The organism is Kocuria sp. WRN011 (assembly GCF_002295155.1).
Lineage (GTDB): Bacteria > Actinomycetota > Actinomycetes > Actinomycetales > Micrococcaceae > Kocuria > Kocuria carniphila.
This window is the reverse complement of sequence record NZ_NSGI01000004.1, coordinates 115,343-333,879: the sequence shown is the minus strand read 5'-3', so window position 1 is coordinate 333,879 and position 218,537 is coordinate 115,343. Positions and strand designations below refer to the sequence as shown.

The window sequence follows — 218,537 nt, the reverse complement described above, 5'->3', positions numbered from 1 at the left end:
GCGTGCCCGGCCGGACGGTCGACAGATCAACGCAAAGGCACCCTGCGGGCCAATCGTAAGCAAGGGTCAGACCGCGTCGGCCGGGACTCCCCAATCCTTGCGGAACCGGGTAGAAAGAGACTGACAGTCGTAACTGTCTCCGACGGAGCCCACACTGGCTTGCACACCGGCTTCGCCCAGGTGTTCGGTGTAGCGAATCGAGACGTATTGGCTGCCCCGATCGCTGGGGTGCACCAACTGATCCAGCGCCCGATCCTGTGCCGTGCTCAGGGCGTGTTCCAATGCTTCCAAGAGCAGCGCTTCGGTGCGCACGTGGCCCTGGTCGCCCATCCCACAATCTGCGACGGAGAACACGTCGGTGATGAAAGCGGTGTAGCAAAACCCACTGGTAGTGCGCACATAGGTGATGTCAGCAACCCACAACCGGTTCGGCCCGGTGGCGGTAAAACACCGATTGACCAGATCCCCCGCGTGCATCGGCGGCCTTCGAGACGACGGTGGTTCGTGGGCAGCGACCTCGAACCACACCGACCAACCCGGCCTTACGCATCAAACGTGCGCACTGGTCACCTCCGATCTGCCAGCCTTCCCGGGCCATCGCATGCCAGATCTTCCGGGCTCCGTAGACGCAAGTAATAGTCCTGGTGGATCCGGGCAATGACTTCGATCAGCTGCGTATCACGAATGGCCCGGTCGCTGGCCGGCCGCGTTTTAGCGGCAAGGTAGCCGCGGGAAGTGATGAACCCACACTCTGTGGCACCCAGGGTGCGACAGATTGGTGTGAGCCCGAACTGATCGCGATACAGATCAATGAACGCGATCATCTCGTCGTGGGTCGGGAGGACTCGGCGTCCGAATTAAGCTGAGGCCGACTTCAGAATCTCGTTGGCCGCCACAGTTGGCGAGTTCTCACGTTTGAGTCGGCGGATCTCGGCCTGGGCGTCGCTGGAGACCCCCGGGCATTTACCGGCGTCAATCTCTGCTTGTTCTACCCACCGTCGCAGCGTCTCTACCGCAATGTTCAGCCTTGGGGCGGTCTCTTTGATCACCACGTACCGACTAGGAGCATCATCGTCTTCCAACCGATCAAGGCCCATCCGCACCGCACGGGCACGAAACGGCTCGAAATACTTCTGGGGCATGGGTCCAATCCTCTCAATAACGGACCGGAACAATACCCAGGACGGTTCAGTGGTCATGTTTTGTCATCCAGATGTTGCTTGACTAGGGAAGTTGGTGGGGTATTGGGTTGAGGTATAACGGGGTGACCGCTGGAGGCCCGAAATGAGCGAGTTATTCAGATCGATCAAACGTGCTTGGGGTAATTTTGTGGGCCCTGAGGCGACACGTGTGGATAACTGCATTGCCATTGGCTCCGCTGTCATTGGACTGATCGGAGCCGGGCTGCGGGCTAAGCGACGTGGGGCAAACGGAAAAATTGCAATGATCATGGCCGTAATGGCAGCTGATCTGGTTGGCGGAACATATGTCAACAACACTCGTGCCTGCGTCCGAGGGTACGAGCGCGCGGGCCAGGGAACTATGGAACATCTGACATTTGCTGCCTTGCATGTACATCCGGGTGTGGTGGGTTGGGCGGATCGAAGTTTCCGTGGTGTACGTCCAGGGGTTGTGTGGGCCGCGGCGCACTACAGCTACATGGTTCTATCTACTGCAGCCATCCGATCGTGCCCTTCGCAACGAAGAGTTCTTGGAGTGGCGCTGGCAGCCGGAGGTCTATGTCTCGACGGATCACTTGGGAGGTCGCCCGTAGCACCTTGGTTTGCATGGACCTACTACCCGAAACTCCTGATGGGCCATGCCGCCGGATCTCTGTGGCCCAACGAGAACCTCCAAGTGAGGTTTCGGGTTGACGCCCAGCCCTATTGGCGCGATGCCCCTTTGCATGACCAATTGATCAGATCGTTCTGCAGTCATGCCACTCAACGAATCTGGCATTCGCAGCACGTCAAGGGTGCGGGTTGTAACGTGCGACGTAAGCGCGGCAGCACCCCGGATACGGCGGTGCGGTTGGCCAAGTACTTCGGGACGTTCGCTGAATTATGGATGAACTTGCAAAGCCAGTACGAGCTGAGGCTTGAGCGGCCTGCTCTTCGATAGCGACTCGAGGGTATTGCTCCACTGCAAACGGCCCGATGGCGGGCCTACCGTAGAAGCTCCCGGAACCAGTCAATCGCCCCTCGGACGCCGCCGGGTCGCCTTGATCTCGGAGCGGCGTTGCTTGGCCGCGAGCCGACGGCGCACTGATCCGCGGGTGCGCCGGGTGGCCCGTCGGGCGGGCGGGGGAGGTGCCAGCGCCTCCCGAATGAGGTTTGCTAGTCGTTGCCGGGCGAGGGTCCGATTTCGGAACTGAGCACGCTGCTCGGAGGCCTCGACCATGAGGACGGTGCCGGAGAGCCGGTGCTCGAGGTTCTGAATCGCGCGTTGCCGTTGCGATTCGCTGAAAACGCTTACACGCGCGAGGTCGACGGACAACTGCACTTTGCTATCGGTCGTGTTGACCCCTTGCCCACCGGGGCCGGATGAACGAGCGAATTGCTCTGTGAGGTCCGCAGCGGGGATGGTTAGGCCGCTGGGGATTCCGGGACCGGGGGCAATGGTCAGTGCGTCCATGTCACGAACCCAGGTCTCGGTGATCTCGCCGGATTAGAGCCCATCGGGTTGTGCGCCCTTTCACCGCTCGCATTACATCAGTCATGACATCTACACACATTCAACTGGGGATCACCGGGCACTCGATGACTTCGATTGAGTTGCCATCGTGCAGGCCCACATGAGGATGGTCCTTGAACATTTGGGCGGCGGCATCGTGGGACGGTGCGTCTACGAGGGCGTAGGCAATCTTGGAGTCCTCGAAATCCTCAACGTAGGTCGAGGTGACTCGTTTCTTTCGATAGAGCGGCGAGCCTGGATCAAGGAGAGCCTCCTCGTGCGCCTGTGCCCAGGTGGCCCACGCAGTCATGAACTCGCTCTGCTGCTCATCCGTGAGTTGGTCCTTGTCGGGGTCGGCGCCACCGTGGAGAATCGCGAGGAATTTGCCCATCAACGAAGTATATGTTGTGACGTCTGGGCCACCTTGGTGCGTCTGACTGACGACCGGACAGGCGCACCCGAGCGTGCCGTGGTTGTTGATCAAGCGCATGCGTGATTGCTTAGCACATCATTGCGAAGGCACCGATTATGGAGCTATTTGGGACACCTTGGTCTTTGACCTGCCCACGATTCATGACTACGTCGAGGCGACATTGAGGATGTGACTACGCACCCTTAGAGCATGCGACTTCCCTTGCCTGCGAGCATCTGTTCCGCCAACTCGCGAGCATATGAAGGTTCTGGTTTCCAGCAGACGGCGATCTCCCACGCGAGAGCGGCTGGCAATGCCTCAAGGTCGACGCCGTTCGTGCCAGCGGGTGCCGAAAGTACCGATCTTGCCGACGCGGCATCGGGTCGCTGAGGCCAGCCTTCCGCGCATTGGTGGACCCGTGCGAGTTCCCGGCGGATTGACGTGGCCTCATGATGAGTGGCGTGACGGCCATGCGGGCGGCCTAGTGGCGGCTACGTTGGCACCATGACCTTTATTGGAATCGACCTGGCCGCTGACGTGAAACGCACGGGTCTTGCGGTGCTTCGGGAAGGTGCCGGGAGCGTCGTCGTCGACTTGGTTCGAATAGGCGCGACCGACGAGGACCTGATTGATGCCATCAGGACGGCTGAGCGTGCAGGTGTCGATGTTCCGTTCGGTTGGCCCGAGGATTTCGTAAGCGTCATTGAGGCGCAAGCGAGGGGGACATTTGAGGCCCCGGCTAGTACAGGCTCGGAATGGCGGCGGGACCTGGCGCTGCGAGCTACGGATAAAGCTGTGCATCAGCGAACGGGGCTGACCCCGCTGAGCGTTTCAACGGATCGGATTGCCTATCCCGCGTTGCGGTGGGCGGGGATTGAGGCGAAGCTTCGGGGCTTGGGGACGAATGTATGTAGGGATGGTGCGGGCGTGGTGTGCGAGGTTTACCCCGCGGCTGCGTTGAAGTGTTGGGGCTTGGCTTACCGGGGTTACAAGGGAGTGAAGAATTCGGCACAGCGATCGGAACTGGTGGACTCGGTATCCGAAAAGCTTCCGTGGCTGGACTGGAATGGGCACAGAGGTCTCTGCGCGGCTGATGACAATGCGTTGGACGCGGTCATTGCTGCTCTAGTAGCTCGGGAAGTAGAGAGAGGCCGCAGTGAACCGCCTCCGATTGATCTCGCAGAGAAAGCCAAACGAGAAGGTTGGATTTGGTTGCCGGGGGAAGTGCCAACGGCTCCGCATGTGGTTTGATGACCTGACAGGGGGAAATCCATGAATCGACATCACCTGAAACGCACCATACTCCTTGCAGACGGGGCCGGATGCGCCATTGCCGGCCTGGCCATGCTCGCCGGTAAACGTCATCTCCCAGCTGGGGACCCGTTGGCTCGACAACGCGTTCCGCTGGTTTTCGCCCTTTTCGGTACGAGTGCTGCTCTGGTCTCATCGTCTGTTCACTGTCGCGATAGAGACCTGGAAAGATCGGCATCGGTCAATGCCCTATGGGTGGCCTGGTGCGCTGTGAACTACCGGAAGTGCCGTACGTGCACCACCCGGTCGTTAGTCGGCGTGACCGGGATCTTAGACTTGACCATGGGAGTGATTCAGATGGCAGTTCGACGCGGCTAATCCCGCAGCCGCCGTTTTTCCTCAATTTTCTCGGCCTTGCGTAGAACCTTTAGGTCTCTACGTTCCCCTACGGCATGGCTGACTGTTCGAGCCCGTTCGGCGACCCCTGCTCCTGCTGAACCAACCGCCGACGACGCTTCACCAATCAGTCCTCGTGCAGCCCGCCTCCATGGCGTTTGGGAAATGAGCGAGGTTTTCTGGAGCTCTAGATCCGCATGCTCTTTGAACGTTGTGATCATCTCGCTAATCGTGTTGGCGAGGCGCGCGACCTTCGGGGCATTGATCGGATTGGCGACCTTGGCCGCATTGGTGAGCTGAGATGCACGAATCACGGCTTGGGAAAACGAATCCAGCCCATCCGCTATACGACGCACACGCTCTGTCCTCGCTACCGAGATACCTTCACGGTGGGCATCCAGTTGCAGTTCGTTCTCGTCTTCAATTCTTGCCAGTTCCAAGAGGTACTGACGGTCTTGTAGAGCTATGGTTCGCGCCAGAACCCCCAGCCAAAATTGAGTGTCCTCTTTCGCGCGGCCTAGCTCCTTGGCGACGTTGTCCGTGTTGCCCTGCACCGCAGCGATGCTGTCGCTGAGGGCATACAGCGCCGCTATGGCCTCAGCTTGCATAGTTTGCAGACTGAGCGAAGTAGCCTGGACCTTAGACCATGTCACGGGTGAGACGCGCCCCGTTTTGGTGAGGATGGCGTCTGCCTCCCCAATAGCTAAGGCGACGCCGCCGATTTGCCCTAGCGTTTCGGTCTTCTTCTGTTGGATGAGTTGATCGAGCTTCTGGTCGATGACCTCAAGGTAAGCCGAGATCTCATCGAGGGAGGCCTCTAGCGCGTATTTCGTTGCCATCGCTCCAAGAACCATTGGGGCTGCTGGCGTAAAAAAGCTCGCCTTGGAAAGGTCCTGGAATTTAAGTTGCTTGACGAACTTGCCCTTGTCCCCACGGAGGACCCCCGGGAGTAATTTATCTTTGCCTATCGATGTTCCCCGAAACTTTGAGAGGTGCTCGGCGGACTCAGACGTGAGTTTGAGCCACCGCCCGCTGTCTGCCTGTAATTTCCCGACGGCCATTCCTGCATGACCAGCAATGCGTGCGACATCCTTCTGCGAGATTTTCTTCGAACCGCCTGCGACTTCTTTATCGAAGATGGCAAGTGCCGTGTCAGGCCCGAAAAGCAATATCCCGTCGGTGGCTTCGAAAATTGTGACATCCTCCCCAGATTGGCTCATATTGAGGATCTTAGTCTCCGCCAAGCTCAATTCGTATGCATGAGAGCCTGGGTCCGGGCTGTGCCTGAGCCGTTATGGAACTTGACTGCTGCAGGTGACTGACCATACCAGTGGGCGGGGTACGGTCGATCGCATGAGTGACGTCATACCCACGCAATCCGCCTCGCGGGATATTCCTTGGGAGGCCGGACGATGGACGAATCGGCCAGTGTCGACCAAAGTGTCCAAGGACGGGACGCTCCATGTAACGGCGGCGGAAGGATCCGACGCTTGGCGGCACACGTCGTACGGTTTTGTTCATGACACCGAACATGCTCTGCTGGTGAGCTTTACTCCCAGGACTTCCATGGAGGTCGAGTTCGGCACTCCGTTCGAGGAACAGTTCGACCAGGCAGGTATTTTCGTTCGAGCCTCCGCGGAGCATTGGGTCAAAGCGGGAATCGAATTCACCGATGGCACTCCACATATCGGTGCCGTAGTCACGGATGGTCGTTCCGATTGGTCGGCTACGCCAGTTCAGAGCTGGTCTGGCCAACCGGTGACCATGCGGATCAGTTGGACCGGCGACGCTCTCACCGTCCGCGCTCGCTGTTCGGACGGACCCTGGGAGCTTGTTCGCGTCGCGCCCTTTGATGCACGGGAAGGCGTCACGGCAGGGCCATTCGTGTGCGCGCCGACTCGCAGCGGGCTCGAGGTCCCCTTCCGACGTTGGAGCGTCGGCGAGGCGGACCGTTCGCTGCACTGAACGAAAAAGTCAGGGCTCCGTGGAGAGGCGGCAGCGCGACGTCGGCGTCGTCGTGAACGAAGTGTGGTCCATGGCCAGGCGGAGAGACTGGTGGGTTCGACTTATTGTGGGTGGATGACGCGGATTCTGGTGACCGGCATGTCAGGGGCCGGCAAGTCGACTCTTCTGGAGGAGCTGCGGCGCCGGGGGCACGACACGGTCGATACCGACTATGACGGTTGGACACTTCCAGACGGATCGTGGAACGAAGAGCGGATCTCGCGCCTTTTGGCAGAGCCGCACAATGTGGTGGTGTCTGGAACCGTGGAGAACCAGGTCAATTTCTATAATCGTTTTGATCAAGTAATTCTTTTGAGCGCACCGCTGGACATCCTTCTGGAGCGGGTGCGGACCCGCAGCAACAATCCCTATGGGAAATCAGCGCCTCAACAAGCTGAAATTCGGCACTATGTGGAAACGGTTGAACCACATTTGCGTAGAGGGGCAACGGTTGAACTCGACGGTACTAGGGCAACTCAGGACCTGGCCGATGAGGTAGAACGGTTCATCGCAGTGCAGACATGACGGAGAACCGCGTTCAATCACGTCAGCTGGAGTCCCCATCCTCCTGGTGCAGTGTCCCCAATCATGGTGTCATGGGTGCAGGCACACACCAGTGAAGGCGCATGAAGCCAGGCAGCCAACGGATGCGATCCACTTCATGCGGAGCACCATCCATGTCGCGCACAAGGAGGCCGTAGAAATGGCCAAACACCGGCGCAAGTGGCGTCCCAGTTTGAAGAACGCTCATCGAAAGACGTCACAGCACTCGACGGACCTCGCCAGGCCAAACCGGTCGAACGTGCCAGAGGCGATCTCAACGGCGGTTCGAGAGGTGAGCCGAACCACCGGTCACGAAGCGAGCAAAGTCATTGAGCTACAGCGCACTGGCGACGGCAGTTGGCTGATCGTCGTGGAGGCCATTAGCTCCACTGGCGTCTCGGGGGTAAAGCCTGAGCAGTACGTCATCCGCTTGAGCAGCGAGGGCAGTATTCTCTCGTACGAATTGGTCGGACATGATTCGCCATCGCGCTCCGCCGAAGCCCCTCGGAGCGCTCTCCCCGTGGATCTAGGACTACGCGCTGAGCTGGACACGGACATCGCGATTTCGTTTTGAAGTATCAACGTGGTGAATCTGCGCCTACGAGGATCGATCCGTCCGCTGAGGAACAGAGGAAAGCGGTCTTAGTCGTCTTCCCGACTCCGTCTCTGAATCGAGGTATACCATTCTGTATACCTCAGCAACAGAATGTTTATATGAATACAACCATCAAGGTGAGCCCCGAGCTGCGGGATCGGATCAACCGTGATGCACAAGAGCGGGGCCTGACTGCGGCGGGTCTCATTGAGAAATTGCTGGATGCGCATGAGCGACGACAGCGCATGGAAGCCTTTGGCCGGGCGTTTAGAGCTGCGGATGCCACGTACTGGGATGAATATCGTGTCTGGGACGTGACGCTCGACGATGGTCAATCCGTTGGGTGAGTGAACTCCGGCGAGGAGACGTCGTGTGGATCGAACTCGATCAGGTGCGTGGGCGTGAACAGTCCGGACGCCGCTCGGCCCTTGTGGTGGCAAGTGATCTCTACCTTGAGCAGGCGGACACGCTGATGATCATCGTGCCAGCCACAACAACCGATCGGGGATGGCCAAACCATATCCCTGTGCGGGGCCCAGAACTTGGCCTCTCGCGAGCGACGTTCGCTATGACGGAGCAGCCTCGGACCGTCACTCGAGATCGCGTGGTTGGTCACATTGGCACTGTCGACGCGGAAACAATGCGAGAAGTCGATCAGTGGTTGCGTGACTTTCTTGCGCTTCCCTGAGGACATCGGACACATGAATTAGCCGATCAGTGGATATATCCACTGATCGGCTAATTGACTGCCGTATGCCCTACTTTCGCAGCGACTTCTCTAACGGAATGCTGCCGTCTTGCCACGGCAGAACTGCCCAAGCCAGCAGGTACACCGCGATACCAATGACCGGCAACAAGAAGGACAGCAGAATCAGCAGGCGGACCACCCACACGTTGACGCCGCACTTGGCGGCGATACCTCCGCCGATGCCAGCGACGAGTCGCTGGGGTCCACGTCGGAAGCCGAGATTACGCATGGTTTCAAATAGTGAGTTCATGCCCTCAACACTACGCACTCTCCGTTGCTGGGACAGTGGGGATAGCCCTAGGAACTTCCCGGATGCGCGTAGCCCTTTGCCGGCCGGGCGGTGAACGGCCCTCATTCGAATCGTCCGGCGGCAGGTCTGCATGTCGGAAGCACGCCATATGGTTGAGCTCATGAACCGACCTGACCGGGGACCGGGCCAGAGCAGTCTCGACAGCGTCATGACAACGCTCGAAGCCCGCACGCCTCGCAGGATCAGTCTGCCGACGGCGCGGCGTATCGCGTTGGCTGCTCAGGGGTTTCTGGATTCCCGTCCCGCCCCGGGGAAGACCACGGCTCGACATCTGCAACGAGTCATCAACAGGGTGGGTGTGATCCAGATCGACTCGGTCAACGTGCTGACCCGAAGTCACTACCTGCCGTTCTTTTCGCGCCTGGGCAGTTATGGCAGGACCAAGTTGGATCAGTTCAGGGATCGCGAACCGCGGCGGCTGGTTGAGTACTGGGCGCACGAAGCAAGCATGATCCCGCCTTCCACCTGGCCCTTGCTGGGATTCCGGAGAGAGCGTGCCAAGCATGAAGCGTGGGGAGACATGCGCCGTGTCCAACAAGAGCATCCTGAACTCGTCCAGGCAGTTCTGGCGGAAGTCAGCGCAAGAGCCCCGATAACAGCCAGGGAATGTGACGCGGCTATGACGGTGGACATTCCCCGCCGCGAGGGCGCCTGGGGCTGGAACTGGTCCGCCGTCAAGACCGCCCTCGAGTACCTTTTCTGGTCCGGCGAGATCACGAGTGCAGGACGAAATGCGCAGTTCGAACGCACCTACGTGCTGCCAGAGCGTCTTGGCCTGCCCCGCGAGCCAGTGGATTCGGAGACCGCTCATCGCGAGTTGGTGCGTATCGCTGCCCGCGCCCACGGCATTGGGACGGCCCGGTGCCTGCGCGACTACTTCCGGCTGGGAGCTGCCGAAACCAACCGGGCTCTGGCATCGTTGGTGGCAGACGGAGAGCTGGAGATCGTGACGGTCCCTGGGTGGTCGGATCGCGTGTACCTGGACACCTCTGCGCGGATTCCGCGGAAGGCTCACGTGGAAGCTCTCCTGAGCCCTTTCGACTCGCTGATCTGGCAACGGGAGCGGACCGAAGCATTGTTCGGAATGCGTTACCGCCTGGAGATCTACACCCCGGCCCATCGCCGTATTCACGGATATTACGTGCTGCCTTTCATCTTCGGAGACCGTCTGGTGGCGCGGGTGGATCTGAAAGCAGACCGGGCCTTCGGCCGTCTCCTGGTGAAGCAGTGCACGTGGGAGCCCGATGCCCCGCCCGAGGCGCTGCCCGCCCTGCAGCATCATCTACAGTCGCTGGCGAACTGGCTGGGGTTAGATGACGTGGTCCATCACCAGTCGAGTGCCCAATAGACGGAGGATGGGAACATGCCTGAACTACCCGAGCTTGACGCAGCCGTTGAACAACTCCGGGACCGCGTGGTGGGTCACCGGTTCCGCGAATTTCAGGTGGTTGCCTTCAGTGTCTTGAAAACTGCGGAGCCGCCCCACACCTCTCTGGCAGGGCGGAAACTGACGGGTGTTTCGCGCCGTGGCAAATTCTTGCTGATGGAAGCGGAGGGGCGTCATGCCGTTGTGCACCTCGCCCTGGCGGGCTGGTTCAAGCTAGGGGAGGGCATGGCTTCTGGTAAGCCCCCGGCCAGGTCCGGTCCTCTGGCCGTGCGGTTGGATTTCGAGGGCGACGACGCCGCTCGCCTGGACTTCACGGAGCAAGGTAAACGTAAGAGCATGGCCCTCTGGATCACAGACAACCCCAACTCACTGGAACGGCTCCAGCGGCTGGGCCCCGAAGCCGACGCGGTGACCTTGGATGAGTTTGCCGAGATGCTCAGCGGGACAGCCTCGCGTCTGAAGACGATCCTCACGGATCAGACCGTCATGGCGGGGATCGGCAATGCGTGGTCGGATGAAATCTTGCACCGGGCCAAACTCTCACCCTTCGCCGCAGCCAATAAGGTGAACGCCGAACAGGTCAGGACCCTCCACGCGGCACTGCAAGAGGTATTGACCGAAGCCAAAGCTGCTCTGACCAATGTGCCGCTGGATCGTATCAAGGCAACGAAAAAGTCGTTGTTCGGCGTCCACGATCGCGCGGGGCAGGCCTGCGCAGTGTGTGGTGGGACCGTGGCCGAAGTGTCCTACGTGGATCGCTCGATGCAGTACTGCCCCACATGCCAAACAGATGGCAAGAAACTCAGTGATCGCCGTATGGACCGGCTGCTCAAATAGCGATCTGCAAAACCACACAGGCAGGGGTGCACAAATTCCCCACAGCGAACTCATCGCGCCCGCACACTTACGAACCCGTGAACCGCTTGCGATACGACGTCGGCGTGGTGCCGTAACTGGCCACGAAGCTCTGCCGAAACGTCACGGGATTGCCGAACCCACAGGCCCGGGCAATCCGGGCGACCGACCACGGCGTCGTCTCGAGCAGGGTACGTGCCTCGTCGAGCCGCCGTTCGGTAACCCATTTAGCTGGCGTCGTGCCTGTTGTTTCGCGGAAACGACGCGTGAAATTGCGTTTGCTCATCCGCGCCCGCTCCGCCAGTTCATCAACCGACAGCGACTGGTCGAGGTTGGCCAGCACCCAATCGACGACCTCGCTGATCGGCCCCTGACCCTGCTGAACAGGCAATGGGCGTTCGATGTACTGCGCTTGTCCACCCTCCCGGTGCGGGGCAATGACTAGGTGCCGCGCCACGCGCGCCGCCGCGGCTGTGCCGAGGCGCGTACGCACGATATGGAGACACGCATCCAAGGCAGATGCCGTTCCTGCCGAGGTCAGGACATCGTCGTGATCGATATACAGCGCGTCCGGCTCCACGACCACCTGCGGAAATCGTTCCGAGAACTGAGCGGCCCCCGCCCAGTGCGTCACCGCCGTCCGGCCATCCAACACACCCGACGCCGCCACCGGGAACGCGCCGAGGCACAGCCCGGCGACATTTGCCCCGCGCTCGTGCGACGCGCGAATTAGCTCCGTGACGTCTGGCGACGGCGGGCAAAGGTCTGGTCGCCACGCAGGGAATACCAGCAGATCCGCCGACGCCGCCGCGTCCGGCCCCGCAAGATCGGCAAGTACCAGTCCCTCGGCGGTTCGAACCGGCCGACCATCCTCACTCCACACGGTGACTGTCCAGTCTTCAGCGAGGCCCTGGCGCGATACCTCACCGAAAACCTCCAGCGGCACCGATGCATGAAACATCGTGATGCCCTCGAACACGTGCACCGCAATTTTCATTTTTGGCCCGATTCCATCGACAGTGTGCTCTTGTGCCACTCACGGTATCTCACGTCAGCCGGAATGATGATGAGTAGTGAATCTTCCGATCGCCCACTTTTAGCTAGGAGAATCTTCATGACCGCACCCCGCCGCGCACTGATCCTGGTCGATGTTCAGCAGGAGTACTTCGAGGGCCCGCTGGCCATCAAGTACCCGCCGAGCAGTAATTCTTTGGCCAATATTCTCCGTGCCGTGGATACAGCCGAGCAGGCTGGCATGCCGATTGCGGTCATTCAGCACGTGGCTCCCGAAGGGTTCCCTGTCTTCGCCGAAGGATCAAACGGGCAAGAGCTCCACCCGGACATCGCCGCACGACTCGGAAATACCTGGAAGCACGCGACCAAGTCTTTCGCGAGCATTTTCCCCGAAACCGACCTTGATGAGTGGGTTCGCGAGAACCAGATCGAGGCCATCACGTTGGTTGGATACATGACCAACAACTGCATTCTGGGCACCGCCGTGGACGCAGAGCCGCGCGGGTTGACCGTGGAGGTGTTGTCGGACGCCACGGGAGCCATTGCCTTGTCCAACGCCGCGGGTTCCGCCTCTGCTCAGCAGGTCCACGAGACCCTCATGGCGTTACTGAACTCGAACTTCGCCGTGGTGACCACGACCGATGACTGGCAGAGCGCCGTCGTCGACGGAAGCGGACTCGAGGGCAGCAATCTGGTGGAATCCGCCATGAACGGCTGACCACAGACCGTCCAGAAAAGTTCCCCTCAGCAACATCAGAACTACCAGAACGGAGTCCCCGTGGTTTCCCGAGTACCCCTGTCCGTTGTCGATTTCTCTAGTTTTTACGACAACGAACGTCCCGCCGATGCGTTCCGACGCTCCGTGGCCATGGCGCAGAAAGCTGAGCAACTGGGGTATTCGAGGGTCTGGTATTCCGAGCACCACACACGTCCTCGATCGCCTCTGCGGTACCGTCCTTGGTGATTGCCCATGTGGCAGCCCATACATCGTCAATCCGACTGGGCGCCGGCGGCGTCATGCTGCCCAACCACTCTCCGTACGTGGTCGCGGAACAGTTCGGCACCCTTGAAGAGATGTATCCCGGTCGCATTGACCTGGGACTGGGGCGGGCGCCCGGAACTGATCGCACCACGCTGGCCCGCGCCCTACGCCGCCCGCTCAACGGAGCCGAGAATTTCCCGTCGGACATCGTGGAACTCATGCAGTATCTCAAGGGGGAATCCCCGTTCCCCGGTATCCAAGCTGTCCCCGGAAGAGGCACGAACGTACCGGTCTACATTCTGGGCTCGTCTCTGTGCGGAGCGCAGCTGGCGGCAAAACTTGGGTTACCGTATTCGTTCGCATCGCATTTGTTTCCGCCGATGCTCGAACAAGCTGTTGCCGCGTATCGGGAAACGTTCGAGCCGTCGTCAGTGATGTCCGAACCGTATGTGATCGCGGCCCTCAACGTGACCGCCGCAGACACCGAGGACGAAGCGAAGCGGATCTACGAGGAAATGGTGCGTCAGCACATTTTGGCAATGCATTTCAACGGACGGTCGGCGAGCGACGGCGAGGTCGCCCAGCTGCTGGCCTCACCGGCCGGCCAGCACTACGCATCAATGCTCGATTATTACGGCGTGGGCACCGGCGATCAGGTTGCGGACTATCTGCAGCACTTCACCGAACGAGCACAGGCCGACGAGCTCATGCTCCTGGTCAAGGGCCCGACTACGGAATCTAACAATCGCTCTCTGGAGCTCATTGCTGAGTCATGGGGTTTGGACCCGGACAAGGCCGCGGGAGATCCCACGACCTGGCGGCGGTGACCAGTGCCGTGTTTCTGCGTCAGCCCTCGTGACGGAAGCCGACCTTGATGGTGACCTGCCAGTCTGCGACCTTGCCGTCCTTGATGTGGCCGCGAACCGACTGAACTTCGAACCAGTCCAGGTTGCGTAAGGACTTGGATGCTTCGGCCAGCGCGTTAGTGATCGCGGCGTCACTGCCCTCCGGGGAGGTGCCGACGATTTCGGTGATGTTGTACACGTTGTTGGACACGGTTCCTCCTGAAGCGGGGCTACTGTCGCTGGCCCGCGAATTGTCTTGCGTGTGATGCATGCCACACTATCGGACTGGCTTGGGCGGGCGTAGGAGGGAAGGACAAAGCCTCAGGGGAGGAAAGCGCGGAAAAACTGCCTCACACACGCTTGTTCCTCACACCACACTCGGTTTGCGTGGCGACTCCGCGTGGTCGTTCGTCAATGATCGTGTTCTTACAACGAGCCCGGAGGCCTGCCAGCCCGCCCATCATGGTCTGGAGCTGATCCGCAGTATGCCCGGTCCAGTTCCTCAGCTCCGACAGGATGCGAACGGCCCCCAAGCTTCGGTAGGAACGGGTGGGGTTACCAGGGAATCGTTTGTCGGTGACATGCGGATCATCTTCGATAGCTCCGGTCGGTTCCACAATGTAGATCCGTCCAGGCACAGGCCCGGCGGCCAGTTCGGTACCCTACGCCGCGGCGTCCAGAGTTTGAGTGATGTAGACGTGGCGCAATGTGCGGCTGCCCTCGAAGTCCGAGGCGTATCCAGGCGTCAGCAGCTCTCCCGGAACGAACCGGGCTTTGGTTCCATGCAGGTAGGGCCTTCCTGGTACATAGCAAATGGTGTTGGTTGAGCGGTCATGAGTGCACGCCTATCAGGAAAAAGTTGGTTCGAGGGCGACACATCATGAGGTTCTCAAGCCGCTTGGTTTCCATACCTTTGCCGGGCGGCCTCGCCTGATGTTCCCACCAAGCTACCTATCGCCGCCCACGACATCCCGGAGTTCCGGGCCTGTCGCACGGCCTCTTGAATGTGGCGCTGCGCCGCAGACTGTTCAGCGACGGCGGTGCGCAGTTCCAGAATCGCGTTCGCATTCAGCTCGTCATCCGAGTTTGGTTCGTAGGACTCGAACCGAGCTGCGAGTTCGTCCGCGTGAGCAAGGATCTCATCAGTAGTGCGGGGCATCTGGATCACCTTAAAAACTTTCTGCGTGCTGGCATCGCATGGATGATAACAATGTGGTCTACGCCCTGAACGTAGCCGATCTCCAATAGCGCCCCCGGAGGGCTTGCTCCAATGATCATTGTGAAACCGTCGCCAAGGTCCCAAGCGCGAATCGGATTCCGGTACGCGTGAAGGATGTCATCCTTACTCCTCAAGTGCTTGAGGGCCGATGTGGCGATAAGCGGATCACCTGTTATTCCAAGTTACCTTGCGATATCCGCCGCGTCGAGGCATTGCCATTCAGGCCAGGACCGCTGCAACTAGCTCCAGACGTTTCGGTGAAGTAGGAATTGGAAAGTGCTCGAATGTTCATGTCCAAATAGTTTCGAACCATCAGGGGAAACGGAACAGTCATCGCTGCACTTGTGGACAATGGCACCATGCCCGACCCCATCTTCGACAACGCCCGACTAGCCGCCGTCTACGACGTCATCGAGGGTGACCGCAGCGACCTCGACCCCTACGTGGCCATGGTCGACGAGTTCGGCGCGTCACGCGTCGTGGACATCGGCTGCGGCACTGGCACGTTCGCAACGTTGCTCGCGAGTAGGGGAGTAGACGTGGTCGGCGTAGACCCTGCCGGAGCCTCCCTCGACATTGCCCGTCAGAAACCCCACGCGGACAACGTCACCTGGGTCCACGGCACCGCACCCGACGTATTGCCGCTCCAAGTCGACCTGGCGTTCATGACCGCCAACGTCGCCCAGGTTTTCCTCACCGACGAGGACTGGTTGGGCACCATTATCGCTGCCCATTCCGCTCTCCGCCCGGGCGGCCGACTCATCTTCGAATCGCGCGATCCCGCTCGTCGCGCGTGGGAAAGGTGGATCCGCGACCAAACATATGAGGTTGTCAGCACGCCCCGCGATGGCGAGGTCGAAAACTGGGCGCACGTCATCCACGTCGACGGCGCCCTGGTCACTTTTGAGACGCCCACCATTTTCCGTAACGACGGCGCTCGCATCGGCTCCACGAATACTCTCCGGTTCCGCAGCCGAGACGAACTCACCGCCTCACTGGAAGATGCCGGATTCACCGTGGAGGCCATCCGAGATGCACCTGACCGCCCAGGCCGAGAACTCGTGTTTGTGGCGCGCAAGAACTAAAGAGCGCGGACTCCAGTGAGGCCGCGAGCGGCGTCGTAGTTCAACGACGCTGCGTCAGGGCGCTCCCTCGGTGCGATCGTCCATGAACTGGGCCGCCACAATTGCTGCCGTGGAACTGAGCGCGGTGATGATTCCGGGCCAGTGCGTGACTGACAAGAACAATGTACTCACGGCCACCCCGAGCACGGTGACCAGACCGAGGCGCGGCCACAAAGAAAGCCGCCACTTGGCGCGGGGAGCGGCCCAAATGGACCAGATAATGATGATCCCGACCAGAAGCACCGCGGCCGCGAGCAACCGGCCCGGTCCGCCGACGAGGGTCCAACCCGCCCACGCGGCGCAGCCCCACAGAATGACCTCGCCCAGAAAGGCCACGAGATGCCACGGGGTCATGTGCAGTTCATCGCTCACATAACAACAGTGACTGACTACCGGTGATGCCGAAAGGCCTATGCGAGGAAAGTGCACCCAGAATGCCTCCCGGGTGCACTTTCCTCACTTAACGCTGTGCGCTTCAGAGTCAGTCGGCGACCTTCGCCACCAATCGGCCCTCCGCGGTGCCGTCGATCAGCTGTTGGATGCCGTCCGCGATTTCCTCGAAATCAATCTCGCTGATGACCGGAGTGAGATCGCCGGAGGCCATGTACTTCATAGTCTCCAGGATGTCTTCCTTGCTACCGCCCTGCGAACCGACCAGTTCCTTGCGACCAAGGATGAGCGGGTAGATGTCGATGGTGGCTTCCAGCTTGCCCATGCCCACCTGCACAACGCGTCCGCCGCCCGACCACTTCACGACGTCCAGTGCTTCCTTGGTAGTCACGCCGAAGCCGGCGTAGTCGATGATCACGTCGAGCTCGTCGTCGGCGAACTCCGCGATGGACTTGGCCACCTTGACGGCTCCGCCTTCACGGGCGCGATCCCAGACCTTTTCGTTGATCTCCGCGACGTACACCTTGGCGCCGCGCAAGTGAGCAACTCGGGCGCCGATCTGGCCGAGGCCACCGAAACCGATGATGCCAACCTTCATTCCGGCCTCAACACCGCCGGTGGTCAAAGCGCCCACGGAGGTCATGCCGGCGTCGGTAGCGGCGGCTGCTTCAGCAAAGCTGACTCCTTCGGGCATCGGAATGAGTGCCTCGACCGAAACTTCCGCGCGGTCCTCCCACGCGCCGTTGACCATGTAGCCCATGAACTCGGCCATGGGGGTTACGGCAACCTTGTCGCCGACCTTCCAATCGGTCACGCCCTCGCCGACCTCGCTGATCACGCCGGCGGTCTCATGACCCGGGACGACCGGAAGTTCCTTCATGTTGGCGAGCCACTTCTCGTCCTCCATGATGCCCACGTCAGAGTGGCACAACCCGGCGGCCTTCACGTCAATGACTACCTTGCCCGGTCCTGCGGTGGGCTCGGGAATCTCCACGCGCTCGAACGGTTTGTGGGTACCAACGAAATGCCATGCCCTCATGGTGTGCTCCTACTCGTCATCGGGTGTGAACACTTCCATTCTATGAAAGTTCCGCGTCAATAAAGGGCTGTGAGACCCTTCTCACTACCGGCTGCTGACTCCGATGGCCTTCCTGAACGTGGACTGATCGGTCACAGCGGCAAGCATGTAGGCAGCAAGATCCGCTCGCGAAATCGAGCCTCCCAGCTTGCCGTCCTGGTCAGCCTCCAGAGCCTTGACCTCACCCGTTGCGGGCTTGTCCGACAGCCCGGAAGGACGCACGATCGTCCAGTCCAAACCGGACTTCTCGACCGCAGCCTCCTGCTCATTGTGGTCCGCCAGCGGTTTGGCCAGCACGATCGGCGTGATCAGGTTCAGCGGGGCCGGGAGCTGCGACGCAGAGTCACCCGCACCCAGCGACGACTGCACGATCAACCGCCGCACGCCAGCTTCCTTCATCGCAGCGATCACGGTCCTCGTCACCGTGGCACGCTGGTTCTCGACGCCCTTCGCCCCACCGACGGTAACGACGACGGCGTCCGCGCCAGCAATTGCCTTACCCACGGCTGCAGAGTCGGTCGCGCTGCCGACGACGCTCCGCACGACCCCGGGCACATCTCCACTGCGGGACAAGACGGTGACCTCGTCCCCGGCTTGGAGTGCTGCTGCTCCCACGTGGGCCCCGGTGCCCTTCGAGCCGCCGATGATCGTGATTTTCATGGTGTCCTCTTTCCGCCAGTGGGTTTCATGCGTCTCCCCAATCTCTATCAAGCTGACCTGCAGGTTTTCCGGACGATTCAACGAAAACTTGATGCCCACGACCGTTGTCTCTGGGCCATCTCGGTGGCATCATATACAGCATCAAATGATGTAGGTTTCGGTGATCTTGGAGGATGTCATGCGCACCACGGTGAACATCGATGATGAACTGCTGGCTCAGGCCAGTGAGCTGACCGGGATCACTGAACGGTCGGTGCTCTTGCGTGATGGATTGAAGACGCTTATCCGAGTTGAAAGCGCAAAACGACTTATTGCACTGGGGGGAAGCGATCCGGAGGCTACGGCTGCTCCGCGTCAACGCGGGCAAGCCGCATGATTCTGGTCGATACCTCGATTTGGATCGATCATCTTCATGGGTCAGAGCCAGTGATGCTGGCCCTTCTCGAACAAGACCTAGTCGGCTACCACCCATTCGTTGTTCAGGAGTTGTCACTGGGATCGATCAGGAATCGAGATTCCGTACTTGGGATGATTGAAAACCTTGAACAGTTTCCAATGATGAGTCATTTGGAGACCATGACTTTGGTCCGCAGTGGGCAACTATGGGAGCGAGGATTAAGCGCGATTGATGTACATCTCCTCGGATCCGTGTCATTAGTTGGTGGAGCTAGGCTGTGGACGAGAGATAAACGGCTCCGCAAAGCGTGTGAAGACTTGGGCGTTGGCTCTTTGGAACAAGCCTGAGGGGACGCAACCGCTACCGCGTGGCTGCTTCTCTGCACGATCATCACAGCACGCTGCGACTTCATCCCACCTACAAATAACTGGTGCGAACATGTCACTTTCACCCTCACCACTCCGAACCTGCAAGACTTGAAGCTCTGCTGAACGAAGGGAAGACCATGGAAGACTCACCGAAGACCCAGCCCACCAACCCGCAGAAGGGGACTCCTTGGGGCCTCGTTCTGATCATGATCGGGTTCTTCTTGGCCACCGGACTGGTGATTGGCATTGGCGTCGTTTCGCTGGATCTTGGACTCGGCGGCTGATAGGCCTCACAACCTGAGGCCTTACAGGGCCGGAGCTGTCATTCCGGATTGCTGAGCACGCCAACGGCGGTACGTGAAGATCCCAAGACCACGGCGGGCGGTCACCTTCAACTCTAAGGTGACCGCCCGCCGTCGTCGGCTGTGGTGCGAAGTTAGTTCGCGAAGGTGTCCTGCAGGTTTCCGTTGCCGGTCCACAGGGCGATGGAGTCGCCGCCGTTGTTGAGCACGTTGGCGGTGCCGTTGTTGTAGTAGGCGTCCGCGCGGTTGGTGCCCGGACCGGTGTAGACGCGCAGCTGCGCACCCGGCGCCAGGACGTAGCCGTTGCCCACGGTGAGTTGGGTATTGGCAGCGTCGCGAATGATGTATCCGGAGACGTCGATCGTGCGGTTCGTGGTGTTCTGCAAAATCACGTGCTCGCCGGTTTCCGGCTGCAGGTCGTTGCCGGGCACATCGTTGATCGAGTCAGCGATCTGTACGCCCGTGTTCTGCGGGAACGGCTTCTGACCGCGTTCGTGGCGGGAGAATTGAATGGGGAAGTCCCCGGTCACGCGGTCGACGCCCAGCGCCACCATCTGGTCATAGGCCTCGGTGGAGTTCACGGTGTACACGCCGATGCCCATGCCCGCGGCCTTGACCCGCGCCACGCCGGCGGCGTCCAGGTTCCGGTAGCTCGTGCCGAAGTGATCGGCGTACGTGGCGATCTGCGCCAGGGTTGCGGAGTCGGGCACGGTGCCGATCAGCTGCTGGAGGGGAACGTCCGGCGCGAGCTCCGCGAAGCGCTGGTTGGACGCGGGGTCGAAGCCCAAGACCTCTATTTGATCGTTCTTCAGCAGGCGATTCCAGTCGCGATTGTTCTGCAGCGAGTCCGCGACGACCTTTTCAATGCCGGGGGAGTTGACCGGCGACTTGATCTCGATGAACACGCCGATCTTGTTGTTGGCGATCTTGGCGGCATCGTTGAAGTGGGGAATCTTCTCGCCCACGAACTTGTCCGAGAAGTACGAACCCGCATCAAGCTGCTGCAGCTCGGCCCAGGTGAACGAGGTGATCGGGTCGTTTTCGCGGCCCGGGAACACGTCTTCCACGTTGGTGGTGCGCGCGGGGGTGTCGTCGTGGAAGAGGAACGGTACGCCGTCCGCGGAAAGCTGCACATCGATCTCAAAGTAGTCCGCGTGCGAGGACCGCGCGTCCTTGAAAGCCGACACCGTGTTCTCGGGGGCAGTACCTGCCGCGCCGCGGTGGCCGATCAGCAAAGGTTCGTTCGCCGACGACGCCGCCCGCGTCTCGTTCTTCGCCGCAGCCTCCGCTGTCGGGCGGGTATCGGGCTGTGCGTAAGCCGGTGCGGTGATTGGTGCCAGGACGGCGACGGACAGCGCCGCGGCCGCCGTGGCCTTGGAGATGCGGCCGAAAGTGCGGTTGCTTCTAGTGTTCACTGTGAACCTTTCGTTCAAGAACTTCGGGCAACTCGAGACCAACTTGACGGTGTATTCCCCCAGGTCCCGAGCGTGTCAGCAGGATCAACGGTGCTTGAAGAAACTGACGGCCAAGAAGCCACGGGGTGACCGGCACATGAAGAAGTAAACTGAGTTGAGACCCCAGGGGACGCGCGAAAGCCTGAATGAACTCGCATTGAGGTCGGGGCAGTTGCGCAGGGGTGCATCGAAACAGAGAGGGCAACCCAATGGGTGCCATCACGATCGAACAAATAATCTCCGCAGACGGATTCGCGGCCGAGTCTGACGATGGAATCGGTTTCTTCGGAGCGGCCGACGCTGTCGATGCAACGGAGTCATCAGGACCAGTGAGCGAGCAGGATTCTGAGCAACTGCATTGGCTCGAATCGGTCGACGGCATCATCCTTGGGCGGCGGACCTATGAGATGTTCGCGAGGTTCTGGCCGATGGCAGATCCCGCCGAGAACCCTGTTGCGGGCCCCATCAATTCGCTACCCAAATACGTGGTGTCCAGGTCGCACTCACTATCGGGCTGGTCACCTCTGATGCACATCCTGCCAATCCGTTGGAACTACCCCCGCAGCTCCTCCGCAATACCCCGTCCCGCCTCACGGCCGGAGAACATGCAGCCGCCCAGGAACGTGCCCTCCAACGAGCGGTAGCCGTGCATCCCGCCGCCACCGAAACCCGCGATCTCGCCCGCGGCCCACAGTCCAGGAACGGGCGAATGGTCCAGGCCCTGAACGCGCCCGGACAGGTCCGTCTGCAGGCCGCCCAAAGTCTTGCGCGTGATGATGTTCAACCGCACCGCGATGAGTGGTCCTGCCTTCGGATCGAGAATTTTGTGCGGTGATGCCGTTCGCGCCAGCCTCTCGCCGCGCGACCGTCGAGAGTTATGGATCGCTGAAACCTGCAGATCCTTAGTGAACGGGTTGTCCATCTCGCGGTCTCACGCCACGATCTGTCGCTCCAAGTCCGCCAGCTCGATGAGCGGTTCGTCAGTCAGTGCGTTCATGCCTGCCACCAGCTCGCTCAGGGATGACGCCACCACAAAATCCTCGCCATGCTTCTTGAACGCCTCGACCGGACCAGCCGCGCCGGGCAGCACGCGGCTCAGGGTGAGTTTTAAATCGCGGTCGGTCACGTCCGGATTCTGCTCCGATCCGGACAGCGCGAACTCCTTCTCGATGATCCGCTGCGTCAGCACGAACCACGTGTAGTCGTACCCGCTGTGGCCGATCGCCTTGAGCGTCCCCAGCGTGTCGAAACCCGGGAAGTTCGGCACAGGCAGCCGCTGACCGCGCGCGTCGAACCACAGAGAAGACGGCCCGGGAATGATTCGAATCCCGTGATCAGGCCAAATCGGATCCCAGTTGGTCACACCTTCCGTGTAATGCCACATCCGGTCGCGATTCACGATCCGACCGCCGGCGGCCTCCGCGAAGCCCAGCATGCGGCCGTCCACGTACTCGGGTACGCCCGTGATCATCTTGCGTGGCACTTGCCCTAACCGCTCGGGCCAGTTCGCGCGCACCAAATCCTTATTACCGCCGATCCCACCCGCGGTGACGAGCACAGCAGGGGCCGTGAACTCGAATGCCTCGAGTTCCGAACGGTTGGTTGCGGCCCCGCGCGGAGCGGTGTCGGGAGCCAGTACGACGCCGCTCACGCCGTCGACGGCGCCGCCAGACTTCACGAGCTCGTCCACTCGATGCCGGAACGCGAAGGTGACCAGACCGGCGTCGTGCGCATCTCGCACGGCCCGTTCGAAAGGTGCGACGACGCCCGGTCCCGTTCCCCATGTCAAATGAAAACGTGGCACCGAGTTGCCGTGGCCGTCCGCGAGATACCCGCCCCGCTCGGCCCAACCCACGATCGGAACCCAGCGCAGACCACGACTGTGCAGCCACGAGCGTTTCTCACCAGCAGCGAAGTCCAGGTAGGCCTGGGCCCAGCGGAAGCCCCAGTAATCTTCCCCGGCGGGGTCATCCACGTTGCGATCGAAACCCGCGCTACCGAGCCAATCCTGCATGGCCAGCTCGGGGGAATCCTTGATGCCCATGCGGCGCTGCTCGGGGGTATTCACCATGAAGAGCCCACCCAACGACCAATGTGCTTGGCCACCCAGGTTGGCTTCTGACTCTTGATCGACCAGCAAGACACGCAGTCCCGCACTGGTCAGTTCCGCGGTGGCTACCAGACCGGCGAGACCGGCTCCCACCACAATGACATCGGCGTTCATGCGATTCTCCGTTCTACTTCTTGGATCGGTCCAAGGCCACACGCACCAGGGCGGAGGCCAACCGCGGTAAGTCCTCGGATGACACCAAGCGACTCAAAGAATCCGGGTTGTCCGGCAGCTCGAGCTTGCGCGCGCCATCCAGGGCCTTCTTATCGAAGAACGGAGCCATGATCGGCCACACTCCTTGAACCTCGCGAGCGAAAATTGCTGCGCCCGTCGGGCCGATGCCCGGGAACTCCTGCAACCGTTTCAGCACGTCCTTGGGATTCTCGGATTGCTCTCGCAATTGCCTCAGGTCCCCGCCGTAGGTGTCGAGAAGGAGGGCGGCGCCGTCGCCGAGCATGGTGGAAGTGCGTTCGTCGTAGCGGCGGTAACCACCCCGGCCGAGAGCGTCGACGCGTTGTTGCCAGGTGGCGTCGCGCATTTTCTCGGGCGTGGTGAAGCCACTGTTGATGAGCTCGTGAGCCGTCGCGACGGCAATAGTGGCGCTGATCCTGGTGGACAACAGGTTGGCCAGGACTAGGAGCTGAAACAGGGGAGCGGGGGTGTCCTTGAGATGGATGCCCGCTTCCTGGGCGTAGGTCTGTCCGTGCTCGTCCAGGAGCTTGTTGACGATGTCCCGGTGGCTCATGAGGTCAAACCTACTTCCGTGGCTGGGGCACAAGAATATCCACAGGTAGGCGCGTAGGGTCAGCAGCATGATGAAACGTGTTTCTTTCAGCGGAATGCTGTTGAGGCACGCGCCGCTCATCGTGGTGGAACTGGTGTTGCTGGTGTCATTCATCGGGGACACGGCGGGCGGGAACCCTGAAAGTGCGGTCATGGCCATGGGGCTGCTGCAGGTGTCCCTGAGTCCGTTGGTGATTGAAGCCATCGCGCGGGTTCGCATCCCGCTGTATCTTCAGCTGCTCTACGCCGTGCTGATTTTCACCGGCGGATACATGGGCAGCTACTTGCGGTTCTACGACGTCTGGCAACCGTGGGACACCATCGTCCACTTCTATTCGGGCATCATGATCGCGCTGTGGGCGGATTACATTCTCCGCGCTGTCATGCGCAAGCACCGATTCCAGATGCCGCGGTGGCTTCACGCGACCGTGGTCACGTCATTCAGCGCACTGGTGGCCATGCTGTGGGAAATCGGGGAGTTCGCGGCGGATCAAATGATTGGATCACGGGCGCAGATCGATAATTACGACACCATGATTGACATGATCACGGGCACCTTGTCCGCGCTGATCGTCGCCGTCATGTTGGTGCTGAGGTCTCCAGAACGGTTTACCGAACGGGCAGAATCGAGAAACAGTTCAATTCGTTAGAGACAGCCATGGATCCAATCTCCCAAGCATTTACGCGTATTAAACGAACAGACTTCCTCCCTGTGGAAGCTCACCAGTTCGCGTTCGTGGACGCCCCGTTGAGCATTGGGCACGGGCAAACCAATTCCCAACCGAGCACAGTCAGGGCCATGCTCAAACTGTTGGATGTGCAGCCCGGCCATCGCGTGCTGGATGTGGGAGCCGGGTCCGGATGGAGCTCGGCGCTACTGGGCCACCTGGTCGGGAGCCACGGTGAAGTGATCGGTGTCGAACGCATCCCCGAACTCGTCGACCTGGCCCGGGCCGCGAACGCACGACAAGGCCAGCCGTGGGTACAGGTCAGGCAAGCAATCGAGGGTGCGCTCGGAGCCCCGGAGGAGGCGCCCTTCGATCGAATTCTCGTCTCCGCCATGGCGCATGCCCTCCCCGAGCAGCTCGTGGAACAGCTGGGGGAGAGCGGCGTCATGGTCGTTCCGGTGGCGGACGAAATGCTGCGTGTGCGCCGTCGTCAAAAGGGCGTGAAGGTCACCCGCCACGGGCAGTTCAGGTTTATGCCGCTGCGCGAGGATTGAACCGCCTACCGCGGCAGCAAAGAGGCGACTACTCGATGACACCGCACGCCAGGCGACTGCCCGCATCGCCGGTGGACCGAGTGTCCTCGTCCGCGCCGTCGGCAGCGTAGCGTTCGGGAATGTTGGCGTAATTGTCCGGGTCGGAGTGAATCATGAGCGCGGAACCGTCATCGTCCATCAGGTTGTCCCTGGTGAGCCGATCCGTCTGGAACGTCAGCTTGGCCTCGCCTGACTCCATGACTAGCAGCGCGGGAAGGTCGCCTGCGTGCTCGGGGTGCCGGGCGTCGTCGCCGCCCAAGTGACCACCCGCGGACAGGAACGCACCGGTCTCGGACGGGTCATCGGGCGCGGAACTCTCCGCCTCGCACACGCCGTTCGCGTGCACGTGGAACCCGTAATAGCCGGGTTCCAGTCCTGAGAGTTCGGCCGAAACGACCATGGCCTGGTCATTGTCTTCCGCTGAGGAGAATTCCACGGTGCCCAAGTCAGCGCCGTCGGCATTCTGGACGTCCGCCGTAGCGATGGTTTCGGGTTCCGACGCCGCCGCGCTCGTCTCTTCGGAGCCCGTTTCCTCTCCGCCGCCACCGCCTGCGTTGTCGCCGCACGCGGCGAGCGTGAGAAGTCCCGCCAGACCCAGGAAGGCCATGCCGGTTCGGGCTCGAGAGATCTTCTTTTGGGGGGCGCCAGCCAGGTCAGTCGAATCGGTCGGGGAAGTCAGTTCACGCTCGTTCATGGCATCTCCTCATCGTCGGTCCGCTGGGCCGGCGCGTTCGGGAAGTGATGCCGACCGCTCAACGGTGTGGCAACTCCACGCTACGCATGACGCATGTCACAAGCGAGGGTGACCAGGAGTATTACGACTCCTTGGAGCCGATGTTCACACCCCAGTCGACCCCGAACCGATCGCGTAACCCGCCAAAGGAGTCACCCCATTCCTGCTTCTCAAGCGGCATCTCCACCGTGCCACCCTGAGCGAGTGCGTTGAAGAATTCGGTCATGCGCTGTTCGTCGTCGCCCCAGATGCAGACGTTGATACGACTGCCTCCCGTGACGCCGCCCGGGTTGTCGGAGGCCATGAGACTCGACCCCATGTCGGTGTCGAGCTGACCATGCATGACCCAGTCAGGGGTGTCCTCGACCATGCCGAAGTCTCGAAAACGCGTGATCTTGAGGTCCCCGCCAAAGACGGAGTGGTAGAACATGAGCGCTTCTTCTGCCTGGCCTTCGAAGCCGATGTATGGGGTTGCCTGAATCATGGTGTCTCCTCTTTCTCTAGGCGGAGTAGTTGTCCCCGCTCGTCACGCAGCCAGGATGTCCCGTACGAGTCGACGAAGGCAATACCTGTGACCATCCAGCCGGGGTTGTTGGTCACAGGTCGCAATCTGGAGTGGACTTTTTCTTCCACGCGGGACTGGGTTTCAGGAAACTTCCACGGGAACTTATCGTCTTCTATTGCCGCGTAATCACCAGGGGTCAGCACGGACATCGTGAGGGGTTTCTGAGTTTCAGGCGTGTCCCTCTTAGTTTTGGAGTATGTACTGAGTACCTTGACATCGAAAACTGGCGCATTGGAGCTGTTGTGGATCAGCAGTCCCTTGGGCGATGGCTGGTCGGCGGGAGTGTCATAAGTAACGCACCAGGCCGCAATTTCGCTTGCTTGCTCTTTCTCTCTCCGATCAAGTGCAACTTCATCACGCTTGCGTTCTACGTCAAAAAGGCGTTTAGAAGTCAGACCCGCCCAAACGGCGGCAATTAGTGCAGCCGCTGCCACTAAGACGGAGATCCACTCCGGAACTGTTCCCATCATGTTTGCTCCTCAACTCTGGTCATTCTCGAGGGAAGATTCAGCCATCACTTTACGAGCCCATGGTTGTCCTGACTAGGGAAAACGCAATTATTTCCATGCGTTTGAGATTGAAACTCGCAACTCGTCAGTAATATGTGATTGAGACCTTTCGAATGCCACTCACCTCCAACGCTCGTCGGCAACCGTGAGGCCGAGAAGTCCCCGTAGGCGAAACAATGAAAGAGGGCTAACCCATGAGTGACCAAGTATTGAACAGTGGGTGGACGTTCACATCTCAAATTGACACTCCCCATGACATTCCAGAGCTGCTCGTTCCCGGCGAAACCCCTGTCGTTTCCTTCAAGACCGTACGAGATATTGCGACGTTCACGAACAGGCGACTGATAGTCCGTGATGCTCAAGGTTTCACAGGGAAGAAAGTTGAGACTTACTCGATTCCGTACTCGAGTATCAACATGTGGTCCACGGAAAACGCCGGAACGATCGACCTGAATGCCAAGATTGAACTGTGGACCCGGGCGGGTCGGATCAAGATCAACGTCGGACGCGGTATCGATGTGCGGAAGCTCGACCATCTCATCGCACAGTCTGTTCTGGGTGCATAGGACACTCTGGAGTCGGCCCTGGCCTCGTTATTGAGTCCGGGGTTTACTTCTGTCCGCCATTGGGCCACCGCCGGGCGACCTCACATCCTTAACCAAAACGTGACCCCCTACTCCCCGGTATTTGCTTATGCTAATTTTTTATCAGGGCAACTGAGGGTCGACGTAGGTCGCGGAGGGCTCACTTGCCGCAGCACTACTCGCTAAGCGAGGGCTAATCATGAATACTCCCACCCCCGAATCGCAGAATCTCCCCGCGCCAGGTTCGGTCGAGTACGCCAACCTTGCCCAGACCGGAAGCGCACCGCCGCTTCCATCGGAGCCTGGAATCACTCTCGCTCCTGTGGAGCCGGACACGTCCGAAGAGCCGATGCGCGAACCCATGGGTGGGCCAGCGCCGTCGGCGGACCGGCCGGGAGTGCACCCGCCGGCCGGTTTCCCGTGGTGGCCGCCGCGGCCAGTCCCGTTGCCGGGAGTTGACTCGGGGCTGGGGTTGAAGAAGTTTCGTGATCGCCTCCCACAGCCAACCATCATTCGCGCGTGGCGTCGGCCGGCGGGCAGTCCCATTCGCGTTCGTGCCGAACTCGGGCGAGTGCAGTTCCACGCGGACATCCCGCCCGCCGAGGCGTGGACCTACGAGGGCGGCCTTCCCGGCCCCACGATCGAGGTCCAGCGGGACCGCGCCGTGCGCATCGATTGGGAGAACGGGCTGGAACGGGGCGGCAAGGCGCTGAACTTGCCGTACGACGTCGTACGCGTGCCCGCATTGCCTCCGTTACCTCCCGGGCAGCCCGGGGTCAACGCAAACTTCCGTGCCGCCGCTCTCCCGGGCGGTCGGGCCGCGGATAAGGGCCCCGGCGAGGATTCTTATCCGCGACTGGACCATACCGCCGAACTCACCGCCGCCACCGTGGTCCATCTCCACGGCGCATTGACGGACGGCCACAACGATGGCTGGGCCCACAACGTGAGCCTGCCGGGCGGTGTCACGCGCTGTACCTACCCGAATCGTCAAGAATCAACCACCCTCTGGTATCACGATCACGCCATGGCGGTGACCAGGTTCAACGTATTCGCGGGTCTTTCAGGGTTCTACATCATTCGGGACGAGCAGGAAGCGCGGCTTCGCTTGCCGTCGGGTGAGCGTGAGCTGTTCCTCGGTATCGCGGATCGCAATCTGGAATCCGAGGCGGGCGCGCCGGCGGGGACCATCAAGTTCACGGGGCGTGCCCTGTACAAGCAGGCCGGCTTCACGGGTTCCACCGGGATCAAGGGTGAAATTCCCGTCAGCGCACCGTTCAACATGGTTAACGGCAAAATCTGGCCCACCAAGGACGTGGATGCGTGCTGGTACCGGCTGCGGTTGCTCAACGGCTCCAGTTCGCGGATCCACCGTTTCTCCATCCACGACACCACGGATGAGAAGTTCACTCCGACAAAGGACATCCCCAGTACGGACCCTGCCTTCGGTGCGCGCCGCAAGACCGATGCGCTGGTGGTCATTGGTACGGACGGAGGCCTACTGCCTGCGCCCTTCATTCCCCAGGACGGGATCGTGGACATGGGCCCGGGCGAGCGGGTGGACGTGCTCGTGGACTTCTCCAAGTACCGCGGCCGGACCCTGGAGCTGCGCAATGAGAACGGCACGGCACTCAATGCTCAACCGGGGCAGGCAGACGCAAGCGTCATGCAGTTCCGCGTGGATGATCGCCGCGTGCTCGACCGGTTCCGGCTCCCCGGCGTTCTCAATGGGGAGTACGTGCGCTACCGCCACACGGATGACGGCAAATTGATCATCGGTGACCGAGTGATCGACCATCACGCTCATGCCTGGGTGGCCGTAGTTCCTCCCGGTATCGGGGGCTCCGTGCACCCAGAAATGTGGGAGCTGCGTGAGCTTGCGGAGGGCGAGGACCCCGGCACCGCGGAGGTGATCCGGGTGACCCGCGCGGACGGCAAGGTCCTCACGTTCAAGCCGGCGGCCAAGTTGTTCGACGAATCCCTGACCATCAGGTTCTCCGAAGGTGACTGGGCCGTCTGGAACATCCTGCATCTCGGTGGTCCGGCGCATCCGATGCACATCCACATGACCGAGTTCCAGATGCTCAATCGGTGGCAGTGGCCGCTCGGTCCCGGTGGGTCGGTGCCCGGCTTCAACCTCGCGACGGCTTCAACTTCCAATCCGTTGCCCGTTCCCGGAGCCGGTCGCCCGGTGAGTCCGATGACCGCGGGTATGAAGGATACGTGGGTTATTCAACCGGGGGAGTGGGTCCAGGTGCTCGGTGACTTCACCGGCGCCACGGGCAGTTTCATGTACCACTGCCACATTCTGGATCACGAGGACCACACGATGATGCGGCCCTTCACGGTGCTGCCCAAGAGCATCATGGCCTTCCACGATGTGCACGGTGGTGGTCATCACTAGGGGATGTGGTCAGGGCGGGCGTGGGCGCTTACGATGCCATTAATTGTCAGTAGGCTTCTGAATAATCAGTAGGCTTCCCACCCGGTGTGGTGGGGTCGGATTACCGGCCCCACCACACCGACACTTCAAGAAGAGGTGCTCATGCCCCACACGCAACAACCGCAAACTCAGGAACTCACCGTGGACGTCGTCGTCATCGGTGGGGGAGCCGTGGGCGAGAACGCCGCCCAATACGCGATCGAAGGCACCGATCTCACGGCCGTCATCGTGGAGGGCCACCTTTTGGGTGGCGAGTGTTCTTACTACGCGTGCATGCCCAGCAAGGCCCTGCTGCGCCCCCTCGATGTCGCTGGCACCTCCGCAGACGTTGACGGCGTCTCGCCCGCGCGCCTGGACCACGGTGGGATGCTCGAGCGCCGGGATTCCTTCGTGTCGAATTACGACGATTCTTCCCAGGTCGAGTGGGCGGAATCGGCAGGGATCCAGGTGGTTCGCGGTCACGCTCGCCTTGTCGGCGAACGCACGGTTCGGGTCGACGACGCCGCTGCGCTCACCATCACCGCGCGGCACTCCGTGATCATCGCGACCGGTAGCGAACCCAAGGTGCCGGGCGAGTTCGAGGGTATGGAGGCCTGGACCTCCGCCGACGCCACCGGAGTGGTCGAGGTGCCGGAACGGTTGGCAATCGTGGGCGGCGGGGTAGTTGCCTGCGAGGCCGCCACATGGCTAGCCGGTCTCGGGGCGCAGGTCACGCTGCTGGTCCGAGGCCCAGACCTACTGTCGGACAACGAGCCGTTCGCCGGGCAGAGTGTCCTGGAGGGGATGAAAACTCATGGCGTGGACGTGGTCTTCAACGCGTCCGTGACGTCGTGCCGGAGGGAGAACCCCGAGGCCACCGGGCTGGGGAAGATTCACGGCGGCACCGTACAGCTTCAGACCACCGCGGGTGATTTCGAAGCGGACGAGGTGCTGTTGGCGACCGGGCGCGCACCGCGGTTGGGAGATCTAGGGCTGGACGCCGTGGGACTCACTCCGGACCACGTTCTCGATGACGACCTCCCCAATTCGTTACACGCCGTGGGCGATGCAAGCGGGGATGTTCCGCTGACTCACTGGGGCAAGTACCGGGCACGCGTGGTGGGGGCCAAGATCCGCGCGGCAGCCACGGGCGGCCCCGAACCTTTCGTCGCCGAGTACGCGCCCGTTCCCCAGGTCATTTTCACGGAGCCGCAGGTGGCGCAGGTGGGGCCGACCGAAGCCACCGCGCGTGAACAGGGGATCGAGGTGGTCACCGCCGAGGTGCCCTACAACTCCACTGCGGGTTCCGCGCTTCTGCGCAATGACGTTCCCGGGCGAGCCAAAATCGTGGTGGACGGTTCGACGCGCTGCGTGGTGGGCGCAACGTTCGTGGGGCCGGAGGCCGGCGAGCAGCTGCACGCGGCGACCATCGCCATCACCGGTCAGGTGCCGGTCCACGTGCTGCGCCATGCGGTACCGAGCTATCCCACGGTGTCCGAACTCTGGCTGCGGTTGCTCGAAGAACTTCCCGGCGAGATGCGCCGACCAAGGGATTGACCGGACCCGTGTCGGCACTGCGCGGGCGTGTCCCGACAGCACCGGCTGGGACCGCGCCGTGCCTACCATGGGGTATGACCGTACGCATGCTGACGATTGCGACCGCCGTTCCGGATACTCAGATCCACCAGCCGGATGTCGCGAAGCTCTTCGCCAACCAACCAGCCATGACACGGTTGGGGTCCCGGCTGGTCGGCTCGGCCTTCGCGGGATCCGGCGTGGCCACTCGCCACACGGTCCTTCCGGAGCTCGGAACGGCCGTCTCGCGGGGCCTCGATGGCACCAACGAGACTGACGACGCCGCGCCGTCGCCGTTCGTGGATCCCGTCTCGGGGCACTTGCTCTCCCCGGGAACGCAGACCCGGAACCAGCTCTACACCGAGCATGCTCGAAGGTTGTTCGTTCGGGTTGGGCGCACCGCGCTCGCGCAAGCTGCTCCGGCTGTCGAACCCGAGGACGTCACACATGTGATCACGGTGTCCTGCACGGGGTTCTTCGCACCCGGGCCCGATGTCCGGGTGGTCAAGGATCTGGGACTCCCGGCAAACGTAGCTCGAACGCACCTGGGGTTCATGGGGTGCAATGCCGCATTCCCCGCTCTGCGAGCCGCCTATACCGCGTGCCGCTCCGATCCGCAGGCCGTCGTGCTGGTGGTGTGCGTGGAACTGTGCACCCTTCACCTGCATGTTCGCAACGACCCGGACACCATCATGGGAAACGCCTTGTTCGCAGACGGTGCTGCGGCGACCGTGGTTACGGCTAGAGATTCCGGCGACCCGACAGTCGAACCCGTACTAGAACTGGAGGACTTCGAGACCACACTGGCACCGGTGGGTGAAGAAGACCTGGCCTGGAGCGTGGGCGACGAAGGGTTTGAAATGATCCTGGGAACCTATGTGCCGCGCATCATTGACGATCACGTCACGGATGCGCTGGCCCCGTTGCTGTCCAGGGCTGAGCTGGACGCCGCCGAGATACCACTGTGGGCCGTGCACCCCGGTGGCCGGAGCATCCTGGACAAGGTGCAATCACGTCTGGGGCTCACTCATGAGCAAATGGAACCGTCCCGTGGCGTCTTGTCAGAGGTCGGGAACATGAGCAGCGCCACCATTCTCTTTGTGCTGGACAGGATTCGGACGTCAGGGGCACGTGGGCTTGTGGCGGCGTTGGCCTTCGGTCCAGGGCTGAGCATCGAAAGCGCATTGGTGCGCGCCGTGGAACCCGAAGTTCGGCCACGATGAAGGATCCGCTACTGCGCCGTCGGAGTATCAACGAAGCGGAGTTGATGGACGACCCGAGCTGTGATCCCGTGGCACTGAACAACACCTACGCCTTGTTCGGCGTGATTAATCCGTTGGTCGCCTCGTGGCGGCCCGTCTACCGACGCTGGATCCGTCCGGCCCTTCAAGCCGCAGCCGGGGAGGGCCGCACGCCCACACTTTTGGACGTGGGTAGCGGGGGTGGCGACGTCGCTCGGGTCCTGTCCCGATGGGCCACCCGTGATGGCATCGAGCTGTCGGTGACCGCCATCGACCCGGACCCGAGGGCCTATAGCTGGGCGCTCGCACATGACAACGGTGTCGGGGTGGATTACCGGGCGCTGTCGAGCGCGGACTTGGTCGCCGAAGGCGAACGGTTCGACGTGGTCGTGTCCAACCATGTCCTCCACCACTTATCGCCGGGCGAACTCACGGAATTGCTGACTGACACGTCCGCTCTGACCGGCTCCGTGGCCGTCCACAACGACCTGCGGCGCAGCCGAACGGCCTGGTTGCTGTACTGGGTGGGCACGCTCCCACTGATTCGTGCGCGAACGTTCGCCCGTTTCGACGGCCTGTTGTCGGTCCGCCGTAGCTATCGCCGGAATGAACTGATCGACGCCGTGCCTTCGGGGTGGAGCGTGCGGCAGCAACGGTTCTTCCGACTACTCGCGGTGTTCGCGGCTCACGCGGAACCCGGCCGAACGTCGTCGTCCCAGCCTTCCTGAGGCGCGTCGCAGGTCTCTCGGAAAACGAACTGCGAAGGGCGTTTGCGCTCTCGGCTGGACCAATCGATGGCGGGGCGGTGGGTTCGTTCGGGAAGGTAACCCAGCCGGTACACGGCCATCAGCTCGAGGTCATCCGGCACGCGCAACATGTCCACGATGCGCTGCCACTGGTGTGGAGCCTCCATGGGGAAGGAGACGAACTGGATGCCCATGCCCAATTCCACCGTGGTCAGCCATAGGTTTTCCATGGCCGCGCCCATGCTGAAGACGGAGTAGAACCCGGACAATTGTTCTGGCCGATATTCACCGCGTTCCAGCATCACGCCCAGGAGCAACGGTGAACCGGCCACCAACTTGCGGTTTTCCTGACCCAGGGTTTGCGGCACACGCAGTTTGTTCATCAGGTTCTGCCCGGACGGGGTGAACGCGCGGGACGTGAAAGGGCGGAGCAATGCGGGCAACTTGTCGAAAAGCATGCCGCTGCGCAGGGTGTCCATTTCCTTCTGCGAAAACCGAAAATACTTCTTGTATCGGTTGAAGAAGGTACCGGAGCTCATAACCTCGGTCATGCTTTCACCGCTGATGGTGGCCACCGTCTCAATGGTGTCCCGGTCCTCGATGAGCACGAACCGCCAGGGTTGGCTGTTGAACTGGGAGGGTGCGGCCGCCGCGGCGCGGATCAGGGTCTGTTGGTGCTCGGGGCTGACCGGATCCGGGCGAAAGGGGCCGTTGGTGGTACGCCGATTGAACACGGCATCAAGGAACTCCATGGATCACCTCCCGGCCAGCACGAGACCGGCCGCGTAGCAGGGGGCCGCCATCAGTGCGTCACGGGTGTGTCGCCGGAGCGGTCGCGCTCCGTGATGTTGCAGCAGGAACAGGGGAGCGGCGGCGGGAGCCAATGCGATCGCGGCCGGTGATCGTTGGGCAGCAGACGCGAAGAACGCGATGGCCGTGGTACTCGCCGTCAGGATGTACAAGCCGTGATGGACCCACCGGAACTTGGAGGTGTCGACCCATCGCTGGGCCACCGAAATCCCCAGCGAACAGTTCGCCGCATAGAATCCGGCGGCGATACACACCAGCCCGCGGGACGAAGCCATGGTTCTCCTCTGCACGAAATGATCAGCCTGCTGCTTATGGCCTCTTATGATGCCACGCTCAGCCGCACGGAGCCTCGGGGACTCGCAGGATGACCTCCGCCGTGGGCACCGGTTCCATTCCTGGAACCGGTGCCCACGGCGGAGGTTGGCGCCAGCTTAACGACGGATTGATTCTTCTTCGCGCTCGCGGGGCGATTCCTCGCTGTCCGGATCCACTGCGCTCTCGCGACCGTGGTCCCCGGACATGCTGGACAAGCTATTCGAGGGGGTTGCCTCGTCCCGCCAGCGGAGCAGTGCGCCGACACCTTCCGGCAAGGTCACGTACCCCTCACCGAGGGTGGAAATCTCGGCATCCGTTGCGAGAGCCTGCCGGGTGAGTTCCTCAGCGTTGTCCGGTTCGGCACCGATCGTCAGGAGGAGCTCGGAGACCTGACCGCGTTGCAAGGCTTCCGCGACCTCGGCCGCGCCGGCCACGGATTCCCCGCCCCGGTTCTGATTCTCGGTGAACTGATCCGCCAGTTTCTGCTGACGTTCCTTGATGAACTCTTCGGTCACACGTGCCATTTCTTCCCGGAACGAGGCGCGATCAAGGCTCTGACCGCGGGTGCCTCCCGGAACTTCCTTGAGGATGGCCAGCGCTTCCTTGCCGAGCTCGTCCTTCAGTAGCGACTGCGCGCGGACATCGCCGGTGAGCAACAGCATGTCCAGTTGGCGCTCGCGGACAATGGCATCAACCTTTGCGGCCACCGCCTCCGCATTGCGTTCCCAGGAGTCCTCGACGCGAGCTTCCTGGTTGGAGTAGCGCCAACCGTGTTGCGATCCTCCACCCACGCTGGCCTTGTGCAGTTCGTCGTGACCCCCGTCCACGGAGGAGTCCTCACCCAGACCGTTGTCGTTCTTGGTGATCTTGGGGTTTTCCGGCGCGCGCAGGTGCAGGTCGGCGCCGGAACGGTCAACTTCCACGAGCAATTGGCGAACCGCCTGTGGGATCACCTGCAACAAGGGCACCAGAATTGGCTCATCACCCCAATGGGCGGAATCTTGCCGCGGGGGTGCCGGCAGCACTCGGTCGACCAGAATCTCCGATCCAGTGGCCAGGAGGGCTCGACCGTGCCGACCACCGATGGGAGACGGTTCCAGCAAGGTCTCTTCGCTCTCCTCGAGAATTGCCTCCGGAGCGCCGTCGTCCGCGAGTTTCGACCGGAAGTGTCCCCACCGGGTGGAAAGCCCCGAGGCGGAGCTGGGATCGGTTCGGGTGGAGTCGATGTAGATCGACAGGAACGGACCTTCGGCCTCGAGCACGGGCATGAGCCAAGACAGGTTCACGGTGACCTCCTGATTACTTGTCGGGCGACCGGGCGCCACAGTCATGGCGCCGTGGTGCACATCACTGTTCCATGCAAACGAAGCTGGGACAAGGGACGAGTAGTCACGGTTGGGGGCCAAAAACTTGGAGGTTCCACTGTGCTGCTTGTGGGGGTTATTCCCAGTCCACGTCCCACACGGGATCTGCGTAGCGGTTTCGCAGGAACTCTCCGACCACCGCCGCACCCAGGTCTTCGGGGTCCGGTGCCACCATGCGGCCCCCGGCTCGTGTGGCCATGGCTTGAACGAATCGGACCAAGCCTGGGTCGTCACCCAATCTGAAGAACGTGACTTCTGCGCCCTGCCGCGTGACCTTGTCCAACTCGGAGACAGTGTTCAGAAGCGTCTCGCGATCCGGAGGATACGAGAACCACGCCTCGCCGTGGGTCATGAGGTGGGCGGTGGGCTCACCATCGGTCACCACGAGCAGCACCGGTTGCATGTTGGGGTGCTGACGGAAAAACCGTCCGGCCAACAACAGCCCGTGATGGAGATTGGTGCCTTGTTCGTGCCAGGCGGGCAGCGCCGTTAGCTCGCCGATGTCCATGCGCTGGGCGTAGCGCCCGAACGTGATCAGCTCGAGCCGGTCGCCTCGGAACCGCGTGGAGAGCAAATGATGCAGTGCCAGGGCCGTGCGCTTCATGGGCACCCAGCGGCCGTTGAGCGCCATGGAGAACGAGGTGTCCACGAGCAACACCACCGCCGCTTGCGTCCGGGCCTCGGTTTCGCGCACCTCGATGTCCTGGACATCGATGCGCAACCCCTTCATCGGGTCCTTGCCGGCGGCCGCCGTGCGGCCGATCGCGTTGGTCACCGTGCGAGTGACGTCCCACGGCTCCACGTCTCCGAATTCCCACGCTCGGCTGGAGCCCGTCTGTTCACCGGCCGCTCCGGCCAGGCGAGTGTCCCGGCGACCCTGCCGGCCGGAAATCCGCCCGGCGGCATCGCGCAACAGGGACTGCCCCAGCTTGCGCATCGCGCGCGGGGACAATTTCAGATCCCCGTCCGTGCCACGGCGCAGGTAACCGCTGTCCTGCATCGCCTTCTCCAGTTCGGCGAGCGTGCGGGCCGAGACCGCGGCGTCGTCGCCCAATTGTCGGGTCAGGGCCTCGATATCGAGGTCCGATAGCGTGGAGCCCGAATAGGACTGTGAGAGCTGTTCGGCCAGTGAATCCAGGTCGGCCAAGTCTTGGAGCACACCGGTGCCGTCGCCCAGGCCGAGACCCTGATCGCCGTCGAACTGCTCGGACCCGGTCCAGTCTTCCCCGGGACGCAGTGCCTGCAGGGACGCGTCCAGTCGGTCCAGCTGCGACATCAACTCGGGCGAACCGAAGGCCTGAGCGGACAGCGACATCAGCTCGTCGCGCTGTTCTTGCGTCATGGAGCGCATCATGCGCTGGGCGGCCGCCGAACGCTGGGCGAGTGCGTCGATCAACTCATCCACGTTCTGGGGATTCTCGGGGAACTGATCCCCGTGTTTGGCCATGAACTCGTAGAAGTCTTCCGGGGTGTCTTCACCGCGGGCGTGCTTGTCCAGCAGGTCGTTGAGGTCACCCAGCATCTCGGCCACGGCCTGCCGGTCCTCGTCGGTCGCGTTCTCCAGCGCTTGCTTCATGCCGGCAAACCGCTGGTCGAGCATCTCGCGCCCCAACAGGTCCTTGATCTGCTCGTAGTGCTGCCGGGCGGTATCGGACTGCCAGTCGTAGTCGACGAGTTCCGTGACGGCAGCCGCGGGGGAGGAGGGCAGGCTGTCCAATTGCATTTCGCGGAACTGCCGGTCCATGGGATCCATGCGAGCGTCGCGCAGGAACTGGTTGCGTTCCTCGCGCAAGGCCTTCTCCAGCAGCTCCTTAACCTCCTGGATCGTGCCGTCCAGGCGGTGCTTGCTCAACAGATCACGACGCCGCTGTTGCACTTTGCGTGCCAGATCGTCCAGTCCGCGCTGGTTGCGTCCGCCCCGGCGCAGGAACTCACGCATGGCCTGTTCCGGGGAGTAGCCGGACATGACGTCTTCCGCGACGGCGTCGAGGGCTTCGGCGAGGTCGACGGGCGGTGCCAGGGGATCGGGGCCCCCTGAGTACCGGCCGTACCGGGAGGACCTGTGGCGGTTACGCATGATGGCCTCTATCCGTAGACGGTTTCCCCGTCACCGGTTTCCTTGGAGAGCTGGCGGATCAGGAACAACCCTTCCAGGGCCAGCTCGATGGCGGTGGCGCGGTGACCGGGGGTGCTTCCGCCCACCTGGGATGCGATCTGGTCGTACAGGTCGCTGTCTTCCAGTTCGGGCAGGGCGTCCAGGAACTCCTGGGCGGTGACCTGCTCACCGGTGGTGATGGTGCGCTGGCCGTCGAAGGCCTCCACGAGCGGACCGAAATCCAACCCGCGGAAATGGGCCCGAACGGCGTCGGCGGTGGCGGTGCGCAAGAGATGCTCGAGGATTTCGTCCTCGCGGCCTTCTTCGCCGGATTCGAATTCAATCTTGCCGCCGAGCACGTCCACGGCGCTGTCCACGTCCACGAGGCGGGCCACGGCGTCTTCACCGTGGCGCACCGTGGCACGGTGCCGGGCCGCTGCAGCAATGGTCTCCGCGCCGGCGATCGCGAAGCGGGCCGAGACGCCCGAGGCCTGGTTGACCGCATTGGATTCGCGCAGCGCGCGTGTGAAGCGGGCCAGGATCTCGAGGATCACCTCCGGGACCTCGGCCGTCAGATGGGCCTCTTGGCGGATGACCGCCATCTCGTCCTCGAGTTCCAGGGGATAGTGGGTGCGGATTTCGGCACCGAAACGGTCCTTGAGCGGGGTGATGATGCGACCGCGGTTGGTGTAGTCCTCCGGGTTGGCCGACGCCACGACCAGGACGTCCAGTGGGAGCCGCAGCACGTAACCGCGGATCTGGATGTCGCGCTCCTCCATGACGTTGAGCAGAGCCACTTGGATGCGTTCGGCCAGGTCGGGGAGTTCGTTGAGCGCCACGATGCCCCGGTTGGCGCGGGGGACCAGGCCGAAGTGGATGGTTTCGGGGTCCCCCAACCGGCGACCTTCGGCCACGCGCATGGGGTCCACGTCGCCAATGAGGTCGGCCACGGAGGTGTCCGGAGTGGACAGCTTTTCCACGTATCGATCCGTGCGGTGCCGCCAGGCGATGGGCAGAGCGTCACCTTCGAGTGCTGCCCGGGCAACGGATTCCGCGGTGATGGGGTCATAGGGGTGCTCATTGAGTTCGGACCCCTCGATCGCCGGACTCCATTCATCCAGCAACCCGGACAGGGTCCGCAACAGACGTGTTTTACCCTGGCCTCGTTCACCCAACAACACGATGTCGTGTCCGGCGATCAAGGCGCGTTCGAGCTGGGGGATGACCGTGCGGTCGAAGCCGTGCAGGCCGGGCCACGGATTCTCCCCGGCCGCGAGTGCGGCCAGGAGGTTGTCGCGAATCTCTTCACGCAGGGTTTTCTGGACGTGACCGGCTGATCGCAGGTCACCCACGGTACGAATCTCAGGCTGAACGCTCACGCAAGCCACGCTACGCGCGGGGGGCCAGCGGCGTCGACCCCTCCAAAGGGTGATGACGCCGCGTGACCCGTGGCTCTCGCAAGAACCGTGACGAGGCAGAACCGTGGGCCTACGCTGGACGGTGTGAGCCCCGAAACCACCACGCTGCTTCTGGTCAGACATGGTCAGACACCCACCACAGGGCAACTTCTGCCCGGCCGAACCCCGGGATTGCACCTGTCCGACGCCGGGCGGGAACAGGCGGCTCGCGTCGCCAAGCGGCTGAGCGAATTGCGGCTGACCGCGCTGTACTCGTCTCCGCTCGAGCGCACGCGGGAGACCGCGCAGGCCACCGCGGACGCAACCGGTTTGTCGGTGATCGAGGACCCTGGGCTACTGGAACTAGAGGTCGGTGACTGGACCGGCGAGAAACTGGCAGACCTGGCGCGCTCGCCCGAATGGCAGACCGTGCAGCACGAACCCGCGAGTTTCACGTTCCCGGGTGGCGAGAGTTTCCAGGAGATGCTGGAGCGGATGGTCGACGCGCTGACTCGCATCCGGACCGCTCACCCCGGTGGCACGGTGGTGTGTTTCTCCCATGCGGACCCGATTCGGGCGGTGCTGGCCCACGAGATGGGGACACCGCTGGACAAGTTCCAGCGGCTCAGTGTGGGGCCGTGCTCGGTGTCCGCGATTGCCTATCCGAGCGACCACGACCCCTTGGTGCTCACGGTCAATTCCACACAGGATTCCCTGGCCACGCTCACGGCGCAGTGAGGAACCATGGTGGACGACCAGCGCACGCGTGAACTCCTGGAACTCGGCGAGATTGAGATCCTCGGGCAGCTCGTGGAGAGCAGCAACGAGACCTTTCTGGTCGAACTGACCCACGGGGACTGTCAGTGTTGGGCCATTTACAAACCAGAACTGGGGGAGCGGCCCCTGTACGACTTCGAGCCGGGGCTCTACCGACGGGAGCGCGCAGCGTACCTGATGAGTGAGGCGCTGGGCTGGGGCATCGTGCCGCTGACCATTATTCGGGAGGACGGGCCGTACGGCATCGGGTCCCTGCAGCGGTTCGTGGAGACGGACCTGGAACAGCACTATTTCACCCTCTACGCGGATTGCCCGGAGACGCACGAAGACCTCAAACGCATGGCGGTCTTCGACGTGGTCACCAACAACACCGACCGCAAGGCAGGCCACGTTCTACGAGGCCTGGACGGCCGGATCTGGGGCATTGACCACGGCCTGTGCTTCGCCGAGCCGTACAAGCTGCGAACGGTTATCTGGGACTTTGCGCGGGAACCCATAGCGGAGTCCTTGCAGGAGGACATCGCGCCGCTCGAACATCAGGTCCCGGCCGATGTGGCGGACCTGCTGACTGCCGGGGAAGTCCAGGCCATTCAGGAACGCGTGAGAGTCCTGGGGCTCTTGGGCAGGCTCCCGGCGGATCCCACGGGGATGCGGTTCCCGTGGCCGCTGATCTGAACGGGTGTCTATGACGACGCACAAGGGCTCCCCCCTAGGTAGCGGGTGACGCGCGTGAGTTAACGCGAAGTTCCCCTCGGGAGGTCTGGTTCCACGAGCCGGGGAGGCCTATTCTGGCCAGCACGCGACACAAAACTGCCGTGACGTTCTGAACTCAGGAGCATCTCATGAGCACCACCCTCGCTACCTACATCGCTCTACCCGGCAACGCCGCCGAGGCCTTTGAACACTGGCACGAAGTCTTCGGCGGAGACCTGGATCTCATGCGCTACGGAGACATGCAGCTGGAGGGGATGCCCTTCGAACCGAACCCTCAACACGTAGCCCACGCGGTCCTGACCACTCCGGGTGGCCGGGTTGCCGGTGGGGACGCCATGGAGGACGGTAATGACTATCCACTGCGCGGAACCGCCTACTCGCTGCTCTACTCGGTCGAGACCCCCGACGACGCTCGCGACCTCATCCAGAAGCTCACCAACGGTGGTGGCTCGGTGGGCATGCCTTTCGAAAAGGCGCCATGGGGCGGGTGGTACGGCACGGTCTTCGATCGCTTCGGTGTGATGTGGTCCTTCGATGCACCGGCCGACGAGTGATAGTAAGTACAATGATCGTCCTACGGGTCGGTCGAATTAACCGACCACGCAGCGAGAAAGGAAGCCATCATGTCTCAACCCATTCCCGACCCCAACCCCATCGACAACCCGGACACCGCCAGTGAACCCCTGCGCGAGGACGAGTTCATCGGCACCACCGGTGATGAGGATTCCGCGTGGGAAGAGGACGATGCCCAGTGGGGGGCCGATGAGGACCCGCTCAAGGACGTGGACGAACTGCAGATAGAGAATCGGATCGACACGGCGGATCAAGAGCTGCCCACCGATCCTGACCTGGACTAGCCTGACACCATGTCGCGATTCAGCCCCTTGGAATGGCCGGTCTTCCGGCAATTCCGCACAGCGGACTCCACCGGCCGTAGTTCTGCCGTGGTGTCTCAGCGCACCCGGGACATCACCTCACGCACCGAAACGGCCGACCGGGTGGTGCAGAGCATCTGCCCGTACTGCGCCGTGGGCTGTGGGCAGAAGGTGTACGTCAAGGACGACAAGGTCATCCAGATCGAGGGCGATCCGGATTCCCCGATCTCCCGTGGTCGTTTGTGCCCCAAGGGGTCTGCGAGCGAACAGCTCGTCAACTCTCCTGGTCGACAGACCCGCGTGCTGTACCGCGCACCCCGCGCCACCGATTGGCAAGAGTTGGACGTCGATACCGCGACGGACATGATCGCCGATCGATTCATCAAGGCCCGACGCCGCGGGTGGCAGGACACGGACGACCAAGGCCGTCCGCTGCGTCGCACCATGGGCATCGCCTCACTGGGCGGTGCGACCCTGGACAACGAAGAGAATTATCTGATCAAGAAGCTCTTCACTGCTGCCGGGGCCGTACAGATCGAGAATCAAGCCCGTATTTGACACTCCTCCACGGTTCCCAGTTTGGGAACCTCATTTGGCCGCGGTGGCGCTACTCAGTCACTGCAGGACATGGCGAACGCCGATTGCATCATCATTCAGGGATCCAACATGGCCGAGTGCCATCCCGTGGGATTCCAATGGGTGACGGAGGCCAAGGCGCGCGGCGCCATGGTCATTCACGTCGATCCGCGTTTCACGCGCACCTCGGCGGTGGCGGACAAACACATTCCGATTCGTACGGGTACCGACATCGTGCTGCTCGGCGCACTCATCAACTATGTGCTGAGCAACGACTTGTGGTTCGACGAGTACGTGCGCGCCTACACCAACGCGGCGAACCTGGTGAACGAGGACTTCCAGGACACCGAAGACCTGGACGGACTGTTCTCCGGGTACAGCGTCAAGGACAACGCGTACGACATGGAGTCGTGGTCCTACCAGACCACCGAACAGCACGATCAGGATTCCGACGACGCCGCGGAGCCTGACGAATCGGCCCTGTCCACTCACTCCGCCTACCACGGCTACGGCACCTCCTGGGACGAGCACCACGGGGAACCCCAGGACCGCTCGGACGAGACCGCACCCGAGGAGCACGAAGAGGGTGACGACGAACGCGAGCAGGCCGGCGGCGACAAGTACGGTAGCGGCGGCGCTCCCGTGGGCCCCGGAGTTCCGCTCCGGGACGACACTCTCCAGGACCCGCAGACCGTGTTCCAGATTCTTAAGCGCCACTACGCCCGGTACACGCCGGACATGGTGCAGGACGCGTGCGGTATCTCGATCGAGGACTTCGAGTACATGGCGCGGGCGATTATCGAGAACTCGGGCCGTGAACGCACCACGTGTTTTGCTTATGCGGTGGGGTGGACCCAGCACACTCTGGGGGCACAATTCATCCGCACGGCATCGATCTTGCAGTTACTGCTGGGCAACATGGGTCGTCCCGGCGGCGGCATCATGGCGCTGCGCGGTCACGCAAGTATTCAGGGATCAACGGACATCCCCACCCTGTTCAACCTGCTACCGGGCTACTTGCCCATGCCTTCGGTCCGAACGGAAACGTTCACCGATTACCTGGACACGATTTCCGCTCGCGATCAGAAGGGGTACTGGGCTTACGCGGATGCGTACGCGGTCAGTCTCCTGAAGGCATGGTGGGGAGACGCCGCGCAGGCGGAGAACAACTGGGCCTACGACTACATCCCCCGGCTCAACGGGCCTCACGGCACGTACCAAACCCTCATGAACATGCTGGCCGATCAGGTCGAAGGCTACTTCCTCCTGGGCCAGAACCCCGCGGTGGGATCGGCGCACGGCCGCTTGCAGCGCATGGGCATGTCTCACCTGAAGTGGCTGGTCGTGCGGGATCTGAACATGATCGAGTCCGCCACGTGGTGGAAGGACGGCCCGGAAATCCAGTCGGGTGAGCTGCGCACCGAAGACATCGACACCGAAGTGTTCTTCATGCCCGCGGCCACCCACGTGGAGAAGTCCGGAACGTTCACCCAGACGCAACGCTTGCTGCAATGGCGTCACCAGGCGGTGAACCCGCCGGGGGACAGCCAGAGTGAGTTGGAGTTCTTCTACAAGTTGGGTCAGCGTATCCGGGAACGTCTCGCAGATTCGGATGACCCCCGTGATCGTCCGCTGCTGGACCTCACCTGGGATTACCCCACGGACGAGCACGGCGATCCCGATGCCGAGGCAGTGCTGGCGGAGATCAACGGGCGCCATCTGACCGGCGAGAACGCCGGTAAACCGTTGTCGGCCTACACGGAGATGCGCTCGGACGGTTCAACCTCCGGTGGTTGTTGGATCTACACGGGTGTCTACGCGGACGGCATCAACCACGCCTCCGATCGTGTGCCCGGCAGTGAGCAGGACGAGATTGCTTCCCAGTGGGGTTGGGCTTGGCCCGCCAACCGCCGCATCATTTACAACCGTGCCTCGGCGGACCCGCAGGGTAGGCCGTGGAGCGAGCGGAAGAAACTGATCTGGTGGGACGAGGACCAGGAACGTTGGGTTGGCAAGGACAACCCTGATTTCCCGATCGATCGCGCACCGGGCAGCACTCCGGGTAAGGACAAGCGGGGCGGCGACGCCTTGGCTGGTGACGACCCGTTCGTCATGCAGGCTGACGGTAAGGGTTGGTTGTACGCACCCAAGGGTCTGGTGGACGGGCCGATGCCCGCGCACTACGAGCCACAGGAATCTCCCGTGGCCAACCCGCTTTACGCGCAGCAGCAGAACCCCACGCGCATGACGTTCCCGCGCTGGGACAACCTGTTCGCCCAGAGTGCGGGCAAGCCGGGCACGGAGGTGTACCCCTACGTGTTCACCACCTACCGCTTGACGGAGCAACATACGGCGGGTGGCATGAGCCGTTGGTTGCCGTACCTGTCCGAGCTACAGCCGGAGATGTTCTGTGAGGTCTCACCCGAGCTCGCGGAAGAAAAGGGTCTGGAGCCGTACGGCTGGGCCACCATCATTTCGCCTCGCTCCGCGATCGAGGCCAGGGTGTTGGTGACCGACCGGATGAAGCCATTGACCGTGCGAGGGCACACCGTGCACCAGATCGGCTTGCCCTATCACTGGGGGGTCGGCCAGGACGCCGTGGTGACCGGTGACGCGGCCAACGACTTGCTGGGCATCGCCCTGGACCCCAACGTGCACATTCAGAACGGCAAGGTGGGTTCGTGCGATATCAAGCCCGGGCGCAGACCCCGCGGACCCGAGGTGCTGGAACTGGTCTCGGAATATCAGGAACGCGCGGGGCTCACACCGGCCACGAGTAACACCATGGTCACCGACCCGCAGCGAGAACTCACCGCCGAACAGATAGAGGACGGATCCCCATGACCGGAGAAGCAGCAGCCAATCCGACAGCGGACGCCCACTACGACCATCCGCACCCGCGCAAGGGGTTCTTCACGGACACCTCTATTTGCATCGGCTGCAAAGCGTGTGAGGTCGCCTGCAAGGAGTGGAACCGTAACCCGGTCGACTCGGACTACGAGTTGCTGGGATCCTCCTACGACAACACGGGTGCACTGGGTGCCAACACCTGGCGCCACGTGGCCTTCATCGAGCAGGGCGCGGATCAAATCGAACGCGCTCGTGAGTCCGGTCGCGCCCTCGTGAACCTGGGTATGCCCAAGGTCGGCCCGCCGCAGGGCTCGGTATCACCAACGACGACGCCGCAGGGCACCATTCCGGTGACGCAGGCCGCCCCGGCCGGTTGCGCTTCGGGTGCTTGCGGTTGCGGTGGTTCGGCCACCGACGCTCCCGTGACCGATTCCGCGGACAGTAGCCTGGCGAGTTCTTCGGACGGATCTTCCGTTCACCCGGACACCCCCGATTTCCGTTGGCTCATGTCCTCGGACGTGTGCAAGCACTGCACCAACGCGGGTTGCTTGGACGTGTGCCCCACCGGCGCACTGTTCCGCACCGAGTACGGCACCGTGGTGGTCCAGGACGACATCTGCAACGGCTGTGGCACGTGCGTGGCTGGCTGCCCGTTCGGCGTGATCGAACGACGCAGCGATGGTGTCTTCGAACCCAAGAACCAGCGCGATTCCCCGCCCATGCCGGACACCGTCAAGGTACCGGAACACGGCGTGGCCCAGAAGTGCACGCTCTGCTATGACCGGATGAAGAACGATCAAACCCCGGCGTGCGCCCAGGCTTGCCCCACCACGTCCATTAAGTACGGTGACCGCGATTCCATGGTGGCGACCGCTCGCGAGCGGGTCACGCAAATGCACGAACAGGGGAAGACCGAGGCCCGCCTCTACGGTGCCAACCCCAAGGACGGTGTGGGTGGAACCGGTTCCGTGTTCCTCCTTCTGGACGAACCGGAAACCTATGGCCTGCCACCGGATCCGCGAGTCCCCACGGCCGATCTTCCGTACATGTTCAAGCGTGCCGGTATGGCCGTCGCCGGCATGTTGGCCGTGGGCGCCGTCGCTTTTGCGTCGGGTGGTCGCCGATGAGTGTCTCGGAGTTCGACAACTACCGGCCCCCGGAAGAGCCGCGCCGTAAGCGCAAGGGCAAGGGGCGCCGTCGTGCGCCCGGATCGGCGTTCCGGCGCGGCGGCGACGGCTCGCGCGAAATGCCCATGGTCCCGGAGCCCGAGTTCACGTCGTACTACGGGCGGCCCATCGTTAAGGCACCACCGTGGGAAGCACCGATCGGTGCGTACCTGTTCCTGGGTGGCCTGGCGGGTGGCTCGTCCATCCTGGCTTTCGGTGGTGAGCTCACCGACCGGCCGCTCCTGCGACGCAACATGCGACTCTCCGCCATCACCGCCGCGAGCCTGGGAACGGTGGCGCTGGTGACGGACCTGGGCCGTCCCGAGCGGTTCCTCAACATGATGCGCACTATCAAGCCCACCTCTCCCATGAGCCTGGGTTCGTGGCTGCTCGCCTATTACGCCACGCACGCGGGTGTCGCCGCTGCCGCCGAGGTGGATCGCGTGACGCACTCGAAACTTCCCTTGGGGCCGTTCCGTCCCGTCCTGCGTTTCGTCGATCGCCCCGCCGCCGCGGGTGCCGCGGTGTTGGGCGCACCGTTGGCCGCCTACACCGCAGTGCTGCTCGGTGACACCGCTGTTCCCACATGGAACGCGATGCACAAGGATCTTCCGTTCGTGTTCGTGAGCTCAGCCTCCCTGGCCGCGGGCGGACTCGCGATGCTGACCACGCCGATTTCAGAGACCGCGCCGGCTCGGACCTTCGCGCTCGCGGGCGTGGCCGGTGAGCTCGTGGCCATGCACCTCATGAAGGAGCGCATGGACCCCGTGGCCGTCGAACCTCTTGAGCAGGGTCGGCCCGGTACGTGGCTCATGTGGAGTGAACGCCTCGCGATCGCCGGTGCCGCGGGCACGATCCTCGGCGGACGACGTCGCTGGGTCGCCGCACTCTCGGGCGCCGTCTTGGTTGCATCCTCGGCTCTGACCCGCTTCGGTGTGTTCCAGGCAGGCAAGGACTCCGTGAAGGATCCCAAATACACCGTGGAACCGCAGCGAAACCGCTTGGCGAAGCGCCGCGCCGCGGGCATCACCGACGACTCGATCACCACGGCTGGCTGACGCGTCGAGCTGGGCCAAACTATGGCTGTGGGCTGACATCGTACGGTGTCAGCCCACAGCCATCTGAAGTCCAAGTCGTATCGACCGTGGCCGTAGGGCCGGAGGATCTCAGCGGACGCGGACCAGCTCTTCGTCGCGTTCGGGGAGGGCCACGGTCTCACCGATCACGGGATAACCGGGTAGCTCGCCAATTATGAGGAGCCCGCCCGAGGTTTGGGCATCCGCGAGGAATAACAGGTCATCTTCGGAGATGCCGGAGTCAGCGGTCAGGTGCGGGCGGACCCAGTCCAGATTGCGACGAGTTCCCCCTGAGACGAAGCCGTCCCGCAGTGCTTCTGCCGCACCGGAAACCATAGGCACCGCGCTGCGGTCGATCACCGCCCCCACTCCGGACGCGCGGGCCATTTTGTACAGGTGACCGAGCAGCCCGAAACCGGTGACATCCGTGGCCGCCTTCAGGCCTGCCGCCACAGCCGCCTGCGAAGCATCCCGATTGAGCTGGGTCATGGTGGCGATGGCTTCCTCGAAGACCTCGCCGGTCTGCTTGTGGCGGTTGTTGAGCAGCCCCACGCCCAACGGTTTGGTGAGCGTAATGGGCAGCCCCGCCTCGGCCGCGTCATTGCGGAGCAACTTGGTGGGGTCGGCCGTGCCGGTCACGGCCATGCCGTACTTGGGTTCGGGATCATCAATCGAGTGACCGCCGATCACCGGGCATCCCGCTTCAGAAGCGATATCCAGTCCGCCCTGCAACACCTCGGACATCAGATCCATGGGGAGCAGGTCGCGGGGCCAGCCGACCAGATTAATCGCGACCACCGGGTGACCGCCCATCGCGTAGACGTCGGAGAGCGCGTTGGCAGCGGCGATCCGGCCCCAGTCGTAGGCGCTGTCGACCACGGGGGTGAAGAAGTCGGCCGTGGACAGGACCGCGAGGTCGTCACGGACAAGGACCGCAGCGGCGTCGTCGCCGTCGTCCAGGCCGACCAGAACGTTGGGTGCCGTCTGGCCGGTGAGGCCGCGGACGGCTTCTTCGAGTTCTCCCGGCGGGATCTTGCAGGCGCAACCGCCGCCGTGAGCGTACCCGGTGAGTCGAAGATCGGTGGACGAGGACTGTGATGAGGCCATGTCTTCAGTGTAGGAGCCGGGCCCAGCGGGAGTGGTTCTCGCCCGCGCGCCATTCCGTGACGGGTTCTGACAGATTTTCGGGGCCTACTGAGCAGTACGGCATGATGAAATGGCTGGCTGCCGCTGTAACTGGTCTGCATCCTTTCCGGTGATAAGTTCGACACGGAGGCGTCTGTGTCCTGGTGGGCACCCCGGTCTTCAAAACCGGTGAAACCGAGCATCTCGGTTTGGCGGGTTCGATTCCCGTCCGCTTCCGCCAACTTTCACCGCAGCTTTCGGCCCGGTCCGGGGCGGCGGCCGCTCACCCCAGGCACCCCAATCGCACAAGGAGTCACAGTGACCGGTGCAGACCCCCGTTCACGGATTCCCCGCACGGACCAACTTCTGGCGCTCCCGGCAGTTCAAGCCGCTCGAGCCAGGCTGAGCGATCAGGTGATTCGCACAGTCGTTACGCGGGCGCAGGATCGGGCCCGCCGGTCGGAGATAGCACCGGAAGACGTGCAGGACACGGTGATCACGGACCTTGCCGAACGGCGAGCCACCTCCCTGACTTCAGTGCTGAACGCGACCGGCGTGGTCATCCACACGAACCTCGGTAGGGCACCGCTGTCGCCGGCAGCTCGTGAGGCGTTGTTGGATGCGAGTGGGTATGTGGACGTCGAGCTGGATCTGACCACGGGTCAACGGTCCAAACGAGGGGTGGCTACGCGCGAGGCACTTCTCGCCGCGTGTCCCACCGCGGAGGACGCGTTAGTCGTCAACAATGGTGCCGCTGCCCTCGTGCTGGCCACCACCGCCCTGGCCGCAGACCGCGAGATCATCGTGAGCCGCGGGGAACTCGTGGAGATCGGTGCGGGTTTCCGACTACCGGATCTCATGGAATCCACGGGCGCCCGACTGCGGGAGGTCGGCACCACCAATCGCACTCATCTGGCCGACTACGCGGACGCAGTGAGTCCCCAGACCGCGGCGCTGTTGAAGGTCCATCCCAGTAACTTCAGGGTCAGCGGGTTCACCTCGGATGTCCCGTTGCGAGAGTTGCGCGCGCTCGCGGATGAGCACGACCTTCCCCTGATCATGGACGTGGGCAGCGGGCTGCTCATGCCGGACCCGATCCTTCCGGATGAACCCAGCCTGTCCGAAGCGCTCGAGGCCGGCGCGGATGTCGTCATCGCCAGCGGAGACAAACTGCTCGGCGGCACCCAGGCAGGAATTCTCCTGGGTCGCACGGATACGATCCAGAAGCTCGCCAAGCACCCACTGGCCCGCGCGGTACGTGCCGATAAATTAACGCTCGCAGCCCTCGAAGCCACGTTGGTCTCCGGCGACACTCCGGTGCAGCAGGCACTTCACGCGGACCCCGAGCGATTGCGCGCGCGAGCCGAGGAACTCGGCGACGACCTCGGGATGCCCGTGGTTTCCCACGATGGCCGCGTGGGCGGCGGGGGAGCACCCGGCGTGCCGCTGCCAGGGTGGGCCGTGCGCCTGCCGGAGCGAGCGGCGTCGTTCTTACGGCTGGGCCAGCCCGCCGTGCTGCCGCGCGTCCACGACGGCGCGTGCCTGATCGACCTGCGCTGCATTCCCGAGGACGACGACGCCCGGGTCGCCGCCGCGGCTCACGCCGCGTTGGGGGCGCTGGACTGATGTACGTAGTCGCAACTTCGGGCCACGTGGACCACGGAAAATCCACGCTGGTGCGCGCCCTGACCGGCATGGAACCGGACCGCTGGGCCGAGGAGAAACGACGCGGTCTCACCATCGATCTGGGCTTCGCGTGGGTGGATCTGGCGTCCGGAAAGAACGTGGCGTTCGTGGACGTCCCCGGACATGAACGATTCCTCGGCAATATGTTGGCTGGGCTCGGGCCCGCACCGGTGGTGTGTTTCGTGGTGGCCGCGGACGAGGGCTGGCAGGCCCAATCCAGCGACCATCGGGATGCGTTGGCAGCGCTGGGGATCGAGCGCGGGCTGATCGTGCTGACCAAGACGGACCGGGCACCGGAACGAGTCGAGGCGGTGACCGAGCAGGTCAGGGGTGAACTCGCGGGAACCGGTCTGCGCGATGCCCCCGTGGTGGCCGTATCCGCCCAGAACGGGACGGGTCTGGGCGAGTTCCGCTCGGCGTTGGACAGCCTGCTGGACGGGCTACCTCTGCCGGACCCGGCGGATCGATTGAGGCTGTGGGTCGACCGTGCGTTCTCGGTGTCCGGAGCTGGGACCGTGGTGACGGGCACGCTGACCAGCGGAACGGTTCGCGTGGGGGACCGGCTCTTGTTGCTCGGCCAGGGCAGAGGCCGCTCCGTGACCGTGCGGTCGTTACAGAGCCACAATTCCTCGGTCGAGAGCATCGGCCCCACCAATCGCGTGGCCATCAACCTGCGCGGTATCTCTGCGGAGGACATTCACCGCGGCGACGCGCTCCTGGCGCCGAACGCATGGCCCACCACGGATGAACTGGATGTCCGCCGGATGTCCGGGATCTCGTTCGAGGACGCGCCGGCGGAGATCATGGTCCACGCGGGTTCCTCCTCGGTACCGGCACGCTTGCGACCCTTCGACGACGATCACGCGCGCGTGCAACTATCCCGAGAGTTGGCGCTGATCCCGGGGGACCGGCTGGTCATGCGCTATCCAGAAGCCCGTGTGCTCTTAGGCGGTGCACGGGTCCTGGACGTGGATCCGGCCGGACTCACCCGGCGCGGGGACAGTGCACGGCAGGCCGCATGGCTGGCCGGCCTTCCGGACACGGGCGATGCTGTCGCCGAAACGAAGCGCCGCGGTGCCGTCCGAGTGGCAAGGCTGCACCAGCTGGGACTGGTAGCCACGGACACGGCCGAGCCGCCCGCAGACGCAAACATTCTGCGAGCGGGTCAGTGGTGGATTCACCGACCCGTGTTGATCTCCTGGGCGGGTCAGCTGAGGACTGCCGTAGAACGGTTACACGAGCGTGATCCGCTGAGTCCGGGTCTGACTCGGGGTGCCGCGATCGGTGAACTCTCGCTGCCCGGACCGGAGCTATTGAGCGCGATCATCAAACAGGCACAGCTCGAAGAACGAGACGGCTCCATCACCGTTCCCGGCCGCGCCGCCGGGTTGGGTGCCGCAAAAAAGTCACTCACCACCGTCGAGGCGCAACTGACCAAGAACCCCTTTGCGGCACCCGAGGCCTACGAACTGGACGATCTCGGGCTGGGTCCGCGTGAGCTGGCCGCGGCGGAACGGGCCGGACGGCTGCTGAGGTTGGAGGGCGGCGTCGTCGTGCTACCGAACGCTCCGGCACTGGCCATGCGCGAGCTGGCACGGCTGGAGCAACCCTTTACCACGAGCCAGGCGCGGCAGGCCTGGGGGACCACCCGGCGCGTGGCCATCCCGCTGCTCGAGCATTTGGATGCGCGCGGTTGGACACGGCGATTGGACGGGAGCAAGCGCGAGATCGCCCGTTAGCAGGGCAAAGGGTCTCATCTTTGAGCTGCTGCCCTGAGCGAAAAAGCTCTTATGCCTGTCGGCGGGTGGGATTAACCTGGATAGCAAGGCGGGTGATTATCGGTGGTGTTTCGACGTCGCCCAACCCACCAGAATTCATGGGACCCACAGTGCAGAGGATTGAGGAGCAATCATGACCCAGAACCCTGACGAGAACATTGCCGGCGAACCCCTCGGAGCGCGCGGTGACACCGGCGAGACCATCGGTGCGACAAGTGACGCGCAGAACCCAAACCTGGAAAAGGACCCCGAAGAGTGGGTGAGCGGTAACGACCCGATGACCGAGTCCCAGAAGTCCTACTTGGACACGCTGGCCAAGCGAGCGGGTGAAGAGCTGCCCGCTAATCTCACCAAGGCCGAGGCCTCGGAGCACATCGACCGATTGCGAGGTTCCGGGTCCTGACTCGTCCCGCCGTGTTCGACTTGGGCGGTGGGGCAGCGTGACCAGTAGATTGGTCGGGTGACTGATACGAGCTCAACCACCGTTCATTCCGTCGAAACCGGCGACGGCGATCACCGCGTCGTGTTCCTCCACGGCCTGTTCGGCCGGGGTAAGAACTTCAGCATGATCGCCAAGGGTCTGCAGCCCGAGTTCCGCAGCCTGCTGGTGGATCTGCCGAACCACGGCCAGTCGGACTGGACCGAGGAACTCGATTATCTGCAACTCGCGGATCAGGTGGCGGAGCATCTCGAGAGCAGTTTCGCCGCGGACGGCCCCGTGGACGTGGTCGGTCACTCGATGGGTGGCAAAGTGGCCATGGTGCTTGCCCTGCGTCATCCGGAGTTGGTGCGCAAGCTGGTGATCATTGACATTTCGCCCGTGGGTTCGGGGTCGAGTCGCAGCGAATTCCACCACCTCCTGGACGCGCTCGCGGCCGTGGACATTGAATCCGCCGAGCGCCGCTCCGACGTGGACGCCGCTCTCAAAGACCCCATCCCCGAGGCCGGCGTGCGCGGGTTCCTGCTCCAGAATCTCAAGAACGATGGCGACGGCCTGCGTTGGCAGCCCAACCTCACCCTGCTGCGCTCCGAGCTGGAAACCATCATGGGCTTCCCGGACATCGAGACCGATCTCAACCAGGTCCAGTTCCCCGGCCGGGTGCTCTGGATCGCCGGCGAGAAGTCCAACTACGTCAAGGACGAGGACGAGCCCGTCATGCGCGCGCTCTTCCCCAGCACCATTCGCTTGAAGGTGCGCGGAGCCAGCCACTGGGTGCATTCGGACCGCCCGCAGGAAGTCATCAATGCTCTGCGGACGTTCCTGTTGTCCGAGCGGAAGTAGGGATCGGAAGGCCAGCTTTAGGCACAACATTTCCTCACATGACGCGATGTACGTGGTTCTCGCAGGGGCGTTGGGATGCAAAGTGCTGACCTTTGACGCGCGCCTCGCAAAAGCTTCCGACCGCTGCGTCACACCCGGCTGAGAGTATTAGCGCACGTCACACGCGGCTGTTAATCAGTTGTCTTATGGTTTCTTAGATACGGTGGCGGGACGCTACCTGAGGAGAGTCATGAACACCGATCTGGCCCGCCGCCTATTCGTCACTGCCGCTGAAATCTTCTGTGTCATCGGCACGCTTGTGGGAACAGGGGTGATCGGTACACGGGTTGCGGAGTCCTCCGGTGGTGCGCTCTCCGCTGATGCCACTCTTATTGCCCCGCTCGGCACGGCGTTCTCGATTTGGTCCGTGATTTACCTCGGCCTCTTCGCCTACACCATCTGGCAGTGGCTCCCTCGCGTGGCCACCACCTCACGCGAACGCCGGATCGGGTGGCTCGCCGGCATCACCATGATCCTCAATGCGGTGTGGTTGCTGGTCACCCAGGTCGGTTGGATCTGGGTCAGCGTCCTGGTCATCCTGGCGCTCGCGATCACGTTGGGAATTCTGGTCAAGCGTCTGCGCGAAAATCCCGGGACGACGCCGCTCGGTAAGCTCATCGTGGACGGCACCTTTGGCTTGTACCTCGGTTGGGTCACGGCGGCAACGTGCGCCAATATCGCGGCAGCCGGATCCGCATCAGGCTGGGGTTCTGGAGGCCCATCAGATGAGTGGATCGCCGTGACCGTGATGACCGTTGCGGTGGTACTGTCCGCCGTCTACGTGATCGTCCTGGGCCCCCGGTTCGCGGTGGCCGCCGGTATCGCCTGGGCACTGGCCTGGATCAGCGTGGCTCGTCTCACCGATGAGCCGGCCTCACAGCTCGTCGGTATCGCGGCGGGCATTCTGTCCGCGATTGTTCTGATCATCTGGGCTCTAGGTCGTGGACGGCTCTACCGGTCAGCTCGTCAGTGCCGCAGCCTGGATCGAGAACCCGCTTACTCCTGAGGGTCGGCAGTGCGGGGTCGTTCAGCTCGCGGATCATGAGTAACAGCCTCGGCATCTGCATGAGCCTCCGCCTGGGCACGCGCATACCCTTCGCGCACTTCAGGAGGGCCGTACTGACCGTGCGCCAGTCCCAGCAAAGTCACTAGTTCCTTGGGCCCGCCACCGATGGTGGCCGGAAGGGCAATCATGCCCTCGCCCATCATCCTTTGATTGGCCTTGGCCAATTGGCGTGTAGAGCCCGTCAGCTGAGATTCGTAGCGTTCGTAGCCTTCGGAAGTCAGCTTCATCGCGACCATGGTTGAACGGCTCACGCGCGCCAGCCCCATTCCTTCCACCTCGTCCCAGCGGATCTCGAGCTCGGGATCGGTGCCCGCCGAATGGGGCTTCCCGTAGCGGAAACCCTGTTTATCCAGAGTCAGTTGCCGCTTCTGAACGATCTGGGAGAACAGGGACGGAATACCTAAGATGCCGAAGAACACCACCACCAGGAGCCCGATCCAGAAGGATCCGGACCCGAACATCCCTGCTACCGTCGCGGCCTGTCCATAGGACGCGAACATCATTCCCAGGCCGAAGAGCGTGAAGACCAGGGTGAGCAGAAACAGGAAAATCAATTTCCCGCGGTTCGTTGAAAGCTGCACGGTTCCGGAATTCTTGAGTGTTTCGAATTGCCCTAGGACACGTTGATCGTTCACGTTAACCCTCGCCCTGGTTGTGTGATGGGGGTCATGCAGTCAGCCACTATTCAGGCTATCGACCGGTGCCACCAAAGCTCGGAACCGCGTACATTCGGTGTGGTGACCAATCGCTCGTCTCGTTCTCATTCGCCGACGGCGCCGGGGTCCTCCGCAGCTGGCGTCGCCTTGGTCGTCGCGGCGGCGCTCGTTACCCAGACCGGTGCGGCCATTGCGTATCAGATCTTCGATCGCGTGGGTGCGCAGGGCGCGGTTTTTCTGCGCCTGCTCATTTCGTCGGTGCTGTTGTGGATCGTGTTCCGACCTTCGGTTCGTGCGATCACGGCCAAGAACCTGCCGGTGATCCTCGGCTTCGGGTTGAGTCTCGGCGCCATGAACATGTGTATCTATCAGGCCATTGCCCGCTTGCCGCTTGGTGTTGCGGTGACCATTGAACTGCTCGGGCCACTGGTGTTGTCGGTGGTGTTGTCCCGCAAGCTCAGTGGTCTGCTGTGGGCGGGGCTCGCGCTGGCGGGAGTGCTCCTGCTCAGCGGAGTTGGCCCCAATACCGAGGGACTGGATCCGGTGGGCGTGGCCTTCGCCTTGGCGGCCGCGTGCATGTGGGCGCTGTACATCCTCATGTCCCGCCAAGCCGGGCGGGAATTTCCCGGCACACAAGGTCTCGCGCTCGCCATGGTGGTGGGTGCGCTCCTGGCCGCGCCATTTGGAGTGGCCAGCGGCGGCGTCGAACTCCTGGACCCGTGGGTATTGCTGATCGGCGCGCTGATCGCCGTGATGTCCTCGGCGGTACCCTATGCCCTGGAGCTCGCATCGCTGCGGCTCCTTGCTGCGGAAACGTTCGCGATTCTGGTGAGTCTGGCACCGGCGATTGCGGCGCTCGTGGGGTGGGTCATGCTGGGTCAGGCACTCGATGTTCTGGAAATCGCGGGCATCGCGCTTGTGATTCTGGCCAGTGCCGCTGCCGTGCGATCGGCTCAACTGTCGTAACAGTGGCCGTGCCGGTCCCCGGATGTATTTGAGGGGGATGGCCACCACACGGATAGCCTGATTCCATGGGATTTTCGCGTGCAGAACTTGAGACATTCCGCGATCGCACGGTGCCAGACCTACTACCCGATCCGTTAAGCCTCTTGTTCGTCGGGATCAACCCGAGTTTGTGGACGGCGGCTACGGGCGCTCACTTCGCGCGGCCCGGCAACCGCTTCTATCCGGCTCTGTACCGAGCGGGCATCACCGACACTCTCATCGACGCGAGGGACGGCTACACGGAATCGGACCTGGCAGAACTGACGAGCAAAGGTATCGGCAACAGCAACATCTGCCCGCGGGCCACCGCACGGGCAGACGAGCTGTCCCGAGAAGAACTGCTGGCCGGTGCGGACCGGTTGAATCGGCTCGCGGCCGAGCGAAAACCCAAGGTGGTCGCTGTTCTGGGTATTACCGCCTACCGCTCGGCCTTCAAACTCCCGAAGGCGCAACTGGGAAAGCAGGACTCCCCGTGGCCCGGTGTGCAGTTGTGGGTCGCGCCTAACCCCAGCGGTCTCAATGCCCACGCAAGTGTTGACGATTTAGCGGCGGCCTACCGGGAGATCGCGAAGGCCGCTGGAATTATTGTCAAACACCCTTGACGTCGAATGGTAAAGCTTGCTTGACTGAGTCAAGCGCGCTTTACATAGCCGGAAGGGCCGCACAAGCCCATATCAAGGGAGTCATGATGGCAACAACAACCCGCACCGCTGGCAAGGCACCACTCTCGGCCTACGTGCTGAGTATCGTCATGGCGCTCGTGCTCGCGTCCATCGTGGGGGCCATTGCCTCGGTGTTCTACGACGAGAACAGATTGCTCGGGTTCGTGATCTTTTCCGCATGCACCGCCGGCACGTTCTTCGCCCTGGGCTGGGTGCTTTTCGTCTCCAAGTACACCGTGGAAGAAGATGCACACGCGGAGGACAACATCGAGCACCGCTGGTATGACAAGGCCACCTCGGGTGCATTCCACGACATCATCACCACGGCCGGGATCGCTTTGTTCGCGCTGGCGATCACCCGGCTTGAAGTCAGCGGGATGGTTGTTCTGACCCTGATCCTCGTGTTGGCGGTGGTCAGTTTCGCGGTTCGTTTCTGGGTGGCCAGAAGGCGGGACTCCTAGTGGAGAACATCATTGCCGAGCAACGCGGGGAGCGGTCCTGGTCGCAGGCCCACTTGGCCGCGTTGTTGGGGGTGTCCCGGCAGACCGTGATCTCCATCGAGCGAGGCCGTTTTTATCCGAGCCTCCCACTGGCGTTCCGAATCGCTGAGGTGTTCGGCTGTCGCATCGAGGACTTGTTCACACCTCAGGCCACACCCGTCTCTGATCCCGAAAAGAGCTGACCGGGAGCCTCTCCGGGGCGACTGGGCGAGCGTACGCTTGACGGTACAGGGCGGCGAAGATCGTTCACGATGAACACTCGGTCGCACCGCCAGCATGTCTAGTGCTAGAGGGGTGCCGTCATGAGCACACTCATCATCATCCTGCTCGTTCTACTGGTGGTTGTGGTCTTGCTCGCCATCATGTCGATACGAGTCATCAAGCAGTACGAAAAAGGTGTCATCCTCCGCTTCGGACGACTGAACGGCGTGCGGGGGCCGGGGATTCGGCTCATCGTCCCCGCAGTCGACGTGCTCCACAGAGTGTCCACGCGCATCGTGACCATGCCGATCCAGTCCCAGGGAATCATCACCCGGGACAACGTGAGCGTGGATGTCTCGGCGGTGGCGTATTTCCGGGTCGTTGAACCGGTCAAGTCCGTGATCGCCATTGAGAACATCGGTGCGGCCATCAATCAGATCGCCCAAACAACGCTGCGCAAGGTGGTCGGTCAGCATTCATTGGATGACATCTTGTCCGAAACCGATCAGATCAATTTGGACATCAAGATCATCCTCGATCGCGCAACCGTCGAATGGGGAGTAGAAGTGGCCCTGGTCGAACTCAAGGACATCCAACTACCCGAGAGCATGAAGCGCGCCATGGCCCGGCAGGCAGAGGCGGAACGGGAGAAGAGGTCCAAGATCATCAACGCCGAAGGCGAGGCAAGGGCCGCGGCCGCCTTGGGCGAGGCCTCGGACGTCATGATGGCTCACCCGCTGGCCCTGCAATTGCGCAACTTGCAGACCTTGGTGGAACTTGGCGTCGACAAGAACTCCACGGTGGTGTTCCCCGCACCACTCATGAGCACGATCAACGAGTTGACTGAGTTCCTGGAGCGTGAAGGGCACGCGGCGGAGCAGTATCCGACACAGCCCCCGCTACCCGGGCCCAGTCACGACGGAGCAGGGCCCAAGTTGGTGTTGTCCTAAGCAGAAGTCGTCCATCGCAAAGACAAGCACCGGTCAACCGACTCAGTCGATGACCCGGAACCCGATCTCGGGCAGGCTGCCCACCGAACCGCCCCGGGCGAATTCCGCCCACTGGGTTCGCAACAGCCGCCCGCGTTCGTGCATGTCGTTGAGGCTCAGCCCCAGCGCACTGGGCGCGCCCTCCCACGCGCTTGACGGAAAGAGCAACGGCAGTTCGGCAATGTGGGCCGCATTCAACGGATGCTCCTCGTTGCCGTACGACAACACGTAGCCCGTCACTTTGCCGCCGGCTGCCGCGTGCCGCGACGCAAAGGCCTTGGCCCCGGTTCCGTAGATCCGCTTGGTCAGCGGCTTGACCACCAACTGCTCCAGTGCGGGGTCACGCTTCGGTTTCTCGAGCCGCTTGAGGAGTATCGGGACGGCGGCTGCGAACAGCGCGACCTCGCGGGTCGTGTATCCCACAAGCACGTCCACCTGCGGTGCCACCTCGCGCCAGGCCGCATCCAGATCTTTCTCGGCAGGCAGTGGCGCGTGGCCGTACTGCACGCCGAAGGGCATCTGCCCCTTGAGACCGAAGCGTGATGCAGCCTTCTCCACTGTCGATTGAGCCGCGGTCACCTGTTCCCAATGCGCATCGGGAGCCAGACCACTCACGGTGCGGGACATCACCGCGTTCATTTTGCTGCGGCTCTTCATGAGACCGAACGGTGCGCTCTGCACGATCGCACGGCGGAACAGGCCCCGGGTGCCCTCGGCGATCATGAGATGGGCGGCGGCGTCGCCCCCGGCGGATTGACCGAAAATCGTGACATTGGCCGTGTCGCCGCCGAAGGCCGCAATATTGCAATGCACCCAGCGCAGCGCCTCAATCTGATCGAGCAACCCCAGGTTGGCGGGGCTCGTCTGACCGTCGCCCAGATAACCGAACAGGCCCAGGCGATAGGTCACGTTGACGACCACCACGTTCTGCTCGGCAACCAACGTGCTGGGGTCGTAGAACGGCGCGTCACCGGCCCCGGACACGTACGAACCGCCGTGAATCCAGACCATCACGGGAAGCTCGGCGTCCGGGTCGGCGTCCGCGGGCACGGTGATCGACAACCGCATACAGTCCTCGTCCACGGGGAGCTTGCCGATGCTGCTGCCCACCGCGTCGTCCAGCAGCGGCACGGGTGCCTGAGGGCAGGCCGGGGACCACGACGTCGCCTGGATCGGTTCGGTCGCATCGCCCACCGGGGTGGGTGCCTCCAGCCTGTCCGCGCGCGCATAGCGGATGCCGGTAGCGCGATCCACGGGGCCGTCGTGCCAGCCGGCCACGGTTCCCACGGGGGCGTGCCAGATCGGCTGGTTGTGCATTGCGGCCTCAGTCATCGTCCACCTGTCGTTCGAGCAGTCGGCTCATTCCCACGTTGCGCGGTGAACGGTCCTTGAATCCGTGTCGTTCGTAGAGGCTGCGCCCGGGTGGGTCCGCCATGAGACTGACGAACGCGTCCGGGGGAGCATCCTGTCGAATCCGATCTAACAGCCACGTCAGGATCGTGTCCCCGAGCCCTTGGCGTTGATGCTCCGGAAGCACGGCCATATCGATAATGTGGAAGTACCAGCCGCCGTCCCCGATCACACGACCCATGGCCACCGTCTCCCCGGTGGGTGCGTGAATCACGTGCACGGCCGCCCACGCGCCGTCGATACCGGCGAGGGCTTGCTGATGCGTTTTAGGGCTCATGCCCGTGGCTTCACGCAAATACAGGTACGCCGAAACGCTGGGCGGACCCACTCTCAACAAATAACCGGTCGGCAAACTCACCATGGTCACCATTGTGAACCGCTCACCTGGAGAATTGCACACCCACGAAGCCGCCGCGGTGACCTTGGGCACCCAAGGTCACCGCGGCGGCGTCGTGCCTGATTGGATCAGCGTTCAGGGGTGAGCGTGCGCTGATACACGGCCTTGCCATTGGCATTGACCAGTTTGACGGTGAACTCGCTGCCGTCCTCGGGGATGGCCACGTGACCGAAGTACTGGTGGTCACCGTTGCGCGGTGAGGCCATGGGCGGGCCGGCCTGCTCGAAGTCCACGCGGGGCCCGAAGGTACGGTCCAATGTGTTGGGACCAAAGGCTCCCGCGTTGATGGGCCCGGCCACGAACTCCCAGAACGGCTTGAAGTCCTTGAACGCCGCCCGTTCGGGGGAGTAGTGGTGGGCGGCGCAATAGTGGACGTCGCCGGTCAGGAACACCACGTTCTTGATGTCGTAGTCCTTGATGGCCTTCAGGATCCGCGCCAACTGCAGCTCGCGACCCAGCGGCGCACCGTGATCAGCGTTGGAGATGGACTCCCGGTCCTTACCGTCCGGCACGATCAGTCCCAGGGGCAAGTCGTTGCCGATCACTTTCCACGTGGCCCTGGACCGGCGCAGTCCGCGGATGAGCCAGCGGGTCTGTTCTTCGCCCAGGATGTCGGTCTCGTGCTGCTCCTTGCCCGGCGTGTTCTCGCTCTTGAAGGTGCGCATGTCCAGGGCGAACACGTCCAGGTGGTCACCGCGTTCGACCTTGCGGTAGATGCGGGCCGGCTCGAAACCGGTGCCGCGGGAGAGCGCACGGGAGTCCGCGATGGGCATGTACTCCTGCCATGCTTGACGGCCGCGAGCGGCCAGGGTGTCGACGTCGCGCACTTGCGTATAGCGCTCATCCTCGAGGATCTCGCCCGGCCACCAATTGTTGGTGGTCTCGTGATCGTCCCACTGAGCGATCACGGGAACCTCCGCGTACATGGCCCGCAGATTCTTGTCCATCATGTTGTAACGGTGGCGCCCGCGGAACTCGTTGAGCGTCTCGGCCACCTTGGACACCTCCTCTGTGACCACATTGCGCCACAGGGGTTCGTTCGGAACTTCCAGGGTCTTTTCGATGGGATTATCCGCGTAGACGGTGTCTCCGGAGTGCAAGAAGAAGTCCGGCTTGGTGGCGTGCATGGCCGCGTAGCCCCGCATCCCGCCGATGTCCTCGTTGATGCCGTAGCCCTGGCCCGCGGTGTCTGCGGTCCACACGAAGGACTGTGCTGCGGAAGTCTTCGGCCCGAAACGCTTGCCCGGAGCGGTGGTGAAAGTGCCGATGGCACGCTCGCCCATCCGACCCCGATCGTCCTCGAACGCGTACGTGACCTTGAACCGGGTCCCGGAGGGCAGCTTGCCCGCGAAAATCTTGGCCGTGTGATCTGACGTGGGGTTCGCCCAGCCGGAGGTTAGGCGAAGACCGCGGGCAAAGCGCCCGCGCAACGGAGCGCCGTCGGCGGAAATTGCCTGAAGCGTGGCGTGCAGACGACCCGGACCCGAGGAACGCGCCCACAGCACTGCCGAATTGGAGGAGACGTCACCGGAGGCAACGCCGCTGGGAAGAGTCAGGCGCTTGCTGATCAGCCCCGGTACGGGGCGCTCGCCGCGATGGGCGATCGCGGTGCCGGGGAGGGCAATGAGTGCCGCGCCGGCAAGGCTGCCGGAGACGAGTTGACGACGATTGATGGGCGCATTGTTGGTAGGCATGGGTTCATAGTGCGGGCCCCGAATGACATCCAACTTGCGGGTATCTGAACAATAATCGCGCTGGTCACACGCATATTTCCATGATCACGCTTTAGGGGACATGTGATGTTGACTTTCCCCGGGAACGGGCGTAATCCGAGAACTACACAACTACGTCGTGAAGCGGCCGAACGAGCTGGGCATTCGTGCGAGTGACCTGCGGGTTTTTATCTGATCTGAGATCGCCGGGCCGGGGCCCCGTCGAGACACTTTTCGCCGCTGAGTAGTTGGGCCTGTGGGTCGTCAACGCAGTGGGCTTTCACCGTTTTTCCGTGGGAGACACCTGAGGCTCTGGCTCGTTCTGCATGATCAAGCATGATCGGAACCTGCAATGAGTTCTACAGCTAAAACCAAAGTACTGAGTGTGGCCGCCACCCTCGCGCTCGCGAGTTCAGCGGTGGTCTTGACGGGGGCACCCGCCCAAGCGGCGTCGCAACCCTATTTCACCTACGCCAATGGATGGCGTGTTCAGCAGCATCCGCGTTTGCTGGCGGATGTCAACGGCGATGGTCGGGATGACATCGTCGGTTTCGGCGACCAAGGTACCTACGTGGCTCTCGGCCGCGTGAACAGGACCTTTGCACCGCCTCAGTTGAGATTGCGTGATTTCGGATATGACCAAGGTTGGCGTGAGGGCGAGCACCCTCGTCAGCTGGCCGATGTCAATGACGACGGCAGGGCGGACGTGGTCGGTTTCGGTATTGCCGGAACCACTGTTGCCTATGGCCGAACGGACGGCGGTTTCACCGCGCCCACTCTTGCACTGCGTGATTACGGAACCAGCCAAGGCTGGCTCAAGAGTGAGCACGTGAGGGAATTGGGCGACGTCAACAATGACGGCCGGGCGGACATCGTCGGCTTCGGATATTCCAAAACCTACGTGTCGTACGCGCGAGTCGGCGGTGGCTTCACCGCTCCCACGGTTGCAGTGAACGACCTGACAGCGGCCCAGGGATGGAAGATCGGCGAACACCTTCGGGAGCTGGCGGACGTCAACGGTGACAATCGTGATGACATCGTGGCATTCGGTGCCAAGGGAGTCACGGTTGCCTACGCGCGCTCGACCGGAGGATTCACGGCACCAACCGTGAGGGTCGGCGACTTCGGAACCAACCAAGGGTGGAGCGAGCAACGCACTCCGCGTGTCACGGGTGACCTCAACGGCGACCTGATCGAAGACCTCGTGGGATTCGGAAATGCGGGTACCTACGTGTCCTACGGCCGATTCGGTGGTGGCTTCAGCGCACCCACACTGAAGGTGGCCGACTTCGGCAGTTACGACGGCTGGAAGATCGGACACCATGTTCGCACGTTGGCCGATGCCAACGGTGACGGGACCGCAGACATCGTGGGGTTCGGATATTCGGGTACCTACGTGGCCCTGACCCAGCGTGACGGGTCCGTGGGCGCAGCCAGCTTGTGGCTCCGAGAGTTCGGCAATAACGACGGGTGGACCGTGGACCTGTATCCGCGTGTCTTGACCGACGTGAACGGTGACAATCGAGCCGACGTGGTGGGGTTCGGTTACTCCAGCACGATTGTCGAGATGTTGAAACGTAGCTGAGTGGCAGCTCGTTGACACGTGATTCAGCGGCGGCCGTCCGCGGGAAACCGACGGGGACGGTCGCCGCCCCGTGCGTCAAGAGACCGAGTGTTTGATCATCACAGTGCCGGAGCGGATTTAGGCTGTACCGGGTAAGGAGTCAACACGGAAAGTAGGCGCAGCCGGTGGAGATCGAACCCAGGGCAGTCTTTGATGCGGTGGATCTACTGGGTGTGATCACCAATGGGATTCTCGGTGGCGTGGTGGCCCGGCACCTCAAGTTGGACCTGGTGGGTTTCACGTTCCTGGCCATCATTTCCGGGTTGGGCGGGGGCATGCTGCGCGACACCTTGTTGCAGCAAGGGTTCCCGGTGGCGCTCAGTAATCCCGCTTACCTGACCACGGCTCTGGCGGGCGCGCTCATTGCCTACCTGTTGCCCTTGGATCAACGGTGGACGCAGCGCGGGCTTTTCTTTGTGGATACTCTTTCGGTCGGTTGTTGGGCTGCCACCGGAACCATCAAGGGGCTAGCGGCCGGATTGGGATGGATGCCGTCTATCCTGCTGGGCGTGGTCACTGCCGTGGGTGGCGGCATGATCCGCGATGTTGCGGTGGGCCGATTGCCCGCGATCTTCGGCGGCAACACCCTCTATGCGACCAGCGCCTTGATCGCCAGTATCGAGATGTACTTGCTGGCGCAGTTGGGCCAACACACAGTTGGCATGGCCGGTGCCATCGTTCTCAGCGCTGCGATCAGTTTGGCAGCAAGGAAGTTCGGGTGGAGCTTGCCGGGCCCCGCGAACTTGAGTCCCAAAGCCTTCAAACGGCTGGCCCGGCTACCTCGCCCCAAGCGGCTAGCAAGGAAGAAGCGCGATGGTTCTGACCGCGCAGCGGGGCAAGGTGGCGGGAGTAGCATCGGCCAGGAAGGAAGCAACGAGGAGGGCGCAGCATGACATCCACGCAGGTGGCGGAGCAGGTTCTCAAGGGTCAGTCGAACATCAAGGACTGGCAGGAAGAGCTGTACAAGGACTTCCACTCCCACCCCGAACTGAGTTTCCATGAGGAGCGCACGTCCACCATCGTGGCCGAGAAGCTCAAGGAGTTCGAGTTCGAGGTCCACGAAAAGGTGGGGCTCACCGGCGTCGTCGGCGTGTTGAGCAACGGTGACGGACCCGTGGTGCTGATGCGCGCGGACATGGACGCGCTGCCCGTCAAGGAAGCGACCGGCCTGGACTACGTCAGCACCGAGACGTTCACGGACGAGAACGGGAACACGACCCCCGTGATGCACGCGTGCGGTCACGATGTGCATGTGGCCTCACTCCTGGGCGCCGCACGTTTGCTGTCCGAGTCCCAGGACGCGTGGCAGGGCACGTTCATCGCCCTGTTCCAACCGGCAGAAGAACTCGGCACGGGCGCGCAGTCGATGGTGGACGACGGGCTGAAGGACGTGATTCCGCAGCCCACCGTGGCCCTGAGCCAGCACGTGATGGCCAAGCCTGCCGGAACGCTGAGCACTCACGTTGGCCCCTTCCTCTCCATGGGTGCGAGCATTCGCGTGACCCTGTTCGGACGCGGTAGCCACGGATCCATGCCGCACCTGTCCATCGACCCCGTGGTGTTGGCCTCCATGGTGGTGGTCCGTTTGCAAACCGTGGTCTCACGGGAAATCGAACCCGGGGAGTTCGCGGTACTGACCGTCGGAAAGCTGACGGTCGGCTCCAAGAGCAACATCATCGACGATCACGCGGTGCTGGAACTCAACATCCGCGCCTACAGCACGGCCGTGCGAGATCATCTGATCGAAGCCATCAAACGGATCTCCAAGGCGGAGACAGAGGCGTCCGGTTCACTCGAGGAGCCCGAGTTCGAGGTCATCAACAGCTACCCGCTGACCGACAATGACGCAGACACGACCCACACCGTGGCCGAGGCATTCGTCGAGTACTTCCCGGCTGATGCCATCCGCGAGTACGGCCGCCAGACCGCGAGTGAGGATTTCAGCGACATCCCCAATGCGTTGGGCGTGCCCTACACCTACTGGGCTGTGGGTGGAACCGATCCGGAGGCGCACGCGCGGGCGGAGGCCAACGGCACCATTACGCAAGACATCCCGGGCAATCACTCGCCGATGTCCGCCCCGGTCATCCAGCCAACCCTGACGGAAGCCACCGCGGCCATCGTGGTGGCTTCGACCGCCTGGCTGGGTCGGTAGCCGCTCGCCCGGCAGTCAATTAACCGACGACGGCGCCCGGTCACCTCCGCGCGGGAGGTGACCGGGCGCCGTCGTCGGTCGTGATCGGTTAGGGGGTCTCGGTGGTGGTGGGGGCCGGGTTGGTCCATTGCTTGGGGCCGTTCTTGGCCGCGAGCAATGCGAAGACCACGATGACCGCCAGGATGATGGGGGCGGCGTAGAGGCCAAGGTTGTAGTTGCCGGTGACCGACTGGATGGTGCCCCACAGCGGAGCGCCCAGGGCGTTGCCGATGTAGTAGAAGGACAGGCCCAGGGACAGCAGCTTGCTGTAATCGCGAGCGCCGACCGACTGGCGCAAGACGAGCGGCGGGGCCACCGTGGCGTTGGAGACACCGGCGGACATGCAGACCATGGCCATCAGCGGCAGCGCCATGGCCATGGCACCGAACCCGGAGGCCGCCGTCGACATCTGCGGCAGGTACAGGAAGCCCAGCGCCATGAGGCCCAGGGTGATGGCCATCATCCAGATCACGCCGATCTTGTCGTTGATGATGCCGAGCAGCGGCTTCCACAGGATCAGGGTGAACGTCCACGTGGCCAGCAACAGGCTGAACGCGGAAATGTTTTCGCCGGTGTAGACCTTCAGCAGAATGGCCAGCACCTGCGTCACGGACACGATCATGCCGATCAGCACGAAGGCCAGTGCCAGAAGCCAGAACCAGGGGCTGCGCAGAGCGTCGCGGAACACGAAACCGGGGAGCTTGGTGGGGTCCTGGCTGTGGGCTTCCTCATCCTCGCCGGGCACCGCGCCATAGGAGAGTAGACCCACGTCGGCGGGGGTATTGCGCACCAGGAACACGGTGGCGATCAAGGAGAGCGTCACCAGAACGATGGCCATGGTCATGATGGTGGGGCGCCAGCCCAGCGACTCTGCCATGCGCGGGCTCAGGATGGACCACAGCAGACCGCCCACGCCGGAACCGGAAAGCACGATGCCCAGGACCAGACCGCGCTTGGCCTCGAACCAGGACGTGGTGATGACCGGGGGAATGGGTGCCTGGGACAGCCCGTAACCCATGCCGATGACTGCGCCGGCCACATAGAACATGAACGGGTTGGGCGCGAAGGAGAACAGCAGTACACCCAGGCCCATGATGCACGAGCCCACACCTAGCATCACGCGGGGACCGAACTTGGCAATCAAGGGGCCGGCGGCGAACATCATGGTCACCACAATGGTGATGGTCAGGACCGTGAAGTAAATAAGGAAGGCGGGTTGACCGCCGTTGGCGGGGTTTCCGGTCTCGTCCGTGAACATGTCACCCACGATGAACGGGTGCAGTAGGGACAATCCTGACAGCACCACGGAAGCCGCAATCATGATCATGAAGCCACCGGCCGCGACCATCCAGTGTCGCGGGGTCATCCCCTGGGGTGGTCTGGTGGTTGTTTCCGCGGTGGTTTCCATGCTGTGCTCCCTATTGTTCTTATCAAGACCAACCGGTCACGCGATGAGACCGGCACCGCCGGAACTTAGATACAACGAGTAAAGACCCGCGATGCGAACGGGGACTCACATGGCTTGGGTCTCTCGACAGTATCCAAAAATCACGCCCTGTAGGCCGATTGACCACAGGTTCCCGAACCATTACAGCGGTCCTTGATTCGGAAATAATATCTGGATCAAGTATGTTGTTGTGGTCATGAAGGCTTTCGGATTCTTGAGTTTCGGTCACTACGGCTCCGGTCGCGGGCCCGGCGATCCTGATGCGCGGCAGTCCTTGCGGGACGCCATTGAGATCGCAGAGGGCGCGGACGAGCTGGGCGTCAACGGTGCCTATTTCCGCGTCCATCACTACGCTCGCCAGTCGGCTTCTCCCATGCCGCTGTTGAGCGCGATCGCCGCGCGCACTCGCAACATCGAGGTGGGCACCGGCGTGATCGACATGCGCTACGAGAACCCGTTGTACTTCGCGGAAGAGGCCGCTCAGCTGGACCTCATCGCGGATGGCCGCGTGGCCCTCGGCGTGAGCCGGGGATCCCCCGAACCGGCCCTGCGCGGCTGGGAGTCGTTCGGTTATACCGGCTCCGAGGATCCTCGCGGTGCGGATATCGCACGCGAGCACTTCGAGAAGTTCATGCGCGCCATCAAGGGCGAGCCCATGACCTACGCGGATCCCGTTCAGTACGGTGCCGGTGCCAAGCTGGCCATCGAGCCTCAGTCACCCGGTCTGGCCGAGCGGATCTGGTGGGGTGCAGGTTCGGCCAAGACGGCCGAGTGGGCGGGGGAGCGGGGCGTGAACCTCATGAGTTCCACGCTGCTCACCGAGGCCAACGAGGGTTCCTTTGCGGAGCAGCAGGCCGAACAGTTGCGCCGCTATCGCGAAGCCTTCCGCGCTGCTGGTCATACTCGTACGCCGCGCACCTCCGTCAGCCGCAGCGTGTTCCCGATCGTGGGTCCCGAGGACGAGATCTTCTCTTACATGGGTGCCCGGGAATCGCGTGACCAGGTGGGAGTGATCGACGGGTTTACCTCCGTCTTTGGGCGCACCTATGCGGGTTCGCCGGACACCTTGGTGGAGCAGCTGAAGCAGGATCAGGCCGTGATGGAGTCCGACACCCTGACGCTCACGATTCCCAGCCAGCTGGGCCCCGAGCTGAACCTGCGGATCCTGGAGAACTTCGCTAAGTACGTTGCCCCCGAGCTCGGTTGGCAGCCGAATACTGAAGGCCCCGTGACGGGGTACGAGATTTCCTAAGCCGAGCTGGCGGCGTCGTCCCGTGGTCGGCATCGACGACGTCGCCAAGCTCACCTCCCCGGGGCCGCCCACCGCGCGTGGGCGGCCCCGGATTCACTTAAACTGGTGGGTATGTCCCTGCCGAAAATTGTGCTGTTCTATGTCTTCACCCCGCTGGCCGATCCTGATGCCATCAAGCTGTGGCAACAGAACCTCGCCGAACGCAGCAACGTGAAGGGGCGCATCATCGTCTCCGAGCAGGGGATCAACGCGACCGTGGGCGGGGACATCCATGACGTCAAGCGCTACGTGAAGGGCCTCAAGGAGTACGCGCCGTTCAAGGACGCGGACATCAAATGGTCTGACGGGGTGGGGGACGACTTTCCACGGTTGAGCGTCAAGGTGCGGCCGGAATTGGTGACCTTCCACGCTCCCGATCCGATCACCGTGACTGAGGATGGCGTGCAGGGTGGCGGCACCCATCTGAAGCCGCACCAGTTGCACGAACTCATGGACCAGCACGGTGACGAGGTCGTGTTTTTCGACGGCCGCAACGCCTTGGAAGCCCAGATCGGCAAGTTCAGGGACGCGCTGGTCCCGGAGACGGATACCACCCGTGATTTCATCGACGAGATCGAATCGGGCAAGTACGACTCTTTCAAGGACAAGCCCGTGGTCACCTACTGCACCGGCGGGATCCGCTGCGAAGTGCTCAGCGTGCTCATGAAGAACCGCGGTTTCCAGGACGTCTACCAATTGGACGGCGGGATTGTGCGTTACGGCGAGGCCTACGGGAACAAGGGCCTGTGGGACGGTTCGCTCTACGTGTTCGACAAGCGGATGCACATGGAATTCGAGCCCGGCGCGCAGTCCCTGGGCACGTGCGCCGAATGCGGTGAGCCCACGCCCCGCTATGTCAACTGCGCCGAACAGACGTGCCGTCAGTTGTTCCTGTGCTGCGAGTCCTGCACCGAATCGGGGGCGCGCGATCACTGCCCGGACTGCGTGCCGGTCGCGGCCTAACACGTATCGGTTCTCACGAGGATCCGTGCGTTCGGGAGCTTTGCCCCCGGGCGCCTCTGCCTTCGGAGACTCCCCGCACGGAGCCTCGTACCCTGGAGGGCATGGCTCAGCCCACGACCCTCATGACCTTCGGCCACGGCACCGCGGACCGCGACGAGTTGGCCCGCTTGCTGCAGGGCGCGCACATCGAACGAATCGTGGACGTGCGCCGGTTCCCGGGCAGTCGCCGCAACGACGCCGCCGCGCGCGGGCAGATTGAAGAGCTCGCCCACGAGCTGGGTATCGAATATGTGTGGGATGAACGCCTGGGCGGTCGCCGCTCGCTCTCCAAAGCCGAGGACCAGCAATCACCGGACCAATGGTGGCGCGTCAAGGCCTTCCGCGCCTATGCCGCGTGGACCCGCAGCGAGGAATTCCGAGCCGGGATGGCCGACCTTCTGGGAGGGCTGGACGATAAACGTACGGCCGTGATGTGTTCGGAGTCCGTGTGGTGGCGTTGTCACAGGCGCATCATCTCGGATGTGGCCACCGCGAAGCACAGCGTGCGCGTGGTACATCTGATGCACAACGGAAAATTCACGGTGCACGAACCCAGCGAGGGATTGCGCCTGGACGAGCACGGAAACCCGGTGTGGGATGGAGCCAAAGCATGAGTCAGGACCAAGCGACCGTGGACGAGCCGAAGGTGACGGACGCCTCGATTACCCTGCTTCGCACTGGCGAGGTGAAGTCTCGCAACTGGGGGTCATCGCGCGCGCTCAGGACGGCCGCAGTCAAGACGCCGCACGCTGGCCCGGTTCACTTGACCGCCACGGGTTTCGTGGGGGATGAGCAGGGGAACCTAAAACATCACGGTGGAACCGAGAAGGCCGTGTGTTGCTACCCGGCCGAGCATTACGACGCGTGGCGGGCTGAAGGGCTCGAGCTGCCCGATGGCGCGTTCTTCGAGAACCTCACCATCCGCGGCGCCACCGAGGACAAGGTGTTCCTGGGCGACGTGTACCGGGTGGGCAGTGCGGTCGTTCAAGTCACCCAACCGCGCCAACCCTGCGGCACGATCTCCAAGAAATGGTCCAACCCGGACCTACCCAAGCTCATGATGAGCACCAACCGCTGCGGTTACTACCTGCGCGTGCTCGAAGTAGGCGATGTCCAGGTCGGGGACCGCTTTGAGTTCGTGTCCCGGCTGCCGGACGCGGTGTCCTCGGCGTTCGTAAGCCGCATCATGAACGTGGAGCGCGGAGACCTGGCGGCCATGCGCGAGCTGCTCGAGGCCCCCGAATTTCCGGATCGCTGGCGCAAGCAGCTGCGACGTCGTTTGGGCGAAAGCGTCTGAGTAACCGCGAGCCTCGCGCTTGGTGCTGACCGGACCTCAGACCGGTACTACTTGGCCATCCACTCAGCAGCCCGGTCCTGTTCGGATCAGATCAGCTCCAGCGGTCCGGTCTTGTTCAGATCGGATCAGATCAGCTCCAGCGGTCCCGGCTGATCCGGAGCGGGGAAAGCCACATCGATGGCGCGGAGGTCCTCCGTGCTCAGTTGCAGCTCGAGCGCACGGGCATTGTCCTCCACATGCTCCACCGTGGACGCCTTGGGAATCGCGATTGTGTTGCCGTCCCGGATGGCCCACGCCAGAAGCAGCTGCGCGACGGTCGAATCGTGCTTCTCGGCAATGTCTTGAAGCGAAGAATCGCCGAGCAGCTCACCCTGTCCCACCGGGGAGTACGCCATGGCTACGATCTCCCGCTGCTTCATGGCGGGGAACAGGTCGAGTTCCGGACCCCGGCTCGAGGGATTGTAGAGCACCTGGTTGACCAGCGGGTTCTCCGGGTAGCTCTCCAACTCCGCCAGATCAACGTTGGACACGCCCCAGTCGCCGATCAACCCGCGGTCCACGAGCCGTTCGAAGGCCATGAGCGTTTCCTCCACCGGATATGAGCCCGGCCAGTGCAGCAAATACAGGTCGATGTGGTCGAGTCCCAGGTGTCGTAGGCTGCGCTCGCAGGCCTCCTCGGTTCCCTTGGCCGATGCATTGGACGGCAGCACCTTGTCCACCAGGTACACGTCATCGCGGATCGGCGCGATTGCCTCACCCACGAGTTTTTCGGAGCGCCCGCTGCCGTACATCTCCGCCGTGTCGATCAGCGTGAGGCCCAGCTCCACACCCCGGCGTAGCGTGCTGATTTCGGCCTCGCGGGTAGCGGTAGAGTCGCCAATGTTCCACGCTCCCTGTCCGATCGCGGTCAGTTGAGTGCCGTCGGACAGTTCTACGATGCGATTCACGATTTCTCCTGAGCCAGGGGACGGGGTGGACACCACGCTAGGGTCTCGGGTGAACCTCCGCAATCACTGTTCGGTTCAACACGCGAAGAGGACTCAGTCATGGCAACCCCCGAATCGGACACACCGCTCCTGCCGCACCCCCTCACGGGCCAGTCGTTCCCGTCGCCCGTTCCTCCGGGCGCGGGCTGGCCCGAGGACCCCGCCTCGCCGGACACACCCGTCGGGCACGACGCCGCTGCGGTGCGGGCGCTCGCGGACGGCACGAGCGGCGTCGGCGAACTCAACGCTCTGTGCAGCGTGTGCCGGGCGTGCGAGCGGTTGGTCGAGTGGCGGGAGAGCGTGGCCGAGCACAAGCGTGCTTCGTTCGCGGGTGAGCCGTACTGGGGCCGACCGGTGCCGTCCTATGGGGACCCGAACGCAAGGCTGGTCATCGTGGGCCTGGCGCCCGCGGCCAACGGTGGAAACCGGACCGGGCGCATGTTCACGGGCGACCGTGCGGGCGATTGGCTCTATGCGGCGCTGTATCGGGCCGGTTTTGCGGCTCACGAAACGGTGACCACCGCGGGAGATGGGCAACGTCTGCGTGGCGTTCGCATGATCGCACCCGTCCGCTGCGCTCCACCGGCCAATAAACCGCTACCCGCGGAGAAAGCGGCGTGCAGCGGATGGTTCGACCGCGAATTTACCCTCTTGCCCGATGTTGAGGGGATCATGGCGCTGGGTGGCATTGCATGGCAGACCACGTTGGCCGCTGCCGTGCGGATGGGCTGGGAGGTGCCCAAACCGCGACCCAAGTTCGGCCACGGGGCCGTCGCTGAGCTGCTGCGACCGGACGGTCAGCCCGTTCGGCTCGTCGGTTGCTATCACGTGAGCCAGCAGAACACGTTCACCGGGCGGCTGACCGAGCCCATGCTCGATCAAGCCCTCGCACTCGCGGCGGGGGAGACGTACGGATCAGGGTTGTCCGACAACGCTGCGGAGTCCGATGAGCCGGACCATCCGTAACGCTGGTGGTGGTCGGCCAGGGTCGACCGGGGTGCCCGGTGCTGACGGTAAACTCCGAGGAATGAGTGTGTGCCCCTGCGGCGGAATTCCCGCCGGTGCGTCCTATGAACAGTGCTGCGAACCGGCACTGAGCAATCAGCGCTGGCCCGAGACGGCCGAGGCTTTGATGCGCTCGCGGTACACGGCCTTCGCGCTGGGCAACCAGGACCACCTGTTCCGGACCTGGCACCCGTCGACCCGCCCGTCGGAGGTCTCCGCGGATCCGAGCACGGAGTGGTTGGGCCTGACCATCCACGAGACGGAGGCGGGGCAAGCGAAGGATGAGAGCGGCGTCGTCGAATTCACGGCGCGCTATATCGCGGCGGGACGAGGGGACAGCCAGCACGAGGTGTCCCTGTTCCGCAAGCGTGCCGGCCGGTGGATGTACGTGGCGGCCATGACCGACGAAGAGCCGTGACCTCGAGGGTCCCGACTGCCGGACCGGGGATCAGCGCATTTTGTACAGCTTGATGCCCAGGGCGTGATCCACACCGGCGGACTGACCGGCTTCCGAGGTCATGCCCGTGATCATCTCCTGGGGATCCGGGTGGCTGCCCAGCGCCGAGAGGTACTGCTTGTGGCAGCGCAGTGATTCCACCGCGGCGTTGATATTGGCCTCGGAAAGCTCGATCGCGTAATCGGGCTCCACGCCGCTGACGATCAGACGGGTGACGCCCCAGGGTTCCAGGTTTTCTTCGTCCATGAGCTCACGGAAGACCCACGGATTGTCCGCGTCACGGATGGCGTCCAGCGTAGCTAGCCCGGCCACCCTGTGGTCCGCCTGATTGAGGCCCCACGCGGCCATCACGTCCCAATTGATGGTGACCACGGTATCCGGCTTGATCTTCCGGATCTCCCGGGCAATGCGTTTGCGGATGTCCAATCCGGATTCGAGCATGCCGTCCGGTAGATCCAGGATCGTGAGGTTTTCGACACCCACGGCTGCACAGGCGTCCCGCTGTTCCTGAGCTCTCAAAGGGCCGACATCGCTCGGATCCTGGTCTCGGATACCCGCCTCACCCGCGGTCAGCAACAGATAGGAGACGCTCGCTCCGCGCTCCACCCAGCGGGCCGCTGCGGCGGAACCGCCGTACTCCATGTCATCCGGGTGCGCGACCACGCACAGCACGTTCTGGACCTGGGAATCGTCGAAAATCGGAAGATCAGCCATGCTCTCAGCCTAGGCACGTGGACGCTCCGCGGCCAGGGATTCAGCCCCTGACGTTTACTATTCTGCGGCGTAGGGTGAAGTCATGGACGTTCAGATTGTCAAAGGTGACATCACCAAGGTTCAAGCAGACGCCATCGTCAACGCCGCCAACTCATCGCTACTCGGTGGCGGAGGAGTGGACGGTGCCATCCACCGAGCGGCCGGCAAGCAGCTGTTGGAAGAGTGCAAACGGTTGCGCGAAACCACTCTCAAGGACGGCCTCCCGTCGGGCCAGGCCGTGGCCACGGAGGGCTATAACCTTCCTGCGAAGTGGGTCATCCACACCGTAGGACCCGTATTCGCCAAGAAAACCGACCGGAGCGACATCCTGGCTTCGTGCTACCGGGAGTCATTGCGCGTGGCGGATGAGATCGGCGCGAAGTCTGTGGCTTTCCCCGCCATCTCCGCCGGGATCTACGGGTGGCCGATGGACAACGCCACGGAGATCGCCGTGCGCACGGTGCGGGAAGCGGACACATCCGTGGAGACCGTCATTTTCGTGCCGTTCTCGGACGATGCCGAAGAGATGTTCCATGAGGCACTCGGCCGTTGAGTAGGTTGATTAGGCGCACTGGGGCCAAGCGTGAGGGGAGGATTGTGCAGAAAATCGCCAAGATTTCTGCACAATCCTCCCCTCAGACTGCCTGCCTGCAGTTTCCTCACATCAGGCCGCTCACGTAGGGCCGGGAGCTTAGATCAGTCCCAGTTCCTTCACGGCCGAGCGCTCCGACTCGAGTTCTTCGACGGACGCATCGATGCGCGAGCGAGAGAACGCCGAAACATCTAGGTCTTCCACGATCGACCAGTCACCGTTGGACGTGGTCACCGGGAATGAGCTGACGAGCCCCTCCGGAACGCCATAGGAACCATCCGACACGACCGCCATCGACGTCCAATCACCCTCGGGGGTGCCGCGGAACAGATCGCGGGCGTGGTCCACCGTGGCCCCGGCGGCAGAGGCTGCGGATGAGGTGCCGCGCGCCGCCAGGATTTCCGCACCGCGCTTGGCAACCCGTGGAATGTACTCTTCCTCGACCCACGAGTGATCCACCAGATCCAGTGCGGGCTTGCCGGCCACCGTGGTGTGGCTCAGGTCCGGGTACTGCGTGGCGGAGTGGTTGCCCCAAATGGTCATGCGCTTGATGTCGGTCACGGGCGCCCCGGTCTGCTTGGACAACAGGGACTTAGCTCGGTTGTGGTCCAGCCGGGTGAGCGCACTGAAGCGGTCGGCGGGGATGTCCGGGGCGTTCTGCTGAGCAATCAAGGCGTTGGTGTTGGCGGGGTTTCCCGTGATCACCACCCGGATGTCGTCTGCGGCCACTTTGTTCAACGCAGCCCCCTGAGCGGTGAAGATGGCACCGTTGGCCTCCAGCAGGTCGCCGCGCTCCATTCCCTTGGTGCGCGGACGGGCACCCACGAGCAACGCGAGGTTGGCGCCGTCGAAGACCTTCTCGGGATCGTCACCGGTCTGCACATCGGCCAGCAAGGGGAACGCGCAGTCCATGAGCTCCATGACCACGCCGTCCAGGGCACCCAGTGCCTGGGGAATCTCCAGCAACTGCAATCGAACGGGCTGATCCGGTCCGAACAGGTCACCTTGAGAGATTCGGAACAACAAGCTGTAGCAGATCTGACCTGCGGCTCCGGTGACGGCAACGTTGACGGGTGCTGGACTCATGGATCCTCCTATGCGCGGGGTGACGCCGGTTTCGCGGGTGTTCAGTGACCTATGACACTAGCAGCGGGAAGTTCAGCGCACGGCTAAAGATGGCGACAGATGCTGACATGACGCGTGGCGCACAGCACAATGAAGACATGGCAACTACCGCATTTCAGGGAAACACCGTCCACACCTCCGGCGAACTGCCCGACGTGGGCACCACCGCACCCACCTTTGACCTGGTGGGTTCCGATCTCAGCCCCGTGACTTCCCAGGATTTCTCTGGCAAGCGCGTGGTCCTCAACATCTTCCCGTCGTTGGACACCGGCGTGTGCGCCCAGTCCGTGCGTGAGTTCAACAAGCGCGCGGCAGCACTCGACAACACCGCAGTGGTCTGCGTGTCCAAGGACCTGCCGTTCGCCCACGACCGTTTCTGCAGCGCCGAGGGCATCGAGAACGTCACCACCGGTTCCGCATTCCGCTCCAGCTTCGGCGAGGACTACGGCCTGGTTCAGACCGACGGCCCGCTCGAAGGCCTGCTGGCTCGCGCCGTCGTGGTTCTCAACGAAAACGGTGAGGTGGTCTACACCCAGCTCGTCGACGAAATCACCGACGAGCCCGATTACGACGCCGCTGAGGACGTCTTGTCCTAAGCAGTCACCTTTGTGGGGCGGGGCCTTTCGGCCCCGCCCCTTTTTCGTGCCCGGTTCCTCGACGTGGTGAACCACGGCGAGAATGACGCCGCCGCGCCGCCCCCGAAGAGGCGACGCGGCGGCGTCGTCGATCTGGAAACGCGCTACGCGATCAGGCGCTGAGCGAATCCACGATCTTGTTGAGCGTGGCCGAGGGGCGCATCACGTTGGAGGCCTTCTCGTTGCTGGGCCAGTAGTAACCGCCGATATCGGCCGGCGAACCCTGAACCTCGAGCAGTTCCTTCACGATGGTGTCCTCGTTGGAGCGCAGCTCCGAAGCGACCTTCTCGAAGGCCTTGGCCAACTCGGCGTCCTCGGTCTGCTTGGCCAGTTCCTCGGCCCAGAAGAGCGCGAGGTAGAAGTGCGAGCCGCGGTTGTCGAGCTCGCCGGCCTTGCGGGACGGGGACTTGTTCTCGTTGAGGAACGTGCCCGTGGCGCGGTCCAGCGTGTCCGCCAGAACCTGAGCCTTGGGGTTGTCGTAACGAGTGGCCAGGTGCTCGAAGGAGGCAGCCAGGGCGAGGAACTCACCCAGAGAATCCCAGCGCAAGTGGTTTTCCTCGACGAGCTGCTGCACGTGCTTGGGAGCGGAACCACCGGCACCGGTCTCGAACAGGCCGCCGCCGTTCATCAACGGAACGATGGACAGCATCTTGGCGGAAGTGCCCAGTTCCAGAATGGGGAACAGGTCGGTGAGGTAGTCACGCAGCACGTTGCCGGTCACGGAGATGGTGTCCTCGCCGCGGCGGATGCGCTCGATCGTGAACGTGGTGGCGTCCACGGGGGAGAGGATGCGGATGTCCAGACCGTCGGTGTCCTCGTCGGCCAGGTACTGGTTGACCTTTTCGATGAGGTTGCGGTCGTGGGCGCGGGACTCGTCCAACCAGAACACGGCCGGCATGCCGGACTCGCGCGAACGGCGAACGGCCAACTGGACCCAGTCCTTGATGGGAGCATCCTTGGCCTGGCACGCGCGCCAGATGTCACCGGGCTGAACCTCGTGGGACATCAGGACCTCGCCGGCCTGGTTGACGACCTGCACGGTGCCGGCCTTCTCGATCTCGAAGGTCTTGTCGTGCGAGCCGTACTCCTCGGCCTTCTGCGCCATGAGGCCCACGTTGGGAACGGTGCCCATGGTGGTGGGGTCGTAGGCGCCGTTGGCGCGGCAGTCCTCGATCACGGCCTGGTACACACCGGCGTAGGAGGAGTCCGGCAGCACTGCCAGGGTGTCCTCCTGCTGGCCTTCACGGCCCCACATCTTGCCGGAGGTGCGGATCATGGCGGGCATGGAAGCGTCCACGATCACGTCAGAAGGCACGTGCAGGTTGGTGATGCCCTTGTCCGAGTTCACGTACGCCAGCTCGGGGCCGTTGTTGATGCCCTCTTCGATGGCGGCCTTGATCTTGTCGCCGTCAGCCACGTTGGCCAGACCGGACAGGATGCCGCCCAGGCCGTCGTTGGGGGACAGCCCGGCCTGAGCCAGCTGATCACCGTACTGGGCGAAGACCTCGGGGAAGAACGCCTTGACCACGTGGCCGAAGATGATGGGGTCAGAGACCTTCATCATGGTGGCCTTGAGGTGGGTCGAGAACAGCACGTCCTCTTCCTTGGCGCGGGCCACCTGGGCCTTGAGGAACTCGTCCAGAGCAGCGGCGCTCATGAAGGTGGAGTCGACCACTTCACCCTTGAGCACGGGCACGGATTCCTTGAGCACCTCGGTGCCCTGATCGGTGACCAGCTGAATCTTGAGGGTGTCATCGGCGGGCATGACCACGGACTGCTCGTTGGCGCGGAAGTCGTTCTGACCCATAGTCGCCACGTTGGTCTTGGAATCAGCGGACCATTCGCCCATGGAATGGGGGTGCTTCTTGGCGTAGTTCTTCACGGCCTTGGGAGCACGGCGGTCCGAGTTGCCCTCGCGCAGCACGGGGTTCACTGCGGAGCCCTTGACCTTGTCGTAGCGGGCGCGGGTGTCCTTGTCCTCATCCGTCACGGCCTCTTCCGGGTAATCCGGAATGTCGTAGCCGGCGGCCTGGAGCTCGGCGATGGCTGCCTTGAGCTGCGGGATGGACGCGGAAATGTTGGGAAGCTTCACGATGTTGGCTTCCGGGGTCTTGGCCAGCTCGCCCAGTTCGGTGAGGGCATCGGCCACGCGCTGCTCTTCGGTCAGGCGATCCGGGAACTGAGCGGCAATGCGGCCGGCCAGGGAAATGTCCCGGGTCTCCACCTCAACACCAGCGGTGGACGCGAAGGCCTCGACCACGGGCTTGAAGGAATAGGTGGCGAGCAGGGGCGCCTCATCCGTCTTGGTGTAGATGATCTTGGGCATGGGGCAATGACTCCTTGGTTTGACGGTCACTGGACTGCCCACCAGCCTACCCCGTGGTGGGGGCCACACCCGTTGAGTTTCATTCGTGGACCAGCACCGGATTGGAGCCGAATATCAGGCTTCCGGGTGCTCCAGATCCTCCTGTGCCTCCACGGCCAGAGCCAGTCCGGCACCGGAGTACAGGTTGATCACCGTGTTCACGCCCAGCTTCTCCAACTCGGCGACCTGATCCTCGTACTGTGCCACCGCGGCTACGCGGCCGGAGAAATCGGATTTGTGGAGTTCGTGCAGCGCGGACAGGTTGGCATCGTGGAACGGCATGGCGAGCACCGCGACTTTCACGTGGCCCGTTGCGGAGATCCGGTCCCACACGTCCGCGTCCGTGGCGTCCGCATTTTCGACATCGTAGCCACGCTCCCACAGGTGGTGCGCCCTCACGGGGTCGATCTCGAGCCCGACGACCTTGTGCGAGGTCGTTACCGTGAACTCGTCATAGGTGGCGGTACCCACCCGCCCCATGCCCAGGACCGGGACGTCCGCGCGAGTCAGATCCAGGGGACGGTCCTCGGGGTGCAGCTGATCCTCGGGTGCTTCCGGGACAGAGCGAAGCAGGGCGGTGGTGATCAGGCTGCCGCGACGGTTGAGCACCGTGGACACCACGAAGCTCAGGGCCACCGCACACGCGAGCATGACCAGCCAGTCGTCGTCGAGCTGCCCGGAGGCCACCGCCGTGGCGCCCACGATGAGAGCGAACTCGGAATAATTGGCCAGGGCGAGCGCCCCGCGGACTGCCGTGCGCCGTCGTAGCCCGCACAACGTGAGCACGGCGGCCATGATGGCGGACTGCAAGGGGATCAACAGGCACAGGATGACGGCCATGATGACCATTTCCAGGCTGGGCAACCCGTAGAAGCCGATGCTCACGAAGAACCCCACGAGCAACAGGTCTTTGACCGTGAGAATCGACTTGGCCAGGTCCCGGGCCAGGGGATGGGAGGCCAAGAGCACGCCCACCAGGAGAGCACCGAGATCACCCTTGAGTCCCGTGACGGTGAAGGCCCACCATCCCGGAACGAGCGCCATGACCACGCCGAACAAGGCCAGCAACTCGCCGTGACCCAACCGGGACCACAGCTTTCGTGCGAGCCGGGTCACGGGCCATAACAGTGCAAGCACCAGCAGTGCCCAAGGAAAGGGGAGGTGGCCGCTGGAAATGGTCAGATACAGCACCGCGGCAATGTCCTGGAGCACCAGAATGCCCACGGCCACGCGCCCGTACAGTGAGTTCGATTCACCGCGCTCGTCCAAGATCTTGACCACCAGAACGGTGGAAGAAAAAGACAAGGCGAACGCCACGAGGAGGACCGTGCCGAGGGTTTCGCCAGCCAGCTCCAGGCCGACCAGCATCATGAGCCACAGGACCCCCGCGCTGGCCAGGGCACTGATGACCATGTGAATGCCACCGGCGGCCCACACCTCTTTACCCAAAAGAGTCCGGACGTCGAGTTTCAGCCCGATCCCGAACAAGAGCAGCGTGACACCGAGTTCGGACAGCAGCTCCAGTTCGTCCAGGCGCTCGACGCCCAGCCCGTTGAGCAGAAACCCTGCGGCCAAGAACCCGAGCAGGGGTGGCAGCCGAATCAGATGTGCGAACGCCCCCAGCCCCATGACCACCACCAGATAGACGGCCACGGTGGTCATGGCTCAGTCGACCTTGGTCAAGGGGCGGGCCGGGGGCGTCATGTCCGGTTACCGGCTGAGGGTGTCCTGGATTCGCGCGCGTTCCTTCTCGAGTTTGCGCACGCGGTGGCCCAGCGTGAACATGCGCACCGATCCCACGAGCGCCATGACCAGCGCACCCGCCACGGCGGAGAGCAGCATGGCCACACCGAGCGGCAAGCTGAACTGCCACGCCATGTATTCGAATCGTGTGGACACGTTGTTCTGGATGATGAAGATCAAAAGCAGGATCAGGATGATCACGCCCAGGATCAGCGCGGCCCACACGATGCCGGACACGCCGCGCTTCTTGGCCCCGTCCAGAGTGGGATCGGTTGCGCGCGCGGTGCGATTGTCGTGTTGGTCGCCGCGGGTCGTTTCCACCGACGACGACGCCGCGCGGTCGCGTTCCGCGCTGCGGTCTCCTGCGTTTTGTGGGCTCGAGTCGAAGGGTTCACCGGTCTCCGACGGATCACGCCGAGGCTGTACGGGGTCCTGCGGGTGCTGAGTCATGTCGATTCCTCCCGGTAGCAGTACTTGTTGTGACCAGCGTAGTCACAGGATGAGTCAAGAGAGACAGGAGCCGTGGTCAGAACGGATTTCGTCTCAATCAAGCCCCTCGTGTTTCGAGATTGTGACTAATGAGTAACGAATGAGGCGGATTTGTCGGACACGGACAACTAGTAGGCGTGTTCATGGTGAACGACCGGTAACCTAGATCTCACTTGTGAGGTGAAACACACTTCACGCTCAACTCATCCAATTCGCGGGTGGAAGCACACCGTGGTGCCCCACCGATCGTGACACCACACCAGGAGAGATACCGTCATGGGAAATTACACCTTTAAAGGCAAGGCAGCTGTCTCAGCCGCTGCCATTGCCGCACTGGCACTGTCAGGCTGCGCCAACGTTGGCGGCGGCGGAGAAGAAAACGGCGGGGGTGAAGGAGAAGGTCAAGAAGGCGGCGTGGTCACCGTTGCCGAGACCAACGCATTCACTGCAGTCAACAACGCCACGGCGGCGACCAACCTGGACATCAACGGCAAGATTGCGAACGCTACGCGCGAAGGCTTCATCTATGTGAACCCCGCGCAGGAAATTGTGCCCAATGAGGGCTTTGGCAGCTACGAGAAGACTTCCGACGATCCCTTGACCGTCGAGTACACACTGAACGATCCGGAGTGGTCCGACGGCAACGCCATCGACAAGGCCGACATCATCCTCTGGTGGTCGATCCTGTCCGGCTACCACAACGATGAGGACGCCGAGGCCGAAACGGGTACCAAGTACTTCAATATCGCAGGTTCCACGGACATCATGGGCAAAACCGACAAGCCCGAGTTCTCCGAGGACGGCAAGTCCTTCACCATTACCTACGAGGAACCTCAGTCCGACTGGGAAATCGCCTTTGACAACGATTACCTGCAGCCGGCCCACGTGGTTGCTGAGCAGGCGGGCATGACCGAGGACGAACTCCTCAAGACCCTGGAGGACTCGCCCGAAGGTAATCCTGAGGATCCGCAGGAACGTCCCGAACTCGAAGAGATCGGCAAGACCTGGGCCGAGGCCTTCCAGTTCTCGGACAAGCCGGAGGACGAGAGCCTGTTGGTCTCCAACGGCCCGTACAAGATCAACGACATCGTCGAGAACAACTCCGTGACCCTGGTCAAGAACGATAGCTACACCGGTGACAACGCTGGCAAGCTCGATGAAATCACGGTGCGCACCATTGGTGACGCAACCGCTCAGATCCAGGCGCTGCGCAACGGCGAAGTCGACATCATGGCCCCGGGCAACGTCAACAAGGACACCATCGATCAGGTGAACGAGTTGGACAACGTGGAAGTCATCCAGGGCGGCCAGCTTGCCTACGACCACCTGGACCTGAACTTCGGCGCGGACACCTTTGAGGATCAAGCAGTCCGAGAGGCATTCCTGAAGACCGTTCCGCGTCAGCAGATCGTCGATCAGCTCATCAAGCCGGTCAACGACGAGGCCTCCGTGCTGAACTCCCAGATGTGGGTCACCAGCCAGAAAGAGTACGGGAAGACCACCGAGGAGAACCAGGCAGAAGACCTCTACGGTGACGTCGATATCGACGGCGCCAAGGAACTGCTCGATGGCAAGACCCCGACCGTGCGAATTCTCTACAACAACGAGAACCCGCTGCGCGTGGATACTTTCCAGCTGATCAAGGAATCCGCAGAGCAGGCCGGCTTCAAGGTTGAGGACTTGGGTGACCCCAACTGGTCGGAGAAGCTCGCGGACGGTGACTACGATGCATCGCTGTTCGGCTGGGTCTCCCCGGGTGTGGGCACCGAAATGTTGTCCCAGATCTTCAAGACCGGCGGTGGCGGTAACTACACCAAGTACTCCAACCCCGAGGTGGACAAGCTCACCGACGAGGCTCGTTCCAACCTGGACAAGGACGCTCGAGATGAGCAGATTGTCCAGATCGACAAGCACACCTTCGAGGACGGCTACGGTCTGCCGCTGTTCCAGTCCCCGGGCTTCTTCGGAGTGTCCGACCAGATCGACGGTGTGACCGAATACCAGCCCAACCAGGACGGCGTGTTCTGGAACGTGTGGGAGTGGTCGCGTAAGTAAGGCGCACGAGCTCACTTGAAGGAGCTAACCGTCTAGCGTGCATGGCGTGTTGCGAGTCCGTGGGAAGTTGACGCGGTCTCGCAACACGCTGTCACCCTTACACCCTCACAAGGCAGCGACATGATTTCTTACATTCTTCGACGGCTCGTCACGGCCGTTTTCATTCTGCTGGGTGCCTCATTCATCGTTTACATGATGACGGCGGCATCGGGCGACCCGCTCTGGGATTTGTACGGACACCCCAACGCGGCCCAATTGATTCCTGCGCGAACCGAAGCCTTGAATCTCGATCAGCCACCCATTCTTCGCTACTTCACGTGGCTGGGTGGCGCACTGGGATGCCTCGCACCATTTACGGACACTTGCACTTTGGGCTTGAGCCGTGAGGGTATGGAAGTGACCCAGATGCTGGCCTTCGCCATGGGCCAGACCATCATGCTGGTGACCGCAGGAACCATCCTGGCCATCGTCATCGGTATCACGCTGGGCATCGTTTCAGCCCTTCGCCAGTACTCCGGACTGGACTACGGCATCACGTTCTTCACGTTCTTGTGCTTCTCACTGCCGAGCTTCTGGTTGGCGGTGCTACTCAAAGAAATTGTGGCGATTTCCTTCAACGACTTCTTACAAGACCCGGTCATGTCCCTAGCCAGCATCCTGGCTATCGGCGTGGTGGCCGGGTTGATCTGGTACCTCGTGTCCTTCGGGAAGCTGAAGACTCGCATCCTCATGGGGGTGCTGGGATTCCTGGTGACCTCGGGCATCGTGTACTTCGTGTTGGCGACCAACTGGTTGACGGCGCCGTTCCTGGGCATTCCCTTGATCGGTCTCACCGGTGTTCTCGTGGCCGTGATCACGACCATCCTTATTTCGGGGCTGCGTAATAAGCGCGCTCTCTATGCGGGTCTAGCAACCGTACTGGTGGGGCTCGCCCTTTATTTCCCGGTCCAGAGCTTCTTCCGAGGTGCAGGCCTGCTGACCGTGATCATCCTGTGCCTGGTCATGATCGCCATCGGTGCGGCCATCGGATTCTTTGCCGGTGGTTACGATCGAGGTCAGGGCATGCGCGTGGCCGGTATCACCGGGTTCTTCGTGGCGCTGCTCATCATCCTTGACCGCTTCATGCAGTCCTGGCCGAACTACTTGGACTCCGGCCACATCCGAGGGCGTCCGATCGCCACGGCCAGCGCTGCAACACCAGGTCTGACCGGTGATTTCTGGATCATGGGCATCGACCGGTTCACCCACCTGTTGCTGCCGACCATTGCCCTGACCTTGCTCGCACTGGCGTCTTACTCCCGTTACTCGCGGGCCTCCATGCTCGAGATTATGGGCCAGGACTACATCCGTACGGCCCGCGCGAAGGGCTTGTCCGAGCGCACCGTGGTCATGCGTCATGCCTTCCGTAACGCGCTGATCCCGTTGGCCACCCTTGTGGCCTACGACATCGGCGCTCTCATCGGTGGTGCGATCATCACTGAATCCGTCTTCGCGTTCACTGGTATGGGCCAGTTGTTCGTGCAATCTGTACGCAACGTGGACCCCAACCCCGTGATGGGTGTCTTCTTGGTCACGGGAATCGTGGCAATGGTCTTCAACCTCATTGCTGACCTCGTGTACTCCGTTCTCGACCCGCGTGTGAGGGTGAAAGCATGAGCCAGCCGCAGCAAATTGAAGTTCAAGAGGCCGAGAACCTTGGTCCCATGGGCGAGCCTCGCAACGACGTCCAGGGAAAGAGCCAGGGGCAGCTAGTCCGCCAGCGGTTCTTCGGCAACACAGGTGCGGTCGTTTCGCTGATCGTTCTCCTTTTCATCGTCCTGCTGGCGATCACGTCCATTGGCATTGGACCCGTCCCGGGCTGGTGGAAGTGGGATCCTGACGCGACGGGAACCGTTGTCAATGGCGGCCGTCCCACACTGTCACTTCTGCCGCCGGGCCTGGGCGATCATCCCTTCGGCCAGGACAACCTGGGCCGTGACCTGTTCGCCATGACCATGCAGGGAACGCAATACTCCTTGATCGTGATGGTCGTGGTGGGTGTGATCGCTGGCATTCTGGGCACCGTGGTCGGTGGCCTCTCCGGTTACTTCCGCGGCTGGACCGAAGCTATCCTGATGCGCCTGACCGACGTGATCATCATCATCCCGCTGGTGATTCTGGCGGCGTTGCTGGGGCGAATGGCCATCTCCTTTGTGCGTTCCACCGGGTTACCCACGGTCGCCACGGTTATCGCCCTGGGCCTACTGATTGGTGCGGCATCATGGCCGCCGCTGGCCCGCCTGGTGCGCGGTGAGTTCCTGTCGCTGCGCGAGCGCGAGTTCGTCGACGCCGCCCGGCTCGCCGGCGCGTCCAGCGGCCGGATCATTTTCAAGCACATCCTGCCCAACACCGTGGGTGTGATCACCGTGAACATCACACTGTTGATGTCCTCGGCGATTCTGTTGGAAACTGCGCTGTCCTATTTGGGGCTCGGTATCCAAGCGCCGGACTGGTCACTGGGCCGTCTCATCAGCGAGAACCAGACGGCGTTCGCGACTCGGCCGTGGTTGTTCTGGTGGCCCGGCGTATTCATCGTGACCATCGCGTTGACCATCAACTTCATTGGTGACGGTCTGCGAGACGCATTCGATCCTCGCCAGCGCAAGTTCAACCCCAAGAAGGCACGCGAACAGGGCGAGCATCGCAACGAGCGCGGCGACGTGGATGTCGGCACCAACGCCAACATGCGCGGTGCCGTCAACCGGGCCACCCGATGAGTCAGACTTCGGCGGTCGCGTCGTGGGTGTCAGGCTGTGACGAACAGGGTGATACCCACGGCGGCCAGTGCCAAGGTCGCGGCGAGCGGCGCCGGAACGTAACGGACGCGCACGGGTTCCAGAGCGGCGTCGTCGCGAGTGAAGACGTCCAACTCACCCGTGTCGATCTTGCGCTGCCACAGCGTGCGGATGTCATTAGCTGCGGTACCCGAACGGGTACCGGCCAGGTCGCCGGTGCGCACGGCGCCTTCGGTGCGGGCCAGGGGATGGGCTCGCGTCACGCCCTGGGTGCCGGAGCGCAGTGCGGATCCGGGACCCGCAGCGGGCAGCGCGAAGCACGAGTGGGAACCGCCTTCGGTGACCACCGTGACCGTGAAGCGTGTGCGCACGTCGATGATCTGCGCCCACGGAATATCCACGCTGCGCAGCGGATTGATGATCCGCACGCCGAATCCGTGAATTTCCATGCGGGGGCGCCAGTACAGCGCGTATCCCAGCCCAGCCAGGGCGGCACCGCAGCACACGCTCGCCACGGTGAGCAGCGCGTTCTGGCCCCAACCCGTCACCGCCGCCACCACGCCCAGGATCACCAGAAAACCGGTGAGCCACGGGGCGGACGCGGCGCGATACACACGCGGGGGAGCAGCGGGGGAGTTCTGGTCGTGGGGCATGGCCCCCATGCTAAGCATCCCCACCTCGCAACCCACGCACACCACGTTTCAGACACGATGGAGCACACACGATGAGCACCTCGCACTCCGCCCCCGGCCATCCCGAGGGCACCCCCGACAACAACGGATCGGGTCAGCACGCAGCATCCGGTGGCTCGCCCTGGCGGGACGACGCCGCTCGCCAACCCGGTCGCCACAGCGCACCTCGGGGCGGCAACGAGCGCCCGGGAGTCAGCGAACCCCGAGGCGCCGAATCAGCCCTCGGCAGCAAGGAAGCCATGGGACGTGACGACAACCAGGCTCGGCGTGATCGTCGTTCCCTGCGGAGCGGTTTCGGCAAGCGCAGGGACCGGTTAGCTGCGGGCTCCGGTGCTCAGGACGCCACCACCGAACGCTCGTCCCGCGGCTCGCGGAGCCAACGCCGCGTGGTGCGCGGTGAACCGGTCCTGGTGGTGGACGGGCTCTCCGTGGACTTTGGCGTGGATAAGGAATGGGTCCCGGCCGCAATCGACATGAACTACCAGGTGGCCGCCGGTGAGGTGCTGGCCATCGTGGGCGAATCGGGTTCGGGCAAGTCTGCGAGTTCCATGTCGATCCTGGGACTGCTGCCCTCCAACGCACGGGTCAACGGTTCGGCCAAGCTGGCCGGTGAGGAACTCATCGGACTGCAGGGGGCCGCTCTGCGCCGCGTGCGCGGTGAAGAAATCGCCGTGATCTTCCAGGAACCCATGACGGCCCTCAACCCGGTCTACACCGTGGGCCAGCAGATCGTGGAAACGATCCGGCTCCACCGGGACATGTCGCCAGCCCAGGCCGCCGAACGCGCCAAGGAAATGCTGACCATGGTGGAACTTCCGGATCCGGAAAAGGCGTTCCGTTCCTACCCGCACCAGTTGTCCGGTGGTCAGCGTCAGCGCGCCATGATTGCGCAGTCGCTGTCGTGTGATCCCAAGCTGTTGATCGCCGATGAGCCCACCACCGCTCTGGACGTCACGGTGCAGGCAGAAATCCTGGACCTGATCCGCAACCTCAAGGACAAACTGGATTCTGCCGTCATCCTGATCACCCACGACATGGGCGTGGTGGCCGACCTGGCGGATCGGATTGCGGTGATGAAGAAGGGCCGGATCGTCGAACAGGGGCCCGCCGAGCAGATCTTTTCCAGCCCCGAACACCCCTACACCAAGACCCTGCTGGAGTCGGTCCCTCACCTGGGTGAAGGCAGCGAGACCGGTGAGTCTGTTGACATGGTGGCCGTGCTGGAACGTGAGGTTGAGGCGGAGGAACGCGAGGCGGCGTCGTCGTCGACCGACCGGGACGCTGCGACGGCCAACGACGTCGCGGCAGGAACCGCAGGATCGACCGCGGCGACTGCCTCCGACCGTCCCACGCTGCCCACGGATGCGGCGCGCACCCCGCGGCACATGGAACCCAGTGACGACACCGCTGCGCTGCGTGTGACCGAGCCCGTGCTGCAGCTCAAGGACGTGGCGATCGAGTACCCCAAGCAAGGCCGTAACCCGGCGTTCCGCGCAGTGGAGGACGTGAGTCTGACCGTGGCCGCGGGTGAAGTGCTGGGCCTGGTAGGTGAGTCCGGTTCGGGTAAGACGACCATCGGTCGTGCGGCCGTGGGACTGTTGCCCGTGGTGGAGGGATCGTTGATCGTGGACGGCCGTGAACTCAGCGGCGCCTCGCGCAGGGAACTTAACGGAGTGCGCAAGGACGTGGGCATGGTGTTCCAGGACCCGTCGTCATCGCTGAACCCGCGACTGCCGATCGGCGAATCCATTGGTGAGCCCATGTTCCTGGCGGGAATGGCCAAGGGGCAGGAGCTGCAGAACCGGATCGAGCAGCTGCTGGACCAGGTGCGATTGCCGCGCAACTACCGCAACCGTTACCCGCACGAACTCTCGGGTGGTCAGAAGCAGCGCGTGGGTATTGCCCGTGCACTGTCGCTGAAGCCCAAGCTGCTGGTTGCGGACGAACCGACCTCGGCGTTGGACGTGTCCGTGCAGGCCACGGTGCTGGACCTGTTCGAGGAATTGCAGGCAGAGATGGGTTTCGCGTGCTTGTTCGTGACGCACGACCTCGCGGTGATCGACCGGCTCGCGGACCGGATCGTGGTCATGCAGCATGGCCGGATCGTGGAGCAGGGTCAGCGCGAAGTGGTGTTGCGCAGCCCCGAGCAGGATTACACCAAGCGGCTGCTCGCGGCCGTGCCGGTGCCCGATCCGGATACCCAACGCGCACGCCGCGAGCTGCGTCAGCAGATGAAACTGGGCGCGTCCTAAGGGGTATCACTGGCAGCGGCTCAGGGACGTATTTGGACGAAATCGGTATGTGTCACTCACGGTCATGTGTGCCGGGTGTCACAGCAAACTTACTAGGGTGGAGACATGATTAATCCCGCACGCCTGACCTCAGACCTTTCCCGCTTGCGTCGTGAAACCGACATGTTCCTGGCGACCATTGAGTCCCTGGCCGACCGCGAGATGACCGAACCCACCCTGTGCGAGGGCTGGGATCGTGCGCATGTGATCGCTCACATTGCGTCGAACGGTAACGCGCTGGTCAAGCTCATCGACTGGGCCGTGACCGGCGAACCCGCCGAGCTCTACGCGTCTCCGGAAGCTCGTGAGCAGGAGATCGACGAACTGGCAGCTCTTCCCAAGGAAGAGCTCATCCAAAAAGTTCGTGACAGCGCGGACTACTTCGAAGAGCAGTGCGAACGCCTCAAGGGTGAGATCAAGACCGAGGAACTGGACCTGCACGGCAAGCCCGTTCCTGCCACATCCATCCCAGCCGTTCGCGTGGCGGAGGTCGTTGTGCACCACCACGACCTGGACACCACCTGGACCATCGAGGAAGCGGACCCGGATTCGCTGCTCAACGCCGTGGAGGCCGCTGTTCGCACCATGCGCGCCAAGAACGCACCGGGCATGACCCTGCGCACCGAGGAGCGCGACGAATGGGTCATCGGTGACGGCGGCCAGGAGATCACCTCTGACCGCGAAGGCATGCTGGCCTGGTTGGCTCGCGGCGACGACGAGCACATCGAGTCTCAGGGCGAACTGCCCGAGCTGCCCAAGTGGTAAGCCTTTGAGTCACTGTTGACTCACAGAAAACCGCCGCCGTGCACTGTTGCACGGCGGCGGTTTTTCGTGGGGTGCTACCTCAGTCGCGCACGTCGAACAGCCACGGATCCCAGCGGCGATCGGTGTGCGGATCACCGAAGTTCACGAACGTCTTGCCCTTGGATTCCACGACCTTGTACTCCTGGACCACTTCCAGGCTCAAGCGCTCGCGGTGTTCCACCTCGACGATCACGGCTCGGGCACCGGAGCGGTCGGGCAGGGTCGCGGGGTAGGCCAGCGCGGCCACCAGCAGATTAGAGGCCTTGGCGGAGGTCATGGCGCGCAGTTCTTCCAGAACGTCATCAGGGTGCCGCTCTGCGGTCTCGGCCGGATCCAGGGAGTTCAACTCGAACTCGCCGTCCTTGGCCCCGGTCACCACGAACACGGGGAAGGCGCCGAACTGCAGCACCTGATCCTCCACGACCGTCTGAACGTGAGTCAGCGCAGTGTCCACGGCCTCAACGGCGCTGTCGGAAACCCACTGACGCCATGCGTTGTCGTGGTCCACCTGGGCCTTGGCGGCTTCCGACCGGGACAGGCGAGGCTTCTTGGAGGGGCCACCGGAGTGACGTTTGGGCGGGCGGGCGGAGGACTGAGCCACGAGTGGGGACCCCTTAGTGAGATAGGTGAAAGTCGAGCGTTCTGAGTCAAGCCTAGGCGCTCGCTAGACTGGATCGGAATCACTAGCGAATACCAGGAGCATGCATGTCTGCGATTAATCGCGAGCAGGTGGCCCACCTGGCCGAGCTCGCGCACATCGAGATGACCGAGGAAGAGCTCGCGCGCGTTGCGGGCGAACTCGACCTCATCGTCTCGTCCGTGGCCTCGGTCAGCCAAGCCGCCGGACCTGACGTTCCTGCAACCAGCCACCCGCTGCCGTTGCAGAACGTTTTCCGTGAGGACGTGGTGGGGGAGACCCTCACCCAGGAAGAGGCCCTCTCCAACGCACCGGACAGCCAGGACGGCAAGTTCCGCGTGCCCGCAATTCTGGATGGGGAGTGAGCATGAGCGAACGCATCGTAGAACTGTCCGCCGCCGATCTTGCGGCCAAGCTGGCCTCCGGGGACGTCTCGTCCGTTGACGCGGTCAACGCTCACTTCGAGCAGATCGACGCCACCGAGGGCCAGGCTGTGGACTCGGCCGACCCCCACAAGGGCACCGACGGTCTCAACGCTTTCCTGCACCGCAACCGCGAGGAAGCACTGCAGGTTGCGCAGGACGTCGACCAGGCCCGCGCCAACGGTGAGCAGCTGCACGAGCTGGCCGGCGTGCCGATCGCGGTCAAGGACCTGATCGTCACCAAGGGTCAGCCCACCACCGCGGCATCCCGGATGCTCGAGGGCTGGATGAGCCCGTATGACGGCACCGTGACCAAAAAGCTGCGCGCCGCCAAGATGCCCATTCTGGGCAAGACCAACCTGGACGAGTTCGCCATGGGCTCATCTACGGAGCACTCTGCGTACGGCCCCACGCGTAACCCGTGGGATCTCAACCGCATCCCGGGTGGTTCCGGTGGCGGTTCCGCCGCTGCGGTCTCCGCGTTCCAGGCGCCCCTGGCCCTCGGCACGGACACCGGCGGTTCCATCCGCCAGCCCGCTGCGGTCACCGGCACCGTGGGCGTCAAGCCCACCTACGGTTCGGTTTCCCGTTACGGTGTGATCGCCATGGCATCCTCGCTGGATCAGGTGGGCCCGTGCTCGCGTACCGTGCTGGACTCGGCCCTGTTGCACGAGGTCGTTGCGGGTCACGATCCGCAGGACTCCACCTCCCTGAACGACCCCGTGGGTTCGTTCGCCGCGGCCGCCCGTCAGGGCGCCGAGGACGGTGGGCTCAAGGGCCTGCGCGTGGGCGTGGTCAAGCAGCTCACCGGCGACGGATTCCAGACCGGCGTGCAGCAGCGCTTCAACGAGGCGGTAGAGCTGTTGCAGTCCGCCGGTGCCGAGGTCGTGGAGGTCGAGACCCCCAACTTCGAGTACGCGTTGGGTGCCTACTACCTGATCATGTCCTCCGAGGTCTCATCCAACCTCGCCAAGTACGACGGCGTTCGGTTCGGGCTGCGCGTGGTCCCGGAGGGTAACCCCACGATCGAGCGCGTCATGGGTGCTTCCCGTGCGGCCGGTTTCGGTGACGAGGTCAAGCGCCGCATCATCCTGGGTACCTACGCCTTGTCCGCCGGCTACTACGATGCCTACTACGGTTCGGCCCAGCAGGTGCGCACCCTGGTGCAGCGCGACTTCAACGCGGCATTCGAGAAGGTGGACGTGCTGATTTCGCCCACCGCTCCCACCACCGCCTTCAAGATCGGCGGCGTGGACGAGTCCGCGGACCCCATGCAGATGTATCTCAACGACATCGCCACCATCCCCACCAACCTGGCGGGTATTCCGGCCATCTCGCTTCCGGGCGGATTGGCTCCGGAGGACGGCCTGCCCGTGGGCATCCAGTTCATGGCTCCGGCTCGCGAGGACGCGCGCGTCTACCGCGCCGGCGCGGGCCTGGAGCGGCTGCTCAACGAGAAGTGGGGCGGTCCCGTGTGGTCGTCTCGCGGCGACGTCGCCACTACCGTTCGTGACTTTGCGGCCGGTGCCGCGCTGGGAGGCAAATAATGAGCGAGGACGTCCTGTCCTTCGAAGAGGCCATGGAGCGCTTCGATCCCGTGCTGGGTTTCGAGGTGCACGTGGAGTTGAACACCAACACCAAGATGTTCGACGCCGCCCCCAACACCTTTGGCGATGAGCCCAACACCAACATCACCCCGGTGTCCCTGGGGCTGCCCGGTGTGCTGCCCGTGGTCAACGGCAAGGCCGTGGAATCCGCGATCAAGCTGGGTCTGGCGCTGAACTGCTCCATCGCGGAGAAGTGTCACTTCGCCCGGAAGAACTACTTCTACCCGGATACGCCCAAGAACTTCCAGACCTCGCAGTACGACGAGCCGATCGCCTTTGACGGTCAGCTGGAACTCGAGCTCGAGGACGGCACGCCGTTCACCATCGAGATCGAGCGGGCGCACATGGAGGAGGACGCCGGCAAGCTCACCCACGTGGGTGGCGCGACCGGCCGCATTCAGGGTGCTGCGTACTCGTTGGTGGACTACAACCGTTCCGGCGTGCCGCTCATCGAGATCGTGACCAAGCCCATCGTGGGCGCCGGTTCGCGTGCTCCCGAGCTGGCTCGTGTGTACGTCGCGGCCATTCGCGAGATCGTGAAGAACCTGGGCATCTCCGACGCCCGCATGGAGCGCGGCAACGTGCGTTGCGACGCCAACGTCTCCCTGATGCCCAAGGGCACCACAGAGTTCGGCACGCGCTCGGAGACCAAGAACGTGAACTCGCTGCGCGCCGTCGAACGCGCCGTGCGTTTCGAGATCCAGCGCCACGCCGCCGTGCTGTCTGCGGGCGAGAAGATCGTTCAGGAAACCCGTCACTGGCACGAGGACACCCGGTCCACCACGTCCGGTCGCCCCAAGTCGGACGCCGACGACTACCGCTACTTCCCCGAGCCGGACCTGGTTCCCGTGGTCACCACGGAGGCCTGGATCGAGGAACTGCGGGCTCAGCTGCCCGAGCCGCCGGCCCAGCGCCGTAAGCGTCTCAAGGCCGAGTGGGGTTACTCGGACGAAGAGTTCCGGGACGTCGTCAACGCCGGCGTCATGGACGAGATCGAGCAGACCATCGCGACAGGCGCTTCTCCGGCCGTGGCTCGTAAGTGGTGGATGGGCGAGATCGCCCGTCTGGCCAAGCAGGCCGAGGTCGAGATCGTTGATCTGCCCGTGACCCCGGCCCACGTGGTCGAGGTCAACGCTCTGATCGACGAAGGCAAGATCAACGACAAGCTGGCCAAGAAGGTCATTGGTTTCGTGGTCGAGGGCGAGGGTTCCCCGTCCGAGATCGTCGAAGCCCGGGGTCTTGCGGTCGTCTCTGACGACGGTGCTCTCACGGCTGCCGTCGACGACGCCATGGCCCAAATGCCGGACGTGGTCGAGAAGATCAAGGGCGGCAAGGTTCAGGCCGTTGGTGCGCTCATCGGTCCGGTCATGAAGGCCACCCGCGGCCAGGCAGACGCCGGCCGCGTCCGCCAGATCATCCTGGAGAAGCTGGGCGTGCAGGGCTAGCTTCCGCTGCCGCCGGTGTGGTTACGCCGGGCGAATCTCAAGTGAGGGTCGTGCAGATTCCGAGTCAGGAATCTGCACGACCCTCACTTCACGTCTGAGTCCTAATTCTCCGCGGGGACGTCCTCGCTGACGAGCCACTCGCGCAGGCCGTTGTCGATTGCCGAGGGGGTGTTGACGATCTGCGCGATGCGCTCGCGGTTCTGCGTGTCTTGTGCTTGCGAGCGGCAGATTCCGTTCGGCGAGTCCGACGCCGCCGAGCACCACGCGTACTGACCACCCTGGGTGTTCGAGCTGGGCGCCCAGGACAGGTCACTGACATCCCAGCTGCCGTCCGCCGCCTTGGCGAACTGGAACCGCGCGATCAACCCATCATTGTTGACGGGCATCATGGGTGCGGTCTCGGTGACGGTGTTGCCCACGCCGTACACGATCCACGTGCCGTTGTGGTTCTCAATGGGCTGCACACTGTGCGAGCCGTGCCCGTAGATGGCGTCGAATGCGCCGGAGTCCGCCAGCGCATGGCCGGTCCGGACCTGGAAGTCGTCGGCCGTGTCCGTGTATTCTTCGGCGGAATGGATGGCGGCCACTACGACATCTGCACCTAGCTCGCGGGCCTTTTCGGCCTGACTCACGGCGCGGTCGATGTCCGCCTGGGCAACCTCCGGATCGACGGTGGGGTCTTTGCCGTCCCGGAAGCGGTCAACCTGCCACTCGTGTTCGGCTTCTTTCTTATTGACGCTGTTGGTGCCCGTCACGATGGCCACGGTGCCAGCTTCGGTGTGAATGCGAAGGGGTTCTTCGGAGGCAGCCTGGGAATCGTAGGAGCCGGTGTGCTGCAGACCAGCTTCGTCCAGGGTGGCCAATGTGCGGTTGATCCCTTCAGTGCCATGATCCAGTGTGTGATTACTCGCGGTGGTGCACGCGTCATACCCCACCGACTTCACCGCGGTGAGGATCTCGGGCGGTACCTGGAAGTCCGGATAATCCGCGTACGGCCCGCCTTTCTCCGCCACGGGAGTCTCGGCATGGCAGACTCCGATGTCCGAGTTCTCCAGGTAGGGGCGTTGCCCGGCGAGCAGTGGTTCGAAATCGAAATTCTGACCGTCATGGGCGGCTGGGTCTGTGGCAAAGTTGCTCCACAAACCCTCGTGAAGCAGCAGATCTCCGGTCACGGCCATGGTCATGCAACTGTCCTTGGGGCACTCAGGCCTGGCTGCAGCGGGGGAGAGCACGGGGGAGGCTGCCGCACCCTCAGCGGATTCAGAGGGCGCCGGTGTGGGACCAGAAGGTTCGGGGTTATCTGCACATCCAGCGAGGCTCCCTACCGTGAGCACGGCCGCGGCAGCTACGGTCAGAATCCGGTGGCGGTGAGAGTTCGGCAAGCCCATGGGTTCGATGATTTCACAGTCAAAACATGAGGCGGATCACATTGAGAACGTGTTCGGACTCAATCGGCCAGATTTAAGTCATTAAATCCTGACTTAATTCATGAGATGCTCTTCACACGAAGCAAGCCAAAGGTTAGGCTTTCCTAAGTTTCGGAAGTCACACAGAGAGCGAGGAAGCCATGGTCGAGCAGACGATTGGTGGCCAGTCTCAAGGTTTGAGCACCCATGATCGAGCAGTGTCCCTGGCACATCGGATGCTTGCGGGGGCGGGACGTGCGGCACTGGTCGCCTACGCGCTCGAAGGCCAGCCCACGCTTGACTCTCTGGCTCACGGCATGACCGCCAGCGGGGACCTCATGGTGGCGACCACCGTGTTCTCCGGCTCCGATGATGCGGTCCTTCTCAATCCCGGCACTCGCATGGATGTCCGGATGGACATCACCAAGCTCTCACCCGAACCCCGCGTAAAAATCCTCACGGCCAGCGCACACATGCTCGGTCAGTTGGAATGGTTGGATCCCGAGCGAGCCACTGATGTCCTCGAGTATGAAGAAGTTCCGGAGATGGTCAAGGCTGTGGCTCAGTCTCCCTTCGGCATGCTCGGCATTGTCCGGGTCTCGCGCGTTCTGCTGCACGACGGCGTGGGTGCCACGGCCATTCCGTTCGCGCACCTGGTCGAGCGGCATGACGACGTCGCTCTGGCCGGCTTGGGTGACATCGAGACCGTTGGTCTGGATGTTGCGTCCAACCTGGATTCCGTTGATCTTGCCTCGCTGTGCGATGCAATCAGCAACGGCTGGGTCGAGGCGCGCGTCTTGAGTGAGAAGCCCTCTGTCGGAGGTTGCTCCCACACCAAGAACCTTGAGTTCGTGGTGGATGTCGATGTGACAGGATTGACGGTCATGCGCAACGGCGCCGAGCGCACTCATGTGTTCTTCGTGCCCTTCGACCGCGAGTCCGTGGTGGAGTGTGGTGGTCTCTTGGCCCGAGTGGAGTCCCTGTTCGGGGCTCGGGTGGGCGCCGCCGAATAATCGACCCGGAGTCACCCTCAATCTGGGGAGTAATCGCCCAGGCAAGCTGGCTCGTCAGAACCTAAAAACCGTGCCCGTGCGTTCATGAAGAACGCACGGGCACGGTTGTGTCCGGAAGCGAGTGATTACTCGGCTTCGTAGGACGCGCAGTTAGCGGTGTCGCCGGTCATCTCGATGGAGGACGCGGTGCACAGCAGGTCGGTGTTGTGCTTGCACTCGAGGCGCTGGCACGCGCCAACCTGGCCGTTGGCGGTGGGCAAGCCTCCGCGAGCGTCCAGGGAAATGAAAGTGGTGCAGGATGCGGTGGAGCCGCTGCCGCCCACGGTGATGGCGGGCGCGGAGCAGCCGTTTTCGTTGTATGCGCACGCGGTGGCGGCGCAAGCGGAGACGGCGGTCAAAGTAGCCATGATCTGTTCCTCTCAGGCGGTTCGTATTTATAAAGATACGAGCGAAAATTCCGCCTTACAAGTAAGTTGAACCTTAGGTCAAACCACTCTGACTTAATTAAATTAGCGAAGTCCCATGTTTTCTAATTGCCTACCAAGGGGAGCCTTGCCTTGCTGTGACGGGCATCTCGGGGGTCTGCGGTCCGTGAAGAGTGTTTCGTAATTGGGTAGCCGATAAATCACCCATGCATTAGCTAGTGCGATTCAGGGCATCCGCGTGAAATGCACATTAATCACACATGACACCAATTGAAATTAATAACTACTAACGCGAGTGAGCCCGGTTTCTACCTGCGGTACTCGCTGCCGTCCGGGGCTCGCGTGATGTACCCGGTGTCCACGCAGTGCCGGCGAATCAGGGCCGGATCATCGCTGAACCTCTCAATCCGGTCATTGAGCTCTCGCTCTTCGACGCGCTCGTCAGTTGCCAAACATTGATCCATGATCCAGCGGATCAGCCCGTCTTTGTCGGCGGCCTTGGACGGCCAGCGGGCCACTCGGCCATGTTCGAGGAACCGCTCGTAACCCTTCGGGGTGCCGCTGGCACCCTCGGCGAGAAGTTCACGGAACGCCTCGGTGGGGGACCACGCGCCGTCGGCGTCGTCGATCAAACCCACCCGTTGCAGGTTCTGGAGTGCCCGCGATTGCTTAGCGGTGGATGTCCCGGGAATTTGATCGAGAACGACCCGGGCGTACATGGCACGGGTGTCCGGATTCGCCAGGGCTGCGAAGATTTGACGGGTGTCCATGGAGTCGTAGTCGCACGTTGATCCGATCAACACGCGACGGTCTCCAGTTGTCCAGTCCTCAGGGTCTAGCTGCTGTTTCTCGGATGAAACCAAGCAGCACTGCCGCGAGAGCGGTGGGCTGGTCCTCCGGGATAAGAGTTCCGCTGTCGGAAATCGTCACCAGTCGACCCCGGGGTAGGAGGTCGGAGTGAACCACTCGTCCAATACACGGTCGGGGATTCGAGTGTGAGATACGGCCCCCCATGCGCGTCGGTGATGGCGGAAGAGGGGGGTCCGCAACAACTGCATGAGTAGCCATGCCCCGCCCGGGGCTCGTGTTAGCAAAACTGCGGGCCGGGCCTGCGGCGGCGGGAAGTTGTCAAAGGCTTCACAGGCGACAAATGCCATGCGTGAGATCCGCTCGTCGCGTCCGAGCGCGACGACGAATTGAGGGCCACCCCAGTCGTTCATCACCAATGTGACATCTTGCAGCTCAAGGGCCTCGAGGGAATCGGCAAGGATATTCGCCTGCCCCAATTGCGAAAGATCGGCGTCAAGGTTCATAGCGTTTTTGTGGGCACCCAGTGGGAGAGTCGGCATGATGCAGCGAACACCCCGAGGAGCGGCACCACTTTGCGCCATTGCAGGTGATCCATGGGGAACCCGTGCGTCAGGACCATTACCGGGCCAGGGCCACCGGTGTCCACGTAGTTGATGGTGCCCGCGGGTAACACAACGGAACGGTGCCGTCCGGTTGAGGCTGTCTGGGGCTGCGTGTCCGCACCTTCGTCAGCGGAGTGTTCACTCGGGACGTCGCGAATCAATTCGATGACGGCGGTCACCGTCGGCTCCGGACCGCTGGTGAGGACTGCTCCGGCGCGTCGGAGCGCCGCGATCGCGGGTTCGTTTCCCGCTGTGGTGTGAGCGATGATTCTTTGCGCGCCCGTGCCGATCGCTCGCTCGATAATGAGCGAGAAGACGCCATGGCTCAGGTCGCGGCCACGGGCGGATCTCGCGAGCCAGATGCCACACTCCACTTCTACGGGAGACAGCGACTCCAGTCGGATCGCACCGCTTACACGTCCGTTGACACGCACGGCCTCCGTGAGTTGGTGACCATTCACCAGACCCGGTCGGTTCCTCCGATGGAAATCACGGAGCCAAGTGACACGTGCCTCTCCCCAACCCGGTTCGAGTGGCGGGGTCACATCATTAGGATCGGTGTCCGCAACGGCAACAGCCACCAGCTCTTCCAGGACGGATTCGTCAACTGGTACCAGTTCAAGTTCGGGAAGCATGAGGACCTTCGGGTAGCTCAACCGAGGCCGGTGCTCGACGTGTTCCGGCCAGGATCAGGCCGGAACCAGCCAGCAAGAGGAGGTCTTGGCCCACGCCAGGGCCCGCAACCACGGTCCCGACCACAACCCAGGCTCCGAGGGCCCAGGGGATGAATCGTGGAGGTGGGATACCACGGCGGTTCAACCACAACACGGTAAGGCCGAGGAGCACCATTGGGGGCCCAAAACTGTTGATGGACAGCCAGTAGGCACTCATCGCTGGGCTCATGCTGGCGAGTTCTTCATTCCACAGTTGACCACTGAACCATGTTCCGGCGTGACGCGCGGCACCCTCGGCGGTGAGCGCGCCCACCGTATGAGCGGTACCGTACAGCACAATCAGACGGCCGCCCCAGGTGACCAACCGGTTTCTCGAAGTGTGTGGCGCGCCCATTGGGCGCTTCTTATCGGCGCGTGAAGTAGGGCGGGTTAAGACTGAGCTGGCAGTGATTCCACCTCTGATCTGATGGCCGACCGAAGAACTCTTAGTGGAACTGGTGTGCTGATCTCGGAGCAGCCATGCGCGTTCCCATTTCCGGGTCAGCGCAGGATATATGACGGCGTACCTGAAGGGTTTGATTGCGGCCATGTAGACCCGCCCCAGCAGGCCGTGCGGTTTCACCAGTGCGGCCATCCGCAATTCGTAGTCACCTGAGCCAGCCTGCACCCAACCCAAATGACAGAGGTGGTGGACGGTTCGATTGGCCATTTCGAGAACGCACTCGTTACTCGTCTCGTACACCATGGTGAATGGGGTGTCGGGCCAGGGGGAATCGATAGGGTCCTGGCGCAGGTCAGGGGGAAGCCGGTCGCGCAATGAATCCACGCGCCGCCCGACCCCCTGCTCGGGGTTGTCCCAACCAAAGAGACCCCCCAACTTCCAGCGCACGGCGAACAGCAGCCGAACTACCCGGGGGTCGACATTGCGGTCGCTCTCGTTTTGCAACGCTTCCAACATGGCGGGGAAATCATCCGGCCCAGCTCCCGGTGTCCGGTAGGACCACACGTCTTCTACACGGAAGTCAGGCGCTATTTCATGGATCCGCCAAGGACGAACGGAGTGGCCGGATTTGGAGAGTTTCATCGGTCTCACATCTTTCCCGGTGCGGGGAACGCCTCTTGCGCAACAGAATACCATACCGTATGGTATGGAACCATACTCCAGCTATTCCGAATCAGCCGGATCTGAGCACGAGGATGAAGGGTGCGTCACATGAAATCTCGACAGGACTGGTTGGAAGCCGGACTGGACATTCTGGGCGGTCAGGGTCTTCCGGGGCTGAGGATCGAAGCGTTGTGCTCTGCTGTCGGCGCCACGCGGGGTTCCTTCTACCACCACTTCGTAGACATGCCCGGATACCGAGTGGCCTTGTTGGAGGAGTTCGAACTGAGGTGGACCTCGCGGTTGATTGACCACGCGGAATCTATCGCAAGTCAAGGCCCAGCGAGTCAATTACAAGTGTTGTCGGATGATGTGGTCGACAGTCTCTCTCCCCGCGAGGCGATTATCGAAAGAAATGTGCGTGCCTGGGCGACGCAAGACGCTGATGCCGCCACAATCTTGGCGCGCATCGACGCGCGCAGGTTGGCCTACCTCACTGACCTGTTGCGCGGTCTTGGATACGACCAAACAGAATCCGAACGGGGCGCGCGACACCTAGCCCTGTTGGTGATCGGCGCCAATCTCATGAGTCCACCGAGTAGCCCATCGGAGTTGCGTGAAGTTTTCCAGCCTCTGATCGAGAATTTGTTAGCAGGTGCATCACAATGACCAATTGTCCGAAACGCCTTTCGCCGCTGCGCAGTGCGGGGGTATGGACCATGGTGCTGGGGTCGGTTCATATCGCCACGACAGGGATGTTCTACCCTGCCTCTGTGCGCAGCATCATCAAAGCCGGGGTCGTTTCTTCGGTCGATGCAGACCCTGCACTGGCTGAACGTCGTGGAGTCGGTTTCTGGTACTTCACGTCTGGCCTACTGCTGATCGGCCTGGGAGCTACGGTCAGGGAGCGAGAAAGGGCTCATGGCCGCCCACCGCGTAGCACCGCAGCCATTCTGGGGTTGACCGGTCTCTGGGGCATTACGCTCTCGCCCGCCTCTGGTTTCTGGCTGTTCTTGCCGATTGCCTGGCTTGCACACACGGCCCGACGTCGCGCTTCACAATGATTGATCGCGAACAAAGGACACGTGATGAAAAACCTCATGGCCGATCAAGTGCGCCGGGTACGGGCAACCGAACCGATCGCTACAGATGGCCGCCCCTTCGACTACGCCGATGCCTTTGAAGTTAGTGTTCCCCATCCGGATATGAGCGCTCCACGGGAGTGGCTGCATGAAGGGTTGGCAACGACCTCGGGTGTGGTGACGCGGCTCATTGGTGTTCTTGGGCTTGGTGAATCACCAACTGAGGTTGGCCAGCTGGGACCTTTCCGGATCATCGAATCCAGCGCGGAAGTGATCCACCTCGAAGCGGCCATTCCACTGATGCACATCACTATGGTGGGTCGACGAACTGTGCCTTCGCAGCGGCGGCTAACGACCGTCCTCCACTTCAGGCGACCACTTCTGGGCCGAATTGCCTGGACGATCATCGGTCCGGTGCATCGCCGAGCGGCAAAGTCGCTCATCACCGCCGCGACGACTCTTCGTCCGGATCAGGAGCTTGACTCGGCGGCGGGCTCGACCCAGGTTGACCGTGGGTCTCGCGTTTCCGGTCTGGCTTTCGTGGACGAACATGCCGTGGTGATCAATGCACCTGCGAACAACGTCTGGTTGAACCTGAGTGCCGCGCTTGACCAGACGTTCTCAGGATCAGTCGCAACAACCTATGCCCGGGTTGCAGGTTGTGCAGAACGATCTCCATCTGGACCGAGGCCCCTTGCTATTGATTCGACACTCGTCGGGTTCCGAGTCGCCAGTGCGAGGCCCGGAGCGGAACTTGAGCTCACAGGGAGGCACCGGTTTTCCGTGTATGCCCTGTCGTTCCACATGGAGCAGGCAAATAGCGGACAGACGCGTCTTCGGGCAAGAACCCATGCCAATTTTCCGGGCGGGGGCGGTCGCTTGTATCGCTTGCTCGTGGTGCGGACCGGTTTCTATGCTCGATCCGTGAGGCATTTGCTCAAGGACATCCAGCGTCAAACTGAATCCTCCCGGGGCACCGGCTGAGACGACCGCAACGAAAGGACCGGGATCGGGAAAATGAGAGTCATCATTGCGCTGAATGATTGGCGCTAGTGTGACTCACATGACATTTCGCTTTGACACCCCCGAGCATCTGGTCGCCTCACCTCGACTCTCCGGATTCAGTACCCATCCCTCCGGAGGTGTGATTGCCCTGCGTAAAGAACTCTCCGCTGACGGCAAGAAATACGTGGCCCAGGCGTGGTCCGTAGAACACATTGATGATCGTGCGGTCGGTAGGCAACTGACCCACGATCAGCACGGGGTCTCGGAAGTGTGTCCGGCGCCCGATGGCAATGTGTTCTTCACTTCGGGTCGGCCGTACGGGGATGACGACAAAGAACGCACGCGACTATGGTTGCTGCCGCCGCACGGTGAGGCGCGGATGATTCTGGAACGGCCCGGCGACGTCGAAGACCTCAAGCTGGGTGGCGAACGCTTGTTCTTCGTGAGCGGTACGCTCCCGTCTGCCCGCCATGCGAAAGACATGAAGGCGGAGAACGAGCGGTTGGACAAGCTCCGTGAGGATTCGGGGGTGAGTGCGATCCTGTACGAGAAAGCGCCCACTCGAGACTGGGATCACGACCTGGGACCGGATGAACCGACCTTGTGGTTCGTGAACGCGTCGGAAGCGATCGGCGGCGCTGCGGTCCAGGACAGCATGCGACCTGTTCGGCTTCCGGAAGGCCGTCTGCTTGGCTATGAGCCTTCACCCGATGGAAGCTTTGTGGTGGTCACCGTGAACGCCTGGATCGACGGCGGCTGGGAGCGATCGGAGGTCTGGCGCATCCCGGCAGCGGAGGATGGTTCCGGCGAACCCCAGCTTATCCGCGCCGCTGACTCGAACATCTGGTGGGAAACGGGCCCGGTCAGCCCCGATGGAAGCCGGGTCATTCTGCTCAAGGAACAGCTGTGGAGGAGTACGCAAAACCTCTCGGTGTCACTGTGGGCGTACGACTTCGACTCGGGTGATGCGCAAGAAATCCTGCACGGAGACGAATACTGGGGAGAAGGCCCCCGGTGGATCGATGACAACACCGTGGTGTGCAGTGCGGATTACCGGGGCCGCGGGATTGTGTTGCGCGTGACCTGCGCCCCGGGGCAGGAACCCAGTGTCGAAATATCTGCCGGTGGTGATGGCCAAGGGTGGACGTACGGTTCTGTTCAGGTTGCAGAGGACAGGCTCTGGGCCCTGCGATCGCGGGTGGATCGTCCCGAGGAACTTGTCCGCTGGCCCGTCGACGAATTCTCAGCTGATCCCGCGCCTGTCGAGGGCATCCTTCCCGACGACGTTCCGGCCGGTCGGCTCGAAGAGGTCACCACGCTTGCGGAAGACGGCACGGAGATCCGAGCCTGGCTCGCACTACCGGACACCCCCGCCGCCGAAGAACTCCCCCTGCTGGTATTCGTGCACGGCGGTCCGTGGGCATCCAACAACGCGTGGTTGTGGCGGTGGAACCCCTGGCCGTTCGTGGCCCGCGGCTACGCGGTATTACTTCCGGACCCTGCCATCTCGACCGGCTACGGCCAGCACATGATCGACCGTGGTCAGCAAGAATTGGGCGGTGTGCCGTTCACAGATGTCATGGCGTTGGTGGAGGCCGCGACGCAACGACAGGACATCGACGCCGACCGACAGGCACTACTGGGCGGTTCCTACGGCGGCTACATGGCCAACTGGGTGGCCGGTCACACCGGGGCGCGATTCAAATGCATTGTGACCCACGCGTCGCTGTGGGACCTGAACACCATGGGTTCGACCACCGACAACACCGAGTGGGAGGAAGCCATGGCGCCGTCGCAAGCGGATCAATATTCACCCCATCGGTTCGTGGGTGACATCCAAGTCCCCATGCTGGTGATCCACGGTGACAAGGACTATCGCGTTCCTATTTCCCAGGGTTTGCAGCTGTGGTCGGATCTGCAGCGGCACACCGCGGTGGAAGGGCACAAGTTCTTGTACTTCCCGGACGAGAATCACTGGATCCTCAAGCCCGGGAACGCGCGTACCTGGTACGAGACCGTCCTGGCCTTCGTGGACGAGCACGTTCAGGACAAGCCGTGGCACAGGCCGGAATTGTTGGGCTAAGGGAAAACCATGCGGAGTGGCTCGGGTGATGGGCCCGGGCCACTTTCGTTGAACTGCCTCCGGGAACCCATCAAAAGTGAGTGATAGGTCACGTGTGGACGAGCAGCTCACTCAGGAAGAGTAGAATCGCTGAGATTCCCCTCTACCTCGATTCATGAAGAGAGACTTGCGTATGTCTGAAACCACCGCCCAGCGCGCCGATCTGCGCAACGTGGCAATTGTTGCCCACGTTGACCACGGCAAGACCACCATCGTCGATGCCATGCTCCAGCAGACGCACGCTTTCTCCTCACACGGAGAGGTCGAAGAACGAGTCATGGACTCGGGCGACCTGGAGCGGGAGAAGGGCATCACCATCCTCGCGAAGAACACCACGGTGTTCTACGACGGCCCCTCGGCCGACGGCGAAACCATCACGATCAACGTGATCGACACCCCGGGCCACGCTGACTTCGGTGGCGAGGTGGAGCGCGGCCTGTCCATGGTGGACGGCGTGGTGCTCCTGGTCGATGCTTCCGAGGGTCCCCTGCCCCAGACCCGTTTCGTGCTGCGTAAGGCCCTCGAGGCCAAGTTGCCCGTGATCCTCGTGGTCAACAAGGTGGACCGCCCGGACGCCCGCATTGAGGAAGTGGTCTCCGAGACCATGGACCTGCTGCTCGGCCTGGCTTCCGATATCTCCGAGGACTACCCGGAGATGGACCTGGACGCCGTTCTGGACGTCCCCGTGGTCTACGCCTCCGGTAAGGCCGGTCGTGCGTCCACCGACCAGCCCGGCAACGGCGAGCTCCCCGACAACGAGGACCTCGAGCCGCTGTTCAAGACCATCATCGAGCACATCCCGGCACCTTCTTACGAAGAGGGCGGCGTGCTGCAGGCCCACGTGACCAACCTGGACGCCTCCCCGTTCCTGGGTCGTCTGGCCCTGCTGCGTATCTTCAACGGCACCCTGAAGAAGGGCCAGACCGTTGCGTGGGCCCGCCAGGACGGCCAGCTGAAGAACGTCCGCATCTCCGAGCTGTTGGCCACCAAGGGCCTCGATCGCGTTCCCGCCGAGCAGGCCGGTCCCGGTGAGATCGTGGCCGTCGCCGGTATCGAGGACATCACCATCGGTGAGACTCTGACCGACCCGGAGAACCCGCAGCCGCTCCCGCTGATCACCGTGGACGATCCCGCGATCTCCATGACCATCGGTATCAACACCTCCCCGCTGGCCGGTCGCGTCAAGGGCGCCAAGGTGACCGCCCGTCAGGTGAAGGATCGCCTGGACAAGGAGCTCATCGGTAACGTCTCGCTCAAGGTTCTGCCCACCCAGCGCCCGGACGCCTGGGAAGTTCAGGGTCGTGGCGAGCTGGCACTGGCCATCCTCGTGGAACAGATGCGCCGCGAAGGCTTCGAAATTACCGCCGGTAAGCCGCAGGTGGTCACCAAGACCGTCGAGGGTAAGGTGCACGAGCCCTACGAGCACATGACCATCGACGCCCCGGACGAGTTCCTCGGTGCCATCACTCAGCTCATGGCGGCACGTAAGGGCCGCATGGAGGGCATGGTCAACCACGGCACCGGTTGGGTGCGCATGGAGTTCAAGGTTCCTTCGCGCGGTTTGATCGGCTTCCGTACCAAGTTCCTGACCGAAACCCGCGGCGCCGGCATCGCCTCCTCGTACGCGGACGGATACGAGCCGTGGGCCGGCGACATCGAGTACCGCACCAACGGCTCGCTCATTGCTGACCGTTCCGGTGTGGTCACCCCGTTCGCCATGATCAACCTGCAGGAGCGCGGTTCCTTCTTCGTGGAACCCACCTCTGAGGTGTACGAGGGCATGATCGTGGGTGAGAACTCTCGCGCGGACGACATGGACGTGAACATCACCAAGGAGAAGAAGCTCACCAACATGCGCTCTTCCACCTCGGACAGCTTCGAGCACCTCACTCCGCCGCGCAAGCTCACGCTCGAGGAGTGCCTCGAATTCGCTCGCGAGGACGAGTGCGTCGAGGTCACCCCGGAGGCCATCCGCATCCGCAAGGTCGTCCTTGACGCCAACGAGCGCGTGAAGGCTGCTCGTCAGCGGGCTCGCGTCTGATCATGAGCACACCGCAATACCCCCAAGCGGGCACGGTCACCAAGGGCGCAGTGGATTCACTGCTGCCCGCGGGCCGTGCCCCGGGGGACGCGCGGATCCTGTGGGTTCACGCCCACCCGGACGACGAGTCGATCGCTACCGGTGGCTCGATCGCCCACTACGCGCGCACCGGTGCCAGCAACGTGCTGCTCACCATGACGCGCGGTGAACGCGGCGAGGTCATTCCCGCGCCATTGGGCCACCTCGAGGTCGGCCAGCCCGGCTGCCCCGACACCGACGGCACGGCCCTGGGCCTGTATCGCGTGGGCGAGCTCGACGACGCCGCCGCGGCACTCGGTCTCTCCGATCGCTTTTTCGCGGGGGAGACCCCCGCCTTTGATGAGTCCGTAGGTTTCGCCAACGGGTTGGGCCGTTACCTGGATTCCGGGATGAGCTGGGGCGACAACGGTAGGGCACAGCCCGCTGAGGACGTCTCGTCGGCAGCCCTCACGTCGGCCACCGAGGACGAAGCCGCCGCCCACGTGGCCGCGGCGATTCGAGAAGTCCGTCCGCACGTGGTGGTCACCTACTGCGACGACGGCGGTTACGGCCACCCGGACCACGTGCGCACCCATCACGTCACGATGCTCGGCATCGACAAGGCCAAGAGACCGGCCGACGGCGCGGAAGCCTGGGACGTCCCACTCGTCTGGGGCACCGAGGGCGACGTCGATCCCGCCGACCAGAGGCAACAGGCCGTGATCTCCGGGGACCTCGACGCCAAACGCGCGGCCATGGCGGCCCACGCCACTCAAATCGTTCTACCGGAAGACGCATCCGAGACGTTCGAGCTGTCCAACGGCGTTCCGCAGAGGTTGACGGCCACCGAGCACTATCGCTTGCTCAGTGGGGACCTGAACAGCGGAGACCTAGACAGCGGAGACCGCTCATGAGCCGTGCCGAACGGACTCCCGTGAATCCCGCCCCGTGGCAGAACAGCGCAGGGAACGGGAACCGCGGCGACCAGATCTCCACTGGATACGACTCCGCTACTCGACTCTCCGCAGACGGCACTAAGCCTGCCGCGGCGGATCCCGCGGTTGCGAACCCGGCCGACGAAACGGGGGAGACGGACGAGACCACCGCGACCGGGGCGGCGTCGGCGCGCCCGACCACCCTGTCCGCCGTGCTGACCACCGTGATCACCGGCCTGCTGATCGGCTCCGTGGCCACCGTGATGCACGCGAACATCTGGTACGTCAACGAATCCTTGTGGCTACCGTGGGGACTGTTGTTCTCCGGAGCCCTCGTGTGGTTCGCGAGCGTGTGGTGCGGTACCGCGACCCGTCGGGTGTGGGCCGCTGCGGTCCCCGGCCTGCTGACCTACGTGCTCTCGTGGGGGTTCGCCTATCTCAAGAACGGCTCAGCCCTGGTGGTCACCTCGTGGGAAGCGCCCATCGGCATGGTGGGTTACGGATGGTTCGCCGTGATTTTCGTGGCAGTCATGGCCGCCGTGATTGTTACGGGCCGCTACATCGTCAGACTCCGCCGACAAGCACGTGACTGACCACGCGGTTAGACTGTTGGCTGATCCCCTCGAACCAGGAAAGGTACGTTTACCGTGACATACGTGATCGCTCAGCCTTGTGTGGACGTCAAGGACAAGGCATGCGTCGAAGAATGTCCCGTGGACTGCATCTACGAGGGAGAACGCTCCCTGTACATCCACCCGGACGAGTGCGTGGACTGCGGCGCGTGCGAACCGGTGTGCCCCGTGGAAGCCATCTACTACGAGGACGACACCCCGGAGGAATGGGCCGAGTACTACAAGGCCAACGTGGAGTTCTTCGATGACCTGGGTTCCCCGGGCGGTGCCGCCAAGCTGGGCAACACCGGTAAGGATCACCCGATCATCGCCGTGCTGCCCCCGCAGAACCAGGACTGACCGTGACGCAGCAGCGCGCCTTCGGTCTGGATCTGCCGGATTACCCGTGGAACTCGCTCGCGCTCTATCGCCAGCGCGCGGCTGAGCACCCGGGCGGCACCGTGGACCTGTCCATCGGCACGCCCGTGGATCCCACGCCGCTCGTGGTCCAGGATGCGCTCGCGGCCGCCTCGGACGCGCCCGGCTATCCCACTACGCACGGAACGCCCGCGCTGCGCGAGGCGATCGTGGACTGGTACTCCCGACGCCGCGGCGTCGCCCATCTGGACCCGGCCGCCGTGATGCCCACCGTGGGTTCCAAGGAATTGGTCGCGTGGCTGCCGCTGTTGCTGGGACTGGGCCCGGGCGACGTCGTCGCGCGTCCGACCGTCGCGTACCCCACCTATGACATCGGGGCGCAGCTGGCCGGCGCCGAGGCCGTGGCCGCCGATGACCTGGACGACCTGGAGCCGGAGATTCGCTCTCGTGTGCGCATGGTGTGGGTCAATTCGCCGGGTAACCCCACCGGAATCGTGCGTGACGCTGCGAGCCTGAAGAAGATCGTGGACCAGGCGCGTGCGCAGGGTGCCGTGGTCGTTTCGGACGAGTGCTACGCCGAACTGGGCTGGGGCGATTGGGACGTGGCCGAAGGCGGCGAACCCGTACCGTCCGTGCTGGACGAGCGCGTGACCGGGGGAGACCTGTCGCTCGTGCTGAGCGCGTACTCGCTGTCCAAGCAGTCGAACCTCGCGGGCTACCGTGCAGCGTTCTTGGCCGGTGACCCCGAACTGATGCCGTCGCTGATCAATTCGCGCAAGCACGCGGGCATGATCGTGCCGTATCCCGTGCAGGAGGCCATGCGAGTGGCTCTCGCCGACGACGCCCACGTGGCGTCCCAGAAGGCGCTCTACCGTGACCGTCGCGCCAAGTTGTTGCCCGCCGTGGAGGCTTTCGGGCTGCGCATCGACCATTCCGAGGCCGGTCTGTACCTGTGGGGAACCGCGGGGGAGGACACCTGGGACACTGTGGGTCGCTTTGCCGAACTGGGCATCGTGGTGGGCCCCGGAACGTTCTACGGGGACGCCGGAAACGGCTACGTGCGACTGTCCATGACCGCCAGTGACGAGCGGATCGATGCCGCTGTAGCACGACTGCGCGAGGCCGTGTAACCACACTCATCGCATGTCGAATGAGTGGAACCTACGCCACACCACGGGGTAGGTTAGATGATGATCAAACTGTGTCCCATTATGTGCGTGACAGTCACGGAAACGAAGTTGTTGCCGTGAACGGGACCGCGAACAGCTCGCGGGGCACCCAAGCAAACCGTGGAGGACAACACCATGGCAGAGGCCAAGAAGAACGCCCAGAAGGTTGAACTGAACTATCAGGACGGCAAGGCATTGGAGCTGCCCGTCCTGGAAGTCACCGAAGGCAACCAGGGCTACGGTCTGGGTTCGTTGCTCAAGGAAACCGGCAACGTGACCTACGACCCGGGCTTCATGAATACGGCCAACACCAGGTCCCAGGTCACCTACATCGACGGCAACAACGGGATTCTTCGTTACCGCGGTTACCCGATCGAGGAACTGGCGGAGCACTCCAACTTTGTGGAGACCGCCTACCTCCTGATCTACGGTGAGCTGCCCACGCGCGAAGAGTACGAGGACTTCGAGCACCGCATCACCACACACACCATGGTCCACGAAGACATCAAGATGTTCTTCAACGGTTTCCCGCGTTCCGCGCACCCCATGCCCGTGCTGTCCTCGGCCGTGTCCGCGCTGTCCACGTTCTACTCGGACTCCCTGGATCCGTTCGACAAGGAACAGGTGGAGATCTCCACCATCCGCTTGCTCGCCAAGGTCCCCACCCTGGCCGCATACGCGTTCAAGAAGTCCATGGGTGAGCCGCAGCTCTACCCCCAGAACAAGCTCAACTACGCGGAGAACTTCCTGCGCATGTGCTTCGGCGTGCCCGCCGAGGACTACGAGGTGGACCCGGTGGTCGCCAAGACCCTGGACATTCTGCTCATGTTGCACGCGGACCACGAGCAGAACTGCTCCACCTCCACCGTGCGCCTGGTGGGCTCCTCGCACGCCAACATGTTCGCTTCCGTCTCCGCGGGCATCAACGCCCTCTACGGCCCGCTGCACGGCGGCGCCAACGAGTCGGTGCTGCACATGCTTGACCAGATCCAGAACCGCGGCCTGTCCGCAGACGAGTTCATGGAGAAGGTCAAGAACAAGGAAGACGGCGTCCGCCTCATGGGCTTCGGACACCGCGTGTACAAGAACTACGACCCGCGCGCCAAGATCATCAAGGGCTACGCCCACGACGTCCTGGCCAAGCTGGGTGGCAACAACGAGATGCTTGACCTTGCCATGAGCATGGAAGAGAAGGCCCTTGCGGACGACTACTTCGTGGAGCGCAAGCTGTACCCGAACGTCGACTTCTACACCGGCCTGATCTACAAGGCCATGGGCTTCCCCGAGAAGATGTTCACCGTGCTCTTCGCCATCGGCCGCCTGCCGGGCTGGATCGCCCAGTGGCGCGAGATGATCGAGGATCCGGAGACCAAGATCGGCCGCCCGCGCCAGCTCTACGTGGGCGAGGGCGAGCGCCACTACCCGACCTCCAACTAAGCGCCACGCTTCAGTAGAACACCCCGTCACCGACTCAGGTCGGAGGCGGGGTGTTCTGCTGTGCGGCGGTGCGCTGCGGCCTGCGTGTGAGGGGACGTTAGGGCCGTGCGCCGCACCTGAGGTGTCGTTGGAACCCTTGGAGGGGCGGAGAAGGGTTCTTGCGGCGCAGGAGGTGTCCGTGAGGGTTCCAGCGGCGCATGGGGCGGTGTGCTTGTGAGGGGACGTTAGGGCCGTGCGTCGCACCTGAGGTGTCGTTGGAACCCTTGGAGGGGCGGAGAAGGGTTCTTGGGGCGCAGGAGGTGTCCGTGAGGGTTCCAGCGGCGCACAGTGCGGCATGCATTCCAGGGGACACGGCGAGCAGCGCGACGAGACTAATCGTTCAGATCAGCGAGCTTCTTCTCAAGTTTCACCTGTTTACGATGCAGGCGGCTCCAGCTGAACATCCGCAGGCTGACCATCTTTGCCAGTTCCTTGCGAGAGGGGAGGTCGTGAGCGGCGAGATCGCGATCGATGGCGGCTTCGTCGTCGCCGTCGTGCCGGTCCATGAGGTCGTTCGCGGCCTTGGCGCGCTCGGAACTCAACGGATGCTCCTGGATTTCGGCATTGACCGCATCGAGTTCAGCCTGTAGCTCCTGGCGTTTGTCCAAAGACAAGTTTGTTCTCCCTGATAGCCCTATGCGTACGAATAGAAACTAACAAGGTTCGTAGCGCATCGCGACAGCGCCGGACTTGTACTCGACGCGGTCAACGAGTCGGAGGTCCAGGGGTTTGGACAACCCTGCGAACAGCGTGGGGCCGTGGCCGATCACCCGTGGGTGGACGACCAACTCGTATTCGTCGATCAATCCCAGATCAGCCAGCGTCAGCGGTAATGTCACGCCACCGACGAACAGCCCTTCGCCGGGTTCCTCCTTGAGAGCGCGGACGGCTTCGCCCGGATCACCCCGCAGGAATTCGGAGTTCCAGTCGAGGCTGTCCAGAGTGCTTGAGACCACGTACTTCTTGGCCGAGTCGATGGTCTTCGCGAACGGCTCCATCCACGGCACGATCCACTCGCCCCACGTACCCGTGACCGGGTCGCGGCGCCATGCTTCTTCCATCATCTGATAGGTCACCCTGCCGAAAATGAGGGCGTCCGCTCGTGCAAGGGTCTCCGCCGCACGGCGGTGAAGTTCTTCGTCAGGAACGGCCGCCATATGATCTACACAGCCGTCCAACGTGACGTTGACGGAGTACCTGAGCGGTCTCATGGCCCCAGGGTACGCCCGGGGCGAGCATTCGGGAAGGGTCAGCCGTCGTAACCGTTGGGGTTGTTCTTCTGCCAGTTCCAGTGATCGCGGCACATGGTGTCCATGTCGCGGTCCGCGGACCAGCCCAGTTCGGCCAGAGCGGAGGAGGGGTCGGCGTAGGACACGGCGGCGTCACCGGCGCGGCGGGGTGCGATCTCGTAGGCGATGTCGCGCCCCGATGCCTTCTGGAATGCGTCGCGGACCTCGAGCACGGAGTAACCGCGGCCGGTGCCCAGGTTCCAGACGTGCACTCCGGGGTCCTGGCTAATGCGGTCCAGCGCCTTGAGGTGACCGTCCGCGAGGTCCACCACGTGGATGTAATCGCGCACGCCGGTGCCGTCCGGAGTGGGGTAGTCATCGCCGAAGACCATGAGCTTCTCGCGGCGGCCCACGGCAACCTGCGCCACGAACGGCATCAGGTTGTTGGGAATACCCGAGGGATCCTCGCCGATCCGGCCGGATTCGTGCGCACCCACCGGGTTGAAGTAGCGCAGCAGCGCCACGGCCCAGCGGTCGTCGGACGCGGCGAGGTCCGCGAGCATGTCCTCGATGTGCTCCTTGGTGCGTCCGTACGGGTTCTGCGCGTCCATGTTCTGCTTCTCGGTGAGCGGCATGGTCTCGGGCGCGCCGTACACGGTGGCCGAGGACGAGAACACGATGGAGCGGCAATCGTTCTCATCCATGGCCCACAGCAGGTTCACGGTGCCGGACACATTGTTCGTGTAGTACCACAACGGCTTCTCGTTGGATTCGCCCACGGCCTTGAGGCCCGCAAAGTGGATGACGGCCTGGGGGCGATGACGAGCGAACACGCGGTCGAGCCCGGCGCGGTCCAGTAAGTCGACCTCTTCGAACGCAGTGATCTCGCGGCCGGCCAGTTCCTGGACCCGTTCCAGGGACGTCTTGGACGAGTTGGAGAGATTGTCCAACACCACCACGTCGTGGCCTGCCTCAAGCAGTGCCAGAACAGTGTGCGAGCCGATATAGCCGGTTCCCCCGGTCACGAGAATCTTCATGGGCACCAGCTTAATCAGTTCAGGCTGGATCCTGGCTTGTTGCAGTACTGATCACCACTTGTGTGGACGGCGGCGCAGCTTGGCCCTCGTCGGTCAACTCAGCCGCGGACTCCCACCCGGGCACCGGGGAGAAGCGCGTGGAGGTCTGGTGCTCACGGTCCCAGGTCTGCCCCTCGTAACTCACGCGCGTGATGCCCAAGCGTTCGGCATTGGCCACGGCCCAGTGAGCGGCGGCCCAGCCGGCCTCGGGATCCTCGGGTTCGACGACGGCGCTCTCACCCTCTGCGCGCACCTCACCCAAGGTGTCGCCGTAGTCCCGTTGCAATCCGACGGTCGTCGAATCCGCGCGCTGCTCTGCGGAAGCGGCACCATTCGAGGTCGAGGGGGACTTCTCCACCGGGTCCAGCACGCAGTTGAGCAGCGCGGGCTGTGTCCCGTGGAAGGCGTCCGTGAGGGCGGTGGAGCTGCCCTCGTGTTTGGCGTAACCGTCCGGCACACCGGATTGCTGCACGGCCTGGGCCGCCTGCGTCACGGACATCGAGTGGTAGTCCACGTGCACCAGGTGGTTGTAGAAGGCCACCGTGGAGTAATGGGGATCCATGATTTCTTCGACGGTCCCCCAACCCTGGGAGGGCCGCTGCTGGAAAAGTCCCACGGAATCGCGGTCGCCGTAGTCGATGTTGACCAGTTCCGACTCTTGCTGTGCGGTGGCCAGTGCAATCACGGAGGCCCGGTCGTCCAGGTCCCGCGCGAGCGCCTCGGCGGAGACGATCGAGGCATTGAGGGTTTGTTCCGGGGTGAACGTGTGTTTGGTGCCGTCCGCAGCGACCACCGTGCACCGGGGATCGCCGACCGCGGGTTTACCGGCGATCAGGTTGAACCCCACGTACAGGGCGGCCGCGATCAAGGCGCAGATCAGCACGATGATCAGGATCAGGTGAAGCGCGGCATGGCGGCGACGACCGGACGAAGTGGAAGACATGATTCCCCGGAGTAGGCTGCTGAAGAGTCGAGTGTATCGCCGAGCCCGCGGCACCTCGCTCGGAGGTGCCGCGGGCTCACCGGCTTCAGTGGGTGTTCCTAGTTGGCGTGCAGGGCGGGGTTGAGCTCAATGGCTCCACCTTCGCGCGGCAGCGCCTCGACCGCGCCGTTGGTCGAATTACGGCGGAAGAGCAGGTTGGAGATCCCGGACAGCTCGGAGGCCTTGACCACGCGGGAATCGGCGCGGGCTTCCAGCAGGGTTACGCGGGTACCGGCGGTGACGTACAGGCCGGCCTCGACCACGCAGTCGTCGCCGAGGGAGATGCCCACACCCGCATTCGCACCCAGGAGGCAGCGCTGGCCCAGGGTGATGCGCTGCTTGCCGCCACCGGACAGGGTGCCCATGATGGAGGCACCGCCGCCGATGTCGGTGTGGTCGTTGACCACGACACCTGCGGAAATGCGGCCCTCGACCATTGCGGATCCCAGGGTGCCCGCGTTGAAGTTCACGAAGCCCTCGTGCATTACGGTGGTGCCCTCGCCCAGGTAGGCACCCAGGCGCACACGGTCCGCGTCACCGATGCGCACACCGGTGGGAACCACGTAGTCCACCATGCGGGGGAACTTGTCCACACCGAACACGGTCACGTGCCCACCGGCGCGCAGTCGCACGAGCGCGGTGGTCAGTTCCTCGGCGAGCACGGGGCCGCGGCTGGTCCAGGCCACGTTGGCCAACTGGCCGAACACGCCGTCCATGTTGATGGTGTTGGGCTTGGCCAAGCGGTGGGACAGGACGTGCAAACGAAGGTAGGCGTCCGCGGCGTCGGCGGGGGCGGCGTCGAGATCGATCACGGTGGTGACGATCTCGGAACGTACGTTGCGATCGGGATCGGTGGTCGCGGCCACGCGCAGGTCGGCCTCGAAGGATGTGTCAGCGTTGGGGCTCAGCGCGGGAGCCGGGTAGAAGACATCCAGGACGGTGCCGGCCTTGGGACCGGAATCGACCACGGTGGCCAGGCCTACGCCGGATGCGGTGCGGGAAGTTTCGGTGCTCTCGCTCGTTGAAGTCATGAGCACCATCCTAGGATGTCCGCCACGGTGTGAGGCGAAGGTGACTAGGCTGGCTCGCATGGACTCCACCACCACACCCATCGAACTCGACCTCACTATGGACCCGGCCGATCTCACCGCGGCACTCGTGGACGTGGAATCGGTGTCCGATCATGAGGGTCCCCTCGCGGACGCCGTGGAAACCGCCCTGCGTCAGCTGCCGCACCTCGAGGTGCACCGCAACGGGGACTCCATCGTGGCCCGGACCAATCTCGGCCGTGACGAGCGCGTGGTCCTGGCCGGCCACCTGGACACCGTGCCCCTGCCCACCGTGGAAGGCTCGCTGGGCACGGTGCCGTCTGTGCGGCGTCGGGAATCCGAGCGAGACGTGATCTACGGACGAGGCACCACCGACATGAAGGGTGGGGTGGCGGTCCAGCTCGCGCTCGCGAACGCGTTGACCGACCCCAACCGGGACATCACCTTTGTCTTTTACGACCATGAAGAAGTCGCCAGCGACGCCAGCGGACTGGGCCGACTCATGCGCAACAGTCCCGAGTTACTGGAGGCCGATTTCGCGGTGCTGCTCGAACCGACCAATGGCACGGTGGAGGGCGGCTGCAACGGCACCATGCGTTTCCGCATCACCACGGCCGGCAAGGCCGCGCACTCGGGCCGCGCGTGGATCGGAGAGAATGCGATCCACAAGCAGGCCGACGTCCTTGCGCGGTTGGCCGCCTACGAGCCCCGAACCATCACCGTGGAAGGTTTGGACTACCGCGAGGGCCTCAACGCGATCCGGGTCGGCGGGGGAGTGGCCGGCAACGTGATCCCGGACTGCGCGTGGGTCGACATCAACTTCCGCTTCGCCCCGGACAAGACTCTGCAGCAGGCGCAGGACCACGTGCGCGAAGTCTTCACGGGCTATGAGCTGGACTTCCAGGATCTGTCTCCGGCTGCCCGGCCCGGGCTCGATCGGCCCGCCGCGGCGCAGTTCGTCGCGGCCGTGGGTCAGGAGCCGATGCCCAAGTACGGCTGGACGGACGTGGCCCGGTTCTCGGAGGCGGGCGTGCCGGCGGTGAACTTCGGCCCCGGGGACGCACTGCTGGCCCACACGGATGACGAGCACGTCTTCGACGACGCCGTGCGCGAGTGCTACCGGGCGCTCGCGGAGTGGCTGTCCTAGTCACTTTTCCGCATGAGTGACGAAAGGGCCTCGGAAGCTCTCGGCTTCCGAGGCCCTTTCGCTGCGTTGATTTCCTGGTGTTCTCATTTGATTCGACGACGACGACGCTCGGCCGGCTCAGCCGGTCTCGTCACCCGCCGCGGCCTCGTGGAGGGGCCGGGTCTTGCCGGAGGTGCGGTAGCTGAGCAAGCGTGAGAGCCTCCCCGCGAGGAACGTCAGAGCCGAGTTGATGATCATGAACACCACTGCGGCCAGCAGCAGAGTCTGCAGAATGTTGCCGTCACCGGAACCCAGTCGGCGCGCGGAAGCGAGCAGCTCGGGGTAGGTGATGATGTAACCCAGGGCGGTGTCCTTGAGGATCACCACGAACTGAGAGACGAGCGAGGGCAACATGGCCGTGAGTGCCTGGGGCAGCAGGATGCTTCGCAGCGCTTGGGATGGTGTGAGTCCCACGGCCAAACCGGCTTCCCGCTGGCCCTTGGGCAATTGGTAGACACCCGAGCGCACGAGCTCCGCGATGACCGAGCCGTTGTAGAGGATCAACGCGATGACCACGGCCCAGAACGGTGTGTTCGACGGCTGAATCAGCCCGGTGCGTGCCAGCCCCAGGTAGAAGAAAATCATCATGACCAGCACGGGTACCGCGCGGAAGAACTCAACCACCACGGTGGACACCGCACGCAGGATCCACACACTGGAGAGGCGTCCCAGGCCGAAGATCAAACCGAAAATGACGGATCCCACGACGGCCAGGGTCGCAGCCCTGAGGGTGTCGAGCAGGCCGGGAATGAAAAAGTTGCTCCAGGTGCGTTCGGTGAACAACGCAGTCCACTTCTCCGCATCCAGCTGACCCTGTTCTCCCAGTTTCTGAACCACCAGCCACACCAGGACTGCGACCACGAGCACGGCCACCACATTGAGGATCATGGTGACGCGCTTGGCCCGTGGACCTTGAACATCGAAGAGTACGGACGTGCTCATCGCTTCACCGCCAATTTCTGCGACAGCCACGTGGTCAACAGACCCACGGGTATCACGATGATCACGAATCCCAACGCCACGGTGAGGAACACCGCAATGATCACGTCCGGGCGGAACTCGATCATGGTTTTCATGAGCGCGGAAATCTCCGTGACGGACGCCGCCGCGGCCACCGTGGTGTTTTTGGTCAGCGCGATCAGGGTGTTACCCAGCGGTGTGATGGCCCCGCGCAGAGCCTGCGGGAAGATGATCAACCGGGCCGCCGGTAGGAAGCTCAGGCCGATCGCCCGAGCCGCTTCCGCCTGCCCCGCGGGAACGGTGTTGACCCCGGATCGAATGGCCTCGCACACGAACGCCGCGTGATAGATGCTCAGGCCGATCACGGCGTAGATGAAGAAGTTCTGGTTGAAGTCGTCGGTGAAACTGATGGTCAGTTGCGACCACACGCCCAGAACCAGGAACACCAGGATGATGGTCAGCGGAGTATTGCGGATCAGGGTCACGTAGGCGGCGCCCACGGCACGCATGGAGGCCGGCGGGCTGATGCGCATGAGCGCCAGGACACTGCCGAGCACCATGGAGCCGATCGCGGCCCAGAAGGTCAGTTGGATATTGACCCAAAAAGCACCCAGCACGTCGTACTGGGATAACAGTGAAGCGTAGTCACTGAGGTATTCGGACACGTTTTCCTCCCGTTGTACCCGGTGGGGTTCCGTAGGAATCTGTTGGGATCCCCACCGGGTGCGGGTCAGTCAATCGATCAGGCGCAAGCATCGGGAGTGGGCGGGTTCAAATCCTCGTTGTACTTGTAGTCAGCGCCCTCGGTGTTCTTGGTGACGGCTTCTTCCCACGCGCCGTCCTCAACCATCTTGGTGATCGCATCATTGATGGCCTGGCACTTGTCCGAGTCCTTGGGCAGGCCCACGCCGTACTTCTCTTCCGTGAACGGGTTGCCCACCACCTTGAACTTGCCGGAGTTGGCGTCCGTGGCGGCCAGGCCTGCCAGGATGATGTCATCGGTGGTGACGGCGTCCACGCCCCCGGAGCCCAGAATGGTCACGCAGTCCGCGTAGCCACCCTGTTCCACGAGGTTCACGGTGCCGGCGTACTGGTCCTTGATCTTCTGCGCGGAGGTCGAGCCGGTGACCGAGCAGAGGTTCTTACCCTCGAGGTCCTCGGGGCCCTTGATGTCCGTGTTGTCCTGGCTGACCAAAAGGTCCTGACCGGCCACGAAGTACGGCCCCGCGAACGCCACGGATTCCTTGCGCTTGTCGGTGATGGAATAGGTCGCGAAAATCATGTCGACCTGGTCGTTGGAGAGCATGTTCTCGCGATTGGCCGACGGCGATTCAACCCATTCGATCTGGTCCTCGGAGTAGCCCAGTTCCTTGGCGACGTACTTGGCTACGTCCACGTCGAAACCGGTGTATTCCTCGCCGTCCTTGAAACCCAGGCCGGGCTGGTCGTACTTGATGCCGATGCGGACCGATTCGCCGTCGCCGCCAGATGATTCCCCACCGCCGCCGTCGTCATTGCCACCGCACGCGGTCAGGGTCAGGGCTGTGGTTGCGGCCAGGGCCGCAAGGGTCATTGATTTTCCGTACTTCACGGGGTGCTCCTTAAATAGAGTGTGAGGTGCGCTGTGATCAGTGGTGCTGAGGCATCAGTGACCCAGAACCTTGCCGAGGAAGTCCTTGGCACGGTCACTGCGCGGATTGGTGAAAAACTCTTCCGGGGTGTTTTCTTCGACGATTGCGCCGTCCGCCATGAACACCACGCGGTCCGCCGCACGGCGGGCGAAGCCCATCTCGTGGGTGACCACGACCATGGTCATGCCGGCCTTGGCCAGAGAAACCATGGTGTCCAGGACCTCGTTGATCATCTCGGGGTCCAGGGCTGAGGTTGGTTCATCGAAAAGCATGACCTTGGGGTCCATGGCCAGCGCCCGGGCAATGGCCACACGCTGTTGCTGACCACCGGAGAGCTGGGCGGGCAGCTTGTTCGCCTGATTTCCCACTCCCACCCGGTTGAGCAGTTCCATGGCCCGTTCTTCGGCCTTTTTCTTGCTAGCTCCGCGCACGCGCATGGGGCCAAGGGTGACGTTCTGCAACACGGACTTGTGTGCGAACAGGTTGAAGGACTGGAAGACCATGCCCACGTCAGCGCGGAGTTTCGCGAGCGCGCGGCCTTCCTTGGGTAGAACTTTGCCATCCACGGTGATCTCACCGCTGTCAATGGCTTCCAAACGGTTGATGGCCCGGCACAGGGTGGACTTCCCGGAACCGGAGGGACCGATGACGATGACCACCTCGCCGGCGGAGACTTCCAGGTTGATGTCTTTGAGTACGTGAAGGTCTCCGAAGTGCTTGTCCACGTGTGACAGTCGGACCAGGGGCTCTCCGGTGCGCGTTCCGGCCCCGGCGCCTGGATCGGTGTCGGTGGAGGCGGTTGAGTGTGACATGCAAGTAAAAGTAGTGCACGGATTGACCAAATGTGGTCTACAACACAAGACCGAATGTTAAAGTTCGGTTTCATTTTGATGGCGCGGTGCACGCCTGTGCGTGTCCCAGGCACCCCGTAGCCTGGAGCCATGACCATTCCCTCTGACTCCAGTCCAGATCAGGTTCCACCCGAGCGGTTCAAAGGTCCCGTGGTGCTGCGCCGTTCGGAAATGGCACGACGCACCTCTGATCAGCGGTTCTTGGATCAGCGCCCGGAAGTTCCGGGCGATTTCACGCGTACTGATCCGTGGCGGGTGCTGCGCATCCAAGCGGAGTTCGTGGAGGGGTTCGACGCCCTGGCAACACTGGGTCCCGCGGTCTCCGTCTTCGGTTCGGCACGCACACCGCAGGAGCACCCGGAATACCGAACTGCTCGTGAGATCGGCCAGGCCCTCGGGCGCGCCGGTTACGCGGTCGTGACCGGCGGAGGCCCGGGAGTCATGGAGGCGGCCAACCGTGGTGCGGTGGACGTGGGCGCTCAATCGGTCGGGCTCGGGATCGAGCTGCCCCACGAGCAGCGGCTCAATGACTGGGTCGATCTGGGCATCAACTTCCGCTATTTCTTCGCCCGGAAGACCATGTTCGTGAAGTACACGCAGGGGTTCGTGGTGCTCCCGGGTGGTTTCGGCACCATGGACGAGCTCTTCGAAGCGCTCACTCTGGTGCAAACGGGCAAGGTCACGCGTTTCCCGGTGATCCTCATGGGCACGGCATTCTGGTCGCCGTTGGTTGCCTGGTTGGAGCAGATCGTGACCCGGGACCTCAAGATCGCTCCCGATGATCTGGAACTTTTCCACGTCACGGACAGCGTGGAGCAGGCGGTGAACATCTTGATCGAGGCGCATGCGGCGTCCAACGGTTCCGGCGCATGAGCACTACGTCCGTGGCCACAGCGCAACGATCTCGGATAGGAACTTCGCTGCAACGCGCCTGGGAGATCACACCATGGTGGCTCGCGGTGGTACTCGTCTATGGACTGTCCAGGGTGTGGGGCTGGATCGTCTTCACGGTCGTGGGGCGTCAGCAGGGGCCCGGGCCCTGGGGCCAGGGTGCCATGGGCTATCTGCAGTTCGTGGACATCTGGGATTCGGACTGGTACCGCCGGATCTTCTCGGAGGGATACCCTGCCCAGATTCCCCGCGATGTCTTCGGTCACGCTGAGCAGAATCAGTGGGCCTTTTATCCAGTGCAGCCCTTCCTGGCCCGCGGCATCGATGCCGTCACGGGAACCGGGTGGGCACTCACGGCCGCCACGATCTCGCTGCTCGCGGGCTTCGGGGCGGCCCTGGTGCTCTACAAAATTTTCGACGGCGTTCCGGCTCTCCGCGAATCGCGCTGGGCCAACAACGTGGGCAAGGCGCCGCTGTGGGCGGTAGGAGTCTTCGCCTTCAACCCCGTGGCGCCGGTGCTTCAGACGCCGTACTCGGAGGCGTTGCACCTGCTGTTCTTGAGCCTGGCCATCCTGTCGGTGCTGCGAGACAAGGCCCTACCGGCCGGAGTGTTCACCGTACTCATGGCACTCACCCGGCCCACGGGAGTGGCCTTCGCCGCAGCCCTGGGCGTGTGGTGGCTGTGGCGCAGCGTGGTGAGTGTGCGGCGTCGTGAACGGAAGTGGTACCGATGCGCGGACCGCTGGCTCGTGGTGACCCTCATCGCGTGCGCCGCGGCCCTGAGCTGGCCCGCCATCGCGTGGGCCGTCACGGGGGAGCTCACCGCGTACACCGACACGGAAACGGCTTGGCGCGGTGACGACCGGGTGATCCCGATCCTGCCGTGGGTGGACCGGGGTGTGAATCTCTTCGGTCCGGTCGCCGGGGTTCTGGCCCCCGTAGTGCTGGTCGCCGCGGTAGTTCTGATGCTGCGATCCCGCGTGGTGAAGGAGGCCCTGCCGTTCTTCGCCCGGGTGTGGATCGCGGCGTACGGCGGATACCTCCTTTTGGTCCTTCATCCGCAGTCCTCCACGTTCCGACTGTTGCTCCCGTGGGCCCTGCTGGCCGGGCCGCTGGTCCATGTGTCCGATTCCAAGGCGTATCGAACGCTGCTCATCATTACCGGAGCCATCCTGCAGTTCGTGTGGGTGGGGTGGCTGTGGCACTGGAAACAGCTGCCCGGCGGCGGCGATTTCCCGCCGTAACGGCCCTGGTCGGCGGCTCCGAAGGTGGGGCTGGTCACGGCGGCCGGTCAGTGTTCGATAAGATGGAATCCGTAGGTACACACGAAGAGGAGTTCATATATGGCGGCCATGAAGCCTAGAACCGGTGACGGACCGATGGAAGTCACCAAGGAGGGGCGCAGCCTCATCATGCGAGTCCCCCTGGAAGGTGGCGGGCGCCTGGTGGTGGAGCTGAAGGCCAACGAAGCCACGGAGCTTCGCGAGTGCCTCGCCAAGGTGACCGAGTAACGGACGGTTCAACACCGCATCACATACCTCGAGGGTCCACACACGCATCGTGTGTGGACCCTCGAGGTATGTGGTGTTCGCTGCGGGTCAACTGAGTCCAGCCGAAGCCCGTTTCAACGGTGGCGCGGTGCAGATGCCGGCCCGTTGAGGGGTTAGGCCCGGGACCGACGATCAGCGGCGCACGGCCAGCAGCACGCCGGTACCGGTGGGAAGCAGGGTGCTCGCCAGACGGTCCTCGCCGCGCAGGGTACGTACCACGTCGCGCATGATCACAGTGTCCTCGTCGCGGTGGGCCGGTTGCGACACCCGGTCTTGGTGCAGAGCATCGTTGACGATCAACATGCCGCCGCGGCGCAGCAGCCGTGCACCCTCGATCACGTACTCGGCGGTGTTGGCGAGGTCCGCGTCCAGGAACACCATGTCGTAGGAGTTCTCGGTCAATCGCGGGAGCACCAGCGAGGCCGCACCGGAAATGGTGCGGGTCCGTTTGGTTTCGAAACCGGCCTCGCGGAAGGTATCACGCGCGGCACGCAAGGCACGGATGTCCGTGTCGATCGTGGTCAGCACGGAATTTGACGGCATACCGCGCAACAGCGACAGGCCGGAGACACCGGCACCCGTTCCTACCTCGACCACGGTGGCCGGGCGGGACGACGCCGCCAGGACCGTGAGCAGCGCCGCGGTCGCGGGGGTGACCGGGTCGAGTCGGAGGGCGAGGGAGCGCTCGCGGGCACGGTACGCGCTTTCGTCGTCCGTGGCGTAAGCCTCGCAATAGGCCCAGCTAGTGGTCTTATCCGTACTCATGGACGTTAGTGTGCCCTTCGCTGCTTCCCTGTGGTCTCGATCCGCGACAATCCTGCCCGTGCGGGTGATGATGGTTCAGCTTATCGCGGTCCCCGAGCCACGCGCGTACCCGGGACTCGACGGGTGGACCGGGCTGAAGAGCGCCGGGCCCATGGTGCGTAGGTCACCCAAGTGAGTCCAGGGTGCCGGGAGATTTTCCCGCGACCACCCAGAACCCTGTCAGCTTCACGGCACACAATAACAACGTCAAATCAACGATCCACCATGATGGTCCGGGAGGGGGAGACCTCACTGAGCACGCTGTATCGAAACCTCACTCGGACCCGTCGCATCCCCCAGCGCCGTACCGTGATGTTCGCGACCACCGTGGCCCTGTGCGTCACCGCAGCGTTGCTCATAGGCGTCGGGTGGTCGGTGGGTAACAAGCTGAACGGATCCGGTGCCGAAGACGCACCCCCGGCCGCGGCCGCCTGGAACGGTAGTCACGGCATGATCAAGACCACCACCGAAACGGACGCGCAGTCCCTGCGTGCCGAAGGGTGGACCCTGCCGTCCCTGGGATCGGAGGGCTACCAGGTCGAGTCCATGGTGCAAGGCGAAGTGGCCGGACAACCCATGGTGGCCATCACCCTGGTGAACGATCACCACCGAGTCCAGGTCATCGAACAACGCGGTGACGTGAACCCGGACAACCCCGTGGACGGTGCGACCGGCCTGCCCGTGAGCGCAGAGGGCCTGCATGAATCCGCCGTGGAAGGCACACAGCTGTGGGTCGTTCGTTCGGAACCGTGGCGCGCCGTGATGGCCCGAGACGATGTCGTGTACACGGTCATGACTGACGCATCCCCGTCCACGCTGTCGCGTACTCTTACCCTTGTAGCTGCGGAGGAACGAGGCCGCGTCGCGCTGCCGGGTTCCGAACCGGATGGTTTCGGCACCACGGTGCTGGACGGGCTGCGTGAAATTGTTGGGTAAACGCGGCGTTCACGTTCGCGTCATATGGCGTTGGTAGGTTCAGTAAGTGTTCGGCATTTCTGGCGGAGAAGCCATCCTCATCCTGGTGGTGGCCCTGGTGGTCATCGGGCCCGAGCGGCTGCCCGAATACGCCGAGAAACTCAAGGACCTGATCAAGTCCTTGAAGCGCTATGCGACCGGCGCCAAGGACGACCTCAGGGAAACCCTCGGCCCCGAATTCTCGGACGTGGACTGGCGCAAACTCGATCCACGGCAGTACGACCCCCGCGTCATCGTGCGCGAGGCCCTCATGGAGGACGACGAGCCCCAGACCCCCGGCTATCAAGCGGCATCGGTCGCGGCGCCCACGGTTCGCAGACTCGAACCGGGGGAGCGTGCCCCCTTCGACACGGAAGCCACGTGATCCGCACTCGCGCGTAAGTTTTCAGGACGAAAAGTCATGACAGAGACCCGGGGTCCGGCACAGCAGCCGGACCCCGGGTCTCTGTCTCGTTGTTCTCGGACGTCAGCCCCGCGGGGTGATCCCCAGACTGCGGCCGGCCAGATTACGACCCTGCTCGTCCAGTGCCTTGGCCACGGTCCAAAGGTGTTTGGCGGCCGGAGAATCCGGGTTCGCCCACACTGCGGGTTCGCCGCGATCGGCGGCCTCGCGCACGGTCACGTCCAGCGGAATCTCCCCGAGCAATGGCACGTCATAATCCAGGCGTTCGGTCAACGACGCCGCAATGGTCGCCCCGCCGCCCGCGCCGAACACTTCCATGCGCGTTCCGTCCGGTAGAACCATGGCGGACATGTTCTCGACCACGCCCGTGACCTTCTGATCGGTCTGCTGCGCCAGCGCGCCCGAGCGCTCGGCCACGGTCACCGCGGCGTGCTGCGGTGTGGACACCACCAGAACTCCCGAATTCGGCAGCAACTGACCCACCGAGATCGCAATGTCACCGGTGCCCGGGGGCAGATCCAGCAGCAAGTGATCGAGATCCCCGAAGTGTACGTCCGTGAGGAACTGCTCCACCGCACGGTGCAGCATGGGTCCGCGCCACGCAACGGGCTGGGAAGGGTCCACGAACATCCCGATCGAAATCACTTTGATCACGCCGCGGTTGGCCCGGCGCTGGGAGGCGCCCGGAGCGGCGTCGTCGAAGGGGATGGTGAGATCGGTGGGGACCTCCACCACGGGTGGCAGGATCATATCGCCCACGCGCGTGGGCGGCTGGGTGATGCCGAGCAGTCCCGGGACCGAGAAACCGTGGATGTCCGCGTCCACAATGCCCACCGTGCGGCCCATCGCAGCCAGCGCGGCGGCTATGTTCACGGTCACGCTCGATTTGCCCACACCACCCTTGCCGCTGGTCACGGCGTGAACGCGCGTGAGGTTGCGGGGGTCGGCGAACGGGTTGGACTTGCGGTGCCCGAGCTTCACCTGGAGTTCCTCGCGCTGGGCCGGGGTCATCACGCCCACCTCGACGGACACGTCCGTGACGCCGTCGACGGCGCTCAGGGCCTCGGTCACGTCCGTCTCGATCGTGCCCCGCATGGGGCACCCCGAGATCGTGAGGAGAATGGTGACCCGTGCAGTGGTGCCATCCAGGTGGGCGGACTGGACCATGCCCAGTTCGGTGATGGGCCGGCGAAGCTCCGGGTCGATGACCTTGTCGAGAGCCTTGCGCAGCAGGGGATCGAGTGATTGTGGATCGATGGGGGAGTTGGTCATGAATCCTTACCGTCCGCAGCGTTGGGCACCACGGGGATGGCCGTGGTCGGCGGCTGGTTCTTTTTCTTCTTCTTGCCCTGACCGGGTTCCTTCTTGGCCGACTTGGCCTCCTCCGGTTGCTCGCCCTGGTTATTGCCCTGGGCCTCCAAAATCTCCTCGAGCAGGGAACGCAATTCGGAACGAACGTAGTCTCGGGTGGCCACCTCACGTAGCGCGATGCGCAGAGAGGCGATCTCCCGGGTCAGGTACTCGGTGTCCGCCAGGTTCTGCTGGCCGCGCTTGCGATCCTCCTCTGCCACGACGCGGTCGCGGTCGTCCTGGCGGTTCTGGGCCAGCAGCAACAGCGGGGCGGCGTAGGAAGCCTGGAGGGAGAGCATCAACGTTAACAGGGTGTAGTTGAGCGCGCGCGGGTCGAACTGCATGCTCTCGGGTGCCAGGGTGTTCCACCCGAGCCACACGAACACGAAGATGGACATCCACAGCAGGAACTGCGGGGTGCCCATCCACCGGGCGAACGTCTCGGTCAGCTGACCGAAGGAATCCGGGTTCGGGCGGAATCGCTGGAAGAAGTTGGGGCGGTGCTCCCGGGGCTGGTCCAGTGGGACCGGGGCGTACTGGGAGGACAGATTGCGTTTGGGTTCACTCATACCGCTTACCCACCTTCCGGATCGGGGTGCCGTCGTCATAGGTGCGCCAGTCATCGGGCAGCAGCGCGTCGAGCACGTCGTCAATGGTCACAGCTCCCACGAGTCGATCGGCGTCGTTGACGATCGGCAGGATGGTGAGGTCGTAGGAGGCGAGTTCGCGAGCAACCTCTTCCAAGGAGGCCATGTCGGACACGGGCTCGATGGATCGGTCGATCAGGTTCCCGATGGCCTCGGGCGGGGGATAGCGCAGGAGTCGCTGGGTGTGCACGAAGCCCAGGTACTTACCCGTGGGGGTTTCCAGGGGCGGACGGCACACGAGCACCGCCGAGGCCGCGGCCGGGATGATTTCCTCCTGGCGGATGTGCGCCAGAGCCTCGGCCACCGTGGCTTCCGGTGACAGCACGATGGGCACCGGGGTCATGAGCGAACCGGCGGTGCCTTCTTCATAGGTCCGCAGACGGCGCACGTCCTCGGCGTCCTCCGGTTCCATCATGGTGATGAACTTCTCGGCGTCCTCGGGTGGCAATTCGTTGAGGAGGTCGGCGGCGTCGTCCGGGTCCATTTCCTCAAGCAGCGTGACGGCACGCTCGTTCCCGAGGTTGGTCAGGATGAAAACCTGGTGCTCCTCGGGAAGCTCCTCCAGGACGTCCGCGAGGCGTTCGTCCTGCAGCTCGGCAGCGATCTCGAGCATGCGCTTCTCGGGCATGCCGCGCAGTTCGTCCGCGATGTCCGCCGCCTGGTCCTCTTCGTGCTGGGAAATCCACTGCGTAGCCGGTTGATGACCCGCGTTGGACGGATCGTCCGTGTCCTCCCAGTCCACGATCAACGTTTCACCCCGGCGGCGGATCAGGCCTCCGGCGCTGCTTGAGCGCCGGACGAACAGCTGGGTGATCTGCCAATCGCCGCGGTTACCCACCTGTTGCATGGCCATGTCCTCGACGGTCGCGGTGCCGGAACCGTCCAGCAGCACCACGGTGCGGTCGAAGAGCTCGCCCACAGCCAGCGTCTCCGCTCCGCGCTGCTCGAACCGGCGGAGATTCACCAGGCCGGTGCAGATGATCTGATCGGCGTCGATGCTGGTCACTCGCGTCATGGGTACGAACACGCGTTTCTTGCCGAGTACCTCCACCACAAGGCCCACCACAATGGGGCGGGCCATGGACTGACCGCGACCACCGGGGCGCAGGAGCACCACGAGGTCGCGCAATCGCCCCAGTCGGTCACCGAGCGGGTCGAAGACGTCCAGGCCGATCAATCGGGCCACGAAAATTTTGGAGAGGTTTGTGCTCACTGTCCCAGCCTAATGAACGGGGGCAGCTGAGCAGCATTCGCGCCGCTGAGATTCCGATGACAGGCCCCGGATGTTCACCGGTCGCGATGTTCCAGGGGTTTCCCTGCGGCCTCCTGGGAAACTACGCGAGAATGGGACGCATGAGTTATTCGTCCAGGGGCCCCATGACACTGTCCACCACCGCAGAGATCCCGCGCGGTGAAGCCATCGGCCGGTACACGAGCTATGCCGATGCGCAGAAGGCCGTGGATCACCTGGCCGACCAGCAGTTCGAGGTTGCCAAGATCTCGATCATCGGCAGCGATCTGAAGTCCGTCGAGCAGGTGACCGGTCGCCTGTCCTATCCCAAGGTGGCGCTCCAGGGTGCGCTCAACGGCGTGGTGTTCGGTGCGTTCTTCGGTCTGTTGATGTCGCTGTTGGGCGGCATGGATCTGGCCCAAGCGCTCTTGCTGCCCATCATCATGGGTGGTGCCTTCTGGATGCTCCTGGCCACCATCACCTACGCGATGCAGCGCGGTAAGCGTGACTTCACCTCGACCAACCGCATCGTGGCCGGAAGCTACGAAGTGATCGCGGCCCCGGAGGTCGCGGGAGAAGCCCGACATGTTCTGGGTGGACTCAATTTGCGACAGGCTCCGGGTTCCCGTCCGCAGCAGGGTAGCTGGAACCAACCCCCGCAGGGTCCCAACGGTCAGCGCGGCCAGTGGGGGCCGCAGGGTCAGTGGGGACCGCAGGGTCAGAACGGGGCACAGGGACGACCCGGACCGCAGGGCCCCAATATTCCGCAGGGATACTCCGGCCCGTACGGCGGTCAGCCGGGTCCTCACCAGCCGGGAACGCAGCAGGGTCAGCAGGGTTGGAATGCCGGGCCGGGCCAGCAGGGTGGCGCGCCGCAGCAGCAGGGCAGTCCGAATGCTCCCGCACCCCAGGCTCAGCAGGGACAACCCGCCTACGGTCAGCGCGTGCAGGGCCAGCCCCCGCAGCAGCCGGATTCCAATCGCTCCGCCAAGTTCCCCGACCTGCCGGACGGCCGTCCGCAGTACGGCATCCGCCTGGAACCGGAAACACCGGTGCAACCCCAGGGTGCGCCGCAGCATCCGGCCCAGAGCCAGAGCCCGAGCCAGAGCCAGAGCCAGAGCCAGAACCAAGCAGCGGCCCCCGGCCAGCCGGAGAACCGCCATCAGCCGCAGGATCCGAACCGGCCACAGCAGGGGTCATCGCCCGCCGGTGCCCCGTGGTCCAAGGGAGACCCAGGGGCCCGGGGTTCCAAGGACGCGGACGGGGATTCCGACCGCAGCTAGCTCCACGGCGATCGATGTCGAGGGGAGGGAGCCGGAAACGTCGACTCCTCGAAACACCCCTCCACCGAAGAACCGCGGTGGGTTACTCCTCGTGAGTGACCCACCGCGGTTCGTGTATGTCGGGTCCTCGGACCGCGTGACAGATCCGAGGAGTTCCGCTTATGCGTTGGCCGAGCGGTTCCAGATCCCCTGGATCCAGGTCTCCACGTCCTCGGGGGAACGCGGGAGGGCCTCGGAAAGGTTTTCGTTGCCGTTCTCGGTGATCAACACGTCGTCCTCGATGCGCACGCCCATGCCCCGGTACTCCTCTGGGATGGAAAGGTCCTCGGCCTTGAAGTACAGGCCGGGTTCGATCGTGAACACCATGCCGGGTTCGATGACCGCGTCCAGGTAGAGCTCACGCTTGGCCTGGGCGCAGTCATGCACGTCCAGACCCAGGTGGTGGCTCGTGCCGTGCGGCATCCAGCGACGGTGGTGCTGGCCGGCCTCGGACAGGGACACATCCGCCGATACCGGCAGCAGGCCCCATTCCTCGAGCCGCTGGGCCAGGACCTTCATGGCGGCCGCGTGCACGTCGCGGAACTTGTTGCCGGGCACGGCGATCTCGAAGGCGGCGTCGGCGGCGTCGAGCACGGCCTGATAGACCTTGCGCTGGATGTCCGTGTAGCTGCCGTCGACCGGCAGGGTGCGAGTGAGGTCCGCCGTGTAGAGCGACTCGGCCTCGACACCCGCGTCCACCAGGATCATCTCGCCGGGCTTGACCGACCCGTTGTTGCGGATCCAGTGCAGCACCGTGGCGTTGTTTCCCGACGCCGCGATGGTGTCGTAGCCCAGGTCGTTGCCTTCCAGCCGGGCGCGGGAGAAGAACGCGCCCTCGACCACGCGTTCGCCGCGCTCGCCACCGATCGCGCGGGGCAGGACCGCCACGATGTCCTCGAAGCCGCGAATCGTGGCGTCGACCGCGTGGCGCAGCTGACCGATCTCATAGTCGTCCTTGATGAGGCGCAGCTCGCTCAGCGCCTCCGTGAGGTTGGCGTCCTTGGCATCGGACTGTTCCAGGTCCACACCGGTGTTCAGGCGGGAGGTGTCCACCAGAGCGTCCATGTTCAGGTCCACGTCGCGCACCAAGCGGATGGTCATGCCGCCCAGGGCCGCGTTGCCGGCGTTGACCGTCACGGCGTCCTCAAGGCCCGAGAGGTCCTCGGTGGGCAGATCGAACTCATCGGAGAGCTGTTGCAGGGTGGGGCGCGGACCCACCCAGAACTCACCGTTCTTGGCGTCAGCGTAGAACTCGTCCGAGTCGCGGCCGGCCATCGGGTGGAAGTACAGGGTGGCGGTGTGGCCGCTGCCGTTATCGCCCTGGCCGTCCTCGGTGGGCTCCATGACCAGAACAGCTTCCGGCTCGTGGTCCACACCCATGCCGGTCACGTGCGCGAACGCAGAGTGCGGCCGGAAACGGTAATCGGTGTCGTTGGAACGCACCTTGGGAGCACCGGCCGGAATCACCAGACGCTCGCCGGGGAACAAACGAGACAGCTTGGCGCGGCGCGCGGCGGCGTATTCGGCGACCTCGGAACGGGCGGTGTTCGTGGTTTCGGGAGCGGCCCACCCGGACGCCATGAATTCACGGAAGGCATCCGTGTTAGGGCGCTGCGAGCGGTTGTCCACGCGCTGCTCGAGCGGCTGTTCCTCGCTGTCCTGGGACGCTGCGGACGGGGTGACGTGCTGGGAGCTTTCGCTCATGTACGTATTCATCTCCTTGGTGCGCTGTATCGCTGGAATCGTTGCTTCCATGGTGCCACGCGGGTCAAATGAGACGCTGCGGGTATCGTTGCCAGTGATGCGCATCGACCTCCACACCCACTCCATCGCGTCGGACGGGACCGAAACACCCGCCGACGTCGCTCGCTCGGCCAAGGCCGCCGGTCTGGACGTTTTCGCGTTGACCGATCACGACACCACCGCGGGCTGGCAAGAGGCCGGCGACACCGCCGTCGAACTGGGGCTGGCTTTCGTTCCTGGCATGGAAATCACGTGCACCACGTCCAATGGTGTGTCGGTGCACATGCTCAGTTACCTGCACGACCCCACCTACGAACCCTTGTGGAATGCGGTGGAGTCCTCTCGCTCCGGGCGGCTCAGCAGGGCCAAGCGCATGGTGGAGCTGCTCTCCGCCGACTACGACATCTCATGGGACGATGTCCTGCGCCACGTGGGGACGGACGCGACCGTGGGTCGCCCGCACATTGCGGACGCACTCGTGGAACTGGGCATCATCTCCAACCGTTCCGCGGCATTCTCCGACATCCTGTCGGGTCGTTCGCCGTACTACGTGCGGCACACGACCATGGACCCGGTGGAGGCCATCAAGCTCGTGCGCGCCGCCGGCGGTGTTCCGGTGTGTGCACACCCCATGGCTCCCACACGGGGCCGGATCCCCACGACCGCGGACTTCAACGCCATGATCGACGCCGGGTTGGCCGGCCTGGAAGTCGCCCACCGGGACAACCCGGACGAGACCCGGGCGATCCTCATGCAGATGGCGGCGGACCATGATCTGATCGTGACCGGTTCCAGCGACTACCACGGCAAGGGCAAACCGAATCTGCTGGGGGAGAACTCCACGTCCGTGCAGTCGCTGACCCGCATCAGTGAAGAGGCCACCTCGAGCGTCGAGGTGCGCTGGCCGTAAGTGCGACTCGGTACGGCGAACCGCTGGGGCGGAATACAGTGGCGTCTCAGCAGCGAGTGCGCAGCATCTAGCGGTCAGCGGCACGAGACGCGCCAGACGCGCCAGACCGGCGTACGCCGGTCAAGCGGTTCAGGCCCAGGGCTACTCTGCCAGTCCGTGACGCCCGCCGTACCGCGGTGACTCGGGTTCACTCCAACCACGCGTGAGTTCCGGATCCAGCGAGTAGACCGTGACCGCCAAGGGATGACAGTTGCCGACCGGGTCCTCGCTGTCCTCCCCGAACATCGGCGCGGAGAGATCGCCGCCGGGGCACGCGGACAGGGCCACCAGAAGATCCTGCTCGGCGAAGAACTCGGAGTAGTCGCCGGGTCGAGCGGGGCAGGTCTTCATGAAGTACTCGTCGCGCTCATTGAGTCCGGTGCACTGGAAGACGTTGAGCACGTCGTGCACGTCGAACTCGGTGAGCCCGAACGGCAGCACGGCGCGGGTCAGATTCGAGTGACAGTGGTAGTCGAAATCCGCGTTGTTGAGCATGCGTGAAACGTACGGATCGCAGCGTGTGCCCAGGGTGTCGTGGACGCGCCCGCCCTCACCGTCCACCCCGTAATCGGACAGTGTGTCGCCCACGATGGTGGCCATGGGTCGCAGGAACGGCAGTGTGGACCACAAACGATCGAACGTGCTGACATGGGCTGCCTGCAGCTGACGGGTGCGTGAGGCCCAGAACCGCTCGCGAGGATCATGCCGGTTCCACAGATTGAGGTCTCCCACCTGCGGGCCGTCCACCGTGGAGATCCGGCACACGTGACCCGCGGGGACTTCCCACGCGCGGCCCGAGCGAATCGGGACGGTCAGTTCGTTCACGACCGTGCGCCGACCGGTGTCCTGGCCGATCCGGCCGTAGAAGTCCCGGTCGACCTGCAATGCAGGTCCCTGATAGGCGGCTTCGGTCAGTCGGTGGTCCGGAGTAGCTGGCACGATGGCTGGCTCGCTTCGCTGCGTCGTGGGTGGAACGGCTCAAAGCCGGAACGGTACGTGCGCGACCGTAGCATCAGACCGTGTGCACGGGAGTATCGGGCAGGCGCTCCGACATGATCTCGACGGCCTCCGGGTTCACATCCACGCACACGAATTTGCGACCGAGGAGCTGGGCTGCCGCGCCGGTGGTTCCGGAACCGGCAAAGAAGTCCAGCACCCAGTCACCGGGTCGCGAGGACGCCGCGATGATGCGACGCAGAATTCCCACCGGTTTCTGCGTGGGGTAACCGGTCTTCTCCTTGCCGGTGGGGGAGACGATCGTGTGCCACCACACGTCGGTGGGAAGTTTGCCGCGGGCAGCCTTCTCCGGTCCGACCAGGCCCGGTGCCATGTACGGTTCCCGATCCACCTCGGCGGAATCGAAGTGGTACTTCTTGGGGTCCTTGACGTAGACCAGGATCGTGTCGTGTTTGGACGGCCACTTCCGAGTGGATTTACCACCGAAGTCGTAGGCCCAGATGATCTCGTTCAGGAAACTGTCCCGTCCGAACAGCGCATCCAACATGATCTTGGCATAGTGCACCTCGCGGTAGTCCAGGTGCAGATACAGCGTGCCGTCGTGGGTGAGCAATCGCCGCGCCTCGACCAGCCGCGGTTCCAGAAACGCGAGGTAGTCGGCGAACGAGTCGTCGTAGCGGCGCAACTGCCCCATGACGGTCTCGTAGGACCGGCCGGAGAACCCCACGCGATCGCCCTCGCCGTCCGCCACGGGGATGGACTTGGTGGTTCGGCGCACCTGCGCCCGGCCCGTGTTGAACGGCGGGTCCAGGTAGATCACGGTGAAGGACTCGTCCGGGAGCGTGCTCAGCACAGCCAAGTTGTCACCTTGAATGATGCAACTGTCCCCGTGGGGATCGAACCGGAACGAGTCCTTCTCCGTCAATTCGCGTTACTCCGCGCCGGGGTTGACCTGCTGGGCGCCACCCTGCTGCCCGTTGCCCTGGTTCTGGCCCTGATTCTGGCCGGAGGGACGACGGCGACGACGACGCCGCTTGCGGCCACCGTCCGTGGCCTCCACGGTCTTTTCGCGCTCGACCTTCTCACGCTGGGCGCGAGGCTGATCGTTCTCATCCTTGCGGGGCGCATCGGAGGAGTTTTCGCTGCGACCGCGACCACCGCGACCCCGACCACCCTGGCGGGTGCCCGACGAGCGGGAGTCGCCGCTGCGGCGTCGTGAATCCGAGCCCTCACGCGGGGAACGGGACTTCTTGCCGGGCTCGCCCAGGTCCTCGAGCGTCTCCGCGTCCAGACCCTCGTGGGTGCGCTGAGCCTTGGGCAGCCGACCCTTGGTGCCCTTGGGGATGTTGAGTTCGGTGAACAAGTGCTCGGAAGACGAATAGGTCTCCACGGGCTCCGGAACACCCAGCTCGAGGGCCTTGTCGATCAGACGCCAGCGGGGCACATCGTCCCAGTCGACGAAAGTGACGGCCGTACCCTTATTTCCCGCGCGGCCGGTGCGACCGGTGCGGTGCAGGTAGGTTTTCTCGTCCTCGGGGCACTGGAAGTTGATCACGTGCGTGACGTCTTCCACGTCGATACCGCGCGCGGCGACATCCGTGGCGACCAGGACGTCCACCTTGTTGTTACGGAACGCGCGCAGGGCCTGCTCACGAGCGCCCTGACCCAGGTCGCCGTGTAGCGGGGCTGCGGCGAAACCGCGGTGGATCAGCTCGTCGGCCAGCTTGGCGGCGGCGCGCTTGGTGCGCGTGAAGATGATCGAGCGACCGCGACCCTCGGCCTGCAGAATGCGCGCCACGACCTCGTCCTTGTCCAGGTGGTGGGCGCGGTAGATGACCTGGCGGATGTCCTTCTTGGTGCTTCCCTCATCCGGTGCGGCGGCACGGATGTGCATGGGGCGGGACATGTAACGGCGGGCCATGGCAACCACGGGGCCGGGCATGGTGGCCGAGAACAGCATGGTCTGGCGGACCTCGGGAACGGCGCTGAGCAGCTTCTCCACATCCGGGAGGAAGCCCAGGTCCAGCATCTCATCGGCCTCGTCCAGCACAACCAGGCCCACGTGGCTCAGATCCAGGTAGCGCTGACGGTTGAGGTCGATCAGACGACCCGGGGTGCCCACGACGACCTCTACGCCGCGCTTGAGCTCCTCGATCTGGGACTCGTAGGCGCGGCCACCGTAAATGGTGGCCACGCGGGCGTTGCGGGTCTTGGCGGCCACGGCCAGGTCGTTACCGACCTGAACGGCGAGTTCGCGAGTGGGGACCACGATCAGGGCCTGCGGGGCCCCGGGGTTCTTGAGCTTGTCCCAGCCGGCGTCATCGCGGCCGATCACGCGCTGCAGGGCGGGAATGCCGAAGCCCAGGGTCTTGCCGGTGCCGGTCTTGGCCTGTCCGATGATGTCCTGACCGGACAGTGCCACGGGCAGCGTCATGGACTGGATGGGGAACGGCGAGGTGATGCCGTGATTGGCCAGTGCATCCACGATGTCCTGGCGTACGCCGAAGTCCGCGAACGTCTGTGTTACTTCGGGTTCAGCGGTTTCGATGGCCTGGGTTCCGGCCTCGTCGGTGTCCGGGCCGTTGGGCTCGGTGGTTACGGTAATTTCGGTCACGATGGTCCTTTGTTTCGGGTACATCGCGGGGCCCGTCACCGGCGCACTCGTGACCGTCCCGTGAGGGGATGGGGGGCGAGAACGCCGGGGGCCGCCGCGCGGCGAAGTGGAAGCCGATCGTGAAACAAATGCAGATCCGGGGCTCACGGAGCGTTGCGGTCAGCAACCCTGCCGGGCCGACTCGGACTAGCGAAAAGTGAACGTTACGGTCTCAACCGACGACCGGTCATCCTGTCAACGTTTCCCAGTGTAACCGCCAGAAGCGGAAAGCACCGCCTCGTGAGTATGAGGCGGTGCTTTCACACGTTCGGCGGCCAGAGACTCTGCAGACCCGAAATCAGCTCTGCGGGAGCGGAGTGAAACCCACGTGACGTTTGGTCTCGGTGCCGGTTTCCACGTAACCGATCTTCTCGGAAGGAATGACCGTGGTTGTTCCCTTGGAGTCCTTCAAGACCAGGGGAGTGCCGGAGCTGAGGGCTTCGGTCACCTTGGCCTCGACCTCTTCGGCGGTCAGGTCTGCGTTGACCGTCAGTTCACGACCCACGTTCTGGATACCGATCTTGATGTCCACGTCGGTTTACCTCCTGCTTGGTTGAGGGGTGCAGCTCGCCCGGCGAGACTGACACCTGTGATTGAGAGCCAGTCTAGGAGTGGCCTACTTCCAATCCTCATCGAGGATGCTGATTCCGCCCCAGGCTAAACGGAACACTTGTTGTTGAGCTTCCTGCCGGGTGGCACTTTCCGGGTGCTGGGCCCAGTACACCGCCGCCGTCTGCACCATTTGCACCAGGCCTCGGCCGAGCATCGCGGCTTGGGTGTGGGGAATACCCACGTTCGGGCCGAGCACGGACGCGATGATGCCGGCAATGCCGTCGTAGAAGTTGTTGAGCCTGTCCGCGACCTCGGGGAACGCCAACAGGTCCGCGCTGAAGACCAAGCGGTGGGCCTGCGGTTGATGTTCCACGAACTCGAAATGGGTGTCGATCATGGACTCCACGCGGATTCGATTCACATCACTGGCCGCCAGTGAATGATCCAACTTGGCGGACAGGTCCACCAATGTGTACTCCACGAGCGCCAGATACAGCTCCCGCTTGCCCGGGAAGTGCTGGTACAGAACCGGCTTCGAGACGCCCGCGGCGGCTGCAATGTCGTCCATGGACGTGGTGTGGTATCCACCGTCCGCGAAGGCGTTCAGCGCGGTTGTGAGCAATTGATCGCGGCGGTCTTCCTTGGCCATCCGCGGCGCGCGAGAGTAGTTGGAGGTACCGGCGACTGTTTGTTCCGGTTGGCTATTCGGTTGCAGATTCAATGTGGTCCTCCTCGCGGCGGGAGCCCCCGCCTTGTGATTAGCCGACCGCGCGATTCTGCGCAGTAGTCGAGGGGGATTGATCCGCGGGGGGATTCTGCTGGGATTCGCGATGGGCGGGGGCACCCACCTCGATTCCATACAGCGCTTCCAATCCGGTGATGTATTCGTCAGCACGGCCCTGTGAGGCCAGTTGCTTTGCTCGAACGGTGGGAGTGTGCAACAGCGAGCGGACCATCCGGCGCAGGGCCATTTCGATCTGGTCCTCGGCGCCGGTGCAGCCGTGGTGGGAACGAACCTTTTCCATTTCGGCGTCCAGGACGGCCATGGTGTGCTTGCGCAGCGCGACGATCGCGTCGTCCATGGCGCGGGCGTTCTGGGCGGCCTCGAACTTCTGGGCGGCCTGGTTCACGATGTCGCTGGCGGCGGCCACGGACTCTCCGGTTTCATCGGGGGCGGCCACGCGGACGGACTCGAGGGTGATGAGTTCCACGTGCGGCAGGTCTGCAATGGCGGGGTCGAAGTCGCGGGTCAGGGCCAGGTCTACCACGGTGCGGGGGCCTCCCGGGAACGACGAGGCGGACATGGGGGAAGATCCTCCCGAGCAGCCGATGATCACGTCCGCGCGGCGCAGGGCCGCGGGCAGCTCGGCGTCCGAGACGGGGCTTCCACCGCGCTGGTCGGTGAATTGTTCGGCGCGGCCGGATCCGGAGTACACCTCGATGTCCGCGCAACCACGATCGCGCAGGGCCGCCATAGTGGCTCCCGCGTACGCACCGGTTCCGAAGACCAGGGCGCGGCGCTCGGGCCACGAGCGGGCGGTGATGTCATCGGCGAGATCCAGGGCCACGGAGACTATGGAGCGGCCCCGTTCACCGAGCTCGGTGCGCGAACCCACTTCGCGGGCCGTGCGGGCGGCGGACTCGAACAACTGCACGAGATGACCGGAAACGGTCCCGGACTGCTGGGCCTGGTTCAACGCACGCCGGACCTGACCGGTGATTTCGCGTTCGCCCACAACGGCCGATTCCAGTCCTGAGACCACAGTGAACAGGTGCTGGGGGACCTCAACCCCGGTGAACGCGTCCATGGTTTCCAGAACGAACCGTTCGTCCAAGCCTGCTCGTTGGGCAATGCGCTCCACGATTTCCTGCTGGGCGCGGGCCACCTGACCCGCGGGGTCTCCGTGCTGGTCGGTCTTGAGCTCACCGTAGAGCTCCAGCCGGTTGCACGTGGACAACGTCACGGCGCCGTTCAAGGCGCCTTCGGAGACCGCTTCTTCAGCCACGCCCAGGGCACCGGTACTGAGCCGTGCGACCGTGTTGAGGTCGACGGAGCGGTGCGAGGCGACAAGACAGAAAAGGACCACAATCCAGCCATTCTAGACGAATTCTTCTGGTGCTCTCAGCATAACCATGCCGTAGGCGACTTGCCCGGATGTGGACAGGTCGTCAATAAAACTCCCATGTTTCCTTGGCACAATGGGAGGCACTATGGCTTCCCAGGACTTCAGCGCCGCCGCGCCCAGCGACCCCGCACACCGTACCGACTCCACCGAGCAGCAGTCTTGGGATCAACGCATCGCAGCATTGAGCTCGGATCACCCGCTCAAGCGTGACGAGGTCGCCAACTCCGCGTTGATCCGCACGCTGCGTGGCTTGGGCGCGCCCCACACCCCGGTGTGGTTCATGCGTCAGGCGGGGCGCTCGCTGCCCGAGTACCGCGAGGCTCGTGAAGGCACCGGCATGTTGGAAGCGTGCCTCACCCCCGAGCTCGCTGCCGAGATCACCGTGCAGCCGGTGCGTCGCCACAAGGTGGACGCGGGCATCTTCTTCTCGGACATCGTGGTCCCCATGAAGCTGGCTGGCGTGGGCGTGGACATCGTGGCCGGTCGCGGTCCCGTCCTGGACCAGCCCGTACGCACCGCCGCCGACGTCGCGGCCTTGCCCGAACTTCCCGACGCCGCTCTCGACCCCATTCGCGAGGCCGTCTCCCGCACCGTGGACCTGTTGGGTGACACCCCTTTGATTGGTTTCGCCGGCGCACCGTTCACGATCGCTGCCTACGCCGTAGAGGGTGGCCCGTCCCGGGATCACCTGCGTCCGCGCACCATGATGCACGCGGACCCCCAGGCCTGGGATGCCCTGGCCCAGTGGGCGGCCCGGACCTCCGGTGCATTCCTGCGAGCTCAGGTCCAGGCCGGTGCCTCAGCGGTGCAGCTCTTCGACTCGTGGGCCGGTTCGCTCTCGCTCGCCGATTACCTCGAACACGTGCAGCGTCACTCGGCGGATGCACTGGCCGCCGTGGCCGATCTGGGAGTGCCGCGCATCCACTTCGGCACCGGTACGGGTGAGTTGTTGGCCGCCATGCGTGACGCAGGAGCGGACGCCGTGGGTGTCGACTACCGCATCCCCTTGGACACCGCCGTGGAACGGGTCGGAAAGCGTACGGTGGTACAAGGCAATATCGACCCCGCGTTACTGGCTGCCCCTCGATCGGTGTTGCACGAACACGCTCGCGACGTTCTGCGCCGCGGCCAGAGCGCGCTCGCACACGTGGTGAACCTGGGTCACGGCGTTCCTCCGGAAACCGACCCCGAGGTACTGACCGACCTGGTGGCCTTCATTCACAAGGAGACGCAGTGACAACTTCGCCAGGTGCAACGGCCGCTACCGGTACTCGGCGTAAGGCCCGCACGGCCCTGGTCGTGGGTGGTGGCGTTGCCGGTTTGACGGCGGCCAGAGATTTGGCCGCCGCGGGCTTGCGCGTCACGCTGGTCGAAGCCGACGATCACTTCGGCGGTGCCGTGGGCGCCCACGAGGTCGCCGGGCTGGTCCTGGACTCGGGAGCGGAGTCGTTTGCGACCCGTTCGGACGCCGTCCCGCAGCTGCTCGAAGACTTGAACCTCAGTGACCGCGTGGTCAGCCCCAATCCGGCAGGCTCGTGGTTGTACCTTCCCGAAGGTGCGATGCCCGCGCCCAACACCGGCGTGCTGGGCATTCCCGCCGACCCCGCGGCGTCGTCGTTGCGACCCGCCCTGGGACGCTCCGGAATCGCCCGCGCGCGGATGGACCGGATGCTGCCCGCTTCGGTGGGGGCGGGGGAAAAATCGCTGGGCTCGTTGGTGCGCGCCCGTCTGGGTGCCCGTGTGCTCGAGCGGCTGGTCACCCCGTTCGTGTCCGGCGTGTACTCGACCCACCCAGATGAACTCGACGTCGACGCCGTCGCCCCCGGTCTGCGCGCCGGTCTCCGCGAGCACGGCAGCCTGTGTGCGGCCGCCGGGGCCCTACGCGCCAAGAGTCCGGCCGGTGCGAATGTGGCCAGTCTGGACGGCGGCATGAACCAACTCAGCGAGCGCTTGGTGCGCGACGTGGAATCCCGCGGCGTCAAGATCGTCACCGACTACGACGTGATCGCCCTGGACCGCGATCCCCGCCGCCCCGGCTGGATGGTCATTCAACGTCAGCCACAGAACGGCGATAAGACTGCCGTGGCGCGCGGTGAGCTCCTGGTCATGGGCGCGGACGGCCCCACCACGGTGCGACTCATGGGGGGTCACCTGCCCGATTCGCAGCGTTACTCTCCGAAGCCCGGGCCGCGCGTTGCCCTGGCCACGCTGGTGTTGGACTGTCCCGATCTCGACGGCGCCCCGCGCGGCACCGGGCTGCTGGTCAGCTCGGACGTGGAAGAGGTGCGCGCCAAGGCGCTGACGCACTCGAGCGCCAAGTGGGCGTGGGTTCAGCGCGAGGCCGGAGAACACCGGCACGTTTTGCGGCTGTCCTACGGGCGTGCTGACGCCGGTTCCGACACGGTCCCACCCGAGGTCGCGTTGCCCGACGGGCACCTGATTTCACTGGCCATCAGCGACGCGCGCACCCTGATGGGGGTGCACATCGGACCCGAACAACTGGTCGGAGCGGACGTGGTGCGTTGGCACACGGCCCTTCCACGCACGGACGTGGGCCACAGCAAGCGCGTCAACGATTTCCGCCGAGCCATCAAGGACGTCCCGAACGTGATTGCCGTGGGCGCGTGGCTGTCCGGTACCGGACTGGCCGCGGTGGTGGCCGACACACGCCAGCAGGTCGCGAAACTGCTGCGCAACCACGGGTACGAAACACCCGCACAGCGGGACTGAAACTTCAGCCATGACACGAGCATCGAAAGGACACACACGATGAGTGAGCACGTACACGCAGCACAGCAATCCGCCGTCGAGACGGAGGAAACGACCGAGGAGAAGCTGTACTGGGCTGTTTACACCGTGCTGGAGCGAACCGGGGACCGCACCCCGGACGCCGATTCCGAGGCCAACCAGGCCGAATTCGATCGTCTGGTCCAGGAACTGTCCGGTGACAACGTGACCGTGCGCGGCGTGTACGACGTCTCCGGCATGCGTGACAACGCCGACCTCATGGTGTGGTTGACCGGTGATCAACCCGACGTGCTGCAGGAGGCCGTGCGCAAGATCCGCCGCCAGCCGCTGCTGGGTGGTACCCGGCAGGTGTGGAACGCCATGGGCGTGCACCGCGACGCAGAATTCACCCGCAACCACGCGCCGTCGTACGCGCGCGGTATCGCCCCCGAGAAGTGGGTGTGCGTCTACCCGTTCGTGCGCTCCTACGAGTGGTACTACATGAATTCCGAACGCCGTTCCGAAATGCTCAAGAACCACGGCATGAAGGCCCGCGACTACCCGCAGGTGCTGGCCAACACCATTGCGTGCTTCGGTCTCAACGACTTCGAGTGGCTGCTGGCCCTGGAGGCCCCCGAGCTCGTGGACCTGGTGGACCTGATGCGCGAGTTCCGCAACACCGAGGCGCGGTTGCACGTGCGCGAGGAGACCCCGTTCTACACGGGACGCCGGATCCAGACGACCGAGATTGCCGAGGTGCTGCGCTAAGCATGACACCCACCGACCAGCAAACCACCAATGCCCTGAGCGCCGCTCGGGCCGCTGAGCCCCGCCCCTTCGACGCCGTGATCCTCTCGTCCTTCGGTGGCCCCGAGGGCCAGGACGACGTGATCCCGTTCCTGCGCAACGTCACCCGTGGTCGCGGTATCCCGGACGAGCGCCTCGAAGAAGTGGCCACCCATTACCGCGCTAACGGTGGCGTGAGCCCCATCAACGCCCAGAACCGTGCGCTGCGTGACGCGCTGGAAGCGGAGCTGCGCCGCCGCGGCCTGAATGTTCCCCTGTTGTGGGCCAACCGCAACTGGGACCCCTACGTGGCCGATGTGCTCACGGAGTGCAACGACCGCGGTTACCGGGACCTGTTGATCTTGGCCACCAGTGCGTTCTCCGGGTATTCCAGCTGCCGACAGTACCGCGAGGACTACGGCATGGGGCTGGAAGAACTCGGTCTGGCGGACACGTTGCACGTGGAGAAGGTGCGCCCGTACTTCGACGAGGTGGGGTTCCTGACCCCCTCGGTGGAAGGTCTGCGGGACGCCCTGGCCAAGCTGCGCGAACGCACGGCGGAGGGCCCTTTGGAGGTGCTCTTCACGACCCATTCCGTCCCGGACACCGATGCCCATGCTTCCGGTTCTGAACGCATCGAGTTCGAGGAGAACTCCGCGTACGTGGCCCAGCACCTGGCCGCTTCACGCTGGATCGTGGCTCAGCTGGGCGACGCCATGGACAACGTGAACTGGCAGCTCGTCTACCAGTCCCGCTCCGGCCCGCCGCAGATCCCGTGGCTCGAACCGGACATCTGTGATGTGATCGAGACGCTGCCCGAGTCCGGAGTCCGGGGTGTGGCCGTTGTGCCGGTGGGCTTCGTGTCCGATCACATGGAGGTCATGTGGGACCTCGACACCGAAGCCAAGGACGCCGCGGCCGAGGCCGGTATCGCTTTCGAACGAGTGGCCACCGCGGGAACGCACCCCGCGTTCGTGGGAGCGCTCGCGGACGCCATCGAACAGCGGCTCGGCACCGAGACGGCACCGCCGCGCGTCTCGGCGTGCGGGCAGGGCACCTGGTTCGACAACTGTCCCGCGGACTGCTGCAAGAAGATCCTGCGAGGCCAGTCGGCACCGCGGCCCACCGTGGCACAGACCCCGCTGGATCAACCCATAGCCGTGGGCATGGACGATCAGGGCGAGGTGATGTACCGGTGACCGAGAGCACCTTCAGGGTCGGAACGCGTGGTTCCCAGCTGGCCATGACACAGACCGGTTACGCGGCAGACGCCCTGGGAGCGGCTGCGGGTCTGAGCCCCCAACTGATCACCGTGCGCACCGAGGGTGATGTGCTGACCGGGCCCTTGTCGCAAATGGGCGGCACCGGAGTCTTCGCGACCGCGTTGCGCGCTCGACTGTTGGATCGCGATGTGGATTTGGCGGTGCACTCCCTCAAGGACCTGCCCACCGCGCCGGTTCAGGGCCTGGTCATCGCGGCGCTTCCCGAGCGGGAGGACCCGCGCGATGCCCTGTGCGCCCGCGACGGTCTCGCCCTGGACGAGCTACCGCAGGGTGCGTCGGTGGGCACGGGATCGCCGCGCCGAGTGGCCCAGTTGAGGGCGCTGCGTCCCGATCTGAAAATTGTCGATATCCGCGGCAACGTGGGCACGCGTCTCAACCGAGTGGCCCCGGGCGACCTGGACGCGGTGGTGCTGGCGGCGTCGGGGTTGAAACGGTTGGGTCTGGAGGGCCGGATCACCGAATACCTGGATCCGCAACGAATGCTGCCCGCGCCGGGACAGGGCGCCTTGGCCCTCGAGGTCTCGAGCGAACTCGCCGAGGACTCGCCCCTGGCCCGCGGACTGGCCGCCGTGGACGACCTGCCCACCCGACTGGCCGTCACGGCCGAACGCGCCGTGCTGGCGCGCCTGGAGGCCGGTTGCGCGGCCCCGGTGGGAACCTACGCCCGCGTGGTCGGCGGTGATCTCCACCTGGACGTGGTGGTCGCCAATCCGGACGGCACCGAGGTCATGCGCCGATCGGAAGCCACGGACGAACTGTCCGTGGACGCAGCGGCCGCCCTGGGAGTGCGGATCGCGAATGAACTCTTGGCCGCCGGCGCCGACCGATTGGCGCGGTTGACCCTGTGATGTCCCGCGTGTTGGTCACCCGCGATCCTGCTTCGTCCCGTGAACTCACGGGGCTACTGCGGGACCGCGGGTACAACGTGCGCGTGGCCCCGCTGCTCGAGGCACAGCTGCCGGAGGACACCACTGCCCTGCGGTCCGTGCTCGAGCGGGCCGCTCGCCCTCAGGTTCCCACGTGGCTCACCGTCACGTCCGCGAACACGGTGTTGGCACTGGCTGCGGTGGCTTCCGATCCGGGGTGGGGTGGCGCCCTGGAACGAGCGCGGGCGAGCACACCCAGACTGTCCGTCGCAGCGGTCGGTCGCGCCACGGCGTCGGCCTTGCGCAAGGCAGGGATCGGCGTGGACTTCACCCCGCAGCGCGAACAGAGCGCCGCCGGAATGCTGGCCGAATGGCCCGACGCGTCCGCATTCACCGGGGAGGCCGCGTTGGTGCCCGCGTCGGAGCTCGCCTCGCCGACCCTGGCCGATGGGCTGACCGAGCGCGGCTACGAAGTCACGACCGCCGTCGCGTACCGGATGGTCCCCGCACCTGCGGCCACACGTCTGCACACGGACGTCGGCTCCGCGCAGGACCCACCCGTTCTGGCTGCCGACGCCGCTCGCGACCAGTGCGCGCGCGGCGAGTTCGGCGCGGTGGTGGCCACGGCGCCGTCGCGCGTTGCTGCCCTGCTGGACAACCAACCGCGACCGCCCGATGAGACGAAGTGGGTGGCCATTGGCGAGCCCACCGCCGCCGCGCTGCGCCTCCGCGGTCTTGCACCCTTTGTCGCCGACGATCCGAGTCCGGCAGCCCTGGTGGCGGCCGTGGATCGCGCCCTGGAAGATGTACTCAAGATCACTAGTTCGACCGAGGAGAAAACATCGTGAGCTCACACGCACCGCTGTACGACCTGGTGTCACGCCCGCGCAGGCTCCGCACCAACCCGGCCATGCGCCGCTTTGCCGCGGAGAACCGTGTGCACCCGGCGGAATTGATCCTGCCGGCGTTCGTCAAGGAAGGCATCTCCAAGCCCGTGGAGATCCAGTCCATGCCCGGAGTGGTTCAGCACACCGTGGACTCGCTCAAGCGGGCCGCAGCGGAGGCCGTGGAGCTGGGATTGGGCGGCATCATGTTGTTCGGCATCCCGGAGACCCGTGACGCCGTGGGGTCGGCCTCCCTCGACGAGGACGGGATCCTGAACCACGCCATTGCTCAGGTGCGGGCGGAGGTGGGCGATGACATCGTGGTCATGTCCGACCTGTGCCTGGACGAATTCACCGACCACGGCCACTGCGGCGTGCTGGACGATGACGGCGTGGTCGACAATGACGAAACGCTGCGGATCTACGCCGAAATGGGCGTGGCCCAGGCGCAGGCCGGAGCCCACATGGTGGGCCCGTCCGGCATGATGGACGGCCAGGTGGGCGTGATCCGCGCGGCACTGGATTCCGCCGGCTACCAGGATGTCTCGGTGCTGGCGTACTCCGCCAAGTACAACTCGGCGTTCTACGGTCCGTTCCGCGAGGCCGTGGATTCGGCGCTCACGGGTGATCGCAAGACCTATCAGATGGACCCGTCGAACCGTCGCGAGGCGCTGCACGAGCTGCAACTGGACCTGGACGAGGGCGCGGACATGGTCATGGTCAAGCCGGCCATGAGCTACCTGGACATCCTGCGGGATGTGGCCGAGGTGTCCCCGGTGCCCGTGTCCGCGTACCAGATCTCCGGTGAGTACGCGATGATCGAGGCCGCAGCGGGTAACGGCTGGATCGACCGCGACACAGCGGTCAAGGAGTCCGTGCTGTCCATCAAGCGCGCGGGAGCCAATTCAATTTTGACGTACTACGCCGCCGAACTGGCGCGCTGGTACCGCCAGGACAACGGGAACTAAATCAGACTGCCGCCGCGCGTGCCCCCAACCGGCCGCGGCACACACGACCGGGAAGATCCCCGGTGGAAGGAACCAAGTGATCTCATGAGTGTCTCCCAAGAACTGTTCGACCGTGCTCAACGCGTGATGCCCGGCGGCGTGAACTCCCCGGTGCGCGCCTTCAACTCCGTGGGCGGTACCCCTCCGTTCATCTCCGCAGCCAAGGGTCCGTACCTGACCGATGTGGACGGTCGCGAATACGTGGACCTCGTGGGTTCGTGGGGTCCGGCACTGCTGGGCCACGCGCACCCCGTGGTGTTGGAATCGGTGCACGAGGCTGTGGAGCGCGGCCTGTCCTTCGGTGCCACGACTCGCGGCGAGACCGAACTGGCCGAGCTGCTGGTCGATCGTGTGGGCCCGGTGGAGGAGATCCGCATGGTCTCCACGGGCACCGAGGCCACCATGACCGCTTTGCGCCTGGCCCGCGGTTTCACCGGCCGCGACCTGGTCATCAAGCTCGCCGGTTGCTACCACGGTCACGTGGACTCGCTGCTGGCCGAGGCCGGTTCCGGCGTGGCCACCCTGGCCCTGCCGGGCTCGGCGGGCGTGACCGAAGCGACGTCATCCCAGACGCTGGTGCTGCCGTACAACGATGTCACCGCCTTGGAACAGGCCTTCGCGGATCACCCGGGCGAGATCGCCGCGGTGATCACGGAGGCAGCGCCCTGCAACATGGGCGTGGTGACCCCGGAGAACAACTTCAACGCCGAGATCCGCCGCGTGACCCAGGAACACGGCGCGCTCATGATCCTGGACGAGGTGCTCACCGGGTTCCGCGTGCACGAGGCCGGTTACTGGGGTCTCACTAACGAGGCAGAGGGCGGCTGGACCCCCGACCTGTTCACGTTCGGCAAGGTGATTGGCGGCGGCCTGCCCACCGCGGCACTCGGTGGCCGCGCGGACGTCATGAACTATCTGGCTCCGACCGGTCCGGTGTACCAGGCGGGCACACTGTCCGGTAACCCGATCGCCATGGCGGCCGGCCTGGCCACGCTCAAGTGTGCCGATCGCATTGCCTACCAGACGATCGATCGCCGCTCCGAGCAGCTGCGTGACGCCGTGCGCTCGGCACTGGACACCGCTGGCGTGAACTACTCGATCCAGGAGGCGGGCAACCTCTTCTCGATCGCGTTCGGCACTCGCGACACCGGCGTGCACAATTACGCGGACGCCAAGGCACAGGAAACCTTCCGCTACACCCCGTTCTTCCACGCGATGCTGGACGCGGGCGTGTACCTGCCGCCCTCGGTCTTCGAGGCGTGGTTCCTGTCCGCAGCCCACGATGACTCGGCCATGGACCGGATCATCTCCGCACTGCCCGCCGCCGCTCAGGCCGCTGCGGAGGCCCAGCCCGAGCGGGGCTGATTCCGTTTCTGCGGGATGCGGGCCATTTGGTGCGGGTTTACTCCACGGTAGACCGGTTTACCGTGCAGTAAGACCGCATCAAAAGGTGGTTGGCTCCCACGACGGCGACGGCGCCGCGTCCCTTGCCGGGGCGCGGCGCCGTCGTTCTTTCTGGACACTGGGCGGATTTGGCTTCAACATTCGGTCAAACTCGGTGGTGGACCGGCCAGGTGCCTTCCACCACGGCGTCCGGGTCGCGGCGTCGGAAATACTCCTGCAGTGACGCCGCCTGCTCAGCGGCCCATCCGATTTGGGCCCTGTGGAGTTCGCTCGCCGTGGCCTGCAGTTCGGCGAATTTCTCAGCCATGGCCGCGGCTAACCGTTCGGTGGCCAGGGCATCTGCGGCGGAGGTGTGAGCGGCGTCGAGCACCACGCCGTACTCCTCGCACAAGGCCCCCAGCGTGCGCTTGCCCTTTCGGAATTTGTGCACCTGCTTGTTCAGGATGAACGGGTCGAGCACGGGAAACGGCTCCACCCAGGGCACGCCGTGTCGCTCGCCCTCGCGAGCCAGGACCGTCAGGTCGTAGGCGGCATTGAAGGCGAGTACCGGGGTGCCTTGCCCCCACAGTTCGGCCAGAACGGCGGTCAATTCGGTGACGACGGCGCTCGCGGCCTGTCCCTCGGCCCGCGCCTTCTCGGTGCTGATCCCGTGGACCGCGGCGGCGGCCTCCGGGATCTCGACGCCGGGATCGGCGAGCCATTCCCACTCGCTGACGACGGCGCCGTCGGGAGCCACGAGGACGACCGACGCTGTGACGATGCGGGCGGTCTGTGGATCGCGGCCGGTAGTTTCCAGGTCGAAGCACGCCCTGGGGAGTGCGGTCCAGGGCGTCATGGGATCGACCGGTGCGGGCTCAGCACCTGTGCCCTCCGGCACTGCAAAAGCTTTGGTTCCGGGCTCACTGTCTGCCGGAATGTGGACCGTCGGTCGGGCGGGTGCGGCGGGAGGCGCCTGGGGCGTCGAAAGTGCGGGACTTTCCGCGACGTCGAACAGCGTGTCCTGTGTGGGATCTTCGGCGGATTTCTGGGAATCGGTGGCTTGCGCGGTGTCGGGGACGTCGAAGAGAGCCGGCTGATCGTGCGGCGAGTGCTGCTGCGGGGAAGGCATGGTGTTTACGCTACCGGCTCCGTCCGTCGGTGTCGTTATGCGTGTCCGCCGGGCGTGATGTGATGGGACCATGCAGACGCAGCATGAGACCCCCTGGCGGATCCTTCCGCCGCGCTCCGTCACGGGGAGTGGCCGGACGTTCACTCCGGATGCCCATCAGCGGGCCGTGACCGAGCTGGAACCGGGACACGGCCCGGTGCTGGTGTTGGGGGCGCCGGGTACGGGTCGTTCGAGCACGCTCGTGGAGTTCGTGGTGCGGCGTTTGGCCGCGGCCGCAGATCCGCAATCGATGCTGGTGCTTGCACCCACGCGAACTCAGGCCGCCGAGCTGCGCGATGCGATCAGCCAGCGCGCGGCAGCCACCATCAGCACGCCGCTCGTGCGGGCCTGGCAGGCTTACGCCTTCGACCTGTTGCGCCGAGCCCACGCGCAAGGTCTGCTCCCCGGTGTCATGGAGCCCCCCGTCTTGCTGTCGGGTCCGGAACAGGATGCGTTCATCGCGGACATGATGCGCGGACACACCGCGGGGCACGGGACAGGAATGGTGTGGCCAGCGGACCTGGACCGCGCGTTGCAGACGCGGGGTTTCAGGGGACAACTGCGCGAACTGTTCGACCGCATGAACGAATACCGCATGCCGCCGGAGCGGCTCTCATCATGGGCCGAGCCGCTGGGCCACCCGGAATGGCGCACGGCAGCGGCGTTTCGTGCCGAGTACCAGCAAGTGCGTGCGCTGCGCATGCCCAACGCCTTCGACCCGTCCGAGCTCGTGGACCGTGCCGCCAGGGTGTTGGAGGAGAACTCCGAGTTCCTCGCGGAGGAACGAGCGCGCCTCGGTGTCGTTCTGGTGGACGATCTGCAGGAGGCAACGCCCTCGGTCTACCGCTTGATCGGAGTACTGACCCGCGGGGCGGATGCCATCTATACGGCTAACCCGGATACGACCGTCCAAGGATTCCGTGGCGCGCGCCCGGACCTGCTGCGTACTCTGCAGGACCGCGTGGGTACGGAGCGGTACCCGCTACGTCGGATGTCATTGGACCTCACTCATCGACTCCCATCGGACGTCAATCAAGCCTGGCAACGCGTTGCCCGAGCGATTTCAGTCGTGGCCGGAGCCCGGATCAACCGAGCGCCGGAGTCCTCCGTAGAGAACACGGGCTCGATGCGCGCGGTGGTCTTCGACTCGCCCACGGCTCAGGCCCGATGGTGTGCCGATCACTTCCTGCGGCTCCACGTGCTGGAAGGGGTGCCGTACCGGGAGATGGCAGTGATCGTGCGCAGCGGTTCGCAGTTGTCGTCGTTGACCCGGCAGCTGTCTTCGCTCGGGGTCCCCACCACCTCTTCCGCGGCCGAAACGCCCTTGCGCGAGGAACCGGCCGTGATTCCGCTGCTCAACGCACTACGGCTCTTGCTGGACTCCCAAGGGAAGCCCTCCGGCCCCGATGGAGCTGAGACCCGCGAAACCGCCATCAATGACGAAGAACCGCGGTTGTTGACCGCGGAGGCCGCGGTCGCTCTGTTGACGTCCCGGTTGGGAGGGGCTTCGCCCATGGATGTGCGTCGCATCCGGCAGCGACTGCGTGTCTACGAACTCAGCACCGGCGGCGGACGCACCAGTGACACACTGCTGGTTGAAGCCTTGACTGACGGTGTGCTGCTGGAGGCCGCCGGGGTCCGGTCGGGCCCGGCTCACCGCATCGCGGACATGTTGCACGCGGGGCAGGAGGCTTTGGCCACCCCCGGTGCCACCGCCGAATCGGTCTTGTGGGCGCTCTGGAATGCGTCGGGGGTTGCCGAGCTGTGGCGGCGTCGAGCGATCTCGGGTGGCGCGGAGTCCGTGCGGGCCGATCGTGACCTGGATGCCGTGGTCGGGCTCTTCGAATCCGCCGAGCGTTTCGTGGATCAGGTACCCGGGGCCACGGCGCAGGCCTTCATGGATTACATGGAGCACCAGGAATTGCCCATGGACACGCTGGCCGCTCGTGCTCCCGCGGAGGACAACGTGTCGATCTTGACCCCGGCGGGGTCCGCCGGGCGCCAGTGGGCCCACGTGGTCGTGGCCGGAGTCCAGCAGGGCGTGTGGCCCAACACGACTCTGCGCGGTCAGCTGCTCGGAACAGATGTCCTCACCGATGCCTTGGATTTCGGGGTGGAGCAGGCGGCCCGGTTGGGGCCCTTGGACCGGTTGCGTCAGGTGCGATTCGACGAGCTGCGTCAGTTCGCCACGGCGGTCTCGCGTGCGAGCTCTTCGCTGGTGGTTTCGGCGGTGTCCAATCAGGATGAGCAGCCCTCAGAGTTGTTGGACCTGGTCGCCTCGGGATGGGGCGGGGAGGACTCCGGGCATGAGCTGGAGTATCTGGAGGCGCCGGTGCCACTGACCTTGCGCCAGCTGACGGGGTCACTGCGTCGAACGGTTTTCGATGCCGAGGAGGCCCCCGAACTGGGCGAAGCGGCAGCGCGGTTGCTGCACGAGTTCACCTCTCTTACCGAGCCCGTGCGTGGCGCAGATCCGCAGGAATGGTGGGGGTGGGCCCCGCTCAGTAGCGACGAGCCGCTGTTCGCTGCGGATGATCCGATTCCGGTGTCCCCGTCGAAGATCGAAACCATTCACCGGTCACCCCTGGACTGGTTCGTGAGTGAGGCCAAGGCCGAGGAGGTCACCGACTTCAGCCGGAGCCTAGGAACCCTCGTTCACGACATTGCCGAAACCATGCCGGATGCTCCGAGCACCGAACTGATCGCGGAGCTGCGACGCCGGTGGCCGAGCCTGGGTATGCCTCCCGGGTGGATCACCGACACGGAACAGGAACGCGCGGAGATCATGCTGCGCAAGTTCGCGGAATATGTGATCAATGCGCGCAAGGATGACGGACGCGAGCTGGTGGGAGTCGAAGGGAGTTTCCACGTGCTCGTGCGCGGGGAAGCCCGAGATGCTCTGCTGCGCGGTCGCGTGGACCGATTAGAGGTTGATGCTCAGGGCCATCACATGGTGGTCGACCTCAAGACGGGCAAACACCAGCCGGCAAGCAAGAAGATCGAGAACCACCCGCAATTGGGGGCCTACCAAGTGGCCCTGCAGGCCGGGGCGGGTGAGCAGATGCGTCGCGAAGTCGAGATCAGGGAACGAGCCGTGGCTGCCGGCGAGGATCCGGATGCCGCCGTGCGGCAGGCCGGTTCCGAACCCATCGAACTGCCCCAGGGAACCGTGATCGCCCAGCCAGGCGGAGCGCTGCTGGTTCAACTGGGCACGAGTAACAAGAAAGTGGGAACCCAAAACCAGCAGCCCCTGGATCCGGAGCATCTGTGGGCCAGGGACCTCATTACCCGTGCCGCGGACCTGGTCTCGGGAACGCGGTTCGAAGCCCGGCACGATTCGGAACACGGGTCCAATTTCGGTTTGCGATGCACCCTGCCCTGGGTGTGTCCGTTGTGCGCAGAAGGTCGACAGGTGAGCGAACGATGACCACCCCCCAGTACTCTCCCTTCGACATTGCCGAGGCACTGGGGGATTTCCCTCCCACACAGCAGCAAGCCGAAGTCATTTCAGCTCCGCTGACGCCACGGCTCGTGGTGGCCGGTGCGGGGTCCGGAAAGACCACCACCATGTCCGATCGGGTGGCGTGGTTGGTGGCCAATCGGCTCGTGGAACCGGAACAAATACTGGGTGTGACCTTCACCCGCAAAGCCGCCGGCGAACTGGCCGAGCGCATTCAGGGCAAGCTGCGCGGACTGCGTCGTGCGGGACTGCTGGGGCCGGAAGCACAACTGGTCGCGGCACCCCACGAGTCGCCGTTTGCACCCGAGCCCGGTGATTCCGATGAACCGGTTGTGCCGCAAGAACCCACCGTGAGCACCTACCACTCCTACGCCAACTCGCTGGTGCGCAGCTACGGACTCAGGTTGGGGGTCGAGGCGGATACTGTGCTCATGGGTCAGGCGCAGGCGTGGCAATTGGCGCACCGACTCGTGGAGAGCTGGGACGGACCATTGCCGGAAAGCATGCCGGCGGTCTCCACGCTCACGACCGGATTGATGAGTCTGGCCTCGGAGTCCTCCGAGCATTTGGTCTCGCCGCACCACGTGGGGCAGTGGGCCCACCAGTTCCGGATGAGCTGTGTGGATGTTCCGCCGGTCGGTAGGAAAAAGGCGATTGCCAAGCCCATCCAAGATGCGCTCAAAAGATTGGAAACCACGGAACTACTCGCTCAACTGGTCGAGCGATTCCAACGAGTGAAGACGATTGAATCTGCCCTGGACTACGGCGATTTGCTGGCGCTCGCGGCGGAGATCGTGCATGTAGACCCTCGAGCCTGTGCCACCGAACGTGACCGCTTCAAAGTGGTCTTGTTGGACGAATTCCAGGACACTTCCCACGCTCAGCTCAAGCTGTTCTCCGGACTCTTTGGGGACGGGCACTGCGTGATGGCCGTGGGTGATCCGCAGCAGTCCATTTACGGGTTCCGTGGCGCGTCTGCGGGGCAGCTGTTCAGCTTTGTGGAGAACTTTCCGCGCAGCAACGGGGATTCCGAAGAGCCGGCTGCGTTTGCGGATTCGAGTTTCCTCACGGTGGCCTGGCGGAACTGCCAGTCCGTCCTGGACGCGGCCAACCGGATTGCCGCGCCCCTGCGTACCCCACCACCGTGGAATCGTTCCGCGTCTACCGTGCAGGTGCCCCCGCTCGATCCCTCGCCCCATGCCACGGTCGGGACTGTGCGGGTGAGCCGGTACGTCACAGACTCGGAGGAGGCTCAGGCCACGGCTCGGGCTATCGCGGAACAGCGGCGCGCCCACGAAGGACAGCCGCTGGACGAGATGCCCACCATGGCTGTTCTGTGCAGGAAGCGGGCTCAGTTCGAACCGATCCGCTTGGAACTCGAGGCGCTGGATGTGCCGTACGAGGTGGTCGGGCTCGGCGGGCTCCTCAGCACCCCCGAAGTCGCAGATATTGTGGCCACGCTGTACGTCTTGACCGACCCTGGACGTTCCGATGCACTGGCGCGGTTGTTGGCCGGTTCCCGTTGGCGGATCGGACCCAAGGATCTCGCGGCGCTGGGGGATTGGGCGGGTCACCTAGAGCAAACTCGGTCCCGCGCGGCTGCGGCGCAGCGAACCGAACTCTCCGCGGAAGAACTCGCAGAATCACCCGCTGAAGAACCCGCAGTTGCCGTGGTTGAAGGCGACATCGTGGACCGGGCGAGTCTGATTGAGGCCATTGAGACGCTGCCCTCGGAAACGTGGGTGTCCTACCGTGGTCGCTCCATCAGCCCCCAGGCGTTGGGCAGGATGCAGATACTTCGATCCGAACTCAACCATTTGCGGTCGGTGCTCGGTGACGAACTCACCTCTGTGATCCATGAGGTGGAGACCACTCTCGGTTTGGACGTGGAACTGGCCGCGAGCCCCGGCATGACGCCCGCTCAGGCACGAAAGAACGTGGACAGTTTCTACGACCAGGCCGTCCAATTCAGCGCGACTACCCGCACGCACGACGTTGCGACCTTCCTTGCGTGGCTCGAGGCCGCCGCCCACGAGGAAAACGGGTTGGAACTCCCGCCGGGGGAGACCCGTCACGACGCCGTTCAGTTGCTGACGGTGCACGCGGCCAAGGGCCTGGAATGGGATCACGTCTACGTGCCGGGGATGAACCAGGGAGATTTTCCCTCGAAACGGAAATCAGCCTGGACCGGAGACTCTTCAAAATTGCCGTGGCCCCTGCGTGGTGATGCCCAACAGCTGCCGCAGTGGAACGCTGATCCCACGGACGTGGAAACGCTCAAGGAATCGTTCGAACTCTTCCTGGCAGACGCCGGCACGCATGATGAAGCCGAGGAACGCCGCCTGGCCTACGTTGCCTGCACACGAGCCAAAACACTACTTGAACTGTCGTGTTCGGTGTTCCGAGGCACCGCGAAAACCGCGCATGACCCGTCGGTCTTCCTGGAGGAAGTACGGGCCATGACGGAGGAGTCCCATCCCGGTCTCGAGCTGGGGGAGTGGGCCGAGGTTGAGCCGGGCACCGACAATCCCCAGGCGGACACCGTGTTGAGTGCGCTGTGGCCTTACGATCCCCTCGAGGGGCCGGAGATCGTTCGCAAGGAGCGGTCCGTTGACGGCCAGGAAAAGCTCACGGTCTCGACGCCCGTGCACAGCGGTCGGCGCGAACGCATGGACCGTGCGGCCCACGCGGTCCAGACAGGTGGCTTCGATACCACCCGGGAGTTCACGGCGGAGCAACTTGAAACCGGTGAGCACGGGGAAACCGTCAAACGCTGGCGGCGGGAGGCGGAACTGCTCATCGCCAAGCGGGACGCGGTGGAACAGCGCAACACCGTGCACATGCCCTCTCACGTCTCCGCGTCCGCCCTGGTCGCCATGGACTCCAACCCTGAAGCCTTCATCATGGGGTTGCGCCGTCCTATGCCCGCACGACCCGGCTCTGCGGCTCGCGCTGGTACGACGTTCCACACGTGGGTCGAGAATTTCTTCGGTGACTCGGCGATCTTCGACATGGATGAATTGCCGGGTGCCGACGACTACGTGGATGAAGAGCTCGACCTGCCCGCGCTCGCCGAGACCTTCCGCGCGAGCCAGTGGGCGAATCGTCAACCGTACGCGATCGAGCTGCCGGTGGAGACGCCAGTGGGCTCGGTGACCGTGCGCGGCCGGATCGACGCCGTCTTCCGAACGGACTCCGGTGGTTGGGACCTCATCGATTGGAAGACGGGACGAGTGCCTCACGGCCAGGATTTGCGCAGGAAGTCAGGACAGCTGGCGCTTTACCGGTTGGCATTCGCCCGGTTGCACGGACTGGACCTGAGCGATGTCTCTGCCGCCTTCTACTACGTGACCGAGGACAGGGAAGTCCGCCCGCACGACCTCGCCACGGAACAGGAACTGGAGGCGATCGTCGAGTCGATGTATCAAGTGCATGGCTGACAAGATCCCTTGGTGTCAACGTGGCTGCAATGCAGTTATTACGGCGTAGGAATTAATCCTGGGGGCGCGCAGCGGACGATCCTATGGAGCCAGAGCCAGAGCCAGAGCCAGAGCCAGAGCGGTAGCCGGATCCGACGGCTGGCGTAGCCTCTGGACGCAATCCCTTCTCCGGCTCCACCTCTGACGGCTCCGGAATCACTCCTGGTGCTGGAGAACCGGTGCGTTCCACGTCCAGCGTCAGGGTGTTGAGCATCCGCTCGGCGTCCTTGACCATGGACTCGATGCCGCGGTCCACACCGCGCACAAGCCACTCGGCCAGAGCGAACTCCGCGGCCAGATGGGCCCGGCGCAACAGGTGCCGGTCGGGTGGTTGCACGGCCGCGACCGAGTACGCCTCAAGTACCGTGTCCGCGAACTCCGAATTCGCCATGCCCACGAGCCACGCGAAATCTACGGCGGGGTCACCCACGTGCAGGTCGCTCCAGCCGGTCAGGGCTCCCAGGGCACCTTCGTGCACGATCACGTTGTCTTCATGGAGGTCACCGTGAACCACGCGGGTCGAGAACCGCCACAGTGTGGTGTCCTCGAGCGCATGTTCCCAACGGCGCAACAGCTGACCGGGAATCCGTCCGGTAGTCGCAGCCCGGTCCAGGTCGTGCAGCATGCGGCTGCGGCACTGCTCGGCACTGTAGGCGGGCAGGTCGGCGTCCATGACCAGCGCCCGGGGCAGGGAATGAATGGCGGCCAGTGACCTGCCGACCTGAACCGCCAGGGGGGCGCGCGGTTCAGCACTGGGAGCGGGAGCCCGTGACGGCGCTACAGGATTCTCGTTCTGCCGGGACATCTCAGCCAGTGTGAGCGTGGTCCCGGGCAGGTGTGAGTACACGAATGTGCGCAGCCCGGATTGCTCGACCGAACCCACCACGCTGGGCAAATGGAACGGCAGGTGGGCACGCACCGACGGCGTGAAGGCCCCCAGAACCAGGTGCTCGGTTTCGAGCCGCATACTGGCCTCGGCATTGAGCGGGCTGCGAACACGCCACCGCTTGTTCTGCGTGTCTTTGACCACGCACGATCGGAAATCAGAGTTGTCATCGGGAGAAGGACCGGTCGCCACCGGGGCGATACTTGGCACGGCGGCGGCGGCGATGGCTGCGAGCAATTCGGGGGTCGTTCTCACCACATCCACACTACCGGGAGTGCGCTGAGCACGGGCCCAACGGTTACCCACAGCCCCCTGCGACCTACCGGGGGACGCGGACTACAGTGGACGGGTGACTTCTTCCGACCCCATCACCTGGACGCATGACCGCTCCGTGCCCGGACTGAACCCTGCGGACCTGCCGTTCGCGGCGTCGTCGTTCGACCGCGACGCCGTGGACCGCGAGCAACACGACCTGCGGGCCGCAGCGGCCACGGACCCGGCTGCGCGCGTGCTCGTCATGGTGGGCGGCGACGCGCCCGTGCGTGACGGGCGTCTGGTACTCGAGGACTACGACGCCGCCCCGGCCGCGAGCGATGACCCGGCCCACCCGGACGTGTACCTGGGCAGACTGCGCGGGGACGGGGCACCCGTGGTGCTGCGCAGCTTCCCGGCGGGCACAGACCTTCCCGGCCAGGACGATGTTGTGCGGGCCGGTTTGCGCGTGCTCGGCACCGAACTTGAGCCGGAAGAAACGTCGCTCCTGGTCACCGCGCAGTCGGTGGCGCTGTGGCACCGTGACCACCCGCGGTGCCCGCGCTGCGGCACGGTGACCGAGGTGATCCGGTCCGGCTGGGCGCGCGAATGCCCCGAGGACCAGTCCCTGCATTTTCCTCGCACGGACCCCGCGGTGATTGTGGCGATCACGGATGGCAACGAGGATCCGGAGCAGGAACGTATTCTGCTGGGTCGATCGTCGCTGTGGGCCAGCAACCGGTTCTCCACGCTGGCCGGATTCGTGGAACCTGGTGAATCCGCCGAACAAGCGGTGGTGCGCGAGATCTTCGAGGAGGCGGGCATTGTGGTGGGCTCGGTGCACTACCAGGGCTCGCAGCCATGGCCGTTCCCGCGCTCCCTCATGTTGGGGTTCCGCGCCGTTGCCCAAACTATCGACTTCACCCCGGACGGTCAGGAGATTTTGGACCTGCGCTGGTTCACCCGGGCGGAGTTGAAGGCTGCGGCGATCGAGCAGTCCATCGTGTTGCCCGGCCGAATTTCCATTGCTCACGCCCTGATCGTGAGCTGGCTGGGCGAACCGCTACCGGAAGGCAACTGAGCCATTGGCGAGTGACGCATCGGCCGAAGAACGAATCCTGGGCGGGTTGGATCCCGAACAGCGCGTGGTGGCGACCACTCTGCAGGGTCCGGTGTGCGTGCGGGCCGGAGCAGGGACGGGTAAGACCCGCGCCATCACCCACCGCATTGCGTGGGGCATCGCCTCAGGCGTGTACACGCCGCAGAAAACCCTGGCGCTCACGTTCACTGCGCGGGCGGCCAACGAGATGCGGCAGCGGTTGCGGCAACTGGGCGCCCCCGGAGTTCAGGCACGGACCTTCCACTCCGCCGCACTGCGGCAACTGCAGTACTTCTGGCCGCAGGCCGTGGGCGGGCCCCCGCCCGGCCTGGTTAATCACAAGGCCCGGTTGTTGACCGAGGCCGCCCAATCCATGCGTCTCACCACCGACCGGGCGACGGTGCGCGACGTGGCAGGGGAGATCGAGTGGGCCAAGGTCTCCATGCTCACCCCTGACACTTATGCCGCCGCGGCCGAAAAGCGCAGCATGCCCATGGGCTACGACGTGCGCACCATGCAGCGTCTCTACCAGTCCTACGAGGACCTCAAGGCGGACCGCCACCTGATCGACTTCGAGGACGTCCTGCTCATCACAGTGGGCATCCTGGAGGAGGACGAGCGGATTGCCGCGGCCGTCCACGCGCAGTACCGCCAGTTCGTGGTGGATGAGTACCAGGACGTTTCGCCCTTGCAACAGCGATTGCTCGACGCGTGGCTCGGACAGCGCGACGACGTGTGCGTGGTGGGGGACGCCTCCCAGACGATCTATTCGTTCACCGGCGCCACCTCCCGGCACTTGCTGGAGTTCCCGTCCCGTCATCCGAATGCTCGCGTGGTCGAACTGATCCGCGACTACCGATCGACTCCGCAGGTGGTCAACACCGCCAACCAGTTGCTCGCCGCTCGCCGCCCCGCTGCCGGTTCAACCCCCGGAACCTGGGCGACGCCGCTGCAGCTCATCTCCCAGCGCCCGGCCGGCCCAGAACCGTCCTGGAACGAATACCCGGACGACGAGGCCGAGGCCGCCGGAGTGGCCACGCGCATCCAGGACCTTATCGACGACGGCGTTCCCGCCCGAGAGATCGCCGTCCTGTTCCGCACCAACGGACAATCCCAAGCCTTCGAGGCCGCTCTCGCAGACGCCAACATCGGTTTCCAACTGCGCGGCACCGAGCGGTTCTTCAACCGCCCCGAGATCCGGCAGGCACTCGTGCAGATCCGTTCTGCGGCCAAGACCTTGGGGGATGAGCCCGTGCGGGTTCCGCAGCAGGTCAGGGACATGCTCAGTTCCCTGGGATACTCGGCGCGGGCGCCCCGTTCAGACAGTGCCACCCGTGCCCGGTGGGAGTCGCTGTCCGCGTTGGTGTCCCTGGCTGATTCCATGGCTCACCGGGCCGCCGAGGAGGACGAGGAATTCACCCTCCAGGAGTTCTCGGACGAACTGGAACGGCGGGCCAAGGCCCAGGAGGCACCCGTGATGGACGGCGTGACGCTGGCCTCGATGCACTCGGCCAAGGGCCTGGAATGGGACGCCGTGTTCCTGGCAGGACTGTCCGAGGGGCTCATGCCCATCTCCTTCGCAGACACCGCGGACGGTGTGGACGAAGAACGGCGGCTGCTCTACGTGGGCATTACCCGCGCCCGTGAGCATCTGGTGTTGTCCTGGTCACTGTCGCGCACTCCGGGAGGACGACCCACCCGGTCGCGCTCGCGATTCCTGGACGCGATCCTGCCGGCGGCGGCATCGAACGTGGCTCAGCGGCACGTTCGCACGCGCCGCTGAGGCGGAGTTTCAGCCATCCAACGCACACAGGCAGTCCGCTCGCGGTGTCAACGTCGACCGATGCAGACCGTAGCGAAGCGTGATCGTTCCCGGAGATTCGGCATCCCAAGTGTTCTGCACATTAGTGTTCTGCGGATTGAGTGACTGTCCCAGCAAGTCGACGGCGATCCCGGACGCGGTGATGACGCGAGTCAACGTGGTCAGTGCGAGGGAATGCGCGGTGGCCACGGCGTCAGGATCCAGCGGCGGTTGATCCCGCAACACCTTTCGAGCATCTCGCACGGCATTGACTATGCACTCCCTGCACGGGCGCCGGTACCAGGGCACCAGTGGCCAGGTCAGTGACACGGATCCGTCCGTGACCACCGTGATCGTGGGGAGATGAGCGTCCGGGGAAGCGGCCAAGTCCACAACGGTGAGGTCCTGGGGAAGCGGTCCCGTCACAGAGGCGCTGCGCAGCATCGCGGCCGAGGGAATGACCGAGGAGCAGAACAGCTCCGGTGCGCTCAACGGAACGCAACGTGGCCACCGGTTACGCAGTAGCTTGCGCAGCGCATACTCCCGCGGGGACCCTTCCAGGGCGGGTGGATACGGTCCCGTGGCAGTGTCCTGCGAGGTCACTGGGCCCGGATCCGTGACGTTGATCAAGCACACCCCCGCATCCGCCAGGAGCAGGGCGGCGGTCGCGGTCACTGGATCCAGACCCGCGATCAGCACGTGCACCTCATCCGGGTGCATCTGAGGGCTGGCAGACCATTGATCGTTCGATTCGGGGGCTTCCCCCGAATTAGTTGATGAAGTGGCGGGTGTAGGCGTCATGAACTGCTCCGAGGTCGGGAACCGGGTGGGTCTCTCAGGCTGTCAACTTACGGTCCGCTACGCAGCAGAAATCCCGTCATCCACAGTTCGAGTGGATACTGCACGGGGTACGCAGTCTTGGCTGGGGCACACGTCGCCCGGGCATCCTGCCGCCAGGCCTGGTCAAGTGGGGAACGGTGCACCGAAACTTGTGCCCGCGATTGGTCACCGACCGCCCCGGAGTGGTGAACTACAGACCATGTCCCCGTTCCGCTCGCCCCGCAACACGCAGCCCCGCAACACGCAGCCGCGCCACACCGAGCCGCAGTTACCGTCCGAGATGCCTGAAGTAATCGTGCAGCGCAGCGCGCGCCGGAAGAAGACGGTGAGCGCCCACTTCAGTGGTGAGTCGGTGATCTTGGCCGTTCCCCAGTCGGCCACTCGCCGGGAGGTGGAGCAGTGGAAAACCACGTTGGTTCCCAAGATCGTTGCCAAGCGGGAGCGGGCTCAGCGGAACGCACGGCGGCGCAGCACGGACGACGGGCTCTGGCGCATGGCCCAGGAATTGTCGGCCAACTACCTGGACGGCAAGGCGCGACCCACCGAGGTGAAGTGGTCCTCCCGACAGAACACCCGCTGGGGCTCGGCGACACCCAGCACCGGTGTCATCAGGATCTCCACGCGATTGGCCACCGTGCCGGATTGGGTGTTGGAGACCGTTGTGCTCCACGAACTGGTGCACCTGTTGGAGGCCCACCACAACGATCGCTTCTGGTCGCTGGCGCGCAGGCACCCCAAAGCAAACGACGCCGCCCAGTTCCTGGACGGCGTCGCATGGGCGGATGCCAACCCCCGAGGGGGACCGGCAGCCACGGTTTAGGCCTTGGGCGAGTCCCCGGGTCCCTCCCGCGAGTCATCGCCGGAGTCCGTGGAGTCACCGGAGCCGGTCGAATCTCCCGACTCGTTTGCTTCACCCGAGCCGTCCGACGTGCCGGAATCCGAAGAAGTGGAACCCGAGTCCTTGGAACCAGCAGTGTCGCCGCCCTCAGGGCCCTCGTACCCACCAGACAGCAGCTTGGCCAGTGCGGCGTCCATCTCGTCGTCGCTTGCGGTCAGCAGACCCCGGCGCTGTTCGAAGCCTTCGGGATCGTCAAGGTCTTCATTGGTTGGCAGAAGCTCGGCGGACTCCCAGAGCCCGTCGCGCTCATCGATGCCGCGCTTGCTCTCCACATACTCCCAGAATGCCGCGGCCTCGCGCATGCGGCGCGGGCGCAGTTCAAGACCCACGAGCGAACCGAAGGTGCGCTCGGCGGGACCGCCCTCGGCGCGGCGTCGGGACATCATTTCGGTGAGTGCAGCGGCGGACGGGATATTGCCCGTGGACGCAACCGTCACCCGGGTGACCCAACCCTCGATGAGAGCCAGTACCGTCTCGAGCCGAGCCAGCGTGGCCTCTTGTTCGGGGGTCATCTGCGGGCTGAACACACCGGAAGCCAGGGCGTCCTGAATGCCCGAGGGATCCATGGGATCAAGATCCTGCGCAATGGTCTCGATGCGGTCCATATCGATGTGAATCCCCGCGGCAAAACTGGTGATCAGACCCAGCACGTGATCTCGCAGCCACGGAGCGCCGTGGAAGAGGCGGATGTGCGCGGCCTCGCGGATGGCCAGGTATAGCATCACGTCCGATGCGGGCAGCTCGAGCCCCTCGCTGAACTCGGCAACGTTGGACGGAACAAGGGCCGAGTGGTCCTTGGACAGGGGGAGACCAACGTCCGTGGAGGACACGACCTCGCACGACAAAGCACCCACGGCCTGTCCCAGCTGCATGCCGAACAGCATGGAACCCGCGCCGGAGAGCATTCCGGACAAGTCCGCGCCGCCCATGGCCTGGGACAGCTCCGGTGGCAACTGCTTGGTCATGGCCTCGCTCATCGCTTTGGTCACGGAGGCTGCCACAGGGGTGGTCATTTCCTTCCACGTCTCCGCGGTCGCCTCGATCCATTCGGCACGCGACCACGCCGCGGGCAGGGTATTGGGCTCGGCGAACGCGGTGTTGGGCGTGAGCCACAGCTCCGCAAGCTTCATGGCGTCGTCCACGGCGCCCTTCTGCTTGCTGGTCACCGAGGGATCGCCCTTCTGCGAGGCGACCTGCCGCGCGTGATTGCGCGCCAGCTCCCAGTTGACGGGCTCGTCGGTTCCGCCGGAGCTCATCATCGACTGGATCTGCTGGAACATCATGGACATCGCCTGCGGATTCACGGGCATCCCGCCGGGCATGTTCTCACCCGACATTCCCTGGGATCCGAGCAGGCGTTCGAACATCTCCTGGAACGGATCCTTCGGGTTGTCGCCGTTCTCGTCACGAGGAGGGTTCGAACTCATGGGTACCGCCAATCTGGTGGGGAAAAATGGATTCGGTTAAGCCTATCGGCAGGCCCCCGGGAGTACCACCGGCAGGGCCCTACAGTTCGCTGCCAGCTCATGGACCCGCCCCGGTCCCCAACGATTGCCGACAACATCCGTTGCCGACGCCGCCCACCCGGCCGAGCGGCGTCGGCACCCTGCGTGGTGGTCGCGTCGCGGCGGCGGCGGTTCCCAGGGGAGGCAAGTAGGCTGGGACGGTCCTGACAATGGGTGAGAGGAGCGCGCGTGCCCGCTAGTGGTGGCACCTCGCGGTGGTCGCGATGGCGCAAGAAGCAATCCTTGGAATCGGTCGGTCTGCTGGGCACCGCGGCCCTGCTGATCGCCGGTGTGGTGTTGCCCGCGCCGTTCGTCATTGAATCCTCCGGCCCCACCTTCAACACCGTGGGTCAGTTCGAGGACCACCAACTCGTCAGTATCGAGGGTGCCCAGACCTATCCCAGCGACGGAAAACTGGACCTGACCACGGTGTACGTCAAGGGTGGTCCGGCCGGCCAGGTGAATGCCGTCAACGTGCTCTTGGGGTGGTTCAACCCGACGGACACCGTGCTGCCGCAGGATGCCGTGTACGACCCCACCTTGACCGGTCAGGAAGTCGACGACTCCAACGCCGCTGCGATGCAGACCTCGCAAGAGGACTCGGTTGCGGCCGCCCTGGACTACTTGGACGAGCCGTACAAGACCACGCTCCAGGTGCACGCGAGCATTCCGGACACTCCCGCTGACGGGGTCCTGGAGCCGGGGGACACTCTGCTGGCCATGGACTCGGAGCCCATCACCGAGCTGGACCAGTTGCGGGACGGCTTGGACGAGGCGGGGGACAAAGGTATCGACTTGACCCTTCAACGCGGTGACGAGACGGTGACCCGCCACTTGGACCTCACCCGCAGTGAGGACACGGGGCGGTGGCAACTGGGTGTGTACCTCACCCCCGAGTACGACTTCCCATTCACCGTTGATTTCGAACTCGAGCAGGTGGGCGGCCCGAGTGCCGGCATGATGTTCGCACTCGGTGTGATCGAAGAACTGACCCCGGGATCCATGGTCGGCTCCGAGCACGTGGCCGGCACCGGAACCATTACACCGCAGGGGGAGGTGGGGCCGATCGGGGGAATCCGCCAAAAACTGGAAGGCTCCGCGGATGCCGGCGCCCGATACTTCCTGGCACCCAGCGGCAACTGCAACGAGGTCAAGGGGTATGTCCCGGACGGTCTGGACGTGATCGAGGTGGAAACCCTCGGCGAGGCCGTCAACGCGGTGGAACAAGCGGCCGTGGGCAACATTTCGAACCTCCCGAGTTGCGGCACTCGATGACACCCCCGGGGAGTGTAATTGCACGTCCCGAGACCACCCCGCAGAATAGTCTTGACCTTTAACAATTGACAGATCACTTTCATCAGCGCAGGAAGCTCAGAGGTAATCAGTGACCGCCGGATCTGCTGCCCCACGTCCATCCAGAACCTCCTCGGGAGGCCGCCAAAAACGCGGAGCACTGATCCCCACGGTGATTGCGGTGGTCGTTCTGATCGCCGCCTTCGTGGGTTTCACGCAGGTCTACACCAACATCCTCTGGTACGACCAGCTGGGATACCTGCGCGTGTTCGTCACGCAGAACATCACCGTGATCAGCTTGTTCATCATCTCCGCGCTGATCGTGGCCGGTCTCATGTTCCTGAGCCTGTGGCTGGCCTACCGGTCACGGCCCAAGACAGGCGCCGCCCAGACCACGGACACCATGCGCAAGTACCAGCAGGCGCTGGATCCCGTGCGCAAGATCGTCATGATCGCGGTCCCGCTGATCTTCGGTCTCTTCGCCGCCTCCACGATCGCCACCCAGTGGCAGACCGTGGCACTGTTCTTCAACCAGGAACCGTTCGGCCAGACCGATCCCCAGTTCAACCTGGACCTGAGTTTCTACGTGTTCACCCTGCCTTTCCTGCGGTTGGCACTGGGCTTCCTGGTGACCGCTTTGCTGCTGGCCGGTGTGGCCGGTCTGCTCATGCACTACGTGTACGGCGGTATCCGTCTCCACGAACGCGGTATCGATTCCACCCGTGCCGCTCGTGTTCAGCTGGGGTCCATTGCTGCAGCCTTCCTGGCGCTGCAGGCCGTGAACTTCTGGCTGGACCGTTACTCGACCCTGACCTCCAATTCGGGTAAGTGGACCGGTGCGCTCTACACGGACGTGGAAGCAGTCATCCCCACCAAGGGCATCTTGGCCATCGCAGCGTTGCTGGTGGCCATTCTCTTTGTGGTGGCCGGTTTCATCGGTCGCTGGAAGCTCCCGCTGATCGGTGCGGCCATGCTGGTGGTCGTGGCCGTTGTGGCCGGTGGCTTGTACCCCTGGGCCATCCAGCGCTTCCAGGTGACCCCGACCGAGCAGGCACTGGAGAACGAATACATCCAGCGCAACATCAACATGACCCGGCAGGCCTACGGCCTGGACGACACCGAGGTCATGCCCTACGACGCCACCACCCAGACCGAGCAGGGTGCGTTGCGCGAGGACACCGAGACAACCTCGAACATCCGTCTGCTGGACCCCAACGTGGTGTCCTCCGCGTTCGCGCAGTTGCAGCAGTTCCGCCCGTACTACCAGTTCCCGGACATGCTCAACGTGGACCGCTACGAGATCGACGGCGAGATTCAGGACACCGTGATCTCCACCCGCGAGCTCAACCCGGATCAGATCGACGGTTGGTACAACCAGGCCGTGGTCTACACCCACGGTTACGGTGTGGTCGCCGCGTACGGTTCCCAGGTTCAGGCGGACGGTAAACCCGAGTTCATGCAGGCCGGCATCCCGTCCACGGGTGAGATCTCGGACAGCTACGAACCGCGCATCTACTTCGGTGAGAACTCTCCCCAGTACTCGATCGTGGGTGGTTCCGAGGACGACGCGCCACTCGAGCTCGACCGTCCCCAGACCAACGACGACGACGCCGGCGACGCCAAGACCACCTTCGCCGGTAACGGCGGCCCCGGCGTGGGTAACTGGTTCAACCGTTTGTCCTACTCGATCAAGTTCCAGTCCACGGACATGCTGCTTTCGGATGCAGTGCGACCCGAGTCCCAGATCCTCTACGATCGCAACCCGCGTGAGCGCGTGGAGAAGGTAGCCCCGTACCTCACGGTGGATGGCAACCCGTATCCCGCAATCGTGGACGACAAGGTCGTGTGGATCGTGGATGCCTACACCACTGCTACCTCGTACCCCTACTCCACGCCGTCCGTGCTGCAGGATGCCACGCAGGACACCCAGACGGCCCAGGGTGCGGCAGCCACGTTGCCCCCGGAGCGCGTGAACTACATCCGCAACTCGGTCAAGGCCACCGTGAATGCGTACGACGGTTCCGTGGAGCTGTACGCGTGGGACGATCAGGACCCCGTCCTGAAGTCCTGGCAGAAGGTGTTCCCGGAAACCATCAAGCCGTACTCGGAGATGTCTGCGGACCTCATGGCCCACGTGCGTTACCCGGAGGACATGTTCAAGGTTCAGCGTGAGCTGCTCAACCGCTACCACGTGACCGAGGCGAACAGCTTCTACGCGTCCGACGACGTGTGGTCGGTCCCCAACGACCCGACCCAGCAGAACCGCGACGTCGCTCAGCCGCCGTACTACCTGTCCATGCGCATGCCGGGCGAGGACAAGGCCAACTTCTCGTTGACCACCTCGTTCATTCCGCAGCAGAACGAATCGGGTAACACTCGAAACGTGATGTACGGCTACCTCTCGGCCAACGCGGATGCGGGTACCGGTGAAGCCGGTGTGAAGTCCGAGGACTACGGCAAGCTGCGTCTGCTCGAGCTGCCGCGTTCCTCCGTGGTGCCCGGACCGGGCCAGGCGCAGAACGTGTTCAACTCTGACACCGACGTGTCCACGGAGCTGAACCTGCTGCGTCAGGGTGCCTCGGAGGTCATCAACGGCAACTTGCTGACGCTGCCCGCCGGTGGCGGCATGCTCTACGTGCAGCCGGTCTACGTGCAGTCCTCCGGCGACGCCGCTTACCCGACGCTGCGTCGTGTACTGGTCGGTTTCGGTGAGAACGTGGGCTTCGCACCCACCCTGGACGAAGCTCTCGATGAGGTCTTCGGCGGCGACTCCGGTGCCACGACCGCCAACGGTGCGGGCGTGAGCGAAGCCGAGGCCCGTGAGGCCCAGGGCGATGGCGCCGAGGGTGGTGCAACGGGCAACGAGCAGGACGGCGCGTCCGCCAGCCCGTCGCCGTCGCCGTCGGGTTCCGCACCCGCCCCGGCACCTCGATCGACGTCTCTGCAGCAGGCCCTGGACAACGCGAACCAGGCCATGCAGGATGCCGATCAGGCTCGCCGCGATGGCAACTGGGCCGAATACGGTGAGGCTCAGGAACGCCTGCAGCAGTCGCTCAACGAGGCGATGGAGCAGGATGGCGCCACGGAGTAATCTCGCTCACGTGAGCACCTGACTCCGCAACGATCGAGGGCGGTTAACCACACGGTTGGCCGCCCTCGGTCATTGCCGGAACCCGGCTTCACCTGGGCCGATACTCGTGTCGGTGCGGGACTTCGATAGTCAGGCGAGGGCGGAACCCCGCGTTCACCCCGTGGACACCGTCGATTTGCACGGGGTGGACGAGGCACGTATAGTTTTATTCATCGCCGCGGGGTGGAGCAGTTCGGTAGCTCGCTGGGCTCATAACCCAGAGGTCGCAAGTTCAAATCTTGCCCCCGCAACTCGATAGAGATCCCCGGTCAGTACAGCTGGCCGGGGATTTTTCCATGCCCGGGATGGCGGTCCACGTTTCTCCTTGGAACTCTCACCTCATTCCTGCGCGCTTGGGGCGGTTGGAACCTTGGATCACACCTCAGGTGTCGCAGGCACCCTTTCGCCGCTGCAAAAAGGTTCTACCGGCACACCAGCCGTATCGGAGGGTTCTAGCAACCCATGGCGTGAGCACAACCGAGCAGCCACGGGGGGCGCATGCAACCACCAGGGTCATGACGCACCCTCGAGAGCGCGTCACCCGGGCACCTCCACTCGAGCGCCTTTACGGGAGCATGAGAACGGCCCCGCACCGAAGTGCGGGGCCGTTGCAGGTGACGGTGCGCTAGCGGCGGCGTCGTCGGCGGGAGGTGCCGAAGATGGAGCGGGTAATTTCCCGCCCCAGTGCCGTGCCGGCCGAGCGCATCATGGAGCGCACCGCGGGGTTGTCCATGACGGAACCCAGGAAGCCACCGTCGTTCTTGTCGGAGCCGCGGGACTCGCTCGGGGCCTCACGGGGAGCGTCCTGACGGGGGAGCGCATCGGGCAGGCCTTGTGGCCGGCCTTCGGAACCGGTCTGATCAGCCGGTGCCTGCTCCACCGCAGGTTCCATGCGGGCCCGCAACAGCTCATAGGCGGACTCGCGATCCACCGCCTCTGCGTACTTGGCGTTGAGCGGTGACGCCGAGATGACCCCGTCCACCGTGGCCGCGGAAGCCGGGGACATCAACGACTGCGGTGCCCGCATGCGGGTCCACGCAACCGGAGTGGGTGCGCCGTTCTCGGACAGCACCGTGACCACGGCCTCGCCGGTGCCGAGCTGGGTCAGCAACTCTTCCAGGTCGAACGAGCTCTTGGGGTAGGTGCGGGCCGCGGCCTTGAGAGCCTTGGCATCGTCCGGGGTGAACGCGCGCAGAGCGTGCTGCACTCGGTTGCCCAGCTGAGCCAGCACACCGGCCGGAACGTCCTTGGGGGACTGGGTCACGAAGAAAATGCCCACACCCTTGGAACGAATCAACCGCACGGTCTGCTCGATCGAGTCCAAGAACTCCTTGGAGGCGTCGTTGAAGAGCAGGTGTGCCTCATCGAAGAAGAACACCAGCTTGGGCTTGTCCGCGTCACCGACCTCGGGCAAGTCCTGGAACAGATCCGCGAGCAACCACATGAGAAAAGTGGAGAACAGCTGCGGCCGGTCCTGGACGTCCGCCAGTTCCAGGCACGAGATGATGCCCCGACCGTCCTGGGCGGTGCGCAGCAGCTCTGACGTGTCGAACTCGGGTTCACCGAAGAAGACGTCCGCGCCCTGATTGGCGAACGTGGTCAGCTCACGCAGGATCACTCCCGCGGTTTGCTTGGACAGCCCGCCAATGGCCTTCAGCTCGTCCTTGCCCTCGTCGGAGGTCAGGAACATGATCACTTCGCGCAGGTCCTTGAGGTCCAGCAGGGCCAGACCGTGGGAGTCCGCGTAATGGAAGACCAGTCCCAATGAGGATTCCTGCGTGGCGTTGAGGCCGAGCACCTTGGACAGCAACGTGGGTCCGAAGGACGTGACCGTGGCCCGAATCGGAACGCCCTTACCCTGGCCGCCCAGGGACAAGAACTCCACCGGATTGGCCGCGGGAGTCCAGTCCTGACCAACGGACGCGGCGCGTTCTGCAACCTTGGGATTGTCCGCGCCCGGCTCGGCCAGACCGCTCAGGTCACCCTTGATGTCCGCGAGGAACACCGGGACGCTCTGGGCCGAGAGCTGCTCGGCCATGGCCTGCAGCGTCTTGGTCTTGCCGGTACCGGTGGCGCCGGCCACCAGACCGTGCCGGTTGAGGGTGGCCAGCGGCACCCGGACGGGAGCGTCGGCATGGGCCGACTCCCCGTCCAGGGCCGCGCCGAGCTCCAGGGCAGCGGCGTCGAACGTGTAACCGGAACGGATGACGTCGAGCTGTGCCACGGCTCCGGGGAGTGCCTGACCCGCCACTTAGATCTCCTCTGAGGAAACGATCTTCTCGCCGTCCTTGTTGCCCTGACCTGCCTTGAGTGCTGCCAAGCGAGCTTCGATCTCGGTCTGCTGGCCCATGTCCTCAAGGGCCTCGAACTGGCGATCCAGGGACGAATCGGCGAGTTCCTGCTGGCCGGCCACGCGGGCTTCTTCGCGGCGGATCTTGTCCTCGAAACGGGAGACCTCGCTCGTGGGATCCATGATGTCGAACGACTTCAAGGAGTCCTGAACCTGCGACTGGGCCTGCACGGTCTTCTGACGGGCGTTGAGTTCGTCACGCTTGGCAGAGAGCTCCTGCAGCTTGCCGCGCATGGTGTTCAGGCCGTTCTTGAGCTTGTCCACCACCTCGGTCTGCGAAGCGATCTGCGGCTCGGCGGCCTTGGCCTCGGTTTCCGACTGGATCTGGCGCTGCAGGGCGACCTTGGCCAGGTTGTCGAACTTCTCGGCCTCGCCGGCCCTACCGGACGAACGGAACTCTTCCGCCTTGTTGGACGCGGCCAGAGCCTTGGAGCCCCACTGCTGGGCTTCCTGGAGGTCCTCGGCGTGATCCTTCTCCAACAGTCGCAGGTTGCCGATGGTCTGGGCCACGGCTGCCTCGGCCTCGCGGATGTTCTCGGTGTAGTCGCGCACCATTTGATCCAGCATTTTCTGCGGATCCTCGGCGGAATCGATCAAGGAATTGATATTGGCCTTGGCCAACTGGGCAATGCGCCCGAAGATGGACTGCTTCATCATGGTGTTCTCCCTTGTTGTTGAGACATTCTCTGATCTGGCCGTTCTGCTTCAGCGTGCAGGACAGCGGGTGGTCTGCGGAACAGTTACCGGGCGGAATTCTCGGACAGCTAACACGCGGGGCTAGAAATTGCCGCCGATGTCGAAGCCGCCTCCGCCACCGCCGCCGAAGCCACCCCCGAAGCCGCCGCCCATGCTGCCGCCGCCAAAACCACCGCCGCCGAAGCCGCCCCCGCCGAGCATCCCGCCCAGCAGGATGCCGCCCAACATGGCACCGCCCATTCCGTTGCTGCGCCGTCCCATGCCGCCGTATCCGCCGTAGCCGGCGGGGTAATCGAATTGGTCGACGTCGCTTTGGGCCGCGCGCTGTGCCCCGTCCGCCAGGCGGATCGCCTGGTTCGCCTCATTGAGCGCGCGCACCGGGTCCGAGTTCTGCAGCTGCTGGGCCAGGTCCAGGTGTCGCTCGGCTTCCGAAAGCTGGGTACGGGCTTGCGACCCCACACCGCCGCGGCGCGCCCAGATGTATTCACCGGCAGTGGAGAGGCTCGCTTGAGCGCTCACCAGCGTGTGCGCGAGAGTTTCCCGGGCGGAGCGGGCGCGGTCGTTCTGGGTGCGCACTGCGGCAAGCCCCTTGTCGAGCTCGTCCTTCGCCTCGGCCAAACGGCGAGTGGATCCCAAGGGGTCGTAGCGGCCGGAGGCCATGTTCTGGGTGATGGTGCGCAACACGGATCGCACACCCGCGGCGGCACCGGCCAGTTCGGGACGGGAGCCCTGTTCCACGAGGCCCTCGGCCTCGGCCACGTCACGCTGGGCAATGCTGACCGCGTCCTTCAGTGTTTCCTCGGCGCGGTTGAGGTCCCGCTGAGCGTGTTCCACGGACGTCACGAGACCCTGTGCCTGACCGACCGCTTCTTCGGCGGCGCGGATGTCGAGAACGGCCTCGGAACGGTTGTTGGCGTTGAGCGCGGTGTGCGCTTCCTGGATTGCCGTTTCAGCGAATTCGAGGCGATCACGCGCCTGTTCGCCGTTGTCACGCACGGGGGCGAGAGCGGCGTCGTCGTAGTGGGCGGCCAGCGACACGAGAAGCTTCTCGGCCTCGGCGAGGCGAGGTTGGGTGTTGCGCAGCTCGGTTTCCACCGCCTGCAGCGCCTCCGGAGCGCGGGTTTCGAGCTGGCGCAGATTGGCGAAATTCCGCTCTTGCTCAACCAGGGGAGCGCGGGCCTTCTGCGTGCGGTCGATGATCTCGCCGAGCCACGCACGCTGATCGGCCTCGGTGTCAGGGATGTGATCCTCAAGTTTCTGCTGCAGCTCGAAGGAGGCACGCATGTGCTCCTTGGCTTGCGCCAGGGCAGCCTCGAACGGCTTGGTCTGGTCGTTGCCGTACTGCAACTGCGCGAACTGCAGTTCCTGCTCGGAATGCTGGATCGCGTTGTCCGCCTCGACCAAGCTCGCGCCGGCTCGTTTGCGCAGTTCGGGCAGCGGGACCAGTGGCCGCTGCGGGGGCGCATTGCGCGGCCCACCGGGAGCGTTGCCCTGGCGGGGTTGGTTCCGTCCACGACGTCGCTTGCTCATCAGCGCTGCCACGCCCACGCCGGCCGCGGCAATGCCACCCAGAACGACGACGCTGCCGACCACTCCGCCCGCGCCGTCGACACTGATTCCGCCGAGTTTGCTGTTGATGCCGTCAACGGCGCCCATCGCGGCAGCCTCCCAGTCACTACTGCGCAGGGCGGGGACCACGTTGTTGTTGTAGATGTCCTGCACCTGGGACTGACTCAGGGGGCCGCGGCTGTCTGCGTAGAGGCGGGCCTGTCGTGAGTCGGTGGCCACGGCCAGAACCGCGTCGTTGGTGCCGAAACCGTTCTCCTCCGCGAAATCCCGGACCCAACCGGATGGGTCGGAGGGCTCGGTGAAGCGGTCCACCATGACCACGTACAACGTGATGTTGTGCTCGTTGGCGACCTCGTTGACGCCATTCTGCAGCTGCGATTCGTTGTTGAGCACGTTGGCCGAATCCACGATGCGGGTCCCGGGGTCTACCGGGGCCGGTGGCTCGGCGAACGCGGGCTGGGCCGTGACCCCCAACGCGATGCACGCACCGGCGGTCGCAATGGTTCGACGAAGTGAGCTGTGACGGCTCATGATCCTCATTTCGTTGAGCAACTACCGGGGCGAGAACACAGCCTGCCGGGACAGGCGCGCGGTCTCTTCGCTGAAAGCCTACGCGTCAGCCCTGGGAGCGTCACGTGATCAGAGACCATAGGGATGACATTCAGGCAGTGTTCACAGAGAACCCAGTTCATTCAGCCACGACTCAGTGCCGGGCACCATACTGGGGCTCAGAAAATGCCGGACGTCCACCGGCACACGTTGTGAGGAGCACACATGAACGACCCGCACGAGCCGCGCCCAGGTAGCGACCCTCAGCGTTCCGTACCCCAGTACGGGGAGTACACCGGGGGAGCGGAGCGGACCCCCAATGGCTACCAGAGCCAGCGCGACGGTGCCTGGGAGAACCAGTACACGGAGCCGCTGCCGCGCACGGGCGACTCGCCCCAGGGCCATTACGGATCCGAAGGCCACCAGGGTGGCCAGGATCAGTACGGTGCCCAGCAGTATGAGCCCTACGGAGGGCACGGCGCGGCTAGCGCCCAGGCTCCCGCGCGCAAGAAGTTCTCCGGCGGGGCCATGATCGCAGGCATGCTGCTGGCCGGTCTCGTGGGCGCCGGAGCGGCCGTGGGGACGGACGCCCTCAACGACAACGGCTCGGGCGTCAGCAGCACCGGCAACACCTCACCGGTGATCGTCAACGACACCGAGTCCGTCAACTCGACCACCGCAGCCACCCAGAAGGCTTCTCCGTCCGTGGTGACCATTTCCGCGACCGGGAACAATGAGCAGGGCAGCGGTTCCGGCGTGGTGATCGACGATCAGGGCCACATTGTGACCAACACCCACGTGGTCACCCTGGACGGCACGGCCTCGAACGCGACCATTCAGGTGCAGACCTCGGACGGTTCGGTGCGTTCTGCGGAAATCGTCGGCACGGACCCGCAATCCGATCTGGCCGTGCTCAAGGTGGATCCGCAGGGTCTCACACCGGCCGAGTTCGCGGATTCGAGTCAGCTCAATGTGGGCGACACGGCCATTGCCATTGGCGCGCCGCTGGGCTTGTCCGGAACCGTCACGGACGGCATCGTCTCGACTCTCAACCGCACCATTTCGGTGGCCTCATCTGCGGCTCCCGATACCCCGAGCGAATCCCAGGAGAGCCCGGGCGGCCCGCAGGACTTCTTCTTCAACTTCCCGGACAACGGCCAGTCCGGCTCGCAGCAGGCCCAGTCCTCGGTGTACTTGAACGTGATCCAGACCGACGCCGCCATCAACCCGGGTAACTCGGGCGGACCGTTGATCGATTCGGACGGCAAAGTCATTGGCATCAACGTGGCCATTGCATCCGCCGCCGGGTCCTCGAACACCGCGGCGGGCAGCATTGGCGTGGGTTTCTCCATTCCGTCCAACACGGCCAAACGAGTGGCCCAGGAAATCATCGACAACGGCGAGGCAACCCACGGGTACCTGGGCGCGTCGGTTTCCGCGAATTCGGGATCTTCCAGCGGCGCCTCGGGCCAGTTCTCCAACGGGGCGCTCGTGCGCAGTGTCGAGTCCGGTTCGCCCGCCGACGACGCCGGGTTGCGCGCCGATGACGTGGTCACCGAATTCAACGGCAAGCGCATCGAAGACGCCGACGCGTTGACCGCCACGGTGCGCGAATTGGCCGCCGGCTCCGAAGCCGAGATGACCTACATCCGAAACGGCAACGAAGAAAAGGTCACCGTCACGGTGTCCGACGCCGCCGAGCAGCGCTGATCACACGCCGTCGGGAAAACCCAACTGCCGCCAGGCCTCGTACATCGCGATCGAGGCAGAGTTGGCCAGGTTGAGTGACCGCCTCCCGGGGAGCATCGGGATGCGCACGCGCTCGGTCACGTGCGAGTCGTGCAGCACCTCGTCCGGGAGCCCCGTGGATTCGCGACCGAAGAGCAGGACGTCCCCGTCCCGGTAGCTGACATCCGTGTGCCGCACGTCCGAATGGGATGTGAACGCGAATACCCGCGCCGTGCCGAGCTTCTCCCACGCGTCCTCGATGGAAGGGTGGACGTCCATGACCGCGAGGTCGTGGTAGTCCAACCCCGCTCGGCGAAGGTGTGCGTCACTGAAGTTGAATCCCAGCGGTTCGACCAGGTGCAACCGGGCTCCGGTGCAGGCGGCCAGGCGAATGGCGTTACCGGTGTTGCCCGGGATTTCCGGCGTGTGAAAGAGGATGTGCAGCATAGGGGCGATTCTAAAGGCGCCAACGGCGGCACATGGGATGGTGGTCACGCCGGGCTCCGTGGCCTTTGGAGGTGACCGTCACAGCCAGGATGGCGTAACGGATCTAGAATGACGCGCATGTCCGAACACGTCTACATGGATCACGCCGCCACCACCGACATGCTGCCCGAAGCCCTGGAGGCTTTCACCAAGCAGGTGCGTCGCGGTGGCAATCCGGCGTCCCTGCACTCGGGCGGCCGCTCCGCTCGCATGGCGTTGGAGATCGGGCGTGAACAGGTGGCCCTGGGCATGGGCGCGGAGCCCGTCGAGATCATTCTGACCTCGGGCGGGACCGAAGCGGACAACATGGGCATCCTGGGTCTGTACCGCGCTCGCCGTGCGGCCGATCCCGCGCGCACCGTGGTGGTGCTGAGCCCGGTGGAGCATCACGCGGTCACGGAGACGGCGCAGTGGCTCGAGAAACACGAGGGCGCCCAGCTCGAATGGCTTCCCGTGGACGAAACCGGGCGTGTTGCCCCGGAGTCCTTGCGCGAAACTCTGCAGCGCGTGGCCGATCACGTCGCCCTGGTGACGGTCATGTGGGCCAACAACGAAGTGGGCACCGTCCAGCCGATCGCGGAGATCGGTGAGATCTGTGCGACCTTCGGTGTTCCCCTGCACGTGGACGCGGTTCAGGCCTTCGGCTCCATTCCCGTGGACGCGCACCTGACCGGGATCAGCACACTGGCGGTGTCTGCGCACAAACTCGGCGGCCCGGTGGGCGTGGGTGCGCTCTACGCGCCGCGCACCGTGAAGCTCGAACCCTCCAGCTACGGCGGGGGACAGGAACGCGACGTACGGTCGGGCACCGTCAACGCCGCCGGCGCCGCCGCGTTCGGTGCCGCAGTCGACTCGGTGCTCGCCCATCAGTCCGCCGAGATCACCCGTCTTGCCGGCCTGCGTGACCGTCTCGTGGCGGGGATCCGCCAAGAAGTTCCCGACGCCGTGCTGCGCGGTGCCGCTCCCGCCTCACCCGAGCGCGAGGCCGAGCACCCCACCCGCTTGCCGGGCAACGCCCACTTCACGTTCCCCGGCTGCGAAGGCGATTCCATCCTATTCCTCTTCGACGCCGCAGGGGTGTCCACATCCACGGGATCCGCCTGCAACGCCGGAGTTCCCCGACCCTCGCATGTGCTGCTCGCCATGGGAGTGGACGAGCAGACCGCCCGCGGCGCGCAGCGATTCTCCCTGGGCCATGGCACCACCGAGCAAGACGTGGACACCGTGATTGCCGCGGTGGCCGAGGTCTACACGCGCGCCAGGGCGGCTGGGCTGTCCGGCCATGTACCCACCACGGGCGCGCGCTGACCGCCTGATCCGAACCGCGGTTGAGGCGGAACGGTGACAACCGCGAGAGCGGATCCGCTGACGGTCACGGGGAATAGATGCCCACCGTTGACCGTTAATTAAACGATTTCCACACCTAATTTTTCGAACAGATTTCTGGAGGCAGTTCCGTGCGGGTTTTGGCAGCGATGAGTGGTGGAGTGGACTCCGCCGTGGCCGCAGCACGCGCCGTGGAAGCGGGGCACCAGGTCACCGGCGTGCACCTCGCGCTATCACGGACCCCGGGCACCCTGCGCACCGGCGCTCGCGGTTGCTGCACGATCGAGGACTCCCGTGATGCCTGGCGCGCCGCGGAGAAACTCGGCATTCCGTACTACGTGTGGGATTTCTCCGAGCGCTTCCAAGAGGATGTCGTGGAGGATTTCATCTCCGAGTACGCCGCCGGGCGCACACCGAATCCCTGCATGCGTTGCAACGAGAAGATCAAGTTCGCGGCCCTCCTCGAGAAGGCACTCGCTCTCGGATTCGACGCCGTGTGCACCGGGCACTATGCCAAGGTCGTGCAGGACGAGAACGGCCACAAGGAACTGCACCGCGCGGCCGACTGGGCCAAGGATCAGTCCTACGTGTTGGGCGTTCTGACCGCCGAACAGCTGGATCACGCGATCTTCCCGCTCGCCGAGACACCGTCCAAGGCCGAAGTGCGTGCGGAGGCCGAGGCTCGCGGCCTGTCGGTCGCCAATAAGCCCGACTCCCATGACATCTGCTTCATCCCGGACGGTGACACTCGCGGTTGGCTCGAGGACCACATGGAACTTAATCCCGGTCGCATCGTGGATTCCGAGGGCGATGAACTCGGTGAACACCGCGGCGCGCAGGCCTACACCGTGGGACAGCGCAAGGGTCTGCGAATCGGCACTCCCGCCCCGGACGGTAAGCCCCGCTTCGTGCTCGAGATCCGACCCAAGACCAACGAGGTGGTTGTCGGGCCCGAGGCGTTGCTGTCGATCGACGTCATGGAAGGCATCCGCCCCTCGTGGGCCGGCCTGCCGCCGGTCGAGGTGCAGAACATGACCGATGATGACGAAACAAGTGAGCGATTCGACGTGCAGGTCCAGGTGCGAGCCCACGGCGATCCCGCGGATGCCGTCGCGTGGCTGACTCGTCCTGACGGCGAGGAACGACTCAATGTTCGACTGTGCGAGGCCCAGCGCGGTGTGGCCCCCGGCCAGACCATGGTCGTCTATCAGGGCACCCGCGTGCTCGGTCAGGCCACCATCGACGCCGCATACGCGGATCGCCAGACCGCGGTGGCCGGTGCCCACTAAAGTGGCAGCATGACCAGCGCCTCCGAGCATTCCACCCCGCCCGTGACCGACCACGCCATCGTGGACCCCACCGCTTCGAGTCTGAGCGGTCAGGCGTCGCAGAATGCCTTGACCGAGTTGCGGAGCATGCGTGGCACCATCGACAACATCGACGCCGCCCTGGTGCACTTGTTGGCCGAGCGGTTCAAGGCAACCCAGCGCGTGGGCGTGCTGAAGGCCAAAAATGATTTCCCGCCCGCGGACCCGGAGCGCGAGAAGGCCCAGATCCAACGACTACGCGCCCTGGCCGAGGCCGCCCACCTGGATCCGGAGTTCGCGGAGAAGTTCCTCAACTTCATCATCAGCGAGGTCATCCGCCATCACGAGGCGATCTCCGAAGACCACCAGCGCACCGACGCCTCGTGAGCGCCCGCGACACCACGTCCGCCACGGTGACGAGTCCCGCGGCAACGGCCCTGACCGCCACGTTCACCCAGCCCTTGCGCGGGACCGACATGGTGGAAACGTTCACCGTGATCCGCGGAGAACTCGGTGCACCTCACCTTTCAGTACTGCCCGTCCTGGGTGATCGCGGACCGCAGGCCGAGCCGTTGGCCCGCACTTCCGCCATGTTGGACTCCCTGTACGCGGATCGGCAGCCGCACGGCTGGCGCATCACCTCGGTCCCGGGCAAGGACTCACGAGCCGCTCGCCATGTCCTGCACAGCGACCTCAACATCATGGCGGACGTGATCGGTCACGAATCCAACGTCGACCGTGGTCCAGTGCTCACCTCGATCGTGGGTCCGATCACCCTGGCCGCAGGAGTGCACGCGCACAACGGGGAGAAGTTGCAGTCCGACCACGGTGCACGGCGCGAGCTGCTCCAGTCATGGTGTTCGGGAGTGGCCGAATTCATCGGCGACATGGCGCGCAATACGGAAGGCCGCGGCGTCGTCGTCCACCTGGATGAAAGCGAGCTGCAGCGAGTGCTGGACGGCACGATCCCCACCGCGAGCGGCTACCGCACCTTGCGCGCGATCGGTCGGCAAGAGGTCCGCAACGCACTCACCGACGCCGTCGCGGCGTGCCGTGACGCGGGCGCGGTCGAGGTCGCGATCAACACGGGCCGCGCCGAGCCACGGTGGGCGCGTGACATCGGCGCCGACGCCGCCGTGGTCGTCCCGCCGTCGAGTTCGGTTCACGAGTGGGAGCCCTTGGCGGCACTCGTGGAAACGGGACAGAAGCTGTGGTTCCCCGTGGTGCCCGTGACCGGGCGAGCCGCAATCCGGGACATCGTGGACGTCATTGCGCGACCGTGGCGTGACCTGGGGATGGCCCCGGATGCGCTGCTGGGGTCGCGCGTATTGCCCGTCGCGGAGCTGGAACGACTGACTCCGCCGGAGCTGCCGGGTGCGCTGCGCCGGTGCACGGACGTGGCGGGCGCGCTGACGGAGACCTGCAACAACGGCTGAGAGGCTTCTAGGCCGTAGACTGCTCCGCAGAGACGGTCAGCGGCCACCCAGCTCGGCCACGGTAGAAAGTTGAGGGCACACGCAGCACATGAAGGCACGTATTTTGGTAGTCGACGACGATGCCGCTTTGGCCGAGATGATCGGCATTGTGTTGTCCTCGGAGGGTTTTGAGCCCGTCTTCTGTTACGACGGCTCCGCAGCCGAAGAAACGTTCCGGTCCACCGACCCGGACCTGGTCCTGCTGGACCTCATGCTCCCCGGTATGGACGGCATCCAGGTGTGCCAGACCATCCGGCAGAGCTCGGACATTCCCATTGTGATGCTCACCGCCAAATCGGACACCGCGGATGTCGTCCGGGGCCTGGAGGCCGGCGCGGATGATTACGTCCCCAAGCCCTTCAAGCCCGCCGAGTTGGTGGCCCGCGTCAAGGCGCGGCTGCGTCCCATCGAACGCGGCGCCACCCAGGAGATCACGCTGGGTGACATCGTCATCGACGTGACCGGTCACTCCGTCACGCGCGAGGGCGAACAGATCTCCTTGACGCCGCTGGAATTCGACCTGTTGACCACTCTGGCCAAGTCACCCAACCAGGTGTTCAGCCGTGACGAGCTGTTGCGCGATGTGTGGGGTTACCCGCACGCCGCCGACAACCGCTTGGTCAACGTGCACGTGCAGCGGTTGCGTTCCAAGGTCGAGCGCGACCCCGAGAACCCTGAACTCGTGCTGACGGTACGCGGCATCGGCTACAAGGCCGGGGGCCATTCACATCGATGACGGCCGATAGCCGGGAGCAACGCTCCACGCGATTCAATCCCAGGTTGTTCCGACGGCTTCGCCTGGGACGTCGCATCCTGTCCCGGCGGTGGCACCAGTCCCTGCAGTTCCGCGCCATCCTGGTGGCCCTGACCCTGACTTTGCTCGCGTTTTTCGCCACGGGCAGTTTCATGTCACACCAGATCGCGGATCGGTTGTTCTCCGACCGACTCAACCAGGTGTTGGCGGAGGCCCGCACGGACATTTCCGATGTGCAGGCCAGTTTCGACGCCTCTGACGCTTCGGACCGCACCGAGGTGCAAGCACTGATCGACTCCACCATGGGCGCCATGAGCATGGATTCGGAGGAGGCCGGGCGGCACTGGATCCTGATTCCTTTTGACCGCGGAGCCGGGCAGTCCTTCGTGGGTGTGCAGACCCAGAGTCCCTGGATGACCTCCGCATCCGTTCCGCAGCAATTGCAACAGCGCGTGGCGGACGGGGACGGCACGTATTGGCAGCCGGCCTCGGTGCGCATGGAAGAGGGCGGCGCCGAACAGCCCGTCATCGTGATCGGTGACGTGGTTCAGCTGAACCAGAACGCTCGCTACGGGCTGTTCTTCGTTTACGACTTCGCGGCGCCCCAGGTCACCCTGAACTCCATCCACGCCGTATTGCTGCTGTCCATGCTGGCGTTGCTGCTGCTGGTGGGAACCATCGTCTGGTACGTGACCCGGGAAGTGGTGCGCCCGGTGTCCAGCACCGCGAAGGTCTCGGAGCAGCTCTCCGAGGGCGATCTGGACGTGCGCATGGAAGTGCGCGGCTCCAACGAGGTGGCCAGATTGAGCCGGTCCTTCAACCGCATGGCGGACAACTTGCAGGAACAGATCACCCAGCTCGAGCAGTTGTCCACCATGCAGCAGACCTTCGTCTCGGACGTGTCCCACGAGCTGCGCACCCCGTTGACCACCGTGAAGATGGCGGCGGAGGTGTTGTACAACGCCCGTGAGGAATTCGATCCCGTGAACCGCCGTTCCGCCGAGCTGCTGCACCACCAGGTGGACCGCTTCGACTCGATGCTCTCCGACCTCTTGGAAATCTCCCGGTTCGACGCCGGCGCGGCGCGACTGGACATCGCCTCCACTGACATCTTCTCGGTGATCTACGACGTGGTCGAGGCCGCGGGGCCGCTGGTGCTCAAGTGCGGCTCCACGCTCACAGTGCGATCCCAGCTGACCCGCTGCGTGGCGCAAATGGATCAGCGGCGCATTGATCGGATCATTCGAAACCTGGTCTCCAACGCGCTCGAGCACGGTGACGGCAAACCCGTGGAAATCTACGTGGCCGCCAACGAGAACGCGGTGGCCGTGGCCGTGCGTGACTATGGAATCGGCATGGAGGAAGAACAGACGGCCAAGGTCTTCAACCGGTTCTGGCGGGCGGATCCGGCACGCGCCCGAACCGTGGGTGGCACCGGTCTGGGGCTGTCCATTGCCCAGGAAGACACCCGGTTGCACCGCGGTCAACTGGATGTCTGGGCCCGCCCGGGGGAGGGTGCGTGCTTCCGTTTGACGCTGCCCCTGATCCGTACCCAGCCGTTGGATCCGGAACTACCCAATCCGTTGCCGATGCCACCGGCACCCGTGCTGGCCGATTCCACCGCACACGTGACCGACACCGGTTCCTTGGCTCTCACCACCCAACTGGACCCGTCCGCTGCTGCCACCGGATCGCACCCCGTGTTGTCCGTCGACCCACAGGCCACGGCCGCCATCGAAACATTCGACGGCGCGGACGGTTCCTTACCCGCCGGCGGATCCACCGCGGTCTCCGCCGATCAGGCAGGAACGGGGAAATCATGAGACGTGACGTGAGAGAACAACGACCGCGGCGGCGTCGGCAATGGGCCGTGGCCTGCGCCCTGGCCGCGGGGCTGGCCCTGACCAGCTGCGGTGCAATGCCGCGTTCCGGGCCGGTGCACAAGGTGGTCGAGCCCACGACCGAGGCCGAGGAACAGCCCACGCAGTACTCACCGGCCATGCCCCAGGTGGGCGCGAGCGCGCAGGAGATCGTGGAGGGATTCCTCGCCGCGGGGGTCGGCGCGCAGGATGACTACGCCGTGGCCCGGCAGTATCTGACACCCCAACTGGCCAACACCTGGAAACCGGATGCGCGTGTGCTGGTGCACACGGGCGAACCCAGTACGGTGCCCCGGCTCAACGACGGTGAGTACCGAACCAGTCTGGAAGTCAGCGCCGAACGCGCGGCCAACGGCGTGCTGGAACAACAGCCCGAGGGCACCACTCGAGTCCTGGATTTCACACTCACCTCCGTGGACGGGCAGTGGCGGATTTCCAACGCCCCGGACGGCGTGATCGTGCCCTTCGGAGACTTCGCCGAGATCTTCAAGGCCTACACGCTCTACTTCTTCGACGACGAGTTCGGGCGGCTGGTCCCCGATCCCCGGTGGTTCGCCGAACGCTCCACGGTTCCCACGGCCATGGTCCGTGAACTCCTTGCCGGCCCGGCAGCCCACCTGGACGGCGCGGTGACCTCCGCGATTCCCCCGGGTGCCGGCCTCGCACGGTCCGCGGTCCCCGTGTCCGACACGACGGCGTCGGTGGACCTGAATCTCGGGCAGTTCGACCCGGCGGACGTGGAGTTGGGCAAGCAGATCGAGCAGCAGCTCGAGGCCTCGTTGCAATCCGTTCCCAGCGTGGACGGCGTGGAACTGACCGTCAACGGTGCGCCCGTGGAGACCTCCGGTAGTGACATGGACGATCCGGTGCGTGAGGTCACCGTGCCCAACCGTCAGATCGGGGTGTCCCACAACGAATTGGCTTTCTACCAGGGCGGGCAGACCGAACTCATCCCGGACGTCCCGCTGCCACAGAACGCGCGCATCGTGCGGCCAGGAATGGACCATGCGATGGAGCATTTCGGGTGGGTCGACGACGCCAGCGGCACCGTGTACACCGCGGTGCAGGGGGAGTCGCCCGTGCAGCGATGGACGGGCCAGGACCTCACTCGGCCGAGCTTCGACATCCAAGGATGGGTGTGGGGTTCCGGTACGGACGGGGTGGTGCACGCGGCCCGCACGGACTCGGATGACGATTCGATCACCGTGGCTGCGTCATGGCTGGACGACCAAAGCATTGCGGGGCTCCGGATCTCACGTGAAGGTAATCGCGCGCTCATCGTCACCACGGATGAGCAGGGCGAAACCTCCAACGTGTGGGTCGCAGGCATCGTGCGGGACGATTCCGGCCGCCCCACGGAACTGAACCAAGGCAATCTGGTGGCGGCGGACGTGGACGTGGACACGGTGCAGTGGATCAGTGGCACCGAGTTCATCACCACGGCACTCGGGAAGAACGACAACTCACAGCCACACGAGTACAGCGTGTCCGGCACCAACGACGCTCTGCCGTCCCTCGTGGGAGTCACGTCCCTGGCCGGTGGCAACGGTCCGTCCGCGATTTACGGAGCGGCCGACGGGAACCTCTACATGCTCACCGGTAGTTCGTGGGCCCAGCAGAGCGACAGCGTGACGGACACGGCTTTCGCGGGCTGACCTGTCCGGCGACGGCGCTCGGCCGGGTTCGCAACGAATCCTGGTGCCCGGCGACGACGCTGGACGGGGTTCGTCCGGTCTGTGGCATGCCACGACGGCGCTGGGCCGGGTTGAGCTCCGCTCCCGGTCCGCTGCGCCGGCGTCCCGTAGGTCGTAGGGCCCGGGTGTGCGGGTCCGCGGCGAGCGCGCTCCACAATGGTCACCGGCCCTGGCACTTCGGCCCCGATGTCGGTTGGCTGGGGCCATGACCAAGATTCCCAGCCGCGCGCTGGACCGTGCCGGTGCGACCCTCTGGAACTGGGCCGCGGCGTCGTCGGAGGTCCTCCTGCCCGTGAGCTGCGCAGTGTGCGAAGCGCCGGGAGCCACACTGTGCCGAGGGTGCCGAATCATGTTGCGCCGTTCCACGGTGCGCCCCGCAGAAGTCCCCGCGCCGCGAGGGCTACTGGCCTCCAATGCGAGGGTGTGGGCCGCCGGTCCTTATGAACACGAGCTGGCTTCGTGCCTGCTGTCCTTCAAGAACGGCGGGCGGGCGGACCTTGCTCCCGTGTTGGGAACGGTGTTGACCGGGGTGCTGCTGCGGGCCGCGGAGGATCTGGCCGTGAGCCCCGCGGCCGTGTTGTGGGTGCCCGTTCCTACTTCTGCCCGAGCTCGGTGGAAACGCTGGTTCGACCCGGTACAGGAGATTTTGTCCCGCACCTCACTACCGCACGGCACCCGGGTCCACGCCGGCCTGGAACACCGTCACCGCTCGGCACTCGGGGCGAGTTCACAGAAAAGCCTGGATGTAGCCCATCGGGCGCGGGCCATCAAGGGAAGCATGCGCGCGGTGGGTGTTCGTGGCGCCATGTGTGTCGTGGTGGATGACGTCATGACTTCTGGTGCTACGGCCGCGGAGGCCGTTTCCGTCCTGCGGGACGCGGGCGCACACGTGCCCGGAATCGTGGTTCTCGCCACCGTGCGGGCCGGGTGTTCACCCGGGGCTGATTCCACCACGACCGGGTCACATGTCAGTGAATTTCCCCACAGTTTGAACTAACGTTGGGTTACGGGAACGGAACAAATGTATCCCGTGTGGGAGCAGCACTATCCCGCGTCATCCTCAAGATTTGGAGGGTCTCATGGAACTGAACGTCCAAGGACGAAACGTTGCGGTGCCGGAGCGATTCAAAGAATACGCGGAGAAGAAGAGCGAGCGTTTTGCGCAGCTCGGTGACAAGGTGCAGACCATCGAGGTCAAGGTCACCAAAGACAACGGAGTATCGGGACACCAAGGCATTCGCGTGGAGATCACGGTGATTGGCCGCGGTCCCGTCGTGCGTGCGGAGGCGCGCAGCGACGACAAGTTCGCCGCTTTCGACGAGGCCTACGCCAAGCTGATCGAACAGCTGCGCAGGGCCCGTGATCGTCGCAAAATTCACCGCGGGGGCCACCAACGCCCCATTGCGGTGCACGAAGCCACCGGTTCTCTGCCGGTACTTCCCAGTGAGGGACTCCCGGCCCCGGCCATCGAGGAAGAACTCTCCGCCGCCGAGGACGAGGCCTTCAGCGATGAATACGCGCTGAGTGACACCCCCACCCCGGTGGAAATCCGCCGCAAGCGTTTCCCCGCTGACGAGCTCAGCGTGGACGAGGCCGTGGACCAGATGGAACTGGTCGGACACGACTTCTTCCTGTTCGTGGACAAAGAAACCCAGGAACCCTCGGCGGTGTACCGCCGCAAGGGCTGGGAGTATGGCGTGATCAGCCTCAGCAAGGACGGCACGGCTGCGGAAGAGCAAACCCGCGCCTACCAGCCTCAGGCCAGCGTCTGAGAAGTTCAGTAACAGTTGACGGTTCAACCGTCGCCACCGGGCCCCGCGGCTTCCAACCAGCGCGGGGCCCGGTGGTGTTCCACACCATCCCGAGATCACCCAGCCGGACTCACGTACACTGATCGGCGGTGCACCACCGTCCACAACTGAGGAGCGAACACACGTGGCGTCATTCCTGGAAAAAGTCCTTCGGACCGGGGATAAGCAGGTCCTGAAGCGACTGAGGTCCTACACGGACGCCGTGAACAGCCTGGAAGAGAGCTTCAAAGCGCTCAGCGATGCCGAATTGCGCGCAGAAACTGACGCTTTCAAGGCGCGCATCGAAGACGGCGAATCCTTGGACCGACTGCTTCCGGAGGCCTTCGCCGCGGTGCGTGAGGCGGCGTCGCGAACCCTGGGGCAGCGACACTACGACGTCCAGCTCATGGGCGGCGCGGCACTGCACCTGGGCAACATTGCCGAAATGAAGACCGGTGAGGGCAAAACCCTCGTGGCCACCGCACCCGCCTACCTCAACGCTCTGAGCGGCAAGGGTGTACACGTGGTCACGGTCAACGACTACCTCGCCGAGTACCAGGCCAACCTCATGGGCCGCGTGTTCCGCTTCCTCGGTCTGGAGACCGGCGTGATTCTCTCCGGACAGGATCCGGCCACCCGTCGCGAGCAGTACGCCGCGGACATCACCTACGGCACCAATAACGAATTCGGCTTCGACTACCTGCGCGACAACATGGCTTGGAGTGCGGATGAACTGGTCCAACGCGGCCACCACTTCACCATCGTGGATGAGGTGGACTCCATCCTCATCGACGAGGCGCGTACCCCTCTCATCATTTCCGGTCCCGCCTCCGGCGAGGCCAACCGGTGGTACAAGGAATTCGCCAAAATGGTCACGAACCTCAAGGCGGACACCGACTATGAAGTCGACGAGAAGAAGCGCACCGTGGGTGTTCTCGAACCCGGTATTGAAAAGGTTGAGGACTACCTGGGTATCGACAACCTGTACGAGTCCCAGAACACCCCGCTGATCGGTTTCCTCAACAACGCGATCAAGGCCAAGGAGCTGTTTCACGCGAACAAGGACTACATCGTGGCCCAGGGCGAGGTGCGCATCGTCGATGAGCACACCGGTCGTGTGCTCGCCGGACGTCGCTACAACGAAGGCATCCACCAGGCTATCGAGGCCAAGGAGGGTGTCGAGATCAAGGCCGAGAACCAGACCATGGCCACGATCACCCTGCAGAACTACTTCCGCCTCTACGACAAGCTCTCCGGCATGACCGGTACGGCCCAGACTGAGGCCGCGGAGTTCATGAACACCTACGAGATCGGCGTGGTGCCGATCCCGCCCAATAAGGGCATGGCACGTATCGACCAGCGCGATCTGGTCTACAAGAACGAGGCCACCAAGTACGCCGCCGTGGTCCGCGACATCGAAGAGCGCCACGCCACGGGTCAGCCCGTGCTCGTCGGTACCGCCTCCGTGGAGAAGTCCGAGTACCTCTCCAAGCTGCTGGCCAAACGCGGTGTACGGCACGAGGTGCTCAACGCCAAGAACCACGCGCGTGAGGCCGCGATCGTCGCGCAGGCCGGTCGTAAGGGCTCCGTCACCGTGGCCACCAATATGGCCGGCCGCGGTACTGACATCATGCTCGGCGGTAACGCGGAGTTCGACGCCGTGGAAGCCATGGAACAAAAGGGCCTGGATCCGGAGCGAGACGCCGAGAAGTACGAGGCCGAATGGCCCTCCGTTCTCGAGCACTACGAGAAGTCCACCAAAGCCGAGCACGAAGAGGTCATCGAGCTGGGTGGCCTGTACGTCCTGGGTACCGAGCGCCACGAGTCCCGTCGTATCGACGATCAGCTCCGCGGCCGTTCGGGCCGCCAGGGCGACCCGGGTGAATCTCGCTTCTACCTCTCGCTCGCGGACGACCTCATGCGCCTGTTCAATCCGGCCGTCGCCCAGCGCCTCATGGCGGTCGCCCCCGACGACGTTCCGGTGACCGGCCGCATGATCACCTCCGGTATCGCCAACGCGCAGAACCAGGTGGAGGGCCGTAACGCCGAGCAGCGCAAGAATGTGCTCAAGTACGACGACGTGCTCAACCGCCAGCGCGAAGTGGTCTACCGTGACCGCCGTCGAATCCTCATGGGCGATGACATTGCCGAACAGATTCAGCAGTTCGTGGAAGAGGTCATCACCACCGCCATCGAAGACCGCACTCGCGTGGGTCATTCCGAGGACTGGGATCTGGACGGTCTGTGGGAGGCATTGCGTGAGCTGTACCCCATCACGTTGACCCAGCAGGAAATCATTGACGAGGCCGGCGGACGCCCGCGGTTGACCGCGGACTTCCTCACGGAACAGATCCTCTCGGACGCCAAGCTCGTCTACCAGGAACGCGAGGACGAACTCGGTTCCGAGGCCATGCGCAACCTGGAACGACGCGTACTCCTCTCGGTGATCGGCCGCCGCTGGCCGGAGCACCTCTACGAAATGGATTACCTCAAGGAGGGCATCGGCCTGCGTGCCATGGCCCAGCGTGACCCGCTGGTCGAGTACCAGCGCGAAGGCCACCAGATGTTCAAGGGCCTGATGGACACGATCCGCGAGGAAACTGTGGTCACCATGTATCACCTGGAAGTCCGGCGCCAGCGCACCGGTCAGGACGGTGGCGAGGTGGAGATGGCCCGTCCTCAGCGTCCGGCGTTCCTGCAGTACTCCGCGCCCAACGAGGACGGCGAGCCGATGGCCCGACTCGAGGCCAAGGACAATCACCAGACTCCGGTCGGTGAAGGTGCGCAAGCCGCCAAGACAGCCGAGGGCGCCGCTGCCGGCGAAGAGAACTCGGAGCCGACCGAGAACCGCGCCCGACGTCGCGCTCGCAAGGGCGGCAGCTCCAAGAAGGGCACGCGCAAGTAGCGTCCGTTCGCAGATCCGAACGAGGACGGGTGGCACACACAATGTGTGCCACCCGTCCTCGTTTCTCATCGGTTCACTGACTGTTGTCGTGTGAGGCTGTGGCTCACCCGACTTCGAGGTGCACCACGCGCCACTGTCGGTTGATTCGCTCGATTCTGAGCGCCACGGCTCTGACCCGAGCGGATTCCTCGATGACCACCGATGCCTCGTAGCACTCGGGCGCGGGGGAGCAGACCCTGACCCTGCGTACTCTCGGGGCCTTGTGGACCTCGAAGAGTGAGGCCCGGTCCCGGTACTGTTCCTGCACCAACCGGAGCATCGCTGCACGCTGTTCGAACCGTTCCACGACATCCTGGGTGGTCCACCGGGCCAGCTGCGTTGCGGGGCGTGTGCCGCCCAGGATTTCCACGGCGGCTTGGGCGAAGCTCCGGGACATGGCCGTGACACGTTCCAGGTCGTTCTTGTGGGTGAGGCCCGCACGGGACCTGTCGGCTCGCCAGGTGTATCCGCCCGAAGGAGGCTGGGGAGCTGAAACTGCTGTGGCAACACTCATGACGAGGCTCCTTCGGTGGGCAGTGGGATGGAGACTTTTTCAAGTAGCTGGGGTGGAACGTGCAGCTGGTCTCCGGGACGGATCAAGTCGCCGCCGTTCTGGAGGTCGTTGTGTTCCAGCCACGTGGCAGTCTGTGCAGCGATCTGTGCGGGAGTGGCCTGCGGGCCCAGGAATTCCGCCGTGATGTCCCACAGGGTGTCACCCCGGACAACGGTCAGGATCGAGTCGGTGACTCGGTGCTGCGCGGGAACGGCTCCGGACTCACTCTGAGATGCCGTGAGGTCGCGGGCGTCTGAGGCATCAGGGCCGGTGGAAGCGGCCGGGAGACCGGGGAGACCGGGGAGACCAGGGAGCCCAGGGGTTTGGGCAGGTGTCTGCGGTCCAGGATGAGCTGCGTTGGGTTGCGCAGGCTCGTCGCCCACCTCCGGAGCGGCACCGGGCGCCTGCGCGGACGGTTGGCCGGGAGGCGTGTCCGTGGAAGCCGCGGGATCCCGTTCCTCAACCTGATTGACTCCGGATTCGGAATCGGACCAGAAGGGGTTGACGGGTTCGGTCGCGTGCGCAGCGGACACGGTCACCAAATGAATCCCCACTACCGCTCCCACGGTGCGGGCCATGAGCCTAGGAGTGAGCCGAGTGGCGAAACGCTCCACGCGATGCCACTGAAATCTGCGCGCCCCGGCGGCGCACACGAGCATGAGCATGCCGCCGAACCACCACGCCGCCAACAACACTCCGGCCACGGCTGCCACGAGAGCAACGGCCAGATCCGCGTTCATGGCTGTCAGGTCCTGGCGGTACCGCTCCAGGAGGCTCCACCCCATGGCCATCAGCACGCCGGATAGGAGCGGGATGATCCAGATGGTAAGGGCGAACTCCACGCGAGGCGCGTCGCCTCCGCTCTCGGCACCTTGAGTTCGTTCCATCACTTTGGACCCCCAATGATGTTGTTTGATGTCGTTTAGTAATGTTTAGATCATTCAGGGCGGAAACATGTACGTCAAGCATGAATGATTGTGCATGCACATCCGGCGTCACATTTCGTGGTGGCCCAGCGTGATGTACTGGATCGATGCGGCCCCGCTACGAGAGGTGGCCGGACGGAATCACCAGGGGGAGACCGTGCGTTGGGATGAACTCTTCGCGGACATGGAAGCGCAGCTGGCTCAGGCGGAGCAGCGCAGCGTGGAACTCGAGGCCGCGGAAACGGCGAGGGCGGAGTTGTCGCGCCTCACTTTGGCGGAACGACTCTCTGCTCATCGGAACCGGATGGTGCGGCTTCTGCCGGCTCACGGGGACGTTCTGGAAGGCGAGCTCACCGACATCGGTGCAGGCTGGGCAGTCATCCGGGAACGGCATTTCCAACACCTGGTGCCTTTGCATTCCGTGGTGTGGTGGGAGGGGTTGCACCGTAAGTTCGAGATCATCAATGAGCGTGCGGTACTGCGGAAATTAGGAATGGGGCACGTGCTCCGTGCGTTGGCGGCGTCGAGAGCGCACGTGCGGGTTCTACTCGTGGATCCGTCCGCTCGGGGGGATCTGGAAGGCACCTTGGATGCGGTGGGGCACGATTTTTTCGATCTTGCCTTGCATCCCGACGACCAATTCCGACGGCGCGCGGCGGTCAAGGCAGTGCGCACCGTTCCCTTCGGGTCCGTGGCGCTGATTTCGTCGCCGGACACCGCCTGAATTAGCCGACGGACCCTTCGCGCACGGCCTGCTCCGTGCGCTCGTAGCCCTTCTGGATGTATTCCTCGAGCTTCTGCGTTTCCACGCGCCACTGGCCTCGCCCGCCCACCTGAATGGCGGGCAGTTCACCGGAGCGGACCATGGCGCGGGCCTGGGCCACCGAGATCGACAGGATTTCGGAAACATCCGACAGCGTGAGAAAACGTGGCTGTGCCATGGAGTAGTTCGCCTCATCTCAGGTGGTTTGATGCAGTTTGATCACGTCCAGTGTCCCACGGATCTCGGAGGAGGGCGCGATATGCACAGAAACTCTTCCCGAGCGCCGCCCCGTACCGAAGATGTCCACATGTTTCACAACCTGATTTCCTCCGGTGCGATTCACGGTGCACACTCATGAAAGATTCGGTGGGGGCCGGATCCACTCCGGGGGAAGGGAACACTCATGTCCAGCGATTCACAGCACGGTACGGCCGCGGCGCAACGCTTCAAGAAACCCACGTGGCGCGACCCTCGACTGGTGGTGGGATTATTGCTCGTGCTCACGTCCATTGTGGCCGTGGTTCTTCTCATCTCGACATTGAACCGAACCGAGCCCTATTACGTGGCCGCCCACGATCTGCCGGTCGGACAGAGTGTCTCGAACGATGATCTGGTGCCGGTTGACGTCAGACTGCAGGACGCATCGCAACAGTATGTGTCGGCGGAGACAGATCTCAAGGACAACGATGTCCTGGTGCAGCGCGTTCCCAAGGGGCAACTGGTTCCGACCAATGCGGTGGGTACCGCTGACGAACTGGATCGCAGCCCGGTGGGGATTGCGCTGGAGACGCCCCTGCCCGCGGAGGCCAGAGCCGGTTCGCGCGTGGACGTGTGGGTTGCGGAGCAGAAGGCGTCCGGACGGGGTTACGAGAAGCCCCGCAAGCTCGTGCCCGGCGCGGAGATCTCCAAGATCGAGACCACCAATTCGGCCCTCGGGAGTTCAACCGGTACCACGGTGCACGTACTGGCCACGCCCGCACAGGTGGAGCCACTGGTCGACGCCCTGGGTAACAGTGCCAAGGTCACCCTGGTGCTCAACCCCTCGGGTGACGACTCATGAGTATCTCGGTCGTGACCCTGGGCACGGGAACGTGGCCGCTGGTTGACCAGATCGAAAGACAGCACGGGTCCGTGACCGTGGTGCGGCGGTGTTTGGACCTCTCAGAACTCCTGGCGTGCGCCCACACAGGTATGGCGAGGGTTGCGTTGCTCGCCGAAGGGGCCGAGGAACTGACCGCGAGCTTGCTGGAGCAACTGAGCCTCAGCTCGGTCCGGGTTCTTGTGCTTGCCGGTCATGACGAGAATCGCCTGGCCGCGCTCGGTGTCACGATCGTTCCCGGTGGAGCCACGGGGCAGGACGTCACCACCCTCATTGAAGAGGTCGTGGACTCACCCGACCCGGTGCCTTCCTATCGAGGCCATTCCCACCCTGACGATCACCCGCGTGCTGTGGAGGACACCGAGCGGATCCATGAATCCACAGATGCTCCTGCCACACGTGAGAGGGAGTCGGATTCCCCGGATCAGAACCCGCCCCAGACCAGTGAGTCGGGCCGTGTCATCACGGTATGGGGGCCGATGGGAGCGCCGGGGCGCACCCTCACGGCGCTGAACGTGGCGGCCGAACTCGCACTGGGCGGTTCAAGGGTTCTGCTGGTCGATGCCGACACGTACGCGGCCTCGATCGCCGCGAGCCTGGGCATGCTCGAGGAGGCTGCCGGGTTGGCCCAGGCATGTCGCCTGGCGGATCAGGGCCGGCTCGATGCCGAAGGATTGCAGCGCTGCGCCACCCGGGTCTCTGTGGCCGGCGGCTCAGTGGATGTCCTCACGGGTCTCACACGCCACGATCGGTGGCCGGAAGTTCGTGCTGCAGCGCTGGAAACCGTCCTGTTGCACGCCCGAACCGCTTATCAGGCAGTCGTGGTCGACACGTCGTTCAGTCTTGAATCGGATGAGGAGATCAGCCTGGACATGGTCGCCCCGCGGCGCAATGCCGCCACATTGTGTGCGTGCGCCATGGCCGACTCGATCATTGTGCTGGGCACCGCCGATGCCCTGGGGATTCCGCGGCTGGTCAAGACCCTTCCCGACCTGACCGATGTGGCGCCCACCGCGCGGCTGCTCGTGGTGATCAACAAACTTCGCAAGGCCTCCGTGGGACGCGCAAGCGCGGATGCCGTGGCCGAGGCGTGGGATCGGTTCTCACCCGGCCACGGAATCGATGCCACGCTCGACTGGGACCCCGCCGCGTGTGACGAGGCGCTACTGGCGGGCGCCGTATTGGCGGAGTCGGCGGCCAAGAGCCCGCTGCGGCAACAACTCGCGGATCTGGCCGTCCGCGCGCTGAGTCCCGAGAGCGACGTCGTTGGCGAATCCTCGGCGGCAGGGTCCGCGCCGGGGACTAGGCTGGGACAACGAGTGGGCGCGTGGTTGCGCCGTTGAAGTCCCCTGAAAGTGAGTGACCCGCCGTGGCGTTTACGGATCCCCTGCGTTCCATCAAGGATTTTGACGCCGGCGATGCCGAGTGGTTGCACCTGCTGGTGGGGGACTGGCAGCTCGTGGCGGATCTTGGGTTCGCAGATCTGCTACTGAGCTTTCCCAACCGGGTGATCTCGGCCGAGGACAGCCCCACGGGTTCGGCGATTCCCGCCCCGGACAGCGACTTCACGGTCTTGGCACACGCGCGTCCCACGACCGGGCCCACGGTCTTCCACAAGGACATGGTGGGAGAGATGATTCCCGCCGCGGACGCCGCTCCCTTGCGTTCCGCGTGGGTCGACCAGCGCATCGAGCGGTTCAAGCTCACGGCCACCGAAGCCCAGCCCGCGGAGTCGATTCTGGTGGTGCCGCTGGTGCGTAATCAGCGCACCATTGCCGTGGTCAGTATGACGCTGGACCAGCATTTCGGGCGTCCGATGTCCCAGATGAAAACCGTTTACCGCGAAACGGCAGAGGACTTGTTGCGCATGGCCAACGAGGGTACATGGCCGGATTTTGCCGTCCGCAGCGATTCCCGCCGGGGTGCGCCCCGTGTGGGAGACGGCATGATGCGCCTGGACGCTCACGGCAGGGTGGCTTTCTGCTCGCCCAACGGGCTGTCCACTTTCCGCAGGTTGGGACACGAGGGCGACATGGCCGGCGCGAATCTCGTATCGATTGCGCGGAGTCTCGATGTCCGCGGCAACGGAGTGGACGAGACGATTGCCCCCGTGCTTGCCGGGACCATGCCGTGGCGCGGCGAATTGGAGGCCGGGAACGTGTCCGTGACCCTGCGGGCCATCCCGCTGCGGCGGGGAACCTCCCGAACCGGCGCGCTCCTGCTGTGCCGGGACGTGACGGAACTGCGCCGCAGGGACCTCCAGCTGGTCTCCAAGGACGCCACCATTCGCGAGATCCACCACCGGGTGAAGAACAATTTGCAGACGGTGTCGGCGCTCTTGCGGTTGCAGTCGCGCCGCATGACGTCCGAGGAGGCCAAACACGGTCTGCAGCAGGCCATGAGGCGGGTGAGTTCCATCGCTCGCGTGCACGAATCGCTGTCCCACGACATTTCGGAGGACGTCGATTTCGACGAGTTGATCAGGCCCCAGGTGAAGCTCGCGGTCGAGACGGCCTCATCCACTCAAACGGTTCGCACCGAGGTGCACGGCGAATTCGGCCGGCTACCGTCCAAATGTGCCACGTCCATGGCGCTGGTCATCAACGAGATCGCGGCCAACGCCGTGCAGCACGGGCTCAAGGACCGGAACGGAACCGTGTCTCTGGAGGTGGAGCGCCTGCCGGACATCTTCAACGAGGACGGTGACGTTCGTCGTGTTATCGAGGTGACCGTCAGCGACGACGGCTGGGGCATGGGCGACACCGTGATTGAAGAATCGGGTGCGAGTGCGTTCCGGCAGGCCGGTGATGGTGAAGGCCTGGGGATGCAGATCGTGCGCACCCTGGTGGCCAGTGAGCTCGAAGGCAAGATTCGCTGGCAACCGCGTGAGGGCGGCGGCACATGCGTGGTGATTCAGGCGCAGTTCTCCGTCTGAGCGACTGGCATACCGGTGAGTGTCCGGGTGGCGGTGAGGAGCTCAGGGAATGACGAAGCCCCCGCGACATCTATCGTCGCGAGGGCTTGGTCGATGAAATTAGGGCCATGAGGCTCAAGAGGCGCGACGTGCGCGAGCGGCACGGCGCTTGAGGGCGCGGCGCTCATCTTCACTCATACCGCCCCATACTCCAGCGTCCTGACCGGATTCGAGGGCCCACTGCAGGCAGGTGTCCATGACCTCGCACGTGCGGCACACGGCTTTGGCCTCTTCGATCTGCAACAGAGCGGGGCCGGTATTACCCACGGGGAAAAATAGTTCTGGGTCCTTCTCAAGGCATGCTGCGCGACTACGCCAATCCATGATCTGCGGCGACGCTCCTTTCACTTCAGTTGGGTGTGCACAGAAACACCGCATCACCATCGAGCGCGGGCTGAGCGCGACGGGAGAATGTTCGGGGGAGTACACACAGAAAAGGCCCGCGTTGGCCGGGCCTCAAAAGATGATCTGCCCAATACTTTCTCACGTGAACAACTCGTGAACAAGAGTCTGAGCGGTATATCACACGGAAAGTTTTGCCTGACTAACTGACCGATCATGTCGGTGGGAGATCGAGATTAGAGTTGGGGGTGCCCTGCTCACCCTCATGAAAGGCCCATTCCATGGTCCCCGCCTCCCAGCAGCAGTCACCGGACCGTCCCTGGACGGTGTGGGTGATCGGTGTGATCGTCGGACTGGAAGCCGCGGCCCTGGCCTATGTGGGAGTTCGCTTCGTGATTTCGTTGTTCTCGGATCATGTGATCCCCACGGCGGGCATCATTTTCGGTGCGGTGGTCATGTTGGGCGCCGCGGCCTGGCTCGGTTCGGCGGCCTGGGGAACGGTGAGGGGTCTGCGATGGCCGCGCGCCGCGATTCTCGTGTCTCAGGCATTCCTGGTGATCGTGGGGATCTCCCTGACTCAGGTGGGTGCCCGGGCGATTGGTGTGGCGTGCGTTGCGGCGGCGATCGTAGCCCTCATGGCTTTGTTCAACCGAGGGACCGTGGCATGGATGGGGGAGTCCACGCGTCACCCGTCCCGCTGAGTTCGGTGCCCAGGTACGGGGTTTGAACCAGAACCGGTACGCCGCGGTGGATCCAGTACCCGCGACCGGGCGGCCCGCCCACCGGCAAACCGGACAATGATGCTCCGAACAGATCGCCGTCGAAGGCCTTTCTGGGCCGGAGCAAAAGGGTGTCCGCCACATGACGCCACTGCATCAGTGGTGGAAAGAGCGCTGGCAGCCCGTCGCTCAGCCGCAGGGCCACGATCAGTCGTAGATCGTTCCGGCCGCCGACGCCGCTCGTTCCGGCGCCTGGGTGCCACAGGGCACCCAGGCGTTGAATCACCTGGGTGGCCAAGGAATCCGCGTCGTCGATCAGCACGGTTGTTCCGGCACGGATCTCGGAGAACACTGCCTCCAACTCCTCCACCGAGTGCGGATGACAGCGAACCGCAGCGCGGGAAGGCAACGTCTTCTCGACCGAGTCCAGGTAGGAGCTGCGGCCCGAACGCGTCGGCCCCACGACCAATAACGTGTCACCGGGACCCCAGCCGCGTGTCACGGGGGCGTGGTCCGTTCCCAAACCCATGAGGAGCCCTGAGACGGGGCCGCCCGGCCCGGACCAGTGATCGGGCAGCGGCCGGTACCGCGGCCAGACACTCGAGTCCGGGGCGGGAATCGTGACTTGAGAGAGTTTCGAATGTTCTGTGAGTTCCTCCTCGTGCGTTGCCGACCCATGGAGAACTCGTTCATTGGTGGCGGCATCTTGACCGGTGACTAAACCTCCACTGGGAATCGGAACCTGCACCACCGTGAGAGCGCCCCGAGACTGCTGCCCGCGGGATGTGGAGCACCTGTACGCGGCGGCGCCTTGCACGACCCCTCGTAGTGGCAGGGGATTGACCGCCGGAAGCTTGGGCCACTGCAAGAGTGCTTCGGGAGTCTGATCGGCCGGAAAGTACACGCGGGTCCGTCCCGCAGAGGATGCCCGCCCCACCGACAAGGAACGATCCCCGGACATGACCACGGCCACCCCGTTGTGCGAACCAGCCCCGGCCAGAGCCAGCAGTTCATCCTCCAGAAACGCCCACGACCCCGCCCGGAGGAGGGCGCAGCAGCGATCCCAGTCCTCGATCATCAGCACCGCAGCTTCGGATGCACCGTGGCGCGCCTCCTCAGAGAGGGACGAGAACCGCTGTGCCCCTTCGGAGAGACGATTGAGAAGGCCACTGATGGTCGAGACGTCCTGTGCGGAGGCGGCCCCGTGGATGAGACCGGTGTCCGACCAGCGTCGAGCGGGTCCTTCGATCATGGACGTGGCCGATATGACGTAGAGAGCCGGACCTGAACGGGCACGGACCAACTGCTCGAGGGCAGATAACAGCGTGCGTGATGTGTGCAGCGGTTGGCCGATGAGAAACAACGTGCCGTCTTCGAGGGGGCGCCAGGAGGCTCGGCCGGTCCAGTGTTCCACGGAGTTTTCCGCGGGTCCCAGATCCACGTGACCCAGTTCGTTCGGATGCGCCCGTGCAGCTTGAGGTAGGGGAGCGGGTACGGGTCGTACCGACGACACGTCCGGAGCGGGGGCGTCAGCCGGAGTCAGATGCTCACCGGTCGCGGCAACCCAACCCCGGTGGGTTTCGGCAATCTCGGTGACCACTCGCTGCACCCCGGGGTCCAGGCGGGTGCCAACCGTACCGACGGTCATGTCCGGCCCACCGTCGGCCAAACCCGTCCCGCCGAGCGGATCGTCCGAAGGCTGCCGTCCAGCGAGCCTGATGCGCACCTCATCCACCGGGGTCGCCGCGCACGTCGTGAGGATGGCCGTTTGAACTTCCACGGGTGCGCCGTGCCCAGAATCGATGAACGCTCGGCCCGGTGTCGTCGACGAAATACCCGCGGCCACAACCGCCCCGATGATATCCGCGGAATCCTGCTCGGTACGCACTCTGAGACACATGGCCTGAGTGATGTTGGCGCGCACGTCCGCGGGGACCGCTCCCTGGGGGCGCTGAGTCGCCAGGACCAGATGAATCCCCAGGGAGCGTCCCACGGTGGCGATTTTGGCGAGTTCGTCGCCGGCGGTCGAGAACGCGTCCGCGAGCATTTTGACCTCGTCGACCACGACCACCAGTTCCCGAAACTCCAGCTCCCGTGACGCGGGCGTGGTGGTCAGGAGGCTTTGGAAGTCGGAGAGGCCCAGGCCCGCCAGGAGGCGCTCGCGGCGTCGTAATTCGGAACGCAGGAACTCCAAGGCCCGCCGCACGTCCTCCGGCGCGAGGTCGGTCAGAAGCGTGGACCGGTGCGGCAAACCGGTGAGAGGAGACAGCGCGGCGCCACCCTTGAAATCCACGAACAGGAATTCGAGTCGCTCGGGCGAATAGCGGCAGGCCAGTGCGGCCACCAGCGTGCGGAGCACCTCGGATTTCCCACACCCCGTGGTCCCGGCGATCAACATGTGCGGGTGTTCATCACCGAGGGACAGACCCTCGGCACCGTGGCGAGACACGCCGATCGGGGCCTCCAACGATGGCACCCGGGCGCTCGCAGTCCACAGGTCAGGTATTTGCTCGGTCTCGGGAAAAATCACCTGGGAACCCACCGACGCGGGCAGCCCGGACACGTTCCGTAGGGCTGGAATCACGGACTGCACCCGTGACCACTGCTGCATTGCCCGGCAGAACTCCCGGGTCGTCACACTGTCCACGCGCAATGTGAGACGGCCTCGACCCGCGTTCGCATCCAGGCCGGGAACCGCGCCCGCAGCGTCGCAGAACAGGACCGCCGTGGACCTCCAGGACAGTACGGCACTCGATCCACTGCCCTCCGTCGAGTCTCCCGCCACCGAGACCACGATGCGCACGCGCTCCTTCGCGACCGGCAGAGCAGCGGCCGTCCGCGCCGAACACACTTCCAAGGCCGGGCCAGTCACCGACCGATGGCGCTGCGAGTCCACCACGCGAAGATTGGGGAGCAGCGGCGCTCGCCAGCCCGCTTCCGGATCCACGATGAGCTGGTGGAGCGCCCCGGGACCGGTCAGCAACTGCACCGCGAGGGCGTTGATCACGCCTTCTCGATGACGCGACGGCACGGCGAGCTCCAGGTGCTGCACTCGCGACAGGTCGATCAGCACCGGCGCCATTCGGTGCTCAACGGGAACAGCACCCGGCCCATCGCCCAAGTGGACCGCCGCTACGCGTCCGGCCTCACCCAGGTGCACCCATCGCTCGACTCGCTTGACAGAGGTGGGTGCGGATCCGTGGGTGGGAATCGCGATGGACACGCCGGAATCCAACCTTCGCAAACGATCCACGACCTCCGCCGCCGACGGCGCTGCCTCCCCGCAACGTCTCAGGTCCCGTTCCAGCGCGGCCGCCACGCGCGTGCGTTCCCGGGCTCTCGCGGCACGTCCCACGCTCCAACTGACCACGGCGATGATCGCGCCCAGGGCGCTGAAGAGCATGAAGAACCACATACCCGTGACCACGGTGATCACCACGCCCAGGACCAGGGGTAGAAGTCCCAGGAGCAAGCCCATGCGTGCGCCCTGTCCCGAAGCACGGGGGACCGTGATGATCTGAGAAGGGCTGTCGTCGTCGGTTGGTGGGGCTGCCCATGACACCCGGTGTCGAGCGGACGTGGCATCGGAGGGCATGGTCAACCGCAGCCATGAATCTCCGCACCTCAACCGGTCACCCTCCCGCAGCGGAACAGGCCCGGGCATGATCCGCACGTCAGCGTGATCCATCACGATCTCTGTCGCGTCACTCGTGGCGGCCCGCGTGGCCAGCCTGGGGATTCCCGCCATGGGTTCCAACCACTGAGAGCCCCTCGCAATGACCAGCTCCGTGCCGCAGGCGGCCCCGGACACGACCGTCAGCCTGGGACTGTTCTGGTGGCGGTCAGCATCCAGTCCGAGATCAGCACGGCACTGATCGTCACGGCCCCGACCATCATCCCCCGATCCATCACGGCCCGCGAGGTCACGATGCGGAACGTCCCGATCCGGAGAGTTCGCGCGTCGCCCCTCGGTGACGCGCAACGGCAGGAGAGGGAGCCGTGAGCCACTCGGAGGCGGCGTAACCGGACGAAGCGTGATCGTCGCGCCGTCCACCAGGGGTGGCTCGGCGAAACGAACCGAGCTCACATCGATACCGTCGGCCGTCAGCTCCGCGCGGGTTCCGATGAACGTGCAGATTTCCCGGCATACGCTGCTCCCGGCGGTGCCCGGCTCGGCGGTGATGGCAACCTCGTGGCTCTGAACCTCCGCCGCACCTGCCCAGCGCAGGCCGACCATAATTTCCATGGCCTCAGCACAGCACGCCACCTGATCACCACCCGCGCCGAACAGTCAACGTGTGGAGCGGTACGAAAGGCCCCGTGCGGCGTCGTCGTTGTGGAGCGTGCACCCCGTGCGGCGAGGAAAATTTCGGGAAATTACCGGATGACAGCGGTGGACAGGCAGGTCACGGGCCCGGGGTACGTGAGACAGTGGTGCCTATGAGACCCCGGAAGGTTGTCATTGTCAGTCGGATTTTCACGCCGGAACCGGCGGCGGCGTCGTTCAGGTTGCGCGCCCTGGCCAGGGGATTCGCCGCTGAAGGCGCGGATGTCACCGTGCTCACCACGCGCCCGCCGCGCGGCATGGTCGAATCAACCGCGGGCGAGCCGTACTCGGTCATCCGCGTCCCGGTACTGCGCGATGAATACGACTACGTGCGCGGCATTCCCCAATACTTGAGTTTCGATATCCAGGCCTTCGCGCGGCTGCTCGTCATGGACGCCGACATCGTGGTCAGCGAGCCCCCGCCCACCACGGGACTGGCCGTATGGGCATCGAGCGTGCTGCGGCGTCGTCCGTATATCTGGTACAACCCGGACGTGTGGACCGCGGCGACCATCACCATGGACGTGCCGCGGATCGTCACCGAACTCATGCGCGTGGCAGAGACCGTGTCGGCGCGCTGCGCGGGCGGCGTGATCACCGTGTCCGAGGCCATGGGCGCGGAGCTCGCCAAGGTCACGGGCGTGAAGCGCGACAAGATGTTCATCGCGGAGAACGGGATCGACACCGAGATTTTCACCCCGGACGGCCCTTCCGAGGACCTCGCCGACCCCTATTTCGTGTACGCGGGGTCAATGTCCGAGTGGCAGGGTGCGGACGTGTTCATCCACGCGCTCGCCCAGCTTCTCGACGAGCACCCCGACGTCAAGATCAACTTCCTGGGTCGCGGCTCGGACGTGGAACGCATGGAACGAGTGGCGCGAGAGGTGGCCCCGAACAACGTGGTCTTCGACGGCGTCCAGCCGCCCGAGCGCACCGCCGCCTTCACGCGCGGGGCGGTCGCCGCGCTCGCATCGATCGTGCCCGGTCAGGGCTACGACTTCTCCAAGCCCACCAAGGTTTATGCCGCCGCCGCGTGCGGAACGCCCGTGATCTACGCGGGTGCCAAGGGCGTGGCTGCCGACCTGGTCACGGAGAACGGCCTGGGCCAGGCGGTCGGTCACGACGCGAGCGAAGTGGCCGCGGCCATGCGCGCCGCACTGGAGCCCTCCGGTCTGCACGATCGCGATACAGGCGTACGACGCCGCTCGGACTGGGCCCGCGCCCACGCCTCCTTGGGTGCCTCGGGCCGCGCCGCAGCGAAATGGGTGCTCAGCGGATTCGTTCGGGACCGAGCGCGGTGACGGTCCACACAGCGTCAAGAAGGTACTGAACCAGCGGAGTCCGGTAGCTTAGGGCAAGATGTCTTGACCCTCACGGGGTCGTGAAGATGGTAGGGAGTAAACACGTGAACACTGATTTGGTGGTCGTGGGTTCGGGTCTGTTCGGTTTGACCGTGGCAGAACGAGCCGCCAGGGAATTGGGATTGAAGGTCACCATGATTGACCGCCGATCTCACCTGGGTGGAAACGCGTACAGCGAGAACGAGGAACGCACCGGGATCGAGGTGCACCGTTACGGCGCGCACCTGTTCCACACATCCAACGAGCGGGTGTGGGAGTACGTGAACCGGTTCACCGCGTTCACCAACTACGTGCACCGGGTGTACACCCGCCACAACGGCGAGGTGTTCCCCATGCCCATCAACCTGGGCACCATCAACCAGTTCTTCCGCTCGGCGTACTCGCCGGGTGAGGCCCGGGACCTGATTCGTGAACAGGCCGGCGAGCTCGCGGGAACCGACCCGCAGAACCTCAACGACAAGGGCATCCAGTTGATCGGCCGCCCCTTGTACGAGGCGTTCATCAAGCACTACACCGGCAAGCAGTGGCAGACGGATCCCAAGGATCTGCCCGCGTCCATCATTTCGCGCCTGCCGGTTCGCTACACCTACGACAACCGCTACTTCAACGACACCCACGAGGGCCTGCCGGTGGACGGTTACACCGCGTGGCTCGAGCGGATGGCGGACCACCCGAACATTGACGTTCGCCTGGAAACCGACTTCTTCGACGACTCCCAGGAGTTCTCCAAGTCCAACGTGGTGGGCCAGGTCCCGGTCATCTACACCGGCCCGGTGGACCGCTACTTCGACTACACCGAGGGCGACCTCTCCTGGCGCACCATCGACCTGGAAGAAGAAGTCCTGGACATCGAGGACTTCCAGGGCACCCCGGTCATGAACTACCCGGACGCGGATGTTCCCTACACCCGCATCCACGAGTTCCGTCACTTCCACCCCGAACGTGACTACACCAAGGACGCCACCGTGATCATGCGCGAGTTCTCGCGCTTCGCGGACAAGGGTGACGAACCCTACTACCCGGTGAACACCTCCGCGGACCGCGAGAAGCTGCTGGCCTACCGCGACCTGGCCAAGGGCGAGCAGTCCGTGCTGTTCGGCGGACGACTGGGCACCTACAAGTACCTGGACATGCACATGGCAATTGGCGCCGCACTGTCCATGGTGGACAACAAGATTGCACCGCACTTCACGTCCGGTGCACAGCTGAACAGCGGAGGCGTTGACGAATGAGCACTGTGAAGAACGAAGCGACCGCGACGACCAAGAACCAGACGGCGGATTCGGGCACCTGGCAGACCGTTGCGCACATCATCTTCCCGACCGATGCTGACACGGACACGCTGCCCCTGTTCGTGGACTTCAACGCTCAGCGCCACACAGCTGTGAAGTCCCTGCGTCCGTCCGAGGCGGGCGAGGAGCAGACGGTCGCTGCGGAGCAGGCAGATGCCGCAGCCTCCGCCCAGGCGAACCAGATCCATTCGGAGTACCTGTCCAGCGATCGCAGTATCCACATTCCGGCGCACACCCGTATCTCGCTGGGTACCTACTTCAACGCGTTCCCGGCCTCCTACTGGCGCGCGAACACCGCAGTGGACACGGTCCGCCTGACTGCTCGCACCACCGGACCGGCCAAGATCCTGGTCTACCGTTCCACTGCGCGTGGTACCTCCAACCGTGTGATTACGCTGGACATGGACGGCACCGAGCAGCACACTGACCTGCCGCTGACGAGCTTTGGCGACGGCGGTTGGTACTGGATCGACGTGGTCACTTCAAAGGCTGCCGTCGAGCTCGCATACGCAGAATGGTCCGTTCCCGAGCCCGAGGGCTTCACCCCCGGCACCGTGAGCGTGGCCATCACCACGTTTAACCGCCCCGACTTCTGCGTGCGCAACCTCAAGACTTTGGGCGAAGCCGACGCGCTAGCAGACGTGGTGGACCGCTTCATCATGACCGACCAGGGTACCGAGAAGGTTCGCGATGAGCCCGGCTACGACGAGGTCGTGGAGATTCTTGGTGACAAGCTGGTTCACATCGAACAGGGCAATCTGGGCGGTTCCGGCGGCTTCGCCCGCGGAATGTACGAGGCCACCATGGACGGCACCAGCCGCTACGTGATGCTCCTCGACGACGACGTGGACGTTCACTCGGAGAGTATCCGTCGCGCCGCTCGCTTCGCGGACTTCACCCGCCACAAGACCATTGTGGGTGGACACATGTTCAACCTGTACGAGAAGTCCGTTATCCACAGCTTTGGTGAACGTGTCAACGAGTACCGCTTCATGTGGGGTTCGGCGGAAGGTGTGCGCGAGGCTCATGACTTCGCTGCCTCCAACCTGCGTGTGACCCCGTGGATGCACCGCCGAATCGACGTGGACTACAACGGTTGGTGGATGTGCCTGATCCCCACGGATATCATCCGTGAGATCGGCCTGGCACTTCCCGTGTTCATCAAGTGGGACGACGCCGAATTCGGTCTGCGCGCCAAAAAGGCCGGTTACGATACCGTCTCCCTGCCCGGTGTGGCCGTGTGGCACATGCCGTGGACGGAGAAGGACGACACCATCGACTGGCAGGCGTACTACCACGCCCGCAACCGCTGGCTGGCCGCGCTGCTGTACAGCCCGTACTCCAAGGGCGGCCGTCTGCCCAAGGAATCACTGTTGACCGACGTGCGACACCTGGTGTCCATGCAGTACTCCGCCGCCGAGCTGCGGGCCATGGCACTCGAGGACTTGCTTGAAGGCCCGGAGCACCTGCACCGCACCATTGGTACCAAGCTCCCCGAGGTGCGTTCCACCCGCGGATCATTCTCCGACGCGCAGGTCAAGAAGGACCTTTCGGCCTTCCCGACCGTGCGCCGGAGCAAGCCGCTCCCGCACGGTGAAGAGCCGCACCCGCCCAAGAGCCGCATTGGCCGCGCCGCCAAGTTGCTGTCGGGTGCCGTACACCAGGTGCTGCCCGTCAAAGCGGACGAGTCGGATCACCCCGAGTCCCGCATTCCCGCCATGAACCTGCAGTGGTGGCGCATGGCCACCCTGGATTCCGCTCTGGTCTCCAGCGCTGACGGTTCCGGTGCGTCCTGGTACAAGCGCGACGATGCCACGTTCAAGCGCATGATGCAGCGTAGCCTGGCGCTGCACCAGCGTCTGTACCGCGACTGGGACAAGCTGGCCGAACAGTACCGCGCGGCACTGCCGGAGTTCACCTCACCTGAGGCGTGGGCTCAGACTTTTGCCGAGAACGGTCCTAAGAAGTAACTTTGCTCCATGCGCGACGCCGCACGTGTACGTTCGCGTGCGGCGTCGTCTTGTATCCGGTGACGCCGTCAAAGGTGCGTCACGAGGAAAGGATGGCACCACCGTATGAATGCTCCCGTTTCGCATCTGAAGCCCCCGGGACAGGATCGCGGGCTGCGAGACGTCTTGGCGAACAGGTTCCTGTTGAAGCTGATCGTCGACAAGGAAATTCAGATTCGCTACCGCGGAACGGTCCTCGGACTGCTGTGGTCCTATCTGAAGCCTGGCGTTCAGTTCCTGGTGTTCTACATCGCCATGGGCGTGTTCCTAGAACTCAATCGCGGCATCGAGAACTTCGCCGTGTACCTGTTCTCCGGAATTGTGGTCATGAACCTGTTCGGTGAGGTCTTCGGTAACGCGTCACGCTCGGTCGTGGCCAATGGCGGTCTGCTCAAGAAGATCTACCTCCCCAGACAGTTGTTCCCGGTCTCCAACTTGTTGGTCGCGTTCGTGCACTTCGTGCCGCAGTTGGCCATCCTGCTGATCGCGTGTTTCATCACGGGCTGGCGACCAGATCTCAAGCAGCTGCTCGCGGTCATCGTGGGCACCCTGATCGTGGCGGTCTTCTCACTGGGTCTGGGCATGCTGTTCGCCACGTTCAACGTGTTCTTTCGCGACGCGGAAAACATCGTGGACCTGATCGTCATGGTGGCCACGTGGGCCTCGCCCGTGCTCTACATGTGGATCATGGTGCGCGACAAGCTCTGGGAATGGGTGTACTTCGTGTACATGCTCAACCCACTGACCGTGGCGGTGGAACTGTTCCACTACGGTTTCTGGTTCCCTACCACCGACATGCCGCAGATCTGGCACGTGCCACCGCACCTGCTGACCTGGTGGACGCCACTGACCATTGTGGTGAGTCTGCTGATTTTCTTCATTGGCGACCGTTTGTTCCGTGCCCAAGAGGGCAACTTCGCGCAGGAGCTGTAAATCATCGTGTCCAGTACTGCTAGCAAAAACGTCAAGGAACGCACGGATCAGGATCTTGCGATCCGCGTGCAGAACATGAGCAAAGAGTTCGTGCTGCGCCACACCCGCTCCATGAAGGAAGCTTTCGTGTGGCTGGTCAAGGGCCGCAAGGGCGACCTCACGGCCAAGTTCAAGGCCCTCAACGATGTCTCCTTCGACATCTACGATGGCGAGACCGTGGCCCTGTTGGGCTTCAACGGTTCCGGCAAATCCACCTCGCTCAAGATGATTTCCGGAGTGATGAACCCGGATTCTGGCACTGTGCTCACGCGTGAAAAGGTCGCCGGTCTGATCGAGGTGGGCGCCGGTTTCCACCCGGACCTCACCGGACGCGACAACGTGTACCTCAACGGTGCAATCCTGGGGATGACCAAGGAAGAGATCGACGAGAAGTTCGACGACATCGTGGCCTTCTCCGAGATCGCGGAGTTCATCGACACCGAGGTGAAGTTCTACAGCTCGGGTATGTACCTGCGCCTGGCCTTCTCCGTGGCTGTCCACACGGACCCCGAGGTATTCCTGGTGGACGAGATCCTGTCCGTGGGTGACGAGCCGTTCCAGAAGAAGTGCATCGGCCGCATCAAGGACCTGGTGCGTCGCGGCAAGACCCTGGTGGTCGTGAGCCACGATCTGGGCCTGGTCATGGACATCTGCGAACGCGGCATCGTGATGGATCACGGTAACAAGGTCTACGACGGCACAGTGTTCGGCGCGGTGGCCCATATGCGCCACCAAGACCCGGAAGTCGTGGAGCGCGAGCACCGGGAGAACCTGGCCCGCGCTATCGAGGACAAGAAGCGTCACCGTGAGCGCGAGAAGGCCGAGGCCCTCGAACGCGGTGAAGAGTTCAAGCCCCAGTACGATCCCGATTTGGACGGGCCGCTCTCAGAAGAGGACGCCACCTCCGCCTGAAAGCTCCACACACGACGACGGCGCCGCGAGACCTGGTCTCGCGGCGCCGTCGTTCTGTATGCGGTTGGGATCAGTCGCAGCCGACGATCTCGTAGAGCTTGGCGTTCGGGCCCTGCTGATCGGTCAGGACCCGTTGCAACCGACAATTTCGTACAGCGCGGCTGATCCGTTGCGGTCGACGAGCTCCAGATTCTGGTCAATCACGGGATCGACGGCCGTGACACCGTCGTACAGGTGAGCCGCATCGGCACCACCGGGCAAGAACTGGGTACCGAAGTCCAGTACCCACTCTACGTCGAGTTCATCGGCAGCCTCACACGCGGGGCTGGTTGGGGTGGCGTCGTCGATGTCTTGAACAAGTGGTTGCAATAGTGGGTCGGGTTCGCCGACGTGATATTGAGTTACGGGGCGGTCAGCTACCGCGTAGGCCAAGGCGCCGCCATTCCACGGGTTGATGGCGATACTTTCATCCGGTGCCACGTGCTTATCGATGTTTTCGAGTAGTTGGTATTCCTCCAAGCTAAGAATATTGTCCCAGCCTTCCCATGTGTAAGCCTGCTTACCCCACCGAGTGGACTGCGTGAGTGAATCCACTTGGGAAAGAGGAACGATGGTTATGAGCATGACCACCGCTACGATCGGGTAGGTTGCGGTATGGCTCCTGCTTGGGGTCTGCTTTTCCAAATTAAACAAGCTGTTAATGCAGGTGACGGTGGCCTTTACAAGGTGGAAGGCACCCAGAGCGATCAACGGCACAGCGGTGAGTGGAAGTGTAGCGGCCAGACGATAGGAATCCGTATACCAACCGCCCACCAACCACTGGCGGACGGGGCCGTTCTCTCCGGCGGCTGCCACGGCGTAAAGGTAGACCAGCAAGAGGTGGGCAACTACGAGCCAGCGTAACTGGTGCCGGGAAATGGCCGCGTAAATTCCGGAAGCTGTCAGGATCACAAGGACCCAAGGAACTTCGTCGCGATCGTTGGTGCTATACAACAGTGCCTCCCCAACAGCTCGCGCGGTGGAGGTGAAACGGTCCCAGACATAATCGGTGCTCAGCGTGTTCCAAACCACCGACCAGGCAGCCACAGCCGCCGCTCCCAGGACAGCCAGAATTATCGCCTTCTTTCTCTTTCGGGCCACGGCTGCCGCCTGCAGGGCAAGCCACCAGGAAGTGGCACCGAGGGGGACTGCCACCGCTAACAAGGCGAGGAGTGCATTCGGCTGGGACAAGCACAGGGCCCCCAGGACCACCACCAGACACGCACCCAGGCGAATCCGGCCGGCAGTGTCGGGTGTGCGCGCGGTGGGGTCGACGGTCAGACGCGCTCCGAGCAGGCGCACGAGCAGGCCGAGGGCCACCGGGACCAGCGCCAAAGACAGAATGTTGGCGAACAACGGTCCCCATGCGATCAACCCGAGCGGAAAAATTCCGAAACCGGCTGAGGCAGTACCGGCAACGACACTTACCAGAGGGGAGGGCCCCAGGAGACAGCGTGCAAGATAAATGCAAGATGCAGTCCACACGAACCCTGCCACGGCTAGCAGCATTACGTTGTGGGCCGCCATCACATTGCCGCCGGTCAAAGGGACCATAAGCGAGGCGAACTGATGCCACGCGGCCGGGTACAGCGCGATGGTGCTGTCCGGGTTGGTCATCTGGTTGAGTGTGAGGGTGGAGCCATTGCCGGTATCTACGATGTATCGAATCGCGTTGAGATGAAAAATGTTGTCATAGCGTTGTGTGAGCGCCTCCGGGTGGCCAATCACCGAGATCAAACGGCGCACCATTAGGAGTGCGCCGATAGCCAGCCCCGCAGCGGCACCCACGGGGAACAACCAACGGTATCGGCCCACGGAATGGTGATGGACATTCTCGGAAGCGCCCGCGGCTCTCTGCCCTGCGTGATACCCACCGCGGGGGATGAGACGGCCCACCAGCCAAGCCAGAACCGTCAAAACCACCGCACTTATGGCCTGGGTCAGGGAGTTGTAGGGGACTCCCAGTAGATCCAGGACCACACCGGTGAGCCCCACTACAGCCACGCTGAATGCCGGGGCTGCTAAGACAATCCGAGCGGTGCGCTGGCCGAAGGCCCACTGCAGAGCCAGCCCCGGCAGCCACAGGAATGCTAGAACTGCTAGTAACGCAGGCAGGTACTGCCACCACTCCGTCAGCACGCGAGACCTGCAATTCGAGGATTGACTTGGGGCATGGTTCGGTCCTTGAAGATTGAGGAAGATTCGGGACAACTATAGATGAGCAACGTCCACGCCAAGTTCTGTCCGGTGGCACGGCCGGCACTACCGATTATTTTCATCCAAGCGCGGAATGCGCCGCGTAAGTGCTCAGCGGCACACAACGGTCAACAGGGTTCGGTCGGTTGCTTGTGGGAGAATACTCCGCGTGAGTCGTGCGTGGATCGTGATGCCTGTGTACAACGAAGGCCAAGTGGTGGGAGAAGTCCTGGAGAACCTCCGGAAGACTTTTCCCCACGTGGTCTGCATTGACGACGGTTCATCCGATGACTCCGCCCGCATTTGTCGTGAGGCCGGTGCCGTGGTGGTCAGTCATCCCATTAACCTGGGGCAGGGGGCCGCGCTGCAGACCGGTTTCGAGTACGCGCTGCAGGATCCGGACATGGATTGCGTGGTGACCTTCGACTCAGACGGTCAGCACCGCGTGGTGGATGCCTACGACATGGTCCAGCGCATTCGCTCCGGTGAGGCTGACGTGGTGCTCGGGTCCCGCTTCCTGGATGACCGCACGCAGGTCTCCAAACTCAAGCGACTGGTGCTGCGCACGGCGGCGTTCGTGTCCAAGTTCACGAGCGGCATGGACCTCTCCGACGCCCACAACGGCTTGCGTGCCATCAACCGAAAGACACTGCAACAGATCGACCTCAAGCAGAACCGCATGGCCCACGCGTCTGAGATCGTGAACCAGTTCGCGGAAATCAAACCGCACTGGGTGGAGCATCCCGTGGAGATCATTTACACGGACTACTCCAAGGGCAAGGGCCAGTCCCTTCTCAACGGCGTGAACATCCTGACCGAACTGTTCGTGAAGTAACCGGGGGCTATTCACAGTGACGATTATTGTTCAGTTACTTCTGGTGCTTGCCGTGGGCTACGGCGCGCTCACTCTGGTGCGCGGGGGAGTCAACGCCAAACACCAGGCCATTCGCCGCCTGGTCGCTCTTGCGTTCTTCGTGTTCGCCGCACTATCCATTTTCGTGCCGGACATGGTGACCCATATGGCGCGCTTTCTGGGTATCGGCCGCGGTACTGACCTGGTGCTCTACGGGTTGATCGTGTTGTTCATGATCACCCAGTTCACGAGCGCGCATAATCGCCGCATCCAGGAAACCAATACCACGCGCTTGGCCCGTCACATCGCCATTTCCGAGGCCGAGAAGCCCTGGCAACCCACCCGTGATCACTCCGACCGCCGTTCGGTGCGCGCCTTCAAACACACCTCGCCTTTGGGACCGCCACCCGCCGAGGCCGCTCGCACCGGTTCCACGGCCGTCTGAGCCTGGGTTCCCGGCTGGCTTGTACGGCCGTGTCCAGGGAAATCAGAGGCTATCGACCCACGTCGTTAACATCTGACCGGTAGCTTTGTTCGTCATGAACTCTTCGCGAAAAACCCGTACCTCCGTCAATTTTGGGCTGCTGATTCTCCGCGTAGTCGTGGGCATCACCTTTGTGATGCACGGCTGGCAGAAGTTCAACGAGTGGACCATTAGCGGCACCACCTCCAACTTCGCCGAGATGGGTGTTCCCCTGCCGGAGATTGCCGCGCCCTTTGCCGCTTTCACCGAGCTGATCGGAGGTATCGCGCTGATTGTGGGACTGTTCTCCCGCATTGCCGGCCTGTTGCTGGCGGTGGTGATGGCCGGCTCCATCTACTTCGTGCATGCACCCGCCGGATTCTTCGTCTCCGACGGCGGTTTCGAATTCGTCATGGTGCTCGGCGCCGCAGCGCTGGCCATCGCGTTCACCGGTCCGGGTCGTATTGCTCTGGGCGGTGCGCTGACCCATCGCCGAGGCGTGAGCATCTTCGCGTAGTGGTCTCACGCAGCGTCTGACTCGCACACATCTGTATGCGTTTACATTTTTGGTCACTAGATGACACGGTCAAGACCCTGGTCAAACCCGAAATGCGCTAGTTGTCCACAGGTTGCGGGGAGTGGAATAACAGCTCGCGGAGTTTTCCCCTAGGTTCAGTTACGAACTAGCCATTCAGTTGGGTTCGGGGGAACCCCAGGGGGAATTATGGCCACAGTGGTAGCTGAAGACGCTATTGGGTTGATCGAGGCGGACGTCAGGGAGCAGATCCGCAGAAGCGGATTGGACCCGCTGCACGAGGTGGAATCCACGCGCCGTATTGTCGACGCCGCCGTCGAGGACTACGACCTGCGTTCGGCTCGTGCTGGCCTGCCCCGCGTTGATGATCTTGCCGCCGTGCGTAAAAACGTTCTGGACTTGGTGGCCGGCTATGGACCGCTTCAGCCGTATCTCGATGACCCCGACATCGAAGAAATCTGGATCAACGGCCCCGCGGAGATTTATGTCGCCCGGGCCGGCGAGTCCGAGCTCACCAGCTTGGTGCTGAGCGAAGTGCACGTGCGCACGCTCGTCGAACGGATGCTCAAATCATCTGGGCGCAGGTTGGACCTCAGCTCCCCGTTCGTTGACGCTGCGCTCCCGGACGGTTCCCGTCTCCACGTGGTGATTCCGGATGTGACGCGCAAGCATTGGGCGGTCAACATCCGGAAGTTCGTCGCTCGTGCTCGTCGGCTTCAGGACCTGGTGGCCCTTGGGTCCCTCAGTACTTCTGCGGCCAAGTTCCTGGAAGCCTCGGTCGCCAGCGGGCTCAACATTCTGGTCTCCGGTGCGACGCAGGCCGGAAAAACCACCATGCTCAACTGTCTGTGCTCATCCATCGGCCCGCGGGAGCGCGTGGTGACAGTTGAAGAGATTTTCGAGCTCAAGGTGGCGCTGCGCGACGTCGTCGGCATGCAGTGCAGGCAAGCGAATCTGGAAGGTGCGGGTGAGATTCCGCTGCGGCGCCTCGTGAAGGAAGCGTTGCGGATGCGCCCGGACCGCTTGATCGTCGGTGAGGTTCGCGAGGCCGAAAGCTTAGACATGCTCATTGCGCTGAACGCAGGCTTGCCAGGGATGTGCTCCCTGCACGCCAACTCTGCTCGGGATGCAGTCACCAAAATCTGTACGTTGCCCCTGTTGGCGGGCGAGAACATCAGCACGGCCTTTGTGGTTCCCACGGTTGCCTCGTGCTTCGACATGGTTGTGCATTGCCACCGCAACAACAACGGCCATCGGTTCGTGGCCGAGATTTTGGCTGTGGGCAACCGGGTGGAGAACGGCATCATCGAGACCTATCCGCTGTTCCGCCACGTCGACGGCGAACTGGTGCCGGTTGCCGCCGAAGTTCCCTCGCCGGAAAAGTTCTTGAGGTCGGGCTACCAGCCCTCGGCACTTCTGGAAGGCGCGCCGGCTGCCAAGGCACCCGCCCAAGGGCAGACGTCAGCGAAGAAGACTCGAGCGAAAACCTCATGAGCGCGTTGTTGGGCGTCCTCATGGGGGCCGGGGTTTTTCTCATCTGGTGGTCGTTCTGGAATCAGCCGACCAGCAAGAAGACCCGACACGCGCGCACTGGCCGGTTGAAGACCTCGCTGTTGCGGGCTGGTCTACCCAATGTGGCACCGGCAACGTTGGTCGCCGTGAGTATCGCCGTCGCTGTGGTGACGGGGCTGGCTGTGACGGCCCTGACGTCGGCCCCCGCCTTCGGCCTGTGTGCCATGTTGGTCGCGGGCTACATTCCCTTCTGGTTCATCAAACGACGTGGCGAGCGACGCTCGGCTGTGTTGCGTGAAGTGTGGCCCGATGTGGTGGACCATTTACGTTCTGCAATTCGGGCCGGCATGGGATTGCCCGAGGCGCTCATGCAATTGCAGTACCGCGGTCCTGAGGTACTCCGCCCCGCCTTCGGACAATTCGCAGCCGATTACCGGGCCAGCGGTCAGCTTCATGGTTCGTTGACCCTGCTGAAGAATCGCCTGGCGGATCCGGTCGCCGACAACATCGTGGAGGCCCTACGTGTGACCCGTGAAGTGGGCGGCACCGACCTGGGCAAACTGCTGGGCACCTTGTCATCGTTCCTGCGGGAGAACGAACGGACCCGGAGCGAACTCGAGGCACGACAGTCCTGGACCGTGAACGCGGCTCGACTGTCCGTTGCTGCTCCCTGGCTCGTGTTGGCGTTGATGTCCACCCAGCCGGCCGCCATCGAGGCGTACAACACTCCCACCGGAGCATTGGTGTTGCTGGGCGGTTTGGCGATCTCCGTCGCTGCCTACCGACTGATGCTGCGACTCGGAGCACTCCCCACCGAGCGGAGGGTGCTGCGATGAACACATGGACCACAGGAGTTCTCATTGCCCTGGTCCTGGCCGGGGGACTGTGGCTGATGCTCAGCGCCGTGCGTGCCGTCGGAGCGCCCAGTTTTGCCGACCGCATTGCGCCGCAGTTGCGCATGGTTCAGGTCAGTTCCGCCTTGAACCGACGCGGAGTCGTGAGAGCCAGTCGAACAGCTGGAAACGACCGTGTCGGGCCCGTCCTCCAGCAAGCACTGACGTGGGCCACCGACAAGATAACTCCCTTCGCCGGAAGCGCGTCGGTTCTTGAGCGACGACTCATTCGGGCGGGTCTCGATAAGTCGGTGGTCGACTACCGAGCGGAGCAAGTGGTCTTCGCGGTGCTCGGTGTTCTGATCGGCAGTGTCTTCAGCATCGGCCTCATTCTGCGAGGAGACGTGAGCGTCGCCATCGTCATGGTCGGAGCGGTCCTGGGCGCCTTCTGCGGGGTATGGGGCAGAGATTTTCTCCTGAAACAACGCATCGCCAAACGGGAGAAGCTCATGCTTGCAGAGTTCCCGGCCGTGGCCGAACTCATGGCCTTGTCCGTGGGCGCGGGGGAGAGCGCCGTCGGAGCCCTGGAACGAGTGTGCCGTGTTGCCGAAGGCGAGCTTGTCGACGAGTTCAGGCAAGTCCTGGCACAGACCCGCGCAGGATCGGGGCTGGTCACGGCGCTCCAGGATTTTTCCTCCCGTACCGACGTCATTCCGCTGGGACGGTTCGTGGACGGCATCATCGTGGCCATCGAACGGGGAACACCGCTGGCCGAGGTCCTGCGCGCTCAAGCCCAGGACGTCCGCGATCACGATAAGCGCGTCCTGATGGAGATCGCGGGCAAGAAGGAAATCGCGATGTTGATACCCGTCGTGTTCTTCGTCCTTCCACTCAGCGTTGTCTTCGCCGTGTTCCCCGGATTGGCCGTCCTAGAAATGGGTTTCTGATCTCTACCCAATGACTTCACCGAATAAGAGTTAGCAATTATCAAAGGAGCTAGACATGAAATACCGCCTATTAGTGACCACACCGTTGTTCGCGCTGTTGACCTTGAGCAATGCACTGCATTCTCGTTTCAGCGATGAGGACCGCGATCGTGGGGACGTACCCGGTTGGGTCATGCTCACGCTGATGTCCGCAGTGCTCGTCGCTGGCCTGCTCCTCATCGCCCGTCCCGCACTCGAAGGCCTGTTCCAGGATGCGATCAACCGAGTCTCCGGTCTCTGAGGACAACAGGGACGCGGGTAATGCCGTCGCCGAATATGTGATGGTCCTGGCGCTCGCCGTGGTCATCTTCGCGGGCATTCTGCAGTTGGGCTTCGCTTTGCACGTGCGTAACACCCTGATTGACGCCGCCGCAGCCGGCGCGCGGTACGCCAGTTTGGCGGACCGCACCGACGACGACGGCGTCGCTCGCGCCCGCGGGATTATCGCCAACTCGGTGGGTGAGAGCTACGCCCACAACGTGAGTGTCTCGCGAACTCAGGTGGGATCATTGCCCGCCGTTGAGATCACCGTGGTCGCGCCACTGCCCGTGGTCGCAATGTTCGGTCCTCCGGAATCGTTGAATGTGAGTGGTCATGCCGTGGTCATGGACTAGTCGCGTTTTACGGGGGCGCATGCCCGCGTCACCGGCTGTGGAACCTGATCATCCGGATCGGGGCAGTGCCATCGTGGAATTCGTCGCGTTGGGGCTGCTGTTGCTCATCCCTGTGTTCTATTTGGTGGTCACGGTGTCTCGGGTGCAAGCAGGTTCTTTCGCCGTGGTGGCCGCATCTGAACAAGCTGGCCAAGCCATCTCGGTCATGGAAGCGGATAGCTTCAATCAGGCTGCCATTCATGAGATTGCCGCGGTCGCCGCCCTGGATCACGGGTTCGACGCGCAGGACCTCGCCCTTGAGGTGAGCTGTTCCGATGGCTCGTGTACTTCACCCGGTGCAGTGGCAACGGTTCATGCTCGTCTTACCGTGGGGCTCCCTGCTGTTCCGGGGTTCGTGACGGCCAACTTGGCCACTCTCAATTCGGATGTCACGGTCGTGTCCGGGAGGTATTCGTGACGATTCTGTCTGACATCGAACGTCCTTCTCGCTGCACACGTCTCGTGACGTGCCTGTTGCGCCGGTTTCGGGGCGATCCTCGTGAACGGGATTCCGGACAGACCACCATCGTCCTCTTGGCGTTCACTCTGGTCACTCTGCTGCTGGTCATTACGATCATGGCCATCACGAGTGTGTACATCGGAGAGAGGAAACTTCAGTCCCTGGCCGATCGGGCATCCAGCGCTTCCGCGGATACCTTCACCGACCTGGATCGAACGGCGGGAGCGGCACCGTCGCCAATCCTGACGCACGACGGCGTGGCGGGAGCGGCGTCGAGCTACCTTGGAACCGTGGGTGCTTTTGATGAGGTGCAGCAGCTATCACTGGGTGCACCGACCGGAACCTCTGACGGGCTGACTGCGCAGGTCACCTTGAACGCCGTGGTGCACCCGCCGGTGGTGAACTACATTATTCCCGCGGGCGTTCCAATCACTGCCACCGGTGACGCGCGAGCGGTCATGGGGCGCTAACCGGGTGCCATCGAAATCTTGGGTGAGGGAAATGCCCGTGGGAGACTCAAAATTCACTTTTTCCTCACATGAGACCTCAGTACTTCTCCCACCCCCGCGGCAGCACCGCTTCGTGGTCGAATTCATCGCGTTGGCTGACCTTGCCGTCGCGGTCGATCAGCGTGATCGCTTGGGAGGACCCGCGTTGAGTTCCTCCGGTGATTTCCGCGCCTGAGTCGGCCACCACGTTGATGAGCTCCACCGTGGATCCCACGTGCACGTTGTCCAACAGCACGCTGTTGCGCACCACGGCACCGGCCTCGATCACGCAGTTTTGGCCGATCACGGAGTGTTCGACCGTGCCGGCCACGCGCGCGCCGGGAGCGATGAAGGAGTTGGTGACGGCGGCGTCGTCGTTGACGAAACCCGGCAGGAGCGGAACCTGACCGGTCCAGATGGGCCACCCGAGGTCGTCGAGGGTCGCACCGTTGCCGTCGATCAACTGCATCTGCGCGGTCCAGTAGGACTGCACCGTGCCCAGGTCCATCCAGTAGCCCAGATGGCGGTGCTCGAACACCTTGTGGTGCTCCATGAAGTAGGGGATCAGGTCCTCGCCGTAGTCGGCAAGCTGACCGAGCTCGTCCTGCAAGGTGTCCAAAGCGGAGAGCAACTTGTCCGTATCGAAGAGGAACATTTCTCCCGCAACGAGCTGGCTGGCAGGATCCTCGGGCTTGTAGGCGAATGAGGTCACCGCACCGGACTCATCCGTGGTCACCACGCTGTAGCGGGAGGTGTCCTCGTCCACGTGGGTGGTGACCATGGTCAGATCCGCGCGCTTGGTCAGGTGGGTGTCGATCACGTCGCGGAAATCCACGGTGTAGAGGTGGTCGGCCGAAAGTACGAGCACCAGATCCGGATCGGCATCACGAATTAGCTCGGCCTGACGGTAGATCGAATCCGAATTACCGGAGGCGAAACCCTCACCGTTGCGGCCCTCGAATGGCGGAAGGATCTGCAGCCCGCCGTGGGAGCGGTCCAAATCCCAGGGGCGGCCGTTGGCCAGGTACTTGTTCAGGCTGTGGGGGAGGTACTGCTGGACCATCCACACGTCAGGAATATGAGAGTGCGCCAGGTTGGACAGGGAGATGTCGATCAACCGGTAGGTGCCACCCACGGGCAGGGCGGGTTTGACCACGTTGTCAGTGAGTGCCCCCAGCCGCGATCCTTTACCTCCGGCAAGAACAAGTGCGAGAACCGTGGGACGCTCCATAGTCACCCTCCTGATTGTTGTGGCAGGGCACCAGAATAGCGGCACTGAAGGACCCGCACGTATGCCGTAAAGTGGTGTCCCATGGCCTCTATTGATTTTGCAGCTGAAATTCGCGATCTGCGCTCCACCTATGCGTCCGTGGAGGCCGTCACAGACGTTGCCGCGCTCGAGCGGGAAATCGCCGAGCTCTCCAAGCAGGCCACGGCCCCGGATCTCTGGGACGATCAGGACCGGGCACAAAAGGTCACGTCGCAGCTGTCCCACAAGCAGTCCAAGATGGACCGCCTCAAGAAGCTCAACGAGCGCATCGATGACCTGGAGGTCATGGTGCAGTTGGCCGAAGAGGAAGACGATCAGGACACCCGCGACGGCACGGTGGAAGAGCTTGAATCCATCCGCAAGGCGCTGGGCCAGCTCGAGGTCCAGACCCTGCTGGCCGGTGAGTACGACGAGCGCGAGGCCGTGGTCACCATTCGCTCCGGCGCCGGTGGCGTGGATGCCGCTGACTTTGCCGAGATCCTCATGCGCATGTACCTGCGCTGGGCCGAGCGTCACGGCTACCCGACCAAGGTGCTGGATACCTCCTACGCTGAAGAGGCGGGCCTGAAGTCCGCCACATTCGAGGTCAAGGCCCCGTACGCGTTCGGCACGCTCTCGGTCGAGGCCGGCACGCACCGCCTGGTGCGCATCTCGCCGTTCGACAACCAGGGCCGCCGCCAGACCTCGTTCGCCGCGGTGGAAGTGATTCCGCTGATCGAGTCCGATGACACCGTGGAGATCCCCGAGTCCGAGCTCAAGGTGGACGTGTTCCGCTCCTCGGGCCCCGGCGGTCAGTCCGTGAACACTACGGACTCCGCGGTGCGCATGACCCACATCCCCACGGGCATCGTGGTGTCCATGCAGAACGAGAAGTCGCAGATCCAGAACCGCGCCGCCGCCCTGCGCGTGCTGCAGTCCCGTTTGTTGCTGCAGCGTCAGGAAGAAGCGGACGCCAAGAAAAAGGAAATGGCCGGGGACGTCAAGGCATCCTGGGGCGATCAGATGCGCTCCTACGTGCTCAACCCGTACCAGATGGTCAAGGACCTGCGCACCAACTATGAAGAGGGCAATCCCTCCAACGTGTTCGACGGTGGCATCGACAAGTTCATCGACGAAGGCATTCGCTGGCGTGCCGACGCGCGCCAGCACGACGAAGACTAAGGAGCTCTCGTCCAACGACGACGCCGCCCCGCCCAGCAGGTGCCCCAGGGCACCAGGGTGGGGGAGCGGCGTCGTACTGGGTGAGACCCGCTGAAGGAAGTAACGGCCCATGGCCAAGAAGAAGAACGATGACGGCCGCCAGATCGTGGCCAACAACAAGAAAGCCCGGCACGATTTCAACATCTACGACACCTATGAGGCCGGCCTGGCGCTCATGGGGACCGAGGTGAAGTCGCTGCGCATGGGACGCGCGTCCCTGGTGGACGCGTTCTGCCAGTTCGACCGCAGCGGTGAGCTGTGGTTGGAACACGCGCACATCCCGGAGTACCTCCAGGGCTCGTGGACCAACCACTCGGCACGGCGCCGCCGCAAACTGCTGTTGCACCGCTCCGAGCTGGACAGAATCGCGAGCAAGACTCGCGAGGCCGGCTACACCATCATTCCGCTGTCCCTGTACTTCGTGGACAACAAGCGCGTGAAAGTGGAGATCGCCGTGGCTCGCGGTAAGCGCGAGTACGACAAGCGCCAGACCCTGCGTGAAAAGCAGGACAACCGTGAGGCCCAGCGCGCCATGCGGTACCGCAACATGGGGGCATAAACCCGCGTGTTGACGCGTTACACGGGTGCGGCGTAAGCTGATGTGTCCGCGACCGAGAGGGAGCGGGTTTGGTAATTGAATACGGGGATGATCGGTTTCGACGATGTGAGTTGAGACAAGGGAAGCGGGTCGAGGACGCAGAGTTATCTCGTAAACGCTCTCTGCAACACAATAAGTGCCGAATCTAAGCGCACTGACTTCGCTCTCGCTGCGTAAGTAGCGACAGCAGTCTGGCAGCCCAGGTTTACCTTCGACCTGGATCCTGCCATCAGCTAGAAGGTCACTGCTGCGAACGCAGGTTACGGGCGTTCGTGGGACTCTTACGTAACTGAGTTCGGCGGCCACCTGTGTGTGGGATGGCCGGAACTGAGAAACCTATTAGCACACTGCACCCGGAGAAGCCTTGACAATGCTGCATCGGACGGGGGTTCAATTCCCCCCATCTCCACAAATTTCCCGTATCGGGAGAAAGCCTCGCGTTGTATACGCGGGGCTTTTTTCATGCGGTTTTCCCAATGTTTATTTTGGTCGTCACTTTGATGTTCAGTCAGCGCAGAATCACCGTGCTCCCCGTCAGGCCCAGCGCCTTCATCTCGGCCTCGATGGCGAACACGATTGCGCCCCTCACCTCTGGGGAGAACAACAGTTGCTGCCCGGTCACGGGATCGGGGAGGGGATGGTCCAAGGCGTTGACCAGCATCCGATAGACGTCGTTGGCTGTCATGGGGGTGCCGTTGCGCACGGCAGCGTTCCACACCGGAACCCACGTGCGGTCCCATGCCTGATGCAGGGCGCGGGGTGCCAGGGTGGTCAAGGCTTTGTGTGGACTGTAGCCGTGAGACGCTGGCAAGACCTTGCCGATGGCCTGGGGGAACATGTGCATGGCCTCCATCTCGGCTCCCGCCATCCCCAGTGACTTACTGACCAGGGGCGCTGTGCTGTAGCTCGAGAACCCCAACTGACCTCGGCCGACATCCACCAGCCCCTGCTCAGTGGCGTGGACCGCTCGCGCCGCCGCAGAACGCAGGGGAGGGACAGCGCCGCCGCCCGCGCCCATTGCCAGGAACACGGGCGCCTTCGCGGCAGCTACCGCGCCCCTTGCCCCACCGCGGCCCAAGACATCTAGGGCACCCATGGCCGCGGGGACACCCTCCAGTGCCAATCCCATG

203 protein-coding genes, 2 tRNA genes, 1 other RNA gene and 4 pseudogenes (1 of these 210 cut by a window edge) are annotated in these 218,537 nt (G+C 63.8%); 129 read left to right on the top strand and 81 right to left on the bottom strand.

What is annotated here, in order from left to right; genetic code table 11:
- Positions 1 to 66 precede the first annotated feature (66 nt).
- The 3 genes from CKW39_RS07815 to CKW39_RS15865 all read right to left on the bottom strand — a co-directional run bounded on the left by CKW39_RS07815 (position 67) and on the right by CKW39_RS15865 (position 1,142).
- Entirely contained in the window at positions 67 to 477 is a 411-nt protein-coding gene (locus CKW39_RS07815) for a DDE-type integrase/transposase/recombinase (RefSeq protein ID WP_095797548.1), read from the bottom strand.
- Entirely contained in the window at positions 410 to 658 is a 249-nt protein-coding gene (locus tag CKW39_RS15960; RefSeq protein WP_368842250.1) for an IS3 family transposase, read from the bottom strand. Before CKW39_RS15960 ends, CKW39_RS07815 begins: the two co-directional genes overlap by 68 nt.
- 199 nt (positions 659 to 857) lie before the next feature.
- On the bottom strand, positions 858 to 1,142 hold the full coding sequence (locus tag CKW39_RS15865; RefSeq protein WP_095797546.1) for a transposase: 285 nt from the start codon (positions 1,140 to 1,142) through the stop codon (positions 858 to 860).
- A gap of 847 nt (positions 1,143 to 1,989) precedes the next feature.
- Here CKW39_RS15865 and CKW39_RS15800 point away from each other — a divergent pair.
- Positions 1,990 to 2,121 (top strand): annotated as a pseudogene (locus tag CKW39_RS15800) (transcriptional regulator); the annotation flags it as partial.
- A gap of 69 nt (positions 2,122 to 2,190) precedes the next feature.
- Here the strand turns inward: CKW39_RS15800 and arfB are convergent.
- Together arfB and CKW39_RS07790 are read right to left on the bottom strand one after the other, a co-directional pair.
- Positions 2,191 to 2,634: an alternative ribosome rescue aminoacyl-tRNA hydrolase ArfB gene (gene arfB, locus CKW39_RS07795; RefSeq protein ID WP_095797545.1), complete on the bottom strand. Its 444-nt coding sequence runs from the start codon at positions 2,632 to 2,634 to the stop codon at positions 2,191 to 2,193.
- 100 nt (positions 2,635 to 2,734) lie between these two features.
- Positions 2,735 to 3,064, bottom strand: coding sequence for a hypothetical protein (locus tag CKW39_RS07790; RefSeq protein ID WP_095797544.1), 330 nt, complete (start codon positions 3,062 to 3,064; stop codon positions 2,735 to 2,737).
- 46 nt (positions 3,065 to 3,110) lie between these two features.
- Here CKW39_RS07790 and CKW39_RS15955 point away from each other — a divergent pair, with 46 nt between their 5' ends.
- Positions 3,111 to 3,278 carry a DUF86 domain-containing protein gene (locus CKW39_RS15955; protein ID WP_371514664.1) on the top strand — a complete coding sequence of 56 codons (168 nt, stop codon included), beginning with the start codon at positions 3,111 to 3,113 and terminating at the stop codon, positions 3,276 to 3,278.
- A gap of 311 nt (positions 3,279 to 3,589) precedes the next feature.
- A complete protein-coding gene (locus tag CKW39_RS07780) occupies positions 3,590 to 4,336 on the top strand; it encodes a DUF429 domain-containing protein (RefSeq protein WP_095797542.1) in 747 nt (248 codons plus the stop codon).
- A 374-nt stretch (positions 4,337 to 4,710) separates the two neighbouring features.
- Here CKW39_RS07780 and CKW39_RS07775 read toward each other — a convergent pair whose 3' ends face one another.
- Positions 4,711 to 5,976 (bottom strand): hypothetical protein, encoded by a 1,266-nt coding sequence (locus tag CKW39_RS07775; RefSeq protein WP_095797541.1) that lies wholly within the window; start codon positions 5,974 to 5,976, stop codon positions 4,711 to 4,713.
- Between the two features lie 109 nt (positions 5,977 to 6,085).
- Between CKW39_RS07775 and CKW39_RS07770 the strand changes: the two genes are divergently transcribed.
- The 5 genes from CKW39_RS07770 (at position 6,086) to CKW39_RS07750 (ending at position 8,562) form a co-directional block, all read left to right on the top strand.
- Positions 6,086 to 6,697 carry a DUF1349 domain-containing protein gene (locus CKW39_RS07770; protein ID WP_095797591.1) on the top strand — a complete coding sequence of 204 codons (612 nt, stop codon included), beginning with the start codon at positions 6,086 to 6,088 and terminating at the stop codon, positions 6,695 to 6,697.
- A 114-nt stretch (positions 6,698 to 6,811) separates the two neighbouring features.
- Complete coding sequence (locus CKW39_RS07765; protein WP_095797590.1) at positions 6,812 to 7,261, top strand: AAA family ATPase; 450 nt, start codon at positions 6,812 to 6,814, stop codon at positions 7,259 to 7,261.
- Positions 7,262 to 7,397: 136 nt separating this feature from the next.
- Positions 7,398 to 7,853: a gas vesicle protein GvpO gene (gvpO, locus tag CKW39_RS07760; protein WP_371514663.1), complete on the top strand. Its 456-nt coding sequence runs from the start codon at positions 7,398 to 7,400 to the stop codon at positions 7,851 to 7,853.
- Positions 7,854 to 7,993: 140 nt separating this feature from the next.
- Positions 7,994 to 8,221 carry a toxin-antitoxin system protein gene (locus CKW39_RS07755; protein WP_095797539.1) on the top strand — a complete coding sequence of 76 codons (228 nt, stop codon included), beginning with the start codon at positions 7,994 to 7,996 and terminating at the stop codon, positions 8,219 to 8,221.
- Complete coding sequence (locus CKW39_RS07750) at positions 8,218 to 8,562, top strand: type II toxin-antitoxin system PemK/MazF family toxin (RefSeq protein WP_095797538.1); 345 nt, start codon at positions 8,218 to 8,220, stop codon at positions 8,560 to 8,562. The genes CKW39_RS07755 and CKW39_RS07750 overlap by 4 nt, the downstream gene beginning before the upstream one ends.
- Positions 8,563 to 8,632: 70 nt before the next feature.
- On the opposite strand, the gene CKW39_RS07745 is transcribed toward CKW39_RS07750, so the two are convergent.
- Positions 8,633 to 8,872: a PspC domain-containing protein gene (locus CKW39_RS07745; protein ID WP_095797537.1), complete on the bottom strand. Its 240-nt coding sequence runs from the start codon at positions 8,870 to 8,872 to the stop codon at positions 8,633 to 8,635.
- 208 nt (positions 8,873 to 9,080) lie between these two features.
- Between CKW39_RS07745 and CKW39_RS07740 the strand changes: the two genes are divergently transcribed.
- Entirely contained in the window at positions 9,081 to 10,280 is a 1,200-nt protein-coding gene (locus CKW39_RS07740; protein WP_095797589.1) for a winged helix-turn-helix domain-containing protein, read from the top strand.
- A gap of 15 nt (positions 10,281 to 10,295) precedes the next feature.
- A complete protein-coding gene (locus CKW39_RS07735; RefSeq protein ID WP_095797536.1) occupies positions 10,296 to 11,156 on the top strand; it encodes an Fpg/Nei family DNA glycosylase in 861 nt (286 codons plus the stop codon).
- A 67-nt stretch (positions 11,157 to 11,223) separates the two neighbouring features.
- Here CKW39_RS07735 and CKW39_RS07730 read toward each other — a convergent pair whose 3' ends face one another.
- Positions 11,224 to 12,171 carry a GlxA family transcriptional regulator gene (locus CKW39_RS07730; RefSeq protein WP_095797535.1) on the bottom strand — a complete coding sequence of 316 codons (948 nt, stop codon included), beginning with the start codon at positions 12,169 to 12,171 and terminating at the stop codon, positions 11,224 to 11,226.
- Positions 12,172 to 12,288: 117 nt separating this feature from the next.
- Here CKW39_RS07730 and CKW39_RS07725 point away from each other — a divergent pair, with 117 nt between their 5' ends.
- Positions 12,289 to 12,906 carry an isochorismatase family protein gene (locus CKW39_RS07725; protein ID WP_095797534.1) on the top strand — a complete coding sequence of 206 codons (618 nt, stop codon included), beginning with the start codon at positions 12,289 to 12,291 and terminating at the stop codon, positions 12,904 to 12,906.
- A 60-nt stretch (positions 12,907 to 12,966) separates the two neighbouring features.
- Positions 12,967 to 13,997: pseudogene (locus tag CKW39_RS07720) on the top strand (LLM class flavin-dependent oxidoreductase).
- Positions 13,998 to 14,016: 19 nt separating this feature from the next.
- Here the strand turns inward: CKW39_RS07720 and CKW39_RS07715 are convergent.
- The 3 genes and pseudogenes from CKW39_RS07715 to CKW39_RS07705 all read right to left on the bottom strand — a co-directional run bounded on the left by CKW39_RS07715 (position 14,017) and on the right by CKW39_RS07705 (position 15,174).
- Positions 14,017 to 14,226, bottom strand: coding sequence for a dodecin (locus tag CKW39_RS07715; protein WP_173674296.1), 210 nt, complete (start codon positions 14,224 to 14,226; stop codon positions 14,017 to 14,019).
- Between the two features lie 223 nt (positions 14,227 to 14,449).
- A pseudogene (arr, locus tag CKW39_RS07710) lies at positions 14,450 to 14,830 on the bottom strand (NAD(+)--rifampin ADP-ribosyltransferase); the annotation flags it as partial.
- A gap of 74 nt (positions 14,831 to 14,904) precedes the next feature.
- The gene (locus CKW39_RS07705; protein ID WP_173674295.1) at positions 14,905 to 15,174 is read right to left on the bottom strand and encodes a hypothetical protein; all 270 of its coding nucleotides are present in this window, start codon (positions 15,172 to 15,174) and stop codon (positions 14,905 to 14,907) included.
- Between the two features lie 419 nt (positions 15,175 to 15,593).
- Here CKW39_RS07705 and CKW39_RS07695 point away from each other — a divergent pair, with 419 nt between their 5' ends.
- A complete protein-coding gene (locus tag CKW39_RS07695; RefSeq protein WP_095797588.1) occupies positions 15,594 to 16,319 on the top strand; it encodes a class I SAM-dependent methyltransferase in 726 nt (241 codons plus the stop codon).
- A 54-nt stretch (positions 16,320 to 16,373) separates the two neighbouring features.
- Here the strand turns inward: CKW39_RS07695 and CKW39_RS07690 are convergent, their stop codons facing one another.
- The 3 genes from CKW39_RS07690 to CKW39_RS07680 form a co-directional block, all read right to left on the bottom strand.
- The gene (locus tag CKW39_RS07690; protein ID WP_095797530.1) at positions 16,374 to 16,712 is read right to left on the bottom strand and encodes a DUF2568 domain-containing protein; all 339 of its coding nucleotides are present in this window, start codon (positions 16,710 to 16,712) and stop codon (positions 16,374 to 16,376) included.
- Positions 16,713 to 16,839: 127 nt separating this feature from the next.
- Positions 16,840 to 17,787, bottom strand: a complete 948-nt coding sequence (locus tag CKW39_RS07685; protein ID WP_095797529.1) for a zinc-binding dehydrogenase — start codon at positions 17,785 to 17,787, stop codon at positions 16,840 to 16,842.
- An 84-nt stretch (positions 17,788 to 17,871) separates the two neighbouring features.
- Complete coding sequence (locus CKW39_RS07680; RefSeq protein ID WP_143469954.1) at positions 17,872 to 18,486, bottom strand: NAD(P)-dependent oxidoreductase; 615 nt, start codon at positions 18,484 to 18,486, stop codon at positions 17,872 to 17,874.
- 178 nt (positions 18,487 to 18,664) lie between these two features.
- On the opposite strand from CKW39_RS07680, the gene CKW39_RS07675 reads away from it, so the two are divergent.
- The 3 genes from CKW39_RS07675 to CKW39_RS15425 all read left to right on the top strand — a co-directional run bounded on the left by CKW39_RS07675 (position 18,665) and on the right by CKW39_RS15425 (position 19,535).
- The gene (locus CKW39_RS07675; RefSeq protein WP_095797587.1) at positions 18,665 to 18,862 is read left to right on the top strand and encodes a type II toxin-antitoxin system VapB family antitoxin; all 198 of its coding nucleotides are present in this window, start codon (positions 18,665 to 18,667) and stop codon (positions 18,860 to 18,862) included.
- Positions 18,859 to 19,230, top strand: a complete 372-nt coding sequence (locus CKW39_RS15950) for a type II toxin-antitoxin system VapC family toxin (protein ID WP_095797527.1) — start codon at positions 18,859 to 18,861, stop codon at positions 19,228 to 19,230. The genes CKW39_RS07675 and CKW39_RS15950 overlap by 4 nt, the downstream gene beginning before the upstream one ends.
- Positions 19,231 to 19,388: 158 nt before the next feature.
- Positions 19,389 to 19,535, top strand: coding sequence for a hypothetical protein (locus CKW39_RS15425; RefSeq protein WP_158222920.1), 147 nt, complete (start codon positions 19,389 to 19,391; stop codon positions 19,533 to 19,535).
- A gap of 152 nt (positions 19,536 to 19,687) precedes the next feature.
- On the opposite strand, the gene CKW39_RS07665 is transcribed toward CKW39_RS15425, so the two are convergent.
- The 3 genes and pseudogenes from CKW39_RS07665 to CKW39_RS07655 all read right to left on the bottom strand — a co-directional run bounded on the left by CKW39_RS07665 (position 19,688) and on the right by CKW39_RS07655 (position 23,862).
- Positions 19,688 to 20,968, bottom strand: coding sequence for a glycerophosphodiester phosphodiesterase family protein (locus CKW39_RS07665; RefSeq protein ID WP_254049327.1), 1,281 nt, complete (start codon positions 20,966 to 20,968; stop codon positions 19,688 to 19,690).
- Positions 20,969 to 21,560: 592 nt separating this feature from the next.
- Positions 21,561 to 23,231: pseudogene (locus CKW39_RS07660) on the bottom strand (FAD-binding dehydrogenase).
- A gap of 13 nt (positions 23,232 to 23,244) precedes the next feature.
- Complete coding sequence (locus CKW39_RS07655) at positions 23,245 to 23,862, bottom strand: endonuclease (protein ID WP_095797525.1); 618 nt, start codon at positions 23,860 to 23,862, stop codon at positions 23,245 to 23,247.
- A gap of 67 nt (positions 23,863 to 23,929) precedes the next feature.
- On the opposite strand from CKW39_RS07655, the gene CKW39_RS07650 reads away from it, so the two are divergent.
- Both CKW39_RS07650 and CKW39_RS07645 read left to right on the top strand, forming a co-directional pair.
- Positions 23,930 to 24,550 (top strand): hypothetical protein, encoded by a 621-nt coding sequence (locus tag CKW39_RS07650; protein WP_129700063.1) that lies wholly within the window; start codon positions 23,930 to 23,932, stop codon positions 24,548 to 24,550.
- Positions 24,551 to 24,558: 8 nt separating this feature from the next.
- Entirely contained in the window at positions 24,559 to 25,122 is a 564-nt protein-coding gene (locus tag CKW39_RS07645; protein WP_095797523.1) for a protein-L-isoaspartate O-methyltransferase, read from the top strand.
- A gap of 28 nt (positions 25,123 to 25,150) precedes the next feature.
- Here CKW39_RS07645 and CKW39_RS07640 read toward each other — a convergent pair whose 3' ends face one another.
- From CKW39_RS07640 to CKW39_RS07630, 3 genes are all read right to left on the bottom strand, one after another.
- Positions 25,151 to 25,855 (bottom strand): superoxide dismutase family protein, encoded by a 705-nt coding sequence (locus CKW39_RS07640; protein WP_095797522.1) that lies wholly within the window; start codon positions 25,853 to 25,855, stop codon positions 25,151 to 25,153.
- A gap of 121 nt (positions 25,856 to 25,976) precedes the next feature.
- Positions 25,977 to 26,378 (bottom strand): VOC family protein, encoded by a 402-nt coding sequence (locus tag CKW39_RS07635; protein ID WP_095797521.1) that lies wholly within the window; start codon positions 26,376 to 26,378, stop codon positions 25,977 to 25,979.
- Positions 26,375 to 26,929, bottom strand: a complete 555-nt coding sequence (locus tag CKW39_RS07630; RefSeq protein WP_095797520.1) for a hypothetical protein — start codon at positions 26,927 to 26,929, stop codon at positions 26,375 to 26,377. Before CKW39_RS07630 ends, CKW39_RS07635 begins: the two co-directional genes overlap by 4 nt.
- A 233-nt stretch (positions 26,930 to 27,162) precedes the next feature.
- Between CKW39_RS07630 and CKW39_RS07625 the strand changes: the two genes are divergently transcribed.
- The 5 genes from CKW39_RS07625 (at position 27,163) to CKW39_RS07605 (ending at position 33,518) form a co-directional block, all read left to right on the top strand.
- Positions 27,163 to 27,534 (top strand): PH domain-containing protein, encoded by a 372-nt coding sequence (locus CKW39_RS07625; protein WP_095797519.1) that lies wholly within the window; start codon positions 27,163 to 27,165, stop codon positions 27,532 to 27,534.
- A 217-nt stretch (positions 27,535 to 27,751) separates the two neighbouring features.
- Entirely contained in the window at positions 27,752 to 29,956 is a 2,205-nt protein-coding gene (locus tag CKW39_RS07620; RefSeq protein ID WP_216823164.1) for a multicopper oxidase family protein, read from the top strand.
- Between the two features lie 141 nt (positions 29,957 to 30,097).
- On the top strand, positions 30,098 to 31,531 hold the full coding sequence (locus CKW39_RS07615; RefSeq protein ID WP_095797518.1) for an NAD(P)/FAD-dependent oxidoreductase: 1,434 nt from the start codon (positions 30,098 to 30,100) through the stop codon (positions 31,529 to 31,531).
- Between the two features lie 74 nt (positions 31,532 to 31,605).
- Complete coding sequence (locus CKW39_RS07610) at positions 31,606 to 32,772, top strand: type III polyketide synthase (RefSeq protein ID WP_095797517.1); 1,167 nt, start codon at positions 31,606 to 31,608, stop codon at positions 32,770 to 32,772.
- Complete coding sequence (locus CKW39_RS07605) at positions 32,769 to 33,518, top strand: class I SAM-dependent methyltransferase (RefSeq protein WP_095797516.1); 750 nt, start codon at positions 32,769 to 32,771, stop codon at positions 33,516 to 33,518. Before CKW39_RS07610 ends, CKW39_RS07605 begins: the two co-directional genes overlap by 4 nt.
- On the opposite strand, the gene CKW39_RS07600 is transcribed toward CKW39_RS07605, so the two are convergent.
- The 5 genes from CKW39_RS07600 to CKW39_RS07580 all read right to left on the bottom strand — a co-directional run bounded on the left by CKW39_RS07600 (position 33,476) and on the right by CKW39_RS07580 (position 39,499).
- Positions 33,476 to 34,288, bottom strand: coding sequence for a nitroreductase family protein (locus tag CKW39_RS07600; RefSeq protein WP_095797515.1), 813 nt, complete (start codon positions 34,286 to 34,288; stop codon positions 33,476 to 33,478). The two genes, CKW39_RS07605 and CKW39_RS07600, sit on opposite strands and share 43 nt — an antisense overlap.
- Positions 34,289 to 34,291: 3 nt before the next feature.
- Positions 34,292 to 34,621, bottom strand: a complete 330-nt coding sequence (locus CKW39_RS07595) for a hypothetical protein (protein WP_095797514.1) — start codon at positions 34,619 to 34,621, stop codon at positions 34,292 to 34,294.
- A gap of 156 nt (positions 34,622 to 34,777) precedes the next feature.
- Positions 34,778 to 35,992: a hypothetical protein gene (locus CKW39_RS07590; protein WP_254049325.1), complete on the bottom strand. Its 1,215-nt coding sequence runs from the start codon at positions 35,990 to 35,992 to the stop codon at positions 34,778 to 34,780.
- A 109-nt stretch (positions 35,993 to 36,101) separates the two neighbouring features.
- The gene (locus CKW39_RS07585; protein WP_095797513.1) at positions 36,102 to 38,102 is read right to left on the bottom strand and encodes a VWA domain-containing protein; all 2,001 of its coding nucleotides are present in this window, start codon (positions 38,100 to 38,102) and stop codon (positions 36,102 to 36,104) included.
- Positions 38,103 to 38,110: 8 nt separating this feature from the next.
- Positions 38,111 to 39,499, bottom strand: coding sequence for a sigma 54-interacting transcriptional regulator (locus CKW39_RS07580; protein ID WP_095797584.1), 1,389 nt, complete (start codon positions 39,497 to 39,499; stop codon positions 38,111 to 38,113).
- A gap of 123 nt (positions 39,500 to 39,622) precedes the next feature.
- Here CKW39_RS07580 and CKW39_RS07575 point away from each other — a divergent pair, with 123 nt between their 5' ends.
- The 7 genes from CKW39_RS07575 (at position 39,623) to nrfD (ending at position 47,533) form a co-directional block, all read left to right on the top strand.
- On the top strand, positions 39,623 to 40,255 hold the full coding sequence (locus CKW39_RS07575) for an MSMEG_4193 family putative phosphomutase (RefSeq protein ID WP_095797512.1): 633 nt from the start codon (positions 39,623 to 39,625) through the stop codon (positions 40,253 to 40,255).
- Positions 40,256 to 40,261: 6 nt separating this feature from the next.
- On the top strand, positions 40,262 to 40,969 hold the full coding sequence (locus tag CKW39_RS07570; protein ID WP_095797511.1) for an SCO1664 family protein: 708 nt from the start codon (positions 40,262 to 40,264) through the stop codon (positions 40,967 to 40,969).
- A gap of 167 nt (positions 40,970 to 41,136) precedes the next feature.
- Complete coding sequence (locus CKW39_RS07565) at positions 41,137 to 41,562, top strand: VOC family protein (RefSeq protein ID WP_095797510.1); 426 nt, start codon at positions 41,137 to 41,139, stop codon at positions 41,560 to 41,562.
- Positions 41,563 to 41,631: 69 nt separating this feature from the next.
- Entirely contained in the window at positions 41,632 to 41,865 is a 234-nt protein-coding gene (locus CKW39_RS07560) for a hypothetical protein (RefSeq protein WP_016997346.1), read from the top strand.
- A gap of 9 nt (positions 41,866 to 41,874) precedes the next feature.
- A complete protein-coding gene (gene fdh / locus CKW39_RS07550) occupies positions 41,875 to 45,303 on the top strand; it encodes a formate dehydrogenase (protein ID WP_173674294.1) in 3,429 nt (1,142 codons plus the stop codon).
- Positions 45,300 to 46,436, top strand: a complete 1,137-nt coding sequence (locus CKW39_RS07545; RefSeq protein WP_095797508.1) for a 4Fe-4S dicluster domain-containing protein — start codon at positions 45,300 to 45,302, stop codon at positions 46,434 to 46,436. Before fdh ends, CKW39_RS07545 begins: the two co-directional genes overlap by 4 nt.
- Positions 46,433 to 47,533, top strand: coding sequence for an NrfD/PsrC family molybdoenzyme membrane anchor subunit (nrfD, locus tag CKW39_RS07540; protein WP_095797507.1), 1,101 nt, complete (start codon positions 46,433 to 46,435; stop codon positions 47,531 to 47,533). Before CKW39_RS07545 ends, nrfD begins: the two co-directional genes overlap by 4 nt.
- 108 nt (positions 47,534 to 47,641) lie before the next feature.
- Here the strand turns inward: nrfD and selD are convergent, their stop codons facing one another.
- Entirely contained in the window at positions 47,642 to 48,658 is a 1,017-nt protein-coding gene (gene selD / locus CKW39_RS07535) for a selenide, water dikinase SelD (RefSeq protein ID WP_095797506.1), read from the bottom strand.
- 164 nt (positions 48,659 to 48,822) lie between these two features.
- Between selD and CKW39_RS07530 the strand changes: the two genes are divergently transcribed.
- From CKW39_RS07530 to CKW39_RS07505, 6 genes are all read left to right on the top strand, one after another.
- Positions 48,823 to 48,917, top strand: a tRNA-Sec gene (locus CKW39_RS07530).
- A 77-nt stretch (positions 48,918 to 48,994) separates the two neighbouring features.
- Positions 48,995 to 50,302 (top strand): L-seryl-tRNA(Sec) selenium transferase, encoded by a 1,308-nt coding sequence (gene selA / locus CKW39_RS07525; protein ID WP_095797505.1) that lies wholly within the window; start codon positions 48,995 to 48,997, stop codon positions 50,300 to 50,302.
- Entirely contained in the window at positions 50,302 to 52,101 is a 1,800-nt protein-coding gene (gene selB / locus CKW39_RS07520) for a selenocysteine-specific translation elongation factor (protein WP_095797504.1), read from the top strand. The genes selA and selB overlap by 1 nt, the downstream gene beginning before the upstream one ends.
- Before the next feature lie 172 nt (positions 52,102 to 52,273).
- Positions 52,274 to 52,543: a DUF3072 domain-containing protein gene (locus tag CKW39_RS07515; protein ID WP_095797503.1), complete on the top strand. Its 270-nt coding sequence runs from the start codon at positions 52,274 to 52,276 to the stop codon at positions 52,541 to 52,543.
- A gap of 57 nt (positions 52,544 to 52,600) precedes the next feature.
- The gene (locus CKW39_RS07510; protein WP_095797502.1) at positions 52,601 to 53,422 is read left to right on the top strand and encodes an alpha/beta fold hydrolase; all 822 of its coding nucleotides are present in this window, start codon (positions 52,601 to 52,603) and stop codon (positions 53,420 to 53,422) included.
- A 229-nt stretch (positions 53,423 to 53,651) separates the two neighbouring features.
- Entirely contained in the window at positions 53,652 to 54,467 is an 816-nt protein-coding gene (locus tag CKW39_RS07505; RefSeq protein ID WP_095797501.1) for a hypothetical protein, read from the top strand.
- Here the strand turns inward: CKW39_RS07505 and CKW39_RS07500 are convergent.
- Entirely contained in the window at positions 54,458 to 55,108 is a 651-nt protein-coding gene (locus tag CKW39_RS07500; RefSeq protein WP_143469952.1) for an STM3941 family protein, read from the bottom strand. The genes CKW39_RS07505 and CKW39_RS07500 overlap by 10 nt on opposite strands.
- Before the next feature lie 222 nt (positions 55,109 to 55,330).
- Here CKW39_RS07500 and CKW39_RS07495 point away from each other — a divergent pair, with 222 nt between their 5' ends.
- From CKW39_RS07495 to CKW39_RS07475, 5 genes are all read left to right on the top strand, one after another.
- A complete protein-coding gene (locus CKW39_RS07495) occupies positions 55,331 to 56,149 on the top strand; it encodes a DMT family transporter (RefSeq protein WP_095797583.1) in 819 nt (272 codons plus the stop codon).
- A gap of 65 nt (positions 56,150 to 56,214) precedes the next feature.
- Positions 56,215 to 56,790 carry a mismatch-specific DNA-glycosylase gene (locus CKW39_RS07490; RefSeq protein ID WP_095797499.1) on the top strand — a complete coding sequence of 192 codons (576 nt, stop codon included), beginning with the start codon at positions 56,215 to 56,217 and terminating at the stop codon, positions 56,788 to 56,790.
- An 83-nt stretch (positions 56,791 to 56,873) separates the two neighbouring features.
- Positions 56,874 to 57,311 (top strand): hypothetical protein, encoded by a 438-nt coding sequence (locus CKW39_RS07485; RefSeq protein WP_143469951.1) that lies wholly within the window; start codon positions 56,874 to 56,876, stop codon positions 57,309 to 57,311.
- Positions 57,311 to 57,532, top strand: coding sequence for a helix-turn-helix transcriptional regulator (locus CKW39_RS07480; protein ID WP_095797497.1), 222 nt, complete (start codon positions 57,311 to 57,313; stop codon positions 57,530 to 57,532). Before CKW39_RS07485 ends, CKW39_RS07480 begins: the two co-directional genes overlap by 1 nt.
- A gap of 120 nt (positions 57,533 to 57,652) precedes the next feature.
- The gene (locus tag CKW39_RS07475; protein WP_095797496.1) at positions 57,653 to 58,501 is read left to right on the top strand and encodes a slipin family protein; all 849 of its coding nucleotides are present in this window, start codon (positions 57,653 to 57,655) and stop codon (positions 58,499 to 58,501) included.
- Between the two features lie 42 nt (positions 58,502 to 58,543).
- On the opposite strand, the gene CKW39_RS07470 is transcribed toward CKW39_RS07475, so the two are convergent.
- From CKW39_RS07470 to CKW39_RS07460, 3 genes are all read right to left on the bottom strand, one after another.
- The gene (locus tag CKW39_RS07470; protein ID WP_095797495.1) at positions 58,544 to 59,872 is read right to left on the bottom strand and encodes a carboxylesterase family protein; all 1,329 of its coding nucleotides are present in this window, start codon (positions 59,870 to 59,872) and stop codon (positions 58,544 to 58,546) included.
- On the bottom strand, positions 59,865 to 60,311 hold the full coding sequence (locus tag CKW39_RS07465; protein WP_095797582.1) for a GNAT family N-acetyltransferase: 447 nt from the start codon (positions 60,309 to 60,311) through the stop codon (positions 59,865 to 59,867). Before CKW39_RS07465 ends, CKW39_RS07470 begins: the two co-directional genes overlap by 8 nt.
- A gap of 104 nt (positions 60,312 to 60,415) precedes the next feature.
- Positions 60,416 to 62,041: an alkaline phosphatase gene (locus CKW39_RS07460; RefSeq protein WP_173674293.1), complete on the bottom strand. Its 1,626-nt coding sequence runs from the start codon at positions 62,039 to 62,041 to the stop codon at positions 60,416 to 60,418.
- Between the two features lie 370 nt (positions 62,042 to 62,411).
- Between CKW39_RS07460 and CKW39_RS07455 the strand changes: the two genes are divergently transcribed.
- The 3 genes from CKW39_RS07455 to CKW39_RS07445 all read left to right on the top strand — a co-directional run bounded on the left by CKW39_RS07455 (position 62,412) and on the right by CKW39_RS07445 (position 65,838).
- The gene (locus CKW39_RS07455) at positions 62,412 to 63,644 is read left to right on the top strand and encodes a VCBS repeat-containing protein (protein ID WP_095797494.1); all 1,233 of its coding nucleotides are present in this window, start codon (positions 62,412 to 62,414) and stop codon (positions 63,642 to 63,644) included.
- 164 nt (positions 63,645 to 63,808) lie between these two features.
- The gene (locus tag CKW39_RS07450) at positions 63,809 to 64,576 is read left to right on the top strand and encodes a trimeric intracellular cation channel family protein (RefSeq protein WP_095797493.1); all 768 of its coding nucleotides are present in this window, start codon (positions 63,809 to 63,811) and stop codon (positions 64,574 to 64,576) included.
- Entirely contained in the window at positions 64,573 to 65,838 is a 1,266-nt protein-coding gene (locus CKW39_RS07445) for an amidohydrolase (RefSeq protein ID WP_095797492.1), read from the top strand. Before CKW39_RS07450 ends, CKW39_RS07445 begins: the two co-directional genes overlap by 4 nt.
- Positions 65,839 to 65,926: 88 nt before the next feature.
- On the opposite strand, the gene CKW39_RS07440 is transcribed toward CKW39_RS07445, so the two are convergent.
- On the bottom strand, positions 65,927 to 67,285 hold the full coding sequence (locus CKW39_RS07440; protein WP_095797491.1) for an MFS transporter: 1,359 nt from the start codon (positions 67,283 to 67,285) through the stop codon (positions 65,927 to 65,929).
- Positions 67,286 to 67,520: 235 nt separating this feature from the next.
- On the opposite strand from CKW39_RS07440, the gene CKW39_RS07435 reads away from it, so the two are divergent.
- From CKW39_RS07435 to CKW39_RS07420, 4 genes are all read left to right on the top strand, one after another.
- Entirely contained in the window at positions 67,521 to 68,576 is a 1,056-nt protein-coding gene (locus CKW39_RS07435) for an LLM class flavin-dependent oxidoreductase (RefSeq protein WP_095797580.1), read from the top strand.
- Between the two features lie 111 nt (positions 68,577 to 68,687).
- Entirely contained in the window at positions 68,688 to 69,578 is an 891-nt protein-coding gene (locus tag CKW39_RS07430) for a rhodanese-related sulfurtransferase (RefSeq protein ID WP_095797490.1), read from the top strand.
- 101 nt (positions 69,579 to 69,679) lie between these two features.
- Positions 69,680 to 70,231, top strand: coding sequence for a DUF488 family protein (locus CKW39_RS07425; protein WP_095797489.1), 552 nt, complete (start codon positions 69,680 to 69,682; stop codon positions 70,229 to 70,231).
- Positions 70,228 to 70,914: an MOSC domain-containing protein gene (locus CKW39_RS07420; RefSeq protein ID WP_095797488.1), complete on the top strand. Its 687-nt coding sequence runs from the start codon at positions 70,228 to 70,230 to the stop codon at positions 70,912 to 70,914. The genes CKW39_RS07425 and CKW39_RS07420 overlap by 4 nt, the downstream gene beginning before the upstream one ends.
- A gap of 125 nt (positions 70,915 to 71,039) precedes the next feature.
- On the opposite strand, the gene CKW39_RS07415 is transcribed toward CKW39_RS07420, so the two are convergent.
- Entirely contained in the window at positions 71,040 to 71,861 is an 822-nt protein-coding gene (locus CKW39_RS07415) for an aldo/keto reductase (RefSeq protein WP_095797487.1), read from the bottom strand.
- Between the two features lie 99 nt (positions 71,862 to 71,960).
- On the opposite strand from CKW39_RS07415, the gene CKW39_RS07410 reads away from it, so the two are divergent.
- Both CKW39_RS07410 and CKW39_RS07405 read left to right on the top strand, forming a co-directional pair.
- A complete protein-coding gene (locus CKW39_RS07410; RefSeq protein ID WP_095797486.1) occupies positions 71,961 to 72,866 on the top strand; it encodes a uracil-DNA glycosylase in 906 nt (301 codons plus the stop codon).
- 61 nt (positions 72,867 to 72,927) lie between these two features.
- Positions 72,928 to 73,323 carry a YchJ family protein gene (locus CKW39_RS07405; protein WP_095797485.1) on the top strand — a complete coding sequence of 132 codons (396 nt, stop codon included), beginning with the start codon at positions 72,928 to 72,930 and terminating at the stop codon, positions 73,321 to 73,323.
- 30 nt (positions 73,324 to 73,353) lie between these two features.
- Here CKW39_RS07405 and CKW39_RS07400 read toward each other — a convergent pair whose 3' ends face one another.
- On the bottom strand, positions 73,354 to 74,076 hold the full coding sequence (locus tag CKW39_RS07400; RefSeq protein WP_095797484.1) for a PIG-L deacetylase family protein: 723 nt from the start codon (positions 74,074 to 74,076) through the stop codon (positions 73,354 to 73,356).
- A gap of 82 nt (positions 74,077 to 74,158) precedes the next feature.
- Between CKW39_RS07400 and CKW39_RS07395 the strand changes: the two genes are divergently transcribed.
- The gene (locus CKW39_RS07395; protein ID WP_095797483.1) at positions 74,159 to 74,668 is read left to right on the top strand and encodes an O-acetyl-ADP-ribose deacetylase; all 510 of its coding nucleotides are present in this window, start codon (positions 74,159 to 74,161) and stop codon (positions 74,666 to 74,668) included.
- A gap of 138 nt (positions 74,669 to 74,806) precedes the next feature.
- Here CKW39_RS07395 and CKW39_RS07390 read toward each other — a convergent pair whose 3' ends face one another.
- Positions 74,807 to 75,793 carry a malate dehydrogenase gene (locus CKW39_RS07390; RefSeq protein WP_095797482.1) on the bottom strand — a complete coding sequence of 329 codons (987 nt, stop codon included), beginning with the start codon at positions 75,791 to 75,793 and terminating at the stop codon, positions 74,807 to 74,809.
- 137 nt (positions 75,794 to 75,930) lie between these two features.
- Here CKW39_RS07390 and tpx point away from each other — a divergent pair, with 137 nt between their 5' ends.
- Positions 75,931 to 76,428, top strand: coding sequence for a thiol peroxidase (tpx, locus tag CKW39_RS07385; protein ID WP_095797481.1), 498 nt, complete (start codon positions 75,931 to 75,933; stop codon positions 76,426 to 76,428).
- Between the two features lie 151 nt (positions 76,429 to 76,579).
- On the opposite strand, the gene CKW39_RS07380 is transcribed toward tpx, so the two are convergent.
- The 3 genes from CKW39_RS07380 to CKW39_RS07370 all read right to left on the bottom strand — a co-directional run bounded on the left by CKW39_RS07380 (position 76,580) and on the right by CKW39_RS07370 (position 81,025).
- Positions 76,580 to 78,793, bottom strand: coding sequence for an NADP-dependent isocitrate dehydrogenase (locus CKW39_RS07380; RefSeq protein ID WP_095797480.1), 2,214 nt, complete (start codon positions 78,791 to 78,793; stop codon positions 76,580 to 76,582).
- 114 nt (positions 78,794 to 78,907) lie between these two features.
- Positions 78,908 to 80,494 carry a cation:proton antiporter family protein gene (locus tag CKW39_RS07375; RefSeq protein WP_095797479.1) on the bottom strand — a complete coding sequence of 529 codons (1,587 nt, stop codon included), beginning with the start codon at positions 80,492 to 80,494 and terminating at the stop codon, positions 78,908 to 78,910.
- A 48-nt stretch (positions 80,495 to 80,542) separates the two neighbouring features.
- On the bottom strand, positions 80,543 to 81,025 hold the full coding sequence (locus tag CKW39_RS07370) for a lipopolysaccharide assembly LapA domain-containing protein (protein WP_095797478.1): 483 nt from the start codon (positions 81,023 to 81,025) through the stop codon (positions 80,543 to 80,545).
- Between the two features lie 315 nt (positions 81,026 to 81,340).
- On the opposite strand from CKW39_RS07370, the gene CKW39_RS07365 reads away from it, so the two are divergent.
- The 3 genes from CKW39_RS07365 to CKW39_RS07355 all read left to right on the top strand — a co-directional run bounded on the left by CKW39_RS07365 (position 81,341) and on the right by CKW39_RS07355 (position 85,875).
- A complete protein-coding gene (locus CKW39_RS07365; RefSeq protein ID WP_095797477.1) occupies positions 81,341 to 83,119 on the top strand; it encodes an ABC transporter family substrate-binding protein in 1,779 nt (592 codons plus the stop codon).
- Positions 83,120 to 83,239: 120 nt separating this feature from the next.
- Positions 83,240 to 84,775, top strand: coding sequence for an ABC transporter permease subunit (locus CKW39_RS07360; protein ID WP_016997107.1), 1,536 nt, complete (start codon positions 83,240 to 83,242; stop codon positions 84,773 to 84,775).
- Complete coding sequence (locus CKW39_RS07355; RefSeq protein WP_095797476.1) at positions 84,772 to 85,875, top strand: ABC transporter permease; 1,104 nt, start codon at positions 84,772 to 84,774, stop codon at positions 85,873 to 85,875. Before CKW39_RS07360 ends, CKW39_RS07355 begins: the two co-directional genes overlap by 4 nt.
- Positions 85,876 to 85,904: 29 nt before the next feature.
- Here CKW39_RS07355 and CKW39_RS07350 read toward each other — a convergent pair whose 3' ends face one another.
- Entirely contained in the window at positions 85,905 to 86,546 is a 642-nt protein-coding gene (locus tag CKW39_RS07350; RefSeq protein WP_095797579.1) for a PH domain-containing protein, read from the bottom strand.
- Positions 86,547 to 86,617: 71 nt separating this feature from the next.
- On the opposite strand from CKW39_RS07350, the gene CKW39_RS07345 reads away from it, so the two are divergent.
- Both CKW39_RS07345 and CKW39_RS07340 read left to right on the top strand, forming a co-directional pair.
- A complete protein-coding gene (locus CKW39_RS07345; RefSeq protein ID WP_254049324.1) occupies positions 86,618 to 88,837 on the top strand; it encodes an ABC transporter ATP-binding protein in 2,220 nt (739 codons plus the stop codon).
- A 105-nt stretch (positions 88,838 to 88,942) separates the two neighbouring features.
- Positions 88,943 to 89,641, top strand: a complete 699-nt coding sequence (locus CKW39_RS07340; protein ID WP_095797475.1) for a maleylpyruvate isomerase family mycothiol-dependent enzyme — start codon at positions 88,943 to 88,945, stop codon at positions 89,639 to 89,641.
- Between the two features lie 79 nt (positions 89,642 to 89,720).
- Here CKW39_RS07340 and CKW39_RS07335 read toward each other — a convergent pair whose 3' ends face one another.
- Complete coding sequence (locus CKW39_RS07335) at positions 89,721 to 90,281, bottom strand: hypothetical protein (protein WP_238663056.1); 561 nt, start codon at positions 90,279 to 90,281, stop codon at positions 89,721 to 89,723.
- Positions 90,282 to 90,385: 104 nt separating this feature from the next.
- Between CKW39_RS07335 and gatC the strand changes: the two genes are divergently transcribed.
- From gatC to gatB, 3 genes are read left to right on the top strand one after another with little or no spacing between them, the layout of a single operon-like run.
- Entirely contained in the window at positions 90,386 to 90,682 is a 297-nt protein-coding gene (gene gatC / locus CKW39_RS07330; protein WP_095797474.1) for an Asp-tRNA(Asn)/Glu-tRNA(Gln) amidotransferase subunit GatC, read from the top strand.
- Positions 90,683 to 90,684: 2 nt separating this feature from the next.
- The gene (gene gatA, locus CKW39_RS07325; protein WP_165189228.1) at positions 90,685 to 92,286 is read left to right on the top strand and encodes an Asp-tRNA(Asn)/Glu-tRNA(Gln) amidotransferase subunit GatA; all 1,602 of its coding nucleotides are present in this window, start codon (positions 90,685 to 90,687) and stop codon (positions 92,284 to 92,286) included.
- Complete coding sequence (gene gatB / locus CKW39_RS07320; protein ID WP_095797472.1) at positions 92,286 to 93,791, top strand: Asp-tRNA(Asn)/Glu-tRNA(Gln) amidotransferase subunit GatB; 1,506 nt, start codon at positions 92,286 to 92,288, stop codon at positions 93,789 to 93,791. Before gatA ends, gatB begins: the two co-directional genes overlap by 1 nt.
- A 101-nt stretch (positions 93,792 to 93,892) precedes the next feature.
- On the opposite strand, the gene CKW39_RS07315 is transcribed toward gatB, so the two are convergent.
- Positions 93,893 to 94,975: a CapA family protein gene (locus tag CKW39_RS07315; RefSeq protein ID WP_254049323.1), complete on the bottom strand. Its 1,083-nt coding sequence runs from the start codon at positions 94,973 to 94,975 to the stop codon at positions 93,893 to 93,895.
- A 383-nt stretch (positions 94,976 to 95,358) separates the two neighbouring features.
- Here CKW39_RS07315 and CKW39_RS07310 point away from each other — a divergent pair, with 383 nt between their 5' ends.
- Positions 95,359 to 96,210, top strand: a complete 852-nt coding sequence (locus tag CKW39_RS07310) for a hypothetical protein (RefSeq protein ID WP_095797470.1) — start codon at positions 95,359 to 95,361, stop codon at positions 96,208 to 96,210.
- Positions 96,211 to 96,335: 125 nt separating this feature from the next.
- Here the strand turns inward: CKW39_RS07310 and CKW39_RS07305 are convergent, their stop codons facing one another.
- The 5 genes from CKW39_RS07305 to CKW39_RS15615 form a co-directional block, all read right to left on the bottom strand.
- Positions 96,336 to 96,617: a DUF1540 domain-containing protein gene (locus tag CKW39_RS07305; protein ID WP_095797469.1), complete on the bottom strand. Its 282-nt coding sequence runs from the start codon at positions 96,615 to 96,617 to the stop codon at positions 96,336 to 96,338.
- 326 nt (positions 96,618 to 96,943) lie between these two features.
- Positions 96,944 to 97,438, bottom strand: coding sequence for a DUF2087 domain-containing protein (locus CKW39_RS07300; protein ID WP_095797468.1), 495 nt, complete (start codon positions 97,436 to 97,438; stop codon positions 96,944 to 96,946).
- A gap of 123 nt (positions 97,439 to 97,561) precedes the next feature.
- Complete coding sequence (locus tag CKW39_RS15625; protein WP_216823162.1) at positions 97,562 to 97,948, bottom strand: hypothetical protein; 387 nt, start codon at positions 97,946 to 97,948, stop codon at positions 97,562 to 97,564.
- Positions 97,945 to 98,682 carry a GNAT family N-acetyltransferase gene (locus tag CKW39_RS15945; RefSeq protein WP_216823161.1) on the bottom strand — a complete coding sequence of 246 codons (738 nt, stop codon included), beginning with the start codon at positions 98,680 to 98,682 and terminating at the stop codon, positions 97,945 to 97,947. Before CKW39_RS15945 ends, CKW39_RS15625 begins: the two co-directional genes overlap by 4 nt.
- Entirely contained in the window at positions 98,666 to 99,805 is a 1,140-nt protein-coding gene (locus CKW39_RS15615) for a DUF2867 domain-containing protein (RefSeq protein WP_216823160.1), read from the bottom strand. Before CKW39_RS15615 ends, CKW39_RS15945 begins: the two co-directional genes overlap by 17 nt.
- Positions 99,806 to 99,934: 129 nt before the next feature.
- Between CKW39_RS15615 and CKW39_RS07280 the strand changes: the two genes are divergently transcribed.
- The 10 genes from CKW39_RS07280 (at position 99,935) to CKW39_RS07240 (ending at position 110,621) form a co-directional block, all read left to right on the top strand.
- The gene (locus CKW39_RS07280) at positions 99,935 to 100,492 is read left to right on the top strand and encodes a TetR/AcrR family transcriptional regulator (protein WP_095797467.1); all 558 of its coding nucleotides are present in this window, start codon (positions 99,935 to 99,937) and stop codon (positions 100,490 to 100,492) included.
- Positions 100,489 to 100,887: a DUF6463 family protein gene (locus CKW39_RS15940; protein ID WP_371514638.1), complete on the top strand. Its 399-nt coding sequence runs from the start codon at positions 100,489 to 100,491 to the stop codon at positions 100,885 to 100,887. The genes CKW39_RS07280 and CKW39_RS15940 overlap by 4 nt, the downstream gene beginning before the upstream one ends.
- A gap of 24 nt (positions 100,888 to 100,911) precedes the next feature.
- The gene (locus CKW39_RS15610) at positions 100,912 to 101,889 is read left to right on the top strand and encodes a DUF2867 domain-containing protein (RefSeq protein WP_216823159.1); all 978 of its coding nucleotides are present in this window, start codon (positions 100,912 to 100,914) and stop codon (positions 101,887 to 101,889) included.
- A 79-nt stretch (positions 101,890 to 101,968) separates the two neighbouring features.
- Entirely contained in the window at positions 101,969 to 103,993 is a 2,025-nt protein-coding gene (locus CKW39_RS15795) for an alpha/beta fold hydrolase (protein ID WP_254049322.1), read from the top strand.
- A gap of 172 nt (positions 103,994 to 104,165) precedes the next feature.
- Complete coding sequence (gene typA, locus CKW39_RS07265; RefSeq protein WP_095797466.1) at positions 104,166 to 106,073, top strand: translational GTPase TypA; 1,908 nt, start codon at positions 104,166 to 104,168, stop codon at positions 106,071 to 106,073.
- A 2-nt stretch (positions 106,074 to 106,075) separates the two neighbouring features.
- Positions 106,076 to 107,005, top strand: a complete 930-nt coding sequence (locus CKW39_RS07260) for a PIG-L family deacetylase (protein WP_095797465.1) — start codon at positions 106,076 to 106,078, stop codon at positions 107,003 to 107,005.
- Positions 107,002 to 107,619, top strand: coding sequence for a hypothetical protein (locus CKW39_RS07255; protein WP_095797464.1), 618 nt, complete (start codon positions 107,002 to 107,004; stop codon positions 107,617 to 107,619). The genes CKW39_RS07260 and CKW39_RS07255 overlap by 4 nt, the downstream gene beginning before the upstream one ends.
- Positions 107,620 to 107,673: 54 nt before the next feature.
- Positions 107,674 to 107,997 (top strand): ferredoxin, encoded by a 324-nt coding sequence (gene fdxA / locus CKW39_RS07250; RefSeq protein ID WP_095797463.1) that lies wholly within the window; start codon positions 107,674 to 107,676, stop codon positions 107,995 to 107,997.
- A gap of 2 nt (positions 107,998 to 107,999) precedes the next feature.
- Positions 108,000 to 109,145 (top strand): succinyldiaminopimelate transaminase, encoded by a 1,146-nt coding sequence (gene dapC, locus CKW39_RS07245; RefSeq protein WP_095797462.1) that lies wholly within the window; start codon positions 108,000 to 108,002, stop codon positions 109,143 to 109,145.
- A 174-nt stretch (positions 109,146 to 109,319) separates the two neighbouring features.
- Positions 109,320 to 110,621, top strand: a complete 1,302-nt coding sequence (locus CKW39_RS07240) for a citrate synthase (protein ID WP_095797461.1) — start codon at positions 109,320 to 109,322, stop codon at positions 110,619 to 110,621.
- A 371-nt stretch (positions 110,622 to 110,992) separates the two neighbouring features.
- On the opposite strand, the gene CKW39_RS07235 is transcribed toward CKW39_RS07240, so the two are convergent.
- The 5 genes from CKW39_RS07235 to dapD form a co-directional block, all read right to left on the bottom strand.
- Positions 110,993 to 111,274 carry a hypothetical protein gene (locus CKW39_RS07235; protein ID WP_143469950.1) on the bottom strand — a complete coding sequence of 94 codons (282 nt, stop codon included), beginning with the start codon at positions 111,272 to 111,274 and terminating at the stop codon, positions 110,993 to 110,995.
- Between the two features lie 39 nt (positions 111,275 to 111,313).
- Positions 111,314 to 111,871, bottom strand: coding sequence for a dihydrofolate reductase family protein (locus CKW39_RS07230; protein WP_095797459.1), 558 nt, complete (start codon positions 111,869 to 111,871; stop codon positions 111,314 to 111,316).
- Positions 111,872 to 111,909: 38 nt separating this feature from the next.
- Positions 111,910 to 112,926 carry a UDP-glucose 4-epimerase GalE gene (gene galE, locus CKW39_RS07225; protein ID WP_095797458.1) on the bottom strand — a complete coding sequence of 339 codons (1,017 nt, stop codon included), beginning with the start codon at positions 112,924 to 112,926 and terminating at the stop codon, positions 111,910 to 111,912.
- A 19-nt stretch (positions 112,927 to 112,945) separates the two neighbouring features.
- Positions 112,946 to 113,908: a heavy metal transporter gene (locus CKW39_RS07220; protein ID WP_095797457.1), complete on the bottom strand. Its 963-nt coding sequence runs from the start codon at positions 113,906 to 113,908 to the stop codon at positions 112,946 to 112,948.
- A 98-nt stretch (positions 113,909 to 114,006) separates the two neighbouring features.
- The gene (gene dapD / locus CKW39_RS07215; RefSeq protein WP_095797456.1) at positions 114,007 to 114,978 is read right to left on the bottom strand and encodes a 2,3,4,5-tetrahydropyridine-2,6-dicarboxylate N-succinyltransferase; all 972 of its coding nucleotides are present in this window, start codon (positions 114,976 to 114,978) and stop codon (positions 114,007 to 114,009) included.
- A gap of 58 nt (positions 114,979 to 115,036) precedes the next feature.
- Here dapD and dapE point away from each other — a divergent pair, with 58 nt between their 5' ends.
- On the top strand, positions 115,037 to 116,143 hold the full coding sequence (dapE, locus tag CKW39_RS07210) for a succinyl-diaminopimelate desuccinylase (RefSeq protein ID WP_095797455.1): 1,107 nt from the start codon (positions 115,037 to 115,039) through the stop codon (positions 116,141 to 116,143).
- Between the two features lie 117 nt (positions 116,144 to 116,260).
- Here the strand turns inward: dapE and CKW39_RS07205 are convergent, their stop codons facing one another.
- The 4 genes from CKW39_RS07205 to CKW39_RS07190 all read right to left on the bottom strand — a co-directional run bounded on the left by CKW39_RS07205 (position 116,261) and on the right by CKW39_RS07190 (position 119,585).
- The gene (locus CKW39_RS07205) at positions 116,261 to 117,124 is read right to left on the bottom strand and encodes an amino acid ABC transporter permease (protein ID WP_238663053.1); all 864 of its coding nucleotides are present in this window, start codon (positions 117,122 to 117,124) and stop codon (positions 116,261 to 116,263) included.
- Positions 117,121 to 117,807: an amino acid ABC transporter permease gene (locus tag CKW39_RS07200; protein WP_095797454.1), complete on the bottom strand. Its 687-nt coding sequence runs from the start codon at positions 117,805 to 117,807 to the stop codon at positions 117,121 to 117,123. Before CKW39_RS07200 ends, CKW39_RS07205 begins: the two co-directional genes overlap by 4 nt.
- Positions 117,808 to 117,884: 77 nt before the next feature.
- The gene (locus CKW39_RS07195) at positions 117,885 to 118,715 is read right to left on the bottom strand and encodes a glutamate ABC transporter substrate-binding protein (protein WP_095797453.1); all 831 of its coding nucleotides are present in this window, start codon (positions 118,713 to 118,715) and stop codon (positions 117,885 to 117,887) included.
- 72 nt (positions 118,716 to 118,787) lie between these two features.
- Positions 118,788 to 119,585 (bottom strand): amino acid ABC transporter ATP-binding protein, encoded by a 798-nt coding sequence (locus CKW39_RS07190; RefSeq protein WP_095797452.1) that lies wholly within the window; start codon positions 119,583 to 119,585, stop codon positions 118,788 to 118,790.
- Positions 119,586 to 119,714: 129 nt separating this feature from the next.
- On the opposite strand from CKW39_RS07190, the gene CKW39_RS07185 reads away from it, so the two are divergent.
- The 3 genes from CKW39_RS07185 to CKW39_RS07175 all read left to right on the top strand — a co-directional run bounded on the left by CKW39_RS07185 (position 119,715) and on the right by CKW39_RS07175 (position 122,026).
- Positions 119,715 to 120,497 carry a TIGR00730 family Rossman fold protein gene (locus CKW39_RS07185; protein ID WP_095797451.1) on the top strand — a complete coding sequence of 261 codons (783 nt, stop codon included), beginning with the start codon at positions 119,715 to 119,717 and terminating at the stop codon, positions 120,495 to 120,497.
- Positions 120,494 to 121,759, top strand: coding sequence for a hypothetical protein (locus tag CKW39_RS07180; RefSeq protein ID WP_254049321.1), 1,266 nt, complete (start codon positions 120,494 to 120,496; stop codon positions 121,757 to 121,759). The genes CKW39_RS07185 and CKW39_RS07180 overlap by 4 nt, the downstream gene beginning before the upstream one ends.
- A 99-nt stretch (positions 121,760 to 121,858) precedes the next feature.
- Positions 121,859 to 122,026 carry a DUF3117 domain-containing protein gene (locus CKW39_RS07175; RefSeq protein ID WP_016997557.1) on the top strand — a complete coding sequence of 56 codons (168 nt, stop codon included), beginning with the start codon at positions 121,859 to 121,861 and terminating at the stop codon, positions 122,024 to 122,026.
- Positions 122,027 to 122,197: 171 nt separating this feature from the next.
- Here the strand turns inward: CKW39_RS07175 and CKW39_RS07170 are convergent, their stop codons facing one another.
- Positions 122,198 to 122,830 carry an O-methyltransferase gene (locus tag CKW39_RS07170; RefSeq protein WP_095797449.1) on the bottom strand — a complete coding sequence of 211 codons (633 nt, stop codon included), beginning with the start codon at positions 122,828 to 122,830 and terminating at the stop codon, positions 122,198 to 122,200.
- Between the two features lie 264 nt (positions 122,831 to 123,094).
- On the opposite strand from CKW39_RS07170, the gene CKW39_RS07165 reads away from it, so the two are divergent.
- Positions 123,095 to 123,805 (top strand): hypothetical protein, encoded by a 711-nt coding sequence (locus CKW39_RS07165; protein WP_238663051.1) that lies wholly within the window; start codon positions 123,095 to 123,097, stop codon positions 123,803 to 123,805.
- 46 nt (positions 123,806 to 123,851) lie between these two features.
- Entirely contained in the window at positions 123,852 to 124,208 is a 357-nt protein-coding gene (locus CKW39_RS07160) for a twin-arginine translocase TatA/TatE family subunit (protein ID WP_095797448.1), read from the top strand.
- Positions 124,209 to 124,310: 102 nt separating this feature from the next.
- Here CKW39_RS07160 and CKW39_RS07155 read toward each other — a convergent pair whose 3' ends face one another.
- Genes CKW39_RS07155 through CKW39_RS07145 form a run of 3 tightly spaced genes read right to left on the bottom strand, consistent with a single transcriptional unit; the run spans position 124,311 to position 127,457 of the window.
- On the bottom strand, positions 124,311 to 125,519 hold the full coding sequence (locus tag CKW39_RS07155) for a P-loop NTPase (RefSeq protein WP_095797447.1): 1,209 nt from the start codon (positions 125,517 to 125,519) through the stop codon (positions 124,311 to 124,313).
- A complete protein-coding gene (locus CKW39_RS07150; protein WP_095797446.1) occupies positions 125,516 to 126,166 on the bottom strand; it encodes a DUF1003 domain-containing protein in 651 nt (216 codons plus the stop codon). Before CKW39_RS07150 ends, CKW39_RS07155 begins: the two co-directional genes overlap by 4 nt.
- Entirely contained in the window at positions 126,159 to 127,457 is a 1,299-nt protein-coding gene (locus CKW39_RS07145) for a magnesium transporter MgtE N-terminal domain-containing protein (RefSeq protein WP_095797445.1), read from the bottom strand. The genes CKW39_RS07150 and CKW39_RS07145 overlap by 8 nt, the downstream gene beginning before the upstream one ends.
- A gap of 140 nt (positions 127,458 to 127,597) precedes the next feature.
- Here CKW39_RS07145 and CKW39_RS07140 point away from each other — a divergent pair, with 140 nt between their 5' ends.
- A complete protein-coding gene (locus CKW39_RS07140; protein ID WP_216823158.1) occupies positions 127,598 to 128,758 on the top strand; it encodes a general stress protein in 1,161 nt (386 codons plus the stop codon).
- A 159-nt stretch (positions 128,759 to 128,917) separates the two neighbouring features.
- Here the strand turns inward: CKW39_RS07140 and CKW39_RS07135 are convergent, their stop codons facing one another.
- Positions 128,918 to 130,501, bottom strand: a complete 1,584-nt coding sequence (locus CKW39_RS07135) for an aminopeptidase P family protein (protein WP_095797444.1) — start codon at positions 130,499 to 130,501, stop codon at positions 128,918 to 128,920.
- A 97-nt stretch (positions 130,502 to 130,598) separates the two neighbouring features.
- Between CKW39_RS07135 and CKW39_RS07130 the strand changes: the two genes are divergently transcribed.
- Positions 130,599 to 131,450 (top strand): PHP domain-containing protein, encoded by an 852-nt coding sequence (locus CKW39_RS07130; protein WP_095797443.1) that lies wholly within the window; start codon positions 130,599 to 130,601, stop codon positions 131,448 to 131,450.
- A 141-nt stretch (positions 131,451 to 131,591) separates the two neighbouring features.
- Here the strand turns inward: CKW39_RS07130 and CKW39_RS07125 are convergent, their stop codons facing one another.
- From CKW39_RS07125 to CKW39_RS07100, 6 genes are all read right to left on the bottom strand, one after another.
- Complete coding sequence (locus CKW39_RS07125) at positions 131,592 to 132,428, bottom strand: DUF1989 domain-containing protein (protein WP_202976178.1); 837 nt, start codon at positions 132,426 to 132,428, stop codon at positions 131,592 to 131,594.
- Between the two features lie 73 nt (positions 132,429 to 132,501).
- Positions 132,502 to 133,299 (bottom strand): site-specific DNA-methyltransferase, encoded by a 798-nt coding sequence (locus tag CKW39_RS07120; RefSeq protein WP_371514662.1) that lies wholly within the window; start codon positions 133,297 to 133,299, stop codon positions 132,502 to 132,504.
- A 78-nt stretch (positions 133,300 to 133,377) separates the two neighbouring features.
- On the bottom strand, positions 133,378 to 135,060 hold the full coding sequence (locus CKW39_RS07115; RefSeq protein WP_371514628.1) for a DEAD/DEAH box helicase: 1,683 nt from the start codon (positions 135,058 to 135,060) through the stop codon (positions 133,378 to 133,380).
- Between the two features lie 337 nt (positions 135,061 to 135,397).
- A complete protein-coding gene (locus CKW39_RS07110) occupies positions 135,398 to 135,631 on the bottom strand; it encodes a DUF3107 domain-containing protein (protein WP_095797440.1) in 234 nt (77 codons plus the stop codon).
- A gap of 84 nt (positions 135,632 to 135,715) precedes the next feature.
- A complete protein-coding gene (locus CKW39_RS07105; RefSeq protein WP_129699963.1) occupies positions 135,716 to 136,372 on the bottom strand; it encodes a TetR/AcrR family transcriptional regulator in 657 nt (218 codons plus the stop codon).
- Between the two features lie 37 nt (positions 136,373 to 136,409).
- Positions 136,410 to 137,738, bottom strand: a complete 1,329-nt coding sequence (locus tag CKW39_RS07100) for a glutamyl-tRNA reductase (protein WP_095797439.1) — start codon at positions 137,736 to 137,738, stop codon at positions 136,410 to 136,412.
- Positions 137,739 to 137,862: 124 nt separating this feature from the next.
- Between CKW39_RS07100 and hemE the strand changes: the two genes are divergently transcribed.
- From hemE to hemL, 8 genes are all read left to right on the top strand, one after another.
- A complete protein-coding gene (hemE, locus tag CKW39_RS07095; RefSeq protein ID WP_238663050.1) occupies positions 137,863 to 139,014 on the top strand; it encodes a uroporphyrinogen decarboxylase in 1,152 nt (383 codons plus the stop codon).
- Positions 139,011 to 140,507, top strand: a complete 1,497-nt coding sequence (hemG, locus tag CKW39_RS07090) for a protoporphyrinogen oxidase (protein ID WP_095797437.1) — start codon at positions 139,011 to 139,013, stop codon at positions 140,505 to 140,507. The genes hemE and hemG overlap by 4 nt, the downstream gene beginning before the upstream one ends.
- A 39-nt stretch (positions 140,508 to 140,546) precedes the next feature.
- A complete protein-coding gene (gene hemQ / locus CKW39_RS07085; protein ID WP_095797436.1) occupies positions 140,547 to 141,272 on the top strand; it encodes a hydrogen peroxide-dependent heme synthase in 726 nt (241 codons plus the stop codon).
- Between the two features lie 2 nt (positions 141,273 to 141,274).
- Positions 141,275 to 142,489 carry a ferrochelatase gene (locus CKW39_RS07080; RefSeq protein ID WP_095797435.1) on the top strand — a complete coding sequence of 405 codons (1,215 nt, stop codon included), beginning with the start codon at positions 141,275 to 141,277 and terminating at the stop codon, positions 142,487 to 142,489.
- A complete protein-coding gene (gene hemC / locus CKW39_RS07075; RefSeq protein WP_095797434.1) occupies positions 142,486 to 143,421 on the top strand; it encodes a hydroxymethylbilane synthase in 936 nt (311 codons plus the stop codon). Before CKW39_RS07080 ends, hemC begins: the two co-directional genes overlap by 4 nt.
- Complete coding sequence (locus tag CKW39_RS07070; RefSeq protein ID WP_095797433.1) at positions 143,421 to 144,287, top strand: uroporphyrinogen-III synthase; 867 nt, start codon at positions 143,421 to 143,423, stop codon at positions 144,285 to 144,287. The genes hemC and CKW39_RS07070 overlap by 1 nt, the downstream gene beginning before the upstream one ends.
- On the top strand, positions 144,284 to 145,291 hold the full coding sequence (hemB, locus tag CKW39_RS07065) for a porphobilinogen synthase (RefSeq protein WP_095797432.1): 1,008 nt from the start codon (positions 144,284 to 144,286) through the stop codon (positions 145,289 to 145,291). Before CKW39_RS07070 ends, hemB begins: the two co-directional genes overlap by 4 nt.
- A gap of 84 nt (positions 145,292 to 145,375) precedes the next feature.
- A complete protein-coding gene (hemL, locus tag CKW39_RS07060; protein WP_095797431.1) occupies positions 145,376 to 146,695 on the top strand; it encodes a glutamate-1-semialdehyde 2,1-aminomutase in 1,320 nt (439 codons plus the stop codon).
- Between the two features lie 184 nt (positions 146,696 to 146,879).
- Here the strand turns inward: hemL and CKW39_RS07055 are convergent, their stop codons facing one another.
- A complete protein-coding gene (locus CKW39_RS07055; RefSeq protein ID WP_095797569.1) occupies positions 146,880 to 147,569 on the bottom strand; it encodes a 3'-5' exonuclease in 690 nt (229 codons plus the stop codon).
- A 343-nt stretch (positions 147,570 to 147,912) separates the two neighbouring features.
- On the opposite strand from CKW39_RS07055, the gene CKW39_RS07050 reads away from it, so the two are divergent.
- Entirely contained in the window at positions 147,913 to 151,308 is a 3,396-nt protein-coding gene (locus CKW39_RS07050; RefSeq protein ID WP_095797430.1) for an ATP-dependent DNA helicase, read from the top strand.
- Positions 151,305 to 154,781 (top strand): ATP-dependent DNA helicase, encoded by a 3,477-nt coding sequence (locus CKW39_RS07045; protein WP_095797429.1) that lies wholly within the window; start codon positions 151,305 to 151,307, stop codon positions 154,779 to 154,781. The genes CKW39_RS07050 and CKW39_RS07045 overlap by 4 nt, the downstream gene beginning before the upstream one ends.
- Positions 154,782 to 154,833: 52 nt before the next feature.
- Here CKW39_RS07045 and CKW39_RS07040 read toward each other — a convergent pair whose 3' ends face one another.
- Positions 154,834 to 155,961 carry a macrolide 2'-phosphotransferase gene (locus CKW39_RS07040; protein ID WP_254049320.1) on the bottom strand — a complete coding sequence of 376 codons (1,128 nt, stop codon included), beginning with the start codon at positions 155,959 to 155,961 and terminating at the stop codon, positions 154,834 to 154,836.
- Positions 155,962 to 156,055: 94 nt separating this feature from the next.
- On the opposite strand from CKW39_RS07040, the gene nudC reads away from it, so the two are divergent.
- Positions 156,056 to 157,039 (top strand): NAD(+) diphosphatase, encoded by a 984-nt coding sequence (gene nudC / locus CKW39_RS07035; RefSeq protein WP_095797428.1) that lies wholly within the window; start codon positions 156,056 to 156,058, stop codon positions 157,037 to 157,039.
- A gap of 4 nt (positions 157,040 to 157,043) precedes the next feature.
- Complete coding sequence (locus CKW39_RS07030) at positions 157,044 to 158,840, top strand: ATP-dependent helicase (protein WP_095797427.1); 1,797 nt, start codon at positions 157,044 to 157,046, stop codon at positions 158,838 to 158,840.
- A 9-nt stretch (positions 158,841 to 158,849) separates the two neighbouring features.
- Here CKW39_RS07030 and CKW39_RS07025 read toward each other — a convergent pair whose 3' ends face one another.
- Positions 158,850 to 159,659 carry a hypothetical protein gene (locus CKW39_RS07025; protein ID WP_129699941.1) on the bottom strand — a complete coding sequence of 270 codons (810 nt, stop codon included), beginning with the start codon at positions 159,657 to 159,659 and terminating at the stop codon, positions 158,850 to 158,852.
- 238 nt (positions 159,660 to 159,897) lie between these two features.
- Between CKW39_RS07025 and CKW39_RS07020 the strand changes: the two genes are divergently transcribed.
- Complete coding sequence (locus CKW39_RS07020) at positions 159,898 to 160,518, top strand: M48 family metallopeptidase (RefSeq protein ID WP_254049319.1); 621 nt, start codon at positions 159,898 to 159,900, stop codon at positions 160,516 to 160,518.
- Here the strand turns inward: CKW39_RS07020 and CKW39_RS07015 are convergent.
- The gene (locus tag CKW39_RS07015) at positions 160,515 to 162,023 is read right to left on the bottom strand and encodes a zinc-dependent metalloprotease (RefSeq protein ID WP_095797424.1); all 1,509 of its coding nucleotides are present in this window, start codon (positions 162,021 to 162,023) and stop codon (positions 160,515 to 160,517) included. The two genes, CKW39_RS07020 and CKW39_RS07015, sit on opposite strands and share 4 nt — an antisense overlap.
- A gap of 267 nt (positions 162,024 to 162,290) precedes the next feature.
- On the opposite strand from CKW39_RS07015, the gene CKW39_RS07010 reads away from it, so the two are divergent.
- The 3 genes from CKW39_RS07010 to CKW39_RS07000 all read left to right on the top strand — a co-directional run bounded on the left by CKW39_RS07010 (position 162,291) and on the right by CKW39_RS07000 (position 166,775).
- Positions 162,291 to 163,376: a PDZ domain-containing protein gene (locus CKW39_RS07010; RefSeq protein WP_095797423.1), complete on the top strand. Its 1,086-nt coding sequence runs from the start codon at positions 162,291 to 162,293 to the stop codon at positions 163,374 to 163,376.
- A gap of 109 nt (positions 163,377 to 163,485) precedes the next feature.
- Positions 163,486 to 166,485: a UPF0182 family protein gene (locus tag CKW39_RS07005; protein WP_095797422.1), complete on the top strand. Its 3,000-nt coding sequence runs from the start codon at positions 163,486 to 163,488 to the stop codon at positions 166,483 to 166,485.
- Between the two features lie 216 nt (positions 166,486 to 166,701).
- A tRNA-Met gene (locus CKW39_RS07000) sits at positions 166,702 to 166,775 on the top strand.
- Between the two features lie 374 nt (positions 166,776 to 167,149).
- On the opposite strand, the gene CKW39_RS06995 is transcribed toward CKW39_RS07000, so the two are convergent.
- From CKW39_RS06995 to CKW39_RS06985, 3 genes are all read right to left on the bottom strand, one after another.
- Positions 167,150 to 168,775, bottom strand: coding sequence for a helicase HerA-like domain-containing protein (locus CKW39_RS06995; RefSeq protein ID WP_095797421.1), 1,626 nt, complete (start codon positions 168,773 to 168,775; stop codon positions 167,150 to 167,152).
- Positions 168,776 to 169,531, bottom strand: coding sequence for a PspA/IM30 family protein (locus tag CKW39_RS06990; protein WP_095797420.1), 756 nt, complete (start codon positions 169,529 to 169,531; stop codon positions 168,776 to 168,778).
- Between the two features lie 120 nt (positions 169,532 to 169,651).
- Positions 169,652 to 171,670: a TPM domain-containing protein gene (locus CKW39_RS06985; protein ID WP_095797419.1), complete on the bottom strand. Its 2,019-nt coding sequence runs from the start codon at positions 171,668 to 171,670 to the stop codon at positions 169,652 to 169,654.
- Positions 171,671 to 171,913: 243 nt separating this feature from the next.
- Here CKW39_RS06985 and CKW39_RS06980 point away from each other — a divergent pair, with 243 nt between their 5' ends.
- A complete protein-coding gene (locus CKW39_RS06980; protein WP_095797418.1) occupies positions 171,914 to 173,398 on the top strand; it encodes a S1C family serine protease in 1,485 nt (494 codons plus the stop codon).
- On the opposite strand, the gene CKW39_RS06975 is transcribed toward CKW39_RS06980, so the two are convergent.
- Positions 173,399 to 173,863: a tRNA (cytidine(34)-2'-O)-methyltransferase gene (locus CKW39_RS06975; protein WP_095797417.1), complete on the bottom strand. Its 465-nt coding sequence runs from the start codon at positions 173,861 to 173,863 to the stop codon at positions 173,399 to 173,401.
- A gap of 117 nt (positions 173,864 to 173,980) precedes the next feature.
- Between CKW39_RS06975 and CKW39_RS06970 the strand changes: the two genes are divergently transcribed.
- The 10 genes from CKW39_RS06970 to secA all read left to right on the top strand — a co-directional run bounded on the left by CKW39_RS06970 (position 173,981) and on the right by secA (position 187,033).
- The gene (locus CKW39_RS06970; protein WP_095797567.1) at positions 173,981 to 175,210 is read left to right on the top strand and encodes a cysteine desulfurase family protein; all 1,230 of its coding nucleotides are present in this window, start codon (positions 173,981 to 173,983) and stop codon (positions 175,208 to 175,210) included.
- 149 nt (positions 175,211 to 175,359) lie between these two features.
- On the top strand, positions 175,360 to 176,517 hold the full coding sequence (gene mnmA, locus CKW39_RS06965) for a tRNA 2-thiouridine(34) synthase MnmA (protein ID WP_095797416.1): 1,158 nt from the start codon (positions 175,360 to 175,362) through the stop codon (positions 176,515 to 176,517).
- Positions 176,518 to 176,526: 9 nt separating this feature from the next.
- On the top strand, positions 176,527 to 176,922 hold the full coding sequence (locus CKW39_RS06960; RefSeq protein WP_095797415.1) for a chorismate mutase: 396 nt from the start codon (positions 176,527 to 176,529) through the stop codon (positions 176,920 to 176,922).
- Positions 176,919 to 177,971 (top strand): hypothetical protein, encoded by a 1,053-nt coding sequence (locus CKW39_RS06955; protein ID WP_254049318.1) that lies wholly within the window; start codon positions 176,919 to 176,921, stop codon positions 177,969 to 177,971. The genes CKW39_RS06960 and CKW39_RS06955 overlap by 4 nt, the downstream gene beginning before the upstream one ends.
- 88 nt (positions 177,972 to 178,059) lie before the next feature.
- Positions 178,060 to 178,746 carry an MtrAB system response regulator MtrA gene (mtrA, locus tag CKW39_RS06950; RefSeq protein ID WP_095797414.1) on the top strand — a complete coding sequence of 229 codons (687 nt, stop codon included), beginning with the start codon at positions 178,060 to 178,062 and terminating at the stop codon, positions 178,744 to 178,746.
- A complete protein-coding gene (gene mtrB / locus CKW39_RS06945; RefSeq protein ID WP_095797413.1) occupies positions 178,743 to 180,587 on the top strand; it encodes an MtrAB system histidine kinase MtrB in 1,845 nt (614 codons plus the stop codon). The genes mtrA and mtrB overlap by 4 nt, the downstream gene beginning before the upstream one ends.
- Positions 180,588 to 180,595: 8 nt before the next feature.
- Complete coding sequence (locus CKW39_RS06940; RefSeq protein WP_238663046.1) at positions 180,596 to 182,299, top strand: LpqB family beta-propeller domain-containing protein; 1,704 nt, start codon at positions 180,596 to 180,598, stop codon at positions 182,297 to 182,299.
- A 244-nt stretch (positions 182,300 to 182,543) separates the two neighbouring features.
- Positions 182,544 to 183,335: a ComF family protein gene (locus CKW39_RS06935; protein ID WP_095797412.1), complete on the top strand. Its 792-nt coding sequence runs from the start codon at positions 182,544 to 182,546 to the stop codon at positions 183,333 to 183,335.
- An 82-nt stretch (positions 183,336 to 183,417) separates the two neighbouring features.
- A complete protein-coding gene (gene hpf / locus CKW39_RS06930) occupies positions 183,418 to 184,110 on the top strand; it encodes a ribosome hibernation-promoting factor, HPF/YfiA family (RefSeq protein ID WP_095797411.1) in 693 nt (230 codons plus the stop codon).
- Positions 184,111 to 184,273: 163 nt separating this feature from the next.
- Positions 184,274 to 187,033, top strand: coding sequence for a preprotein translocase subunit SecA (gene secA / locus CKW39_RS06925; RefSeq protein WP_095797410.1), 2,760 nt, complete (start codon positions 184,274 to 184,276; stop codon positions 187,031 to 187,033).
- Between the two features lie 103 nt (positions 187,034 to 187,136).
- Here the strand turns inward: secA and CKW39_RS06920 are convergent, their stop codons facing one another.
- Both CKW39_RS06920 and CKW39_RS06915 read right to left on the bottom strand, forming a co-directional pair.
- On the bottom strand, positions 187,137 to 187,586 hold the full coding sequence (locus tag CKW39_RS06920) for an Rv3235 family protein (protein ID WP_095797409.1): 450 nt from the start codon (positions 187,584 to 187,586) through the stop codon (positions 187,137 to 187,139).
- Entirely contained in the window at positions 187,583 to 188,467 is an 885-nt protein-coding gene (locus tag CKW39_RS06915) for a LysM peptidoglycan-binding domain-containing protein (protein ID WP_158222919.1), read from the bottom strand. Before CKW39_RS06915 ends, CKW39_RS06920 begins: the two co-directional genes overlap by 4 nt.
- Positions 188,468 to 188,606: 139 nt before the next feature.
- On the opposite strand from CKW39_RS06915, the gene CKW39_RS06910 reads away from it, so the two are divergent.
- Complete coding sequence (locus CKW39_RS06910; protein ID WP_254049317.1) at positions 188,607 to 189,275, top strand: hypothetical protein; 669 nt, start codon at positions 188,607 to 188,609, stop codon at positions 189,273 to 189,275.
- Between the two features lies 1 nt (position 189,276).
- Here the strand turns inward: CKW39_RS06910 and CKW39_RS06905 are convergent, their stop codons facing one another.
- Entirely contained in the window at positions 189,277 to 189,492 is a 216-nt protein-coding gene (locus CKW39_RS06905; RefSeq protein WP_095797407.1) for a helix-turn-helix domain-containing protein, read from the bottom strand.
- A gap of 225 nt (positions 189,493 to 189,717) precedes the next feature.
- Between CKW39_RS06905 and CKW39_RS06900 the strand changes: the two genes are divergently transcribed.
- Genes CKW39_RS06900 through CKW39_RS06890 form a run of 3 tightly spaced genes read left to right on the top strand, consistent with a single transcriptional unit; the run spans position 189,718 to position 193,348 of the window.
- On the top strand, positions 189,718 to 190,374 hold the full coding sequence (locus CKW39_RS06900) for an SAF domain-containing protein (RefSeq protein WP_095797406.1): 657 nt from the start codon (positions 189,718 to 189,720) through the stop codon (positions 190,372 to 190,374).
- Positions 190,371 to 191,756 (top strand): hypothetical protein, encoded by a 1,386-nt coding sequence (locus CKW39_RS06895; RefSeq protein ID WP_095797405.1) that lies wholly within the window; start codon positions 190,371 to 190,373, stop codon positions 191,754 to 191,756. The genes CKW39_RS06900 and CKW39_RS06895 overlap by 4 nt, the downstream gene beginning before the upstream one ends.
- 26 nt (positions 191,757 to 191,782) lie before the next feature.
- A complete protein-coding gene (locus CKW39_RS06890) occupies positions 191,783 to 193,348 on the top strand; it encodes a sensor histidine kinase (protein ID WP_095797404.1) in 1,566 nt (521 codons plus the stop codon).
- 114 nt (positions 193,349 to 193,462) lie between these two features.
- Here the strand turns inward: CKW39_RS06890 and CKW39_RS06885 are convergent, their stop codons facing one another.
- Positions 193,463 to 193,711 (bottom strand): WhiB family transcriptional regulator, encoded by a 249-nt coding sequence (locus CKW39_RS06885; RefSeq protein WP_019309413.1) that lies wholly within the window; start codon positions 193,709 to 193,711, stop codon positions 193,463 to 193,465.
- A gap of 299 nt (positions 193,712 to 194,010) precedes the next feature.
- On the opposite strand from CKW39_RS06885, the gene CKW39_RS06880 reads away from it, so the two are divergent.
- Positions 194,011 to 194,430 (top strand): hypothetical protein, encoded by a 420-nt coding sequence (locus CKW39_RS06880; protein ID WP_095797403.1) that lies wholly within the window; start codon positions 194,011 to 194,013, stop codon positions 194,428 to 194,430.
- On the opposite strand, the gene CKW39_RS06875 is transcribed toward CKW39_RS06880, so the two are convergent.
- On the bottom strand, positions 194,375 to 198,694 hold the full coding sequence (locus tag CKW39_RS06875) for an FtsK/SpoIIIE domain-containing protein (RefSeq protein WP_095797402.1): 4,320 nt from the start codon (positions 198,692 to 198,694) through the stop codon (positions 194,375 to 194,377). The genes CKW39_RS06880 and CKW39_RS06875 overlap by 56 nt on opposite strands.
- Positions 198,695 to 198,888: 194 nt before the next feature.
- Here CKW39_RS06875 and CKW39_RS06870 point away from each other — a divergent pair, with 194 nt between their 5' ends.
- From CKW39_RS06870 to CKW39_RS06850, 5 genes are all read left to right on the top strand, one after another.
- On the top strand, positions 198,889 to 200,076 hold the full coding sequence (locus CKW39_RS06870; RefSeq protein ID WP_095797401.1) for a glycosyltransferase family 4 protein: 1,188 nt from the start codon (positions 198,889 to 198,891) through the stop codon (positions 200,074 to 200,076).
- Positions 200,077 to 200,180: 104 nt separating this feature from the next.
- Positions 200,181 to 201,368: a UDP-galactopyranose mutase gene (glf, locus tag CKW39_RS06865; RefSeq protein ID WP_095797400.1), complete on the top strand. Its 1,188-nt coding sequence runs from the start codon at positions 200,181 to 200,183 to the stop codon at positions 201,366 to 201,368.
- Entirely contained in the window at positions 201,365 to 203,398 is a 2,034-nt protein-coding gene (locus CKW39_RS06860; RefSeq protein ID WP_216823157.1) for a glycosyltransferase, read from the top strand. Before glf ends, CKW39_RS06860 begins: the two co-directional genes overlap by 4 nt.
- Before the next feature lie 105 nt (positions 203,399 to 203,503).
- Positions 203,504 to 204,370, top strand: a complete 867-nt coding sequence (locus tag CKW39_RS06855; protein WP_095797399.1) for an ABC transporter permease — start codon at positions 203,504 to 203,506, stop codon at positions 204,368 to 204,370.
- A 6-nt stretch (positions 204,371 to 204,376) separates the two neighbouring features.
- Complete coding sequence (locus tag CKW39_RS06850) at positions 204,377 to 205,321, top strand: ABC transporter ATP-binding protein (RefSeq protein ID WP_095797398.1); 945 nt, start codon at positions 204,377 to 204,379, stop codon at positions 205,319 to 205,321.
- Between the two features lie 123 nt (positions 205,322 to 205,444).
- Here CKW39_RS06850 and CKW39_RS06845 read toward each other — a convergent pair whose 3' ends face one another.
- Complete coding sequence (locus CKW39_RS06845; protein ID WP_095797397.1) at positions 205,445 to 207,499, bottom strand: DUF6541 family protein; 2,055 nt, start codon at positions 207,497 to 207,499, stop codon at positions 205,445 to 205,447.
- Positions 207,500 to 207,725: 226 nt separating this feature from the next.
- On the opposite strand from CKW39_RS06845, the gene CKW39_RS06840 reads away from it, so the two are divergent.
- The 10 genes from CKW39_RS06840 to CKW39_RS06795 all read left to right on the top strand — a co-directional run bounded on the left by CKW39_RS06840 (position 207,726) and on the right by CKW39_RS06795 (position 214,321).
- Positions 207,726 to 208,391: a glycosyltransferase family 2 protein gene (locus CKW39_RS06840; protein WP_223286442.1), complete on the top strand. Its 666-nt coding sequence runs from the start codon at positions 207,726 to 207,728 to the stop codon at positions 208,389 to 208,391.
- Positions 208,392 to 208,407: 16 nt separating this feature from the next.
- Complete coding sequence (locus CKW39_RS06835; RefSeq protein ID WP_095797396.1) at positions 208,408 to 208,854, top strand: DUF2304 domain-containing protein; 447 nt, start codon at positions 208,408 to 208,410, stop codon at positions 208,852 to 208,854.
- Between the two features lie 94 nt (positions 208,855 to 208,948).
- Complete coding sequence (locus CKW39_RS06830; RefSeq protein WP_095797395.1) at positions 208,949 to 209,389, top strand: DoxX family protein; 441 nt, start codon at positions 208,949 to 208,951, stop codon at positions 209,387 to 209,389.
- A 207-nt stretch (positions 209,390 to 209,596) separates the two neighbouring features.
- Positions 209,597 to 210,901: a CpaF family protein gene (locus CKW39_RS06825; protein WP_095797394.1), complete on the top strand. Its 1,305-nt coding sequence runs from the start codon at positions 209,597 to 209,599 to the stop codon at positions 210,899 to 210,901.
- Positions 210,898 to 211,755, top strand: coding sequence for a type II secretion system F family protein (locus CKW39_RS06820; RefSeq protein ID WP_095797393.1), 858 nt, complete (start codon positions 210,898 to 210,900; stop codon positions 211,753 to 211,755). The genes CKW39_RS06825 and CKW39_RS06820 overlap by 4 nt, the downstream gene beginning before the upstream one ends.
- Positions 211,752 to 212,699: a type II secretion system F family protein gene (locus tag CKW39_RS06815; RefSeq protein ID WP_095797392.1), complete on the top strand. Its 948-nt coding sequence runs from the start codon at positions 211,752 to 211,754 to the stop codon at positions 212,697 to 212,699. Before CKW39_RS06820 ends, CKW39_RS06815 begins: the two co-directional genes overlap by 4 nt.
- A gap of 55 nt (positions 212,700 to 212,754) precedes the next feature.
- Positions 212,755 to 212,979 carry a hypothetical protein gene (locus tag CKW39_RS06810; protein ID WP_095797391.1) on the top strand — a complete coding sequence of 75 codons (225 nt, stop codon included), beginning with the start codon at positions 212,755 to 212,757 and terminating at the stop codon, positions 212,977 to 212,979.
- Positions 212,951 to 213,352, top strand: a complete 402-nt coding sequence (locus tag CKW39_RS06805; protein WP_095797390.1) for a TadE/TadG family type IV pilus assembly protein — start codon at positions 212,951 to 212,953, stop codon at positions 213,350 to 213,352. Before CKW39_RS06810 ends, CKW39_RS06805 begins: the two co-directional genes overlap by 29 nt.
- A gap of 19 nt (positions 213,353 to 213,371) precedes the next feature.
- Positions 213,372 to 213,809, top strand: coding sequence for a hypothetical protein (locus CKW39_RS06800; protein ID WP_254049316.1), 438 nt, complete (start codon positions 213,372 to 213,374; stop codon positions 213,807 to 213,809).
- Positions 213,806 to 214,321 (top strand): pilus assembly protein TadG-related protein, encoded by a 516-nt coding sequence (locus CKW39_RS06795; RefSeq protein WP_095797389.1) that lies wholly within the window; start codon positions 213,806 to 213,808, stop codon positions 214,319 to 214,321. The genes CKW39_RS06800 and CKW39_RS06795 overlap by 4 nt, the downstream gene beginning before the upstream one ends.
- A 76-nt stretch (positions 214,322 to 214,397) precedes the next feature.
- Here the strand turns inward: CKW39_RS06795 and CKW39_RS06790 are convergent, their stop codons facing one another.
- Entirely contained in the window at positions 214,398 to 215,570 is a 1,173-nt protein-coding gene (locus CKW39_RS06790) for a glucose-1-phosphate adenylyltransferase family protein (RefSeq protein WP_095797388.1), read from the bottom strand.
- An 81-nt stretch (positions 215,571 to 215,651) separates the two neighbouring features.
- Here CKW39_RS06790 and prfB point away from each other — a divergent pair, with 81 nt between their 5' ends.
- The 3 genes from prfB (at position 215,652) to ssrA (ending at position 217,819) form a co-directional block, all read left to right on the top strand.
- Positions 215,652 to 216,770: a peptide chain release factor 2 gene (prfB, locus tag CKW39_RS06785; RefSeq protein ID WP_095797387.1), complete on the top strand. Its 1,119-nt coding sequence runs from the start codon at positions 215,652 to 215,654 to the stop codon at positions 216,768 to 216,770.
- 109 nt (positions 216,771 to 216,879) lie between these two features.
- Positions 216,880 to 217,368 (top strand): SsrA-binding protein SmpB, encoded by a 489-nt coding sequence (gene smpB, locus CKW39_RS06780; protein ID WP_095797386.1) that lies wholly within the window; start codon positions 216,880 to 216,882, stop codon positions 217,366 to 217,368.
- Between the two features lie 83 nt (positions 217,369 to 217,451).
- Positions 217,452 to 217,819: a transfer-messenger RNA gene (gene ssrA, locus CKW39_RS06775) on the top strand.
- Between the two features lie 96 nt (positions 217,820 to 217,915).
- Here the strand turns inward: ssrA and CKW39_RS06770 are convergent.
- Positions 217,916 to 218,537: the final stretch of a DUF6531 domain-containing protein gene (locus tag CKW39_RS06770; protein WP_095797385.1), read on the bottom strand. It continues 5,162 nt past the right edge of the window; 622 of the gene's 5,784 nt are visible here — the last part of the coding sequence; its start codon lies beyond the right edge, outside the window; it ends in the stop codon at positions 217,916 to 217,918.

Bases quoted from the DNA above. Each gene is read 5' to 3' on its own strand.
- CKW39_RS07815 (WP_095797548.1), bottom strand. From the start codon at position 477: ATGCACGCGGGGGATCTGGTCAATCGGTGTTTTACCGCCACCGGGCCG.
- CKW39_RS15865 (WP_095797546.1), bottom strand. From the start codon at position 1,142: ATGCCCCAGAAGTATTTCGAGCCGTTTCGTGCCCGTGCGGTGCGGATG.
- arfB (WP_095797545.1), bottom strand. From the start codon at position 2,634: ATGGACGCACTGACCATTGCCCCCGGTCCCGGAATCCCCAGCGGCCTA.
- CKW39_RS07790 (WP_095797544.1), bottom strand. From the start codon at position 3,064: ATGGGCAAATTCCTCGCGATTCTCCACGGTGGCGCCGACCCCGACAAG.
- CKW39_RS07780 (WP_095797542.1), top strand. From the start codon at position 3,590: ATGACCTTTATTGGAATCGACCTGGCCGCTGACGTGAAACGCACGGGT.
- CKW39_RS07770 (WP_095797591.1), top strand. From the start codon at position 6,086: ATGAGTGACGTCATACCCACGCAATCCGCCTCGCGGGATATTCCTTGG.
- CKW39_RS07765 (WP_095797590.1), top strand. From the start codon at position 6,812: ATGACGCGGATTCTGGTGACCGGCATGTCAGGGGCCGGCAAGTCGACT.
- gvpO (WP_371514663.1), top strand. From the start codon at position 7,398: ATGCGGAGCACCATCCATGTCGCGCACAAGGAGGCCGTAGAAATGGCC.
- CKW39_RS07755 (WP_095797539.1), top strand. From the start codon at position 7,994: ATGAATACAACCATCAAGGTGAGCCCCGAGCTGCGGGATCGGATCAAC.
- CKW39_RS07745 (WP_095797537.1), bottom strand. From the start codon at position 8,872: ATGAACTCACTATTTGAAACCATGCGTAATCTCGGCTTCCGACGTGGA.
- CKW39_RS07740 (WP_095797589.1), top strand. From the start codon at position 9,081: ATGACAACGCTCGAAGCCCGCACGCCTCGCAGGATCAGTCTGCCGACG.
- CKW39_RS07735 (WP_095797536.1), top strand. From the start codon at position 10,296: ATGCCTGAACTACCCGAGCTTGACGCAGCCGTTGAACAACTCCGGGAC.
- CKW39_RS07730 (WP_095797535.1), bottom strand. From the start codon at position 12,171: ATGAAAATTGCGGTGCACGTGTTCGAGGGCATCACGATGTTTCATGCA.
- CKW39_RS07725 (WP_095797534.1), top strand. From the start codon at position 12,289: ATGACCGCACCCCGCCGCGCACTGATCCTGGTCGATGTTCAGCAGGAG.
- CKW39_RS07705 (WP_173674295.1), bottom strand. From the start codon at position 15,174: ATGCCCCGCACTACTGATGAGATCCTTGCTCACGCGGACGAACTCGCA.
- CKW39_RS07695 (WP_095797588.1), top strand. From the start codon at position 15,594: ATGCCCGACCCCATCTTCGACAACGCCCGACTAGCCGCCGTCTACGAC.
- CKW39_RS07690 (WP_095797530.1), bottom strand. From the start codon at position 16,712: ATGACCCCGTGGCATCTCGTGGCCTTTCTGGGCGAGGTCATTCTGTGG.
- CKW39_RS07685 (WP_095797529.1), bottom strand. From the start codon at position 17,787: ATGAGGGCATGGCATTTCGTTGGTACCCACAAACCGTTCGAGCGCGTG.
- CKW39_RS07680 (WP_143469954.1), bottom strand. From the start codon at position 18,486: ATGAAAATCACGATCATCGGCGGCTCGAAGGGCACCGGGGCCCACGTG.
- CKW39_RS07675 (WP_095797587.1), top strand. From the start codon at position 18,665: ATGCGCACCACGGTGAACATCGATGATGAACTGCTGGCTCAGGCCAGT.
- CKW39_RS15950 (WP_095797527.1), top strand. From the start codon at position 18,859: ATGATTCTGGTCGATACCTCGATTTGGATCGATCATCTTCATGGGTCA.
- CKW39_RS15425 (WP_158222920.1), top strand. From the start codon at position 19,389: ATGGAAGACTCACCGAAGACCCAGCCCACCAACCCGCAGAAGGGGACT.
- CKW39_RS07655 (WP_095797525.1), bottom strand. From the start codon at position 23,862: ATGAGCCACCGGGACATCGTCAACAAGCTCCTGGACGAGCACGGACAG.
- CKW39_RS07650 (WP_129700063.1), top strand. From the start codon at position 23,930: ATGATGAAACGTGTTTCTTTCAGCGGAATGCTGTTGAGGCACGCGCCG.
- CKW39_RS07645 (WP_095797523.1), top strand. From the start codon at position 24,559: ATGGATCCAATCTCCCAAGCATTTACGCGTATTAAACGAACAGACTTC.
- CKW39_RS07640 (WP_095797522.1), bottom strand. From the start codon at position 25,855: ATGAACGAGCGTGAACTGACTTCCCCGACCGATTCGACTGACCTGGCT.
- CKW39_RS07635 (WP_095797521.1), bottom strand. From the start codon at position 26,378: ATGATTCAGGCAACCCCATACATCGGCTTCGAAGGCCAGGCAGAAGAA.
- CKW39_RS07630 (WP_095797520.1), bottom strand. From the start codon at position 26,929: ATGATGGGAACAGTTCCGGAGTGGATCTCCGTCTTAGTGGCAGCGGCT.
- CKW39_RS07625 (WP_095797519.1), top strand. From the start codon at position 27,163: ATGAGTGACCAAGTATTGAACAGTGGGTGGACGTTCACATCTCAAATT.
- CKW39_RS07620 (WP_216823164.1), top strand. From the start codon at position 27,752: ATGAATACTCCCACCCCCGAATCGCAGAATCTCCCCGCGCCAGGTTCG.
- CKW39_RS07615 (WP_095797518.1), top strand. From the start codon at position 30,098: ATGCCCCACACGCAACAACCGCAAACTCAGGAACTCACCGTGGACGTC.
- CKW39_RS07610 (WP_095797517.1), top strand. From the start codon at position 31,606: ATGACCGTACGCATGCTGACGATTGCGACCGCCGTTCCGGATACTCAG.
- CKW39_RS07605 (WP_095797516.1), top strand. From the start codon at position 32,769: ATGAAGGATCCGCTACTGCGCCGTCGGAGTATCAACGAAGCGGAGTTG.
- CKW39_RS07600 (WP_095797515.1), bottom strand. From the start codon at position 34,288: ATGGAGTTCCTTGATGCCGTGTTCAATCGGCGTACCACCAACGGCCCC.
- CKW39_RS07595 (WP_095797514.1), bottom strand. From the start codon at position 34,621: ATGGCTTCGTCCCGCGGGCTGGTGTGTATCGCCGCCGGATTCTATGCG.
- CKW39_RS07590 (WP_254049325.1), bottom strand. From the start codon at position 35,992: ATGACTGTGGCGCCCGGTCGCCCGACAAGTAATCAGGAGGTCACCGTG.
- CKW39_RS07585 (WP_095797513.1), bottom strand. From the start codon at position 38,102: ATGCGTAACCGCCACAGGTCCTCCCGGTACGGCCGGTACTCAGGGGGC.
- CKW39_RS07570 (WP_095797511.1), top strand. From the start codon at position 40,262: ATGGTGGACGACCAGCGCACGCGTGAACTCCTGGAACTCGGCGAGATT.
- CKW39_RS07565 (WP_095797510.1), top strand. From the start codon at position 41,137: ATGAGCACCACCCTCGCTACCTACATCGCTCTACCCGGCAACGCCGCC.
- CKW39_RS07560 (WP_016997346.1), top strand. From the start codon at position 41,632: ATGTCTCAACCCATTCCCGACCCCAACCCCATCGACAACCCGGACACC.
- CKW39_RS07545 (WP_095797508.1), top strand. From the start codon at position 45,300: ATGACCGGAGAAGCAGCAGCCAATCCGACAGCGGACGCCCACTACGAC.
- nrfD (WP_095797507.1), top strand. From the start codon at position 46,433: ATGAGTGTCTCGGAGTTCGACAACTACCGGCCCCCGGAAGAGCCGCGC.
- selD (WP_095797506.1), bottom strand. From the start codon at position 48,658: ATGGCCTCATCACAGTCCTCGTCCACCGATCTTCGACTCACCGGGTAC.
- selB (WP_095797504.1), top strand. From the start codon at position 50,302: ATGTACGTAGTCGCAACTTCGGGCCACGTGGACCACGGAAAATCCACG.
- CKW39_RS07515 (WP_095797503.1), top strand. From the start codon at position 52,274: ATGACCCAGAACCCTGACGAGAACATTGCCGGCGAACCCCTCGGAGCG.
- CKW39_RS07505 (WP_095797501.1), top strand. From the start codon at position 53,652: ATGAACACCGATCTGGCCCGCCGCCTATTCGTCACTGCCGCTGAAATC.
- CKW39_RS07490 (WP_095797499.1), top strand. From the start codon at position 56,215: ATGGGATTTTCGCGTGCAGAACTTGAGACATTCCGCGATCGCACGGTG.
- CKW39_RS07485 (WP_143469951.1), top strand. From the start codon at position 56,874: ATGATGGCAACAACAACCCGCACCGCTGGCAAGGCACCACTCTCGGCC.
- CKW39_RS07475 (WP_095797496.1), top strand. From the start codon at position 57,653: ATGAGCACACTCATCATCATCCTGCTCGTTCTACTGGTGGTTGTGGTC.
- CKW39_RS07470 (WP_095797495.1), bottom strand. From the start codon at position 59,872: ATGACTGAGGCCGCAATGCACAACCAGCCGATCTGGCACGCCCCCGTG.
- CKW39_RS07465 (WP_095797582.1), bottom strand. From the start codon at position 60,311: ATGGTGAGTTTGCCGACCGGTTATTTGTTGAGAGTGGGTCCGCCCAGC.
- CKW39_RS07460 (WP_173674293.1), bottom strand. From the start codon at position 62,041: ATGCCTACCAACAATGCGCCCATCAATCGTCGTCAACTCGTCTCCGGC.
- CKW39_RS07455 (WP_095797494.1), top strand. From the start codon at position 62,412: ATGAGTTCTACAGCTAAAACCAAAGTACTGAGTGTGGCCGCCACCCTC.
- CKW39_RS07445 (WP_095797492.1), top strand. From the start codon at position 64,573: ATGACATCCACGCAGGTGGCGGAGCAGGTTCTCAAGGGTCAGTCGAAC.
- CKW39_RS07440 (WP_095797491.1), bottom strand. From the start codon at position 67,285: ATGGAAACCACCGCGGAAACAACCACCAGACCACCCCAGGGGATGACC.
- CKW39_RS07435 (WP_095797580.1), top strand. From the start codon at position 67,521: ATGAAGGCTTTCGGATTCTTGAGTTTCGGTCACTACGGCTCCGGTCGC.
- CKW39_RS07430 (WP_095797490.1), top strand. From the start codon at position 68,688: ATGTCCCTGCCGAAAATTGTGCTGTTCTATGTCTTCACCCCGCTGGCC.
- CKW39_RS07425 (WP_095797489.1), top strand. From the start codon at position 69,680: ATGGCTCAGCCCACGACCCTCATGACCTTCGGCCACGGCACCGCGGAC.
- CKW39_RS07420 (WP_095797488.1), top strand. From the start codon at position 70,228: ATGAGTCAGGACCAAGCGACCGTGGACGAGCCGAAGGTGACGGACGCC.
- CKW39_RS07410 (WP_095797486.1), top strand. From the start codon at position 71,961: ATGGCAACCCCCGAATCGGACACACCGCTCCTGCCGCACCCCCTCACG.
- CKW39_RS07405 (WP_095797485.1), top strand. From the start codon at position 72,928: ATGAGTGTGTGCCCCTGCGGCGGAATTCCCGCCGGTGCGTCCTATGAA.
- CKW39_RS07400 (WP_095797484.1), bottom strand. From the start codon at position 74,076: ATGGCTGATCTTCCGATTTTCGACGATTCCCAGGTCCAGAACGTGCTG.
- CKW39_RS07395 (WP_095797483.1), top strand. From the start codon at position 74,159: ATGGACGTTCAGATTGTCAAAGGTGACATCACCAAGGTTCAAGCAGAC.
- CKW39_RS07390 (WP_095797482.1), bottom strand. From the start codon at position 75,793: ATGAGTCCAGCACCCGTCAACGTTGCCGTCACCGGAGCCGCAGGTCAG.
- tpx (WP_095797481.1), top strand. From the start codon at position 75,931: ATGGCAACTACCGCATTTCAGGGAAACACCGTCCACACCTCCGGCGAA.
- CKW39_RS07380 (WP_095797480.1), bottom strand. From the start codon at position 78,793: ATGCCCAAGATCATCTACACCAAGACGGATGAGGCGCCCCTGCTCGCC.
- CKW39_RS07375 (WP_095797479.1), bottom strand. From the start codon at position 80,494: ATGACCACCGTGGCCGTCTATCTGGTGGTGGTCATGGGGCTGGGGGCG.
- CKW39_RS07370 (WP_095797478.1), bottom strand. From the start codon at position 81,025: ATGACTCAGCACCCGCAGGACCCCGTACAGCCTCGGCGTGATCCGTCG.
- CKW39_RS07365 (WP_095797477.1), top strand. From the start codon at position 81,341: ATGGGAAATTACACCTTTAAAGGCAAGGCAGCTGTCTCAGCCGCTGCC.
- CKW39_RS07360 (WP_016997107.1), top strand. From the start codon at position 83,240: ATGATTTCTTACATTCTTCGACGGCTCGTCACGGCCGTTTTCATTCTG.
- CKW39_RS07355 (WP_095797476.1), top strand. From the start codon at position 84,772: ATGAGCCAGCCGCAGCAAATTGAAGTTCAAGAGGCCGAGAACCTTGGT.
- CKW39_RS07350 (WP_095797579.1), bottom strand. From the start codon at position 86,546: ATGCCCCACGACCAGAACTCCCCCGCTGCTCCCCCGCGTGTGTATCGC.
- CKW39_RS07345 (WP_254049324.1), top strand. From the start codon at position 86,618: ATGAGCACCTCGCACTCCGCCCCCGGCCATCCCGAGGGCACCCCCGAC.
- CKW39_RS07340 (WP_095797475.1), top strand. From the start codon at position 88,943: ATGATTAATCCCGCACGCCTGACCTCAGACCTTTCCCGCTTGCGTCGT.
- gatC (WP_095797474.1), top strand. From the start codon at position 90,386: ATGTCTGCGATTAATCGCGAGCAGGTGGCCCACCTGGCCGAGCTCGCG.
- gatA (WP_165189228.1), top strand. From the start codon at position 90,685: ATGAGCGAACGCATCGTAGAACTGTCCGCCGCCGATCTTGCGGCCAAG.
- gatB (WP_095797472.1), top strand. From the start codon at position 92,286: ATGAGCGAGGACGTCCTGTCCTTCGAAGAGGCCATGGAGCGCTTCGAT.
- CKW39_RS07315 (WP_254049323.1), bottom strand. From the start codon at position 94,975: ATGACCATGGCCGTGACCGGAGATCTGCTGCTTCACGAGGGTTTGTGG.
- CKW39_RS07310 (WP_095797470.1), top strand. From the start codon at position 95,359: ATGGTCGAGCAGACGATTGGTGGCCAGTCTCAAGGTTTGAGCACCCAT.
- CKW39_RS07305 (WP_095797469.1), bottom strand. From the start codon at position 96,617: ATGGCTACTTTGACCGCCGTCTCCGCTTGCGCCGCCACCGCGTGCGCA.
- CKW39_RS15625 (WP_216823162.1), bottom strand. From the start codon at position 97,948: ATGAACCTTGACGCCGATCTTTCGCAATTGGGGCAGGCGAATATCCTT.
- CKW39_RS15945 (WP_216823161.1), bottom strand. From the start codon at position 98,682: ATGCTTCCCGAACTTGAACTGGTACCAGTTGACGAATCCGTCCTGGAA.
- CKW39_RS15615 (WP_216823160.1), bottom strand. From the start codon at position 99,805: ATGAAACTCTCCAAATCCGGCCACTCCGTTCGTCCTTGGCGGATCCAT.
- CKW39_RS07280 (WP_095797467.1), top strand. From the start codon at position 99,935: ATGAAATCTCGACAGGACTGGTTGGAAGCCGGACTGGACATTCTGGGC.
- CKW39_RS15940 (WP_371514638.1), top strand. From the start codon at position 100,489: ATGACCAATTGTCCGAAACGCCTTTCGCCGCTGCGCAGTGCGGGGGTA.
- CKW39_RS15610 (WP_216823159.1), top strand. From the start codon at position 100,912: ATGAAAAACCTCATGGCCGATCAAGTGCGCCGGGTACGGGCAACCGAA.
- CKW39_RS15795 (WP_254049322.1), top strand. From the start codon at position 101,969: ATGACATTTCGCTTTGACACCCCCGAGCATCTGGTCGCCTCACCTCGA.
- typA (WP_095797466.1), top strand. From the start codon at position 104,166: ATGTCTGAAACCACCGCCCAGCGCGCCGATCTGCGCAACGTGGCAATT.
- CKW39_RS07260 (WP_095797465.1), top strand. From the start codon at position 106,076: ATGAGCACACCGCAATACCCCCAAGCGGGCACGGTCACCAAGGGCGCA.
- CKW39_RS07255 (WP_095797464.1), top strand. From the start codon at position 107,002: ATGAGCCGTGCCGAACGGACTCCCGTGAATCCCGCCCCGTGGCAGAAC.
- CKW39_RS07240 (WP_095797461.1), top strand. From the start codon at position 109,320: ATGGCAGAGGCCAAGAAGAACGCCCAGAAGGTTGAACTGAACTATCAG.
- CKW39_RS07230 (WP_095797459.1), bottom strand. From the start codon at position 111,871: ATGAGACCGCTCAGGTACTCCGTCAACGTCACGTTGGACGGCTGTGTA.
- galE (WP_095797458.1), bottom strand. From the start codon at position 112,926: ATGAAGATTCTCGTGACCGGGGGAACCGGCTATATCGGCTCGCACACT.
- CKW39_RS07220 (WP_095797457.1), bottom strand. From the start codon at position 113,908: ATGTCTTCCACTTCGTCCGGTCGTCGCCGCCATGCCGCGCTTCACCTG.
- dapD (WP_095797456.1), bottom strand. From the start codon at position 114,978: ATGACTTCAACGAGCGAGAGCACCGAAACTTCCCGCACCGCATCCGGC.
- dapE (WP_095797455.1), top strand. From the start codon at position 115,037: ATGGACTCCACCACCACACCCATCGAACTCGACCTCACTATGGACCCG.
- CKW39_RS07205 (WP_238663053.1), bottom strand. From the start codon at position 117,124: ATGAGCACGTCCGTACTCTTCGATGTTCAAGGTCCACGGGCCAAGCGC.
- CKW39_RS07195 (WP_095797453.1), bottom strand. From the start codon at position 118,715: ATGACCCTTGCGGCCCTGGCCGCAACCACAGCCCTGACCCTGACCGCG.
- CKW39_RS07190 (WP_095797452.1), bottom strand. From the start codon at position 119,585: ATGTCACACTCAACCGCCTCCACCGACACCGATCCAGGCGCCGGGGCC.
- CKW39_RS07185 (WP_095797451.1), top strand. From the start codon at position 119,715: ATGACCATTCCCTCTGACTCCAGTCCAGATCAGGTTCCACCCGAGCGG.
- CKW39_RS07180 (WP_254049321.1), top strand. From the start codon at position 120,494: ATGAGCACTACGTCCGTGGCCACAGCGCAACGATCTCGGATAGGAACT.
- CKW39_RS07175 (WP_016997557.1), top strand. From the start codon at position 121,859: ATGGCGGCCATGAAGCCTAGAACCGGTGACGGACCGATGGAAGTCACC.
- CKW39_RS07170 (WP_095797449.1), bottom strand. From the start codon at position 122,830: ATGAGTACGGATAAGACCACTAGCTGGGCCTATTGCGAGGCTTACGCC.
- CKW39_RS07165 (WP_238663051.1), top strand. From the start codon at position 123,095: ATGATGGTCCGGGAGGGGGAGACCTCACTGAGCACGCTGTATCGAAAC.
- CKW39_RS07155 (WP_095797447.1), bottom strand. From the start codon at position 125,519: ATGACCAACTCCCCCATCGATCCACAATCACTCGATCCCCTGCTGCGC.
- CKW39_RS07150 (WP_095797446.1), bottom strand. From the start codon at position 126,166: ATGAGTGAACCCAAACGCAATCTGTCCTCCCAGTACGCCCCGGTCCCA.
- CKW39_RS07140 (WP_216823158.1), top strand. From the start codon at position 127,598: ATGAGTTATTCGTCCAGGGGCCCCATGACACTGTCCACCACCGCAGAG.
- CKW39_RS07135 (WP_095797444.1), bottom strand. From the start codon at position 130,501: ATGAGCGAAAGCTCCCAGCACGTCACCCCGTCCGCAGCGTCCCAGGAC.
- CKW39_RS07130 (WP_095797443.1), top strand. From the start codon at position 130,599: ATGCGCATCGACCTCCACACCCACTCCATCGCGTCGGACGGGACCGAA.
- hemE (WP_238663050.1), top strand. From the start codon at position 137,863: ATGGCTTCCCAGGACTTCAGCGCCGCCGCGCCCAGCGACCCCGCACAC.
- hemQ (WP_095797436.1), top strand. From the start codon at position 140,547: ATGAGTGAGCACGTACACGCAGCACAGCAATCCGCCGTCGAGACGGAG.
- CKW39_RS07080 (WP_095797435.1), top strand. From the start codon at position 141,275: ATGACACCCACCGACCAGCAAACCACCAATGCCCTGAGCGCCGCTCGG.
- CKW39_RS07070 (WP_095797433.1), top strand. From the start codon at position 143,421: ATGTCCCGCGTGTTGGTCACCCGCGATCCTGCTTCGTCCCGTGAACTC.
- hemL (WP_095797431.1), top strand. From the start codon at position 145,376: ATGAGTGTCTCCCAAGAACTGTTCGACCGTGCTCAACGCGTGATGCCC.
- CKW39_RS07055 (WP_095797569.1), bottom strand. From the start codon at position 147,569: ATGACGCCCTGGACCGCACTCCCCAGGGCGTGCTTCGACCTGGAAACT.
- CKW39_RS07050 (WP_095797430.1), top strand. From the start codon at position 147,913: ATGCAGACGCAGCATGAGACCCCCTGGCGGATCCTTCCGCCGCGCTCC.
- CKW39_RS07045 (WP_095797429.1), top strand. From the start codon at position 151,305: ATGACCACCCCCCAGTACTCTCCCTTCGACATTGCCGAGGCACTGGGG.
- CKW39_RS07025 (WP_129699941.1), bottom strand. From the start codon at position 159,659: ATGACGCCTACACCCGCCACTTCATCAACTAATTCGGGGGAAGCCCCC.
- CKW39_RS07020 (WP_254049319.1), top strand. From the start codon at position 159,898: ATGTCCCCGTTCCGCTCGCCCCGCAACACGCAGCCCCGCAACACGCAG.
- CKW39_RS07015 (WP_095797424.1), bottom strand. From the start codon at position 162,023: ATGAGTTCGAACCCTCCTCGTGACGAGAACGGCGACAACCCGAAGGAT.
- CKW39_RS06990 (WP_095797420.1), bottom strand. From the start codon at position 169,531: ATGATGAAGCAGTCCATCTTCGGGCGCATTGCCCAGTTGGCCAAGGCC.
- CKW39_RS06985 (WP_095797419.1), bottom strand. From the start codon at position 171,670: ATGAGCCGTCACAGCTCACTTCGTCGAACCATTGCGACCGCCGGTGCG.
- CKW39_RS06980 (WP_095797418.1), top strand. From the start codon at position 171,914: ATGAACGACCCGCACGAGCCGCGCCCAGGTAGCGACCCTCAGCGTTCC.
- CKW39_RS06975 (WP_095797417.1), bottom strand. From the start codon at position 173,863: ATGCTGCACATCCTCTTTCACACGCCGGAAATCCCGGGCAACACCGGT.
- CKW39_RS06970 (WP_095797567.1), top strand. From the start codon at position 173,981: ATGTCCGAACACGTCTACATGGATCACGCCGCCACCACCGACATGCTG.
- CKW39_RS06960 (WP_095797415.1), top strand. From the start codon at position 176,527: ATGACCAGCGCCTCCGAGCATTCCACCCCGCCCGTGACCGACCACGCC.
- mtrA (WP_095797414.1), top strand. From the start codon at position 178,060: ATGAAGGCACGTATTTTGGTAGTCGACGACGATGCCGCTTTGGCCGAG.
- mtrB (WP_095797413.1), top strand. From the start codon at position 178,743: ATGACGGCCGATAGCCGGGAGCAACGCTCCACGCGATTCAATCCCAGG.
- CKW39_RS06935 (WP_095797412.1), top strand. From the start codon at position 182,544: ATGACCAAGATTCCCAGCCGCGCGCTGGACCGTGCCGGTGCGACCCTC.
- hpf (WP_095797411.1), top strand. From the start codon at position 183,418: ATGGAACTGAACGTCCAAGGACGAAACGTTGCGGTGCCGGAGCGATTC.
- CKW39_RS06920 (WP_095797409.1), bottom strand. From the start codon at position 187,586: ATGAGTGTTGCCACAGCAGTTTCAGCTCCCCAGCCTCCTTCGGGCGGA.
- CKW39_RS06910 (WP_254049317.1), top strand. From the start codon at position 188,607: ATGCACATCCGGCGTCACATTTCGTGGTGGCCCAGCGTGATGTACTGG.
- CKW39_RS06905 (WP_095797407.1), bottom strand. From the start codon at position 189,492: ATGGCACAGCCACGTTTTCTCACGCTGTCGGATGTTTCCGAAATCCTG.
- CKW39_RS06900 (WP_095797406.1), top strand. From the start codon at position 189,718: ATGTCCAGCGATTCACAGCACGGTACGGCCGCGGCGCAACGCTTCAAG.
- CKW39_RS06895 (WP_095797405.1), top strand. From the start codon at position 190,371: ATGAGTATCTCGGTCGTGACCCTGGGCACGGGAACGTGGCCGCTGGTT.
- CKW39_RS06885 (WP_019309413.1), bottom strand. From the start codon at position 193,711: ATGGATTGGCGTAGTCGCGCAGCATGCCTTGAGAAGGACCCAGAACTA.
- CKW39_RS06880 (WP_095797403.1), top strand. From the start codon at position 194,011: ATGGTCCCCGCCTCCCAGCAGCAGTCACCGGACCGTCCCTGGACGGTG.
- CKW39_RS06875 (WP_095797402.1), bottom strand. From the start codon at position 198,694: ATGGAAATTATGGTCGGCCTGCGCTGGGCAGGTGCGGCGGAGGTTCAG.
- CKW39_RS06870 (WP_095797401.1), top strand. From the start codon at position 198,889: ATGAGACCCCGGAAGGTTGTCATTGTCAGTCGGATTTTCACGCCGGAA.
- CKW39_RS06860 (WP_216823157.1), top strand. From the start codon at position 201,365: ATGAGCACTGTGAAGAACGAAGCGACCGCGACGACCAAGAACCAGACG.
- CKW39_RS06855 (WP_095797399.1), top strand. From the start codon at position 203,504: ATGAATGCTCCCGTTTCGCATCTGAAGCCCCCGGGACAGGATCGCGGG.
- CKW39_RS06830 (WP_095797395.1), top strand. From the start codon at position 208,949: ATGAACTCTTCGCGAAAAACCCGTACCTCCGTCAATTTTGGGCTGCTG.
- CKW39_RS06825 (WP_095797394.1), top strand. From the start codon at position 209,597: ATGGCCACAGTGGTAGCTGAAGACGCTATTGGGTTGATCGAGGCGGAC.
- CKW39_RS06820 (WP_095797393.1), top strand. From the start codon at position 210,898: ATGAGCGCGTTGTTGGGCGTCCTCATGGGGGCCGGGGTTTTTCTCATC.
- CKW39_RS06815 (WP_095797392.1), top strand. From the start codon at position 211,752: ATGAACACATGGACCACAGGAGTTCTCATTGCCCTGGTCCTGGCCGGG.
- CKW39_RS06810 (WP_095797391.1), top strand. From the start codon at position 212,755: ATGAAATACCGCCTATTAGTGACCACACCGTTGTTCGCGCTGTTGACC.
- CKW39_RS06805 (WP_095797390.1), top strand. From the start codon at position 212,951: ATGCGATCAACCGAGTCTCCGGTCTCTGAGGACAACAGGGACGCGGGT.
- CKW39_RS06800 (WP_254049316.1), top strand. From the start codon at position 213,372: ATGCCCGCGTCACCGGCTGTGGAACCTGATCATCCGGATCGGGGCAGT.
- CKW39_RS06790 (WP_095797388.1), bottom strand. From the start codon at position 215,570: ATGGAGCGTCCCACGGTTCTCGCACTTGTTCTTGCCGGAGGTAAAGGA.
- prfB (WP_095797387.1), top strand. From the start codon at position 215,652: ATGGCCTCTATTGATTTTGCAGCTGAAATTCGCGATCTGCGCTCCACC.
- smpB (WP_095797386.1), top strand. From the start codon at position 216,880: ATGGCCAAGAAGAAGAACGATGACGGCCGCCAGATCGTGGCCAACAAC.